Below are 164,191 nucleotides of genomic sequence, written 5' to 3'. Positions count from 1 at the left end.
AAAGCCATCCGAGAAGGATGGCTTTTTTGCAATTATACCTCCAACCACCAAACCCCCGCGCATTCCGGCAAAGTCACTAGCTTTTCCACAACGATTCTGTCCGCAAGCTCATTACCAAAGAAAAACCTTGCTTGCCGTTCTGCTTCTTCCAAGTCTGCAAATCGGTAGTCCAAGCGAATCCATTTGTGAGAGAAGCCGTATCTGTTTTCTAACAAGGAATAATACTGTGTAAGAAATTCGGGTGGATGAGGAGTTTCATATCCGGTCCCCATCGTCTCCATGATGACGATCATGCCACCAGGACGGAGCACACGTTTCATCTCGAGAATGATCTTTTCAAGATTGAGCTCGTTGTTGGGAACTTCAGAACTGGTGAGATAACAAACCGTCCACCCTGCTACGATGACATCTGCACTGTTATCGTCCGCGGGAATATTTCGATGATCGGCTACGCTGGTTTTCCAATTGGAAAGACCGGCTTGCGTCAGCTGTTGTGCATTCACTTCTAGCATAGCGGCGGAAGCGTCCAGAGCAAGAACGGACTTGGCATGAGGGGCAAGCACAGAGGTAAGTCTTCCTGAGCCAGCTCCCAGATCGATCACGTCCTGTCCTTTGATAGGAGTGATTTCTTCGATGACAGCAAGCAGACTTGGTTGTCTGGAAATCATCAAATCGTACTGTTCCGCTTGCGTTTTATAAATTTGTTCGTGATTTGGCATCGTTCATCCTCCAGTTACTTGATCGTACTGGGAATTATGGTAAAGCCTCACGCCACGTGAAGGTCAAGAGATAGAAAAAAGGATTCCGCCTCGCAGTCTTATGAGCGACAGGGGAATCCTTCTTTTTCATTTAGGAACGGACAGAAATTAAGTCTTTCGCCAGCGCTACCATCTGATCATGAAGGGTAGGATCCAGTTGATTGCTTCCGGTGTGGTATGCGAGATGATAAAAGATTCCTTGATCATAGAACTCCATCTCATGGGCGTTTGTGACGATCAGATTTACTGCGTGATTTTTATCATCATATTTGTAAAAGTTATACACATAAGAGCTGTTTGTCGTGATGATATGATGATAGAAAGTGATATCGTCGGTCAATGGCTCAACCCGCATGACGTTCCCAAACGAATCCAGTCCAGAAGCAGATGGTTTCACATGAGCCAAGGGGTTTTCATCTGTCTCTGTCATACGTAAGATGAAGAAGTTTTCCGTAATAGGGACTTCGTTATTCTGCGTGTATGTCAGCTGTAGCTGGTATCGTGTTTCTTTTTCGGGGCCTGAGGAGAATGAGACGAGATAGGCTATCTCTTTTTCGACAGGAAAAGGCAGCTTCGTTTTATCCATTAGCCTGATACGGCTTTGGAGAGACGAAGGCAATAACGGTGTCAATTCCTGAATACTCATCGGCTGGAAATGCGTCACGTTTTCAGGATCTTGGGTCAGTCTGTGAATTTCGCTCTGGGCAAAAACATCTCCGCCAGCTTTTACGAGACCAGTGGAAGAGGAGCAACCACCAAGCAATAGAAACAGGCTAACTGCAAGCGAACACACAACTTTTGGTCGAAAATTTCTCAAGGCTTTCCTCCTATTATGCCTCCGCCCCCTTCCTTTGATTGGCGAGACGAAGCATTTTATTCCCGACGTTGATTGCTGCTTGAATAATGTAGCCAGTCGTAAACGACAGCACGACTGTTCCGTAATAAATCGGGCCATCTAACAGGAAGCTTGCGCTAAGAAACATGCACGCCAGCAAAATTTCAGTCCGTCTGAATGTCCACTTTAATCTTTTCGACATAACCAGTACAAATGCCTCTTGGGGAGCTGTGCACACTTGCGTACACACATACAACCCGATACCGCTACCGATGCAAATGTTTCCGAGTGCCATCGTCAGAAGCGGTGGCAATGAACGGATACCAGCCATGAGCCCATCGATGGACCCGATCAAATCGACAAAGACGGAGATCAGCACCATGACCAAAATGGCGCCGACAGAAATATAACTGCGATCCATGAAAAGGACGATGATGACAAAGGTCAGGTTAATGGCAAACATCCAGAAGCCAATCGATATCCCGAAGTTTTGATGCAGGGCAATAAACAGAGAATCATACGGGCTAAGACCAAAGGATGTAATGGTCGTCATCATGTTGATCCCGAGCGCCAAAATCAATAAGCCTACGATAAACAAGAGATGTTCAAATTTTAAGCGAATCACAAAACACGACTCCTTTCATTCTACATAAGGAGAGCATAAGATGTGGAACGCTTTTCAGAGCAAGCGGAATGTGTTTTGATGTATGTAATAAGTACTGATCCGACGTCGAGGAGTAATCTGAGTGGCTAACATAAGAGAAATCGCGAAATTGGCAGGTGTATCCGTTTCAACTGTTTCCCGAGTACTTAACAACCATCCGTACGTGAACGAGAAAAAACGCGCGGAGATTCTCAAGATTATTGAAGAACAAAATTATGTTCAAAACAGTAATGCTGTCCACCTCTCAACTGGAAAAACGATGGTCATCGGTGTGACATTGCCTCTCGTCAACAACCAATACTACAGCTCCATTATCGAAGGCATTGCAGCAGAAGCAGCCCAGCATCATTACAAGCTGATGGTGTGTCAAACGAATAACAACCCCGAGCAAGAACGCAGCGTTTTGCACTTGCTCAAAAATAAAAAAATCGACGGGCTTATCATGTGCTCCAGGTCCAGCTCTTGCGAAACCCTCAATGAATACGCAGGATACGGACCTATCATCACGTGTGAAGCAAATGATACCACATCTGTTTCGAGTGTTCATATCGACCACTATCAAACGTTTCTGATCGGGATGGAGTATCTGATGAAGAAGGGGCATCGCCGAATCGGGTATTGCATCGGTAGAAAAAACAGCTTTAACAGTCAGCATCGCAAACGTGCCTATTACGAAAAGCTGCATTCGATTGACGTGACACCCTCCTCAGAGTGGTCATTTGAAGAATGTTTAACGATCCAGGATGGCAAGGATGTTGTGGGGAAATTGCTGCAAACAGAAGAGCGGCCGACAGCAATGATCGTATCGTGCAATCATATAGCGGCAGGGATCATCAAAGAAGCGAGTAGATTGGGGATTCGCGTACCGGAAGACTTAGCCGTAGTCGGTTGCGATGATCAACCAATCGGAGAATTACTAGAGATCACCACTGTATCCAGCTCCAGTACGTTGATGGGAAAATACGCTTTTGAGATGCTGCATGAGCGGATTTGGACACAGCAGCTGGATGGGAAAAAGGAAGCGAAGGAACTGTCGCCCGAATTGGTAGAACGACTAACCACGTAAGCTTGAAAGATAGCACAGTTGATCAAAAAAAAGCTCGGCATCTCCCGCATACTAAAGAAAAAATAGGTGAAGGAAGTCAAAGATGGACACGTACAAGCGGATTCAGGACGCGATTGATTATGTCGAAGAGCATCTTCAGGAAGAAATGAACATCACCGATATTGCTTCCAGGGCGCATTTCTCTGCGTTTCATTTTCAACGTCTGTTTCAGGCAATCTCAGGCTTCAGTGTACAGGAGTACATTCGCAAGCGCAGACTGTCGGAAGCTGCACTGGCACTAAAACAGACAAGTGACAATGTGCTCGAAATTGCCGTGACCTATCAATACCAGTCGCAGGAAGCATTGACTCGCGCTTTCGAGAAGCAGTTCGGCATTACACCTGGGAGATATCGAAAAGAAAATCATTCGCTGCCTTATCTAGCCAAGATGGACTTTTTGGCCTTTCGCCAAACGATCAAAGGGGAGATTATGATGAACAAACCAACCATCACGACATTGGATGACATTCGTATCATAGGGCGAAGGTTCCGGACGAGTTTACAGGATGAGCAGCATTTCAAAGACATACCGGGCTTCTATTATGAATTTGGACGTAATCAAGACTACTTGCGGATTCCGAATAAAGCGGCGGAGGATATGTCATACGGAATCGCCTGCGAATTTGAAGACGACGGGGGCTTTTCCTTTGTGATCGGGGAGGCTGTGCATCAGGTTCCTGATGAACTGTCCGAAGGCTTTATTTCGTTTGTCTTGCCTGGCGGAAAATACGCGGAATTCAAAGTGACAGGTGATGCCGACCTTGTGCAAAACACACGTCGCTACATTTATGGAACATGGTTACCTCAATCGAATTATGAAAGAGGCGAGGGACCGGATTTTGAAGTGACAGATGTGAGGGGTTCACGCTTTCCTGAGGCGATGCGAGTATCTATTTACATCCCGCTTCTATAGGTGTTTGTTCAGCCGAACGCAATAATTTTACAGTACTTTCACACGCCATCCATTCCAGCTTTATACCCGTTTGCTACAGTGTAAATGTAAGAGCGAATGTACAGGAGGCGGGTAGGGTGGAAGTGCAGATTGAGCGTGTCGTAAGAGATGATTTTGCTGAAATGATTACGTTGGCAGATATGACATTACCCGATCGAATGAACTTGCATGAGCTGAAAAAGTATATGGAGCTGTTTCCTGAGCTGATTTTCAAGGCGACCTACAACGGCCAGCTCATCGGTTTTAGCTGCGCCGGCATTGATATGTACCAGACGACTGGTTGGCTTCTGTTCAGCAATGTGAGCAAGGAGTTTCAAGGTCAAGGCATCGGCAAGCGGCTAATCGAAGCCAGACTGCAAGCCCTGCGCCAGTTTCCAACACTTCGCACCGTGCAGGTTACGGTGAGTGAAACGAACGCATCCTCTATTCGCGCGCTGTCTGCCTATGGCTTCGCTCTGGCTCATGCTGAGCAGGACTACTACGGGCCGGGCAAGCATCGGAATTTGATGGAGCTGCCTATTTTGCCTATGATTCAACCAGAAAAAATAGAGTCGTCCATCGTGACTACGTAGGTGGATTCATGAAAAAAGCGGAGGAGCTAAAAACTTGCCGCTTTTTTTATATGCTGTATCGATGCTGTAGGGGAAGGAAGAAGTGCATTTCCAGTCTGCGCTTCGGCCTACGCCCCGCATGGGGGATTGACTGTACGCTTCGGCATAAATGGCGGGAGCGCTTCAAACGTAGAAGTTTCGATGAAGGATTCCATAAGTGAAGCTGAAATTCCCCGCCATTTATGCCGAAGCTGGGTAGGGCTCCAGAGGCGCTTGGACTGGAAATGCACTTCTTCCTATGCGGCTTTCGACCTTGAAAGTGAGATTCAAGAAGTTGTAGTAAGTAAGCTACTTTGCACTGACCTTCAAAACGACTAGAAGAATGAATAATAACATTGCTATAAAGAAGCCCTGCCACATGTTTGGAAGGAGACCGCCCGAACGAAGAGAGGATATAGGCGACTGGAAAACATGTGGTAGGGCTTCGGGCTCCACAATCGTAGGAAGACAACAATAATTACCCCTTCGTAGCAATCAGCAAAGCCTCCAACACCTGCTGCCCAAACGCAGTAATCTGCGTCCCTTGCTTCTTGACTCCGATCGAGACACACCCAGCGCGGTCCAGCATGGTCAGCTTGTGCCTGATTTGGGCTTCAGTCATGGAGGGACCACCGTTCATTCTCGCGAGCAGGGCGCTGCGTCCAGTACGCTCCTGACGCTTGTAGCAATCGGACAGCACTTGCAGGATCGCTGTGTAATCTACCAAGGAGCCTTGTCTGGACAAATACCGGATTGTATCCTCCAACGTATCATCCTGGTGAGAGAGAAGTGGTGGAGTAGAGACATGCCCCACAAAAAAACGATCCGGCAAATGAGCCAGCTCCACCTGATTCCCCTCTGCGATGACGACTGCATAGTGAATGAAATTTTCCAGCTCACGAATATTGCCTGGCCAATCGTAACGGAGTAGTTGTTCCGTCACTTCTCGGGAGAAGGACAGACGCTGCTTTTTTTTCTGCAAGAAATAATCGATCAGTACCAAAATATCATCTGGACGATCACGCAGGGGCTGGATGTGCAACGGCAGGACATTCAGTCTGTAGTACAAATCCTCGCGAAACGTCCCTTTTTTGACCATTTCCATCAAGTTGCAATTGGTAGCCGCGATGACGCGGACATTGACTGGAATGACGCGATAGCCCCCTACGCGCATGACCTGCTTTTCTTGGAGAACGCGAAGCAGTGCCGCTTGGATGCTGAGTGGGGCATCCCCAATCTCGTCCAGAAAAATAGTCCCGTTGTGAGCAAGCTCGAATAGCCCCATCTTTCCGCCTTTTCGTGCCCCTGTAAAAGAACCTTCCTCGTACCCGAACAACTCGCTCTCTACCAAGCTCTCGGTCAGCCCTGCAAAGTTGACGGGGACGAACGGACCGTCACGACGCGTCGAGTGGTGATGGATAGCTTGGGCAAAAACTTCCTTCCCCGTTCCGTTTTCTCCTGTAATGAGAATCGTAAAGTCGCTTTCGGCTAGCTTGGTCGCCACGCGTTTGTTAGCCTGAATGGACGTGCTTTTACCGATGATATTGTCAAACGTATACTTGGTCATCAGTCCGAGATTGGCACTCTTCGTCCGTATTTCCTGTTCGATCTGCTGAACCTTCGTCACGTCCTGAAAGGTAATGACTGCCCCAAGAAACTGATCATCCAAGAACGTGGGAATCTTGGTAACCAAGAGGTACAAATCGCGGAACTCCAATACCTGCTTCGTTACTTCTGTGTGTGACTCGACTACCTCCAGTATATGAAATTCGGGAATGACCTCCGCTATATTTCGTCCAATGCAAGTTGCTTCAGTCATGTGCAAAATTTTCTCCGCTTCTTTGTTTAGCACAGTGATATTCCCTGTGGCATCTGTGCCAATAATGCCTTCATGAACGGCATTTAAAATGGAGCTCAGCTTTTCATTCAGCTTCCGCCCATTATGTACCGAATTGGTCAGCTTGCGCCCGATATGGACGAAATCACTGATGAAATCGGCTGTGTACAGGTTTGCCTTATCTGGAGACAGATCAAGCAGGCGCGAAATATCAAAGATCGTCGTCAAATCCAAAGGGCGGTGCCCCAATTCAATGACGTTTTCAAAATGAGCAGGAATCAGCTCCCTGAGTCCATGACAGACAGCGACATCTATTTGATCTTTTTCAGGAAGCGGAGTCTCGGTATCGGGTACGTATGGTATAAAAGTCAGATGAGAGAATCCGAGATGAAACAATAGCTCAATCGCGCCGTCTACCATTTCGATGGAGTTGGAAACAAATAGACAGCGGGTTCCTGGAGGTAAATCCATGAGTTGATCCAACTTGTTAATGTCAATCGTGCGCCTTGCTAGCAGCACGGGGATGTCTGACGGAAGAGCTGGCTGATCGTGCAAGAGACTGGTGTCCGAAACGAGAATGAGGTCAACTGCATCGTATACACTCGGGTGAAGTCGTTCTTGCATATGGTTTCGAATGATGTTCAAGCGGTTGCCGAAAAAAGACGTGAGCGTGTTTGCAAACACCAAGCTGATCGTCTCCAACCGGGTCATCAACAAGATGCATGGGTTCTGTTTTATCATGATGAGACTCCTTTATATTTGCCGAATAGCTTTTAGATTTGGGTGAAAATATTGGAGCGGATATACATAAAAAACAACCTATATTATAACCTAAAAAAACCGAGATTGTTCAGAAATGCTTAACTTTTATAACAATATGCTTTTGGCACGAATCTTGCTATACATCCGGTAGAGCAAAACGAGATACTAGAGAAGACATCAAGGAGGAGGATGTATCGGATGAATCCGTTCTTATACGTGGACGAGCATCGCGACGAAATAGTGCGAACATACGAAGATTTGCATCAATTGGCGGAGCCGAGCTGGCACGAGGAGAAAACGGCGAGATATTTGCGGGAACGCTTGGAGGCGGCTGGTATTGCTGTCACACGCTTCGAGGGGCACCACGGCTTCTATGCGGAGATTCCTGGTGAGAGTGCTGAAATCGTGGCTTTGCGCGCGGATATGGATGCACTTGTGCAGGAAGTAGACGGCGTAGTAAAACCGAATCATTCATGCGGACACGATGCTCACTCGACATTGGCTCTCTACAGCGCTCTGGCCATTCAAGCAAGCGGAGCGGTGCCGCCAAAAACGATGCGCTTTCTTTTCCAGCCTGCTGAAGAGAAGTTGGGCGGAGCCTTACAGATGATGAAGGATGGCGCCCTGGAAGGCGTGACAAAGCTGATCGGCGTTCATCTGCGCCCCGAAATGGAAGTGCCGTATGGGAGTGCTGCTCCGGCGATTTTGCATGGATCGTCTAGCTCCGTCAAAGGGACGATTACAGGTCTGCAAGCACACGGAGCACGTCCGGCGCTCGGAAAAAATGTCATCGAAGCCGCTTCATTTTTGGTACAAGCGTTGCAAAATATTCGCCTGCAAGACGGATGCTCTTTTTCTGTGAAGATGACCCAATTGCAAGCAGGGGGAGAAACGGTAAACGTCATCCCTGATCGAGCGACCTTTAGCCTCGATGTACGTGCCCAGTCCAATGAAGGCATGGCAGAATTGCGGAGAAAGACCGAGCATGCCATGAATCAGACAGGGGCTTTGATGGACATGGATGTGGAGTGGGAATGGTCGGGAGTCACACCGGCTGCGGTCGCCAATGCGAATATGATCGAAGTAGCCAAAAAGGCAATTGGGCAAGTGCTGGGTGAGGACAAAATTGCCGATATATGTGTGACACCAGGTGGAGAGGACTTCCATTTTTATGCGATTCACCACCCTGAGCTGGCTACCACGATGATTGGTTTGGGGTGTGGTCTCACACCTGTTCTGCATCATCCACAGATGACCTTTCAGACAGATGCCTTGATTTACGGGGCGAAAATCATGACAGCTGCGATTTATGAAGCAGCCCAACATTCTTAGAGAACCGCTACACAAGCAGGGGGTTACCATATGACAGAAAGCAAGCAACTAAAAAAGAAAAGCTTATTTCGGCTAGACGCCTATGTCCTTTTGTTTTGCATCTTACTTCTATGTGCTTTGGCTACCTATGTGGTCCCGACAGGAGAATTTGACCGTGTAAAAAACGGCAATGTGACGACGGTTGTCCCGGGCAGCTATCATGCGGTGGATCCGAATCCTACGGGCTTTATCGAGTTTTTTACCGCGATCCAGACAGGAATGGTCAAAGGCGCACCGATCATCTTCCTTGTTTTGTTCACAGGCGGTGCTCTAGCTGTTTTGGATAAGACAGGTGCACTCAACGCAGCGATTCTGACCATGGTCCGAAAATTGGGAAATAGAGAGTGGCTACTGGTTATTTTGATTACTTCCGTCTTTTCCATTTTGGGTACGTTGGGTGTCATCGTCAACTCCGTCATTGCTTTCGTTCCGCTCGGCATCATGATTGCGAGAGCGATGAAAATGGATGCGATCTTTGGTGTGGCTCTGATTTATCTGGGTGTGTATGCCGGATTCAATACGACAATTGCTTTTCCAGGAACGCTGGGCTTGTCCCAACAAATTGCGGAGCTGCCTCTGTTTTCAGGTATCGGCTACCGCACCATCATTTATGCTACGTTTGTGATCGTAACCATTCTGTACATCGGGCGTTACGCGCGGAAGGTTCGTCAAAACAAGAGTATCTTGGGGGACGAGCTCTTTCCTTCTGATAGTGGTTCAACTACGATGGAAGTAGACACGAAAAATGTTGATTTTACTACCCGTCACAAATTGATCTTGGCGTTTACAGGGATCGTTCTGATTGGTTTTATCGTCTGCACGATCTTGTTCAAATGGGATGTAAACGAGATGGCCGGAATCTTTATTTTTATTGCGATCGGCGTAGGCTTGCTTAACAAGATGAGTGGCAACGATATCGCTAAAACGTTCTTAAAAGGTTGTCAGGGACTGATTTATGGGGCTTTGATTGTCGGTATGGCACGTGCGATCACGGTCATTTTGGAAGATGGAAAGTTCCTCGATACCATCGTATATGGGCTCGCTACCATTCTGGAGCCGCTCTCTCCGATGGCAGGGGCGATTGGGATGTTCCTCGGAAGCGCTGGGCTGCACTTCTTGATTTCGTCCGGTTCAGGTGAAGCCGTTATGCTGATGCCGCTGTTGGCACCATTGGCTGACCTGATGGGCATTACGCGTCAGGTCGCAGTAGAGGCTCTGATGCTCGGAGAAGGTGTGGTCAACTGCATTAACCCAACCTCAGGTGTTCTAATGAGTATTTTGGCGATGAGTGGCATTTCCTACGGCAAGTGGCTGAAGTTCATGCTTCCGCTCACAGCAGTATGGACAGTTCTCTCCATCGTGTTTATCGTGATTGGGGTATTGATTAACTGGGGCCCGTATTAATACGACATGCGATGATAAGGAAGGCTTCGCCAACATCACTTGGCGGAGCTTTTTTTCATGAAAATCGTTGACGCGCATAAACTGTGCAACGATACATCATTTTCGCAGGCAGAAAGTAAGGAAGCTCACCGTGAGTACGGAAAATCAATCCGCTTTTGATTATCAGAAGTACTGGGAGGATAACTACGCTTCGGGTGGAAATTCTGGACTTGGCTCCTATGGCGTGCTGGCTCTTTTTAAAGCAGAAGTGATCAATGCATATATCAAGGAGCAGCAAGTGAAGTGTCATTGAATTTGGCTGTGGGGATGGTAATCAACTTCTCTTTATGAAATATGAAAATTACGTGGGGTTGGACATTTCACCGACTTCGGTGCAGATGTGTGCCAGAATGTTTGGCAAGGATTCGTCGAAAAGCTTTTTTTTATACCATCCAAAATCCTTTTACAATCAAGGATACTTAAAAAGTGATTTGGTCGTATGCCTGGATGTGCTGTATCACATTACTGATGAGGAAGACTTCGCGAAAACATTGGATGACATCTTCTCTTGTGCTAAAAAACATGTCATTCTCTACACGAAGGTAACAAATGGGACAGAACCCCAGGTTGTCGACATGATCAAAGATCGTGACATCTTGCGCTACTTGAAAAAGTACAACGATTTCTCCATTACGCGAAAGATTGAGCAGAAATATCCAGACCTGTCTTCTGCCAGCTTTCTGATTCTAGAAAAAAATCCCCCAACGGCTACATAGCTTTGGGGGATTTCCTTTTCTCTATTGACCAATGATGATGCGTTCTTTCGGATAATGGTAGCGTACGATTCGGTCATTGCGCTTCAAGAAGAGGAGCAAATTGATAATTCCGATACGTCCGATCATCATCGTAATAATCAGGATGAGCTTGCCGCCTATGCCCATCTGAGCCGTAATCCCAGTAGACAATCCGGTAGTACCGAAAGCAGAGCAGACCTCGAACAAGACGTACTGGAAAGGTAAGTCCTCCAGCCAGACGAGCAGCATGACCGCTGTGAACACAAGGATGATTGCGATGAAAAAGACAATAAAGGAGCGTTGAATGTCCTCATCAACCAGCTCTCTTCCGAACACCTTTACCTCCTTGTAGCCACGCATGTTGGCAAAAACCGAGGCAATCAGGACGAAGAACGTCGTGGTCCGTATCCCCCCGCCCACGCTGCTCGGCGAGGCGCCAATGAACATCATCCCGGAGAGCATGATGAGTGTTGTGGTCGACAAGAGGCTGATATCCATCGTAGCCAAGCCGCCGCTTCGTGAGGAGACGGAGTGAAACAATGAATAGAACAGCATTTCATGCCAGGACTTATCGACCAAAAAGTGATTTCGTTCAAAAACGAAAATGAGCAGGGCGCCAATGGCGATCAAGGAAAAGAACGTCAGTGTCGTGATCTTGGTGAAGAGCGAAAAGGTGAAACGCACTTTTGCGCGGCGATAGGAAAAGTACGTTCTCAGCTCTACGAGGACGGGAAAACCAATCGCTCCACAAATAATCAAGATCATCACGATAGTCTGAAACACGTAATCGTGGGTAAAGTCGAGCATGGAGTTTCCGTGCAGGTCAAACCCGGCATTCGTAAAAGCACTGACAGATGCAAAGTAACCGTGGTAAAAAGCGGTGTACCAATCGTCGTAATAGCCGGCGTAAATAAAATGACTACCTAACAGAATGGTCCCCACCAGCTCGATCATGAGCGCAATCACGAGAATATTGCGCATCAGGTCGACCAGACCGGACAGCGTGGAGCGGTTGTGGTCTGTCGCGATCCAGATGCGCTGTTCCAAGCCGATTTTTTGACCCATGAGGATCCAGATGAACGTGCCGAGTGTCATGATTCCGACCCCACCAACCTGGAAGAGCAACGTAAGAAACAAAATCCCCCACTGGTTGAAAACCTCATGAATCGTAATGACAGTCAGCCCGGTAACGCTGATGGCACTCGCCGCAGTAAACAAAGAGTCAATAAAAGAAAGAGAGGCTCCCGGTAAGTGAAAAAACGGCAATGACAGAAGAAACGCTGAGATCAGGATGAGCCCAACGTAGGCGAATACGATGATTTGAACAGATGTCAATCGACGTTTTTGATTGGATGATAACAAAATAAATAGCCTCCTGAATAAGCTTCATGAGGATAATCATACCAAAAAAAGTTCGCAAGCAAAAATACAAAAGATACGTTTGCCCATTGTTCATGAGCCGAATCAATGCTGACAGAATTTTGCCTGCGATATTTTCGCGGTTGACAATGTATCTGTAATAATGGTAAAGTTCAGAATGTATTTATTGGAAATTCAAAATATTAATGGAAAGGTGGGCTAGTCATGAAAAGAATTGTACGCATGGGTCATTCAAACAAGGGCATACATGACGTAACCCCACCATTGATACGAGCGTAGTATCGTTTTTTTGATCTCGTTAACATGGCGTAGGTTACATTTTTCGTAACTTGCGCCTTTTCTATTTTTGTTGAGGAAAAGGCATGTTGCTCATGGGCGATATGTCTTTTTTTGGCCTCTTTAAAAGGTCACCCAGCCAGGTAAAGAGAGGGGAGAAATACGGATGTTCTCGGTTTTGGCAAAGCTTGATTGGTTTTTCAAGGAGCATTGGAAACGGTATACGGTCGCTATTCTGCTATTGATTCTGGGCGGCTTATTGGAGATTATCCCTCCAAAAATCATCGGGGTGGCTATTGATGAGATTCACCTGGGGACGCTGACTGGCGAGCGGCTAGTATCCGTCTTGCTGTTTTTCGGTGTATTGTCTGTCGCGATTTATTGGGTCAATTTTATCTGGATTCGCCAGCTGTTTGGGGGAGCGTTTCTGGCGGAGCGGACGTTACGGTCGAAGCTCATGACACATTTTTTGCGGATGACGCCAACGTTTTATCAGCGCAATCGTACCGGTGATCTGATGGCACGAGCAACAAATGACCTAAAGGCTGTCTCGATGACGACAGGCTTCGGAATTTTGACGATGGTGGATTCGTTATCCTTTACAGGGGCAATTGTGCTGACGATGGGCTTTTTGATTAGTTGGAAGCTGACCTTAGCGGCGATCCTTCCATTGCCGTTCATGGCCTATATCATTAAGCAGTATGGGAAAAAAATTCACGAGCGCTTTTCTACCGCACAAACCTCGTTCGGTGAGCTGAACGACCGGGTGCTGGAATCCGTCTCTGGAGTTCGCGTGATTCGAGCTTACGTACAGGAGATGGCGGATCAGGAGCGCTTTCGCCAAAAAACACATGAAGTGTATCAAAAAAATATCGATGTAGCGAGAATCGATTCGCTGATTGAGCCGACCGTCAAAATATTGGTTGGGATCAGTTATATGATCGGATTAATCTACGGTGGCTACCTCGTGTTCCAAAGAGAACTGACCTTGGGAGAGCTGGTTTCGTTCAACGTCTATCTCGGGATGCTCATTTGGCCGATGTTTGCGATTGGCGAATTGATTAATGTGATGCAAAGAGGAAGTGCCTCGTTGGATCGGGTCAATGAAACCTTAGCGTACGAAGCCGATGTGACGGATCACGACAGACCGGTTCGTGTGGCAGTACCAGAAGTGATTCGGTTCGATTCCGTGACATTCCGCTATCCATCTGCGCAGGTTGACCAACTAGTGGATGTCTCCTTTACTCTGGGGCGGGGTCAGACGCTAGGAATCGTCGGGCGTACGGGAAGCGGGAAATCCACGTTGGTTCGACAACTGCTTCGCGAATTTCCGATAGGACGGGGGGCCATCAGTGTTTCGGGAGAGGCGCTAGAACAGATCAGCCTGGATAACATCAAGAGCTGGATCGGCTATGTACCACAGGAGCAGATTCTGTTCTCGAAGACAGTCCGTGAAAACATCCTGTTCGGGAACAACGAGGCAACAGAAGAACAGCTACAGGAAGTGTTGAAGCAGGCCGCATTTGCTCGGGATGTGCAGCTATTGCCTGATGGCTTGCAAACGCTCGTTGGTGAAAAAGGTGTAGCCCTTTCAGGTGGGCAAAAACAGCGGGTTTCGATTGCTCGGGCTCTTTTGGTCAATCCGGAAATTTTGATTCTCGACGATGCCATGTCGGCGGTGGATGGCAAAACCGAAGCGGAGATGATCACGAATATTCGCCGGGAGCGTGCAGGCAAAACAACACTGATCACCACACATCGCTTATCAGCGGTCCAGCATGCAGATTGGATTCTCGTCATAGATGAAGGACGAATCGTCGAGGAAGGTACACATGCACAGCTATTGGAGCTGGGCGGTTGGTATAAAGAACAATTTGAGAAACAGCAGATTGAAGCGACGCTGACAGAAAGCGGGTGAATGAATGACGACAGGGAAAAGGCTAGTCCATTATGCATCCATTTTTAAAAAGACGATCCTCTTGGCGGTATTGATGCTGTCCATCTCGGTTGGGGCAGAACTGACGGGACCGTTTTTGGCGAAAAAAATGATCGATACGCACATCATGGGCATTGAATTCCCTTGGTATGAGACGGCACAGCGTGAGAATTCCGTGTTATACAAAGGGAAGTATTACACCAGGCAGGATCACTTAGTAGCTGGTGAGAGCACAGGTGGGGAAGTTCGTGTTCTGCAGGTCGGGCGCGACTATTATTTCTTGAATCAGGCGATTTCATATGATGGTCAGCGCTCCGTTGAGGATGGGAAGCTCGTCATTGTCAAAGGTGCGGATCGAGCGGAGTACCAGGCCACTCTCTTAAGCAATCAGGAGATATTCGAATTTTTCCGGCCAGAGACAAACGGCTTGCTCATACTGGCTGCTCTCTATTTCGGATTATTGGTAGTTGCCTCACTTTTCCACTATGGGCAAAAATTTTTATGGCAAAAATCAGCGAATCAGGTCATCGAGAGACTGCGTATTGACGTGTTCGCGCATATCCAACGATTGCCCATTCACTATTTCGATCATCTCCCTGCTGGGAAGGTGGTTGCTCGTGTCACAAACGATACGGAGGCAATCCGTGAGCTGTTTACGAATGTGCTCGGAAACTTCATTACGAGCGGGATTTATTTAATCGGTATTTTCACAGCGCTGTTTTTGCTTGATATACGACTCGCGCTCGTTTGTCTGGTCATTTTGCCAATCATGGTCGTGTGGATTTACTTGTACCGCAAGTACGCCTCTTCATTCAACCATGTTATTCGGGCACGCATCAGTGACATCAACGGAATGATTAACGAGTCGATCCAAGGGATGCCGATCATTCAGGCGTTTCGCAGAGAAAAGGAAACGATGCGGGAATTCGGCGAGCTGAACGAAGAGCTGTTCACCTACCAAAATAAAATGCTGCGGCTCAATGCGACCGCTTCGTTTAACCTGGTTCAGTTCATCCGTAATATCGCGTTTGTTTTATTCATCTGGTATTTCGGCGGAGCCTCCCTCGGGATAGGTACTCTGCTCTCACTTGGTGTCCTCTACGCATTCGTCGATTATCTCAACCGTTTGTTCCAGCCGATGACACAGATCGTCAACCAATTGGCGAACCTGGAGCAATCTCTCGTCGCGGCGTCGCGTGTGTTTGAACTGCTGGATGAAGAAGGCGTTGATGTTGATCCAGCAAAGGTTCCGTGCTATCAGGGGAATGTTCGCTTCGACGATGTTTCCTTTGCCTACAAAGACGACCAATACGTACTGAAAAACATTTCGTTTGAAGCTTGGCCTGGAGAGACAGTGGCACTAGTTGGTCACACGGGTTCGGGAAAAAGCTCGATTATCAATCTGTTACTCCGTTTCTATGATGTAAACAGAGGAGCGATTATGATTGATGGGCGCAATGTGCAGTCGTTTTCCAAACAGCAGCTTCGTCAGCATATGGCTATTGTTTTGCAGGACCCGTTTTTGTTTACAGGAACGATTCGTTCCAATGTGAGTCTGGATGATCCGTCGATTTCTCCGGAAAAAGTGGAGAAGGCCTTGTGTGATGTAGGGGCAGACCAACTGTTCCGCAGTCTTCCGCAAGGATTCGATGAACCCGTTATCGAGAAGGGAAGTACGCTTTCTCTCGGACAGCGTCAGTTGATTTCGTTTGCGCGTGCTTTGGCGTTTGACCCGGCTATCCTCATTTTGGATGAAGCGACTGCCAGCATCGACACGGAAACAGAGGGCATTATTCAAAATGCACTTGAGGTGTTGAAAAAAGGGAGAACGACCTTCATCATTGCTCATCGCCTGTCTACGATCAAAAATGCAGATCAAATTCTCGTACTGGATCGAGGGAGAATTGTAGAGCGAGGAAAGCATGAAGACTTGATGGAGAAGCAAGGCAGGTACTATCAGATGTATCAATTGCAGCAAGGGAACAAAGAAGTGCGGGTGCAAGAGGCAGTAGGTAAGCAAGGGAGCGCCGCAGCTCTAACCTAGTTTTTTCTACTCTTTTTGCCTCTTGAACGGTAAGATAGAGCTTAGAAGTATGGACTTTTCAGGAGGGATCATCATGCCACATCTTATCGTTCGAGGCATTCAAGCTGAACAAATGGCCACGATTAGCGAACCACTTGCAGTGGAGCTTGCTGCACTCTGCCAATGCGGTACAGACAATTTCACAATCGAATGCTTACATACAACAGGCGTTTTTGGCGGGAAGATCGTGGAGTCGTTTCCTTTTATTGAAGTAGCATGGTTTGAGCGGGGGCAAGAAGTTCGTGACCAGTTTGCCCAAATTGTAACCAAGCATGTCCTAGCTCTTGGTATCCCAGAAGTGGAAATGGCATTTGTCGCTTATCAAAAAGAAAGCTATTATGCCAACGGGGAGCATTTTTAAGAGAAGCCGACAGGTGCTGTCGATTTCCCGGGAAAGAATTAAGACATTCGACAAGCGTACAGACAACTAAATGAATACAAGCATGGAATAAGGGTGTTCCTTCCTGTGGTACGAGGTTTTTCGTACGAGACGGGTGGAGCACCTTTTTCATTTTTTTCGCAGAACCAAAAATTTCTAAAATAGGTGTCACAAACAAAAGATACCAGTTGTTATTCATAGTGAGAGGAGGGCAAACCGTGGAAAAAACAGAGATAGAACGCCTGCTGATCGAAATAAAAGCGGGTTCTCTTGAGCAATACGAACTCATTATCGATCATTATCAACAACCGATCTTTACATACTGCTATCACATGCTCGGTCATCACCAAGATGCGGAAGACGCTGTCCAGGAAGTCCTGTTTCGTGCCTACGAGCATCTTGAACAGTATACGTACTCACTGTCATTTTCCGCATGGCTGTACCGGATCGCTTACAACCATTGTGCGAATGTGCTAAAGCGCAGGAAATTAAGCCGCGTGTTGCCCTTTTTGTACAATCGGGATCAGGATGGACGCAATTATGTCGAGGAGAGCATTGACAGCAATTATTTAGGGGAGCCAATCGAACGCATCTGGAAACGGCTGTCCGCCGAAGAACGCACACTTATTTTCCTGCGTGTGCTAGAGGAAAGAGAGTACGAGGAAATCGCTGAGCTGATGGACAAAAAGCCTGCGGCTCTGCGCAAGCAATTCGAACGCGTTTTGAAAAAGTGCAAACGTTATTTGCCAACGATGGGAGGGGTGGCCGCTAATGGACAAAAATCCGTTTAAGCACATGAGAGACATGCTGGTAGCGAAGCCAGTCCCGAAAGTCGATGTCAAACATAAAGTTATGGCAGCAATTCGTGCCAAGGAAAACAAGGAGGAGAAAGTCGTGAAAAAGAAAATAGGTTTGCTGGTCACTGTAGGTATGCTCGTCGGAGCGTCTTCCGTATGGGCGGGAGTGGAAATGATCCAATTGAAAAATGAGAAGGGCGAAGTGGTTTACGAGCTAACACAGCATACTGATCAAGAACAACAGCGATTGATTCAGCAAATGCCCCCAGAGGAACAGGCGAAAATGGAGGCGAGGAAGAAAATGTATGAGCATCGGGATGAGGTCAATAATGAGATTATTAATGGTTTGAAGCCTGGAACCTCAGTCGCTATATACTGGAAGCCAACGAAAGATGAGGAAGAAATCCAAAAGAACATAACCTGGTCAATATATAAACAACCGTATATCACAATGGTATCTATGCCGATGACTTATAAAACATGGAAGGAAATGGAGCCGGTTGTAGGGAAGATGTTCACGCTTCCAACCGAGCTTGCTGGAGGATTCCGTTTCGATGAAGGTGACGTACACTATGAGGAAAACTACGAGTACATGGTTGACCTCGAAGCACTGAAGGCAAAAGCCATCAAAGAAAACAAAGATTACGCCTTTACAGAAATTCCGTCAAGCAACAAGTACGATTTTACCAGTGTTGCCTATAAGTCTGAGAAAGGCAGCGTAAGGGTAGAGGTACGAATAGCTGACGGAGGCAAAGTGGGAACAAATGCAGAGGCAATCGAAAAAATCATGATTGGCAACAATGAAGCGGTTCTCACGACGAACACTTCTAAAAATGGCCATGATTTCCATTGGATCACCTGGGTAAAAAATGGGAGCAAACTGGAATACTCTGTGCGTGCTGGTGAGGAAGTTGTATCTAAAGACGAGCTGATCAATATAGCCAAGCAGATTAATGAGATCAAATAATCGAAGATAAAATACAGGAGTACCATAAAGCGCTAGGCTTTCTTATGGTACTCCTTTTTTGTCATGAATGGCTTACATCACTCAGCTTGTTTGCCTTTTTACCCATCATCTGCTTCAAGCCATCCCTATTAATCAGGATAATCCCGGCAATAATCGTGATTCCCCCTACGAACGACAGGAGATATAGCGGCTCATTGTACAGGATGACGCCCAAGCTCAGGGCAATCAACGGAGAGATGTAGAGCCACGTGGAGGGAAACACAGGGTTGGTTTTGGCCACGAGCCAATAGAAAATGGTATGCCCCATCATGGAACCAACGAAGACCAAGTACAGAAGTGAGAGGATCGCATTCGCCGTAAGCATCGATTCAATATGCACTTGCTCGGTGAACAGAGATAAGACAAGCAGCATGGCTCCTCCATACATCATCTGTGCTGCATTCAAAGCGATGGGAGAGGTATCTTGGAACCGTTTGATGACGCTACGGGAGTAAACTGCACCAGCAGAATAAAAGAGTTGCCCGAATATGACTGCCAAGCATCCTGTAAGCCAAAGAAGACTGAATGAGATGGTCACACCGGGTAAAATCAGCAAAAAGACACCGACAAAGGCAACCAAGCAACCCGCCCACGCAATACCGGGGAGCTTTTGCCGAGTAATACTTGTCTGAAGCAGCATCACCATGAGAGGGGCTGTTGCAGATAATATCGCTGCAATTCCTGAACTTACATGCTGCTCCGCCCAATACAAGGGGGCAAATGTCCCGAACGTCAAACCGATACCAGTAAGAAACATCTCTTTATGGAGCAGCAGCGAGAGACGCGCCTGTTTTTTCCAGAGCATGAATGAAAACAAAATGGCACCTGCCAGAAAGAATCGAAGTCCTCCTGAGAAAAACGGCGGCGCTCCCGCATCGATCCCGACTTTGATTGCCAGAAATGTCGTTCCAAATATCAAGCACATGACCACATAATTAAGCAGTACCATTATGATTCCTCCCTTTTCCTCATCATAAAGGGAAGGGAACAGAACAGATGAAATAGAATAGAACAGATGCAGAGATCCATCCATTATCATGGGGGAAAGGGGGGAGCTGCATGAAAAGAGAGGCTCTTTCAAACAGTCATTCTGATAAGCTGTTCGAGCAAGTGTATGACTATCTGCTGGACCGAATCATACGCGAAGAGTGGAGGGCACATGAAAAGCTCCCATCCGTTCGCACATTGGCGTCGGAATTGAATGTGCATCGTCTGACGGTTTTTAAAGCATTTCAATTATTAAAGCAGAATCACCACGTGTATGTGAAGGATAAGTCAGGGTATTATGTACAACCTAGTAGTCTGTTGCCAGTGGAGTCGATGAATGATCCAATCGTTTCTGCCTACGTGCACAAGAGTCACCTTTCTGAAATTCATCAGGTGCAGGCGACCTATCAATTTTCCAAAGCATTGATTGAACCGAATTTATTGCCAAATCATTACTTTTCCGAGTACGTGAAGAAAGTGTTTGATCTGTATCCAAAGGTGCTGGGTACCTACTCAACTACACAGGGAGATCAGGAGCTGAGGGAAGCACTGTGTAGCTATTATGTAAGCCGTAATCATTTTCATCTGTCACCCGATGAGCTGATGATTACATCAGGTTCGCAGGAAGCGATCGATTTGGTTGCCAGAGTCCTTGTAAAGCCGCGTGATGTCGTATTGATTGAGAGACCTACTTACAGCCCTGCCATTGATGTATTCAGAAGACAGGGCGCAAATATGATTCCCATCGAGATTTCGCCGCATGGGTATGATTTGGAGCAGGTTGAACTGTTGATGCAAAAAGAAAAACCGCGCCTGTTTTATCTCAATCCGACCTTTCACAATCCGACGGGCTATACGGTACCCGCTGAACAACGGAAGAGACTGGTGGAGCTGGCTGCGAAGTATCAGTGCCTGATCGTAGAGGATGATCCGTGCCGCGATATTTACTTTGGCGATGAGCCCCCACTGCCGTTTTTTTCTTACGACACGGCGGGCTATGTCATCTATTTGCGCAGCTTTAGTAAATACATTGCGCCGGGGTTAAGTATTGCGACTGTGGCATGCCGACCATCTATCATGAAGTATTTGATGCAAGCGAAGTCACTTTCCGACAGTGGAGCGCCCCTGCTGAATCAAAAGATTTTTTTGCATTATTTCTTCTCCGAACGGATGCAGCAGCATTTGGCGAAGCTGCGAATTGCACTGGCTATTCGCCGGGATATTATGGAGGAAGAGCTGTCTGTGACAGACTGGGAGTGGTCCAGCCCACCAGGAGGCTTTAATTTATGGGTGAAGCTGCCTGATTCCGTCCCGATGGAAAGTCTATTGGGGAAGTGCATAGAGCAATCCATTACGTTTGTGCCTGGTGCAATCTGTGACCCGCTGCGGGAGTTTAGCTCTTGGATACGCATCAGTTATTCCTATTTGAATGAACACCAGCTGCGCGACGGTTTGCAAAGGCTCATCAGTACGGTTCGTCAGTTGAACATGTAGGAAAAGGAAGGGCATCCGTATTTGAAAATATAAAAATTTTAAGAAGTGCGATGTACTGTGTTATACTGAGTCTACCATTTACTGTTCTGTAGCATTCCCTACTCGATTTACGTGAGTAGGGTTTTTTATTTGTGTCTCAGACAACAAAAAAACAGACACCCTTACAGGTGTCTGTTTTTTGTGTTTGGTTAAATTAAACTTTTTGAACGTTAGTAGCTTGTGGTCCGCGTTGGCCTTGTTCTACGTCAAAAGTAACTTTTTGACCTTCGTCAAGGGATTTGAAACCGTCGCCTTGGATAGCGGAGAAGTGAACGAATACGTCTTCTTTACCTTCGCGCTCGATAAAACCAAAACCTTTTTCTGCGTTAAACCATTTTACTGTACCTTGTTCCATTGTTATTGCCTCCTAGTGTGTAACACACATATATTACTATCCTTGCTCTCAGGATCATCTAGACGAAATTTTGCTATCTACGCTATCCGTTGCTTCGAACAAAAATAATTCTCTACTAGCATAACAGGATATTGAAAGGATAGCAAATTATTCGCGTATATTTGATGAAAGAAATTATAAATGAGCCACTATACGAACTCCAACCCGTCCTGATTTCACAAGCTTTTATTCAGATCAGTCAATTCCTTGGCCGTCAGATTGCGCCATTGCCCCAATTTCAAATTCCCCAGCCCAATGTTCATGATGCGTACTCGCTCAAGCTTTCTTACCTGATAACCAAAAGCCTGACACATCCGTCTGATTTGCCGATTGAGCCCTTGCGTCAGCACGATATTGAAGACGCGGTCGCTGACTTTGGTTACTTTGCAAGGCTTGGTAGTCGTTCCGAGAATGCGTACGCCGTTTGCCATTCCGTGCAAGAAGTTCGCCGTGATGGGCTTGTCTACGGTGACGATGTACTCTTTGTCATGATTGTTCTCAGCACGCAAAATTTTGTTTACGATATCCCCGTCATTGGTTAACAGGATGAGGCCTTGCGAATCTTTATCCAGACGCCCGATAGGAAAAATCCGCTCCGGGTGATTCACGAAATCGATGATGTTACCTTTGACGTGTAGTTCAGTGGTACACGTAATTCCTACAGGCTTGTTCAAGGCGATGTAGACATCTTTCTTTTTGACACCGAGCGGCTGTCCATCGATGCGCACGTCATCTCCTGACTCAACCGTACTTCCCAGTTCCGCGAGTTGGCCATTGATTGTCACGCGCTTGGACTCGATTAATTTATCGGCTTCTCTTCGTGAGCAAATGCCGGTTTCACTGATGAACTTATTAATTCGCATGAGACGTTCCTTTCGCTATTACTGCTGCTTTTCCAGTTTTTCAAGTAATTTATTCCGCCAAGGCAGGGCCAATTCCTCCACCTCGAGCATACGCTGTATCGTCCCTTGGGAGGGTGCCTTGTCATGGAAGTACAAGTGGTGGATGGAAGCCACACTGACTTGCTTTGGATGAGCAGAGATTAGGGTAATCTCTGAGTCTGGCTTGATCGTCCCTTCCTGCAAGACGCGGAAGAAATAGCCCGTATAGCCCATTTCCACCACGGCTTTGAGCAGTTGGTTATTGTTGTTGCGCTTATTGATCGTCGCGCAAGGAAATCTGCCTTGGGTCACTTGCAGGATCGTATCACCAAATTGATACACATCCCCGATACAGACCTGCTCTTCGGTCATGCCAGCGAGTGTGAGATTTTCTCCGAATGCCGCATTGGTCAGAGGTTGGCCGAATAACTTCTCCCAATGGGCATAATGTTCAAAAGGATACGCACAGACGACGCGGTCTGGGCCACCGTGGTACTCTGGATTCGCGATATCGTCGTCATCGATTTTCTCGGAACGGACAACGAGTTCGTTTGCTTCTTCCTTCCAAATGCCGGAGAGATATTCCTTGCCGTTGTACATATTATTTTTAGGCAAACCTTTACTAATAGTAACGATTTTTCTGGTCAACTTATGCTCACTCCCAGCCTGTACGATTGCTTCTCTTTTTATCCCCATACTATACCACATTCCCTAATATCCTCCACAGCGGATGGGCATCAGCGAACGCTTCTGGTATGATGATAGAAAGGAATACACAGGAGGCCTCAGTGACATGCAATCATTTGGTGTGGCACTACACACAGATAAATATCAGATCAACATGATGTACGCCCATTGGGTAAACGGAACACACAATCAGAAGGTCGTTTTCGAAGCATTTTTCCGCAAGTTGCCTTTTGGAAACGGATACGCTGTATCTGCCGGATTGGAACGAATTGTTTCCTATATAAAAAATTTGCGTTTTGAAGAAAGCGATCTCAAGTATTTGAGTGAGCAGGAGGAGAACTACGATCCGAAGTTTTTGGAAGAGCTGTGCCAGCTTCGTTTTAAGGGCTCGCTCTACTCTGTGAAAGAAGGAACCGTGGTTTTCCCGAACGAGCCACTCATTCGCGTAGAGGGGCGTGTCATGGAGGCACAGCTGGTTGAGACGGCCCTGTTGAACTATATGAACTACCAGACGCTGATTGCAACCAAAGCTTCGCGGATTAAAAACGTGGCAGGCAATGATGTTCTTATGGAATTCGGAACAAGAAGGGCGCAGGAGGCAGATGCTGCGCTGTGGGGGACGCGGGCAGCTTATTTGGCTGGCTTTGACGCGACCTCGAACATGCTGGCAGGGAAAATGTTTGGCATTCCGACAAAAGGGACGCACGCTCACTCATGGGTACAGAGCTTTGAGAGTGAGGAAGAAGCATTTGAGCGCTTCGCAGCAGCTCTACCAGGACAGGTAACCTTGCTGGTCGATACTTACGATACGCTCAAAAGCGGCGTGCCGAATGCAATTAAGGTCGGAAAACGCCTGGAGAAACAAGGCAAAAAGCTGACGGCAGTGCGCTTGGACAGTGGCGACTTGACATATTTGTCCTGCAAGACGCGTGAAATGCTGGATAAGGCAGGCATGACCGATGTGCAAATTGTCGCTTCCAACGATCTCGATGAGCACACGATTATGAACCTGAAAGTACAAGGAGCACGCGTAAATAGCTGGGGAGTTGGAACGCAGCTCATCACGGCAGCGGATCAGCCGACGCTCGGAGGCGTATACAAGCTGGTGGCACGCGAAGGCGCGGACGGAGAATATCAGCCGACCATCAAAATCTCCGGGAATCCGGAAAAAGTCACGACGCCGGGCATTAAAGATATGTACAGATTGATTGATCCGGAAACAGGCAAAGCGATTGCTGACTACATGTGCTTCCCACATGAAACAACAGTCGAAAAAGGAGCCCCTCTCCATTTGTTCCATCCGAGCCATACGTATTTGAGCAAGCATTTGGAGAACTACCAGGCAGAGTCGCTGCTCGTTCCGGTATTTGTGGATGGGGAACTGATTTATGAACTGCCGACCCTCCAAGAGATTCGCAACTACCATCGTGAGCAACTCAAGCTGTTCTGGCCTGAATACTTGCGCATGCTGAATCCGGAGCATTACCGTCTGCACATCAGCGAAGAGATGTGGGAAACGAAAACCAAGCTGATGAAGGCGTATTTGAAAAAATAAGAGAAAACGTCTGATGTGTCGCGAGGATGCATCAGGCGTTTTTTATTTGTTTACCAAAAATAACACAATAATGTGAAAACAAAGAAAATAAATTGTCTGAATTTACTCTCATCGTATATAATTACTCCATTCATCCTTTAGCTCTGCGCCAAGGTGATGTGAAAAACGCATGTAAAAAGTATTGGGGAGGAAGAGAGATGCTACATACTGTAGAGAAAGAAAACCTGAATCCATACGAGATTGTGCAGAAACAGATTGACGCTGCAGCGGCATTGTTGGGATTGCGGAGCGATGCTGTCGAAATTTTAAAGCGACCCAAACGAGTATTGGCCGTCAGCTTTCCTGTCAAGATGGATGATGGCAGCGTGCGTGTCTTTGAAGGCTACCGATCTCAGCATAATGATGCGGTAGGACCGACCAAGGGAGGGATTCGTTTTCATCCGGATGTGACGATGGATGAAGTCAAGGCGCTCTCCATGTGGATGTCATTCAAATGTGGCGTGGTTGGTCTTCCTTATGGCGGCGGAAAAGGCGGCGTCATATGTGATCCCCACGAATTCAGCAAAAATGAGCTGGAACGAGTCAGCCGCGGCTTTATGGAAGCCATCGCTGATATTGTCGGACCAGAGACAGACATACCTGCACCCGATGTGTATACGACCCCACAAATTATGGGGTGGATGATGGATACGTACAGTCGATTAAAAGGCACCTATTCCCCGGGAGTGATCACTGGAAAACCACTCTCTGTCGGCGGCTCCAAAGGAAGAAACGAAGCGACTGCTCGCGGATGTGTCTTTACCATACTTGAGGCATTAAAAGATTCTGGGCGGAAGCCGGAACAAACAACCGTCGCGATTCAAGGGTTCGGCAATGCGGGAAGAATAGCAGCGAGGCTGTTAACAGAGCTGGGCTTCAAAATCGTGGCCGTCAGTGACTCCCGCGGAGGTATTTATGATGCTGTTGGCTTGGACATCGAAAAGGTAGGACAGTTAAAAGACAACGCCACTATTTTGGAGTATGTAGGTGGTACGGTCATCTCCAATGAACAGCTGTTGGAGCTCGAAGTGGATATTCTGATCCCGGCCGCGTTGGAAAATGTCATCACAGCAGCCAATGCCCACAGCATTCAGGCCAAATGGATTGCAGAGGCAGCAAACGGACCGACTACACCCGATGCTGACGCCATTTTGCGGGAAAAAGGGATTACCGTGATCCCGGACATTCTCGCTAATGCAGGTGGTGTAACCGTTTCTTATTTTGAATGGGTGCAAAACCTGATGAATTACTACTGGTCCGAGGTTGAGGTAAACGAAAAGTTGCAAACGACCATGATTAACGCCTATCGCGCCGTAAAAGAACTCTCTGATCAATACAAGGTGGACTTGCGCACGGGAGCCTATATGATCTCGCTTTTGCGAATTACGGAGGCGATGGAAGCACGCGGCTGGATTTAAGGGAAGAAACCTCTTGCAACTTGCTTGCAAGGGGATTTTTTCGTTTTCCTTTCCGGGATTAGCAGGAAGGCGAGTATTTTTGTCGAATTTGTCGGATTATTGTTTTTCTACCTGTGTTCAAAGGATGGAAAGGGGGATTTTTATGCCAATCAAATTGCCCGACGATTTGCCTGCAACGGAAATACTCGCCCAGGAAAATATTTTTGTGATGAAGGATAGCCGTGCCTTCACGCAGGACATACGACCGCTCAGGATCGTCATTCTCAACCTCATGCCCGTGAAGGAAACAACGGAAACACAGTTGCTCCGCCTCCTGGGGAATACGCCGCTACAGGTGGAAATCGTGCTTTTGCACATGTCCAGTCATACGTCCAAAAATACGTCGGAAGAACATTTATCGACGTTTTATAAAACGTTTGAGGAGATCCGTGACCAGCGATTTGATGGCATGATCATCACTGGAGCGCCAGTCGAACAGCTCGAGTTCACAGACGTCACGTATTGGCAGGAGCTGACAGAAATCCTCGATTGGAAAATGGAGAACGTCACCTCGACCCTGCATATTTGTTGGGGAGCACAAGCGGGTCTTTACCACCACTTTGGCGTTCCGAAGCATCCTTTGCCAGGGAAAATGTTCGGAATCTTCCCTCATACGCTTAATAAGCAAAATGTGAAGCTGTTCCGCGGATTTGACAACTACTTCCACATTCCGCATTCCAGGCATACCGAAAATCGCAGGGAAGACATCGAGCAAGTGCCTGAACTGGAGATTTTGTCCGAGTCTGATGAAGCAGGGGTTTACATCGTGGCGACCAGGGATGGCAGACAAATTTTCGTGACAGGTCATTCCGAGTATGATCCGACCACCCTGCAAGACGAGTACCAGCGGGATGTGAACAAAGGCTTGGATATTGCTGTTCCGCGTAATTACTATCCAAAGGACGATCCAAGCCGCGAGCCCATCGTCACCTGGCGCGCACATGCGAATCTGATGTTTTCCAACTGGTTAAACTATTACGTTTACCAAGAGACACCGTATGATTTGAACAACGACAAGCGATAGCATCGTAGCAGCCATCCGAGGTGATTCGGATGGTTTTTGCCATTTAGTATTCAAGAAGTACAGTTGTTTAGCCGATATAGAAAATGGTGGAAAATTAGAGAGGAGAGGGATGTGAGCATGAGAAACTGGCAAAAAGGGATGCTCGCTACGGCAGTTACCGTTGGGCTGATCTTTTCCAGCGTCGGCCAAGTACCGGCATTGGCGAATTCTGCGACGACAAATACGCAGAAGAAGATTTCCAAGCTTGTGGTTGATACAAAGACAGTAAAATTGAAAAAAGCGGGGACACAGCAGTTGACTGTCCGCGTGCAATACACGGATAAAACAACGGAGGACGTCACACAACAAGCGGAGTGGACTTCTTCTGACAGTGACATTGCGAGCGTTGACAAGGGCTTGGTCACAGCAGTTAGTTCCGGTAAAACGAGAGTGAAAGCAAGCTTCGGGGGCAAAACTGTGAATATCCCTGTTGAGATCGATGTGATTTCCAAGTTCACTGCTGACCAGAAGAAACTGGCTCTCAGCGTAGGTGGCACGAAACAGGTAAACGCAACAGCAACTTTCTCTGATAAGTCTACTGGTGATGTAACGGCTCAGGCTGAGTGGGAGAGCGATGATAAGGCAATCGTAACGGTAACGAATGGATTGGTTACGGCAGTAGGCTCGGGCACAGCGAAGGTCAAAGTGAAGTACGGTGGAAAAAGCGTCTCCATCCCAGTAGAGGTGGATGTCGTCTCCAAGCTGGACAGTGATAAGAAAAAGCTGTATCTGCGTCCAAACACTACCCAGGCGGTTACGCTGTTGGCTACCTTGTCTACGAAAGAAAAAGTAGATGTAACAAGCAAAGCCAAGTGGACATCAGACGATGCAAAAGTTGCCACAGTTGAAAACGGAGTCGTGACAACTGTAGGCTCTGGCAAAACCAGAATCAAAGCAACTTACGGTGGAAAGACGATCGCGATCCCTGTAGAGTCTGCTGTCATCTCCAAGATGGAATTTGACATGAAAAAGGCTGATCTCAAAGTCGGCGAATCAAAAGACTTGAAGGTATCTGTTATCTATACCGACAAAACTAAGGTTGATGTCACAAACGATGCAGACTGGATCTCCACGAACAGCTCCGTTGTGACTGTAGTGGATGGCAAGCTCACGGCTGTGAAAGCAGGTCGTGCAACGATTGCCGCAACGTATAATGGAAAAGTCGTAAAAATACAGGTAACCGTGAAGTAACTCACGCTGGAGGAAAAGCCAGGGCGCGACTGCGTACCTGGCTTTTTCGCATACTCCGGCCTGTGGTAAGCTGTAGCTAACGCTTTTGATTGGACGAAGACGGAGGGCATCATGGATATTCGACAGCTGCAATACTTTGTGGAAGTAGTCAAACATAAAAACTTTACGAAGGCCGCCCAATCCCTCCACGTCTCTCAGCCTTCTATCAGCAAAATGATCAAAGCATTGGAAGAAGAGCTAGAGGTAGTTCTGCTGGATCGGACGGAGAGGAAAATGGATCTGACAGACGCAGGGGAAATGGTCTACAGCTATGCGACCAAAGTGTTGCAGCTGATGGAAGGAATGGCGTCGTCGATAGCAGAATTGCGAAATGTCGAGCGTGGTCGGGTCAAGCTGGGCATGATGCCAACGGTGGGTTCCTTTCTCTTGCCGAATGTGATTGCCTTATTTAAAAAGCAGTATCCAGGCATCGATATCGAGATGAAGGAATATAGCGCCAAGCTGCTTGAAATCCAAATGGAGCAAGGAAGCATCGATGTGGCCTTAACCGTTCTTCCCACGGATCAGGAGAAATTTGAGGCGGTTCCCTTGCTCGCAGAGGACCTCGTTGCAATTGTTCATCGGGAGCATTGGCTCGCGGGAGTCGATGAGGTGAGCTTGGAACAGCTCAAGGACGAGGCTTTCATTTTATTTACCGAAGAGTACGCGATGCATGATGTGGTGCGCCAAGCGTGCAAGCTGTCCGGCTTTGAACCGAATGTCGCTTACATGAGCTCTTTATGGGATTTTGTCGGAGAGATGGTGGCTACCCAACTGGGGATATCACTCATTCCACGCTCTATCGTGAGACGCCTGAATAACGGACAATTGCACACCGTCAACATTTCCTACCCGGTGATTGACTGGCAGTATGCCTTGATTTATCGAAAAGAAGGGTATTTATCGCATGCGACAAAGGCTTTCATATCGTTTGTAGAGAAAATGTACAGCCATAACCAAATGGAATAGAAATGATGATGTTTATGTATTGTACGAATGGAATCGAGACGGCTTAGAATGAAGGTAACTCGTTCAAACAGTGACTTTTTGAACAACCTTTGTAGAGCAACGGGGTGGTCTCGATGAAAAGATGGTTCTCCATCATCGCACAAGTTTTGCTTTTGTTCGGCTTCACCTGGCTGGGGAAATGGGTGACCTCGTTTTTTCACCTTCCTGTTCCCGGCAGTCTGATCGGACTCGCGCTTTTGTTCATTTGTCTGTATACCGGCTTGATTCGTCTACAGTGGGTTGAGGCAGGAGCGACTCTGTTATTCTCGCAGATGATCCTGTTTTTCGTACCATCGTTGGTCGGGATGATGCAGTATCCATGGTTATTAGGGATAAAAGGATTGTTGGTGCTTGTGGTCGTCGTGAGCGGTTGTGCGCTTGTGATGATTTCGACAGGTGTTGTTGCTGAGCGCATGTTCAATCGTGGAGAGGTGAAACAGCATGATCCTGTGGAAAACGTCTAGCGTGCTCCTGACACTCGTTTTCTTCTATGCAGCTAAACGGTTCAACAAGAAAAGACCGTCTCTGCTATTTTCTCCGGCCATTTTGGCGCCGATTGGCTTGATTTTGTTTTTGCTTTTCGCAGGCATTCCTTATCAGGTGTACAGGGAAGCGACCTCGCTCATTAGTGAAATGATGAGTGTAGTCACAGTGGCGTTTGCGATTCCACTGTACAGAAATTGGTCGGTGTTAATGGCGCATCGCCGGATGATTTTGACGAGCCTTGCTACGGGTTCCCTCATTGCCATCATTGCAGGTGTTTCCACGACGATGCTCGTTGGATTGGGAAAAGAAGCGGCGATTAGCGTCATTCCTCGCTCAATTACCCTGCCGATTGCGATGAGCGTAACCGAGGCGATTGGCGGTATGCCGACGATGACGGCAGTATTCGGCATGCTGACCAGCTTCGCAGGCGTTTTTTTGGCTCCCACAATCATCAAGAGAATGAGGCTCCGACATCCTGTTTCCATCGGTTTGATGTACGGAATGGGTGCACATGCGTTGGGGATGGTAAAAGCGTTTGAGCGTGGGGAAACAGAAGGAAGCAGTGCGACTTTGGCTGTGATCGCCGGAGCAATGATTACCGTAGTGTGGGCGTTTACCTTGCTGCCCGTGATTATGTCGTGGCTGGCTGTGTGAAGGAAGGTACGGATTGTGGAAGGATAAAAATGGAAGTGTAACATGACCGCCCAAATGCTGGCGAAAGGTGTATGATAGAGGACAAATAAAAGCTCCATAACTCTTTCAACATGGCAGGAGGCATCATGAGACCGCTGTATATCGTCCTATTACTCTGTACCAGCTTCCTTTGGGGAGGAAATTTTGTTGTTGGAAAATTTCTTATCGGGCACGCGTCTTCCTTGACGCTGACCAATTTGCGCTGGCTTATTGCTGTTGTTTGCTTGTTACCAGTTGTTTGGATACGCGAAAAGCGAATTTTGCCAACGCGAGAAGCACTTCTTCCTTTGATCGTGATGGGTGTTACTGGCGTAGCACTTTTTAATTTATTCATGTTCTGGGCACTTGAGCGGACAGATGCGACCAATGTCGGGCTATTGTCCACGCTCAATCCGGTTTCGATCGCGATTTTTTCCTTTTTGCTGATGGGCGATAAAATTCGACCATTGCAGATTGTCGCGATGCTTGTCTCGTTTACAGGCGTGCTTGTGGTGATGACCAAAGGAGACTTCGCACACTTGTCCCAGTTGCACTTCAACACGGGCGATTTGTGGATGCTCGCCGCTGTCGCCATGTGGGGGATTTACTCCGTATGCGCACGTTGGGCGATGAAAACGGTCTCGCCGATGATGTCCACACTGTACGCGGGGATTTTCGGTGTTGCGCTGATGCTGCCCTTTAATATCACCACATTTACAATCAGCAACACAGACTGGACGTTCTGGCTGTCGCTGTTCTACGTTGGTGTAATGGCAACTGTCGTTAGCATGGTGTTGTGGAATGTCGGTGTACAAAAGGTCGGCGCAACCTCAGCAGGTATGTTCCTCAATTTCAATCCTATTTTTACGGCTATTCTCGCATTTCTTTTGCTCGGGGAGCGTATGACCATCATCCAATTACTCGGCAGTGTAATCGTCATTGTCGGCTGCTATATGTTCTCGCGTTTAAAGCACGTCTCGACCCCGACACCACATACAGTCAAGCAAGCACAAGGCTAAAAAAGAAATCCCTCGTCTGGTTAAACAGGCGGGGATTTTTTGTAAATAGGCATTTATAATTTACCAGAGTGCAAATTAGGCACTCTGCAAATTGCCAAACCCCGCCACAAGCTCTATCAGAGTCGAGGCGGGGTTTAACGGTATAACGTGCTTTTTAACTTCTAGGGTTCCTCATTTGCAAACATCTCCAACGTAGCTATAAGAATGTCTTTCTTTTCAATATAGTAGTCTGCATATGGAGAAGCTATTAGATTCATACCTTCAATCATTGTACAAAAATCCAAAACAGGTATAGGGCGTCCGATTCCTAGGGCAGCACCTACTGTCGATAGTAATGCCAGTAAACGAACCGGGTTCCATTCCCATTCCAAGCGTTGAAGAAGTTGGATGGCACTAGAAGCTCTTTTCGTTTGCTCGGGCGTATATACTTCGGGGAATCGCCCATCCGTCTTGTAGGCATGAAAAAACTCGTTGTAGTAAGCTTCTGCTGCGAAATCGATATCTCGGTACATTTCTCCAAAATCCGTGTAAGGTTGACTTTCATTCTTCATTACTACCCATACCAACCTTTCTTATAGGATGAAGTCATTGTATCAGAAAAAATTGATAGCAATAGAGTAAAAACAAACCTCAACCCTCACAATTATGGGAGGTTTGTTTCAGTTTTTACGAAATGAGAATAGTCACTCCTGAGAGTAAGTACATCTGAAGATTTTTCGTGAAAGAACTCCGGCCATATCAAGGATTCCAGTCTATTACTCTATTTTCAATGAGCACAACGTGCAAGTTTTTTAGAAGGTAACGACCACCCCACAAGGCTCGTGAGAAGAAAAAGCACAGGGCTCGCAGACCTTGACAACGCCTACCCAGTCGGAACTACAAAAAGGAGACCACGCTTGTCGAACACTTCTCCCTTGAGAATCTTCCGCCCGTAGGGTGGCTTTGGCTCGACGGTCCCCTTTTTGTAGTGGAGACGTCCAGTGAATCCCCCTGCTGGCGTGTCAGAGTCGAAGAGAACTGTGCTTTTTCTTCTCCACCACTATGTTCCGTGCTTATCTGCTGGTTTTTAGTCGATCACGTGGACATAGGCTTTCGCATACATATAAGAAGGACAGTGTGTGAAGGGGAGGTTGTATATGATTGTCATAGCGGGGAGACCAGCTAATCCCGCCTCGTTGGCAGCGGAATGGGGATTAAATCCGGTACAGCGTGAAACGGTAGCGATTATGGCACGTAGTGATGAAACATTTGAATATCCAACTCCTGAGCTCCTGCAATTTGAACTGAAAGTGCGTGATCATCTGGTGAGGTCTGCCTTGGCACTGCACGAAAGCGGCCTGTCCTTTTCTACTTTTGAAGAATCTCGTGCCAATCCAGCTTACTGGATTCGAACTGATCAAGGCGGATTCCGCTTGCGACCTGGAGTGCTACCATCCAGCGGGATTATCAATATTTTTCGAGAGGGTCAAAAATACGCCACGGAGTGCGCTACGGCGATGGTCATTATCATTTATCATGCAGTCCTACAGTCCATTCGTTTACCGGATTTTGAGAGAATGTTTTCGGACATCTTGCTATATGACTGGCGGTACGATCAGGATTTGGACTTGCAAACCATAAGGACAAATACCTTTTTGCCTGGTGATGTGATTTATTTTGCCAATCCTGATTACGATCGTGAGACACCTCAGTGGCAAGGAGAAAATGCAGTAGTGCTCGGCAATGGATTGTATTACGGACATGGTGCGGGGATCAAACGAGCAAGTGAGATGGTAGCCTTTTTGAATGAACAGCGAAGAGAGGGAGCAATGAGGTCTGCCTATCCGGTCAATCAGGCGACTCGGCCTGGTTTCGCCTACCTGTTTCCCTACGACAATGGTCGTTCTACCATGCAAGTTTTCGGCCATCCCATACAAGCGAGCAGTCGAATTACAGCGCAAATCGGTTCTTTGTCTTGGGAGTGGTAAAACAAACAAAAGCCTCCTGCCAGAAATGTGGCGAGAGGCTTTTTCACTTATGCTGGACAAGAAAATCGCTTCCAAGAAAACATAGACAGGTCAAGGGAAGCAGCTCCCTCTACCAGCAGTTGACTGGTCGCTTCCCCGATCGCACTGGCGAATTTAAAACCGTGCCCGGAAAAGCCTGCTGCAAATACAAGCTGTGGATGTTCAGGATGACGGTCAATGACGAAATGCTCATCCGGTGTCATGGTGTAGATGCATACCTTGCCTTGTCGCAATGGTCCGGCTGCTCCAGGCATATACGTTTCCAAAAAAGAGCGAACATCGCCTTCGTCCGACAAATAGGTGCCAAAGGTTCGTTCCAGTTTATCAGGATCGATGGCGTGTCCTCCGTCATGGCGTCCGATTTTTACACCAGCGCCCTCAAAGCTGGGAAATCCGTAGAACATGGAGTCATGAAGGCAAAAGATGAAAGCGGGAAAGCCATCTGCACTGTACTGGCTCTCATCTGCACCAAACCAGGCGACCGTTTTGCGTGTAGGCTTAAGCGGGATGGACAAGCCCAATGAGTCCAGGAGAGAACCATTCCAAGCACCGGCTGATAGAAGGACTTTATCGCCGTGGTAGCTGGCAGATTCTGTATGTACGATGAACCCATCTCCTGCTGGCTCCAACTGCGTGACTGGCGTGTTCGTCAACAGCGTAGCTCCTGAGGCAAGGGCAAGCTCTCGATAGGCGCGAATTCCGTTTTCGGAATAAAGCACACCTGAGGTAGGCTCCAGGCAACCGTAGTAATCAGCAGGCAGATGGATTCCTGGCCAGCGTTGCATGACCTCATCGGCAGCGAGTACCTCTAAGGGCAGGGAGTACTGCTCGGCGCTCTCCCGAATTTCATTCAGGAAGGTACAATTCAGGGGTCCAGCGTTCAAAACACCAGTTTTGGCGAAGATCGGTATGCCGGATGCTTGTTCCAATTCTGACCACAGCTGTTGCGCCCGCAACGCAAGCGGGACGTACTGCTTTCCTTCTCCGTATGCATGGCGAATGATACGGGTATCCCCATGATGGCTGCCCATCGTGTGTGGGGGATCAAAGGCATCGATCAAGAGTGTGCGCACGCCCTGCTTCGCCAGATAGTAGCCAGCTGCCATTCCCATCGATCCTGCTCCCACAATAATGACGTCGTAGTTTTGCATCAACCGTCCTCCATTCCGTTTATTTTCATCTATCTTACAGGAGTTTTCTGAATTGTGGATTTTAATTTTTTGTGTAAAGATCCATTTTTTTGTGTGCAATCAGGTTTATTCCATCAGTTGGGAGGGAAAAGGAGATTACGCTATCATCATATGTCAAGAAAAGTGGTGTTTACGAAATGAAATGGACGATCGGAAAAAAATTGGGTAGTGCGTACGCGCTGATCCTAGTCATTATGCTGTTTATGGGGATCACGACCATTGTCAAGATGGACCAAATGAATCAGAAGATGGTGGAAATGAATACGAAGTGGCGCCCAGGTCTGGAAGATATTTTGAAGATCAACATGACGCTGGAAACCGTTTACGGAGTTACGCAAACCATGCTTACGACAGAGAACATGGATGCCAAGAATAAGTACGCAAAGCAAGTCGATGACCAATTTGCCTATATGGACGGCTTATTGGCAAGCTATGAAAAAACGATTTCCAGTGAAGAGGACCGTAACAATTTTGAAGGATTGAAGCAGGCGCTGCAAAAATACGAGGATTTCAGTCCGCAATACGTGGCAATCGCCAAAAAGGTCGACATCAGAAGACCGGCTACCGATGCAGACATGGCCGAGCTGGAGCGCATCAAGAAAAAAGGCAGTGAATTGTTTGTAGAACGCAAGAAATATTTGGATGCCATGATGACGAATAACAGTGAAGGAGCACAACGCGCTGGCACGGAAAGTGCGCAACTGTATGAATCAGTCAAGCGGGATCTGAATATTAGCTTGGTTATCTCTATCATTGCGTGTGTGGCGCTAGCTGTCGTACTGACGTCAAGCATCCGTCGACCGATCTTGCGTTTGATGGAAGAGATGAAGAAAGTGGCTGATGGTGATTTACGTGTGGAGCCATTGGTTGTCAAAAGTCGTGACGAGATTTTGGATCTGGCGAATTCGTTCAATGAGATGACTAGCAGTTTAACTACGGTCATTCGTCAGGTAGGTGGAACCTCCGACCAGGTAGCTGCATCGGCTGAGCAATTGACGGCAAGTGCAGATCAGACGAGCAGGGCCACTGAACAGATTGCTGTTACTGTTCAAGAAGTGGCAGCAGGCGTTGATCGCCAGGTAGCGAGTGTAGAAAATGGGTCGAAATCCATTGATAATATGTCACGAGGAATTCGTCAAATCGCAAATAACGCACAGCAAACATCCAATATGGTGAGCGAAGTCGCCAACATGGCAGGAGAAGGGAACCAGTCGATTCAGGCAGCCGTTCAACAAATGAATGCGATCCACGATTCCATGCGTGAGCTCTCATCCGTGGTAGACGGTCTGGGCAATCATTCTCAAGCAATTGGAGAGATCATCGAGGTGATTACAGGCATCGCGGATCAGACCAATCTGCTCGCCCTCAATGCTGCGATTGAAGCAGCGCGCGCAGGAGAGCATGGACGTGGGTTTGCGGTTGTTGCAGATGAAGTACGGAAGCTGGCAGAGCAATCGGCTCAGTCCGCCCATAAAATCGCGCAGTTGATCAGTACGATTCAGACAGATACAAAAGTCGCGGTCGAATCGATGGAAACAGGCACACGGGAAGTACAGGAAGGAATTCGCGTCGTTCATCGTGCGGGCGAAACCTTCGGTCAAATTCAGAACTCGATTGGCACAGTAGCCGACCAGATTCACGATGTGTCTGCATCTGCCCAGGAAGTGTCCGCCCATTCAGAACAGGTCGTACAAGCGATGGAGCTGGTCAGCGAAGTTTCCGACTTGACTGCCGATGGCACGCAAAACGTTTCCGCTGCTACACAGCAGCAGCTCGCTTCGATGGAGGAAATCGCTTCGTCGGCAACAGCTCTTTCCAATATGGCAGAAGAGCTGCAGCACATGATTCGCCGTTTCAAAGTATAGGTATATACCGTGTAAACGAACGCAAAAACGCCAACGTGATTGGCGTTTTTTTCTTTCCATTGTCATTTTTTTAGAAAAAGTTAATCTTTAGGAAATAGTTCATTAAGAACAGGTTTAGTAGGAGTTTATCTCTACGGACTACGATGAATTCAGAGGTTTAACAGGCAATCTAAGCTCAGTACGCAACCGGGCTTAGGACTATATCTAATGACATACCAAGGAGGAAGGTGCCGAATGTACAAAATCATCCTCACTGCAATTCCATTCGGAATGTTGCTGACTGGCTGCATGGATGAATCGTCCACAACAGCCCCGGCTGTAACGACCGCACAGCAGCACCAACAACAGCCAGCCACACCACAGCCACCACAGCAACAATCTCAACCAGGGAAAAAACCAACTCTATCTCAAGAAGAAGTGAAAGAACTGAACAAAAAACTGCTCTTTGCAGCAGCCGAGGGCAAAACCGATGAAGTCAAGGCTAGCTTGGCAGCAGGGGCTGAGATAAACGCACAGGATGATCGTGGAAGAACAGCGGCGATGGCGGCAACACACGGCAACCATGTGGAAACAGTGAAGGTCCTCATTAAAGCAGGAGCTGACATCAATATTCAGGACGACCGGCAAGGTAACCCGTTCTTGTATGCAGGAGCAGAAGGATACCTAGAAATATTGAAGCTGGTAATCGATGCAGGTCCAGATACGAAGATTTACAACCGCTTCGGAGGAACACCGTTGATACCAGCGGCAGAACATGGGTATGTGGAAGTAGCAAAGGAACTTCTTACCCGGACGGATGTAGACGTCAACCATGTGAACAATCCGGGCTGGACAGCAATGATGGAAGCAATCGTATTGAACGATGGCGGAAAAAAACAACAAGAGATGGTCCAATTGCTAATCGACCACGGCGCTGATGTAAACATCCCGGATAGCGAAGGGAAAACACCTCTATATCGTGCAAAAGAACGAGGTTATCACGAGATTGTACAAATCCTCCAAAAAGCAGGAGCACGCTAATATGCGGAGGTAAGATTACATGCACACTTCGAGCGCGATGGAATTATTCCTCGACTAGAATAAGTAGCAGCAAGATTGATTCTAGTCAAGGGAGGCTATGTTCATGACAAGCCATACAACCATTCAACCGAAGATTTTGTATTACGGAACTCCCGTTGTCCTGTTGACGACTGAAAATGAAGATGGTTCGACGAATATCAGTCCCATTTCATCGTCATGGGCATTAGGAAATTTTGTCATTCTGGGGCTCGGGTTCGGCTCGCATGGGTTGGAAAATTTGCTTCAGCGTCCGGAGTGTGTTATCAATTTGCCGGATGCCTCGATGTGGCAGCAAGTGGAAGCGTTGGCTCCGCTAACAGGCCGCAATCCCGTACCCGACTATAAAAGGGAGCTGGGCTTCCGCTTTGAAGCGAATAAGTTTCAGGCAGCCAATTTGACTCCTGTTGACTCTGCTATTGTTCGTCCAAAGCGAGTGGGAGAATGCCCGCTTCAACTCGAAGCAGTCGTTCGCACCATCCGTTTTCCGGAATATGCCGACATGTTTGCGATCGTAGAGACAGAAGTGCGTCACGTCCATGCAGACAAACAGATTGTACAGAGTGCTCATCACGTGAACCCCCAAGCGTGGAATCCGCTGATCTACAACTTCCGCCATTATTTTGGTCTCGGTGATCAGTTGGGAAAAACATATCGATCAGAAACGTAGAACGTCAAAAACGCCAAGTTTTTGGCGTTTTTGGATTTTGGAATGCAACATATGATATATTAGGTGTTGCCTAATAAAGTTAGCTAGTACCGAAAAATGGGGGGTGAGTAGATGCTTGTCTGGATGTTGCGAAAAGTAATGGCAGAAAGAGGAGTTTGGACGGGAGCTGCTCTAGCAAGGCTGTTGAAAGAGAAAGCAAATTACAGTCTGTCTCCAGCCTCCATCAGCGCTTTACTAACCAGTCAGCCCAAACAAATGAAAACCGAGACACTTGATGCACTCTGTACAGCTCTGGAGTGTACACCAAATGACTTGTGGGCATATACACCGCCTAATAGAGTGGAGGGAGCATAAAAATATGGCAGTGAAACAGATTTTGCCTTTTGGAGACCCGATTCTGCGCAAAGTAGCCAAGCCAGTGGAAGAGCTGAATGAGAAAACGTTCAAGCTATTGGATGAGATGGCAGAAACCTTATATGCCTCGGACGGCCGTGCTGGCCTTGCCGCACCTCAAATAGGCATTCTTCGCAGGGTAGTTGTCATGGATTGCGGAGATGGATTAATTGAGCTCATTAACCCAGAAATCATCGAAAGAAGTGGCGAACAAATCGGAATGGAAGCTTGCTTATCTTTTCCGGGTTACTATGGCAATGTAAAGAGAGCCGAGCATGTAAAGGTTAAGACATTAACCAGACAAGGCGAGGAGATGATCCTTGAGGGAGACGGATTCCTTGCTGTTTGTATGCAGCATGAAATCGATCATTTAGACGGAATTTTATTTGTGGATCATGTTCAGGAAAAATGGCTGTATCATGAAAAAACCAGACAAAAAGTCGATGTGCTGGATGTGATCCGCCTAACAAAAAGGCGTACCGTTCCCATTCGGGAAATATGATAGTAGAAGGCCGTTTGTTCCGGATATCTGAAGAGCGGCATTATTACGTGGAGGAACATACATGGAACAACTACTGATAGGTAGCTTTCTATCTGCCATGGCTACAGGTGTGGGCGCCTTGCCTATCCTTTTTTTTAAGTCGGTATCACATCGATGGCGGGATATATTGCTGGCGTTTACGGCTGGAATTATGGTGGCTGCCTCGACATTCAGTCTGATCCCACAGGCACTTCAGAGCGCGCCATTTATTATCGTTTGTTTGGGAGTGCTTACCGGAACATTGATGCTTACGGTGTTGGAAAGCATTATCCCGCATATCGATCTGGAGCATACGAGAATCAACATTTCGATGGATTCGCAATCGCTTCTGATCTTGGCAGCGATTACCTTGCACAATATACCAGAGGGCCTGTCCGTGGGCGTGAGCTATTCGAGTGAACAGTCTGGCTTGGGTGGACTGATATCTTTTGCAATCGGTCTGCAAAATGCCCCAGAAGGCTTCCTGGTTGCCCTCTTCCTGATCAATCAAAAGGTCAGTCGTTTCAAGGCCTTTCTGTTAGCAACGCTGACCGGAGCAGTCGAAATCGTCTCCGGGATCTGTGGCTATTATTTGACCTCCGTGGTTCACGGGTTGGTGCCATATGGGCTTTCCTTTGCCGCAGGCGCGATGTTGTTTATCGTTTACAAGGAACTCATCCCCGAAAGTCATGGCGATGGTCATGCTCGTTCCGCAACTTTTTCGTTCATCCTAGGACTTTTGGTCATGATTGGACTAGTTCAGTCATTCGGATGAGCGTTTTTTTCGAAAAGCCTCACAAGTGAGCGCAAAAATTCCGAAACCATATATAGATAGATTTCGATTATGGAAGTAGGGAGTGTCACGATGGAAAAGTCTACCTTGATAGGTATAGTTTTAGGTATTGTCGCAGTAGTGGTCGGGATGATCTTGAAGCATGCAAGTCCTATGTCATTACTGAATCCAGCAGCAATTATGATCATCATCGTAGGTACTATTGCTGCCCTTTTCAACGCGTTTCCCATGTCGGAAATGAAGCGTATTCCAGCCCTTTTCAAGATAATTTTTAAAGAACAAAAGCTCCCTGAAAAAAGAGAATTGATCGGTCAGTTTATGAACTGGGCTTCCATCGCTCGTCGCGAAGGATTGCTTGCACTGGAAAACACTTCTGATGAAATTCAAGATCCATTTCTGCGTAACGGTATGAAAATGATCATTGATGGTGGGGAACCGGATTTTGTTCGCGATGTTCTGAATGAAGAAATTCACGCCATTGAAGAGCGCCATCAGGCGGGGGCCCTTGTCTTTAGCCAAGCGGGAAGCTACGCTCCGACACTCGGGGTATTGGGTGCGGTTGTGGGTCTGATTGCTGCCTTGGGTAACTTGAGTGACATCGATGCATTGGGTATCTCGATTGCGGCTGCGTTCGTAGCAACCTTGCTCGGTATTTTCACGGGTTACGTATTATGGCACCCGTTCGCGACCAAGCTCAAACGCAAATCAAAGGCAGAAATCGAAATCAAAAAAATCATGGTCGAAGGATTGCTCTCCATTCAAGCGGGTGTATCCCCGACTGCGATTGAGCAAAAGCTACTGGTTTACATTCCATACCAAGAGCGTGCGGAAATGAAAGAAGAAATGAAGGAAGAGAAGAGGGAGGAAGGAGCTGCGGTAAATGGCTAAGCGACCAAAGAGACATGCTCATCATGAAGAGCATATGGACGAGTCTTGGCTAATTCCATACGCGGACTTGCTTACCCTTCTGCTTGCTTTGTTTATCGTGTTGTTCGCCTCTAGCGAGATGGATGCGAAGAAGTTCGACCAAATGGTTCGGTCCTTCAGCGTTGCAATTAACGGTGGTACGGGAGTCATGAACTACCCAAGCCCGGTACCCCTAGACCCGCAGCTTCAGCAGCAAACCTTGCACAAAGGCGCACAGGAAGCAGAAAAACAGAAGACAGAAGAAGAAAAGCGTCTGGAAGAAGCGGTCCGCAAAGAGACAGAGGACTTGAAAAAGCTACAGACAAAGCTGGACGGATACATTCAGCAAAATAAACTTCAGGACAAGCTCCAGACGAAGCTGACCGATGAAGGACTGCTGATCACCATTTTGGACAATGCGTTGTTTGACTCTGGTAAAGCTGATCTGAAACCGGAAGCGAGAAAGCTTGCGAGTGAAATGGCAGGAATGCTGGTTCCGCACCCGAAAAAAGTGACTGTAACCGGTCATACGGACAATGTGCCGATTCGCCGGGCAGAGTTCCCATCCAACTGGGATCTTAGTGCCAAACGTTCCGTTAACTTCTTGAAGGTGCTTCTGGAAAACAAGAATCTGGACCCGACGAAGTTCAGCGCGACAGGCTTGGGAGAATACCATCCGGTAGCGCCGAATACGACGGATGAAGGCAGAGCGAAAAACAGACGGGTAGAGGTAGCGATCCTGCGTGATCTGGCTTCTCCTCCGAAAAATACTTTGAATCCGTAATAACAAAAAAGGATAGCTTCCTCGGGAGGCTATCCTTTTTTCATTTATAGTTTATAGTAGCTGTAGTGGTAGGGAAGAAGCCCATTTCCAGTCTACGCTTCGGCCTACGCCCCTCTGCGGGATTGGACTGTCCGCTCCGAAATAAATGTCGGGAGCGCTTCAAAAGTAGAGTTTCGAGGATGTATTCGCAGAGGTTGAAGCTGAAAACCCCCGCCATTTATTTCGGAGCTTGGTAGGGCTCCAGAGGCGCTAGGACTGGAAATGTGCTTCTTCCCAAGTAGCTAGTGTTTACTTCTTGAAAGCAGCATTCATGAGGTCTATTTCATTTTTATTAAAAGAAGGTGGAATTCCGAACAGTTCGCAGAGGAAACAGGAGAAAACAGCGAAGATCTTTGGACACACCTACCGAGGCGCAGTGAAAAAAAGAGAAACTGCCTTTAGCGTCCACCTCTGAGAAGCCTCCTGGATCATCGACTTTGGACGCGGTTTCTCTTTTTTTCACGGAGCCGGGCACCCCCAGCTCCCGCGCAGGTGTTCCAAGAATCCGAGCGTTTTCTCCGGTTTCCTCCCCACCACAACAGCTAGTCAAAGGACGCCTCCCCCAATTCCAGCTTCAACTGCCCCATTCGCATTTCGCCCCACTCATACATCATTTCCACAATGGGCAGCAGGGTCATCCCCAACTCCGTCATGGAATACTCCACGCGCGGGGGAATCTCCGGGTATACTTCCCGGTGAACAATTCCGTCTTCGATTAGCTCTTTTAACTGATTCGTCAGCATTTTATGAGTGATTTTTGGGAACAGCCGTTGCAGCTCACTGAAGCGATGCGGGCCTTCTACCCCTAAATGCCACAGGATCACGACTTTCCATTTTCCGCTGAACATAGACAAGGTCAACTCCTTGGAACAGGTGAAATCGCCGTTTTTGATTTTTTCCAAGGTTTCTTTCCGCAAATCGGACATAGTTTTCTCCTCACAATTCTATCTTCGGTGCAACAGCTCTAGCAAAGCAAACACTCTTATATTGCGACACGTTCCCTCCATCATAAACCGTACAGGATGATTTTTCATTGAGTTTTCCGGTTCATCTTGACAGCGTTCATGAAAATGCAGATAATAAAAAAATAACTAAGTAAACAACTCGGAATACTAAAAATAAAAGAGGTGAGTTCTTTGGAACGGATTTTACAAATACCCAGCGACACGATTTCGTTGACGGCTACCCTGCATGAACCTACATGCACAACAGGCAAGACCAGAGTGAAATACCCGTTGGTTGTCATTTGCCATGGCTTTATCGGCAGTCGGATTGGAGTGAACCGCTTATTTGTAAAAGCTGCCAGAGAATTAGCTTCACACGGTTTTGGCGTACTGCGCTTCGATTACGGAGGCTGCGGGGAAAGCGATGGCGATTATGGGGCTGGTGGTTTGGATGTTTTGCTTGCACAAACACGAGATGTTCTCGACCATGTTTTCACACTGGAACAGGTAGATCAGGAGCGTGTGTGCCTGCTAGGGCATAGTTTGGGTGGTGCGGTCAGTGTGCTGACAGCGAGCCAGGATAAACGAATACACTCCCTCATTCTATGGGCACCAGTAGCACGTCCCTTCGATGATATCGTTCGGATCGTGGGGGAAAAGGAATACAAGGAAGCACTTTCATACGGCAAAACGGATCATTTGGGCTACGGATTGGAGAAGCGCTTTTTTCAGTCGCTCGGTACTGCTCTCCCGCTACGTCAAGCCAAGCAGTTTGAGGGAGATGTGTTAATCCTGCATGGCAATCGGGATGACGTCATTGCGGTGGATGCCATGTTTCATTATGAGCGAGAGCTGCATCTGCGGAGACGGGGGAGTTGCGAAACAGAAGTAGTTGTAGGGGGAGATCATACCTTTTCCTCGGCGGACAGCTACAAGCGATTGATTGCGAGTACGAGGAGCTGGTTGAATCGACTGGTTGAGAAGGAGACGGTTGCCGTATAAGAAAAAGGGATGGCCCTGGTGACGGGCTATCCCTTTTTTGCGATATTGGCTTTGATTTCGTTCAAGAGCCCGCGGCAACCCGCATTCACCAGGTCATACACATACGTGAATCGCCCCGTATAATAAGGGTCTTCCACATTTTGTTCCTGGGCAGAATCGGCAAAGTCGAGCAGACGGTACACCTTTTTCCCTGAAGGCGCCATTTGCTTGAGTGCGGACAAATTTTCCTCATCCATGCAGATGATATAGTCGTACTCCGAGAAGTCCTGTGTGACAATTTGGCGAGCACGCAGTGTGTCATGGGCAATCCCATTCTCGGTCAACACTTTTTGTGTACCTTTGTGCGGAGGTTCACCTGCGTGCCAGCCACCGATCCCCGCTGAGTCGATGGAGATTTCCCCTGTCAATCCCTCAGACTCTACGAGATGGCGAAATACGGCTTCTGCCATGGGCGAGCGGCAAATATTGCCCAGACAAACGAACAAAACGGTTGTCATATATACGTTCCTCTCTTCCTGTGTGTGATGCTTCTGTATGTTAGAATACCATAAGGAGGCAATCTGCAATGAAAACATATCTGTACCGCATACGTTTTGTCATGGCTGTCATTGTTGTCACCGTTTTACCGATTATCATCACCGGAATCGTATTGGTAAAATCGGCAGAGCAGGCTTTACTGGCGGAAAAGAAACAAAAGCTAATCGCCATCACGCAGCAGCTGGATTTTGCGCTGTCGAAAGATTTTGACACGATCGTCGTGGAAGCTGGATTAGAAAAGGCGGAAAAAGAGCATAAGCTTCAAGCATTAAACGAGAAAATGCAACCGCTTACAGATCGGATTGCTCTAGCCCACCCGGGAATTGGCGTCGGGTATTATTCCGCAGCTCTCGATTCCATCGTGACGTATGGACCCAGCAATGAAATGAGCTTGTACATAGGACAATCGATTAGCGAAACTCACCCGGGTCGCAGTGTCATGCAGACGCGGCAGACTGATGTAGTAATCGGCGAACAAGTACGTGGCAACATCATGAACGCCATGGTTCCACTCATTCGCAATGATCAAGTGATCGGCTATGCTTGGGCAAATGAGCTCATGTCTACGATCGATATACAACTCGCGGGAATGCGACAAAGCATTTATGCGATTTTGGGCATTGGCTGTATGATCGCAGCAGCGGCCAGCGGTTTGCTCGTCCATCGCTTTGAAGTGATTTTGTCAGAGATCAAGTCAGGGCTGAAGCGGCTTAGCCAGGACCTTTCCTTTCGCTTGAGGAAAATGGACGGAGAGCCTGGAGAAATTGCAGGTGCGATCAACAATTTGGCGAGTGATTTGCAGGCTAGCCGTAGCCGCACGGAGACAATCATGAATAGCATGGACAGTGGGGTCCTCGCGTTGGATCAGAGCGGGCACCTGATTGCATGGAATGAGACAGCGATACACATGATTGGCTTCACGTCCAGTCGAGCAAATGGGATGCATTACACGGAAGTTTTTACAGAGAGTGAGGCTCTTCTTCATATCCTGTTGGATACGCTGCAAAACGGTCAAGCGATCCGGGATGCAATGTGGCGCCATCAGCATCCGGACAGGGGCGTGCTCTGGCTAAAGGTCAGCTCTTCCATTTGGAAAAATACGACAGAGGAAGTGCTGGGGGCGATTGTCGTGCTGGAGGATCGCACACAATGGCAGAGGATGGAGTCAAGGCTGGCGCAAGCTGAGCGGCTGGCGGTCATAGGTGAGTGGGCAACTAGCATTGCCCATGAGGTGCGCAATCCGTTGACGGCTATCAAAGCCTTCGCCCAGATCATCGAGGAGGAATGGCCAAAAGACCATGGCTCTCGGGAATACACAGGGATTATTGTGGAGGAAGTCGAGCGTCTGAACCGTTTTACTGACGAGCTCTTGTTATTTTCTCGTCCCAATGAAGAGTCGAACGTACCTGTGCACGTGCAAGAGGTAATCCAGCACACGCTCAAGCTGATGGAACATGCCGAGGGCTTCAACGGAGTGAATGTGCAGCTTGTGTATAACGAGGATATTCCTGCCGTGATGTCTTCACCAGAATTGTTAAAGCAGGTGTTTTTAAATATATTGCACAACGCACTGCAAGCAAAGCCTATGGAAGGTCGTATCCAGATTGAAATCAAAAACATAAATAATGATGTGCATGTCCGGGTAACGAATGAAGGTCCGCCTATTGCGGAAGAAAATCTGCTGGCTATATTCGAACCATTTTTCACGACGAAGCAAACAGGTACGGGACTGGGACTGGCGATCTCCCAACGGATTGTGCAAGCGTATGGCGGACATATTTTTGCTCAAAATACCCCCGAAGGCGTTTGTTTTACTGTAATACTGCCGATTCGGGCAAAAGGAGGATTGTGATGACGAGCAAAGTGCTGATCGTAGACGACGAGGCCAATGTGAGAAGGGCATTGTCAACTACGCTACGCAAAATGGGATACGAGCTCTTGGAGGCTGGCAGTGGAGTAGAGGCTTTGGAACAGGTCGAACGCTTTTGCCCGCAAGTCATGCTTTTGGATCTGCGTATGCCTCAATTAGACGGCATGGATACGTTGCGCCGCCTGAACGAGAGAAAGGGAAGGCTCCCGAGAGTCGTGATGATGACTGCCTATGGTTCCGCCAGTGATGTCATGGAGGCAATGAAGCTGGGAGCCTTTGATTATGTGCAAAAGCCATTTGACTTGGGGCAGGTCAAACAAGTCGTTGCTCATGCACTCACACAGGGAGAACTGCTTGAGCAAGGCGAAGTCGGGAAAGTCCTACAGGAAGAGCAAGCGAATCCAAACAGAACCAGCTTGATTGGCCTGAGTCCGGCTATGCAAAACGTGTACAAGCTAGTGGGAAAAGTAGCGATGTCTAAAGCCACTGTTTTGATTGAAGGGGAGAGCGGAACAGGCAAAGAGCTCATTGCAAGAGCAATCCATTCCAATAGCCCGCGGGCGGACAAGCCACTCATTCCTGTCAATTGCGGCGCGATTCCTGAAAATTTGCTGGAGAGCGAGTTGTTTGGCTATGAACGGGGTGCATTTACAGGGGCCGTTCATCGCAAGCAAGGACTGTTGGAGCTTGCGAATGGAGGTACTCTGTTCCTTGACGAAGTAGGAGAACTGAGCCTTTCTTTGCAGGTAAAACTGCTGCGGTTTTTGCAGGATCGCGTATTTATTCGGGTAGGGGGCATCGAGGCTATATCGGTTGATGTTCGCGTGATTGCTGCCACTAATCGTGATTTGCAGGAAAGAATTCGCCAGGAACTTTTCCGCGAGGATCTCTACTACCGGCTCAATGTCGTTCCGATTCGCATGCCGCCGCTTCGTGAGCGAAAAGAGGACATTCCTCTGCTAATCCGTCACTTTCTCGCTAAATATGGAAAAGAGGCAGGGAAGCATGACCTTTGCTTGTCTGCTGCTGCCACGGAAGCGCTAATCGCCTATCACTGGCCAGGCAATGTGCGTCAGCTGGAGAATACGATCGAACGGGCTGTTGTTTTGACCAGAGGAGCAGTTATCGGTCACGAGCATGTCTTATCCCCCATTCAGGATAACAAGATGAGCGAACAGCCCCCTGGCCATGGCAAAATCAGCTATGAAGGACGAACCATGCGGGAAATCATTGCCCAAGTCGAGCAGGAAGCAATTGCCCATGCCTTGCGCCAAGAACGCGGCAACAAGCTACAGACAGCGAAAAGGCTAGGCATATCACGGCGGGCACTGCTCTACAAGCTGCAAATGTACGGATTGGATTCAGCAATAGGGGAAAGAGACTAATCACCTGAAGTGCGCAAACAAGTGTCATACTGTGCAAAAAGTAGTCAGCATAGCAGAGCAATTATTTTGAAAGCGTATTCATTTTCCTCGAAAAACAGATTGGCATCCCTCTTGCTATATCGGAAGGCATACGTACATGAATGCTTTTTTGAAAAGGGGATGAAAATGTGTTTCAAGCTTTAACGAATGCTTCGGTCCGCATGGTGCAACGCTATTTGCCAGACGCCTTTTTATTTGCAATCATTTTGACCTTCCTCGTGTTTGTTGCCGGGATCGTCGTCAATGGCAAAACACCGATGGAAATGGTCAACTACTGGGGAGGCGGCTTCTGGAGCCTGCTCAGCTTTACGATGCAAATGGTCTTGATCTTGATTACAGGTCATACGCTAGCCAGTACGAATATTTGTAAGCGTGGCTTGAATGCCTTGGGATCACTGGCAAAGACGCCAGGACAAGCGATTGTACTCGTCACAGTCGTTTCCTGTGTGGCCAACTGGATCAATTGGGGATTTGGGCTTGTCATCAGTGCGCTATTGGCACGCGTTCTTGCCAATCAAGTGGAAAAGGTAGATTATCGATTGCTCGTCGCCAGCGCATATGGAGGATTTGTCGTCTGGCATGGAGGGCTTGCTGGCTCTGTTCCTTTGACGATCGCTACGGAAAAGCATAGCCTGGAAAACATCATCGGTGTCATTCCGACCTCGGAAACGATGTTTTCACCAATGAATCTGACTATTGTAGCCACCATTATGATTGTCCTCCCGATTGTGAACAGATTCATGATGCCTGCCGAAAAAGATACAATTGTATTCAAGGGCGAAGGGATCGCGCAACAAGAAATGGCTGCTGCTGATTCAACAATCGACAATACTCCTGCCTCCAAAATGGAGAACAGCCGTTTGATCTCGGTTCTTGTTTCAGCACTCGGAATTATTTATTTGATTTACTATTTTGCTGATAAAGGCTTTAAGCTGAATTTGGATGTCGTCATCATGGGCTTCTTGTTTCTGGGTATACTCCTTCATGGGACACCGCGCAAGTTTTTGGATGCCATGCATGAAGCGGTGAAAACCACGACAGGGATCGTCGTGCAGTTTCCGTTTTATGCCGGAATCATTGGGATGATGACGGCTTCTGGACTGGCTGCGAGTATCTCTCAATGGTTTATCAGCATCTCGACACCTACTACCTTCCCGCTGTTTACGTTTTGGAGTGCAGGCCTATTGAACATATTCGTTCCTTCTGGTGGAGGGCAATGGGCAGTACAGGGACCAATCATGCTGCCTGTTGCCACTGAGCTGGGCGTTTCCCATGCAAAAGTCGCGATGGCCATTGCTTGGGGGGATGCGTGGACGAACCTGATTCAGCCATTCTGGGCATTACCTGTGCTAGCTCTTGCTGGATTAGGTGCGAGGGATATCATGGGCTACTGCTTGATGATGCTGATCGTGACAGGCGCCATTATCAGCTTGGGCTTCTTGCTTTTTTAGCGAAGCGCGCACGTTCATTGCCAATCGAGGCGTTTTTTGATATGATGATGGCAGTTACCCCAAGAAAAGAACTGCATATGAACGGAGTTTTCTAGGGTTCCGCGGTCAGTCATTTGGCCGGTCAGGACCGAGAGAAAACCCACGACCACGGTCGTGTACACGGAGGGATAAAAGCCCGGGAGGAATATCTGTGATGGTATTCACCCGAGGCTTTTTTTGCATTCGGAAAGATTGAGCCGTCTTGGGTGAGTATGTATTTTGGGGAACGATAAAAACGGATACGTCCGTTGCGATGAGCGTAAAAGAAAGAGGAGGGAGACAGAAATGGGGAAATATTGGTTGATGGTTGTCGTAGCAGCAGTATTTGAAGTCATGTGGGTAGCGGGCTTGAAGCACGCCGACAGCTTTTGGTCATGGGCGTTGACCATCCTAGCGATTATTATCAGCTTTGGTGTTTTGGTCTATTCAGGGAAAAAGCTGCCGACGAGTACGGTTTATGCGGTCTTCGTCGGTTTGGGTACGGCCGGTACCGTTATTAGCGAAATGGTCCTGTTTGGGGAACCGTTCAGCTGGGCGAAAGTAGGCTTGATCACACTTCTTTTGGGCGGAATCCTTGGGTTGAAGCTGGTCACACCGGATCATGAAGAGAAGCCGAAGAGGGAGGGTGAAGTGGCATGACATGGTTATCCTTAATTTTTGCAGGGTTGTTTGAGGTCGTTGGCGTGATGGGGATTACACAAGTTAACCAAAAGCCTTCGTTCCGCTCGTTTGCGGTGCTGATCGGTGGCTTTTCTCTCAGCTTCTTCCTCTTGTCCTTCGCCATGAAAGAAATCCCTATGGGGACAGCCTATGCGGTTTGGACAGGGATTGGTACGGTAGGAAGCGCTTTGGTCGGGATGTTGTTCTATGGAGAAGCAAAAGACAAGCTGCGAATCTTGTGCATCGCCATGGTGATTATAGCTGTAGCAGGATTGAAATTAGTAGCATAAGGAAGCCGTATCAAGGAAAGGCAGATATTCCACTTCGGATGTCTGCCTTTTCTTTTTGTATATGTTCCATTTCTCATAAGGAACACTCCTTACGAATAGGGAATAGTAAAGAAAATCGTCTCGTTCAAGGAGGGAATGGCAACACCATGGGCTCTTTCTGGGCAACGTTAAAAAAGGGAAATACGTCCTCGGCGACGGCAGCCTTGGGGAACACAGGGCTTGCTATCGCAAAAGGCTTTGCGGCTGTCTATAGTGGGAGCGGAGCCATGTTTGCTTCGGCAATGCATTCGGTAGCCGATGCGGTCAACCAGTTCTTCGTTTTCTTTGGCAGCGTGCTCGCAGAGAAAAAACCGACACCGAGGTTCCCTACAGGCTTTGGTCGTGTCATTAACATTTTCTGTATGGTCGCGGTGATCGTCGTAACCATCATGGCCTACGAAACCATTGTAAAAGGCCTCCATCTCATTTCCAAGCCAGCAGAATCCAGCCATTTTTGGTTGAATTTCATCATTTTGTCTCTGGCGGTCATTGTGGATGGGTATGTACTCGTAAAAGCGATGTTCGAAATCGTTCATGAAGCGCGGGTGGAAGCGAAAGGCTTTGCTGTCATCCCAGCAGCCTTTCGGAATGTAGGACGTGCGGCTCCGCCGACACGACTTGTCTTTTATGAAGACATCGTAGCGACGCTCGGTGCGCTATTGGCGCTGATTGCCGTTATCGTCACGACGTTTACTTCCTTTGCCTTGCTAGACGGGATTGCCACCATTCTGATCGGGATTCTCATGGTGGGTGTGGCATTCAAGGTAGGGTACGACAACATGGTCGGTTTAATTGGGATTGCAGCTCCCAAAGAAATCGAGGATCGGGTAGCCAAGGTCATTTTTGCTGATCCGGATGTAACGGACATCAATAAGTTGCGAATTGTACAGGAAGGGCGTTTTTACCATGTGGAAAGCTATGTAGAGCTGCGGCCGGGACTGAGCCTTGCTGTAGCGGACGATATTAAATACCGCATTCGCGACAGCTTGCTCACTGACCCGGATATTAGCGATGTGACGATGGGGATTTTGGAGGACAACGGCGTGGATGACTGGAAGCCACTCATGGGTCAGGGAACCACATAGACGAAAAAAAGCCCCGCACCGGCCATATAAGCAGGTGTGGGGCTTGATTTGTACTGAGGTGTGATGATTAGGAGACAGTCAACAGTTCTTGTTGCTCTGATTCATCTTTGTCCAAATGCGTAATCAGAACGCGTGTGACACGGTGATGATCCATCTGCTTGACGGTGAACAGGTGGTTTTCCCATTCTACTGTTGCACCAACAGCGATGTCTTCTTCGAGCTGGCTGTACAGCCAACCACCAATCGTGTCTACATCTTCGGATTCGAGCTCGAACGGAAGATGGTCATTCAGGTCAGCCAACACGAGCATACCGGATACGGAGAGGCCATTGTCCAGCTTCTCAATCTCTGGTCTTTCCTCGTCAAACTCGTCTTGGATATCCCCAACGATTTCTTCCAAAATATCCTCCATCGTCACGAGACCGGCTGTTCCGCCGTACTCATCGATGACAATAGCAAGCTGCGAACGGTTTTTTTGCATCAGACGCAATACCGTGCTGATTTCCATGGTTTCCGGTACGGTCAGGACAGGGCGGAGCAACGAATCCAGCTCTACGCTTCCCTCTTGTAAGGCAGAAAGGTAGAAGTCTGTCGCATGGACAAAACCAATGATGTTGTCCTTGTCCTCAGCTGCAACTGGAAAACGGGTGTGGCGCTGCGAGCGAATAATCTCCAGGTTTTCTTCAAAGGTATTCGTCGTATATAAGCAAACCATATCTATGCGCGGGATCATCGTTTCCCGAGCAACGGTTTCGGAGAAGTCAAAAACTTGTTCCACAAGGGCCAATTCGGTTTGGTCGATATGGCCACTTTGGTGACTTTGGTTGACCAGAAGGCGAATTTCTTCTTCTGTATGCGCCGCTTCATGTTCTGAGATCGCTTCGAGTCCCAGACGTCTCATGAGGGCGTTGGCGGTTCCGTTCAAGAACCAGATTGCAGGGTAAAGCAATTTATAGAAAAACATCAATGGCGCGGCAACCCACAACGAGGTCATTTCTGCTTTTTGAATGGCCAATGATTTCGGAGCCAACTCACCCAAGACAATGTGGAGGAACGTAATAATCGCAAAGGCTACACCAAAAGAAATCGCGGAGATCGCATATTCAGGCAATCCAGAAGATCCAAGCAAAGGCTCCACAATCATATGGGCAATGGCTGGTTCCCCAACCCAACCCAGTCCCAGCGAGGCGAGAGTGATCCCGACCTGGCAGGCAGATAGGTAAGCGTCAAGCTTATGCGTTACTTTTTGGGCGTAGACTGCACGTCTGTTACCTTCATTCACCATCTGTGTCAGGCGCGTTTGCCGCACCTTCACGAGTGAGAACTCTGCGGCTACGAAAAAGCCGTTGAGAAAAACAAGAAATATAACAAGCAGTAGGTTGAGCACTATCGGGACGGTGTCCAAGTAAAAAGTCATCCTCTCTGGAATTTTATGAAAGTACTATTTTCTATTTTACTCTGATTGGGTGGAACGTACAAAAGCGATATACCACCATAGAGGGCGTTTCTGCCCTTTTGGTCGGCAAGAGCGACCCTCAGATAACCGTAGCGCACGTTTTTGCGCTCGGAGAAGGCCGCAGATAGGCATCCATTTTTGTCAAGCAACGCAGAGTGCAAGCGGTTACCTGTGCAGTATTTGTTGGGCGTAGACGAAAAACGCTGACAGTACAGCAGCGAGACCGAGATAGGCAACTAACACTTTCCACTTCGTAGAAGCAGGTGCATCGTAGTACGTAGTGAGCTGGTGCATTTGCTCATCCAGTTCGGCTAACCTCTCTTGCGCCGCACGTTCTCCATCACGAAGAGTATCAGATGGGATCGGTCGGTTCGGGTCCGAATCGTAATACAGAGCAGGCTCTCGTTCCCACAGTCTGAACAATTCCCATTTTCTGTTCACATACACTTTATCGAGTCGCTTGAAGTCACGCTGAAGGCGTTGTTTGTCCTGCACAAATGGAACGTAAAATTTCTTCAAATCTTCCTGGTTGATCGCATTTACCTCGGCATTCATTTGCGTGCGAACATCCCATGTCGATTCCAGCGCGGGCCATTTGGCTATACTTTGCTGGAAGTCTGCAATCCTCTCGCGCTCGTATTGCAGGAGCTTTTGTTGATAGCTGCCACGTAGGCGGTTGTACCACGTAATCAAGCCGATGATGAAAATGATCACAGTAATCGGTCCTGGATTGGCGAACAGCATAACCCCCAGCCCGACTAACCCGATAAACCAAATCTTCGTCGACAATACCGAAACGATGCGTCCGCCATCCAGCGGGGAGACGGGCAGAAGGTTAAATAAATTGAGCAGGGCGCCCAAATAGATAACCAACCCCCAGAAAGGGTCTTGCGTATACCAATACAGCGGAAGGGCAGGCAAGAAAGCAATCATCCCCGCCAAGGGTCCGCCGTAGGCTAAGTACGCCTCCGTTTTTGCATCACGCGGCATGTCCTTCATGGCAATAAAGGCTCCCGCAAAAGGAATAAAAACAGCGGGTGAAGTCGCGATTCCTTTTCGTTTGGCGGCAATCACATGCCCCATTTCGTGGACGAAGATCAGATAGACGAGAGCTACGGCGAATTTCCATCCGTAAAAAGCGGCATACGCCCACAAGGTAATCCCCATGGATATAATGGTGGTTCCGAATTTCGAAAACTTCAGTAAGCTAAGTATCCATTTGAAATTGGCAAGTAAGAAAGCACCGATCGCCAAAAGGACTGAACGGCTTTTTTTCATTGTTTTTCCTCCCAGAAGATATAGGCAGATATTCTTTCTTACGAATCAAGCAGATAGAAGTTTCTGTCTAGTTGTCATCCAGACGAGGATTTGTGAAGTGAAAGCCGTACTCGCCATAGAGCGGATTGTAGCTCAGTTGTCCCCCGTCGAAATACCAGAAATCAGTTGGACGAATGACAAATCGCAACCCCTCTACTTCAAACACAGCATCATCGGTGAAGGCCTCATCTTTTTCAATCGCATAAAACATGCCACCGGTCCCGGGGCCGCTTGTTCGTACATATAATCGAAGCGTATCTCCAGGTACAAACCCGGCATAACGTTGATAGGCAAGGGAAAACGCCGGCTCTATCGCAAGTGTGATACTCATGGACTAGCTCCTTTCTGCTACTTGTCTTCCATTGTAACACAAGTCAGAGTAGTGTCCCGAGACTCAAGGTGCAAGCGCAATCCAAAAACACCCGTCCGGTCAGAAGTGCCTCTGCCGAACGGGCTTGCATGAAAAAGCTGGTATTAGTCCCTGCCTTTGCTCACGTCGAGGGTAGGATGCATAAAACGCGCTCTACCTGGTTCTTCTTGATCCTCAAGGAGCTCACGGTTTTCTATCGAGTTCCAGCCAATGTCATTGGTCGGATGTACCCACTCATCCCCTGACATGATGGAGGGGTCGGTTTCTGTGCTCCAGTTGTGTAAGGGAGATTCCTTGGACTCGTACAAGCTGTCACCGATGACGACTCCGAACTCATTGACGAATGGCTTTTGAATCGTACGGGACGAGTTCTTGAAGTCAGGAGCACTGATTTGATGCGGCAGCGTCCCATCGAGGGAAATATCCTTCGTCTTGTCGTTCCTTTGCTTCTCGTTATCCATCATCAGGACCTCCTTTTATCCCATAGCATGCATCAGTCACTGACCCCTTATTCGGTTTTGGAAGGGAGCTTGTGCTCAGCCAGCCTCCCAAGGGAGAGTGAGCTGCATTTTTTATTGAGGTCCGCTAATATCATTACGTACTTCGTTTAGATAGTTCTCTGTGTACACCATTTGGGAGCTGCTCAAGTTCTTGGGAGTCTTTCTCTTTTTTCTTTTGTTGATCTGGTCATAAATTACACCAAATACGATCAAGCCACCAACAATGGTTAATAAGAACGCCCACATTGGCATAAAAATCCCTCCCCCACGCGATGCTCGCTTTATATATTAGACTCATTTTTCTCCAATATGTGTCTCCTTATTTTTCCAATACCCTCGTCCAATTAGGGAGACTATTGGTTTTCTACAACTGAACGTTAAACTTTTTGATAAAGTCCTTTCATTAAAGGAATCTCGGTCATTTATGCCACGACATCGAAAATCTCAGAAAAGGTCAAATCTACTGGGCCAAGTAATTAACATTCAAGCATAAGTAGCGAAAGAAGCTTAAAAAACAAAGATATCGCGACCCACTAATGAAATGTATTTGATAATATGTGGAATTTATTGAAAAATAATAATATTATTATAACCTAAATCACTTGGGGGAGGGAGCGACAATTTGTATTAATGTGCGCTCTACGTTAGTAGGTCTTATTTACGGTTTGGTGACTATGTTTTTTTTGAGTTTTATCATTTCTTTTCTCGGAGATTTCGCAGCTGGCGGCATGTCGGCTGGGGGAGCATCGTTTGGGGGATGGTTATGGTTTTTTGCGACATCCCTATTTCCTGTCTCTGTTATTTCTGGTATTTCAGGTTACTTCCAGGCATTCAGGAACATTCGCCTATGGGTATATTGGGTTTTATGTGCTTTTCTAGGTTTTATAATCCCTCTTTTCATGGGGTCAGTTGGTGCTACGCTGTTGCTTATTTTAGAGTATGGCTTTGAGCGTGTAATGACCCCGTCAACAGAGATTACAGCGAATGATATCATGCATGACTATTTTAAATTAGCACCCCTATATGCCCTGATAGTACTACCAGTTACGACACCCTTTTTAGCTCTTTGGCTTAAAGGAATGCAAGCTTTTCTAACTTATGTTGAAAATAAGCGGAAAAGGAGACCCTGTGAGCTGTAAGGATCGAATCTCCTTCAACCCCAGATGTACAAGCTATGCTTGCCCATGCGTTTATAAATCCTTTTATTGGCCCAATTACATCAGCTCAAAGTGATACTTGTTCAAAATTAGTCAGCAAAGCATTTCAACCAAAGAAACGTTCCCTTCAATTGCATACTCATGAATGATTCTCTCTTCCGGTCCCTCTAGACTCATCAAACTTTTTAAAGAGTAAAAATCGCCGAGCATAATGGCTGCCCGGCGGTTTTTTTGTTAGCGGTTTTCTTTTAGCCTTTCTTGTGGTTCACTATTAATGGAGCCGTCAGAACGTACAGCCTCGGATTGGGCTTTGGGTCCTCGGATTTCAGCGGTTTTTCCAAAATCTTTTTCTTTGTTGCGAACCATGTGATGTCCTCCTCTTTGCGAAAGATGAAGATAGTATGACCCGGATGGGGCCAGAGAATGAGGACAGAATGAGGATAGGGAAAGGGTGGCAATTCAAATGGCAAAAAAACAACGAAAACCACAGCGTCAACCAGAGACAACCACTACGACAGACGCGAAAAGCGGATTGAACAGTTTGAAGGATATGCTGAATGCAGATGCGCTCGGAGCACTCAAGCAGCTTGAAAAAGACATGAAGACAGAGGGCGAGCGCAAAGAAAAGGAAGCAGCTGAACAAAAGCGCCGGGAGCAGGAAGAACGCGAGCGCAACAAGAGCTTTGCTGAGCTTTTAAACGATTACGAGAAAAAAGGCGGAGGCAAGTACAGCTAATGCGAGATGGACGGCAAACGGACCGACCGGATACTTCCAAAAACGGTTTGATGAAAAAGCGGCAACAAGATATCAAGGACGAGTCCATAAAAGAACGGGGCCGGATGGTCCTCGGTCGATTGGGCAAAAAGGACCCGAAGAAGTGATTTTTTTTCTCTCATTCCCATATAGCTAGGAGTGAGGGGAGGGAGGTCATGGGGACAATCCTGCTCCTGTTTAGCCTCTTGTGTGTGGCAGTAGGGACCTGGAAGTTAATCGGGATCTACAAGGCAGAAAAGGCTGACAGCAAGCCGCTCTGGTGGACGGTCGCGAGCGTGGGGATTGCGCTTTTTTTTCTTTTGAAGCTGGTAACGGATACGTTGCCAACATAAACAAGCACCTGTAGCCAGAGAGCTTACAGGTGCTTGTTTTTTCATAAAGGCTACTCCATTATTCGTAGCGCAGGGCTTCGATTGGATCGAGCTTGGCGGCCTTGTTGGCCGGATAGAGGCCGAAGAAAATACCGATGGCACTGGAGAAGCCAAATGCGATAAACACGCTGTTCCAGGACATAAGCGGCGGCAACTGTGCAAAATAGGCAATGATCGAAGCGATACCAAGGCCGAACAACACCCCGATCAATCCACCGATCAAGCAGACGATGACCGATTCAATCAAAAACTGAATCAAAATATCTCGTCGGCGTGCCCCTAATGCTTTGCGAATTCCGATTTCGCGAGTACGCTCTGTTACGGATACGAGCATGATGTTCATCACGCCGACGCCGCCAACCACGAGGGAGATACCTGCGATGATACTGAAGATCAGCGTCAAGGTGCCCGTCATTTGATTAAACTGATCCATCGATTCCTGCATGCTGCGAACTCTGTAATGGTCTTCCTTTTGATGCTTGCGGCTCAAGTACTGTTTGACCTGCTGCATGGCTGGGTCGACAGACGCTTTGTCGATCGCTTTTCCCATGATCATTTGGACAGAAGGCTCTTCCTGCAGGCTCATTTCGTAACGGATGGGAATAATCGCCCCATAGCTCGTTGCCATGTCAAACTTGAACTTCTCCTCCGTATACGTCCCGATTACGACGAGAGATTGATTCCCCCAGCGAACACGCTGACCAATCGGGCTCATTTGACCGAACAGCTTTTGAGCAAGAGCTTCCTCTAAAACGATGACGGCGCGCTGCTCTTTGTCATCGACTTCGTTGAAAAGTCGTCCTTTTGCCACCTTCAATGTTGATTGCATCGAAAAATAATCAGCAGTGGAGGCGGTGAGGTTGACGCGCTCTTCTTTTTTCGGCCCCTTCAAATCAATCGTACTGGAGTTGGAAGGGACGATGTATTGAATGGCAGGACTAATCCTGCCGAGCACCTCTGTATCTTCCACAGTCATATCTTCTGCGGCAATCTCTTCTTTTGTCTCCCAATTGATGAAGACGTTAAACGTGTTTTGCCCGAACTTTTCCATCTCTTCGTTGATGGCTTTTTGTCCACCTTCACCGAGTGCCGTGACGACAATGACGGAGGTAATCCCGATGATGATACCGAGCATGGTCAAGATCGAGCGCATTTTGTTCGCCCAAATACCTTCTACGGCGGTGTTAAAGCTTTCCATAAAATTCATGTGACAATCACCTCGTCAGACGGCTTGGAGAATATTCGCTCCGTAACCTTTTCATCGCGAATGATCACGCCATCCTTGAAAGTCACAATCCGCTCAGCATGCTGGGCGATATCCAATTCGTGGGTAACCAGAATGATCGTAACGCCCTGCGCATGCAGCTCCTGAAACATGGCCATGATTTCGACCCCGGAGCGGCTGTCCAGATTTCCCGTCGGTTCGTCTGCCAACAGGATGGCTGGTTTATTGACCAGTGCTCTGGCAATTGCTACACGTTGTTTTTGACCACCGGATAGCTGGGTTGGTTTATGGTCCATGCGCTCAGCCAGTCCCACTCGCTTGAGTGCTTCTGTAGCCCGTTTGCGCCGTTCTGAGCGACTGACATTGGCGTACATCATCGGCAGCTCTACATTGTGCAAGGAGGAAGAGCGGGCGAGTAGATTAAACGATTGGAACACAAAGCCGATCTTTTGGTTGCGAACAACGGCGAGCTCCGTATCCTTCAAGCTGCTGACCTCAATGCCGTCTAACATGTACGAGCCCGAATCTGGACGATCCAGACAGCCTAGCATGTTCATAAACGTCGACTTCCCTGATCCTGATGGCCCCATGATGGCAACGAATTCGCCTTGTTCCACCAGCAGGGAGACACCTTTTAAGATGGGCAGTACGGTATCACCCGTCTTGTATGCTTTCGTCAAGCCTTCTACATGAAGCATCGTCGGCTGACCTCCTTCTTTACGTGTTACATGCCCATTGGTGCGCCGCCGCCACTCATCGGCATGACAGGTGTTCCTTCAGTCAGGGATTCGACAGGGCCAAGAATCACTTGCTCATCACCGTTAAGTCCAGACTTGACGTGAGAGAACAACTCATTTTCCATACCGGTTTGGACTTTCTGTTTTTTCGCCACACCATTGTCAGATACCCAAACAAAGGTGCTGCCGTCAGCATCTTGCTGTACAGCTTCGATTGGCACTTGCAAGGCATTATCGATTTTTTCGACGGAGATGTTGATGTCCACATGGAAGCCAGGCTTCAAAGCAGATAGATCTCCAGATGGCTTGAGGGTAACTTTGACGCGTGTTTTTTCACCTTGCCCCGACTTGGTGGCAGTCGTAGTCGCGGTTGGAGAGATGCGCACTACTTCCGCATTCAGCTTTTTCTTTCCGAGTGTCACGCCTTCAATCGTGGCAGATTGACTGATTTTGAGCTTGTTGACATCGGATTCGTTGATATCTGCTTCAACCAACAAATTGTTCAGATTGGCAAGGGTCAAGATTTCTGTTCCCTTGTTGACGTATTGACCGTTATTAGCTGCAACGCCAATGACGGTTCCATCCATAGGTGCTACGACGACGCTTTGGACACGTTCTTTATTCAACTGTGCTTTTTCTACATTCAGCTTGTTAATTTGGGCTTGCTGAGCGGCAATGTCTTCCTTGCGTGGCCCCTTTTGCTTGAGAGCGAGCTGTTGCTTGGCGACATTTAGCGTAGATAGAGTACTTTCCATTTGTGATTTCAGCTTGTCCAGCTCTTGCTGGGTTGAAGCGCCAGAAGTGAATAATTGATTCATCCGCTCATATTCCCGCTTTGCCGCATCGTATTCACGCTGGGCTTGGGAGACACGCTCTCGGTCCTGTGCGACTTCTTCCGGCTCATTGCCGATTTGTGCCTTGGCGAGGTTGGCTTTGGCCAATTCCATTTGCGCTTCCAGCTCGAGAATTCGGCTATCGACATCGGACGTGTCGATTTTCGCGATCACTTGTCCCTTTTTCACCTTGTCGCCTTCCTTGACGACAAACTCACGTAAGGTTCCAGTGACGTTGGCGTACTGTTTGAGCTTGTCTTCTACGGTGACGAGCCCTGATGTTAAAACCTTGCTTTCCAAAGCTGATTTCGTTGGTGCGCCGATGTTGACAGGCATTCCCATAGCTTGTTGCGATCCCATCATGGAAAACGCAACGCCCCCGATGCCCAGGAGGACTACGACGGAACCGATGATCCACCATCGTTTTTTCATGTTCATTCTCCTTGCTTTGGTAAGAACCATATTATTTCATTGCTCGAAAGGGTTTTACGGTAGTGCTGGAAAAAGGTAACATAAAACGACGAATGTTCACATTTTGGACACATTTAAACGCATTTTGATACGTTTTATCGGGAAGTTCTTTGCCGCCAATTGCCGTGATATCATAGATAAAGATGAGATGACGTTCCTCGGAGGGGAGCTATGAACAAAACGATTCGTTTTGATTACGCCAACGCTCGAGCCTTTGTCAAACAGCATGAGTGGGAGCAGCTTTCTCCAACGATCGAAATTGCGCATCAAATGCTTCATTCAAGGACTGGACCCGGCAAGGATTATCTTGGTTGGGTCGATTGGCCGGAACAATACGACCGGGATGAGTATGAGCGAATTCGCCAAACGTCAGTTCGAATTCAATCAGATTCAGATGTGCTTCTGGTGATTGGCATCGGAGGATCGTATCTAGGGGCAAAAGCGGTGCTTGACATTTTGGGTCACAGCTTCTACAATTTGCTGCCGAAGTCCAAGCGACGTTTTCCAGAGATTTATTTTGTGGGCAACAATATTAGTCCGATTTATATCTCTCATCTGATGGATGTATTGGAAGGAAAAAATGTGTCCATCAACGTCATCTCAAAATCGGGCACGACGACTGAGCCCGCTATCGCGTTTCGACTTTTTCGGGAATGGCTGGAAAAGAAATACGGACGTGAAGAGGCCAAAAAACGAATTTACATTACGACGGATAAACAGCGGGGAGCCCTGAAAAAGCTGGCGGACGACGAGGGCTATGAGTGCTTTGTCATTCCGGATGATATCGGTGGGCGATATTCAGTCCTGACTGCGGTTGGATTGTTGCCGATCGCTGTAAGCGGGGCGAACATGGATGCACTCATGCAAGGGGCAAGGGATGCACGCGAATGCTACATGGTCATGGATTTGCGCGATAATCCATGCTATCAGTATGCGGCGTTTCGCAATGCACTCTATCGAAAAGGCAAGACAGTGGAGCTGTTGGTCAGCTATGAACCGCAGTTTCGCTACTTTGCGGAGTGGTGGAAGCAGCTCTTTGGGGAATCGGAGGGCAAGGACGGCAAAGGAATTTTTCCGGCTTCTGCTGAGTTTTCAACGGACTTGCACTCGTTGGGTCAATACATACAGGACGGCATGAGGCATTTGTTTGAGACCGTTGTGTCTGTTACGAAGCCCCTTGTTGATTTGACTGTCCAGGAGGATCCCGCTGACGTCGATGGATTGAATTTTTTGACTGGCAAACGAATGGGGTATGTCAATAAAAAGGCTTTCGAGGGAACGGTGCTGGCCCATGTGGACGGCGGCGTACCGAATCTGCTTGTGGAAATACCGGAGGCGACAGCTTACTATCTCGGTGGACTGATTTACTTTTTTGAAAAGGCATGCGGAATCAGCGGCTATTTGCTAGGTGTCAATCCGTTTGATCAGCCAGGGGTGGAGGCGTACAAGGCCAATATGTTTGCTTTGTTGGGCAAGCCGGGCTACGAGCGGCAGAAAGCGGAACTGGAGGCTAGATTGCGCGAGAATAAGACGTATTTGACCGTTGAGGAGACAGCCGCCTATTTGGAGCTTCCCGAGACGTTTATTATGGAAAAAATCAAGCAGGGACGCATCCGTGCTGTTCATGACGGCAATGAGTACATCATTAATAAAGAGCAATTCAATCATCATCTGGAGGAAATTCGCAAGCTTCAGGAGTTCGAGGATGCTGCACGCCATGAACCGATTCCGGAGAGCTACGATGTGAAGGATGAGGATTAACCAGCGGACGTGCTTGTCAGATGGCGGCAAACAGGACTATACTTACAAAGGAATATCATAATGAACAAGCAACTTGGGGAGTCCTTCATGCGGGGCTGAGAGGATGGAAGCAATCGACCGTCGACCCATTGCACCTGATCCGGATCATGCCGGCGCAGGGATACGGTTGCCGGCAGACAGCGCTTTTCGCTTGATTGTTACCTATGCGCGTGTAGCCCACCTTTTCCTGCTCGGGAACTGGTGGGCTTTTTGTTATGGAGAAGTGGGCATGTGGCTGTAGGGGAGAGAAGAATATTTCCAGACTAGGCTCAGGGCTCCGTCCTGCTGGGGGTTAAGACTGCCCGCTCCGAATGGATTCGCGGGGAAACGCAAAAGTGGTAGCCGCTACGTAGCGTGGGCACGGTTGCGTTTCTGTTGCCCGCGAATCCCTTCTCCGCTCGGTAGGACTCCACAAGTCGCTACGTCTGGAAATATTCTTCTCTGGCGTAACTGATTTCGTTCTTCAACATTTTTAAAGCTTTAAAATTTCGGATCACACGGAAAGCTCGTAGAGGAAACAGGAGAAATAAGCGAAGATCTTAGGGACACCGACCGAGACGGAATGCAAAAAGCGAAACACGCCTTTAAGCGTCCACCTCTGAAACACATCCTGAAGAGACCACTTTGGACGCGGTTTCGCTTTTTGCATGGAGTCGTGCAGTCAATCCCCCAGGGGGGTGGCCCTAGAAGCTGAGCGTTTTCTCCTGTTTCCTCCACACCACAACAGCTGCGTACAAGACGTTTTTAGTCAACATGGTGAGGAGAGAAAAAAGATGAGTGATTGTCTGGTAGTGGGTGGAGGAATTATCGGATTGAGCTTGGCATACGAGCTGTCACGGCGCGGGGTAAGCGTGACTTTGGTTGAGCAGGGCGAATGGGGAGGGCAGGCGTCTTCTGCTGCGGCCGGGATGCTTGCTCCTTTGAAAGAATTCACAGCACCTGGACCGATGCTCGATTTGGGCATGGAGTCGCTTGCGCTATACCCGGAATGGGCAGCAGAGCTGGAAGAATGGAGTGGTGGAGACGTCCAACTAAGCCTGGATGGGTTGCTAACCGTCGCGTTAAATGAGGAGGAAGTCCAACAGCTCGCCGACAAGTACCGTTGGCAAAAAGAAGCGGGACATGCTGTGCACTGGCTCTCGAATACAGCACAAGTGAAGGAGATAGAGCCGCTTCTGACCGATCAAGTGCAAGCGGCTATCTACTCGCCTTACGAAGGACACATCAACAATCGAATGCTTCTTCGCGCCTTGGCTACTGCTTGCCAATTGCAAGGAGTGAAGCTGTTATCAGGCTGTGTGGTAAGCGGCATTGCCGTGAAAGGCGGAAAAGTGATCGGGGTCGAGACCTCTTCCGGGTCACTACGTGCCACACAGACCGTGATTTCCTCGGGAGCGTGGGTTGGAATGATGCTGGAAATGCTCGGTGTTTCGGTGCCGATTCGCCCTGTACGCGGGCAGATTGCGGCCGTTTCTTCCGTGGGCATTGCATTGCGAACGGTGATTTTCGGAACGACAGGCTACATCACCCCGAAAAAGGATGGAAAAATTGTCCTTGGTGCGACTGAGGATGAGAGTGGCTTCCAGCGAGACGTTACAATGGCAGGTTTAGCGAGTATCTTACAAGGGACCATGCCGTATGTTCCTGCGCTTCACTCCGCTACCTTTCTGGAGGCGTGGGGGGGACTTCGACCTGCGACCCAAGATGGCAAGCCGCTTTTGGGCCCCGTTCCTGGCTGGGAAGGACTGTCGATCGCAGGCGGACATTTTCGCAATGGAATCTTGCTTTCTCCTGTCACTGCAAAAGCGATGGCGGACTTTGTGGAAAAAGGAGAGACGGAGCGCATCTTGCCATTTTTACCTGCCCGCTTTCTATAAATTAGGCTAGTCTCGCCTAGATTCCGGTAACCTCCCCATGGGCACTTGTATATGGTAATAAAGAAACACCAGAAGGGGAGGAGTTTCCATGCAGTCTGATTCTGAAAAAAACCTGTATCAGGCTGACATTCAGTTTGTCAGCCTGTTAAAGGATATGCGAGAAAATGTGCATAACATCTGCAAGGAGCACGTGGAGAAAAAAGTGCGCATCGAAGCACTTGACGGGCAAGTGTTTGAAGGCGTCATTGTCGATTATGATGATCAAAACGTATACGTAGAAGTTGTCGACCAGGATTCGGAGGAAGAAGAGGTTTTCGAAGAGTATGATTATGAGAACTATGATAACTATGAGGACTACAATCCTTATCAAGTAATGGAAGTGGCGCATCGGCAGCCGTATGGAGGATGGGGGCAGTATCCTGATTATTACTTTCAATATGTGAGCTATAATCCGTATGCAGGTTATCCTCCCTATGGCGATCTTAGTCCTTATGGAGGCAATCCATACTATCCACAGGTAAGTCCCTATGGCGATGAGTTTAATCCATACAGTCAGGTAAGCCCTTTCGGCAGTTCCAACAACTCACGGGTCAGCCCGTTTAGCAGCAGCAATCGTCCCGCCCCCCAAGTCAGCCCGTATAGCAGCAGTAACCGTCCCGCTCCCCAAGTCAGCCCGTATAGCAGCAGTAACCGTCCCGCTCCCCAAGTCAGTCCGTATAGCGAGCAGAAATCGCAAGTAAGTCCGTGGGAGCAAAATCTATCGCCATTTCCTCCATTCTCACCGTATCCGCCATTTTTTTGTCCGCCGCCACCACCACCTCCACCGCCATATGTTTTGCCAAAAGTCCAAGGAAGAAGACGTAGAAGATGCCGGAACGGACGTAGAATCATTCCATTGGCACTCTTTACACTCCTGACAATTGTCTTGATTTAATGGTGGGGAACTTACAAGCCTCTCAAGGCCATCAGGGCTTAGGAGGCTTGCTGCTTTTTGTAGATGTGAGAGTACAACCTCACCTTTTGTCACACACTACGAACAAAAGGTGGACGTTTCTCATAGAATAAACAAAGGCAGGGATTGACGATGCAACAAATAAACAGTAGCTTGCCAGGAACGCGGGCGACATTTGGCTATTTTCGTGAAGCGCTTCAGCCGCATTTTACATTATCCAACTGGGATTATGAGCAAGGGTACTTCGACCGGGCGCTGGATGATAAAAACATGGTCTATTTGCGCTTGCCTGTAAAAGTATTGCAAGGCGAGCTCGATAGCCCGGATGCATGGCTGGAACTGGGGCGGCCGTTTGTGATCAGGCATGTGTACCAGACTGGAGTAGAAGAAGATATCGGCTACACGGAAGCGCTCGCTTCGGGTTTGATGAATCAGTTTCAAGAGCCGGTAGACAAAGACGCACAAATTGATTCGAGATGGATTCGAAAAGCAGAGGCGGTTGTCAAAGAGCTGGAGAATCGCCTCGCGTGAGACAGGCCGCCGATAGGCCTGTTTTTTCTTATTCTTGGCAGGGAAAAAATAGGTGACTAAAGAATGGTAGCACATGGAAAAAGTGAGGTGGAAATATGGCCTGGTACCATACAGTGGCGAAATGGTATTGGAAAATCCGCAAGCCTCTCACCTTGGGTGTCCGTGTCATTGTAACGGATAAAGAAAAGGGAGTTCTGTTAATTCGGCATACGTATGTTCATGGCTGGTATTTGCCGGGGGGAGGGGTAGAGCGAGGAGAGTCGTTTGGGGATGCTGCTCGCAGGGAGTTGTGGGAGGAGTGCGGGATACGAGCAGACGGGCTTACTCTCTGCCATCTGTTTTACAGTGAGCGGGAAGGAAAACGAGACCACATTGCCTTGTATCATGTCGACCTCACACCTGGCCAAGAATTGCATAAGGATGACAAAGAAGTAGCGGAATTGCGCTTTTTCGCTTGGGATGAACTTCCTCAGGAAATATCACCGGCTACAGAGAGGCGTTTATCTCAGTATCGCATGCAGACTTTTCAGAGTGACCACTGGTGACAGGTGGGATTTTATGCAAGTCGATTTTTCCTATGGTATAGTGAAGACAAACACCAGAGCGTATATGACCGCTTGTAAGGATAAAAGTGAGGGCAGACCAGCATGAAGATTGCGACTGTACTGCGAAATGACGATTATACACGAGAAGTGGAACAAGCATTAAAAGAAAAGCTGCATGCAGCAAATAGCCCGTTTACCTTTGTGAAGGGACCAGGTGAGCAACCGGATATGGTGTTATCCATCGGGGGAGACGGGACACTTTTGGAGGCCGTCCATCAATACGGAATCGAGCCATCTTATGTGGGGATTCATACGGGACATCTCGGCTTCTATGCGGACTGGCGTCCCGAGGAGCTGGATGAATTTGTTGAGCGTCTGATGAACGATGAGCCTCTGATCGCGGAATACCCGACGGTCCAATGCAGGATTAGCACAAGAGATGGCAAGCAGTATGAAAAGTGGGCGTTGAATGAAATGGTTTTGCGCAACGCGAATTTGTCTACCTTAGTGACATGCGTCTATATAAATGGCGATGAGCTGGAGACGTTTCGCGGTGACGGCTTGATCGTTTCATCACCGTCAGGAAGTACAGCGTACAACAAGGCGGTGGATGGAGCGATTGTTCATCCGTCTATTGAGGCGATACAGTTGTCCGAGATCGCTTCGATCAATAATCAAGCGTATCGGACGATCAACAGCTCGCTCGTATTGCCGAAGCATCATGAAGTAGAGTTGATCGTCATGAATCCTGAGATTATGATCGGCTTGGACCGCGAGCAGGCAGTGTGGAAAGATGTGTGTTCCATTCGTTGCCGAGTGGGACCTGACAAAGTGAAATTCGCTCGCTATAAGCGACTAACGTTTTGGGGGCGGGTTCGCAATTCGTTTATATCCGGATAGAGAAAGCGTTGGGGAGGGGAACCAAATGAAAAAAGTAGGAACACTGCAGACCATTTTCCGTCATCCTGTCAAAGGGATGCGAGGGGAAGAGCTATCATCAAGTACGGTCGATGAATTTGGCTTGTATGGAGACCGTGCCTATTATTTTTTGGATAATGCTCGTCAAGGTAAGTATCTCAGTGCGGATGTTGTGCCCGCCCTTATCGGGTATCATGCCAGCATGAGCGAAGGGACAGGAAAAGAAGCGTACCCGCCGATTCGGATTGAAGCCCGAGACGGCAGTGTACATACGTGGAATGAAGCCTTATTTGCCCATGTCGCGGAGACGGCGAAGCGCTCCGTTACGCCTATGATTAGTAGTCCGCATGAAGGCGGTGTGAACTGGGAAGATCACATTCTGCTGGTCACGGATGCATCTCTTCGAGAGATTGCGCGGCAGATTGACGCAGAACAGGTAGATCCACGACGCTTTCGAGGGAATTTGGTCGTTGTCCTGGAGGATGATGAGCCGTTCGCCGAAGACAAATGGCTGGGCAAGCAGATCAAAATCAATGATGTGACCTTGCAAGTTAACAAGCACTGCGAGCGCTGTGTATATGTCAATATCGACCCGGAAACGTTGGCGATGACCCCTGCTGTATTGAAGGCATGCGTCAAGCGGCACAATAATCACTTCGGTGTTTATGCTTCGGTTGTCACGACAGGCAGTGTGTCACAAGGCGATGACGTTTTTTTAGTGGAGATGGAGAGTGACGGAGAATGATCGCTAGCCCTTTGGAAAAGGTTCGCAGCTATGTAAAACGCTATGATGCGAGTATCGAGCCAATTTTGTTTGAACAGCCGTTACCTACGTCGGAAGTGGCTGCACAGGCATTAGGTGTCGAGATCGGTCAAATCGCAAAGTCGATCTTGTTTCGGGTAGATGAGCAGTTCGCCTTGTTCGTGGCAGCAGGCGATGTGCGTGTCCATCCGAAGCAAGTGAAGGCAGCGTTTGGACAAGGAAAGCCAAAAATGGCTACGCCGGAAGAGGTAGAAAAAATGACAGGCTTCCGTGTCGGAGCGGTTTGTCCGTTTGCTTTGCAGGAAGAAGTGCCTGTCTATGTGGATCGCTCCTTGAAGCGTTTCCCGGTGGTTTATACGGCGGCTGGTATAGCAGAATCGCTTTTACCCGTCTCTTATGAAGCATTGTTGGAGATGACAGGGGCGAAGGAAATCGATGCTGCTTCGGCAGAAGGAAGCGCATCATGAAAAAGATTGCAGTCTCCATCGCAGTAGTAGCCATTGTCGTAGTCGCGGGTCTTACCATGCTTGGAATGTCCCACCAAACGACTGCAATTGAAAACAGCATCTCCCATTCTGCTTCCTCATTTAAACAGATGACAACAGAAACGTACCTGAGTCAGTACAACAAAATTAAAGAAGAGTTAGCTGTGAAAGGAATTCATACCCTTCCTTTTCAGCTTGAGTTGGACAAGCAAACAAATTACTACCGCTTTTATTATCCAAAACAAGAAAATGCGGCAAACGAAAAAGCGATATGGGTAAGTGTTATGCTGAGTGCCGATCAAAAAACAATAGACGGTATCATGTATGAAGGGGTTCCTGACGTTCATACAGTGAAGGCGATGATTCAAGCTACTGGACTTACCTGGACTCCAGAGCTGGATCAGTTCATTGCGGTTACCAACGTTGCAATAACGCCAAAAGAAATGGTTGTTTCCGATGTGAAAGTAACGATCGAAGGAACGTCAGCACACATAAAAGTAATGGTTGACCCTGTGAAATTAGAAGCTCCGAAAAAATTATAATAGTGAAAATGAAAAAGTGGTTGGCAGGAGGTTATGGCTGCGCAACCACTTTTCGTTGTTCTGTTGTAGGTTTAGTTGTAATGAGAGGACTCGCGTGTCTGAACGATGTGGAATAGCTTCACATAAAGAATGGCACTCAACAGAGAGCAGAACAAGATAAACCCAAAAACGCCAATCGGCATGATCCACTCCGAAAGAATGACGGTTACGGGAGCGAGGAAGCGACCAAGCGAGTACTGCAGGTTAGCGGCACCCATGTACTGTCCGCGTGCATGTTCAGGTGCGTATTTGCTGACGAAGCTCTGCTCGACCGGAGTTCGCATCACTTCCCCAACTGTAAAGACAACCACGCATCCGAACAACAGCCATGCATTCGTCGTGAAACCTACCAAAAACATGCCCATGCCAAACAGCAAGGAGGAGAAGAGGAAGATATTCCGGTCGCTCCAGTTCTCAAACCATTTGGTAACAGGCAGGGCGCACAGAACAAACAGAAGGCCGCTTATTCCCAGCATCCATCCGAAAATCTCCGTACTGCTAAGCGAGAGCGACCAGGCATTCCACGAAAGCAGTGTCTGCGCTGGGACGAATTCTTTTACATAGACCGCCAAAAATAAATCGAGCTGCACGATTGCGATCGTTATTAGCATGCCTGCGAGAATATAGATAGCAAAAGCATTGTCGCGTAGAATGACGGTGTAGCTCTGCCACTGCTCCTTCATAACGGAAGGGAAATGGATAGAGGCGACAGAGCTTTTTACGGACTTTGGCAGTGTCTCTCTCACATTGAACCAGATCGCAATCGAATACAGAAAAGTGACAAGCGCACAAGTCCACAGCAGCTCACTGCGGTATTGGAAGAAAAAGATGGCCCCCAGAGCGGGTCCCAATACAGCGCCGATGTTCATGGCTGTAACGAAGGTAGCGAAGACTCTGCGTCTGTCTTTTTCGGAGGTGAGATCAGCGACCATCGCAGAACTCGCCGGGCTGTATACCGCTTTGCCAATCCCGATTCCAATAAACGCAAGATAATCGATCCAAGAAGAGAGGGAGAAGGCAAACAGGACAAACATGCCTGCCTGCCAAAAGGCTCCTGACAGCATGACATATCGACGACCAAATCGATCAGCCAAATAGCCGCCAAAAAGATTGCCGATCATACTCATAATCGGTGGCACTGTCATGAGTAACCCGGCAACATTTTTGCCAAAGGTATCACTAAAGTGGAGGGTAAGAAAGGGAAAGTACATCCAAAATAATAGGTTGAAAAGGGTCTCGCCGATCAATCTAGTCTTCAGGTTCAGATCCCATGACAGCCATTGCACAGCAGGGTTACCTCCTGTTTTTGATTCCCTGGCCAGGTACACCTACTTTAGTGCAAATTTTCAAAAAGATATAGACTTATAATCATCCGTCGGTTACACTAATATCATAAGGGCTAAGGGATTAGACCCTGACTTAAGATGTGCCACTTTTAGGTATACGCTTCTTGCAAAACAAATAAGCCGACACTTCCTGTGTAAAGGGGTGTCGGCTTTTCGTATTTTGTTACTTGACCATCCATTGATAAAAATGAACATCGTGCCACTCTCCGAACTTGAATCCCACCTCTTGAAACCTCCCTGCCAATGTAAACCCGAACTTCTCGTGCAGCTTCACGCTGGCGTCATTGCCACCTACGATTCCGCTCACGATTGTGTGGTATTCGAGTTGTCTAGCGCGCTCCAGAATCGCACTCATCAAGGTAGTACCGACACCTTTCCCGCTTTGATCAGGGGCGATGTAAATAGACAGTTCCGTTGATTTTTGATAGGCGGGCTTCTCACGGAAAACGGACAGACTGCAATATCCGATCACATTCCCTTCGTATTCGGCGACGATGATCGGATGTCTGCCACCATGCTTGTGAAACCACACTTCACGCTGGGCCAAGGTCTGTGACTCCAAGTCAAATGTCGCAACCAGATTTTCCACTGCGTAGTTGTAAATAGCGAGCATAGCGGGCAGGTCACTCCGAACTGCGTCTCTGATCTGTAGCATAATATTCTCTCCTCATGTTGGTTGGTAGGACTTATTGAACGATTCGAACGAATTCTAGCGTACGGCTTCGTAAACCTGCCGCAGGCTTGTAAATCCCTGGGATTGTGCTTTTACCAAATACTTCGCCCAGAGCGTTCCAGCGGCAACTGCGTCACAGTAAGCGTGATGCCTGCGTGAGATCGGGATGTCGTGTGCTGCACAGAGGGCGTCCAGCGAGCCGTTGCCAATCGGATTATTCAACAATCGGATGAGCAGCATGGTATCCAGCATACGATGGGTAAACGGACGCCGGCTCGTTTTCCAAAGCCCAGATCGCAAAAATTCACGCTCATGGCGAGAATGATGGGCAACGAGCGGACGATCTCCAACGAATTGAAAAAAACGGGACAAAGCCTCAAATAGCGGAGGAGCATCGGCAACCATATCGTCGGTGATCCCGGTGAGAGAGCGGATGTGTGGAGGAATCGCCCGCCCGGGATTGACCAAGGTATAAAAAGAATCGCCGAGGAGAAGGTGTTCTCCTCTCATGGCGACTGCTCCCATCGATATAATCGCGTCCCTGTGATCGGGATAAAAACCGGTGGTTTCCAGATCGACGACGACAACCTCCAGATCTTGTAGAGGGATGTCGGCACAGGAATCGACTGGTTTATTCGCTTTGGAGATGGAGCGCAAATAGGCGATGTGTTGTTTATCATCTGCAATACCTGGCATGTCGCGGTTCATATGCCAAATGCGAGCGAATAAGTCCCATTTTGCCACGTAATCTCCTCCTATCCCCCAAAAATGGACGGGAGCTTTTCGGTCATTTTTTGCAGGCGGATCGCCAGCTTCATCGACTGTCGCACCATCACTTGGGTGTCAGGAGAAAGCTCCCCTAGTTTGATATAGCTATTGCTTGTGTATTGTCCATCTTCCCAATGGAGGGGAGCGATCAGTCGCAGACCTTGAACTTGACGGAAGTACGCTGCTACCTCGTCACAAAAGCTTTTGCTCCAAACGCCTTTTTCGCCGAGTAGATCCAGTCGCTCCAAGGTAGAGCTGGAAAGGATGCCATGTGCCAAGGCAAAATGCCGTACGCAATTCACCAGTGGCAAATAGATACCGTACTTCACATTGATGGCGCCGCGGAAGCGACCATGGACTTCAGGTAAAACTCTGCCGAAGATTCCGAGCGGCACCCGATAATGCAGCGTATTGCTCACCAGTCGATTCAGCAAGAAGTCGTTTCCTGCAAGCAATTGACGGAAACGGTCATGGACGGGAGTAAAAATAGCCGATTCGCCCCATAGGACACGCACATCACTTGCGAGCAGTAAATAACGGGTGTTTTCCCAGATGGGGTGAGAGACCCATCTGTCGATTTGATCCAGCCATTGTTCAGTGCTGCCTCGCCATTTTCGGGAGAGGCAAGTGACGTTCCCTTGGCAGGGAGGATAGCCAGCTACCTCCAAACCAGCAACGATCGTGGCCCCCAGTAACTGAAAGTAGCCATGTATTTTTTCTGTGTCCTGTTCGCCGAGATGATCTGGTAGTTGATAGACGAGACCGTTATCCTGATCGCTGATGAGTGCTTGCTCAGATCGGCCGCCACTGCCGAATTGCAGAAAGGCAAAGGGGACGGGAGGGGTGCCCAAGCCTCTTTTGGCAAGGTCGTTCACAGCGAGGAGCACCCCTTGTCGGATAAGACTATCATGAATTAGATTGACGACGATGGAAAAGGAGGCCAATTCCCCTGCGCGATTTAATGAACGTAACGGGGAAAGGTCCAACAATTCGCGTCGCAATAAGGCCAGCTCGTTAAAGGAGTCAACATTCCGTATTTTTTCCACTTGTTCAGGTGAGAGAGTGAGAGGCGCTGCTTTGGGTAGATCCAGTCGGTCGTGCGCGTTCAGGCTGGAGCAGTTCGGGATAGCCGTATCCCCCGTGTTCGCTAAGGTCAAGACCAATCACCTCTTCCTCTTCAGTGACTCGCAGGCCAATGGTTACTTTTAACACATACAAAATGATAAAGGCTACTACGAAAACGTAGAGCGCAGAGCCAGCCAAGCCTAACGCCTGTACCCCTAACTGATGCAGACCGCCGCCATAAAACAGCCCAGGAGCGCCTACGCCGACCTTTTCGACAAGCTCCGGGGTAGCGAATAAGCCCGTGGACAACGTTCCCCATATACCAGCCACCCCATGCACGGAAAAAGCAAAGACAGGATCATCAATCCCCATTCGGTCAAACCAAATGGATGTATAAAATGTGAGAATACCTGACACAGAACCGATCACGACAGCTGCCCACGGATCGACAAAGGCGCAGGATGCCGTAATCGCGACGAGAGCTGCGAGGACGCCGTTGAGCATGCTTGGAATATCTGCTTTCCCCATGACGATCCAGGAGATAGCAAGAGCGGCGACAGCGCCCGCTGCGGTAGCGAGATTGGTAGTGACAGCGATATAGCCGAAAAATCCAGATGTGCTACCGAGCGTGGAGCCAGCATTAAAGCCGAACCAGCCGATCCAAAGAAACAGGACACCTAGGACTGAGTAGACTTGGTTGTGACCAGGAATCAGGTTGGAGCTGCCATCGCGATTGTATTTTCCAATGCGAGGTTTCAAAAGGATAGTGGCGACAAGTGCGACGATGGCGCCTTGGAGATGGACAACCGTAGAACCAGCGAAGTCTTGCATCCCGAGCTGTGCCAACCAACCACCGCCCCATACCCAATGACCGACGACAGGGTAGATGAGGACAGTAAACAGTACGCTGAACAGAAAATAAATGGACAGCTTGGCGCGTTCTGCAAAACCACCCCAGGCGATCGCGAGTGAAACGGCTGCAAAAGCGAGCTGAAAGAGGAAGAGAATCGAGATAGGAACAGTTGCAGCGGAAAAAGCGGAGAAAGCGTCTTTTTGCATACCGTCAAAAAAGAATCCGGTAAGTCCGATGAAAGAGTTGCCGTCTCCAAACGTCAGACCAAAGCCAAACGCCCAAAAGGCAATTGAGCAGATTCCGAAGGTAAGGACCGTTTTGCCTGCGACGTGACCGGCGTTTTTCATGCGAGTAGAACCAGCTTCCAGCAGGGCGAATCCAACTTGCATGAGGATGACCAGAATGGCCGAGACCATGACCCATGTGGCGTCAATGGCAGACGAGAGACTTGCGACAGTAGGTTCCATCCATCCACCTCTTTTCTGTGTCATATAATCTGACACTAATTTTATTTATGTCAGATTATATGACATGAAAATTTCGGATGCAATTGTTTTTTTGCAAATAATGAGAAAACACCAATCCGTCCGTCTTAAGCGGAGGAGGATTGGTGTTGTTTGGTTAATGCTCGCTTTTCAATCAGGAAGCCAGTGAAGCTCATGACAGCGAGGAATAGTCCACTGACGAGGAAAAGCTGCTCAACGGGCCATTTGCCCAGCCAGATTGCACCGAGGCTGCTGGACAACGTCGAAAAGAAGGTGAGCACAAGCAAATTGATTGCGAATATCTTGCCTGTACTGTTGCTGGATGCCTTCATTTGAATCGCAGTCACCGTAGGAATTCCGATGAGCGGTCCCCCTATTCCTGAGACGGCAGCTCCGAGGAAAGCAGTCCAGGAAGCACTCCCTCCCATCATGAGTAAAAAGGACCCGCATGCCTGAAAAGACCACCCGATTAAAATGAGAAACAAATAGCGAGTAGAACTCGTCCGGGTCATGTACAGACTCCCCAGCAAATTTCCGATTCCATAAAAACCAAACAGGATGGCTAATATACTTCCGTTGCCTTGTTGCATGCGTTCGGCTAAAAAGGGGTAGCCCACCGTATACGTGACCTGCCAAATGAGAAAGCCCATGTTGCCAAAGAGTAGGACCAACAGCAATGTTCGATTTCGCTTCAATTCTTGTACCCCTGAGGTAATATCACGGATGTACTGGCGAGGTGTCATTTTGACAGGAAAATGATCGGTCTTAGAGAGGCGAAGTGCATGAAGAAAGAATACCGAGATGAGATAACTGCCTGCGTTGATAAAAAACAAGGTGGAAAGTGGCAAGAAAGAGGCGACAAGCCCGATTGTCATTGGCGCAATAATTCGAACTGTTCGCATGGTTGTATCCAAAATGGCGTTTGCCTGTCCTAGCTGGTCCACGGGAACTGCTGATTTGATCGCCACAGTCCGGGCAGGTTGGAACAGACTGGAGAACAATCCTAACCCAAATTGGGCTATAAGAAAATACGAAAACTGCTCGATTCCCATCACTGTAAGGAAGCCAACGACGATCACCACGGCAATCCGTGAGAGGATAGCCACAACCATAAGCAGGCGTGGACTGTATCGGTCCGCAAGTACGCCACTAATGAGGAAAAACAGCAGGCCGGCAACCATCTCCGGAATGGCGAGGAGACTGAGCACCGTCCCTGATTTCGTTGCTTGAAGCAAATACCAGAGCAAGGCAAAGCTGTAGCACTGATCTCCAATGTTGGCCATCAATTGTGCTAGCCATAGCTTGAGAAACGACCCATTTTTCCATAAAGATGAAGGCGAATCCATCTAACCCTCTCCGTTCTGCTGACTGCGATATAATGAATTTGACCATAGCGTAGCAAGGCGAAGAGGGAAAGTAAAGGACTCAAGCTTGAACGGTTACATGTGATTTACCTGTCTTCCAAACAAAGAGAAAATAGGCGATCAGAAAAGTGAAGGTGGCGAAGGTGCTGACCCCCACGAAACCAAAAATCGAATACAAACTGCCTGCAAAAGAAGAGGCAATGAAAGTTCCTATGTACATGCAAGCGTTAGCCAAGCTCGATATGGTACCGCGCGAGGTGTCGGACAATGATTGCAAGTAACCCATCAGGACAGGCACGAGTACACCGCCGAAGCAGTACATGAAGAAGAGGACAACCTGCAAAAGGCCGATTCCCGGTATGTAAGGCAAAACAAGATAGAGCAGGGCGCTGCCCAGAAACCCAACGGTCAAAAGCGTACTTCTCTTCCAGCGCTCGAGTAACCATCCGCTGAGTAAGCTGCCAACGGTGTTGCCAAGCCCGATAACGAGAGTGATCAAGCCAATTTCGGTAACGGATTGCTGATATTGATCAGAAAGCCATACGCCATAAAATGAAAAGACTGCATAGACACCCGTCATGAAAACGAAATAGCCGATAAAGCTGCGTGAAGCTTGTGGCAGTCGCAACAGATCCTTGTAACGTGCAAAAATAGCGGTGGTGGTTCCAAGTCCGGCTATAGAGGTAGGAGGCAATAGATCAGGAAGTTTTCGGATGATGAGTACAAAAGCTCCGAGAGATGCAATTCCTACAGCCAAAAAAGGAAACGACCAATGATAAGCTGACAGAAAACTGCCGATAGGCACACCGATCACTTGGGAAACCGAAAGACCTGCCATGACAACCCCCATAGCTTTTCCGATACGAGCAGGGGGAAACAAAACAGGAATGGCAGCCCACACCTGCGGACCGATAAAGGCAGAGCATATCCCGGCAAGAAAGCGAAAGAAAAGCATCGCGGTGAAACTAGGTGCAAAGGCGCATGCAAGTGTGGAAAGAGCAAATCCGAGCATACCGACTGCCATCACATGTTTCCTATTTCGATTATCAGATAGCGGGCCGGCGATTAAAGCGGCTAAAGCAAATCCGAGAGCATAGGTTCCGATCAGCCAAGCTGCCTGGTTAGTGGATACGTGATATAACTCTCGCAAGGTTGGTAGCAGTGGGCTAATGATAAATGTATTCGTACCGATCAAAAACATGGTGAAGAAAAAGATCATCAAAAATAGGCGCTCCATAATAAAACTCTCCTCTTTGTTTTGTAATTCTATAGTTAAATAACTTTTGAACTAATGAGCAAAAAAAGGATACCAATTATAAGGTATCTAAAAAGCCAGGCAAAATTTGATCAAATGTCTCTTTATAAATGCGCATGTACCGTGTTTGCCCCTCCTTTCTGACTTTGATCAGTCCTGCCTCTCGAAGTGTCTTGAAATGATAGGAGGCATTGGACTTGGAAGTATCACAGGTAAAGCCCACTTCTGTACAACTTAGCTCGTTGCTGGAATGATATAAGGCCTTTAAAATGGATAGCCTTGTCTCATCTGCCAACGCTTTAAAAATCTTGATTCGTTTTTCGGTGAGTTCAAGTTGTTCAATATTCATAAAACTATCTTACTAAGGAAATGCTATCCAGGCAACCATTTCATTCCTTTATTTTTGATTCTTCCTATTTTCATTGTTGTGTTGGTGCTGATAGGAAGCGCCTTGGTTGTCTTCGGTATGCGTATCATCTGCAACGGTACTGCTGGTTAGCCCTGCTACGGCTAATCCTTTTTGATTCAGGTTTTTGGCGCTTTTGAATTTGGACATATGACTACCCCCTATTTACTAATGGATGCTTACTTAAGATGTCTTGTTTTGCGGGGCAGTAGTCATCCTCATTTTCCTAGACGGCAGTTGAGGTATACTAAAGAAAAAGGGTGCGTCAGGAAGGATGGGAGCGGATGGCAGGGTGTGTCATGATCGTGGAGGGGAAGACAGACAAAGAACGTTTGCTTCGGGTGCTGGCTGAGCCTGTCACGATTCTTTGTACATACGGTTCCTACAGCTTGGAAAAAGGGGAGAAGCTGCTCGCCCAAACGGAAGCAGCAGATGCAGATGAGATATACCTATTTACTGATGAAGACGACAGCGGGAAAAAATTGCGAACGCATTTAAGTGAAGATTTTCCTGATGCGATCCATCTGCATACGCCGAAAATGTACAGAGAGGTTGCCGACACGCCTCTTTCGGTACTGGCAGAAATTTTGGAGCGAGCAGGTTTTTCGGTTATTGTGCCTCATCCTGATCTTGGAGAGCGGTAAGGGGATAAAACACCGTTTCATCGGCTATAACAGTAGTAAATGGAATGGTGGAGGTGCAAGGTAATTGCGTAGTTTGATGACATTTTTTAATCGAATGAACATTATGGTGTGGCTGGTGGGTATCTTTGTTGCTCATGCTGCGCTCTATCTGGTACTGGGGACGGCGACGTGGCTGGCTACCTCGCTTTTGGCAACTGCGTTCTACGGCGTTATTTTATTGGTAGGCAAATTAATTGCTAGCCGTTATCCAGACAAGGAAGAAAGCAGATGAAAGCCGGCGAGCAAGCAGCCGGCTTTTTTTACGTTACCAGCCCAAGAACTGCATGAGTAAAATGAACCCACCCAATACCCAGACGTAGATGGCGAAGCCCTTCATCGAGCCTGTACTGATGATCGTAAGCATCCAGCGAATGGCAACATATCCAGCAAGTCCGGCAAACATGGTGCCCACGAGCATCGGGATCAATAAAGCTGTTTCGAGCGGTGTTTCTACGAGCTTGGCTGTTTGCAGGACACAAGCACCCAGAATCGCTGGCAAGGATATTAAAAACGAAAAGCGCGCAGCGTCAGCACGGTCGATCCCGCGTAGGAGAGCGCCGGCAATCGTCAGCCCAGAGCGGGAAATAGCAGGCAGGATCGCAGCACCTTGCAGTGTCCCGATGATCAGGGCGTCTGTATAGTTAATTTCCTCGAATCGCCGATTTCCACGGCGCATGGACTCCACGGCCCAGAGGATTGCACCTGTCGCAAGAAATTCCCACCCGATCGTAATGCCTGATTGCGAGATTTCTTCAAAATAATCTTCAAAGGCAAGTCCGATCACTGCTGTAGGGATTGTACCTACGACCAATAGCTTTGTCAGCTTGCTCATCGGATTCATGATGATAAAACGAACCTGTGGCCAAAAGACGATAACGACAGCGATCAGCGTACCGAAATGAAGCATCGTGTCAAATAAAAGGCCGACCTCCTGCATACCAAACATTTTGCGAAACAAAACGAGATGACCCGTGCTGGATATCGGTAAAAATTCAGTCAAGCCTTGTACAATGCCGAGAAAAATATGTTCAAGTAACAACAGCATAGGCAAGAGTCACTCCAGTCTAGAAAAAGTAGGGCCAAGCCAGTCTTATTGTCATATGTATGTCCGTGAATGGAAGACTTGCCTATTTCGTTGGGCATCGTTATTTTGTTAGAAAAAAGTTGTGGTATTTTCTTGCGGGGGATGGGTATAGTTAGTGTGCACAAAGGTAGAGAGCGAGGAAAAAATACATATGTACAAAAGACAAATGCGTGAAAAGCGTGAGCCCCAAATCATTCAGAACGGCAATTTGGCGGCAGGGATGACGCTTACCCTGAAGGTAGCGCGTAAAACAGAAATCGGCTATTTTTTGAGCGATGGCAAGGACGAGGTGTTTCTCCATGCCAATGAAGCTCACGAGCATTTACATATCGATGATGAGGTCGAAGTGTTTTTGTACCATGATCATGAAAACCGATTGGCTGCGACCATGGACATGCCTCATGTCGGCATGGGTGAATACGGCTGGCTAGAGGTAGTGGACATTTCTCCGCGTATGGGTGTTTTCCTGGACAACGGCATTAACAAGGATCTCCTCTTATTCATCGATGACCTGCCCAAGCATAGCGATGAGTGGCCGCGTCCCAAGGATCAAATGCTGGTAGCGCTGAAGCAAGACAAGCTCGGCAGACTCTTGGCCAAGCCGGTCACTGAAAACGAAATCGTCAAGATCGCAGCAATGGCAGATGAGAGTATGAAAAACAAATCTGTCGAGGGTACGGTCTACAAAGTGATTCAAGCAGGTGCATTCCTGTTGACGGAGGACGAGCATATCCTTTTCATTCATCGTGATGAAATGGTGGGGCGTCTGCGCCTCGGACAAACGGTGCGCTGCCGCATTAGCTTTGTACGTGAGGATGGCCGTCTGAACGGTTCCATGAAAGAGCGCAAGGAAGTACAGTATGGCGAAGATGCGGACAAGCTGCTGCGCTATTTGATCAATCGTGACGGGGCGATGCCTTATACTGATTCGACAGAAGCGGATGTCATCCGAGAAAAATTCCAAATGAGCAAGTCCAGCTTCAAGCGAGCACTCGGCAAGCTGATGAAGGAACGCCGCGTGGAGCAAGTAGACGGCTGGACCAAAATTATTCGAAGCGAACAAGAAGAATAAATGAAGAAAACCCTCCTGGGTAAAAGAGCTTCCTGAAAACAGGAAACGAATGCTTGGGAGGGTTTTTGTTTTTTACAGTGTCGTTTGTACAGATTGCTTTTGCTTACGGGCTTTGTAATACGACAGGGAATATACGAGTGCGATCAAAATAATTCCGGCGATATCCGTTTCAATTCCGGGGATGACCGCGAGCACGCCACCCGCAATGGCCAGGATTCGCTCCAGTACGTTTAGCTTGGACATCCAGTACCCGATCAATCCTGCTCCCACACCGATCATCCCAATTATAGATGTTAGCATGACCCAGATCGATTCCAGCAAGGTGGTATTAATGAGCAGCAGAGCTGGCGAGATGACGAAAATATAAGGAGCCATAAAAGCGGCGATCGATAGCCGCGTTGATTCTACACCTGTCTGGATCGGCTTTGATTTGGCAATGCCTGATGCGGCAAAGGCAGCAAGCGCAACTGGCGGAGTGATGTCTGCGACGATTCCGAAGTAGAAGGTAAACATGTGAGCCGCGATAGCAGGAACGCCCAATTGAATGAGCGCTGGAGCCGCGATGGTCGAAGTGATAATGTAGTTCGCCGTTGTTGGCGTTCCCATTCCCAAAATGAGCGATGCAATCATGGTAAAGAACAACGTAAGCAAAAGCTGGCCGCCCGCCAGATCAATCAGACCATTTGCCAGCTTCAACCCAATCCCTGTCAACGTAATCGTACCAACAATGATTCCGGCACACGCAGTTGCAGCGACGACGCCAAGAGCCATTTTGGCACCCGAGGCAAGCGCTGCAACAATATCAGCAATAGACATGCGGGTTTCTTTTCGGAAGGCTCCTACGACAATCGTAGAGACAATACCGATAATCGCGGAGCGCTCGGCTGATATGTTCATCATCAAGGCTGTAATAATGATCACGATGGGAAGGAGCAGGTACATTTTTTTCAAAACTTCTTTTTTGTCAGGCAGTTCTTCCTTCGAGAGTCCGCGTAATCCGAGTCGCTTCGCTTCAAAATGCGTCATAATCCAGATCCCTACGAAAAATAAAATCGCAGGAAGAATCGCTGATTTGGCGATTTCCAAGTAAGGAACACCGATGAACTCTGCCATCAAAAAGGCAGCCGCTCCCATGACTGGCGGCATGATTTGTCCCCCGGTAGAGGATGAGGCTTCCACCGCAGCGGCAAATTCGGAGCGATAGCCGAGCCGCTTCATCATCGGGATGGTAAAAGCACCAGAGGTAACAACATTGGCAACAGAGCTGCCGCTAATCGTTCCTTGTAGGGCGCTGGAAAAAACGGCTACCTTCGCCGGACCGCCGATACGTCTACCAGCAATGACCAGCGACAAATCGTTAAAATATTCACCGACGCCTGTTTTTTCGAGAAACGCACCAAACAGCACAAACAAAAAGATAAAGGTAGAGGAAACGGCGAGCGGAGTACCGAGAATCCCCTCCAGCGTGTAGTAGCTGTGTCCGATAATCCGCTCGACATCACTGCCGCGATGCTCCAAAAAGCCTGGCATGTAAGGTCCGAAGTAGGTGTATAAAAGAAAAACGGTGGCGATGAGAGCAATTGGAATCCCGACGACTCGTCGTGCAGCCTCGAGGACAAGCAAGACAGCGATACCGCCGACAACCATATCCAGCGTCGTATAGTTGCCTGTTCGGGTCACAAGTCCCTCGTAGTCAATGACCCAATAGAGTGAGACGGAGACACCTAACAGAGCGAGAATCATGTTCACGATCCCGATTTTGTTATGCTTGCCTTTGGAGGTTCCCGCATACAGCAGATAGACTAGGGCAAGCCCGAAGGCTAAGTGGATCGGGCGGTGAATCTGGGGAGGCAGCGTGAAGAAAAGCGTGCTGGATAATTGGTACAGGGAGAAGAGGACAAGTAGACCAAAAGAGATCCACTTCATGGGACCCGCGAGCTGGCGTGTGGCTGATTCTTTGTCGTATTGCGCGATCAGCTTATCCATCTCTTGCTGGTTCATATTCGTTGTTGTACTCATCTAGTAACCTCCTAACTCGCTCAGAATAGATCGCTTTTCTGCCTGAATCGTGATGGCTTCTCCCGGCTTGTCGATCAGGCTCAACGGAATATCCTGTCCAGCGAAAAGCAACGTATGATTAGCACGTACTTGCCCGATAAACAGCCGGAGGGCAGGAAAAGACCGCTGCATATTGCGAATGAGGAACCGTCCATCAGCCAGAACCAGCTCTTCGCCAGGAGCCAATTCATTTTCCATGCCGATACCGTAGTCGTGAAAGCTCATCTCCGACAAAATAATTTGACCGTCTACAATCCGGTATTGCTCCTCGATTGTGGAGCCATGAATGGAATGAGTCCAGCGGATGCCAAAGGCTGCTTCATTCTGGATATTGGCACTCCAAACTACTTGATTTGACTGTGTATCCCGGATAACCAGAGCGGGAAATAGCGGAGTGGAGATGCCTACATAAAAGACAGTGATGAGAAGAAAGAAGGAGAAAAGGCGGAACAACGTCCGCCCTCTTCCTTTTGTTACTGCATGAATAAAAAACATTTGGCTTTACTTCACGCCTTTTTCGACGAAGTATTTTTGTGCCCCCGGGTGAACAGGGATGCTGACGCCGTTCTTCACGTTCTCCAGCTTGATTTCCTTGGCTTTGGCGTGGCCGAGCTTGTCGCTGTTCTCAAAGATCGCCTTTGTTACTTTGTACACGAGGTCTTCACTGAGATCGGAGCGAATCAAGAGCATCGATTTGACGGAGACGGTTGTCACTTCTTCTGGAACAGTTTGGTACGTATGGGCAGGGACTGTTGTTTTCACGTAGTAAGGGTATTTGGCGATGATTGCATCGATTTTGTCTGCGTCAATCGGAATGATTTTTACACCAGTTGTCGCTGCCAGCTCCGTGATTGCTGCGGTAGGCGTACCAGCCGTTTGGAAGGCGGCATCCAATTGCCCGTCCTGAATGGCTTTGGCGGAGTCAGCAAAGGAGAGACGCTGGAGCTTCGTATCTTCAAAGGTCATCCCGTATGCTTCCAAAATTTGCTGGGCGTTCACTTCCGTCCCGCTTCCCGGAGCGCCTACAGATACGCGCTTATCTTTCAAATCGGCAACACTTTTAATATTGCTGTCAGCAGAGACGACGATTTGGATAGTCTCATCGTAGAGTGCGCCCAATGCTTGGAAGGAATCAATTTTACCGTCTTGCTGGAACATGTTCGTTCCCTTTGACGCATACTCGGCAATGTCGTTTTGCGTGAAGGCGATGTCCGCCTTTTTATCGCGAATGAGGCGAATGTTTTCTGCTGAAGCACCTGTGGCTTGGGCTGTAGCAGTGATCCCGGCGTTTTTCGTAATATGGTCAGCCATGCCGCCGCCGAGTGGGAAATAGGTGCCTCCTGTACCGCCTGTTGCAATAATGAGTTGGGAGGGATCGGCGCTTCCTCCCGAGCTGGAGCTGCCTCCACCTGCCCCCCCTTGAGCAGAGTTCCCGCCACCTCCACATGCCGTCATGAGCGACATGGACAGAAGCAGTGTAAGCGAGAGAAGAAAATGACGCTTCTTCAAGATAATTCCCCCTTCGTCTAAAAATTCTGTTTATACGGCTTTCTTTGGCATTGTAAGGGGAGGTCTATAAAAAACTACAAAATTCTATAGAAAAATATAGTAAACTAAGAAATAAACGTTAACGGTTTTTGAATAATTACATATGAGAAAGTGCGGGCAACAATTTATGAGAGAGAAGATTTCAATTCTGCTGCTTATGCTCATTGCTGTCCCGATTGCCGGAGAGCTCAAATTTCACCCGTTTCAGGATGAGTTTCGGATTAGCTTTGGTACAACGGCTTTTTTCTTTTTTTTATTGTGGCTGCGTCCTTCTTTCTTGGCAGGGGTCGTAACCGGATCAATTGTCGTTCTATTTCGAATAGTCTTGGATTTCTTGTATGAGGATGTCTTTTCGCTTCTGGCTTCTTTTCAGATGCACTTCCCCGCATTTTGCTATTATGCTGCCTTTGCTTGTCTATTCTCGCTCTTTCGCGTTAATACGCTACATCATCGACCGCTTTGGGTGGGGCTGTTGGGGACAGTCGCAGAAATAGCAGCGAATTTGGTAGAGCTGTCCTTCCGTGCGGTGTCCTGGGAGGGAGTCTTTCAGTTGGAGGTTGTAGGGCCGATTGCTGTGATTGCATTGATACGCAGTTTTTTTGTCCTCAGTTTTTTCAATATGATTCAGCTGCGTCAGGCGAAATGGATGGAAAAGCAACAGCGTAATCGAAACGAGCAGATGTTTTTGCTCATTTCCAATTTGTACGAGGAATCTGTTCACCTAAAAAAGACGTTGCATCAGGTTGAGGAAATCACACGCAGCTGCTATGAGCTGTATCGCGAGATGAACGAGGTGGAACAAAAGAATGGGACGAGCAAGCGTTACGCGAAGCGGCTGCTATCCCTTGCCGGACAAGTGCATGAAGTGAAAAAGGACAATCAACGCATATATGCTGGTCTTTCCAAGCTGATTTCTGACGAGAATGATCGAGACTATATGCCACTGGGCGAATTGATAGGGATCATTGTTCAGGGACAACGAAAGTACGCGAGACTGTTGGAGAAGGACATCCAGTTTGAAACGAATGTGGAGGTGCCGTATCTCGCTTGCCACATTTACACGACACTCTCACTCATCAACAATCTGGTCGGCAACAGTGTCGAAGCGATCCGCGACCGAGGGATGGTATCGATCGTGGCTTCGATTGATGAGAGTCAGGGGTGGCTTCATTTTGTCGTAACCGATGATGGTCCAGGCATTGTGGTGAAGGATAAAGAGCTCTTGTTCATGCCTGGATTCACGACCAAATACGACGTATCCGGTAGACCTTCCACGGGGATCGGACTTTCATACGTAAAGGAAATGACAGACAGTCTCCAAGGAATAATTGATTTATCCGAGGACTCATGCGGACAAACGACACAATTTCGCATTCGCTTGCCAATCGCAACTCTGATTCAGAAAGGGTGACCTCATGCGCTACTTCATTGTGGACGACGATCCTGCGATTCGATTCATGCTCGGTCAAATGATTGAGGATGCTGATTTGGGAGAGGTATGTGGGGAAGCAGAGGATGGCTCACAAATTGACCACGATTTTTTGAATTGGAAGCAAGTAGACATTTTGTTGATCGATCTTTTAATGCCGAATCGAGATGGCATTGAAACAGTGCGCCATTTGAGGCGTTTTACCGGAAAAGTTGTCATGATCTCGCAAATCGAAACGAAGGAGATGATCGCTGAGGCGTATGCGACAGGGATCGAATACTACGTGACCAAACCGGTGAATCGCCTAGAGGTCATCAGTGTTCTGCAAAAGGTACGGGAACGCATATTGCTACAGCAATCCATCGAGGGTATCCAACGGTCCCTTTCCGTCTTGTCCGGCACGATTAACGTGACGGCAGCTCCATCAAAAGATGCATCGTATCCTGAAAAGGGCATCTTATCTTCTGCACGGTTTCTCTTGACCGAACTGGGGATGATTAGTGAAAAAGGCAGCAAAGATTTACTCGACATGATGGAGTGGCTGTATCGCTGGGAGAAGGAAAGGGATGGAGAAGTGAATCTTCCTCCTTTACGCGATATTTTTTGGGCGACTGCTGCCCGCAAGCTGGGGAAGGGAGTGACTGTCCTGATCCAAAAGGAAACGAAGGCCGCTGAGCAGCGGGTACGCAGAGCCATTTATCAGGCATTAACCCATCTGGCTTCCCTCGGGCTGACCGACTACAGTCATCCTAAATTCGAGAGCTACGCGACCACATTCTTCGATTTTACCGAGGTGCGAAAACGCATGCTGGAGCTGGAGAATCAAATGGAAACGACGATCTCTTCTACGCGTATCAATACCAAGAAGTTTATTTTTGTGCTCTACATGGAGTCAAAAAGGCGAATTGGTGTATTTCAGTGCTGATTTTTGGAGTGGGCATCCAAATGTGATAAGATATTTCTATTGGTCATGAGCGAGGGCTTCGATGTAAGCTGGTAAAAGCTTTGGAATGCCTCCGTTTTACATTTGTTTTGGGAGGGAAGAAAGTGAGCGAACTTCGTAATCCATGGCAGCTTCTTTACCGAGTCTATCGTCATGTGCAACCTGTTCTGGAGCGGGAGTTTGCGGCCTGGTATAAAAGAGCGCAGGCGATTCCCAATCCCGAGCTGAGAAAACAGGCACAAGACAGCATGGACTCCAAAAAGTTTCACTGCCAAGGGGGATGTGTCTATGCAGCACAGGTCATCCCGCATGTAGAGACAATTGTTCCGCTGATTGTCGCCTACCAAACAATCAGCGACTACTTGGATAATCTGTGTGACCGCAGCACGTCACTAGATCCGCAAGACTTCCGTCAGCTTCACATGTCGATGCAGGATGCATTGACACCAGGTGCGCCCTTACGAGACTATTATTTATACCGTGAGGATAAGGATGACGGCGGCTTTTTGGCTGGGCTGGTTCAGACCTGTCAACAGCATGTCGCACAATTGCCAGCCTATGAAAAAATCCAGGCAAAGATACTCGAGTTTTCTTGTTTGTATAGCGATTTGCAAGTATATAAGCACATTGCTCCCCATTTGCGCGAGGATCACCTGTTGACGTGGTGGGATCAGTACAAAGAACGCTATCACGAATTGCACTGGCAAGAATTTGCGGCTGTCACAGGCTCGACTATCGGGATATTCGCTCTTTTTTGCTTGGCGACTGATCCTGATGTAGGGGAAGAGCAAATACAAACAGTAAGTGAGGCTTACTTTCCGTGGCTGTGCGGGTTACATATTTTATTGGACTATTTAATTGACCTGGAAGAAGATAAAATGGGCGGAGATTTAAACTTCGTGAGCTATTACGATTCGGAACGGATAGCGACTGAACGCTTGAAGCTTTTCATAAAACAAGCAAAGGCAAGCGTTAAACGCTTGCCAAATCCTGCATTTCACCGTATGATCGTGGACGGGCTAGTCGCGTTTTATCTCGCGGATCGCAAGGTAAATCGGAGCCAGCCACACATTTATACTATCGCTAGACAACTGCTGAAGCAGGCAAAGGGCTTGCCCTCTGTCCTGTTTTATGTGAACAGTTTACTTGTACGGCGATAACGGAGAAGAGGTTAGCGCATATGCTTGCGCTTGTACGAAAAGCCAAATCCCATCAACGAGAAGGCAACAACGATACAGCCAAGGATACCGAGGGGGCTTTTTTCCCCAATGGCAATGCCAACTCCGATGAGACAGGCGGTTACCAAAAATGCCAAAGCCAGTGTTACCAATTGATAACGATTCATCGGTCTGTAACCTCCTATCTGTCAATGTTCCCATTATACCTTATTTTCCGCGAAAAGCATCCAGGTAAAGATTTCGGAAATCCCGGTAATATATTTGTGCGAAGTGGTGGAGAACGCAGATGGAAAGCATAATACAAATTAGAAAAGGGAATCGAGTGATAGAAGGTCATGTTACCTATGAAGAAGGGGACTTGATCGAAGCCGTATTTCCCAGCCCATTGGATGTCACAGTAGGGGATCAGCTCCCCTGTCTATTGACGGCTGACTATGAAACAATCAATACGTTTGAAGCCGTAGTCGTGGCTAAAGACAAAAATCGCTTATTTTTGTTCCACTCTCCAACAGCTGCTGAGTTTCGGGAGCAGCGCAGACGCTATCCCCGTTTCGACATGGAGGTTAAGGGTTGGATCCAGTATCCGACGCAGGAGCCAGACTCATTTTTTTCCGTCTATAGTCAAATGGTGTACTTGGTGAACTTGAGCCTGGGAGGCTTGGCATTCCGCTCAGACAAACAGATTCCCGCGGATCAGCATATTGTCTTTTCCTTTGAATTGTATGGTCGCAATCGCCCGGACGGGGTAGTAAAAACTGATTTGGTTATCATTCATGAGCGAATAGAGGGACCGAATTATTTTTACGGCTGTACGATCAAAGGAATCAATGCCCGTCATTTTCACAATTTGCGAAAGTACATTTTGCATCGACAAATCGAGGAACGAAGACAAGTGAAAATCGAGTAGGTCTTTTCGTTAATTGGTTCAATGGGGACCAATTTTTTTTTGCCTTTTTGGTGGTGAGTTGGAGGGGCTGTAGGGGAGGGAAGAAGCGGATTTCCAGTCTACTCTTCGGCCTACGCCCTGCCGGGAGGCGGGGGCGGTCCGCTACGGAATGAATGTCGGGAGCGCCTCAAAAGTAGAGGTTCGAGGATGACATATCAGAGGTTGAGGCTGAAAACCCCCGTCATTCATTCCGTAGCTGAGTAGGGCTCCAGAGGCGCTTGGACTGGAAATCCGCTTCTTCCTACGCGGCTTCAGTCAACATTTGAAAGGCATCAAAAGAAGAAAGATAAAGAAAAACGGAAAGACCTCTGTGATAAATCAAATCGGTCCGACTCATTGTCCCTATGTTACGACAGGCCGGTCATTTCTGGTGAACAGCAAAAAGAGGGGATGAAAACCCCCTCCTGCAAAGCGGTAATACGACATGGGCACCTAGATGCTACTTATCAGGGAAGGGGACGATAAAATTATCCGGCTCGTTCCGATCCAGCTGTAGCTGTCGAGACAGTCACGTCTTTTGTTCGTTTCCCCCAAATCCAGCGCTGTAAGAGGACAGCGCCTCCGCCAATCGAAGCGATTAACGTTCCGACCCATAAAAAAGCGGTGTTTGGACCCCAGATGGTCATAATGACGCCTCCGAGCAACGGAGCAATAATGAAAGTGGCGCTCGTCAATGAATCGATAATTCCTCTCACGCGGCCGAGTGCTTGCGGGGGGCTTTCTTTTTGTACCAGATAATTGGCTCCGACCGAAGTCAGACCCGTTCCGACTCCAGCCAATAAAGCAGGAATCAGCAGCCAATACATACCATCACCCGGCTGGAAAAATCCAATCCACGAAAAACTAATTCCGATGAGCAAAACGCCACCGCCCAGTACCCATCCATAGGAACGAATTTCTTTTAAGCGATGGAGCCAGGTGACCGTGGCAAGTGCACCTAATCCAATGACACTGACTGTAAACCCGAGCATTTCGGGGTTGTCGGGTAGCTTCTCGCGGAAGATCACGGGAAACTGTGTATCCGCCAATTGAATCGCCAACGAGGTAATGATTGCGAAGATCGTGCTGTACAACAGGACACGGTTTTGCAAAAAGATCCGCCAGCCCTCTTGCCATGCTTGACGGTAAGGGAGAGGCTGTTCTTCTACGGATGGACGAGACAACGTTTTCTCCACTTTACGTATCGTGAACAGAAATCCAGTAGAGAGAAGAAATGTCGAAGCATTAATCATCAGACAAATGGCGGGTGCAAAAACGGCCGCTACCAATCCTCCGGCAAGTGGACCGATCAATTTCCCCATCTGGTATACGGCTCCATTCAAGGCAGAGGCTTGTAACAATTGATTTTCAGGTACAATTTGACGCGTCAAGGTCTGTTGAGCTGGATCGTTGAAGACAGAAGCACCTGAACGCAGGGCAATGACTACCAGGAACCAGAACGGATTCGGCATGACAAGCAGGAGCAGAGTGAAAGTAGCCTGCAACATATTCATGGACATGATCATCCGAACCTTGTTCACACGGTCTGCAAGTACCCCGGCAAACTGGCCGAGCAAAATGCTTGGAGCTGCATAGGCAACAGGCAGGAGGGCCATCGTCATCGGATCAACCTTCCACACAAACCCCAACAGGATGGATACCGCTATAAAATCAAACCAATCGCCAAGCGTAGACAGTCCGTAAGAAACGAACAGCGTGCGAAACGTTCTATTTTCTTTTAACAAAAAAATCCCTCCATCGATCTGTTAACTCGATGATAAAAGGGATTTGTCAGAGGAATATCAGATAGTGGATGAGAGGATGGCACGAATTTTTTTCTGCAAGTAGTCGAACTGATACTCTTCGGATAATTCTGTCCAGATTTTCTGGTATTTGCGCTCCCATTCTCGGTCGTAGCCGAAGTCTTTCAAGAACAGCAAGATCATTTTTGCGCCATAAATGAGATGGGGGACGAACTTAGTGCTTCGTAAGACCTCCAGACCTTCATCGACCAAGCGGCGCGCCTTGGCAAGCTCCTGTCGATGGTACAGACAAAGACCGCGCGTAATAGTAAAGCTGCCGAGTTCACGCTGCATAGGGAGTTCTTGCAAGATCTCCTCAGAGCGTTGAATGACCTTCTCAGCCTCTTCAACCTCACCCATGAGCAGATACAAGAGGGCTTCTTCCGCTTGAAAAAAGAGTTGAAAGCCGGGTGAATTGACTCGCTCAACAACCTCCCTGGCAGGAAGCAGCTGTTTTTTTGCTCGTTCCCATTCTTTGGCTTGGGCGTAGACACAGATTGCGGTGATTTGCATCTCATCCTGATAATTTTTAGGCATACTTTTCGCGTTTTTCTGGGCCCATTGTAAAATTTCTAATGTTTTTTGCGAGTCAATTTCTGTCATATAGTATAAATGAAACAAATAAAACAGCTTGTCGGAGAGGGGAGTTTTATCCTCGACAAACCAGCCGAAGTCACCGCCAACAAACCGCAAATAGGTAGCATAAAAAGAGTCCATCTGGAAGCCAAGCACTTGCTGATTCGCATAGAGTGTCTGCAAAGCAGCCCCCATACCCATGCCGTGGTAGGTGGTTAGCATCCTCTGGATGTTTTCTGAGAAATCACTGGTTAATACGGATGGACTAGGCGATGGCTGCTCTTTTAGTGTAAGCCGATAGCCGACTCCTCTGACCGTATCAATCGTGAGCAGATGAGACCACTTTTGCAGTTTTTTCCGCAAGCGGTATATGTGATCGTCGACAGTACGGTCAGTAGGCTCTTCCAGCGGCCAGACGCGATCTAGCAAATCACTCCTTGAAAAGGCCCGGTTTTTCCATGTGTACAGATATTGAAACAAGGCGTATTCCTTTGGCAAAAGGACAATCGTTTCCCCAGCATAATGGATTTGATACGTATCATCCGACCATGTTATCAATCCCATTTGAAAGACTCCTCATTTATATTGAACTTCTTCATTTTATTGTAAAGGGTGCCACGAGATACGCCGAGCAGCTCGGCTGCTGCTTTTTTGTTGCCGTATGTGCGCTCCAACGCTGCCAGAATGCGTTCCTTTTCGTTCGCAGGTGAAGAAGGGTACGCAATCGACGGACGGATGATGGACGGCGGTGTCGTAGTCGGCGGTGCATACGTTCCCCCCATCGGCGTGTGCAGAGAGACGTGTGTGGGTTCTGTGTGACTGCGAATGACAGACGGCAGATGCTCGGGCAAAATGACGCCGTTTTCTTGCAGGATCGACAGACGTTCAATGACATTGCGAAGCTGTCGGATGTTCCCAGGCCACGTGTATTCGAACAACGCTTGCATGACTTCGGGAGAGATGCGTGGTACGGATTGGTCATGGGCCACGGAATACTCATGAATGAAAATTTGCACGAGCTCTGGCAAATCCTCACGTCGTTCGCGCAGTGGCGGGATTTCCAGAGAAAAGACGTTCAGCCGATAATACAGGTCCTCGCGAAAACGACCGTCTGCAACCATTTGCTCCAGTTGTCTGTTTGTCGCCGCTACGATGCGTGTATTGACGGTGATTGGTTCTGTTCCGCCTACACGGTAAAACTGTCGTTCCTGTAAGGCACGAAGTAGCTTGACCTGTAATTCTAGCGGCAGTTCTCCTATTTCATCGAGGAAAAGCGTCCCGCCATGCGCCAGCTCCAGCTTGCCAGGCTTGCCTTTTTTCTCGGCTCCGGTAAAAGCACCGCCCTGATAACCAAACAGCTCACTTTCGAACAGTGCAGCAGGAATGGCACCGCAGTTGATCGCAATAAAAGGCTTCTCATGTCGGCGACTTGCCTGATGAATGGCTTGGGCAAACAGCTCTTTCCCAACGCCGCTTTCTCCATAAATCAGCACAGTCGCATCCGTCTGCGCCACTTTTTTAGCGGAACCAATAGCGGATTGAATCGAGGCGGAATGACCTTTGATTGCGTAAAAAGGATCGTCTGCTGCCTGAAACCGACTCATCTCTTGCTGCAAATTATGGAGATGGGCCGTCGTATGTGCTAATTCTTCATTAAGACGAACCAGCTCGGTAATATCCTGTTCGATGGAAATCGCGCCGATAATCTCACCCTCACGGCGAATCGGTGCGGCATTAATAAGTACATGACTATCAGGACGAGGAATGTGGTACACACGTTGAACAGATGTCCCTTGGCGCAGCGCATCAAGCAGGCGTATCGATTCACTCGCGAAGTGCTCATCGAGCGAGGTTCCGACCACTTGAGCGCGATCGATTTCATAAATTGTTTCTGCTGCCCGATTCCAGTGTTGGACGACATTGCGGGAGTCTACGATGGTGACAGCCTCACTCATCGTATCCATCAAGGTACGGAGCAGGGCAGACTGATTTTGGGTCAACACGACAAAGGCAGTCATGAGCTGATATGGCTCGACCATTCCCGTCGGAGTGCCATGTTCATCTACGATAACGATTGCTGGCAGATCGGAAACAGCTGAGCCAGCGAGAATGTGGCTAATGGATTGTTCGAGCGTAGTTGTAGAAGCGACGACGACTACTCTGCCCTTTCGTTCTTTATCCACCCATTCACCCACAGTTTCTCCTGTGCGTATTTTGACAATATCAGGTGGAATCGGAATCGCAAAGGAAGAGAGCGTACTGTCCAACGAAAATAACGGTTTCAAATCGTCACCTCTTATCTAAACTAACAGGGAAAGGAATGGTTCCTGTTGTACATCTAATCAGAAGTGTACAAGAATAGACACGTAATGTACATATGTGTTAAATGTGTCGGATTGACATCACGATAGCGCTTACGTGAAATAGTTGGCACGATTCATGCTTGTAGAAGTGGACAGAGTACGTTGAGGAGGAGACAGTCAACGATGGAACAAGCGATGAAGGATTTCTTTCTATTTTTATCCAAAAACAAAACCTTAAATTCTGCCGCAAAAAAGTGGGGTCTGCGCTTTGGAGCGAGCCGCTTTGTATCTGGTCAAACAATCGCGGAGGCAATCAACGCCGTACGCAAGCTGAACCAGCAAGGTCTGGTATGCACGCTGGACCACTTGGGCGAATTCGTGTTCAGCGTAGAGGAAGCAAACGAATCTGCTGACTATTGCATCAAGACGCTGGAAGCGATCCACCAATCTGGTGTCGATTGCAATCTTTCGTTGAAAATGACTTCGCTTGGTCTGGATATCAGCCGCGAGCTTTGCATGGACAACATGAGACGCATTTTGGATTCGGCTAAGAAAAACGGAAACATTTTCGTTCGTATCGACATGGAGGACTACGCACACAATCAGGTGACCATGGAGATTTTGAACGAATTACTGCAAGAGTACGACAACGTCGGAACCGTTATACAGGCGTATCTCTACAAAGCATCGGACGATATCGACAGCTTGAAGGACAAAAAAGTGAACTTCCGTCTCGTAAAAGGAGCATACAAGGAGTCTCCAGAAGTCGCTTACCCGAACAAGCCAGATGTAGATGAGAACTACAAAAAAATCATCAAGCAGCATCTGTTGAATGGCGGGTACGCTGCTGTGGCAACTCATGATGACAACATCATTGATTTTGTGAAAAAGCTGGAAAAGGAACACAGCATCCCGCGCACACAGTTTGAATTCCAAATGTTGTATGGTATTCGTACGCAGTCTCAAATTGACTTGGCTCGCGAAGGCTATAAAATGCGTGTTTATGTACCGTACGGAAACGACTGGTACGGATATTTCATGCGCCGTTTGGCAGAAAGTCCAGCAAACGTAAAATTTGTTCTCAAAGGGATGTTTACGAAATAAGTTTTGCGAAGTATACTTGACACCTTCGGAGATTCTCCGGAGGTTTTTATTTTATCTGGAAAGGTGAGAGTCTTGTGAATTGTTGGATTATTTCGCTTACTCCTCCATATTCTTTTGACCGGTTGCTTCGGCGTCTAGAGACACATCCAGATACGCAGATACGTGTGAATCAAGAAAAAAATAGCCTACAGCGCGTCTTTCGTATAGGCTTACGCCCTGTTCTGGTCCATATACAATTTATGGGTAGCTTAGAAGAACCGGCACTGCGCTACGAGACACAGGCAATTTTGTCCACATCAGACCAGCAGCTGCTAGAAAAAATGATCCGCCGTACTTTTAGTGCCGATTTGGAGCTATCCGTTATTTACGAGCAGATGAGGGAGGAGAGTGAGCTCGCCATCCTGACTGAGCGGTTTCGCGGTCTTCGTCCTATGCTGGATACTGATTTGTTTCAATGTATGGTCAAAACGATCATCGGGCAGCAGATCAATCTGACCTTTGCAGCCAATTTGACCGAGCGGCTGGTTACACTTACAGGCGACCCAGTAGAAAACCAAAACGGCGAGGGCATTATCGCTTTTCCGACACCTGACTCGGTAGCGAGATTGACTGTGGAGGATTTGCGCTCTCTGCAATTTAGTCAACGAAAAGCAGAGTATATTATCGATTTCGCCCGAGCCATTGTGAATGAAACGGTAGATTTGGAAAGACTATGGACAATGGGTGACGAGGAAATCATTACGTACCTCACTTCGCTACGAGGAATTGGGCGGTGGACAGTAGAGTGCCTACTCATGTTTGGAATGGGGCGTCCAGACTTGTTGCCCGCTGCTGACATCGGTTTGCGAAATGGAATTGTGCACCTTTATGGAATGAAAACGAAGCCAAATGAAAATGACATTCGCAAGCTAGGGGAAAAGTGGGCTCCATGGCGCAGTATCTATTGTCTGTACGTATGGGAAGCTGTGGGGGCGATCAAGAGAAAAGAGATGTTTGACCTGTAAGAACTTTCATTTTTGACAAAAGTTCAATAATTTTAAAAAATTAAAGGTTGAATAGTGAGTTAATTTTAAGTTATACTAATGAAAATTTTATTTTATTAAACAATATTGAGAGGATTCATATGAAAGAACTTACTACGAAAGAAACAATTACAATTGGTTTAATGCTGTTTGCCCTATTCTTTGGAGCAGGGAACATGATTTTTCCGCCAGCGCTAGGACAAGCTGCAGGAGATAATGTTTGGATCGCGATGGCCGGCTTTTTAATTACGGGTGTAGGTCTGCCTTTACTAGGAATCATCGCGGTAGGCTTGGCTGGAGGTAACTTGCAAACGATGGCGTCAAGAGTCCATCCGATGTTTGCAGTCGTGTTCACGTTTATTGTTTATCTGTCGATTGGTCCATTCATGGCGATTCCGCGGACAGGTACAGTAACCTTTGAAATGGGCGTGTTGCCGTTTTTGCCAGAATCGATGAAAGGCAGCTGGGTACCGCTTTTTGTGACCACGATCGTCTATTTTGCCATCACCTTCTGGTTGAGTCTGAACCCGAGCAAGCTGGTGGATCGAATCGGTAAAATCTTGACACCTGCTCTTTTGATCATCATTGGCCTGATGTATGTCAAATCACTCATTTCTCCAATGGGTGAGGTGGCACAACCAATAGGGGCCTATCAGGATACAGCATTCTTCAAAGGCTTTATCGAGGGCTATCTGACGCTGGATGCATTAGCTGCTATGGTATTTGGTCTGGTAGTAACAACAGCTGTCCAGGAAAGAGGCATCATTGATCGCAAAAAAGTGATGTGGTCTACGATCAAAGCAGGAATTCTAGCAGCTACCGGACTGGGACTCGTCTATCTTGCCCTCAGCTATTTGGGAGCGACGAGTGTATCGTTTGCGAAATCGGAAAATGGTGGACAAATTTTGACCGGGGTCGTGCATCAACTGTTCGGTCCATTAGGCTCGCTACTGCTGGGAGCAGCTGTTACGCTTGCTTGCCTCACGACTTCTGTCGGGCTTGTCACTGCGTGCAGTCAATTTTTCTCCAGTCGGATTCCTAGCATCTCTTACAAGAAGATGGCGGTAATTCTGTCTGTGTTCAGTGCTGCGGTAGCAAACGTAGGCTTGACACAGTTGATTACCTTCTCCGTTCCTGTCTTGATGGCGATTTATCCGCTGGCCATTGTTTTGATGCTGCTGACGTTTTTTGATCGATTGTTCAACGGACATCGCTCCGTCTATGTCGGTGCAATCACAGCAACGGCTGTCATCAGTCTTTTGGATGGAGCTTCCCAGCTTGGATTGTCAATTGACTCGCTGACGCCAATCTTGGAACAATTGCCGCTGTACAAAGTTGGAATTGGATGGCTGGTCCCAGCTATTGCAGGCGCATTGATAGGGTTGTTGTGGGCTAGTCTCACGCGAAGTGTTCCAATTGTAAGAGAAACGAAATAAAGAATGAAGAGCGGGTGGGCTTTAGGTCCACTCGCTTTTTTATTGTTCCAAACCATTTTGTCCTGCTATTACCAGCTGGATAGGACTTCTACCCGTCCACAACATGGGTGATCTATGTTACCATGGAAAAACGTAAATTGTCTGAACGGCATGTTTCATTTTATGTCGTTTTGAAAGAAGGGAGGTTATTGGCTATGTCCACGATGAAAGTCTTGGTTGCCGATGACGATCCAAACGTACGCGAAATTATTCGCCTTTATTTTGAAAAACAACAAATCGAGCTCATCGCAGCAACAGATGGACGAGAAGCTCTTGAGATGATGGAAAAGGAACAGCCGGATGTGGTCATTCTCGATGTCATGATGCCGCAGTTGGATGGCTTTGAAGCATGCCGGGAAATCCGCAAGAAGTGGGATACGCCGATCATTATGCTGACGGCAAAGGATGAGGAGTTTGACCGTGTTCTCGGCTTGGAGCTCGGAGCGGATGATTACGTGACGAAGCCGTTTAGTCCACGTGAAATCGTTGCGCGTATCCGCGCGATTATGCGCAGATTGCAGCCGAAGCCAAAAGTAGAAGACGAGGCAGCGCTTCGAACCTTTGTTTTTGAGCAATTGACGATAGATCTGGATAAACGGGAAGTGATCGTTGCTGGGGAAAAAGTGAGCTTTCGCCCGAAGGAGTTTGATCTGCTTGTTCAACTTGTCAAATCGCCGGGAAGTGTATGGTCGCGGGAGCAATTGCTGGAACAGGTGTGGGGATTTGATTATTTTGGCGATGTTCGAACGATCGATGTTCATATTAAAAAGATCAGACAGCGTTTAGATAAGCTCCCGTATGATTGCATTCAAACGGTTTGGGGGATTGGCTACAAGTTTGGGGTGGATGACTGATGCTAGGCATGTCGAAAAGTATCTACCGCAGACTGCTGGTCAGCTTTTTGGCTACCGTTTTGGTAGGGCTAGGGATTACAGGGATTGTTCTTTCCTTTTTTACGAAGGAGTATATTTACAACGCCAAAGAAGAAGAGCTTTTGCGGATGGCGAAAAAAGTGAATACCGCTATCCATAACAGCAATGAAGTAAACAAACAGCTCTTGGACAAGCTGGCAATGCTGGACGAGTCATTTGATACCCGCATCTGGTTATTTGATACAAAAGGAAAAATTGTAGCGACTTCAATGAAGGATGAGATGTTTACGGGCAAGTCCGTGGCAGTTTCCATCGCGGACAACGTGCTGAAGGGAAAAAGCGCGGTAACCGAGCTGCAAATCGAAGGTCTGGATGACCCGATGTTGTCGGTCTCCGTCCCATGGGGCGAGGGCGAAAACGTCTACGGGGGAATTATTTTGCACGCGCCGATTGAAGGAATTGAGAAAACCTTTGGTCAAATGCGCGAGTCGATTCTGTGGGCGACCTTGTTCGGGGTACTGCTTTCTACGATCATGGTTTCGTATTTGTCATGGTCAATCTCCCGCCCATTGCGAACAATTGAGAGAACAGCGGCTGAAATTGGTCGAGGGAATTATGCAGAGCGCGTCCAGGTCGATACGTCGGACGAGATCAGCGACTTGGCACAAACGATCAATACGATGGCACAGAAGCTGGAGAAGGTAGAGCAGGAGCGTCATCATTTGGAGCAAGTCCGCAATGATTTTTTGGCGAATGTCTCTCATGAATTGCGCACGCCTCTCACGGCGATCCAAGGTTTCCTCGAGGCGTTGCAGGATGGCTTGGTAGAGGAAGAAGAGGCACGACAGAAGTATTACGCTGTGATGTACACCGAAACGATGCAAGTGAATCGCTTGGTGGATGATCTGATGGATTTGATGAAGCTGGAGAACAATGAAGTGAATTTGGTCAAGTTCCCTGTCGATGTGGCAGATGTCATGAATCGGGTTGCTTTTTCCTTCCATCAAGAAGCAGAGGAAAAAGGGCTTCGCATGGATGTAGAGGTAGAGGAGGAGCTTCCACGAATTTATGCCGATAAAGACAGGATCGCGCAAATTCTAAAAAATCTGGTGAAGAATGCACTCAAGTTTACGTCTGCTGGTGAAATCCGCATGCGTGCTTCGCTGGATGGAGAATACGTACAGATTCAAGTGATCGATACTGGGATGGGAATTGCAGCTGATGACCTAGACCGCATCTGGGAACGTTTTTTTAAAGTAGATCGGGGACGTTCCAAGAACAATAAAGGAACAGGACTTGGGCTCGCCATTGTAAAAGAGCTGGTAGAGCTGCATGATGGCAAATGCACAGTGGAGAGCTCGCCTGGGAAGGGAAGTACTTTTACGATATGGGTTCCTAGGATTAAGTCGGAGAACTAAAGCACGATCGGCTCAAAATGAATCCGCTCAAAATGATCATGTTCATACTTTTTTCATATTTTGATCATCGTTTTTTCCTACTTTCCTTACAGAATGGTTATCTTTGCCCGTTACGATATAGGTGTGACAGCGAGAAGGTCACGAAGCCAAGGAATGAAAGGGGAATGAACATGAACAAAAAGTGGTTCTCCATTGCCACTGTCGCATTACTCCTGTCTGGCAGCTTGGTTGCCTGCTCTAACACCACAGGAACACCTGAACCGGCGACACAACCAGAGGGCACGACAAGCGAAACTGTTCCGGGCTCCTCCACTTCTGATAGCGGACAATCGACCAATAGCTCGGTTTCGCAAGATCAGTCTACTCCAGATGCTTCAGCGAAAAGCTCTGATGCATCGACGGACACAGGTTCGTCTACGGAAGCACCTGCGACAGATGCCAAATCTGATGCAGGTACGAGCACTGGATCGTCTGGTGCTGTCGGAACCGACAACAGCAGTTCCGCTGGACAGTCTACAACGACTGACGCCAGCAAGAAGTAATCATTCACGAACAGGAAACACGTTCGTCTGAACTCCTCTACTTCCCTCCCGTTTTATATACTTTGATGACGACTATAGGTCGTCTTTTTTTTGTCTAAGAAAAGCAGTTCCAGTCTACCCTTCGGCCTACGTCGGAAAATACTTTGGTGGTATGTGTTATCATTATCCAAAATCATACATAGTGGGAGGGAGAAGCATGATCACGTATCCATCGTTGAAAAAGGGCGCTACTATAGGGGTAACTGCACCATCATCAGGTGTACCAGAGTATTTGCATGAACGAATCAGGCTGGCAGGCAGTCGTATGGAGAGCAGGGGGTATTCCATCGTTTGCAAAGATACAGTCTGGACACAGGAAAAAGCCAAGTCAGCTCCTGCCATAAACCGCGCAGCCGAATTCAACTCCCTGATGCAAGAGGAAGACGTCGATATCATCATCCCTCCTTGGGGTGGCGAGTTGCTGATTGAGATTTTAGACAAGCTTGATTTTGATGCCATGCAACCAAAATGGGTGTTAGGCTATTCGGATGTGAGTGTGCTGTTGCTCGCGATTACATTAAAAACGGGGATGGCTACGGCTCATGGGACGAATCTGATAGATTTGCGTGGAGCAGATATGGATGAGACGACGGCTATGTGGGAAACAGTTCTGTCAACGCAAAAGGGCGAGTCAGTCTTGCAGTACTCATCTCCGATGTATCAAAAGGAATGGCAGCATGCGAATCCTTCGCCGCATATCTTTCACCTGACGGAACCGACTGTATGGAAAACTACAGAGACTACTCCCCACGTAAATATGCAGGGACGGCTACTTGGCGGCTGTATCGATATCATTCGGCATGTAATTGGCACACCGTATGGGGACGTACAAACGTTTCAAAAAGAACAGATCGGGAATGAAGCGATCATCTGGTATTTGGAAAAACTGTGAGCTTTCTACGACTGATCTGCGCAGATCATTGGTACAAATGAAGCTGGCCGGATGGTTCGACCATTGTGCGGGGATCATGTTTGGGCGCAGTCCAGCGAATCAGACGGTCGACGGCTACACCGTGGAAGACGTCTATCAGGAACTGGCTGAAGAGCTGCAAGTCCCTGTCCTCTACGACATAGATTGTGGGCATATGCCGCCACAAATCACGTTTATAAATGGGGCATTTGCTGAAGTGGAGCTGTCTTTCGAAAAAGGAAGTGTACGGCAATATTTTCGTCCATAGCTTAAAAAAACGAGGGCTTCCCAACGATTGGGAAGTCCTCGTAGCATGTATGCAAACACAATTTTAGCCTTGCTTCTCGTTGTAATGGGGGAGAGGATGTTCCTCCAGCGATTCACGTTTATTTTTGGTACGCAGAGTGGACAAAGCGACACCGAGGAAAATAAAGGAGCCACCAGCGAAAAAGCCAATACCCAAATGTTCATGCAGCAACAGCCAGCCCAAAAATGCACCGACAATGGGCTGAACAAAAAAGAATCCGGCCCCACTCCCTGCGGGCATCAGCTCGAAGCCTTTGTTCCACAAATAAAAAGCACCTGCGGTAGAAATCATCCCGATATAGAGGACGCCTGCCCAGATGTCCCAACCAAATTGCCAGGAGACCGGTGTGACAGACAGCTCCCAAAACATGAGCGGACTGGTAAAGATGATACCAAACAATGCTACGTAGGTGGTGACGAGCAGGGATGAATAGCGCTGCGTTGCCTTTTTACTGAGAACGGTATACAATCCCCAGCTAATCGCAGCTAGGAACAAAATCAGGTTTCCTGCGAGGGAAGACTGAGCGTCAGCTTGATCAGGAACACCAATGACGATGATGACACCAATCGTCGCTAACAAAATACCCGCTGCCTGCTTCAGATGGACACGCTCCTTTAATAGCCAAACCGCAAAAATGGCAATAAAGGCAGGCGATGCGGAGGTAATCAAAGCACCCATATGGGCAGTAGACAGCTTGGTACCGAGAAATTGTGCGGCGATGGAGATCGTGACCCCAACAAAGGAGATGGCCATCAGCAGAGGATAATCTTTTTTCGCGACACGCTCCTTGCGAGCAACGATAAATGCCGCCAGCACGACTAAAGCAATGCAAAAGCGCAAAATCAATAGCGTGAACGGTGGAATTACTTCCAACACGACCTTGCTGACGACATAAACACCGCCCCAGATCGCTGCGGCGAGAGTCAGGCAGACAGCCCCTAAAAACATTTGCTTCCATTGTGATTGTGACATAACAAGTCCCTCCCGGAATTATGAATCAATCGTTCGAGCGTTATTCCGTAGCCGGGAGGCAGTAAGAGAACCACTTCCTCACCGACTAGGAGAGGAGGGTGGGCACATCATTTTCAAAAAGGCGACGGTTCATATCTTTCACCTCCTTAATTTGTACGGGGTAGCCACTTGGCTACCAGCAGCACCGGTTGTGTCAGACAACCGACAGGTGCCTCCACCTGACGATACTGCTCATAGCCAAGCTTCCCCCAGAAAAGAAGAGCAGGTTCATTATGCGCAATGACACCGTGATGAACATGCTGACTGCCATGTTGGATGCAGTAGGCTTCCATGAGTGTCACTGCCTCTTTTCCAAAGCCCTGCTGCTGATAATCGGCATGCAAAAGCAAAAGACTAATCCAGCTTTTTGGATCGTGTTCACTGGAGAGGACGATATGGATCACTCCAATGATCGTACCTTCACGAGTAATAGCGAGCCAATGCCCGGAAGGTATGCTTATGGTAGCGTCATACTCGGCTTCCAGTTCAGCAAGACTTACTGCGCTCGTTCCGTTTCGAAGCTGATTGTACTTTGGATTGCTGTTGTAGGTGGCGAGTAAGTCGGGTAGATCCTCGCGTAGCAATTCGCGAATGATGAGCCGCTCACCTGTCAAAATGAGACTCATTGGGGTCCTCCGTACTTGCGGATAAGTCCAATCTGCCCACCGTGGTAGCCCATATGATAAATCAGTCGACCAAGTGCCTGACGGGGAGTCAATGTGGCAATCGGTGCTTCACAGGGGATGTCCCACGCGTCTTTTGGCAGGGCAGCCAAAGAATCCAGCAAGTAATGGTAAGCAGCATCTTTGAAAGCAAGCAAGGCAGACAAGTCGGTAAAGTTTCCTTCATCCTTCACAGGTCCAATGGTAGTGAGAGTGATGTCGGACGGGATGGCTCTTCCGAAAAACATCATACAGAATCGATATTCGACTTCCGCGATGTGATGAATCAAAAATCCGATGGAATTAGAGCCCGGAGCCAGCTTCCAGCCAAGCTCGGCTTCAACCAATTGGACGAGTGCATCCTGATACCGGGAGCGAGCTGTTTGCAAGGTCGGCAATAGTTCTTGTTCGAACATCCAATCTTCCTTTCTAGTGTTTATTTATATTATAGGAAAAAGATCCGGAAAGAACAGCACGACCATTCGGAATATTTTGAATGAATGTTCACTCAGCAACCTGAATTCGTTATACTAAAGAAAAACAAGGAGTGATAAGGATGGCTCATCGCTATCATCTAACTGTGCGTTCAACTGATATTGACGTAATCGGACATGTGAACAATGCCAAGTATTTGGAGTACATGGAGTGGGCGCGTTTTGAATGGATATGGGAGCAAGGATTTACACTGGATGAATTGAGGCGACGGGCCATCATGCCGGTAGTGGCCAATATTAACATTAACTACCGCAAAGAATTGAAAATGCGTGAAGAGGTAACGGCGATTACTACGGTGGTCAAGGTGGGTGAAAAAAGCTTCGTCATCCGCCAGGAGCTGTACAACGCTGCAGATGTATTAGTGGCGGACGCCGATGTGACAATGGTCATGATCGATGCGAATACACGCCAATCTGTTTCTTTGCCAGTTGAGTTGAAAGAGGCATTGCTTGTGGATTTGGAGACGGTCAACCAAAGAACGGAGTGAAAACAATAGTGGACGGTTAAGATGCTACGAGCTTGCTATTTTTGAGCTGACCTAGGTCCTGTCTTATTACAGCGATATCAGTTTTTATCTGCCGTACCTCCATTATTAGCACATCTAATTTGACAATCATCTTATCCTTACGATCCAAAATTTCACGAGTAACCAAGAAAAGTTCATTAATCCCTTCCAACAAAATATCGAGTTTCTGTTCAGACATGTCCCAACCTCCTTTTCATCCATTACAATGATCATATCAAAAGACAGAATCTCATGCAGATAGAATTTCACAAAAGAAAGGAAGGGATAGCCATGTCTAAATTTACAACAATCCTATTTGATCTCGACGACACTCTCTTTGATTTTTCAGCTTGCTGGGAGAAAGGGATGCAGCAGACGATTGCGACCCATGCACTTACAGCAGAACTCGACCAAGAGAAATTCCTTGAGGCTCTGCGGCGCCACGGAGATGATTTGTGGGTCGATGTTATTGCCAAGCGCTACGATTTTACGCAATACAGGAGGTTGCGTTTTCAGCGAGCCATGGCTGATTGTAACCGACAGATTGAAGTGGAGCAGGTCGACGATTTTCAACGTGCCTATCAGGCGGCATGTATGGATGCAGTCCAGCCAGATGCCACTGTTCAGTCTACCATTGCGAGGCTGGCAGAAGAGCATACACTAGGGATTGTTACGAATGGTCCTGTCGATATGGCATTTATCAAGCTGGAGCGTCTGGGATTGGCTGCTTATTTTCCACGGGAGCGGGTGTTTCTCTCCGAAATCATCGGACATCATAAGCCGGATCTACGTATATATGAACATGTTCGTGAAAAGCTCGGAGTTGAGAGCAAGCAGGTGCTGTTTGTCGGAGATACGTGGGAGGCAGATGTAGCAGGCGCGATGGACGCAGGCTTCTCAGCTGTCTGGATCAATCCACGAGGGAAAAAGCCTACTTCTCGGCATCAGCCACTCGCTGTCATTGAACGACTGGATCAGCTTTTGGCAATCTTGTAGAAAAAAGCAGCCCATTGCCCCATAGCCGCATAACTTGCAGGTTGTTTTTGGTGGCAATCAAGCTGCTTTTTTTCTACGTATTTTCTTGCTCCTTTTGCTCCTAGCGTTTTGCGTACTGCTTTCTCATGAAAAGGATGAGAGAAACAATAATCAGCCCAACTAAAATCCCGATAACTCCTGGTGTAAGGCTATCTCCCCAAAAGATTCTATACAGCAAAACCCCTGTCAGGATAATGGCAAAATCCAGATACCTACTGGTCATACGAATCCTCCCCCATTTACAAGAGCCTGATTATCGTTCGTATCTACTAACCTGATCTTTCATTTTTTCATGCTGACTCTTCCTGTACTTTGTGATGAAAAAGATGAGATTGAGGACAATCAGGCCAATCGTAATTGACATACTTCCGGTGGTCATGCTTTTTCCTATCGAGATGTTGAAAAGCAGCATCCCGGATAGGAGCAGGACAAAAACGAGATTAAGCATCATGAGACTCTTCCCCCATAAAAATTCGTTCGAGCGAAGGGACTTCAACGTTCACGCCATAAATATCCACACGTGCCTGAACAAGAGCACGAACGAGGGTTGCCACTTTTTGATCGTCATCGACCTGGATCGAGAGACGACCCTCTTCCCAAATCGTATTGCGCCCGAGGGACTCGATAAAGGTGCGCAGGTTTACAGAATCCTCTGTAATAAAAGCCGAGTGACGTACGTTCACAGATCGCCATGCCTGATGGGCAGCTTGCAGCTCATCGAGAGTGCCGAGTGAACTGATCTTTCCGCTTTTCATGATGGCGATGCGGGTACAGATTTTCTCAACTTCATTCAAATTGTGCGAGGTCATGAAGATCGTTTTTCCTTGTTGATGGAGCTTGCGCAGCAAATTTTGAATATGCAGGGCTGATTCGACGTCTACGCCAGAAGTAGGTTCATCAAGGAAGATGAGTTCCGGGTCACCCACTAAGGCTTGGGCAATACCCAGCTTCTTTTTCATCCCGAAGGAAAACGTTTTGGCTTTGCGGGATGCATGCTCCTCAAGCTCAACGGCTGTCAGGATGCGCATACAGTCTTCCTTTGTGAGTGTGACGCCTTTTACCCGAGCGAAATAGTGCAGGTGCTCCGCAGGAGATAAATGGTCGTAGAAGGTGGAGTAATCCGGCAGTACGCCAATTCGTTTTTTCCATCCTTCTGTATGGGCCTCTTCTCCGAACATACGAATGGTACCCGCTGTCGGAATCAGAATACCTGTCAGCATATTGATAAAGGTCGATTTTCCTGCGCCGTTTCGACCGAGGAATCCGAAGATCTCCCCGCTGTGCACAGTAAGACTGACGTCATTCACGACCGTGCGATTGCCAAAGCGCTTGTTCAACTCTATGGTCTCGATCATTGCCATTAACAATCCCTCCGTCGGAATAAGTACATAGAAGCGATCAGGAAAGCTGCTGCATAGAGCCAAATGAAGCCGGTCCAAGCGCCGCCTTTTTCCATAAATGAAAAGGGTGTCAAATATTTAATCCATGGTGCTGCCGGGTGACTAGAGAAGGTGCTCCATAGTCCGAGACCTGGCAAAATCAGTGCAATCACGATTCCTAAAAACATCGTGTAGCTGGGGCGAGGTATCACGAGCGAGAGCAGCAGTGCCAGCGAGATGCAGTAGATAAGCATAGATACGCATAGATAAAAGGTCTTCGCATCAAACGTTTGCACGGTGGCGAAAACTACGCCAAATGTAATAATCATGCAGGTTAACCAGAAGGACGCCACTCCGAGAAATTTCCCCAAAATGATCTGATTGCGTGAAGTCCGGGTGACGAGAAAGCGAATGGTCCTGCCTGCTAGCTCACGATTTATGACATCATGAGAAAGGCTGAATACAAACAAGGGCCCGAACAGCATGATAAGTGCAAAAATACCAAGCGCATGTCCCTGGGCCAGCTCCTTTTCTGAGAGAAGAGTTGCTGCCTGATTGACGAGGTCAGAAACCAAGTACGAGATGCCGACGATAAAGGCAACGGTAATTAACGATTTGATACTTTTAAACAACCGAAAAAATTCGTGTTGGCAAATAGCCCACATAGGTGAATCCGCTCCTTTCTCCTTCATCATAATAGCCAGACCTTTCCCCTACTAAAACACTACCTTACCATTTCCTTATCTTTTTTGTTGGCGTCGTTTATCATGGTAGAATGTATGACAGCAAGGGAGGGAACGGATATGGAGAAAGAAGCAAGAATCTTGCTGGTAGATGATGAAGAAGCGATTTTGCAGATGCTTCAAACGGTGCTGAAAAAGGAAGGCTTTGTCCAGATCGATACATGCACGACAGCAGCTGAGGCGATTCGTCTCGTGGAAGAGAAGACATACGACTTGTTGATTCTGGATGTCATGCTGCCTGATAAAAGTGGATTTGAGCTGTGCGGAGCAGTTCGCCAGCGAACGAAGGCACCGATTTTTTTTCTGACAGCAAAAGGTACCGATTTTGATAAATTAAGCGGATTTGCCTATGGAGCGGATGATTACATAACGAAGCCATTTCATCCATTAGAGGTCGTTGCCCGGATGAAGGCTCATCTGCGCAGAACCTTGGGGGGCTCTGCTCCATCGCAGGAAGAAAAGCGCTATGATTATGGACGTTTTCAAGTAAATGTGGACGCAGCCGAGCTGTTCGTGAACGGAGAGCGAGTGGACTGCCCGGCGCAAGTATTTTCATTGCTCGTCTTTTTCTGCCAGAATCCGAACCGGGTATTTACGAAAGAACAAATTTACGATCATGTATGGAAAGACGAGTACGGGATGTTTGACGAAAATACAGTCATGGTGCACATTCACAAGCTGCGTCAGCGCATAGAAGAAAACCCGGGACAGCCAAAGCTCCTGGTCACGGTGAGAGGGCTGGGCTACAAGCTGGTTAGTCCGGCAAGACAGTCATGAATTTGCGGAACAAGCTGATTTTTCAATATGTCCGCCAACTGTTCGGTTTTCTCCTCGTATTGCTGCTATTTCTGATTTTCGCGATGCTGGGGTTAGGGTGGCGCATTATGAACGAGCAGTTGTCCAGCGATTTGTCCCGGCTGGATGCATCCGATTTGACATTGAAGATAGAGTATGAGGGGAAACGAATCCGCGTCGATCCGGAAATCGAGAAGAGCGTGGCGAGACATCAAGGCTGGTTGCAGATTATCGACAAGCATGGAAAAATTCTGTACAACTACCGGACACCTGCTGACGTTCCCAGTCAATTTGGGCCAGGAGAGTGGATTAGTTATGTAGAAGACCGTGATGCTTCTCGCTATCACGTCACGCACTGGGTTATAAACCAATCTGACGAAAACATGATCATCCTCTATGGAACACCCGCTCCCGAAAAAGAAATGATGCACCGCCTGATCGCAAAAAAAACGGGAACGAGCAAGGAGACATGGGACGAGTTGAACAAAAGCTTTTCCCAAGAAAAGGCATGGTACTTGGTATACGATCGTACGGGGAAACTCATCCATCAATGGAATCACCCGAACGCTTCTGCCCAGTTAGACATGACGGAGGCTCTTCAGAACGGCGAGACCACCAAAAATGTTCCTGTCCGCATCACCAGTCGATATGACACGAAGAGCGACTTGACCTACGTAGTGGGCACACCGAATCCAACCTATCAGTCTGGTGTCCAAGAAACGTCTGAGGATGCCATGGTCAAGGAAACGTTCCTTCAGATCGGTATTCTTTTGATCCTGGTCGTTTTATTTGCAGGGAGCTGGTATGCGTGGCGGGTAGGCAAGCCGCTCTTGCATATGGTGAATTGGCTAGAAAGACTGGCCCAAGGCCGCTATGAGGAGCCGATCGGAAAAAAGGGGAAACCAATCGGAAGGAATTGGCGAGGGAAGGAAAAGAAGTCATTTCGTGTTTTCAAGGATGTATTTGACGCTCTCCGGCATCTGAGTGAAACCTTGCGCTCCAACGAAAAGCTTCAGCAAGAGATCGAGCAGACACGAGAGGAATGGATTACAGGGCTATCCCATGATCTCAAGACACCGCTGAGCTCGATTTACGGTTATGCTACCTTTTTAGAGTCGGAACAGTATGAGTGGGACAGAAAAGAAGTCAGCGAATTTGCGAAAACGATTCGGGAAAAGTCAGACTACATGAACGGGCTGATTGAAGATTTGAATTTGACCTATCGACTCAAAAACCAAGCTTTGCCGATGGTCAAACAACCTGTCGCGATCGTAGAAACCATTCGCAGGATTGTGGTGGATATGGTGAACGATCCGAGTTCGTCTTTGCATGATATCGAATTTTCGGCGAATGTCCCATCGATAACGGCCGAGGTCGATCCAATCTGGTTTCGCCGCATCATCGTCAACATTTTGACAAACGCGATCAAGTATACCCCGGCAGGTACACACGTGCTTGTAGAGGTACAATCGATTGCAGCCGATCAGTTTGTGGTCAAAATTGCGGATAATGGTCCAGGCATGGACGAGACGACACTGGCCAATCTGTTCGAAAGATATTACAGAGGTGGGCATACAGGAGAGAATACCAGTGGAACGGGGCTGGGTATGGCGATAGCCAAGCAGCTCGTTTTTGCGCACGGGGGAGAGATTACGGTGGACAGCAAGCTGGGTAGCGGAACGGTTGTCGTGATGACCTTTCCTGCGGTTATCAGCTAGTTAGCTTTCATGAAAAAAAGCCAAGGGATTTGCGTTGTCCCTTGGCTTTTTCTACTATGGTCTCGAAATGAACGTCTGTATGACTTTGCCATCCGCTTGACGCTCTTCATAGTGATTGGCTGTGTAATCGCAGATGCTCGAACGCCAAAAGCCGATGGCAGGCACGTTGTTTTCCAATTGAAAGACTTCCCAGGCACCCGGGAACATTTTAAAGATTTGATGGGAGACTGCTTTTCCAATCCCCAGCCTACGGTAGCGTTTCATGATAAAAAATTCAGCAATGGAGTGGACCGATGGTAATTTTGCATCAGGGCTTGTGAGCATGCGGACGAGGACAAAACCAGCGAGCTTACCATTAACCTTGATGAAAAAGGGATGGCGCTCTGGTTCGACCCAATACTTCTCAAAGTAGTCATAGCCAAACAAGCCGTCGTCATCTACTTCGAAAGGCTCAAACTCAGTGAAGTCGTACGTATACAGCTCCAACAGTTGCTTGAGAGCGTGCTTCTGTTCAAAAGGAACTCGTTCTATCGAGAATGCTTGATACACTGAGAAAACCTCCTTTTTTCTTGAGATATAGGAGTATCGTACTTTACTTTCAATTCGGTCATTATTGAAATGGTCCAGAATGGTGACGGAGAAAAACAAGATTTGTTTATTAGTTTCAACGGAAATCAAACATCGATTTTTGTAAAAGATGAAGAATTAATGTTTATCGATGAAAGCACAAATGCAGTTATACAACGAGTGATACTTTTGGAAATGTTGTATATGAGGGAGCATTACGTAATCTTACCCATGCTGAGATGTTAACTTTTGTAGATAGAAAAAAGAAAGTCTTCGAAAATATTACGATAAATTATTAACATACAAAAAATACCCTATAGAGAGACGTTCCCCAACGCCCAATCTATAGGGTACACTTTTTTTCCTTTAATGAATTGCGTTCTTCTTAAACTGCCCACCGCGCACATCGTGAATATTGCCGACAGCCAGGAAGGCATTCGGGTCCACTTCTTCCACGATCAGCTTCAGCTTGGCTTCTTCCAAACGCGTAATGATGCAGAAAATCACTTTCTTGTCGTCTCCGGTATAGCCGCCCTCACCATTCAGATAGGTAACGCCACGGCCCAGACGAGCAACAATCGCATCTCCTAAATCCTTGTGATTGTCGCTAATAATCCATACGGCTTTCGACTCCTGGAAGCCTTCGATGGTCAGATCGATCATTTTGAATGCAATGTAATAGGCGATCAGCGAGTACATCGCGCGATCCCAACCGAATACAAATCCGGCACTGCTCAAAATGAATAAGTTCATGAACATTACGATCTCACCAACGGAGAATGGAGATTTCTTGTTAAGCAGTACAGCGACGATCTCTGTACCGTCCAGAGAGCCTCCATAACGGAGAACGAGTCCTACCCCAATCCCGAGAAGTATGCCGCCAAAAACAGCCGCAAGCAGGGGATCATCCGTTAGCCCTTTGACTTCGTGAAGGAATGTCGTTCCAACTGACATGATCGTAACCCCGAAGAGGGTTGAGAGTGCAAACGTTTTTCCGATTTGCTTGTACCCTATGATCAAGAAGGGCAAGTTAAGCACAAACAGGAAAACGCCAAGAGGGATTCCAGACAGATGCGAGGTAATAATCGAGATACCTACGATTCCACCGTCGATAATATTGTTCGGTACGAGAAAAATCTCTAGCGCTACCGAAAACAGGGAAGCACCAATCAGGATACCGAAGATCCTCTTGAGCAATTTTCCAATGGGTAATTTCTGATGAGCCGATTTAGCAAGTGGTTGTTCCATCGTTCCTCTCCCCATTGTGAAATTTTTTACTTACTCAGCTATTATAGCATTCATTCTTATGCGATTACTGCATAATTACACTTTTTAGTAAAAAATAATCCATTCAGACTTGTTCAGACTCATTCATACGCGTGAAATCTCTTTCGGGCGTGAATGTTGAGATAGCGAGTGTCCGGTATTGACTGGTTATATAGAAATTGCTATTTTCAAACTGTTGGGAAAATAGTTAGGGGGATGTTCCATGGGTTTCTTGAAAGCGGAGATCGAAGTATCATCATCTATAGAGCTGGTTTGGTGGGCATGGACACGAAAGGAACGGCTAGTTCAGTGGTTTGCGCCTGATGCAACGATTGAGCCGTACCTGGGCGGAGCCTATGAATTGTACTTCAACCCAGCCAATCGCGACCAGATGGGGACGAAAGGTTGCATCATTACCCATTTTGAACCGAAGGAGCGCTTGGGCTTTACATGGAAGGGACCGGATGAATTCGCAGATACCATGAATCACGAGGCTGCTTTGACATATGTGCTTGTCACCTTGTCTGAAACAGAGGGGAAAACACAAGTATTGGTCGAGCATTTCGGTTGGAAAGAGGGAGAGGAGTGGGAAAAGGCTCGGGGCTGGCACGAAATGGCTTGGTCTCATGTGTTGGGGAGCCTGAAGTCTGCACTTGAATCAGGCAAAGGAGATCTGTGCTGCTCTCCACAGGCTGCTCATCAAGGGTAGATGTTGAGGATTCATCCGTCATGGGAGTTAACAGCATCCAAACTATTGTTTATTTTGGCGAGATTGGAGACTGAAATGAAAAGCTTCGAGGAATTGTACAGCGAAAAGGATTCAGCGATGGAAGAAATAAAAAAATGGCTGTCATCATCAGAGCGGAAAATCACTCTTCTTCCAGCTGAACTGGAGAAAGGGGAAAAACAGCTTGTTGATTTGCAAGTGACGACGAGGTCAACGCTAGGTGCTGTTGCTTTTGAAACAGGCGGGATTCTGATTCACCAAGGCTGGCTAAGGATTCTAGGGTCTGGCCATCCTCATTTGCCGCGTTCCATCACTTCTTGGAACCAGCAATGTGCCTTGAACGGGATGCTGCTGGTAGCAGACGATGTCATAGGGGGATTCTTTGCGATCAATGGTGGAATGTTTCCGGATTCGGTAGGCGGTATATGGTATTTCGCTCCGGACAGTCTTGCGTGGGAGGATCTTGAAATTGGCTATACCGACTTTTTGCACTGGGCAATGACCGGGGACATCCATACGTTTTATAAGACCTTTTTCTGGACGGATTGGGAGAAGGACGTTTCCGAGCTAAAAGGCGATGAAATGTTCGCAATCTATCCTTTTTTGTGGTCAAAAGAAGCTCGTGAATTAACGATGGATGGGTGCTCCAAAAAGCCAGTACCTGTATTGGAAATTTGGGAGATGAGCAAGAACGGTGAGTAAAGGAAAGAGCGGCCCACGAAGGACCGCTCTTTTGCTTTTATTGTTTGGTTGCTGCAACTTCAGCTTGAGCATTGTGAGTATCCAGATACTCATCCGGACCGATAATTCCAGCAGCACGATCTTGTTTTTCCAGTTCAAGGGCTTTCGGTACGGAGAGCCAGTAAGCAAAAGCAATCCCGATAATACCTGCGCCCAATTTACCGAGCATGACCGGCAAGATAATGTTTGGTTGGAAGTTTGCCGAGAAGGACAAGTGGTCACCTAGCAAGAAAGCGGAACAAACCCCGAAGGAAATGTTGATAACCTTGTCTTTAGGCGGCATGGAACGAATGAGACGGAACATCGCCAGGATGTTTGCGCTCGTTGCGAGCAAGCCTGCACTACCAGAAGGGCTCATGCCAAGCTTATTACCCAATACTTCGAGTGGCTTCGCAGCATATTTACGCAGCATGTAAACCATTGGGAACGCACCTGCAAGCATGATACCGATGTAACCAGCGGTCTCCAACGCACGGTATTGGTCGGTTGGATCGGCGATGATCGGATCGAAGCCCCAAGCTCCGAAAATCTTTGTGAAGATGCCAGTAAAGTGTTGCACGATCGAGAAAACGAGTACGAGCTTGATAGCTGCATCCATTGTCTTTCCGAAAATCATGAAGCCTTTAATCATCAAGTCTGGCAGGAAGCGCAGACCAGCAGCAATCGCTAATACGAAGAACAAAATTGGTGAAAGGTTCAACAGTACCTGTCCGAAGCCAATGGCAAAAGCATAAGTCGATTCAGCGTTCGTCGAGATTTCATTGCGAACCTCTGCATTTGTCAAAACGAGAATGGCACTGGAGATAAAAGCACCGATCGGAACTGTCAAAATACCGGACATTACGCCAAGCGCCATGTATTTATGATCGCGCTTGTCCAACATAGCAAGTCCCATAGGGATGGAGAACACGATCGTAGCACCGGCCATTAGACCGACGATCATCGCCATAATCCAACCTTCTGTGGAGGTCTTCAGGAGGTTTGCCAACTGATAGCCACCCATGTCAGATGCGAGAATCGCAGTTGCCGCAATCGCAGGATCTGCTCCAATTTTGTTAAAGATGGGTGATACCGCTTTTTCTACGAACCAAGAGATGTACGGGAGGGACGCCATAATACCGGCGGCAGGAACGAAGATGTAACCTGTTGAGTGAATCCCTTCCATGAACTCCTTACCGAGACCCTCATCGCTGTTGCGGATCGCGGCAATGGCACCAATTACTGCACATAACATGATGATGTAAATAATGACGCTTCCAATGTGCTCCATGGATATCCCACCTTTTTGCGGATGTAAACAATAAAAGCACTTAGGATCTCATTAAATAAATGAGTGATACCCTAAGCGCCTTTGCTTACTTTTATGAACTTGTTTACAGGTAATGGTAATAACAGTCAACTGGAACCGCTTTCATAGCTCGCTAAAAATAAACGGAAAATACATGTCGCGTTTATTCCCTTGTGTACATTCTGAATATTTTATGCTAGAAAGCGCCGTTGCTTTACTCTGCATTATAAAGAGATTATATGGGGAGGCATGGCTAATGTCAACTGCCCTTTAGGAACAAAGAACGAATTATGTGAGGAAAAAGGTATGGAAAAAAAAGCCACCCTTGTTATTCGCAAGGGCAGCTTTATGTGTAATTTACAGTTTTGTTACGTTCTCAGCTTGTGGACCACGGTTGCCTTCAACTACGTTGAATTCTACGCGTTGGCCTTCTTCGAGGGTTTTGAAACCGTCGCCTTGGATTGCGCTGAAGTGAACGAATACATCGTTTCCGCCTTCAACTGCGATGAAGCCATAACCTTTTTCTGCGTTGAACCATTTAACTGTACCTGTTTGCATGGGTGTTACCTCCAACAAAATAAAATGAATATGTAACTTTTATTTATATAAAATAAAATTCACACATTGTAAAAGGTTCAAACATAAGTGTAAACCCTTTACAATATGTGAACGCTTTAAATAAGAATCTTTTGTTTAAGCTAATACTATCACAGACGACAGAGGAAAGCAATCGCTCAATACACGAAAGGACGGCCCAAATTGGAAATTCTGAGCCATCCATTACAAACATTCAACAAAATGTTACTTAGGAAAAGAACTTCACTCTCTCATCCAACGATTGGAATTGTTTTTCACCTGGTTGAGCGGTTGGTTTGCCAAAAGGCATCTGTGCTCTCAGCTTCCATTCGCTAGGGATCTTCCACGTTTGTTGGACTTCTTCATCGATGAGTGGATTGTAATGCTGCAAGGAAGCACCGAAGCCCTCGATTTCCAACGCAGTCCACACAACATACTGAAGCATTCCGGAAGATTGCTCGGACCAAATCGGGAAATTATCTTTGTACGCTTCGAATTTCTGCATGAGGTTTTGGACGACGCTTTGGTCTTCAAAGAAAAGAACAGTGCCGTATCCGCTACCGAAGGCGTTCATTTTTTCTTCCGTGGCTCCGAAATTTTCAGCAGGAACGATTTTTCGCAGCGTTTCTTTGGTAATGTTCCATAGCTTATCGTGCTCCGCACCCAAGAGGACGACAACGCGAGCGCTTTGGGAGTTGAATGACGATGGTGTGTATTTTACTGCTTCCAGCACGATTTCTTTAATGCGTTCATCAGATACAACGTTTTCCTTGCTGATCCCATAGTACGTTCTTCTGTCTTTTACGGCTGCAATAAAATCCTTACCCACTTTACATTCCTCCAGCAACTTGTTTTTACACTAACATGATGCATTGAAAGGGAGAAGCTTATTCAATGTTTTGTTTCTTACATTTCGTAATTAAATATAAAATTGCGTGTTACTGTTGTCAACTTTTGGGTTTGTTGATAGCGATAAGTAAACTTTTTTTCGGTTAAAATGGGATGATAAATGCTCAATTAATAAGGAGGATATGATGATTACCAAAATGGCAACGGTAGCTGTTTACGTAGAAGATCAGCAACGCGCAAAAGTGTTCTGGACAGAGAAGGTTGGATTTGAGGTCAAGCAAGAGCACCCGATGGGACCAAACAGCAGTTGGCTGGAGGTAGGACCAGCAGGTGCCCAGACTGCTTTGGTGCTCTATCCGAAAAGTATGATGAGCAACTGGCAGGAACAAAAGGCCTCGATCGTTTTTGAATGTACAGAAGTTGGAAAGACGTACGAAACGATGCGGGCGAACGGCGTTGTTTTTCAAGGAGAACTGAACAAGATGCAATGGGGGACCTATGCGACTTTTCAGGATGAAGACGGCAACAGCTTTTTGCTAAAAGGATAAGAGTAGTGACGACCTCTGGCCAAATACGGCTGGAGGTTTTTAATAAGACGAATCAAACAATCGCGCGAACAAGGTAATACATATGCGTAGTGGGCAGACCGTTAGAAGTCGCATAATGGTCAAAAATCGGCAGAACACTGTCCATGTGTTGTTCGATGGCGGACGTGAGAATAGTGGGACTTTGCCCGAAGCAACGCATGCGAATGACATCAAGTGGGGTCTGAAAATACTCGGTGGCAGTTACCGTCTGAATATCCACTCGCTGGAAAGTAGTTTGTCTGAGTTTCTCCTGCAGATTTTGCAGGATCGGAGTGTCTGCTGGACGTGAACCAAATAAATGAGGAAACCATTCGAATAATTCGGCGGACAACTGATCGCCCGGATGTAATCCGATGAACGAGCCTCCTCTTTTGACGACACGTGCTATATCTGGATAGGCGGAGGTAGGTCCCTTGCGATTGTAGGCGCAATCGAACGTATCGTCATGGAAGGGAAGGGTATATTTTGTATTGGTAACAACGAAGGAGACGTTTTCGGGTGTTTGCATACGGGCCTTTTCCACAAAGCTTTCTGTCACATCCAAGCCGACGATTTCTTTGGCAGAACGGCTCCAGTGCAGTGTGAATGCACCGTGCCCGCAACCGATGTCGAGAACGGATTGATTCGGAACCATACGGCTAATTTCTTCCATAAAAAGCGACTCGCCATTCGGTTCCGTAATGGTAGAGCGCCATGGGTATACGTATTCACCAGTCATTTTGCCCAACTGCGTGTACCAGGCCAAAGAGTGGGGGGAGAGCCAGTCAGGATGGGTGTTCGGATTCGGTGGATGAAGCATGATCGGTCACCTCTCGTCTAACGAAAATGCATAACAGGATTCATTGTAAGTATTTTCCTGTCTTTTGACAAACTCTTTAAACGGCTTTACACGAACGAAAAGTAGCGATAACGTGGAAGGTGGAAAGCGATTGAAGGGAGACGGGGCAAATGATTTTGTCACAACAATATAGAAGCATTCTGGTCGTGACCTCCGTTGACGCAGAACGGGATGCAGTGATGCGCGGCATTCAAGGAGATGAGCGATTCACTGTCATCGCTGGGGGAGTAGGGCCCGCAGCAGCCGCAGCGAGTACAGCCAGAGAGCTTGCTTGCGCGGATTACGATCTGGTCATTTGTGCAGGAATATGCGGTGGATTCGTAGGGCAAGCAGAGATTGGGTCACTGGTTGTCGCGACAGAGATTATTTGTGCAGATTTGGGGGCAGAAACCCCTGAGGGCTTTTGCAGTGTGGACGAGCTCGGATTTGGATCAGCGAAAGTAAGTGTTGATCAGGAGTTGGTAGAACAGCTGACCAATTCGATGAAAGAGGCAGGCTTGGTTGCCAAAAAAGGCATCATCCTTACACTATCCACCGTGACGGGAACAGCGGAAACAGCGGCGGCTTTGGCGCAGCGGATGCCAGACGCGCTAGCTGAAGCGATGGAGGGGTATGGTGTTGCTACTGCTGCCCAGGCTGCCAGACGACCGGTTCTGGAAATTCGCACGGTATCGAATGCAATTGGACCGCGGGATAAATCTGCTTGGCGGATAAAAGATGCGTTGGATTCTCTAGAAAAGGGAAGCTCTGTACTACGGGAGGTACTATCATGAAAATTGCATTTTCACCATGTCCGAATGACACTTTTGTTTTTCATGCCTGGGCACATGATTTGATTCCGGGAGCGCCAAAGCTCGATATTATGTACGCAGATATCGATATTACGAATACACTTGCTGCACAAGGAGAAGGTCCAGAAGTAATGAAAATCTCCTATGCGGCATTGCCGTGGGTGATGGACAATTACTCGTTGCTCCCTTGCGGCGGTGCACTGGGCAGAGGATGCGGGCCACTCGTTTTGACCCAAGGAAATTCTGGCGAGAGTGCGAACGATCCAGCACGCCTGTCCAACAAACGTGTAGCGGTTCCAAGTGAGCGCTCCACAGCTTATTTACTGTTCCGGCTCTGGGCTGCACAAAATGTCCCAGGTGGTGTAGGGGAGATCGTCGTCATGCCGTTTCATGAGATTATGCCTGCTGTACGTGACGGCAAGATCGATGCAGGACTCGTGATCCACGAGGCGCGTTTTACGTATCAAAACTACGGGCTGTCGCTTATGACTGACTTGGGCAACTGGTGGGAATCTGATACCAGTTTGCCAATTCCACTGGGTGCCATCATCGCGAAAAAATCAATGGATATCGAGGCTCTGACCAATTGGACGCGCTCCTCTGTGGAATACGCATGGGCGAATCCGACCGCATCACAAGAATATGTCATGTCCCATGCCCAAGAGCTATCTCTGGAGGTAGCGCAAGCGCATATTAATTTGTACGTAAATGAGTTTACGAGAAATTTGGGGAATGATGGTTATGCAGCTGTCGAGGCGTTGCTCGGTCGTGCAGCCGAGGAAGGGCTTGTACCAGCATTTGATTTGTCGACATTACGGCGCTAGCTAATTCAATAATGCGAGGGGGCAGCTTACAGGGTTGCCCCCTTTTCTGTTCGAGTGAAGCTTATCCAGCGTAGATCAATCCACATGCCAGGCGTTTTCCGCTATTTCCTGCCGGTTGTGAATGGAAATCATCCGGACTTTGATGGATGATCACGCTTCTACCGACCACATCGGCTGCACTGATTTTGTTTGTGAAAAAAGTCATTCGTGCATAGCCGTCATTGGAAAACAGCACGGGGAAGTCGCCAACGTGGTTGCCATGTGGTTGTTGTGTAGGGTTCCAATGACTGCCTGCTGTTGTAAAGGGATCTTCCGGATTTCCTACCGTGCAGACGCCATGCTCATGCAAATGAAAACCAAATGGCCCGATTTGCGGATGATTGCCAGTGGCTGGCTGGAAAACGGGGAGGCCACTGACTTCCACGAACACGTCGGTGCCGTAGGGGACATCGGTAAACACAATGTAGCCGTGTAGATTCGGTGCCAGTGGACCACCCTGAATTTCGGCAAAAGATTGTCCTGTTCTCCGTCCATGTTGTGAGGACACGGCTTGCAAGTCATATTCATACGGGTATTCATAAGGCTGATATCCGTGCATGCTATACACCACCTTACTTCATGAACCAGTTTGACATATCTTATGTAAGTGGTGGGCGTATGGTTACTGGGCTGGGTAGGAAAACCAAGCGATTTCATAACGATGCGAGAGATGCAGTCCTGCCTTTTCAGCCGTTTTTTGCGAGGCGATATTCGAATCCATACAGTCCCACCACACTGTGGCTGCTTCCTGATGAAGCCGATTTTTCAATTGATAAGCCAGTGTACTAGACAAGCCTTTTTGACGATAAGGTTCTAGTGTTTCTACGCCGATAGCATGAGTCGATTGATAGACCGCTGTGGACATACAAATGCTCGCCACTTCGTGATCAGTCGTAAGGGCAGCATATCCGTAGCCCTTTTCCAAAAAGTATTCGATGGAGTACCAATACTCATGGAGGTAGTCAGTCACAAAATCGAGGTTCGGAGGTATTACGGTATCGCGCCCGCGTAAAAAGCTTTCCCCCAGTTCAATAGAATAGTAGGGGGCAGGAATAACAAGAGATGACTCCTCTCCCTGATCAAGAGAAGACCGATAGACGAATTGAGTACTCGTCTCCCAGCGGCTGCTGTCCATAATAGGTGTGAGAAGTGAATCCCATTCTTTTGATTCCCGTGAGAATTCAAAGTAACTAAGGCCCTTTTGCAGTAAAATAGGGCCAATTTGTGTTTGGAAAAAAGCAGTGAAAGTAGCGGGGTGAATGCTTTTGCTTGGTACTCCGAGGAAAGCGAAGCCGCTTAGACCGATTGACCATACGAGTGCACAGGTAGGCTTGTCGGGATGATCTACCCAAAGCAACCCGGGATGATTGCCTGCGACCACTCCTGCAAACATCACGTCACTTTTATGATGGAGAAGTTGCTTCGCCAACTGTTGGTTTCCTTTTACGAGGTACACATGAATCCACTTCCTTTTAAAAAGTTCTACATGAGCATAAGTAAGTATTTACCAAGCGAACAGGAAGTTCCTTTATCCGCAGGAACATTGACGCTGATAATTATTTTCATCTACAATCAGGTGGAATTCCCCGGTATGGGCAAAAGGGTGGGCAAAACGTGAAAAGAGTGCTGCTGATTGAAGATGAAATTAATATGGCCCGATTTATTGAACTGGAGCTGCGCTACGAATCGTTTGCGATTACAGTCGCGCATGATGGACATAAAGGACTCGAGCTCGCATTACTGGAAGAATGGGATGTCATATTATTAGACGTCATGCTTCCGGGGCTTGATGGTATCGCGGTTTGTCAAAAAATACGCAGCGTGAAAAAAACACCGATTATTATGCTGACGGCCAGAGACAGTATTACGGACCGCGTCTCAGGTTTGGACAGTGGAGCGGATGATTATATTCCGAAACCATTCGCGATTGAGGAGCTGCTGGCACGCATACGCGTTGTGTTTCGCCGTCAGGAAGAACAGGAGAATGTCCCTGGAGCCATGCTCGCGCACCGAGGGCTGGTGGTCCAAATAGAGGGACGTATCGTAACCAAAAATAATCAACCTGTTGAATTGACCAAGAGAGAGTACGATTTGCTCGTGACGTTCATGAAAAACATCAATCGAGTCCTGCCTCGCGACGTGCTGCTCGATACTGTATGGGGATTCGAGGCGGCTGTCGAGACCAATGTTGTGGATGTGTACGTTCGATATTTGCGCAATAAAATCGATTCCCCCAATGAGGACAGCTATATCTCGACTGTACGCGGGATTGGCTATGTGATGCGAAAATGAGAGGACCATCGAGATTTTTAAAGCTCCCGATCAAATGGAAGCTGACACTCTGGTCGTCGCTTCTGCTTTTTCTTGTATTCATTGGCTATAATAGCTTTCAATATTTTTTTGTAGAGAAGTGGATGTTTAATCAGGAACAGCAGGTTGTGCAACAGACCATGCGAGAATTCCTCAACTACGCGCTGGAAAAAGAGCAATCTTTTGAGGGAGAGGACCTCACAGAGCTGCGCAGCTTCTTGGAGAAAATCAATCAACGAAACCAGATGATTCGCATTCTGGACGAAGAGGGTAATCCGATTGTCGTTGTCTCGGAAAACTTTCAAGATATCACACTGCCACCGCTTCCGTCTGTTCAGTCGATTCGCACTCAGACCCAAGAAGTGCGTGGTGACCTGTTGATCATGAGCAGTCCGCTTACGATTTTTCAATTTAACGGGACAGTAATGATTCTGAAGAATGTGAAAGAGTTCGAGCAGTTGAGTGGTGCGCTTTTTCAGGTCATGGCAATTGGGTGCTTGACCGCTGTGATCATAAGCGGTCTGGGTGGCAGATTGCTCGCGAGGCAGTTGCTTAAGCCCCTGCAATCGATGAATGAAACGATGAGCAACGTCCGGCAAAAAGGATTCCATGAACGTGTGCAGTTTCATGATAATCAGGATGAGATTGCGACCTTGATGAAAATGTTCAATAAAATGATGGATCAGGTGGAGCGGTCCTTTTTGCAGCAGAGACAATTTGTCGAAGATGCCTCACATGAGCTGCGAACGCCAATTGCGATTATCGAAGGACATCTGGGAATGCTCCGGCGCTGGGGCAAAAATGATCCGGCTGTTTTGGAGGAATCCTTGGAGACATCGATTCAAGAGCTCGCCAGACTAAAAGGACTGGTGCAGGAGCTGCTCGTTTTGACGAGAGCGGAGCATGTGGAGGTTGAAGAGGATGTCGCGCTCCATGAGCCGGATCAAGCTATCTGTCACATCGTCAAGAAATTTGCCATGATTCAGCCGACATTTACGATTGAACAAGAGCTCACTCCTTTGGCGGGAGAAACCTTAGCCATATCGGAAGAACATCTGGAGCAAGTGCTTCTGATCCTATTGGATAATGCGGTCAAGTATTCCGGGGAGAGCAGGAGAATCTGCGTGAGGGCCAAGGTACAAGAAACGGTAGCCTGTATGGAAATCATCGATGAAGGAATTGGCATACCCGAGCAGGATTTGCCGTATGTGTTGGACCGATTGTATCGGGTAGACAAAGCAAGAAATAGCGGGGAGAGCGGGTATGGACTCGGGCTTGCCATCGCCAAACGATTGCTGGCACGTTACAAGGGAAGTATAACGATTCAGAGTGTGGAGCAGAAAGGCACGACTGTGTCTATTTTTGTGCCGCTTCATTCAGTGAATTTCAACCGGTCCGCCTCTCAAATAAAAAATTGAGGATGTTTTTTTATTTTCACAGCATTTTCTCATTTTTGTTCGTTACAATAAGCCTTGTCAATTGGCAATGATATTCATTATCAATAATCAGTGCGATAGAGAGGGAGAATCAAAATGAGAAAAAAATCGATGCTGGCGGTCATGCTGAGTACGATGCTGACGCTGCCAATACTTGCTGCATGCGGAAACGGAGCGAATACTGCCCAGCCGCAAACAGAAGCGCCAAAGGCACAGGAGCCGGCTGCTACAGAGCAAGTCGTGAACGTATTTACTGCGCGCCATTACGATATTGATAGCAAACTGTTCGCTGAATTTACCAAGCAAACAGGTATCAAGGTAAACGAAGTGAAGGGGACAGCAGAAGAGCTGGTTGAGCGCTTGAAGCGTGAAGGAGAGAGCTCCGAGGCGGATTTGTTTATCACGGTTGACGGTGGTGTTCTGAACTACGCGAAGCAAAATGGCGTTCTGCAACCGATTCAATCTGCTGAAGTAGAGAAAAACGTACCGAAAGAGCTGCGTGATCCTGACAATCAATGGATCGGTATGGCTACCCGTGCACGTGTAATCGTCTATGCGAAGGATCGCGTGAAGCCAGAGCAGCTGTCTACATATGAAGATTTGGCTACAGATAAGTGGAAGGGCAAAGTATTGGTACGCTCTTCTTCCAATCTGTACAACCAGTCACTTGTTGCTTCTTTTATTGAGCTGAATGGCGAGCAAGCTGCATTGGATTGGGCAAAGGGTCTGGTAAACAATTTCGCGCGCAAGCCTGAAGGTGGAGATCGTGATCAGGCAAAAGCTGTCGTTGCCAAAGTCGGTGACGTTGCGATCATGAACACCTACTATGTTGGACAAATGCTGAACTCGAAAGATTCGGAGGAAGTAAAAGTCGCGCAAAACATTGGCGTATTCTTCCCGAACCAAGACACGACAGGCACACACTTGAACATCAGCGGTATTGGGTTGACCAAGCACGCGAAAAACAAGGACAATGCCGTGAAATTGATGGAGTTCGTCACAGGGAAAGAGGCTCAAACAATGCTGACAAACGGAAGCTACGAGTTCCCTGTTAATGCAGAGGCTGACAAGCCTGCTCTTTTGAAAGAGTGGGGAGAATTCAAAACGCAAAAGCTCGACTTTGCTAAGCTTGGCGAGTATAACAAAAAAGCGGTAGAACTGCTGAATCAAGCAGGTTGGAAATAAGCATGACGGGAGCACTTTTGCGTAGAAGCCTGAGACGAAAACTGAACGGGTGGGTAACGCTGAGCGTGATAGGGGCCTTTTTGGCCCTTCTCCCGTCTCTTTATATTTTTTTCGGACTCTTTCAAAAACAAAATGAAAACTGGCAGCATATCCAAGAGTATATGTTGCTGGATTACGCGCTGCAATCGCTATGGCTCGTGCTCGGTACCGGAGCCTGTACGATCATCGTAGGTGTGACCTTGGCTTGGCTGGTCGCTGCTTACGATTTTCCATTGCGTCGCTTCTTTTCATTTGCTTTTGTACTGCCGCTGGCGATTCCTCCGTATATCGCTGCATACACGTACGGCTCCATGCTCAGCTATACGGGGAGCATTCAGACGACTTTGCGTGATACATTCGGGCTGACGCTCGATCAACGCTACTTTGACATCATGTCGATGAAGGGCGCTATTTTTATTTTTACGCTGTTTTTGTTCCCGTACGTCTATTTGATTACGAAAACCTTTCTTGAAAAACAGAGTGCGGTGTTCATTGAAAATGCCAGATTGCTCGGAAAAAACCAGACACATATCTTTTTTTGCATCGTCCTGCCTATGTCGCAGGCGGCCATTGTGGGTGGAGCTAGTCTGGTGGCATTTGAAGTGCTCAATGATTTTGGAGTGACGAAGCATTTTGGGATTCAGTCTTTTACAGCGGCGATTTTCAAGACGTGGTTTGGCATGTATGACGTAGAATCGGCCATTCGTTTGTCCGCCTGGCTCATGACCTTGATTATCGGGATCTTTATCGTTGAGCGACTCGTGCGTAAGCGGAAAAAATACAGCTCGCCTACGAACAGGAGCACGCCGCTCACACGCAGAAAATTGCGCGGAATCCCGATGTACGCTGCCGTAATCTTCGGATTGGTTATTGTTTCGTTTTCATTTGTGATCCCTGTGGGGCAATTGATTGTCTGGGCGACGTGGACGTATGGGGAAGTGTTAAACGAGACATTCTGGAAGCTCTTGAGTAATACGCTGTTCATCTCCTGTATCTCAATTACCATCTTGATGCTGCTCGCCGTAACTGTAGCGAATGTCATTCGATTCTCCCGAGGCTCGATATTCGCTGTGGCACTGACGCGCTTGATTTCCATGGGCTATTCGATTCCGGGTGCAGTCTTGTCAATCGGGGTGATGGCGGTGGTGATGTCCGTGGATAAAGAACTGAGTTCCTTCTATAGCTGGATGGGCTTAGGCACCAACAAGCTGGTGCTCAGCATGTCCTTGTTCATGCTGACGTTTGCCTACATCATCCGCTTCCTTGCAGTCGGATTCAATGCAGTCGAAGCGGGGTTTGAGAAGACGGGAAACCGTTATTCAGAAGCGGCACGTATGCTCGGGATGAGCATGACACGAACCTTTTTCAAGGTGGATTTGCCATTAATCAAAGGGGCTGTGTTCACTGGTTTTATCTTGGTGTTCATGGAAATTGTGAAGGAATTGCCGCTTACCTTGCTCCTTCGTCCCTATAACTTCGAGACGCTGGCAACAAAGGCGTATCAATATGCAAGCGATGAACAAATTCATCAGGCCGCGATTCCTTCGCTTTGTATCATTGCAGTGGGGATCGTCTCCGTTATTTTCTATCACTGGTTAGGAGAGAGACAGGCAAAATGACTTTTTTTGAAGTGAAAAACCTGACGTTTGGTTATGCAAGCGGGAGCGGCAGCGTCATTCGGGATTTTTCCTTGCAGATGAACCAGGGGGAAGTTGTCGGGCTGCTCGGGAATAGTGGTTGCGGAAAAAGTACATTGCTTCGCTTGATAGCCGGACTGGAGTCCCCGAAGAGCGGACGCATCCAGATCGATGGAAAAGTGCTGGTCGATCAGGGGCAGTTTGTGGAGCCAGAGCAACGCGGGATCGGCATGATTTTTCAAGACTATGCGCTGTTTCCGCATTTGACTGTCGAGCAAAACATCTTGTTCGGTCTGCATCGATTGTCCAAAGCAGAGCGTATAGTTCGACTGAAAGAGATGCTGGCACTCGTACAGCTAGAAGGCTACGGGAAGCGATATCCACATGAGCTGAGCGGGGGACAGCAGCAGCGTGTCGCCTTTGCGCGTGCACTGGCGCCTAGACCGGCTATCTTGTTGATGGATGAGCCGTTCAGTAATCTGGATGCCGAGCTGAAAACGAAAATACGCGATGACTTGAAGCAAATGCTGCGAGCTGCCAAGATGACTTCGATTCTTGTCACTCATGACAAAGCAGATGCGGAAACGATTTGTGATCGCATCATTCGCATGACTCGCTAAGGGAAATGTGCAGCTTTCCACCTCCAAAGTGCATAGTCGTACCGTACGTTGTTGTATAATGTGCATACGAAGAATTTTGCAGTGTTCGGTCTGCTGTCTTTTGGTCAGTACCGTTCATATAGAGGAGGATGGAACATGAAAATTGAAATTTGGTCTGATTTTGCCTGCCCGTTTTGCTACATCGGAAAGCGCCGTCTGGAAGGAGCGTTGTCTCAATTTCCGCATAAGGATCAAGTAGAGGTCGTATATCGCAGCTTCCAACTCGACCCGCAGATGGAACGCGATACCGATATGGACATGCATGAAGTACTGGCAGCCAAGTATAGCATTCCGCTCGAACAGGCGAAGGGGATGAATGACCAAGTTACCCAAATGGCAAAAGGTGTCGGTCTCGACTATCATTTTGACACGATGATTCCGACCAATACATTCGATGCGCACCGCTTGACGCACTTTGCCCATGTTCATGGAAAAATGAAGGAAATGAAGGAGCGAATGCTGAAGGCGTACTTTACCGAGTCGCTCCATCTCGGAGACCACGAGGTGCTGGCACAGCTTGCTTCTGAGGTAGGCTTGGACAAGGAAGCTACGCTCGCCATGCTGGCAGGAGACGAATACAGAGAGCAAGTACAAGAGGACAAACAAAGAGGAAACGATTTGGGTGTCACGGGTGTACCGTTCTTTGTCATTAATAACAAATATGCAGTCTCTGGCGCGCAGCCAGGTGAAGTCTTTTTGGGCGCATTGAACCAGGTATGGGAAGAAGAAAACGCAGCTCCTGCTCTGAAATTCGTACAGAACGACGAGAAAAAAGACGAGCAATCCGGCGACAATTGCGCAGATGGCTCCTGCAAAATATAAGCGACACGAAAACCTAAGAGAAAAGCCGATCCTCCTGAAATGAAGGGGAATCGGCTTTTCTCATGAAAAGTTACTTGGAGAAGTACTGAAATCACTGAATAACGAGATTATTTCCTATTACTGTGAACGGTTTACCGATAGAAGAAGCAAATTGGGATGAAGCAGCGCTAACGCTCCCAATTTGCTTGCCAGAGCTGAAGTCATGACTTCCTTGGAGTGTAATATTCTCGAGACCATAAAAGAAAAGTGTCAACGTGAGCATTGCCGTATTCTGCGCTTCAGTTCCTTGATGCACGGTGCGCTTCGTACTCGCGTAATTGGCTATATGGTTATTTCCCTCAAACACTTTACCACCTTCATATTGCCACCCACCAGCTGAGTCATCCACATTCGTCAGACTGAGTCGATTTAATGTCAGGTTCATGTTAGTTACCTCCCGTAGTAGCCTTGTGCCTGATTTCTACTGGTCATCATATGCCCTGACTGCCCAATGTTGTCGGCATAATACGCCTATTTCCACAAGGTTCATGATTTGGTATTATGTAGAACTTTGTAATACGTCTTCTAGGTCTCACCACCAGCTCGTTACAGTCTATTTTCGGTGATTATTTAAGCATATCGATGACATCTAGTTTCGTTTTTTGTTCAAATACAGGCCGCATACAGCCGATTCCTTTTAGGGGAGTCGTTTTTTTATGGGAAAATTTTCTTCCCCCCTGAAACAAAAAGGGAACTCATTCGAATAATGGACAGAGCGAAAAATAGCTGGGGCCCTAGCATCACTATCCCAAAAGAGTGAGGAATGAACGAACCATGAATAAATGGACGAAAACCGTATTTGCAATCATGACAGCGAGTCTGGCTGTAACGGCACCGATCAGTTCTGTGGCGGCAATAGAATCGAGTGTAACGGTTCAGGGAGTGAGCAAAGGTGATGGCGCAATCGATGAGAAGCTGATCAAGAAAATCGAAAAGTCTGTTGAGAGACTCGTTCAAGTTGTGCCTTATCTAAAGAACTATCCAATCACCGAATTGGAGATGAACGCAGAAACATCCCGGATTGAAGTGAAAAAGTATCAAACGAAGGAAAAGAAAGCTCCCTTTGTGAGCATGCATGTCGATCAAAATTCAGGTGAAGTTAAATTTTTTAGTCACATCACGGGCAAAGGAGGTTTCTCTTCTACTTACCCTCTAGAAGATGCGAAGAAAAGGGCAACGGAGTTCATGAAGCAATGGTATGGCGAGGGTATGGCGGACTATCAGTTGGACGAGGAAGCCTCCAATAGCAATTCTTCCATTTTGTTTCGCAAAAGGGTAAATGGGATTCCGTTCCGCAATGACACACTGAATTTCGCCATCAATAGCGAAGGGCAAATTCAGCATCTGGCAAGAGGCGACGGGTATGCTAAGCCAGTGGAAATGGAACAGGACATCAGCAAAATTCAATTCGCTGATCCCAATAAGGTACATTCAAAAGAAAAGGTTGAAGCGATGTTTGCATCTGCTATGAAGCCTTACTACGGACAAAGTGCAGATGGGCAAAGCTACAGGTTCTTGTACGCTCCTTCACAAGAGGGAATCAATGCGAGCCACGGAGCTGAGCTGTCCGCCAAACAAAACGAAAAAATCATCCAATTCCAACCAAAAGCAAAGCAAACGATCATCAAGTCAAAAGAGGAGGCAGCAGCTTTCTTGGCAGCTCAGACAGGATACAATCCCACAAAAGGGCGCGGAACTTTTCAGGAGGAAAGCAATCCGAAAACCGGAATCACCAACTATTTGTGGATGACGGAGGATGAAGTCATCGCCAATATCTTCTTCGAAACCAAGACAGGAAAGGTAACGAATTATCAAGTATTGGATACAAAGCGGAAAAGTGAGGCAGACAAAAAGCTGAGCGAAGAGCAGGCGCTAAAAGCAGCCGTGGAAGCCATGTCCGAGTTCCTTCCTCTCACCGATAAAGAAATGGTGGTCACTACTAATCGATATGAGCCCGATCAAAATTTGTTCAAATTTGATTTCACCATGCTTCATCAGGGGTATCCGGTAGATGGTATGCTTCGACAGGCGCACGTAGATGCAGCTACCGGAAAAGTGACTTTACTAGATTGGAGAGTCTCTCAAACGATCAAGCTGCCGGATATCAAGAACGCCATGACACAAGCAGAAGCAGCTAAGAAGTTTCTTAAGAAATATCCAATGAAGCTGTATTACTCCTTGGATGAGGAAAATAAAAACACCGCCGAGCTCGTTTATATTTCTCCACTCGTTTCTAACGAAGAAATCGATGCGCTAACCGGGGAGTTTTACACCTATGGTGAAGAGGGAGAATCTGAGTAAGAAAGGGGGAAGCCTGTTGTCTGGGGAGTTAACGGAACAAATCGGGGTTATTTACGAGGCTCACTATGATGACATCTACTACTTCTTGCTCTACTTTACTGGCAGACAAGAAGATGCAGAAGACATGGTGCAGGAAGTATTTTCACGACTATTAAAAATACTGCCGAGGTATGATGGTCGAGTCGCAATGAAGACATGGCTTTTTTCCATCGCCAAGCATGTTGCGATTGATCATTACCGCAAGCAAAAGTGGCAGCGTTTGTTCTCAGACAACTGGTTGGCTCTCATGAAGTCTACGGAGGGCCTTCCAGAAGAAGAGCTTGCGACAAAAGAAGAGATGTATAGTATTCAACGGGCTTTGCAAAAGCTAAAGCCCGATCAGCGTATCATTGTGATTTTACGATACATAAAGGAGTACAGCGTCAAGGAAACAGCCGAGATTTTGGGGTTTCCGGAGACAAAAGTGAGAGTGGACTGTCACAGGGGACTAAAGGCGTTGCAGAAAATACTCGGCAACGCTTGCGAGGAGAGGATTGCCAATGAGTTTGCCAGATGAAAACCACGTGATCGAATTACTGAAGCAAGTCAGGCAGGAGAGCATCCCACCTCGTCAAGTGTGGAAGCAGATGGGCAAGGAAAGGCTCATTCGTGAGGCGTATCGCATGCAGCAAGCAGCGAAGATCAAGCGAGTTGTCGCCGGAGCAGGTTCCCTTGCCGCAGCCGTATTCATGGGTGTTTGGCTGAGCTATGATTCACCGCTGAAACCATCTGTTGATAGGCAAACAGCGATCTCACCTCCAGCCACCATATCAGCTACGCCGCCGCTTGCTACGCCTTCTCTGCCAGTTGAAAGCATGGCCAAGCCACAGCAGGAGCAGGGAGCTACCCCAAGAGTAGACAACAAAATCGTTCAGAACCAAACGGTTACACGTGATGCTCCACAGCCGCAGTCCGTAGCCAAGGAATCTGCAACGAACTCAACAGATAGGAGCCAACCCACAACAACCCGTGAGAAATCACCATTGGAAGATCAGGCAGAGGCTTATTTGCAAAAGAAGCTGGGAGCACAGAGCAAACAGTTTGAAGTAGATTATATTCACTCGAATTTGGCAACAGGAGAAGTAGCTTTTCGCAAAATCATCAATGGCATTCCTCTTCAGGAGAATAGCGCGACGGTCCGTATCTCCCCAAAAACGGGGGAAATGACCTTGCTTCTTTACCCTGATCTCGAAGATAGTGGGGGAGCATCCCAGCCTGCCAATCGGGACGGGATGATCGACAAGAAGAAGGCTGCCCAACAGCTGGGGAGTACGCTTCGCCTCGTTTATGCAGGAAAGAAACAACCAGGGCTTCAATATGCAGTAGCATCAGATGTATATGTGAACGCGAAAACAGGCACGCTGATCAGCCAAGCGAGAGCAGAGAAAAAGTCCGTTGCTGTTTCGGGACAAGGAAAACCACTCATGCTGAAAACTTCTAATGAGGTGGCAGAGCTGCTTGAGCGCAAGTTGAGCATAAAGGTGGAACAAAAAGCATTCATCGGTGTAAATCCGCGTGGTATTTCATACTCTTGGAACGATGGGCAGGGCAACGGCGTTTCCGTTGAGACGACAGATGACGGAGCATTCCTCGGTTTTTCACGGATGGCTGCAAATGAAAGTAAGAACCAACGTGAAACGACCTACGAACAGGCACAAACACTGGCGATAGCTCACCTGGAGAAGTTTCTCCCCACCGATGTTCGTGAGCTGTCATTGGAAGCGTCGCAAGAGTCACCTAGCACCATTCAGTTTACCTTTGCTCCGAAGGTCAACGGGATTCCCGTCATGGAGCATCCTTATAAAGTGTCGGTCGAGCTGGCTAGCGGGCTTGTTACCGAGCTTACGGGCAACTTTTCGGATTTATCATGGATACAGATTGATCAGACAGCAAAAACGCTCTCCAAGGAAGCGGCACTGGATCAATTTGTGCAACATGCTCCACTGGAACTCGTGTACTTGCCAGCAGAAAAAGGGGCGGAGCCAGTGCTTGCTTACCAAATCCGTCGGGATTCAGAACAGCCATGGGCAATAGAAGCCACGACAGGTAAGGTCATCAACTAAAAAGCCCGCAACGAACCTCCATGAAAAGATGCTTCATGGAGGATTTGCTTTTTAACTGGTTCGAGAACGGTCGATGCGAAGCCTCTAGCGGGAGAGCAGGGGATAACTCGCGTGCACATGCTGTTTGAAGCTCTCATAGTCTGAGGCATGTATATGAGAGTCGTGGTCACTTATGCACACATGCTTCATGCCAAGGCGCTGCGCGAACCGATTGCCTGCTTCTGTGATCGTATCCATGATGATCGATTGAATGTGGTAGCCACTCTGTTCGACATGAGCCAGTACATCGAGATAATGATGCAGCATCATGGGCAAGGCAGGGCTTTTCCGATAAGCTTGATCGACAACGACACAGGACAGAAAATAATAGACTTGCTCGGGAGAAGTGGTTAAATCTTCGATATCCGCGGTCGTCATCAGGCTGTCGTTAAACGTCCCTTGCGCAATTTGTAGATAAATATGCGGCTTGACGGGAAGCAGGTTCATAAAAGCGATGATGCGCCCATTCCCTTCGATCGCAACGACCGAATCGGGACGAAACAAATACCAATTGTAGCTCTCTTGGTACGGTGTAATAAATTCAGCATCATAGTATTGAAGCTCGAGTTGTTCCATTTGTCTAAAATGCTCAAGGTGCAAATGCTCCATGATCTTCATAAGCAAATCTCCTTCTTTAAGCAAAGCGGCTTTGCGTTAGAGCTTCGGCTCGCAAATATAGCGAATAAATCTTTGGGTTTCCTTTGCCCGCTTAATTCTGTTCGAAAAAAAAGATGGATCATTTGGTTGGTAGCGTATTCGCAACGATTCTTGCAGTAAGAGATGCCATTCGCTGGGAAGCTCTTGCAGAGCGTGCTCTACGGCTTTTCTCTTCGGAATAATGTCTTCATGGTTGAGCGCGTAATCGATTCGGCATAAGGTGAAAACGGCGAATTCCACCCACTCATCGAGCATGAATTTCATCATGCTTTTTCCTTTCGGTGACCAATAATCATGAATGTTGTATTTCATCGTTTCCCCGACATCAGACCACTGGGTAGGGATGTGTAATGCTTCAACACTTTTCCCCATAACCGTAATGCCCCGTTGCTTGAGGATCCACCACGTCACATGATTGATATCATAGTGGCCGGATGATTGAAATGTCCCACTGTCAACATAAGGATAAGGCTCCAAGGATGGATTGGTTTTTCCGATGTCATCTAGCGGGATATACATGCCGTCCATTCTTTTAGCGAATGGGTTGGTGTTATGAAGAGCCTTATGAATATTCTTGAGTATTTCTATTTCTGCATTCGTTAACCCTCTATGCAAAAGTGTCACAAAATCAATATCACTGTTATCTTCCTCGAAGCCAGACAGAGCAATAGAACCATACAAATACACACCATAGATGACATTCGGCAGTTCTGTCATAAGCCGTTGCGTATAGTCGTGTAATAAAGGTCTAACGCTTTCCGGGATTCTCGAGTCCATAAGCAAGCTCCTTTTTGGTAATCAAGATTCGCGTGATGTTCATCCAGCAACTATCACGTTTGCATGGTCGATCATGGCTGAACACGTTGGGGTCTTCCATAATTTTCATACCCCGAGTAAATGAGATAAAGTTTACTTGGTTTTTGATTTTCTCGCAAGATAAATCCTGTACTTGATGGAAAAATGGTTTGATAGCTGATAAGGGAGACGGTATGATTATTTGGATGGTAACAACTATTAAAGAAGGCATTTATTGTGATTGAGCAAATGCTGACAAAGGGCAAAATTTTGAGGGGGAACTCGCGTAAATAGCCCGCAAACCCGTGATCTTCCCTGATTTTGAAAGGGGTATAATGGTGAGTCAATTATCAACTGATATAATTATTCGGAATTTTCAAAAGGAAGACTTCCCGTTACTTGGCGAGCTATATCAAGCTGTTACTGCAAAAGAAAACGCGACGTTTTGGTGGGTCGGTGAAGAAGCAAATTGGTGTAATGTCTTTTGTGCATTTGAAAATGGGAAAATGATTGCGAAAGGGCAAGTCAGTATTATAAATACGATCCCTCCCGGAGCGAGACGATGACGCCGATTTGCTAGAAAAGGTGTATCAGCATCTTCTTCAAAGAGCTCTGCAATTAAAAGAAACGTTGCCAGGAACGTACCAAACAATGTTATGTGTCGGCAACGATTCTTCCGAAACTGCGAACAACCAATTTTTCACTCAAATGGGCTACAAGCATTTGAATAGCTTGTATCAGATGAAGCGAGATTTACTGGAGCCTATTCCCGTGTTAACGCTGGACGAAGACTTTGACTTTTCGTATTGGAAAATGGAGAGCCCAGAGGAAGAAAAGGATTACTTGAATGTGGAAGCCACGATTTGGCCGGATGCTCCATTAGGACTTGAACGATTGTCCGAATACAAAAGGAAAGCGCTCTGGACATCGATGGTGATTCGTCATAACGATACGATAGCTGCTGGCTCGATGGCATGGAGAGAAGAAGACGAAGGAGTAATCGAGGATGTTTTCGTACAAGAACCTTGGAGGAAGCGTGGATTTGCGAAGTTTTTACTGACACAAGCATTGGAGTATCTAAAAGCGCATGAGCTGAAATCCGCGTATCTCATGGTTGAAACGACGAATCTATCAGCCTTGTCTCTATACAAATCGGTTGGATTCGAGGTAGATAAAGAAGAGATCAGGTATTATACAGAATTGAAATAAGAAAGATAAAAAGAGGAAGAGCTAGAGGGGCTTTCCTCTTTTTTATGTAAGTTGATTCGGAATTCTCTTGCAAGAAATACATAGATAAGGTAAAACATGGATGTATCTCATGCCGATACAATAGAGAGGACCAAGCGTCTGAACGATAAGAAGGTGAGGAACAGCGATGAACTTTTTCAAAAAGCTATTCGGCGGTACGAACAACGGAGAAAAGTCAAAGGACGGCACTACCATTTACACATATGACCAGCAGGCCACGTATGAACCTCCAGCTCCCATGGAATATGTAGAAGAAATTGTTGCCCACTTTGAAACGGTATTTGCGGGAAGAGAAAGCAGTGTTTTTCACGAAATTATTTCCGATACGATCCATATTGATGTGAATGTCATGAGTCCTACAGAAGAAGAACCATTTTGGGTTCTGTATACGACTGGGATGAGTGATTTACCGATGACGATTCCGGATGAAATACAGGAGCAGATGGAAGAGAAGTTTGATCGAGCAGAACTAATGATATTCTTGCCAGCTTCCTGGGAGCTGACACAAGAGTCGCTAGAGGATGAAAATAACTACTGGCCAATCAGACTGATGAAGATGCTGGCGCGGTTTCCCCATCAGTACAATACATGGTTGGGATATGGACATACGATACCGAATTATCAGGAATATGAACCATATGCGGATGGCACGGGTCTAAATGGAGTCGTTCTGTTTCAGCTATCAGAGGAAATCAGTGTGATTCCCACCAAGGACGGTAACAAGGTTCATGCCTATTTCTTACTTCCTTTGTATAAAGAAGAGATGGAATATAAATTGGAACATGGCATGGATGGGCTATTGGATAAATTGTTTGAGCTAGAAGATGACGCGCTGATTTTGAATCCGAATAGAAGAAATACGTGTAAATAGAAAGGTAAGAGAAATACCAACCCCCCTTTAAGTGTAAAGGGGGTTTTCCAATTCCTACAACGAAAGTAAAAATGTGTTTTGGTTTCTGTGGTAATGGGTAAGGAAATAGGATAATGGCTTTTTGTGGAATTCATAATAGATTTAGGAGGATCATTTCTATGCATTTGTTATTACTAGCTGTTGTAGGCACTTCTTTTTATTTTGGCTATAAAACTGTCCAAGAATATTTTCATCGTGCTGATACATTTTTAGGAAAATTTTGTGTCGTTTTGTTTTCGCCTGTAATTGCCCTCGTAGCAGGTGCTATAGTAGCTTTATCTGCTGTTTTAGGTATTATTATCTATTCAGCTTTTCCTATAAGCGTCGTTGCGGGTGGATTTTTTATATATATGGGGGAAAATTTTTATGCAGGATTGTGCGGTGTAGCTTTTATTGTTTCAGCATTACTTATCACTGTTATTCATAAATATTGTTAACAAGTGGACTGGCCAATCAGGCATTTGCATGGCTTCGGGATTGGCAAAACGGGTTCATATATAATATATAGAACCCGTTTCTCCTTTGCTGTGACCACCCCGAGTCAGTCCCTTTCTATACTGATCCTACAAATATTACCAACATCCAAATCATTAAGCTGTATGGATAAACGTGGTTTCCCAGGACTGTCACTTCTCAATATATAGCCGCCCCAATCCTTGCCGCCGTAAGCCTTATACCCAGAGATATCTATGCCAAAAATGTCTTGAATAAGTGGCTTGGTTACGGGAATGACTTCATTTAGTGCTTTAATTTTATAGTTATCTGTTTCATAGCTCACTTCGTACACTTGACCTTTATTTGCTCCGATCATTACCTCATATTTCTTTTGTTTATTCATGAGCAACCATTTCTCTTCCCTTTCGTCTGAACGTTTTTCGGCTTTGGTAAAGGAAAGATTTTTTTCATTGGATAAACGCATCAAGGCTGTTTGCCCGATGGAGATGATCTTTTGATCGACGTCTTCCAGGTTGTAATAAAATCTGAAATCAGACACTTTATTTGTGGGGAGATCGACTATGACGTACTGTTTGTCTTCTGTCCAAAAGGAAAAATATGCTTTCTTCTCACTTTTGAAAAAACTGGTTTTTTGGAAGGTAACCTGTTGTTTCGTATCCTTAAATGCTTCTTGTGCAGTCTGTACATATGTATGATAGGGCTTCGGTAATTCGTTGATCGCAAACTTTGCGAAGACGGTAAGAACCTCTGTGGTACCAGGTTTAAAAGTTACGAGGGCTTCTCTGGCTTCTTTATTCTTTGCCTGTACTGTATAGGATTCATCGTCTTTCTCGATCTCCGCAAATGGGAAGGTCTTCTGAATGCCACTCGCTTCTTGTACGGCTTTTTGAGCAGCCGCAAAATACATTTGTTCTTCAGGAGTCACGGCTGCACTGCTCGTTGATTCTGCTGGTGCAGAAAATGGTTTCATCCAGAAAAAACCGAGCAATAGGCCGCAGGTAATTAGCCCTTTTGCCATCCATCCATAGTACATTCTTCGTTTGTTCACTTTTTGAAGTCTACCTCCTTCTTCTCGCACACCCTCTAATATGGCTTGGCTTCGTTCTCGGGAAAGGATTTGCTCCGGGAATTGATTCAATTCTTCCAAAATGATCTGCTCATCACATGATGGCATCGTTCATCACCTCCGCAATTGAAACATACCTTTTGTTTTGAATCGCTTTTATTGCTCTGTGCAAAGTAAGATTGACCTTGGCTTCCGTCCATCCCAAAACCTCCGCAGCCTCCTTGCTCGATAATCCCTTGATCCCTCTGAGTATCAACACGTCCCGATAAGAAGACTTTAACTGATTGATCATTTCATAGAGCAGACGCTTGTTTTCGCTTAACATCAGTGACTCTTCCGGTGTTTTGTCGTGCGACACGAGATGCTGCAAGAAGATATCCGGCAACCAGCTGATTAGCTTTGCCTTGCGTCTCTCATCAATGGCTACGTTACGTGCTATGGCAAACAGCCACGTTTTGGGATTCTCAACCTCTGTTCCCTGCATAGCTTTGAGGGCACGAATAAAGGTCTCTTGAACCAGATCGTCGATATCTGTTCGTCCTGCATAATAGACGAGAAACCGATATACATCCTGACTGTATGTAAGAAACCATTGCTCAATTCGTGCACCAGAATGATCATCCACTGTGTTCCACCTCCTTATCACTGTATAGACGGAGTAGCTGCTGACAATCTTTCACTTTCATGAAAAAAAACGAGACACCCCGGAAGATCAGTCAGGTGTCTTTGTTCTACCTCATATCCGTCAATCCGTAAAGCATAGCATGGGGATGGAATAGAGTTGTAAATAAAAAAGCGGAACGCAGATTAGTCGCGTCCCACTCCAATAGCGGTTCTAGCCCATAAAAGTGATTTGAATTCGCGTATTAAACCGATCGGTAACAACCCAGCCTGCTCAAATCTGTTGATTATACCTGATCCACATTTTCGTTCTATAAGAAGAGCTCGCGGATAGGGATTGTTTTAGATGCATGTTCGGAGATTTCGAAAGCATTGGTTATGCAGCCTGAATAGGAAGTGTGAAAGCCATCACAACGAAGAAAAGACCGTCTTCTTGAAGAGAAAATGATCACTGTAATTAACTCTAGACCTGTTTGTTTCATTTTTCTACAGAAGAAGTATTTATTTTGCTTCCCTGTCTATCCTTAGAACCAATAAGGTAAATTACTATTCCTAAACTTAAATAAACTAGTGAATCAGTTATAACTTTTAGAAAAGGAGTATTCCATTTAATAGGAAAAAAAGGAACTACTATTATAGTCATTATTGATAAAAAAAGAGTTGCTACCCGTAAATATGATAATGTGTTTCTTAATGCTTTTTTATCTGACTTTTCAACAAAATGACTAATAAAGTCGAACAGTACAAAAAAAAAACCAGCTAGCGAAAGGCTGAAAATATTTTTGAACTCTATGGTTATTAACCCTACTATTTTTAAAAATCCTAAAATGATAAAACCTATACCAAAGAATTTTATGATTAACGAAAAAATATTCATCATGATGCTCCTTCCTTCTTAAAATACTTGAGTTAAACAGGCTTCTCACTCATTTTCTTACGATGATTAAAGAATTGTATGATCCCAAAAAATTTGTCTATAAAACACCACCTTATCATTAACGTTCTTTTGTTATTTTACAAATATACCAATAAATTACATGTATATTCAAACCAAAAGAGGGCACTAGTCCCTCTTGCGAATAACTAACTATGATATGTCCTTTGTGATCAAAATCAGGTACATTTTCCACATGTGCTGATTAATAAAGGAAGACCTATACGTTAAAAAATTCTTTCGCAGTCTTGGTAGTAGCGCTCGCCACTTCCTCAGGGCTTAATCCCATGCATTGTGCGACCGCGTGCAAAATATGTCTCAAATACATGGGTTCATTCCGACCATCCACAGGCTTTTCTTGCAAATCACGAGGGGTTAAAAATGGCGCGTCCGTTTCAATCATCAATCGATTTAGGGGAATCTTTTTGACAAGCTCTCGAAGATGCTTCCCGCGTCGTTCATCACAAATCCATCCCGTAATCCCGATATGGAAGTCCATCTCTAAATAGGTTTCCAATTCCTTGGAGGTTCCAGTAAAGCAGTGTACAACCGCACGATTGATAGTTTGACGATGCTCTTTGAGAATCGAGACAAAATCAAGATGAGCATCACGTTCATGCAAAAACAACGGCAGTTGAAGTTCTGTGGCCAGGGAGATTTGTTCGATGAACCACTTTCTTTGAACATCACGGGGGGAGAAGTCACGGTTATAATCCAGCCCGCACTCTCCAATCGCTACCACATGGGGAAGCGATGCCAGTTCTCTTAATTTCTTGATCGTCGATTCATCACAGCTTTTTGCATCGTGAGGATGAATACCTGCCGTAGTATACAGCTTTCCTTTGGAGCGACTCGCATATCGTGAGGCATCCATACTGTTTCTCAAGCTTGTCCCCGTCAAAATTAATGGGGATATTCCTTGTTTCTCTGCTCTGGCAACGACTTCATCGCGGTCTTGTTGAAAGGAGCGGTGCATCAGGTTTACGCCTATATCGATGATCTGTGTATCCAAGAGAATCAATCCTTCCTAGTAACAGGTATGAGTGTGTACTGATTTTATCTAAAATTCCCATTTTTGGTTGTTTTTCATTATAGCTGATGGGGTTGTTAAGTTCTATAGACGAAAAATCCTCCCTGCTGTGGCAGAGAGGACTCGTTGCTTTCTATTCTCATGAAGGAATAGCATCCAATGCTCTCCTTACTTTTCTTGCGAAAGCCAGAGGTCGATCGACTGCTTCTATATTTACATAAATCAAGCGGGGACGATCGAATAACCATTCATTACGGATGGACGAGACTCTTATGCCTTGCTTTCGGATGGCTGCAATGAACGGATTGACTTCTTTCTGCAAGAACGCAGCTCTCCCTAAACAGAGCGCTTTGCCTGTTTTTGGATTCAAGGATTCGAACGAAAAAGAAGACGTCACACGAAATCTTTTCCCCAAAATGGTTGCTTTTATTTGATTACGATTGATGGTCGCGACGCATTTTCCGCCGGCAAAGCCGGATTGCCCCCTGATAATTCTGGAGAACTGCTCACAAAGTGAGACTTTTTTGGGCATTCCTTGTTTCCTCCCTGTTTTTGTTTATCGTATGAAGACAGGTACAGGACGGAAACGGATGATGGCCTATTCTGCTGAGGTTGAAACGAGTAAGGACAGAGCGTCAGAAGAGGTCAATAGCTTCAGTCAACTCCTTTTAATGATTCAATCATATTGATGTTAGTTACTTTTCTTTGAAGTAGCAAGTTGGACAGAATCGTAAGCAAGTAGGCAAGAATAACAGAAACCAACAGGATAGGAAGCGTTAATTGATCCGGGATTTGTTGATGGGTACTAGACAATGCTTTGACAATCACAGAATAAACGTAACTGCTTATCGGTAAAGCTACAAGGATCGCAAATGTAGTGAGTATCAGGTTTTCAAAAAAGATAAGTCGGTTTATTTTATGTTTTTGATAGCCTAATACCTTAAGCGTTGCAAGCTCGCGATTCCTTTCATAAATGTTGATGGAAGAGATCGAGTATATCGCGCCAAAAGAGAGGATGGCGGCGCAAACAATAAACATGATAAATACGAAATTGTTTTGTTTCAAAATATATTCCGCGGTTTTCTTTAGATCATCTCTATCTGCAAGGGTTTCTACATGAGGGTCTTGTTCAAAGAAGTTACGAACACTTATAAGATCTGCAGAGCTATTTGCTTCAACGAAAAGCGAGGTTGGGCTGTAGTCTATTCCAAAGCTCTTTAAATAGTCTGGTGTGATATAAAACGAAGGATTCGAATACTGCGTAGATATATGTAAAACCTTCATATCTACAGATTTGTTTTGAAGCTCTGGTGCTTTGAACGTGATAGGGATCGTATCTCCTGCTGAAATATGATATTTGTCGGCATAGGATTTCGGTACCAGCACACCATTATTTTCTAGCGTGATCCGATTATTATTTTCGTCAAAGAAATGAATGAGAGTGTTTTCTTTTTCAGTAACAACGAGAGTGGCATTCTCTTTTTCATCACCTTTTATAATTTCAACAGGAAAGGTGGATAAAGAATAACCATTTTTTATCCCGGAGGGGAGCTTTACCGTATCAACAGATGTTCCAAGCGTATAATCCACTCGTAAATCATACGTATAAATCTCTTCCATTTGACTCGCTACTTTTTGCAGGGCAGATTGAGTACCAAAAGCAGTGATCAATAAGACGGTGCTTACAACAACACCAATGGAGCTCGCTATCGCTTTTTGTTTATTGAGGAAAATGTTTCGTAAGATGAGTTTGTAGCTATAGGAAATATGACTCCAAATACCTGGAATTCTTTCTATCCATAGCGTTTTCATCTTTTTTGGCGGTTTGGGACGCATAGCCTGAGCCGCACATTCTTTTAATATGCTTCTACCACTTAAGTAACAAGCCAGGATTCCAAAAGCACTGGAGAAAATAATGGGAGGAATGAAAGTGTAAAATGAAAGGGAGTATGTAATGCCAGGCAGAGAGTAGGCTCTCGCACTCGATGCCGTTACGAATGGAACAAATACGAGTGCAGCAATCGCACAACCAATGATTGAGCCGATGATGCTAGCCAGTACAGGGTATCCCATGTAATGAAGCATGATGCTTCTGTTTTTGACACCTAAAGCCTTCATAATCCCTACTTGGTTTCTTTGAGAATCAATCATTCTCGACATGGTAAGAAACAGGATAATGGCGACAATCAAAAAGAGAACGAAAGGGATAACCATACTCATCAATTTATTGTTATGGATCGTTTCATTAATTTTCGAATAGCTGAAAGTCCGTTCTTTCCTGACTTGATTTACATAAGGAAGGTGCTTGGATTGTGCTTCAATGGATTGACCTAATTTATCTATATCGTAACCTTCTGTAGCATCGATCATGATCTCATTATAAGAAAGGCCACCTAAGATTTTAGAGAGGGTATCTTCGGCTATATAAGCGACTCCGTAGGTTTTATGGTCTTGTATTTCGTTCTTTTTGGTATGTTCGACATTCTCACCCAGACCGCTAATGGTCCATGTAAAATTTCTTTCATTCGCACGAATGCTGATTTCATCACCGACTTGAAAAAGATGTTCTTTCGCATAACGCGAATCTACTACGATCTCATTCTTTTTGGACGGGATTCTGCCCTCAATCAGAGCAATCGTGTTAATTTCGTTTTTGACAGGGATGGAATGAATCTTCAATGTAGCTTTTTCGCCTTCAAAGGCTTGCGTGGCATCAAAGGTATAACGTGCTTCTATTTTTTTAATGCCTTCTATTTCACTTAAAACAGCGACATCATTTTGGGAGATTTGATTGTAAAATACATACAGGTCGCTTATGTTATGTTCCTGAAAATAACCTTCTGTATAAGTACTAAGATTATTGCTATAAGTTACGAGCCCTCCATAGAAAAAGGCTCCTACTGCAATAACCAAAACAAAGGCGATAAATTGCCCGATCGATTGTTTGATATCCCTTCCTAATTTTAAAAATAGTTTCATGATCACCACTCAATCCCTTCCACGCTTTGCTTTTCCTGATTAATGGTAACGCTTTCAATCATCCCGCTTTTTACCTTAATAACCTTGTCAGCCATTGGAGCAATCGCCGAATTATGTGTGACCAATACGACGCATTTTTTCGTTTCCTTGTTCAAATCCTGGAGAAGCTTTAAGACGGACTTACCTGTCACATAATCCAATGCTCCGGTTGGTTCATCACAAAGTAAAAGCAAAGGATTTTTGGCTACAGCTCTCGCGATTGCAACTCTTTGTTGTTCGCCACCAGAGAGCTGAGAAGGGAAGTTCTTCATGCGATTTTGTAATCCAACTTTATGTAAAATCTCTTTCGCATCCAGATGGTTTTTGCATACCTCTGTGGCAAATTCAACATTTTCGAGAGCGTTTAAATTCGGAATTAAGTTATAGAATTGAAAGACAAAGCCAACTTTCTCACCTCGGAATTGCGTTAATTTTTTTTCGTTGAATGTGGTGATTTCTTGGTCGCCAACAAATACTTGACCTGAGGTAGCCGTATCCATTCCACCTAGCAAATTCAAAATCGTACTTTTACCAGCACCACTTGCGCCCAAAATAACGACGAATTCTCCCTCCGCTATGGAAAAATCAACACCATTAAGCGCCTTGATTGGCACTTCTCCGATTTTGTATTCCTTCGTTACTTTTTTGAATTCGATTAACGTCTTCACGGAGTACATCTCCTCGTATCTTATTTTTGGAGCTTACCAACCATCATATACCAATGTAAGGGAGTTACATCCCGCAGTCGATGTATTTTGACCTCAGTCTCCAGAAGGAGTTTGTTCACGCTGTTAACACCTCACATGTTTCCGTTTGAAGCCAAGCTGACCTTTACTTACTGCCTTTTGAATTTGATCGAAAGCGTTTAGGAACTTGCTTTTTGCTTTGTCTTGTTGGACTTCTACCGGACCTACCTCCTTCGCGATTTCGACCGCCTTATCGTGGAGTGGCAAATAGGAGGTTCCCACGGTGTAAATAAATTGATTCATAGCGTATTTCGTGCGTTCGGGAGCATCGTGAATCGTTTTTTTCACAGTTTCAAGCATATTAGTAAGCTTGGTTTCGGAAAATTCATGATCGGGGCGATTCCCCAAAAGCCAGCAGTAACAGCTCCAGCCCGCAGACATTCTGAGCTCTTCGCCGCTTGTGATCCATTGATCGGCAACTTCTTGGGCAATATCTGCTTCCGATAAGGTTACGGCAACCACATAATCGGACAGCATATAAAAATAAGCGGAATCCATCCACCGATCAAAATCCGCCTTGGTCATTGCTTTTGGGTCTGCGATCACACCAGCAAAGTACATAGCGTCGTAGTTCCCGGTAGCATAAAGCTGCTCAGCCAAGAGTTGATTGATCTTGATTTTTCTCGCCATGGGCTTCATAGCGCCTGTAGCTACGCCAAAAAGTGGTTCGTGAGCGCCATTGGATAGATAAATTTTCTTGGTTCGTTCCTTGCCGAGAGCTTCAAGCTCTTGCATGACCATCGCTACATCCATCGTATATCCCTTCTTTCGTTGTTTTCTCTCAAAGTATCATGAAAATGATTGACGATATTATTAGTGATTATTATAATAACTACCATGAAACGTAGAGGTTATTATCATAACCACGAGAGACTAAGCGCAAGCATAAAAGGTGGTGGCTTTCTTTGGATGAAATCTATAAAGAGCTTCAGAAATTGGGATTCTCACAATATGAGTGCAAAGCATATATCGGACTTTTAAAGCAGTCTCCTATAACTGGATATGAAATTAGTAAAAGATCGGGTGTACCGCGTTCCATGATTTATGAGGTATTGGGGAAATTGTTAGATAAAGGAGCAGTTTATACGGTACCGTCTGAACCTCTGACCTACTCTCCTTTGCCAGCAAAAGAATTAATCACGCGATTACGTAATTCCTTCGAGCAATCATTTGATTATCTTGAAAAAAATTTATCTGCATTAGAAAGTGAACAGCAAGTAGACGTAGTTCGACGCATTAGTACCGATGAGTTGGTTATCACAGAAATGGTCGATATGATAAACAAAGCCCGAGAAGAACTATGGTTATCGATTTGGCAACCACAGATTTCTTTTATTAAACAGGACGTAGATAAGCGGGTAAAAGAAGGTGTTCCTGTATTTTCTATGTTGTTTGGAGCACCCGATACGGAGTTGGGGGCAACTACTCATCATGATTACATGTCTCCGAAAGTAGCAGAGGAACGTATGAGTGGTCGTTTAACGATTGTCTCCCGGGACAATGAAGAAGTATTAATAGCAAATTTCGCTCCAAATACCGCTGCATGGGCTATAAAAACACAAGACCCAGCACTTGTATTAGTAGCAGTGGAGTACATCAGGCACGACATTATGTTTGCGCAATTAGTTAAGGAAGTTGGCCCCGAGAAAGCCGAAGCTGTCTGGATTAACCATCCTGACCTGTTCCACGTGGTTACCGGAAGACGGTTCAAGTAATTTGAACCGTATTTTCTTTCACTTTTTCATAGTAGTTATCACAATAACTCCCTGAATGTAAATAAGACGAAGGAGGGATAAAATGGGTCTGGAAAATGATCAAATCGAAACGGTGGCAGATTCAAGAGATAAGGATACTTTTCGCCAAGGTGTAAAGGATTGTATCCCTACGTTGCTGGGTTATTTAAGTATTGGATTTGCTGCTGGTGTTATCGAAAAAACAGCGGGTCTAAGTATAGCGGAAATAGCCCTGATGAGTTTAATTCTTTATGCTGGCTCCGCCCAATTTATCGCTGCCGGAATGATGGTAGCAAGCAGTTCGATTACTACCATTATTATTACCATTTTCTTTGTTAATCTTCGGCATCTTTTACTTAGTGCAGCCCTGGCACCATATTTTCGACATCTTTCTCCGCTTAGAAACATGCTGGTAGGGTCTCTACTTACCGATGAGTCATTTGGGGTTGCGATCAACGAAGCTGCAAAAAAGAATTACATTAGTGAAAAATGGATGCACGGTCTAAATATAACGGCTTATTTAAACTGGTGCGCAGCCAATATAGCCGGAGCATTCTTGGGACAATGGATTTCACATCCTGAAAGATTAGGTTTGGATTTTGCTTTGACAGCGATGTTTATTGGACTTCTGGTACTTTCGATGTTAAGTCGCAAAAAAATTGCACGTGATGTGGTTGTTGCGATAATCGCAGTTGTTATTGCTGTGGGAGCCAGTTCAGTGTTGTCTAGCAGTATGGGAGTTATTGTTGCTACAATTTTTGCTTCAACGATAGGGATGGTGATGGAAAAATGGAAGTAAGATGGGATGTTTTTTTAATCATTGTAGGAACAGCTATTGTTACATTCATCCCTAGAGTCCTTCCTCTTATGGTACTGAGTCGTTTTCAATTGCCAGAGTGGGCAACTAGATGGTTAAGCTATGTCCCTATATCTGTTATGGCTGCTCTAGTAGCGCAAGAGATATTTAAAAATGGTGAAAATATTTCTTTTTCTATGAATAACGTTGAACTTTTAGCAGCTATACCCACTTTTCTCATTGCGATAAAAACACGTAGCTTATTAGTAACTGTTCTCGCAGGCATTATTATCGTGATGGTATTACGTTTTTTGTTTCCGGCTTGATCGCTTCAAGTTGTTCATGTGATTCCGTTTTCTTTCCTGACCATAACTGTCAGTGAAGTTGTGTTACCATTTATTTGTATAAAACATTACAAGGAGGGAATCACTTTGAAGGAAGTGTTGATTTTTATTACGGATGGTTTTGCTGATTGGGAGGCAAGTTACGTCAGTTCAGAGCTGAACAAGCCAGGAACAGGATATCGTGTAAAGACAATCGCTATTGATCAGGAACCTAAAGTTTCGATGGGTGGGTTAACGGTCCTTCCAGATTATAGCGTAAACGAATTCAATCCGAATGTGGATATCGCCATGTTAATCATCCCTGGCGGAACAGGATGGAGAGAAGAAAAGAATCAGCACGCAAAAGTAGTAGTTGATTATTGTGTGAAAAAGGATGTGCCTGTCGCTGCCATCTGTGATGCTACGACTTTTTTGGGGAATCACGGATTTTTGGACAATCATAAACATACAGGCAATACGTTACCTTATTTGAAGGAAGGGGCTCCGAACTACAGAGGAGATCAACATTATGTAGAGGGTCAGTCAATCTGGGACGAGAATCTCATCACTGCGAATGGAAGCGGTGCATTGGAGTTTTCAAGACATATCTTGGAGAGGTTGGGCGTATTAGAAGGCGATGAATTGAATCAGTGGTACGAATTATTTAAAAAGGGCTACTTTCCCTCCTAACCGTTTAATTTGATAGGAAAGCACGAGAGCATTCACGCTTGGGTGCTTTCCTTTTTTATTCAGATACTCATGGTCTTCGGTTCATAATGTACTAAGCCGTAATTCATAGAAATACTGCACAATTGGATGCTTTAACTTCATCTTCTCGGACATATTTAAAATCCTCTTTTTTCCAACCCTTCTGTCCACCAAGGCTAGAATATTCAATAGGATATCATTGCTCTCTATGCTTTCCTCTATCGAAGTAGATAAAAATTGATTAGCCACAACGATAAAATTTGATTTACTTAATGATGACTGTGCTGACAAAAGCTCCTTAGCATATTCTGATATTTTTCTATTTCTTGCAATTACTTTTAGGCGATCCTCCGGAACGGTTCCCTTGGTATCTTTTCTGACTGCTTCCATTTCTTCATCGTTGATAGGAATTTGGATTTCTGAATCATTCTTAATTTCCTGCTCCGTCTGATACCATCTGATTGAGCTAGTCATATCACTCATAGTAAGTACGTTCTTTTTATCTACGGAAATATAACAAATTCCGGATTTATCAGGTAAATAACGGTAACCGGTTGCACGGTATTCGACCCTTCCATCTAACGCAGGACAGAGAAAGCTCTCCAGTTGTTTCTTCAATTTGCTCCAGGACATGTATCCTCCTATGTTCTCAAGGCCTTCTGCCAGTATTTACGGCAGTTACTCTTTTATTAACAATTATGCGTAACTTCTAGCTCATTATTGGCATAGATTGTTCCGTAAGTAGCACAAAGTAGCATACCACCACAAACCTCGCTGCTCACTTGAAAGTTTATGTTGTCTTCATATGTGTCTATGCTATCAGCTCTGATTGTATCGACAAGCTTTTTGAAATGAAGAACCGGTAAATACTTCGCTATCATATCATAGCTTGATAAATGATCTTTATTTGTATAAGGATTATATGCTTGGATGTCTTTATAAATCGGACTTGGACTATATGGATCATGGTTCACTTGTTCATTGTCATCTTCGAATTTTTTTATTTCTTCTTTTACAATATAATCTGGGTATTCTATATCACATAAGTGCGTTATCATCCACAAACATCTAAATCTACGGTTAAACTCCAGTAAGCTTCACCATCTCTATCTATTTTTATCATAATGTCCTCCCATACTCATAAAGCTTACATCGTCGTGCTATTGGTCTAAATACCTGATCAAGGTGGTTTCATCCATAATATGATTATAGCCTGATAAAAAGCAGGGGAGGCCCTTTGCTACAATAAATCTCAATTATTTATGTACACAAAAAGAGCCACACTTTCCACATGCGTCGTGTAGGGATAACAGATATATGATATGGTGGGATAATGGAGTTATATGAATTGTTGGAAAGTTATTCAGTTAATTGAAGGTAGCCATTCAAGGGGGGAGAACGATGTACATATATGTAGAGTTTGAAAATAACATGGTTGATGAATTAGTAGAATTTTTAACATCAGAAACATGGAGTTTTCATGGACAGGAGAATCCTACTGAGGAGTCTATAAGAGAAAATGTAGCCAACGGACATTATAACGAAAACGGGAACCAAACATTTTGGATCACGGATAATCATACAAAAATTGGCTTAATAAGAGTTTTTGATTTAGAAGATCCCATATGTTTATTCGATTTGCGATTGAAAGAAAAGTTTAGAGGCAAAGGAATAGCAAAGGATGTCCTTCATTGGTTAAGTACTTATGTATTCAATAAGTACACCCATATTATTAGAATCGAAGGTCATACCAGATATGATAATTTTGCGATGAGAAAAACGTTCTTTAATAGCGGATTTGTAAAAGAATCTTATAACCGTAGATCCTGGAGACAAGGCGGACAATTATTTGATTCTGTTGGGTATGCAATGATAAGAGAAGACTGGGAGAACAATACCAAAACAATAATAGAGGATACCTTTCCATACTAACTTAAAGGAAGCATAGGTGAAGAAACTATTTTTTTGATTACCCTAATGCATTGTGAATCGGATTGGAACAACGCAAAAGTGAGCGCTGAGGGCTTACCCTTGCGCCACTTTCGAGTTAAGGGCATTTCATTATTCTGAACGTGTGTTAAAACGACCTCATGAGTTCCTTTTCCTTTACGCTGTGCTGACTGCAAGCATGTATTTCATGTTTATAATAGTTGCTGCATACATAGCCTTTGCGATATTACACTTCCTGTCCAAATAAAGGAAAGGGTGTAACGAATGAAGACGATATGATAAGTCGTGTATTAGGGCGGCGTTCCCGTGGAAATTTTAGGGTATGAATGATACAATATGAGCCAGTAATTTTGCAACGGGAACGAAAAAACACGGTTCGGTTGGTAGTCCGAACGCATGGTCATAATTTTGTCCATGTCAGTAACCTTCCCCCCTCGGGATGTCCAGCGTTACCCGTAATACTTTTGAGGGGGAATATTTATGAAGCTGACTGTCTACTTTGATGGTCAATTTTGGGTAGGTGTTGTAGAGGAAAATGATTACGGTAAGTTAAAAGCGGGCAGATATTTCTTTGGTTCTGAACCAAAGGATCATGAAATTCTGGAGTTCATCCAGAAAAATATTCATGAAGTCACGAACAAATTATCACAAGAGGTGGATATTCATACCGCTTGTGACCGAAGGGTTAATCCAAAGCGTTTAGCCAGACAAGTGGCTCGCGAACTAAGCATGAAAGGAATCTCTTCTTATGCTCAAGAGGCTTTGAGATTGGAGCATGAGAAGAGAAAAAAAGAGAAAAAAGTATACACTCGTCAGCAAAGAGACGAAATGAAGGAACGAAAAAGAGAATTAAGACTTCAAAAAGCTAAAGCTAAGCATCGTGGTAAATAATTTGGATAGCTTTTTATTAAAGTACGTGGGCTATCATCATCTTTTTTAGTGGTGATAGCCCCACTTCTTTTTGTTATGTCTGTAGACTGTCTCAAAGGAGGGGGTTCACCTCCTTTGACTTAACTTCTGATGAAATGAAAAGATTATTTTAAGGAGGAAGAAAGTGGTGAATAATCAATGTAATTTAAAATGGGCTGATTTAAGCGATCCAGTTAAAACGATAATAGAACACATTGATATTAATTGTTGTGATGAAGATTTTCAAGTTGGAACTAAGCTAAATATACCGTATTTTAAGGGGAGATTCACTCAAGAAATGGCAGATGCAATTCTCGAATATCAATATTCAACTGAAAATTTAAACGAAAATTGTTATTCTGCCGAACTGCAAGATGGTGTATTGATGATAAAGTTCGTTAAGAGTTCAGAGAGATAGCTCGTTATGTCCAATTTTATAACCAGGAGCGCCCTCATCAATCTCTAAATGAAGCAAAACCCGATCAATTTTACGCCCATACTATCGGAAAAATCGCATCCTAAACACTAGGAATACGAAAAGGAGGACATAACTTATTCCTCAAAAAATAATTATTTCTAAAACCTCCGAAAAGCGACAAAAAGAAACCTACTATTTCAAATGAGAAAGGCTAAGCTCCCATTGCATCAAGGGAATTTAGCCTTTTCTTTAACACCTATTTCAACGTCAATAGCGTCACTGACTCCACATGTGCCGTTTCTGGATGCTTTTTACTAGTGATAATTATGAACGTCTAATCTGTATTTAGGTGCTGTTTTGAGCCTTTTGAAGTTATTTAATATTACTTTTAGGCAGCTCATGCTACTCGACTGTGCGGTCAAAAATGTGGTCAAATATATTCGTTACACATGAGAAAAGAGATACCTTACTGCTAGTAAAAAACCAATACACATTGCGAGTACCCACATGAATGAAAACAAAAATTTTTTCAAAAGGATACACCTACTGACTATGTTTTATCTTTTCAATTTTTCCTTCCGCCAACGGGTAATCATGTCGTGTACTTGAGCCCCGTTTATTAACTTGATATTGAGTGGTTCAGCTATTTGTATAGCTGCCTTTGTAAAATGGCTAGTAGTTACGATCCAGGCATCATAACACCCGTAAACCTGTTTGCCGGCCTTTAAGCGAAGGACTATGTCGTTTCCTACGTTTTTTTTCCAACGTTTACACTGAACAGCTATCTTATAACCTTTCTTGTCTTGGAGAATTAAATCTACCTCGTGGTCCCCTGATCCACCGACTCTTTCAACCTGATATCCTTTGTCGCGGTAATAACTTTCCATTAAGCGTTCAAAATCAGCACCAGAAAGCGTATCAATATCGGAGGTTAGAAGTGCATCATCCGAAACGGATTCATTAAGTTTTCCAGTTTTCCCGTTGTTTTGTTTTTTCTTTGGTGGCTTCGATTTTTTTGTCTTGTCCCCTAGAAAATTTCCGATGATAGTCGATATAAGGACACTTCCAAACAGGGTGCCGAAAAAGTAATACATCCCCAGATTAAAGTAAAAACCTATACTAACCGAACCAATTATCAGAATTGCATTAATCAAGGATACAAGATTGTTTACGTCTTTCTTTGACCATTTTTCCATGTTTTCTACAGACCTTTCGGTTGATGCAATAGCTGTTTAAGGTGTCACCTTGCTCTTGCTACGCGATCTTTTAGGATGAATTTGCATTTTGGATAGTTGGAACAGCCTGTGAACTTGCCATGTTTTCCACTTCGTTCAACCAACTTTCCATTGCAAGAAGGACACACGTTATTGCGTATTTTTTGATTTCGATTATGGTTTTCATTTTGCAGTGTCTTTACATGTTCTTTTCTCGTTGCTTTGTCCTGTAGATTGTTATTAGAAAGCTTTTTGATAATGCTGATTACGTCTGATTGTGTAAGAACAGGTTGTTTGTGCTTTCTAATAGTCTTGTTAAGATTACTTAGATAAATTACCTCAGAGGAAACGGTAACTTTAAGTGTAGCCCTTCCGGTAAATGCCACGATGGGAATATAACGGGCGTTTTCAAATTCGGGTAGAAGGGCTTTAAGAGCATTTACATGACCTTTATTTTGCCAAAGAGGATTATATAGCTTCTCTTTTCGCTTATAGATTGTTTGTGTCCAATACTGGCTATTTTCAGTGCCTGTAATCCAGCCCGTATAGTTTTTTGTTTCAATGACAAAAATTCCATATTTCGATACAACAACGTGGTCAATTTGTGTAGTTTTTCCGTTGGAGTCAGGTACGAGTAAATCGTTTAGAGTATGATACTCTTCTCGATTTAGTTTATTTAGAATCATTTGGGCGGCTTTTTCACCAATAAAACCTTTTACAGTTGGTAGCTTTAATATAATGGCCAAAATAATGAGACATGCAAAGAGAATGTATATCACTTTTAGTTCCTCCTGAATAGGGGTAGGGCTGGATGATGATCCAAATTTAAATAATCAAGAAGTAATATCATCTTAGGATTTTGCTCCAGTTCTAATAAGACTGAATTCCAAATTTCAGTAACTTTTTCGGGAAAACATCATCTAAGTTTTGAATGTCAGTATCCATTAGCTCAATTAAATTAAATCCATACTTCCGGTATATTTCCAATTTCGATTTTTTTCTCTCAGTATACTTAGGATCATTTTCAAGGCCCCAGTACTCAATGTAGACCTTTCCTACAGGGAGATAAAAATCACAGTATACATCTTCTTCAATAGGGAGTTTTCTCTCGTAGGCATGGACAATTTCCGACATGTAGAGCCAATTATCAATAAGCATCTCAGCTTTTGATCTGACAAAATGTCCATCAGCAGCTCTATGCTTAGCCTGAAATTTATCCCGAAAACTTGTAACAATTTCATTAATCGATTCTTCCTTCTCCTCAATGAATTCTCCATTGATTTGCTTAAACGTCTCGATTAGGCTTTTATTGCTTAGAATACTTTCAGGCCAGGTTACATAAGGAATGCCGGTTTTTTCATACTCTAATTGTTTTCCACCGATACTTTCACCTAATTTAGTCAATATCCACCCTTTTCTATCCCTCTCTAACCAGCCTAGTTCGGAAAGAATTGGATTAATACGCAACTTGGATACCTTAAGATTTTGACTCAATACAGTTGCGTTTACATATTTGGTTTCAGTCGTCTTACCGCCTTTCATAGACTCAAGCTCTGGAATCAGAGTGTCAGGCCAAACGACCCAAGTTCCTCTCAACGAATCTGATCTAAATTGCCCGCCTTTGTCTTTACCCGTATTTGTCAGTGTCCAAGCATTATTAACTCTTTCCATCCATCCAATATCGGTTAGATATGTAAAAAGTTCACTTGTTGAAACATTCATAAGCTTAGAGAGTGCTGTTGTAGAGATGTATTTCTGATTTCCCATCTTTACCTCCTGATTATGAGTCTATTTTAGTGTTTTTAAAATGTTGTTTGATAAAAAATGGTTTAAATTACCTTATTTCATCAAAAAACTACCAAAACCTCCATAAACGGACAAAAAAAGAAACCCGACTAGGTCAGATTTCCTCAAAATACTATCTAGTTAATATCTCTAAGTAATCTAGGAGCTAAGGAATCGATAATTCTTTTATGAGATAATTCCATAGAGACATTATGTATGTTACTAATATAGCTGTTTATTAATGATTTAAAATACTCTAAGTTCCCTTCTGATATTTCGCGCCAGAGTACCATCAAGGGGTATTTACTCCCCCAAGCTTGCTCAAACAGATCGAGTTCTTCGCGTGCAGCTTGCTCCGTTGGAGCCTTGTAAATAGGCTTTAACTCAGCCGTAACTTTCTTTAAATCCTTATAGGAAACATATTTAATGGAGTTACGGATTTGATGAATGACACACTTCTGAATCTCTGTCTTTGGATAACATGCTGAAATGACCTCTGTAAAGCCTCGGAGGTTATCAACGCTCATAATGAGAACATCCTGAACTCCACGGTTTTTCAGTTCATTGAGTACATGTAACCAGAATTTTGCTGATTCATTTTCGCCAATCCAGATTCCAAGGACATCTTTATGACCGTCAAGGTCAATTCCAATGACCATATAGGCAGCTATGTTGACGATAGCCCCGTCCTGTTTTACTTTAAAGTGGATCGCGTCTAAGAAAACAACGGCATATATCGATTGCAAAGGGCGATTTTGCCACTCTTTAATCAGGGGAACAATTTTGTTCGTGACATTTGAAATGAGTGTTGGTGAGACTTCGATGCCGTAGAGCTGCTGCAGGTGGTCTTGGATATCACGTGTGGACACGCCTTTCGCATACATCGCGAGGATTTGATCTTCGATCCCTGTTACATAGGATTGGTGCTTCTTTACGATGGCAGGATCAAATTCTCCCTCACGATCACGAGGGACTTGAATGTCAACTTCACCATACTCGGAACGGACTGTTTTTTTACTGTATCCATTACGGCTATTCGTTGTCCGCTTGCTTTTCATGTCATGCTTTGCATATCCAAGAGAGGACTCCATTTCTGCTTCGAGCATTTCTTGGATCGTTTCAGCAAACAAATCCTTCAAAGCCGACTGTACGTCGTCCACAGACTTCATATCCTTCTCTTTGATCCACTGTTTGATTTGCTCTTTTGACATCATAAAAAATCTCCCAACCTTTCTAAGACTAATTGTAGTTTAGAGGTTGAGAGTTTACACAGAATATTTTACAGACTCAGTAAGCTCCTTAACAAAGGCTCTGTTAAACGTTGTTGTAGATTTTAACCGAAACAAAACCCACAAAATAATTGTGGGTTTTAAGCTATCGAACCCCGTTAGCGTAGCATAACCCCTTTTGCAAGTTTAATTAATATTTCCTCAGTCATCACCCACGTAAAAAACACTCTCTCCCTTATTTTTATGTGCAATGATGGGGAAGTTTGTTTTAACCTCTCCTATACGTTTATTTATCTGATTATAAGGCTTGAGTTATTGATGCCAGTCGCTATCGATATAGCACTTATCAGTTGTTATAGCATACCATCATTCCTTCTTATATTATTTTCTATAAATATCACCATATGCCGTTTTGCCTTCCATTTCTATTATTTTTGTCATACTACCATACTCTACTGATTCTCCTTTTCTTACATAATATTCTTGTGACTGATACTCATACCTATTAGACAACTCCCCAAATAAAATCCATTGTAGATTATCAACACACATGTTTAATATATTATAAGCATATTGAATTTCTATTTCTGGATTTACCTTCGGAATATACTTTATATCTGTTCCATAAATTTCATTTTGAAACAAAAGAAATAATCCTAATGCTTCGCTTCTTTCTCCACTTTTATTAATATCTTCAATGTTTTGCATATGAGCGTCAATTTTCTTAACAAGCCTTTTATGTATTGTATATATTCTATTCGCAATAATTTCTGAAGAAACCTTTTCATTTAGCGCATAAGGATATATTCTTTTTATCTCTTTTATCTCTGGATTAAAAAATTTCAATATTTTTCTTTTTTTAGCTTTACTAAAATTAAATACACTTTCATATTCTTCGACACATAACTTCAGTTCTTCATAATCATATCCTTTTAATGTTTTAATAGATTCCATCATTTTGTCAATGTACATGTCATACTTAACAAGTATGTCTTTGAGTTTTTGTTCAACTTCAATTACATCTTCACTAAATCTTCTTTTTCTAATTTCTGGATGATTCTCTAGCACTTCCTTAAGTTTATTTCTATGCTGAAATGATTCTATTTCTCTAATTTTCTTATTGTACTCCCTGATTTTAGGTTTCATTTTCCTAGGTACAGTTTGTACGAATTTATCTATTGCCTCATTAGATTTTCTTTTTCTTTTGTTATCTAAGTATTCAAGATAATAAAGTCGTTCTAGTTTATAATATTCTCCTTCATATTCAAGAAAGGGAATTTCTCTATATATTTTCTGTAACTTATTGTTTTCACGAACAATTTTGAGTATTTTCTCCCTTTTTTCTGAATTGTACTCATTTATATAAAATATCATTGCAACAATAGCACTTCCTAATACACCTGAAGAAATTGCCAAGATAAAAGACCTTACTTTTTCAACGTCTATATTGGAATGTATGCCCAGCTTATATTCAATGGCATTTCCAACATATAGCATTGTTTCAGTGGAAATAAAACTAAAAATTGTAAAAACGATAAACATAGTAAATATTACACCTAAAGCTTTTTCTACATGTTTTAGTCTTAAGTGCATATCACAAATCCTCCTATTTAATATGGTAAGGCTCTACGCTCTTGATTTTTAAATTAACGTGCCCTTTAGTTTAATAATGAAAAACAACAATTAATGATAACAGAGCCTTAACAAAAAAAGTCCATTAAGCATCTGTATGTGGTCAAAATGTGGTCAATGCCTTATTTCAAGTAAGAACAATCTACATGAAATGCTAATAAAGGTGGTTAAACCCCAGAAGTATCAAGAGGTTTAGCCACCTTTCTGTTTTCTATTTTTTCACCAACAAACTGACCGACTCCACATGCGCCGTATGCGGGAACATATCCACCGGCTGTACACTCACAAGCTCATACCGCTGCATCAGCTTCCCAACATCCTTCGCCAGCGTAGAAGGATTACAAGACACATACACAATCTTCTTCGGCTGCACATCCAACAAGGAACGAATCAGCGCATCATCCAGCCCAGTTCGCGGCGGGTCGACTACGACGACATCTGGTCGAGTCCCTTGCTTGGCCCATTTCGGCATCAAGACCTCGGCACGTCCCACGTGAAAGCTGGCATTCCCCGCTTGGTTACGCTCTGCATTGCGATTGGCATCCTCGACAGCTTCAGGAATCAGCTCGATCCCGCGAACCTCGCGGGCATAAGGAGCGAGCCATAAGCCAATCGTCCCTGTCCCGCAATACAAATCGAGCACGAGTTCTTTACCAGTTAGTCCAGCCGCCGTTTTCACCTGATTGTACAGCTTTTGTGTCTGCTCGGGATTCAATTGGAAGAAGGCACGAGCCGACAAGTCGAAGGACAGCTCACCCAGCTTTTCAGCGATGGAAGCCTTGCCCCATAAGGATACGGTCTTGTCGCCGAAAACGAGTGACGTTTTTTGGTTGTTTACGTTTTGTGCGATTCCTACCAGCTCAGGCAGTCTCGTGCGGAGCTCCAAAAGCAGCTCTTTCACCCGTGGAATTTCTGGGGTAGCCGTTACGAGTGTTAATTGCGTTTCACCCGTTGCAAAAGCAACACGAGCTACGATGGTGCGGATGACGCCCGTCCGTTTTTTCTCGTCGTAGATCGGAATCCCGAGCTCCTCGATAATTTGCTTCGCTGCTTGGACGATTTTCGTTGTCGCTTCATGCTGCACCTGACAGCCTTCCAAGTTGACGAGCTTGTGGCTACCTGTTTGATACAGTCCAGCGATGAGCTTGCCTTTTTCCTTGCCCACCTGAAACTGTGCTTTATTTCGATACGACCACGGGTTATCCATACCCATCGTAGGGGCAACTGGTGGCTGATTCAGTCGGGCGTACTTGCGCAGTGACTCGATGACGATTTCCTGCTTGCTCGCGAGCTGTGCGGCATAATCCATGTGCTGCAAGCTGCATCCGCCACATTCGGCATAGACCGGACAGGGGGGCTGCGTGCGAGATGTTGATTTTTCAACGACTCGTAAAAGTCGCGCGGTCGCGTATTTTTCTCTTGCCTCGGTCACCTCTGCATGGACGACCTCGCCAGGGAGGGCACCCTCTACGAAAACGATTTTTCTTTTAAAATAGCCGATCCCTTCGCCATTAATGCCCAAGCTCTTGATCGTGAGCGTCATTTGCTGGCCGACACGGATGCTGGCGTCTTGTTCTTTTTTATGCGTTGTCATCTGTTCCGTTCTCCTCAAGCAATTCGGTATTTCCCTATTATAGAGCATTACGAGAGAGGTTGCATGTATGTGAGAAGGTACCTCGAAAAACCTCTCAGATAATGGAAACTTCCTGTCCAGCTATGTTTTTGTTATAATAGTGCGGAGAATAATGAGGGAGTTGTGACGCTAGATGCAAGATCTATTTGAAAAAATGAAAGAATATCTCAACATGGATACTGAGATTTCTTTTGACGAGTTTGATGGCTACTACAAAAAGGTAACTGCGTTTCTAAACGATAGCTGGGAAACGCTAAACGAGGAAGATACCATGCACATGCTGTTCATCCTCGACAACCTCAAGTCAAACGGTGAAGATCGCTCCAAACGCAAAGTGAAGGAAGCGAAAAAATACGCAAAAATGGCACAGCGCACTGAGATTTGGGCGAACGCACTGATTGGCCGTCTGCGTGAAGCAGGTTTGACTGACGAAGAAATCGGCAAGCGTTACGAAGCGATTTACGAAGCAGTATAGGATGTAGTGAAGAGAAAAACGGGTACCGTTTTGAGTGAATTAGCTCGAAAAGGGAACCCGTTTTTTTGTCGTGAGTGGAGCAGGTTTTCCGCAAGCTAGTTGTAGCTATCATCCTCATCTTCTAGGTGATAGCGTTTTGCATATAATCGTTTCTTCGATTTCAGCTTTTTTTCCTCACGTTGTTCATCATCCGAACTGAAGTCATCTTCACGGACAGGAGACATATGATCGATTATCGCTTGATCGCTAGCAGTCAGATCATCGTAGTCGATTTCCTCATCGAAATAATCTTGATAACGAGCTACCTGTTTACGCCCCGCATCAGCGCTTTGTATGAATTCAAAATCTCGTAAGAAGTCATCAAAAGTGGCTTGTCCCGCTATGATTTGCGTTAAGAGTGAACGATAGATTTTGCTTGCCCCATGTTTTCGCCATTCTTCCGCCAGGTTAACGGTTGTGCTCAACATAGCGGCAGCTCGCTTCTGAAGGTCGGAATCTAATAGGCTGATATCCTCAGTGAGCAGGGCTTCCGCCAGAGTAGCATCATATTTTGATGTATTTCTCCCGTCTCGCAAGCCCCTGATAAAATCCTTGTAGGTAGTCCCAAGTTTCGCGCCTCCAAAATCCTCTTGCTTGGATGTTAGATAGGGGGCACTACGATTATGCATAGCACCTACTGGCCCAAATCCACTGTCTATGGACAGGTTGGTCGTTTGGGCAGGAGTCCAATTTTGATAAAAAGGACGGATTCTGGATGTAGTAACCGGTTCAGCATAAGGCTTAACGATCAGTTCATCACCTATTTTTGAAACTTCCTCGTATTTTTGTCCGGTTTCAGAAAGCAAGTAAAGCTGTTTGCCGGATGCGGAAAATTCTCCTGTTAATGTTTTTAGGTTGACCTTGTTCGCTATACCCGGTATCTTCGCCCATTTTCCCTGTATCGGTTTGCTGGCTGGCGGTGAAACAGTTGCAACGGAAACACCTACATCTTGCATGTGCAGCGTAGGTTTCACACGTCCCTGCATTTGTTGGACAATGTGCCAGCCTTCTTGGGGAAGATGGTGTTCCTGACCGGGAGCCAAATGAATATCAGTGCCTTGCGCATATGCCAACGCCCCGATCTGCTTCGGTTTATCCGACTGGTAGTGTACGTTTACAGCAGACAAATCCATGCCAGAAAGTCTTTCCAAGCCAGATTTCAGCGCATCGGGCATGCCTGTTTCATTTTTCTTAGGCTGAATTCCTTTTTTCTGAAGCAATTGCAGGACTGCTTGATTGCCCATGCTTTGTTGGAGCTGCATGACTTGTGCAGGTGCGAGTGCGTCGCTGGAAGCTAGAGAGAGAAGGTGTGCTTGCTTTTGTACAGGAAGGGTTTTTTGCTTGGAAGTTGTCTCGGGAGAAGTGTGATTATGCACGTGGCTGTAGCTTCTCAAAAAAGTCACCTCCGATCGAATGCTTGTGATCTATTCATTCTGAATTTTGTGATTGTATTCCTGCCAAAAAACAAGAAGATTGACAACTAGTGGGTTTCGGCGTAGAATGTTTAACTAATTCGAATAGTTCGTATCTATGAGCGTTGAAAAGGAAGAGTAGAAACAGAAAGCAGCGTGCAGAGAGCCGTTCCCCGTGCTGAAAGAATGGCCGCCAGCCTGTTTTGAAAATCACCTTGGAGCATTGTCCTGGAAAATCAGCTTGTGTAGCCAGTGAGTATAGGACAACGAATTCGTCCTCGTTATCGGACGGGAGTTTCATAGTGAACTGCCAAAGTCTGTTTTTCGTGAGGAAGACAGAGAAGCTGAGTGGTACCGCGATGCCCTCGCCTCAGCCAGCCGTGCGTAATTTGTGCGTAGCTGGTTGGGGCGGGGGCTTTTTGATTTGGTCTGGTCCTTATTACAAAAGAGAAGGAATTTGGGAGGAACATATATATGCATACGGTCAGAGTGGAAGACATCGTAGTAGCCAATCATGCATTAAAAGACGTGGTGGAGAAAACGCCCTTGCAAAAAAACAAAGTGTTGTCTGAGCGCTACGGCTGCAACGTGTATTTGAAAAGAGAAGACTTGCAGGTCGTTCGTTCCTTCAAAATCCGCGGTGCTTATCATTTTATGCGGAATCTTTCCACAATGGAGCGGGAGCGTGGTGTCGTCTGTGCGAGTGCGGGCAATCATGCGCAGGGTGTAGCTTACTCGTGTAACCATTTGCAAATCAAGGGCACGATCTTTATGCCAGCGACCACCCCGCGTCAAAAAATATCGCAGGTCAAGCTGTTTGGCGACTCCTATGTAGAGGTTGTATTGATCGGGGACACCTTCGATGATTCATTTGCAGAGGCGATGAAGTATTGCATTCAGGAAGATCGGACCTTTGTTCATCCGTTTGACGATCCATTGGTGGTAGCTGGACAAGGAACAGTCGGCCTGGAGATTATGAATGACATGGAGGAACCAGCTGATTTCGTCTTTATGAGTATCGGCGGAGGTGGATTGGCAGCGGGTGTGGGAACGTACGTAAAAGGTATCAGCCCGAACACCCAGATCATTGGTGTGGAGCCAGCAGGAGCAGCCTCGATGCAAGCCGCTCTGGAGCAAAACGATGTTGTCACCTTAGATGAAATTGACAAGTTTGTCGATGGTGCAGCCGTCAAGCAAGTAGGGCAGCTAACAATGAGTATTTGTCAGGAGCTGCTGGATGATATCGTGCTGGTCCCAGAAGGCAAGGTATGCACAACCATTTTGGAGTTGTATAACAGCAATGCCATCGTTGTAGAACCTGCAGGTGCCCTGTCGATTGCCGCTCTCGATTACTACCGGGATCAAATCGCCGGGAAAAACGTAGTGTGTGTCATCAGCGGGGGAAACAACGACATTGACCGCATGCAAGAAATCAAAGAGCGCTCCCTGCTGCATGAGGGCTTGAAGCACTATTTTGTTATCAACTTCCCACAGCGTGCCGGAGCCTTGCGAGAGTTTATGGAAAAAGTATTGGGGCCGCACGATGATATCACCCGGTTTGAGTATACGAAAAAGAACAACAAAGAAAATGGCCCGGCACTGGTTGGTATTGAAATGAAATGCAAGGATGACTATCAGCCATTAGTCAGTCGGATGAAGCAGCATGGTATCCGCTATGTAGAGATTACGAATGATCCGTATTTGTTCAATCTGCTGATTTAGGCTTTTGTGATACAACAGATGCGGAATTTGCAAAAATGTATGAATACAGCGAAAAAAGGAGCAATAAAGAGAGAATGAGCGAGAGAGAAAGATAAATCGGCGTAATGTATTATAACAAACTTTTATAAAACAGATACTGTTGTAATACAATACAGATAATAACACACGGGGGGTTTAATCATGACGCCAATTACTTCTTTCTTTCGCAATCTCGAAGCAAAATGCTGTGCTGCTTGCGGTCAGACGATCCACGAACAAGCTGAATCGTATGCAACAGAATGCGCACCTTGCCAAGAGCAAGCATCCTTTGACGCTTACAAATACTATCATCAAAAACGCTAAGTTGAGCATAAATACTGGATAAAGCAGGTATACCACAGGGCATGAGCCATGGCAGGTATACCTGTTTTTTGATTCAAAGAAAAAGCCGCTGTTCCATAACAACGGCTTTTTCGCATGTCAGCGCGGTTTATCGGCGTGCTTTGCAGCTTCCTGCTTGACGTAATCAATCAGCCCCAATTGAAAGCCTTCCTGTGTAAGGAGACGTTTGGCTTCATACGTACTCGCATAGTAGGCTTGGACATGCGGATCGTTGTCGAGAACGTAACGACATGCCTGATCACGAGAAAGCTCCTGGTACCAGTCTGCCCGTTTGATTTGGGCGACGAGATCCTCATATGCAGGTTCTGGCTTTTTCCATGGATTCAAACGATGAATAATTTCACCAAGGATTGCTACAACGATTAGAATTCCGATTAAAAACATGGCTGTCACCTCAAAGGTTGGATCACTCTCATGGTACCATTCTCCTGAAGACGCCGCCATGGGGAAGTCGGTCTGCTTGCAAAACAAGGAGAAAGCAGGCATGCTATATACTGTAAAAGAAAGGGCCGGAATGCCTGGGAAAAGGAGGGCGCGAGATGTTTCATCCACTTGTTTTTGACAATATCAGGGTTGTGTTGGAAGGTGCGGTATACGACCGGGACTTCGAAGGGGCAATCACGATTACGAACCGTTCGGATGTCATGGATATGGCTACGTTCCATCGACAGTTTCAGATCGAGTTCAAACTGGCTGATCAACATGAGCATACCACAGCTGTCCGTGCTGAGATGCAGCTTCGTACTCAGTTAGCTGATATTGCAGCTGAGCAGCTAGAACAGCCATTAACAGATCATATCGGATGTACGATTTGTATCCATTTTTTCTTGCAGATGGAAAATTACAGAGATGTGCCCGCAGAAGCGAGAGAAATCACATCGATTCTCAATGACATCTGGGGGCAGCGACCGTATATTACACAGAAAGTATCGGCTAAGCTAGAAGAGCATCGAATCGATTGGCCGCCGAAGCAAATAATCAATCAGGTGACGCTGGACTTTCATCGAAAAATTGATGAGGGCAACATCGATGACTTGAACGAATTAATCGATCATACCGTTCAGTCACTTCAAAAGCTACAGTTATACATGAATCAACAAGCAAAAAGGTAAGCGGACAGAACGGGGATTTACAAAAGGGCAGATGCGTATTATTATTTTGTTAACCTTATATTATTTTTAGTTAACAAAACGGAGGCTAGTACGCATGAGAAACGAACGCTTGAGATGGCTATTGCTCTCTGCTATCTTTGCTGCAATGACTGCGGTATTGTCGCAGGTGACGATTCCCTTGCCGTTGATTCCGATTACCGCGCAGACGTTAGCGGTAGGGCTGACGGCGACTATTTTGGGAAAACGATACGGGACACTTGCTTTGGTTATTTACGTTTTGCTCGGTGCAGTCGGATTGCCTGTATTCAGCGAGGCAAAAGGCGGATTGCAAATATTGGTTGGAAAATCCGGCGGGTACATATTTGGGTTTATTGCAACCGCTTATGTGACTGGGCTCTACTTGGAGAAAACAAGATTCACCTTGAAAAACGCCATCATCGCCAATATCATTGGCATGTTTGTCACACTCGCTTTTGGTGCTGTACAGCTCAAATACGTCATGGACATTCCTTGGGATAAAGCTGTCGCTTTTGGTGTAACGCCTTTCCTCATTGTAGGGGTTGTCAAAGCAGTTCTGGCTTCTCTGATTGGCATCAAGGTACGCGAGCGACTGATTGCTTCTCGTCTGTTGCGCACAGATCAGCCTGTTCCACGATAAACAAAATGATTTCGTCCAGCCATCCGAAGTTCGGGTGGTTTTTTTTCGCATAATCTCCTTAACGTGCCAGATACTATCGGTAGGATTTTGTATGTAAAAAGGAGGAGACGCATGAATATCACGACCACTGGCCCAAAAGGTCTTCCAATCTCAGGGAACTTGATGGCATTTCGCCGATCGCCGCTTCAGTTCATCCGCGACGCGGCAGAAGAGCATGGAGAAGTCGTCCATTTTCGCTTCGGTCCTTCCCGCCATATTTATCTGTTAACGAATCCGGATCACATCAAAGAGGTTTTGGTCAGCAAGCAGGCGCATTTTCGAAAAGGGAAAGGACTACAGGTTGCGCGAGCTGTTGTAGGAGATGGAATTCTCACCAGTGAAGGAAAAAAGCATTTGCGACAACGGCGGCTTATGCAGCCAGCTTTTCATCGAGATCGCATTGCCACCTACGGAGACGTGATGGTCCGGCAAGCAGTTGATCTCATGTCGGATTGGAAAACCGGGGAGCTGCGCGATATTCACTCGGACATGATGAAAGTAACGCTTGCGATCATTACGGAGACGATGTTTGGTAAAACCGTCAAGGAAGGCGCCGATCAGATTGGACATGCCATTGATGTCGGTTTGAAATATGTGGCAAACAAAGGCTCCTCTTTTATCGACATTCCGTTGTCCGTACCTACTAAAAGCAATCGGGAGTTTCTGGAGTCGAGTGAGCTGCTGGACAAAACGATCTACTCCTTGATCGAAGCGCGGCGTAATAGCGAAGGAGAAGAGCACAAGGACTTGTTGGGGATGCTTTTGGCTGCGCGTGATGAGGATGATGGGGAGGGAATGACAGACGAGCAGGTGCGCGACGAGGTCATGACCATTTTTGTAGCTGGCCATGAAACGACTGCGAATACCATGTCGTGGATTTTCTATTTGCTGGCTACTCATCCTGAGGTGGAGAAAAAGCTGCATGACGAGCTGTCGACCGTGTTGTGTGAAAAGCTGCCGACAGTCGAAGACCTTCCGCAGCTGAAGTATACGAATCTCATTGTACAGGAAACGCTAAGGCTCTATCCTGCGGCTTGGACGATTAACCGGGAAGTGGTAGATGAGGTTGAGATCGGCGGTCACACGTACAAGCCTGGGGAAACACTGATGATGAGCCAATATGTCATGCACCGTGACCCACGCTATTATGAGCAGGCTGAAGAATTCATTCCAGAGCGTTTTGACAGCGACCTCTTAAAAAGAAATCCAGCCTATGCTTATTTCCCGTTTGGCGGCGGGCCTCGTGTTTGTATTGGGAATAACTTTGCTTTGATGGAGGCAGCTTTGCTACTGGCGACGATTGCACAGCGATATCGACTACGACTGGCTGAACCGAACCAGGTAGTGGAGCCCGAACCATTGGTCACCTTGCGTCCCAAGAACGGACTGTCTATGCGTTTAGAGAAGAGATAGAAAAAAATGGAAGTCGAGGACAAAAAAAGAGGCATCTTATCAATACGGTTTCGCCGATTGTGTCAGATACCGAACTGGGGGTTATTTATCACTGAAAGCAACATGCTTACAAAAATGATTTTACAAGTAAAATATAAAGAAATAATTAACTGAGAATAAATCTATATAAAGTAAGGGTAGCTTGTGAAAGCTACCCATGGAAGAAGGGGATGGTGAAGGAGAAACTGCTTCCCATTCCCAATTCACTGTTTACCATCAGATCTCCGCCGTGAAGTCGGACGATGCTTTTGCAAATTGTTAAGCCTAAACCTGTACCGCCACTGTTGCGATTTCGTGATTTTTCCGCCCGATAAAACTTGGTGAAAATCTTCGTCAAGTCTTCAGCAGCGATTCCTTCTCCTTTGTCGATTACAGTAAAAAGGACATGTCCTTCTCGCTGATCACAAGTAAGGTAAATGGAGCCATCCGGTTTG

Annotated in this window: 172 protein-coding genes, 5 pseudogenes, 2 riboswitches and 1 other annotated feature (1 of these 180 only partly in view); of the genes and pseudogenes, 100 read left to right on the top strand and 77 right to left on the bottom strand. The window is 46.5% G+C overall.

All coding sequences use genetic code 11. From position 1 onward, the window contains the following. Nucleotides 1-32: 32 nt before the first annotated feature. From HPY31_RS23315 to HPY31_RS23305, 3 genes are all read right to left on the bottom strand, one after another. The gene (locus tag HPY31_RS23315) at nt 33-719 is read right to left on the bottom strand and encodes a class I SAM-dependent methyltransferase (RefSeq protein WP_172142650.1); all 687 of its coding nucleotides are present in this window, start codon (nt 717-719) and stop codon (nt 33-35) included. A 130-nt stretch (nt 720-849) separates the two neighbouring features. Further along, nucleotides 850-1,575 (bottom strand): hypothetical protein, encoded by a 726-nt coding sequence (locus HPY31_RS23310; protein WP_172142649.1) that lies wholly within the window; start codon nt 1,573-1,575, stop codon nt 850-852. A 13-nt stretch (nt 1,576-1,588) separates the two neighbouring features. Next, nucleotides 1,589-2,218 carry a YczE/YyaS/YitT family protein gene (locus tag HPY31_RS23305; RefSeq protein WP_172142648.1) on the bottom strand — a complete coding sequence of 210 codons (630 nt, stop codon included), beginning with the start codon at nt 2,216-2,218 and terminating at the stop codon, nt 1,589-1,591. A 121-nt stretch (nt 2,219-2,339) separates the two neighbouring features. Between HPY31_RS23305 and HPY31_RS23300 the strand changes: the two genes are divergently transcribed. The 3 genes from HPY31_RS23300 (at nt 2,340) to HPY31_RS23290 (ending at nt 4,886) form a co-directional block, all read left to right on the top strand. Then, nucleotides 2,340-3,323, top strand: a complete 984-nt coding sequence (locus HPY31_RS23300; protein ID WP_172142647.1) for a LacI family DNA-binding transcriptional regulator — start codon at nt 2,340-2,342, stop codon at nt 3,321-3,323. 82 nt (nt 3,324-3,405) lie between these two features. Beyond that, a complete protein-coding gene (locus tag HPY31_RS23295; protein ID WP_172142646.1) occupies nt 3,406-4,275 on the top strand; it encodes an AraC family transcriptional regulator in 870 nt (289 codons plus the stop codon). A 116-nt stretch (nt 4,276-4,391) separates the two neighbouring features. Beyond that, nucleotides 4,392-4,886 (top strand): GNAT family N-acetyltransferase, encoded by a 495-nt coding sequence (locus HPY31_RS23290; protein WP_172142645.1) that lies wholly within the window; start codon nt 4,392-4,394, stop codon nt 4,884-4,886. Nucleotides 4,887-5,382: 496 nt separating this feature from the next. Here the strand turns inward: HPY31_RS23290 and HPY31_RS23285 are convergent, their stop codons facing one another. Further along, entirely contained in the window at nt 5,383-7,482 is a 2,100-nt protein-coding gene (locus HPY31_RS23285; RefSeq protein ID WP_172142644.1) for a sigma-54 interaction domain-containing protein, read from the bottom strand. A gap of 219 nt (nt 7,483-7,701) precedes the next feature. Between HPY31_RS23285 and HPY31_RS23280 the strand changes: the two genes are divergently transcribed. The 4 genes from HPY31_RS23280 (at nt 7,702) to HPY31_RS23270 (ending at nt 11,033) form a co-directional block, all read left to right on the top strand. Next, nucleotides 7,702-8,835 carry a M20 peptidase aminoacylase family protein gene (locus HPY31_RS23280; protein WP_172142643.1) on the top strand — a complete coding sequence of 378 codons (1,134 nt, stop codon included), beginning with the start codon at nt 7,702-7,704 and terminating at the stop codon, nt 8,833-8,835. Between the two features lie 30 nt (nt 8,836-8,865). Beyond that, the gene (locus HPY31_RS23275; RefSeq protein ID WP_172142642.1) at nt 8,866-10,278 is read left to right on the top strand and encodes a YfcC family protein; all 1,413 of its coding nucleotides are present in this window, start codon (nt 8,866-8,868) and stop codon (nt 10,276-10,278) included. A 130-nt stretch (nt 10,279-10,408) separates the two neighbouring features. Then, nucleotides 10,409-10,570: a hypothetical protein gene (locus tag HPY31_RS28930; RefSeq protein ID WP_253901916.1), complete on the top strand. Its 162-nt coding sequence runs from the start codon at nt 10,409-10,411 to the stop codon at nt 10,568-10,570. Beyond that, nucleotides 10,566-11,033 carry a class I SAM-dependent methyltransferase gene (locus HPY31_RS23270; protein ID WP_371811768.1) on the top strand — a complete coding sequence of 156 codons (468 nt, stop codon included), beginning with the start codon at nt 10,566-10,568 and terminating at the stop codon, nt 11,031-11,033. Before HPY31_RS28930 ends, HPY31_RS23270 begins: the two co-directional genes overlap by 5 nt. A gap of 21 nt (nt 11,034-11,054) precedes the next feature. Here HPY31_RS23270 and HPY31_RS23265 read toward each other — a convergent pair whose 3' ends face one another. Continuing rightward, a complete protein-coding gene (locus tag HPY31_RS23265) occupies nt 11,055-12,413 on the bottom strand; it encodes a TrkH family potassium uptake protein (RefSeq protein ID WP_172142641.1) in 1,359 nt (452 codons plus the stop codon). Between the two features lie 460 nt (nt 12,414-12,873). Here HPY31_RS23265 and HPY31_RS23260 point away from each other — a divergent pair, with 460 nt between their 5' ends. The 5 genes from HPY31_RS23260 to HPY31_RS23240 all read left to right on the top strand — a co-directional run bounded on the left by HPY31_RS23260 (nt 12,874) and on the right by HPY31_RS23240 (nt 18,869). Further along, the gene (locus HPY31_RS23260) at nt 12,874-14,625 is read left to right on the top strand and encodes an ABC transporter ATP-binding protein (RefSeq protein WP_172142640.1); all 1,752 of its coding nucleotides are present in this window, start codon (nt 12,874-12,876) and stop codon (nt 14,623-14,625) included. Nucleotides 14,626-14,629: 4 nt separating this feature from the next. After that, complete coding sequence (locus tag HPY31_RS23255) at nt 14,630-16,687, top strand: ABC transporter ATP-binding protein (RefSeq protein WP_172142639.1); 2,058 nt, start codon at nt 14,630-14,632, stop codon at nt 16,685-16,687. Between the two features lie 73 nt (nt 16,688-16,760). Beyond that, nucleotides 16,761-17,087, top strand: a complete 327-nt coding sequence (locus HPY31_RS23250) for a DUF1904 family protein (protein ID WP_016740630.1) — start codon at nt 16,761-16,763, stop codon at nt 17,085-17,087. Between the two features lie 236 nt (nt 17,088-17,323). Then, on the top strand, nt 17,324-17,896 hold the full coding sequence (locus HPY31_RS23245) for an RNA polymerase sigma factor (protein ID WP_172142638.1): 573 nt from the start codon (nt 17,324-17,326) through the stop codon (nt 17,894-17,896). After that, complete coding sequence (locus HPY31_RS23240) at nt 17,877-18,869, top strand: hypothetical protein (protein WP_172142637.1); 993 nt, start codon at nt 17,877-17,879, stop codon at nt 18,867-18,869. Before HPY31_RS23245 ends, HPY31_RS23240 begins: the two co-directional genes overlap by 20 nt. 61 nt (nt 18,870-18,930) lie before the next feature. On the opposite strand, the gene HPY31_RS23235 is transcribed toward HPY31_RS23240, so the two are convergent. Further along, nucleotides 18,931-19,857 carry a DMT family transporter gene (locus HPY31_RS23235; RefSeq protein WP_172142636.1) on the bottom strand — a complete coding sequence of 309 codons (927 nt, stop codon included), beginning with the start codon at nt 19,855-19,857 and terminating at the stop codon, nt 18,931-18,933. Nucleotides 19,858-19,967: 110 nt separating this feature from the next. Here HPY31_RS23235 and HPY31_RS23230 point away from each other — a divergent pair, with 110 nt between their 5' ends. Next, nucleotides 19,968-21,389, top strand: a complete 1,422-nt coding sequence (locus HPY31_RS23230) for an aminotransferase-like domain-containing protein (protein ID WP_172142635.1) — start codon at nt 19,968-19,970, stop codon at nt 21,387-21,389. 193 nt (nt 21,390-21,582) lie between these two features. Here the strand turns inward: HPY31_RS23230 and HPY31_RS23225 are convergent, their stop codons facing one another. From HPY31_RS23225 to HPY31_RS23215, 3 genes are all read right to left on the bottom strand, one after another. Continuing rightward, nucleotides 21,583-21,783, bottom strand: a complete 201-nt coding sequence (locus HPY31_RS23225) for a cold-shock protein (protein ID WP_007721941.1) — start codon at nt 21,781-21,783, stop codon at nt 21,583-21,585. Between the two features lie 215 nt (nt 21,784-21,998). Further along, entirely contained in the window at nt 21,999-22,685 is a 687-nt protein-coding gene (gene rluF / locus HPY31_RS23220) for a 23S rRNA pseudouridine(2604) synthase RluF (RefSeq protein ID WP_172142634.1), read from the bottom strand. Nucleotides 22,686-22,703: 18 nt separating this feature from the next. Continuing rightward, nucleotides 22,704-23,411: an MOSC domain-containing protein gene (locus tag HPY31_RS23215; protein ID WP_253901914.1), complete on the bottom strand. Its 708-nt coding sequence runs from the start codon at nt 23,409-23,411 to the stop codon at nt 22,704-22,706. Between the two features lie 85 nt (nt 23,412-23,496). Between HPY31_RS23215 and HPY31_RS23210 the strand changes: the two genes are divergently transcribed. From HPY31_RS23210 to HPY31_RS23175, 8 genes are all read left to right on the top strand, one after another. After that, entirely contained in the window at nt 23,497-24,945 is a 1,449-nt protein-coding gene (locus tag HPY31_RS23210) for a nicotinate phosphoribosyltransferase (RefSeq protein ID WP_172142633.1), read from the top strand. A 197-nt stretch (nt 24,946-25,142) separates the two neighbouring features. Beyond that, complete coding sequence (locus HPY31_RS23205) at nt 25,143-26,402, top strand: Glu/Leu/Phe/Val family dehydrogenase (protein ID WP_172142632.1); 1,260 nt, start codon at nt 25,143-25,145, stop codon at nt 26,400-26,402. A gap of 142 nt (nt 26,403-26,544) precedes the next feature. After that, on the top strand, nt 26,545-27,465 hold the full coding sequence (metA, locus tag HPY31_RS23200; protein ID WP_172142631.1) for a homoserine O-acetyltransferase MetA: 921 nt from the start codon (nt 26,545-26,547) through the stop codon (nt 27,463-27,465). Nucleotides 27,466-27,582: 117 nt separating this feature from the next. Next, nucleotides 27,583-28,695: an Ig-like domain-containing protein gene (locus HPY31_RS23195; protein ID WP_172142630.1), complete on the top strand. Its 1,113-nt coding sequence runs from the start codon at nt 27,583-27,585 to the stop codon at nt 28,693-28,695. A gap of 111 nt (nt 28,696-28,806) precedes the next feature. Next, entirely contained in the window at nt 28,807-29,703 is an 897-nt protein-coding gene (locus HPY31_RS23190) for a LysR family transcriptional regulator (RefSeq protein WP_172142629.1), read from the top strand. A gap of 113 nt (nt 29,704-29,816) precedes the next feature. Beyond that, nucleotides 29,817-30,206, top strand: a complete 390-nt coding sequence (locus HPY31_RS23185; RefSeq protein WP_172142628.1) for a CidA/LrgA family protein — start codon at nt 29,817-29,819, stop codon at nt 30,204-30,206. Next, entirely contained in the window at nt 30,184-30,882 is a 699-nt protein-coding gene (locus tag HPY31_RS23180; protein ID WP_172142627.1) for an LrgB family protein, read from the top strand. Before HPY31_RS23185 ends, HPY31_RS23180 begins: the two co-directional genes overlap by 23 nt. A gap of 125 nt (nt 30,883-31,007) precedes the next feature. Further along, nucleotides 31,008-31,919, top strand: coding sequence for a DMT family transporter (locus HPY31_RS23175; RefSeq protein WP_172142626.1), 912 nt, complete (start codon nt 31,008-31,010; stop codon nt 31,917-31,919). A 161-nt stretch (nt 31,920-32,080) separates the two neighbouring features. On the opposite strand, the gene HPY31_RS23170 is transcribed toward HPY31_RS23175, so the two are convergent. Further along, nucleotides 32,081-32,470, bottom strand: coding sequence for a hypothetical protein (locus tag HPY31_RS23170; protein ID WP_172142625.1), 390 nt, complete (start codon nt 32,468-32,470; stop codon nt 32,081-32,083). Between the two features lie 585 nt (nt 32,471-33,055). On the opposite strand from HPY31_RS23170, the gene HPY31_RS23165 reads away from it, so the two are divergent. Beyond that, entirely contained in the window at nt 33,056-33,886 is an 831-nt protein-coding gene (locus tag HPY31_RS23165) for a protein-glutamine gamma-glutamyltransferase (protein WP_172142624.1), read from the top strand. 47 nt (nt 33,887-33,933) lie between these two features. Here HPY31_RS23165 and solA read toward each other — a convergent pair whose 3' ends face one another. Further along, nucleotides 33,934-35,076: an N-methyl-L-tryptophan oxidase gene (solA, locus tag HPY31_RS23160; RefSeq protein WP_172142623.1), complete on the bottom strand. Its 1,143-nt coding sequence runs from the start codon at nt 35,074-35,076 to the stop codon at nt 33,934-33,936. 176 nt (nt 35,077-35,252) lie between these two features. Between solA and HPY31_RS23155 the strand changes: the two genes are divergently transcribed. The 8 genes from HPY31_RS23155 (at nt 35,253) to motB (ending at nt 42,102) form a co-directional block, all read left to right on the top strand. After that, on the top strand, nt 35,253-36,980 hold the full coding sequence (locus HPY31_RS23155; protein ID WP_172142622.1) for a methyl-accepting chemotaxis protein: 1,728 nt from the start codon (nt 35,253-35,255) through the stop codon (nt 36,978-36,980). Between the two features lie 234 nt (nt 36,981-37,214). Next, nucleotides 37,215-38,000 carry an ankyrin repeat domain-containing protein gene (locus HPY31_RS23150; protein WP_172142621.1) on the top strand — a complete coding sequence of 262 codons (786 nt, stop codon included), beginning with the start codon at nt 37,215-37,217 and terminating at the stop codon, nt 37,998-38,000. Nucleotides 38,001-38,103: 103 nt separating this feature from the next. Further along, nucleotides 38,104-38,706: a flavin reductase family protein gene (locus HPY31_RS23145; protein ID WP_172142620.1), complete on the top strand. Its 603-nt coding sequence runs from the start codon at nt 38,104-38,106 to the stop codon at nt 38,704-38,706. 111 nt (nt 38,707-38,817) lie between these two features. Next, on the top strand, nt 38,818-39,060 hold the full coding sequence (locus HPY31_RS23140) for a helix-turn-helix domain-containing protein (protein WP_172142619.1): 243 nt from the start codon (nt 38,818-38,820) through the stop codon (nt 39,058-39,060). 4 nt (nt 39,061-39,064) lie between these two features. Then, a complete protein-coding gene (gene def / locus HPY31_RS23135; protein ID WP_172142618.1) occupies nt 39,065-39,601 on the top strand; it encodes a peptide deformylase in 537 nt (178 codons plus the stop codon). A gap of 61 nt (nt 39,602-39,662) precedes the next feature. Then, nucleotides 39,663-40,394 carry a ZIP family metal transporter gene (locus HPY31_RS23130; protein ID WP_016738872.1) on the top strand — a complete coding sequence of 244 codons (732 nt, stop codon included), beginning with the start codon at nt 39,663-39,665 and terminating at the stop codon, nt 40,392-40,394. Between the two features lie 90 nt (nt 40,395-40,484). Further along, nucleotides 40,485-41,300, top strand: a complete 816-nt coding sequence (gene motA / locus HPY31_RS23125; protein ID WP_172142617.1) for a flagellar motor stator protein MotA — start codon at nt 40,485-40,487, stop codon at nt 41,298-41,300. Continuing rightward, nucleotides 41,293-42,102, top strand: coding sequence for a flagellar motor protein MotB (gene motB, locus HPY31_RS23120; RefSeq protein ID WP_012684608.1), 810 nt, complete (start codon nt 41,293-41,295; stop codon nt 42,100-42,102). Before motA ends, motB begins: the two co-directional genes overlap by 8 nt. 581 nt (nt 42,103-42,683) lie before the next feature. On the opposite strand, the gene HPY31_RS23115 is transcribed toward motB, so the two are convergent. Then, nucleotides 42,684-43,067, bottom strand: a complete 384-nt coding sequence (locus HPY31_RS23115) for a winged helix-turn-helix transcriptional regulator (protein ID WP_016738875.1) — start codon at nt 43,065-43,067, stop codon at nt 42,684-42,686. Nucleotides 43,068-43,268: 201 nt separating this feature from the next. On the opposite strand from HPY31_RS23115, the gene HPY31_RS23110 reads away from it, so the two are divergent. Continuing rightward, nucleotides 43,269-44,087: an alpha/beta hydrolase family protein gene (locus tag HPY31_RS23110; protein WP_172142616.1), complete on the top strand. Its 819-nt coding sequence runs from the start codon at nt 43,269-43,271 to the stop codon at nt 44,085-44,087. A gap of 26 nt (nt 44,088-44,113) precedes the next feature. On the opposite strand, the gene HPY31_RS23105 is transcribed toward HPY31_RS23110, so the two are convergent. Then, nucleotides 44,114-44,584: a low molecular weight protein-tyrosine-phosphatase gene (locus tag HPY31_RS23105; RefSeq protein WP_172142615.1), complete on the bottom strand. Its 471-nt coding sequence runs from the start codon at nt 44,582-44,584 to the stop codon at nt 44,114-44,116. Nucleotides 44,585-44,652: 68 nt separating this feature from the next. On the opposite strand from HPY31_RS23105, the gene atoS reads away from it, so the two are divergent. From atoS to HPY31_RS23075, 6 genes are all read left to right on the top strand, one after another. Beyond that, nucleotides 44,653-46,476, top strand: a complete 1,824-nt coding sequence (gene atoS, locus HPY31_RS23100; RefSeq protein ID WP_172142614.1) for a two-component system sensor histidine kinase AtoS — start codon at nt 44,653-44,655, stop codon at nt 46,474-46,476. Beyond that, nucleotides 46,476-47,879 (top strand): sigma-54-dependent transcriptional regulator, encoded by a 1,404-nt coding sequence (locus tag HPY31_RS23095; RefSeq protein WP_172142613.1) that lies wholly within the window; start codon nt 46,476-46,478, stop codon nt 47,877-47,879. Before atoS ends, HPY31_RS23095 begins: the two co-directional genes overlap by 1 nt. Nucleotides 47,880-48,046: 167 nt before the next feature. Then, complete coding sequence (locus HPY31_RS23090) at nt 48,047-49,369, top strand: short-chain fatty acid transporter (RefSeq protein ID WP_172142612.1); 1,323 nt, start codon at nt 48,047-48,049, stop codon at nt 49,367-49,369. Nucleotides 49,370-49,449: 80 nt separating this feature from the next. Next, nucleotides 49,450-49,553, top strand: a riboswitch (guanidine-I (ykkC/yxkD leader). A gap of 140 nt (nt 49,554-49,693) precedes the next feature. After that, the gene (locus HPY31_RS23085) at nt 49,694-50,047 is read left to right on the top strand and encodes a DMT family transporter (protein WP_172142611.1); all 354 of its coding nucleotides are present in this window, start codon (nt 49,694-49,696) and stop codon (nt 50,045-50,047) included. Next, entirely contained in the window at nt 50,044-50,358 is a 315-nt protein-coding gene (locus HPY31_RS23080; protein ID WP_016738882.1) for a DMT family transporter, read from the top strand. Before HPY31_RS23085 ends, HPY31_RS23080 begins: the two co-directional genes overlap by 4 nt. A 146-nt stretch (nt 50,359-50,504) precedes the next feature. Next, on the top strand, nt 50,505-51,482 hold the full coding sequence (locus HPY31_RS23075; RefSeq protein WP_172142610.1) for a cation diffusion facilitator family transporter: 978 nt from the start codon (nt 50,505-50,507) through the stop codon (nt 51,480-51,482). 67 nt (nt 51,483-51,549) lie between these two features. Here HPY31_RS23075 and HPY31_RS23070 read toward each other — a convergent pair whose 3' ends face one another. From HPY31_RS23070 to HPY31_RS23050, 5 genes are all read right to left on the bottom strand, one after another. Then, the gene (locus HPY31_RS23070; protein ID WP_172142609.1) at nt 51,550-52,887 is read right to left on the bottom strand and encodes a hemolysin family protein; all 1,338 of its coding nucleotides are present in this window, start codon (nt 52,885-52,887) and stop codon (nt 51,550-51,552) included. Between the two features lie 216 nt (nt 52,888-53,103). After that, a complete protein-coding gene (locus HPY31_RS23065) occupies nt 53,104-54,216 on the bottom strand; it encodes a site-2 protease family protein (protein ID WP_172142608.1) in 1,113 nt (370 codons plus the stop codon). Between the two features lie 67 nt (nt 54,217-54,283). Further along, nucleotides 54,284-54,586, bottom strand: coding sequence for an iron-sulfur cluster biosynthesis family protein (locus tag HPY31_RS23060; RefSeq protein ID WP_172142607.1), 303 nt, complete (start codon nt 54,584-54,586; stop codon nt 54,284-54,286). A 143-nt stretch (nt 54,587-54,729) separates the two neighbouring features. Beyond that, nucleotides 54,730-55,086 (bottom strand): DUF3905 domain-containing protein, encoded by a 357-nt coding sequence (locus HPY31_RS23055; RefSeq protein WP_172142659.1) that lies wholly within the window; start codon nt 55,084-55,086, stop codon nt 54,730-54,732. 111 nt (nt 55,087-55,197) lie between these two features. Then, complete coding sequence (locus HPY31_RS23050; protein ID WP_106654141.1) at nt 55,198-55,377, bottom strand: hypothetical protein; 180 nt, start codon at nt 55,375-55,377, stop codon at nt 55,198-55,200. A 380-nt stretch (nt 55,378-55,757) separates the two neighbouring features. On the opposite strand from HPY31_RS23050, the gene HPY31_RS23045 reads away from it, so the two are divergent. Continuing rightward, a complete protein-coding gene (locus HPY31_RS23045; RefSeq protein WP_172142606.1) occupies nt 55,758-56,264 on the top strand; it encodes a hypothetical protein in 507 nt (168 codons plus the stop codon). A gap of 252 nt (nt 56,265-56,516) precedes the next feature. Here HPY31_RS23045 and sspK read toward each other — a convergent pair whose 3' ends face one another. Next, complete coding sequence (gene sspK / locus HPY31_RS23040) at nt 56,517-56,648, bottom strand: small acid-soluble spore protein K (protein WP_007724732.1); 132 nt, start codon at nt 56,646-56,648, stop codon at nt 56,517-56,519. Nucleotides 56,649-56,745: 97 nt separating this feature from the next. Between sspK and HPY31_RS23035 the strand changes: the two genes are divergently transcribed. The 3 genes from HPY31_RS23035 to HPY31_RS23025 are packed head-to-tail and all read left to right on the top strand — an operon-like array spanning nt 56,746 to nt 57,389. Further along, the gene (locus tag HPY31_RS23035) at nt 56,746-57,018 is read left to right on the top strand and encodes a DUF3886 domain-containing protein (protein ID WP_016738888.1); all 273 of its coding nucleotides are present in this window, start codon (nt 56,746-56,748) and stop codon (nt 57,016-57,018) included. Next, on the top strand, nt 57,018-57,164 hold the full coding sequence (locus tag HPY31_RS23030; RefSeq protein ID WP_007724729.1) for a hypothetical protein: 147 nt from the start codon (nt 57,018-57,020) through the stop codon (nt 57,162-57,164). Before HPY31_RS23035 ends, HPY31_RS23030 begins: the two co-directional genes overlap by 1 nt. A 48-nt stretch (nt 57,165-57,212) precedes the next feature. Further along, entirely contained in the window at nt 57,213-57,389 is a 177-nt protein-coding gene (locus tag HPY31_RS23025) for a hypothetical protein (protein WP_007724726.1), read from the top strand. A gap of 58 nt (nt 57,390-57,447) precedes the next feature. Here HPY31_RS23025 and HPY31_RS23020 read toward each other — a convergent pair whose 3' ends face one another. From HPY31_RS23020 to HPY31_RS23010, 3 genes are read right to left on the bottom strand one after another with little or no spacing between them, the layout of a single operon-like run. Further along, nucleotides 57,448-58,635: an ABC transporter permease gene (locus HPY31_RS23020; protein ID WP_172142605.1), complete on the bottom strand. Its 1,188-nt coding sequence runs from the start codon at nt 58,633-58,635 to the stop codon at nt 57,448-57,450. Further along, nucleotides 58,632-59,351 carry an ABC transporter ATP-binding protein gene (locus HPY31_RS23015; protein WP_007724719.1) on the bottom strand — a complete coding sequence of 240 codons (720 nt, stop codon included), beginning with the start codon at nt 59,349-59,351 and terminating at the stop codon, nt 58,632-58,634. The genes HPY31_RS23020 and HPY31_RS23015 overlap by 4 nt, the downstream gene beginning before the upstream one ends. 26 nt (nt 59,352-59,377) lie before the next feature. After that, nucleotides 59,378-60,655 (bottom strand): efflux RND transporter periplasmic adaptor subunit, encoded by a 1,278-nt coding sequence (locus tag HPY31_RS23010; protein WP_172142604.1) that lies wholly within the window; start codon nt 60,653-60,655, stop codon nt 59,378-59,380. Between the two features lie 210 nt (nt 60,656-60,865). Between HPY31_RS23010 and HPY31_RS23005 the strand changes: the two are divergent. The 10 genes and pseudogenes from HPY31_RS23005 to HPY31_RS22965 all read left to right on the top strand — a co-directional run. Next, nucleotides 60,866-62,215: pseudogene (locus HPY31_RS23005) on the top strand (glucose-6-phosphate isomerase); the annotation flags it as partial. Beyond that, nucleotides 62,210-62,455, top strand: coding sequence for an excisionase family DNA-binding protein (locus HPY31_RS29245; protein ID WP_309139218.1), 246 nt, complete (start codon nt 62,210-62,212; stop codon nt 62,453-62,455). The pseudogene HPY31_RS23005 and the gene HPY31_RS29245, both read left to right, overlap by 6 nt. Before the next feature lie 64 nt (nt 62,456-62,519). After that, nucleotides 62,520-62,636: riboswitch (TPP riboswitch) on the top strand. 631 nt (nt 62,637-63,267) lie between these two features. Next, nucleotides 63,268-64,371: a glycine oxidase ThiO gene (gene thiO / locus HPY31_RS23000; RefSeq protein WP_172142602.1), complete on the top strand. Its 1,104-nt coding sequence runs from the start codon at nt 63,268-63,270 to the stop codon at nt 64,369-64,371. 88 nt (nt 64,372-64,459) lie between these two features. Further along, nucleotides 64,460-65,305, top strand: coding sequence for an LSm family protein (locus tag HPY31_RS22995; RefSeq protein WP_172142601.1), 846 nt, complete (start codon nt 64,460-64,462; stop codon nt 65,303-65,305). A gap of 150 nt (nt 65,306-65,455) precedes the next feature. Further along, nucleotides 65,456-65,854, top strand: coding sequence for a YugN-like family protein (locus tag HPY31_RS22990; protein ID WP_012684629.1), 399 nt, complete (start codon nt 65,456-65,458; stop codon nt 65,852-65,854). A gap of 95 nt (nt 65,855-65,949) precedes the next feature. Beyond that, nucleotides 65,950-66,399, top strand: a complete 450-nt coding sequence (locus tag HPY31_RS22985; protein ID WP_172142600.1) for an NUDIX domain-containing protein — start codon at nt 65,950-65,952, stop codon at nt 66,397-66,399. A gap of 102 nt (nt 66,400-66,501) precedes the next feature. Beyond that, on the top strand, nt 66,502-67,299 hold the full coding sequence (locus tag HPY31_RS22980; protein ID WP_016738898.1) for an NAD kinase: 798 nt from the start codon (nt 66,502-66,504) through the stop codon (nt 67,297-67,299). A 25-nt stretch (nt 67,300-67,324) separates the two neighbouring features. Further along, nucleotides 67,325-68,062 carry an MOSC domain-containing protein gene (locus HPY31_RS22975; RefSeq protein ID WP_172142599.1) on the top strand — a complete coding sequence of 246 codons (738 nt, stop codon included), beginning with the start codon at nt 67,325-67,327 and terminating at the stop codon, nt 68,060-68,062. Further along, nucleotides 68,059-68,547, top strand: a complete 489-nt coding sequence (locus HPY31_RS22970; protein WP_172142598.1) for a YbaK/EbsC family protein — start codon at nt 68,059-68,061, stop codon at nt 68,545-68,547. Before HPY31_RS22975 ends, HPY31_RS22970 begins: the two co-directional genes overlap by 4 nt. Continuing rightward, a complete protein-coding gene (locus HPY31_RS22965) occupies nt 68,544-69,107 on the top strand; it encodes a hypothetical protein (RefSeq protein WP_172142597.1) in 564 nt (187 codons plus the stop codon). The genes HPY31_RS22970 and HPY31_RS22965 overlap by 4 nt, the downstream gene beginning before the upstream one ends. Nucleotides 69,108-69,178: 71 nt before the next feature. Here the strand turns inward: HPY31_RS22965 and HPY31_RS22960 are convergent, their stop codons facing one another. The 9 genes from HPY31_RS22960 to HPY31_RS22920 form a co-directional block, all read right to left on the bottom strand. After that, nucleotides 69,179-70,432, bottom strand: a complete 1,254-nt coding sequence (locus HPY31_RS22960; protein ID WP_172142596.1) for an MDR family MFS transporter — start codon at nt 70,430-70,432, stop codon at nt 69,179-69,181. A gap of 223 nt (nt 70,433-70,655) precedes the next feature. After that, nucleotides 70,656-71,147 carry a GNAT family N-acetyltransferase gene (locus tag HPY31_RS22955; protein ID WP_172142595.1) on the bottom strand — a complete coding sequence of 164 codons (492 nt, stop codon included), beginning with the start codon at nt 71,145-71,147 and terminating at the stop codon, nt 70,656-70,658. A gap of 54 nt (nt 71,148-71,201) precedes the next feature. After that, entirely contained in the window at nt 71,202-71,909 is a 708-nt protein-coding gene (locus tag HPY31_RS22950; protein ID WP_172142594.1) for a 3'-5' exonuclease, read from the bottom strand. An 11-nt stretch (nt 71,910-71,920) separates the two neighbouring features. Beyond that, nucleotides 71,921-72,934, bottom strand: a complete 1,014-nt coding sequence (locus tag HPY31_RS22945; RefSeq protein WP_172142658.1) for a DUF294 nucleotidyltransferase-like domain-containing protein — start codon at nt 72,932-72,934, stop codon at nt 71,921-71,923. Nucleotides 72,935-72,983: 49 nt separating this feature from the next. Further along, nucleotides 72,984-74,318, bottom strand: a complete 1,335-nt coding sequence (locus HPY31_RS22940; protein ID WP_172142593.1) for an ammonium transporter — start codon at nt 74,316-74,318, stop codon at nt 72,984-72,986. Between the two features lie 125 nt (nt 74,319-74,443). Next, the gene (locus tag HPY31_RS22935) at nt 74,444-75,682 is read right to left on the bottom strand and encodes an MFS transporter (RefSeq protein WP_172142592.1); all 1,239 of its coding nucleotides are present in this window, start codon (nt 75,680-75,682) and stop codon (nt 74,444-74,446) included. A gap of 79 nt (nt 75,683-75,761) precedes the next feature. Further along, nucleotides 75,762-76,937, bottom strand: a complete 1,176-nt coding sequence (locus tag HPY31_RS22930) for an MFS transporter (RefSeq protein WP_172142591.1) — start codon at nt 76,935-76,937, stop codon at nt 75,762-75,764. A 76-nt stretch (nt 76,938-77,013) separates the two neighbouring features. Next, nucleotides 77,014-77,304: an ArsR/SmtB family transcription factor gene (locus HPY31_RS22925; RefSeq protein ID WP_016738907.1), complete on the bottom strand. Its 291-nt coding sequence runs from the start codon at nt 77,302-77,304 to the stop codon at nt 77,014-77,016. A gap of 48 nt (nt 77,305-77,352) precedes the next feature. Then, entirely contained in the window at nt 77,353-77,511 is a 159-nt protein-coding gene (locus HPY31_RS22920; RefSeq protein ID WP_016738908.1) for a hypothetical protein, read from the bottom strand. 134 nt (nt 77,512-77,645) lie between these two features. Here HPY31_RS22920 and HPY31_RS22915 point away from each other — a divergent pair, with 134 nt between their 5' ends. Both HPY31_RS22915 and HPY31_RS22910 read left to right on the top strand, forming a co-directional pair. Beyond that, on the top strand, nt 77,646-78,005 hold the full coding sequence (locus HPY31_RS22915) for a toprim domain-containing protein (RefSeq protein ID WP_172142590.1): 360 nt from the start codon (nt 77,646-77,648) through the stop codon (nt 78,003-78,005). Between the two features lie 94 nt (nt 78,006-78,099). Next, the gene (locus tag HPY31_RS22910; protein WP_235617619.1) at nt 78,100-78,276 is read left to right on the top strand and encodes a hypothetical protein; all 177 of its coding nucleotides are present in this window, start codon (nt 78,100-78,102) and stop codon (nt 78,274-78,276) included. A 33-nt stretch (nt 78,277-78,309) separates the two neighbouring features. Here the strand turns inward: HPY31_RS22910 and HPY31_RS22905 are convergent, their stop codons facing one another. Further along, nucleotides 78,310-79,089, bottom strand: coding sequence for an undecaprenyl-diphosphate phosphatase (locus HPY31_RS22905; RefSeq protein WP_172142589.1), 780 nt, complete (start codon nt 79,087-79,089; stop codon nt 78,310-78,312). A gap of 190 nt (nt 79,090-79,279) precedes the next feature. Here HPY31_RS22905 and HPY31_RS22900 point away from each other — a divergent pair, with 190 nt between their 5' ends. Next, complete coding sequence (locus HPY31_RS22900; protein WP_172142588.1) at nt 79,280-80,200, top strand: CvfB family protein; 921 nt, start codon at nt 79,280-79,282, stop codon at nt 80,198-80,200. A 72-nt stretch (nt 80,201-80,272) separates the two neighbouring features. On the opposite strand, the gene HPY31_RS22895 is transcribed toward HPY31_RS22900, so the two are convergent. Genes HPY31_RS22895 through HPY31_RS22885 form a run of 3 tightly spaced genes read right to left on the bottom strand, consistent with a single transcriptional unit; the run spans nt 80,273 to nt 83,767 of the window. Next, nucleotides 80,273-82,219, bottom strand: coding sequence for a TRAP transporter permease (locus tag HPY31_RS22895; RefSeq protein ID WP_172142587.1), 1,947 nt, complete (start codon nt 82,217-82,219; stop codon nt 80,273-80,275). Then, nucleotides 82,220-82,753 (bottom strand): DUF1850 domain-containing protein, encoded by a 534-nt coding sequence (locus HPY31_RS22890; protein WP_172142586.1) that lies wholly within the window; start codon nt 82,751-82,753, stop codon nt 82,220-82,222. It abuts the gene before it with no gap. A gap of 6 nt (nt 82,754-82,759) precedes the next feature. Next, nucleotides 82,760-83,767 carry a TAXI family TRAP transporter solute-binding subunit gene (locus HPY31_RS22885; protein WP_172142585.1) on the bottom strand — a complete coding sequence of 336 codons (1,008 nt, stop codon included), beginning with the start codon at nt 83,765-83,767 and terminating at the stop codon, nt 82,760-82,762. Between the two features lie 166 nt (nt 83,768-83,933). On the opposite strand from HPY31_RS22885, the gene HPY31_RS22880 reads away from it, so the two are divergent. The 3 genes from HPY31_RS22880 to HPY31_RS22870 all read left to right on the top strand — a co-directional run bounded on the left by HPY31_RS22880 (nt 83,934) and on the right by HPY31_RS22870 (nt 87,338). Beyond that, a complete protein-coding gene (locus HPY31_RS22880; protein ID WP_172142584.1) occupies nt 83,934-85,217 on the top strand; it encodes a sensor histidine kinase in 1,284 nt (427 codons plus the stop codon). Nucleotides 85,218-85,221: 4 nt separating this feature from the next. After that, nucleotides 85,222-86,160, top strand: a complete 939-nt coding sequence (locus HPY31_RS22875; RefSeq protein WP_172142583.1) for a response regulator — start codon at nt 85,222-85,224, stop codon at nt 86,158-86,160. A 122-nt stretch (nt 86,161-86,282) separates the two neighbouring features. After that, on the top strand, nt 86,283-87,338 hold the full coding sequence (locus tag HPY31_RS22870; protein WP_172142582.1) for a tetraprenyl-beta-curcumene synthase family protein: 1,056 nt from the start codon (nt 86,283-86,285) through the stop codon (nt 87,336-87,338). A gap of 11 nt (nt 87,339-87,349) precedes the next feature. Here HPY31_RS22870 and HPY31_RS22865 read toward each other — a convergent pair whose 3' ends face one another. After that, nucleotides 87,350-87,523 carry a YlaF family protein gene (locus HPY31_RS22865; RefSeq protein ID WP_007722723.1) on the bottom strand — a complete coding sequence of 58 codons (174 nt, stop codon included), beginning with the start codon at nt 87,521-87,523 and terminating at the stop codon, nt 87,350-87,352. A gap of 119 nt (nt 87,524-87,642) precedes the next feature. Between HPY31_RS22865 and HPY31_RS22860 the strand changes: the two genes are divergently transcribed. Further along, entirely contained in the window at nt 87,643-88,263 is a 621-nt protein-coding gene (locus HPY31_RS22860) for a PilZ domain-containing protein (protein WP_012684654.1), read from the top strand. A 506-nt stretch (nt 88,264-88,769) separates the two neighbouring features. Here the strand turns inward: HPY31_RS22860 and HPY31_RS22855 are convergent. The 3 genes from HPY31_RS22855 to HPY31_RS22845 are packed head-to-tail and all read right to left on the bottom strand — an operon-like array spanning nt 88,770 to nt 92,944. Further along, nucleotides 88,770-90,026 carry an MFS transporter gene (locus HPY31_RS22855; RefSeq protein WP_172142581.1) on the bottom strand — a complete coding sequence of 419 codons (1,257 nt, stop codon included), beginning with the start codon at nt 90,024-90,026 and terminating at the stop codon, nt 88,770-88,772. Nucleotides 90,027-90,083: 57 nt separating this feature from the next. Then, the gene (locus HPY31_RS22850; protein WP_172142580.1) at nt 90,084-91,223 is read right to left on the bottom strand and encodes a winged helix-turn-helix domain-containing protein; all 1,140 of its coding nucleotides are present in this window, start codon (nt 91,221-91,223) and stop codon (nt 90,084-90,086) included. Continuing rightward, nucleotides 91,214-92,944: a sigma-54 interaction domain-containing protein gene (locus HPY31_RS22845; RefSeq protein ID WP_172142579.1), complete on the bottom strand. Its 1,731-nt coding sequence runs from the start codon at nt 92,942-92,944 to the stop codon at nt 91,214-91,216. Before HPY31_RS22845 ends, HPY31_RS22850 begins: the two co-directional genes overlap by 10 nt. Before the next feature lie 201 nt (nt 92,945-93,145). On the opposite strand from HPY31_RS22845, the gene HPY31_RS22840 reads away from it, so the two are divergent. The 7 genes and pseudogenes from HPY31_RS22840 to HPY31_RS22810 all read left to right on the top strand — a co-directional run bounded on the left by HPY31_RS22840 (nt 93,146) and on the right by HPY31_RS22810 (nt 100,612). Continuing rightward, complete coding sequence (locus tag HPY31_RS22840; protein WP_016738921.1) at nt 93,146-94,066, top strand: proline dehydrogenase family protein; 921 nt, start codon at nt 93,146-93,148, stop codon at nt 94,064-94,066. A 74-nt stretch (nt 94,067-94,140) separates the two neighbouring features. Next, nucleotides 94,141-95,070 carry a DNA-3-methyladenine glycosylase family protein gene (locus tag HPY31_RS22835; RefSeq protein WP_172142578.1) on the top strand — a complete coding sequence of 310 codons (930 nt, stop codon included), beginning with the start codon at nt 94,141-94,143 and terminating at the stop codon, nt 95,068-95,070. A 119-nt stretch (nt 95,071-95,189) separates the two neighbouring features. After that, entirely contained in the window at nt 95,190-96,524 is a 1,335-nt protein-coding gene (brnQ, locus tag HPY31_RS22830) for a branched-chain amino acid transport system II carrier protein (protein ID WP_172142577.1), read from the top strand. Nucleotides 96,525-96,718: 194 nt separating this feature from the next. Beyond that, nucleotides 96,719-97,417, top strand: coding sequence for a response regulator transcription factor (locus HPY31_RS22825; RefSeq protein ID WP_016738924.1), 699 nt, complete (start codon nt 96,719-96,721; stop codon nt 97,415-97,417). Next, nucleotides 97,417-98,853 carry a sensor histidine kinase gene (locus tag HPY31_RS22820; protein ID WP_172142576.1) on the top strand — a complete coding sequence of 479 codons (1,437 nt, stop codon included), beginning with the start codon at nt 97,417-97,419 and terminating at the stop codon, nt 98,851-98,853. Before HPY31_RS22825 ends, HPY31_RS22820 begins: the two co-directional genes overlap by 1 nt. A 164-nt stretch (nt 98,854-99,017) precedes the next feature. Continuing rightward, a complete protein-coding gene (locus tag HPY31_RS22815) occupies nt 99,018-99,395 on the top strand; it encodes a hypothetical protein (RefSeq protein WP_253901912.1) in 378 nt (125 codons plus the stop codon). Nucleotides 99,396-99,591: 196 nt separating this feature from the next. After that, a pseudogene (locus HPY31_RS22810) lies at nt 99,592-100,612 on the top strand (S66 family peptidase). Nucleotides 100,613-100,675: 63 nt separating this feature from the next. On the opposite strand, the gene HPY31_RS22805 reads toward HPY31_RS22810, so the two are convergent. From HPY31_RS22805 to HPY31_RS22795, 3 genes are all read right to left on the bottom strand, one after another. Continuing rightward, nucleotides 100,676-101,623 (bottom strand): DMT family transporter, encoded by a 948-nt coding sequence (locus HPY31_RS22805; protein ID WP_172142575.1) that lies wholly within the window; start codon nt 101,621-101,623, stop codon nt 100,676-100,678. A 146-nt stretch (nt 101,624-101,769) separates the two neighbouring features. Beyond that, the gene (locus HPY31_RS22800) at nt 101,770-102,288 is read right to left on the bottom strand and encodes a GNAT family N-acetyltransferase (RefSeq protein ID WP_172142574.1); all 519 of its coding nucleotides are present in this window, start codon (nt 102,286-102,288) and stop codon (nt 101,770-101,772) included. Further along, a complete protein-coding gene (locus HPY31_RS22795; protein WP_016738930.1) occupies nt 102,285-102,740 on the bottom strand; it encodes a DinB family protein in 456 nt (151 codons plus the stop codon). The genes HPY31_RS22800 and HPY31_RS22795 overlap by 4 nt, the downstream gene beginning before the upstream one ends. 140 nt (nt 102,741-102,880) lie before the next feature. Between HPY31_RS22795 and HPY31_RS22790 the strand changes: the two genes are divergently transcribed. After that, complete coding sequence (locus HPY31_RS22790; protein WP_172142573.1) at nt 102,881-103,306, top strand: acyl-CoA thioesterase; 426 nt, start codon at nt 102,881-102,883, stop codon at nt 103,304-103,306. A 16-nt stretch (nt 103,307-103,322) separates the two neighbouring features. On the opposite strand, the gene HPY31_RS22785 is transcribed toward HPY31_RS22790, so the two are convergent. Then, nucleotides 103,323-103,523 (bottom strand): hypothetical protein, encoded by a 201-nt coding sequence (locus HPY31_RS22785; protein ID WP_172142572.1) that lies wholly within the window; start codon nt 103,521-103,523, stop codon nt 103,323-103,325. 92 nt (nt 103,524-103,615) lie between these two features. Here HPY31_RS22785 and HPY31_RS22780 point away from each other — a divergent pair, with 92 nt between their 5' ends. Beyond that, nucleotides 103,616-104,320: an HAD family hydrolase gene (locus HPY31_RS22780; RefSeq protein WP_172142571.1), complete on the top strand. Its 705-nt coding sequence runs from the start codon at nt 103,616-103,618 to the stop codon at nt 104,318-104,320. Nucleotides 104,321-104,420: 100 nt separating this feature from the next. Here HPY31_RS22780 and HPY31_RS22775 read toward each other — a convergent pair whose 3' ends face one another. Genes HPY31_RS22775 through HPY31_RS22760 form a run of 4 tightly spaced genes read right to left on the bottom strand, consistent with a single transcriptional unit; the run spans nt 104,421 to nt 106,433 of the window. Next, on the bottom strand, nt 104,421-104,582 hold the full coding sequence (locus tag HPY31_RS22775) for a hypothetical protein (protein ID WP_016738933.1): 162 nt from the start codon (nt 104,580-104,582) through the stop codon (nt 104,421-104,423). A 30-nt stretch (nt 104,583-104,612) separates the two neighbouring features. Further along, complete coding sequence (locus HPY31_RS22770) at nt 104,613-104,810, bottom strand: hypothetical protein (RefSeq protein WP_016738934.1); 198 nt, start codon at nt 104,808-104,810, stop codon at nt 104,613-104,615. Beyond that, on the bottom strand, nt 104,800-105,720 hold the full coding sequence (locus HPY31_RS22765) for an ABC transporter ATP-binding protein (protein WP_172142570.1): 921 nt from the start codon (nt 105,718-105,720) through the stop codon (nt 104,800-104,802). Before HPY31_RS22765 ends, HPY31_RS22770 begins: the two co-directional genes overlap by 11 nt. Next, entirely contained in the window at nt 105,720-106,433 is a 714-nt protein-coding gene (locus HPY31_RS22760) for an ABC transporter permease (protein WP_253901911.1), read from the bottom strand. The genes HPY31_RS22765 and HPY31_RS22760 overlap by 1 nt, the downstream gene beginning before the upstream one ends. A gap of 108 nt (nt 106,434-106,541) precedes the next feature. On the opposite strand from HPY31_RS22760, the gene HPY31_RS22755 reads away from it, so the two are divergent. Both HPY31_RS22755 and HPY31_RS22750 read left to right on the top strand, forming a co-directional pair. Next, nucleotides 106,542-107,258: a response regulator transcription factor gene (locus HPY31_RS22755; protein WP_172142569.1), complete on the top strand. Its 717-nt coding sequence runs from the start codon at nt 106,542-106,544 to the stop codon at nt 107,256-107,258. Continuing rightward, nucleotides 107,255-108,994, top strand: coding sequence for a sensor histidine kinase (locus HPY31_RS22750; RefSeq protein WP_172142568.1), 1,740 nt, complete (start codon nt 107,255-107,257; stop codon nt 108,992-108,994). The genes HPY31_RS22755 and HPY31_RS22750 overlap by 4 nt, the downstream gene beginning before the upstream one ends. A gap of 54 nt (nt 108,995-109,048) precedes the next feature. Here the strand turns inward: HPY31_RS22750 and HPY31_RS22745 are convergent, their stop codons facing one another. Both HPY31_RS22745 and HPY31_RS22740 read right to left on the bottom strand, forming a co-directional pair. Beyond that, nucleotides 109,049-109,543, bottom strand: a complete 495-nt coding sequence (locus HPY31_RS22745; protein ID WP_172142567.1) for a GNAT family N-acetyltransferase — start codon at nt 109,541-109,543, stop codon at nt 109,049-109,051. Nucleotides 109,544-109,927: 384 nt separating this feature from the next. Next, nucleotides 109,928-110,809 carry a YitT family protein gene (locus HPY31_RS22740; RefSeq protein ID WP_016738941.1) on the bottom strand — a complete coding sequence of 294 codons (882 nt, stop codon included), beginning with the start codon at nt 110,807-110,809 and terminating at the stop codon, nt 109,928-109,930. Nucleotides 110,810-111,050: 241 nt separating this feature from the next. On the opposite strand from HPY31_RS22740, the gene HPY31_RS22735 reads away from it, so the two are divergent. Both HPY31_RS22735 and HPY31_RS22730 read left to right on the top strand, forming a co-directional pair. After that, the gene (locus HPY31_RS22735; protein WP_172142566.1) at nt 111,051-111,536 is read left to right on the top strand and encodes an SRPBCC family protein; all 486 of its coding nucleotides are present in this window, start codon (nt 111,051-111,053) and stop codon (nt 111,534-111,536) included. 75 nt (nt 111,537-111,611) lie between these two features. After that, nucleotides 111,612-112,256, top strand: coding sequence for a DUF2625 domain-containing protein (locus HPY31_RS22730; RefSeq protein ID WP_172142565.1), 645 nt, complete (start codon nt 111,612-111,614; stop codon nt 112,254-112,256). Nucleotides 112,257-112,293: 37 nt separating this feature from the next. Here HPY31_RS22730 and eutH read toward each other — a convergent pair whose 3' ends face one another. From eutH to HPY31_RS22715, 3 genes are all read right to left on the bottom strand, one after another. After that, nucleotides 112,294-113,565 carry an ethanolamine utilization protein EutH gene (gene eutH, locus HPY31_RS22725; protein WP_012684681.1) on the bottom strand — a complete coding sequence of 424 codons (1,272 nt, stop codon included), beginning with the start codon at nt 113,563-113,565 and terminating at the stop codon, nt 112,294-112,296. A gap of 375 nt (nt 113,566-113,940) precedes the next feature. Continuing rightward, on the bottom strand, nt 113,941-114,141 hold the full coding sequence (locus tag HPY31_RS22720) for a cold-shock protein (RefSeq protein WP_007725380.1): 201 nt from the start codon (nt 114,139-114,141) through the stop codon (nt 113,941-113,943). A gap of 247 nt (nt 114,142-114,388) precedes the next feature. Further along, nucleotides 114,389-114,988 carry a nitroreductase family protein gene (locus tag HPY31_RS22715; RefSeq protein WP_172142564.1) on the bottom strand — a complete coding sequence of 200 codons (600 nt, stop codon included), beginning with the start codon at nt 114,986-114,988 and terminating at the stop codon, nt 114,389-114,391. 205 nt (nt 114,989-115,193) lie between these two features. On the opposite strand from HPY31_RS22715, the gene HPY31_RS22710 reads away from it, so the two are divergent. Further along, the gene (locus HPY31_RS22710) at nt 115,194-115,556 is read left to right on the top strand and encodes a VOC family protein (protein ID WP_172142654.1); all 363 of its coding nucleotides are present in this window, start codon (nt 115,194-115,196) and stop codon (nt 115,554-115,556) included. 52 nt (nt 115,557-115,608) lie between these two features. Here HPY31_RS22710 and HPY31_RS22705 read toward each other — a convergent pair whose 3' ends face one another. Continuing rightward, nucleotides 115,609-116,394, bottom strand: coding sequence for a class I SAM-dependent methyltransferase (locus tag HPY31_RS22705; RefSeq protein WP_172142563.1), 786 nt, complete (start codon nt 116,392-116,394; stop codon nt 115,609-115,611). 149 nt (nt 116,395-116,543) lie between these two features. Here HPY31_RS22705 and HPY31_RS22700 point away from each other — a divergent pair, with 149 nt between their 5' ends. After that, nucleotides 116,544-117,206, top strand: coding sequence for a futalosine hydrolase (locus HPY31_RS22700; protein WP_172142562.1), 663 nt, complete (start codon nt 116,544-116,546; stop codon nt 117,204-117,206). Next, a complete protein-coding gene (locus tag HPY31_RS22695; RefSeq protein WP_016738948.1) occupies nt 117,203-118,048 on the top strand; it encodes a 1,4-dihydroxy-6-naphtoate synthase in 846 nt (281 codons plus the stop codon). The genes HPY31_RS22700 and HPY31_RS22695 overlap by 4 nt, the downstream gene beginning before the upstream one ends. A 61-nt stretch (nt 118,049-118,109) precedes the next feature. On the opposite strand, the gene HPY31_RS22690 is transcribed toward HPY31_RS22695, so the two are convergent. Together HPY31_RS22690 and HPY31_RS22685 are read right to left on the bottom strand one after the other, a co-directional pair. Next, nucleotides 118,110-118,646: a superoxide dismutase family protein gene (locus HPY31_RS22690; protein ID WP_172142561.1), complete on the bottom strand. Its 537-nt coding sequence runs from the start codon at nt 118,644-118,646 to the stop codon at nt 118,110-118,112. A 63-nt stretch (nt 118,647-118,709) separates the two neighbouring features. Then, nucleotides 118,710-119,543: a GNAT family N-acetyltransferase gene (locus tag HPY31_RS22685; RefSeq protein WP_172142560.1), complete on the bottom strand. Its 834-nt coding sequence runs from the start codon at nt 119,541-119,543 to the stop codon at nt 118,710-118,712. Nucleotides 119,544-119,701: 158 nt separating this feature from the next. Between HPY31_RS22685 and HPY31_RS22680 the strand changes: the two genes are divergently transcribed. The 6 genes from HPY31_RS22680 (at nt 119,702) to HPY31_RS22655 (ending at nt 126,175) form a co-directional block, all read left to right on the top strand. Continuing rightward, a complete protein-coding gene (locus tag HPY31_RS22680) occupies nt 119,702-120,379 on the top strand; it encodes a response regulator transcription factor (protein ID WP_016738951.1) in 678 nt (225 codons plus the stop codon). Next, nucleotides 120,376-121,815, top strand: coding sequence for a sensor histidine kinase (locus HPY31_RS22675; RefSeq protein ID WP_172142559.1), 1,440 nt, complete (start codon nt 120,376-120,378; stop codon nt 121,813-121,815). Before HPY31_RS22680 ends, HPY31_RS22675 begins: the two co-directional genes overlap by 4 nt. A 114-nt stretch (nt 121,816-121,929) precedes the next feature. Then, nucleotides 121,930-123,018, top strand: coding sequence for a Fe(3+) ABC transporter substrate-binding protein (locus HPY31_RS22670; protein WP_172142558.1), 1,089 nt, complete (start codon nt 121,930-121,932; stop codon nt 123,016-123,018). A gap of 2 nt (nt 123,019-123,020) precedes the next feature. Further along, nucleotides 123,021-124,676, top strand: a complete 1,656-nt coding sequence (locus tag HPY31_RS22665) for an ABC transporter permease (protein ID WP_172142557.1) — start codon at nt 123,021-123,023, stop codon at nt 124,674-124,676. Then, a complete protein-coding gene (locus HPY31_RS22660) occupies nt 124,673-125,314 on the top strand; it encodes an ABC transporter ATP-binding protein (protein ID WP_172142556.1) in 642 nt (213 codons plus the stop codon). Before HPY31_RS22665 ends, HPY31_RS22660 begins: the two co-directional genes overlap by 4 nt. A gap of 135 nt (nt 125,315-125,449) precedes the next feature. Next, a complete protein-coding gene (locus HPY31_RS22655; protein ID WP_172142555.1) occupies nt 125,450-126,175 on the top strand; it encodes a DsbA family oxidoreductase in 726 nt (241 codons plus the stop codon). A gap of 91 nt (nt 126,176-126,266) precedes the next feature. On the opposite strand, the gene HPY31_RS22650 is transcribed toward HPY31_RS22655, so the two are convergent. Further along, the gene (locus HPY31_RS22650) at nt 126,267-126,599 is read right to left on the bottom strand and encodes a hypothetical protein (protein ID WP_172142554.1); all 333 of its coding nucleotides are present in this window, start codon (nt 126,597-126,599) and stop codon (nt 126,267-126,269) included. A gap of 389 nt (nt 126,600-126,988) precedes the next feature. On the opposite strand from HPY31_RS22650, the gene HPY31_RS22645 reads away from it, so the two are divergent. Genes HPY31_RS22645 through HPY31_RS22635 form a run of 3 tightly spaced genes read left to right on the top strand, consistent with a single transcriptional unit; the run spans nt 126,989 to nt 130,617 of the window. Beyond that, nucleotides 126,989-128,515 (top strand): YcdB/YcdC domain-containing protein, encoded by a 1,527-nt coding sequence (locus tag HPY31_RS22645; protein WP_172142553.1) that lies wholly within the window; start codon nt 126,989-126,991, stop codon nt 128,513-128,515. After that, the gene (locus HPY31_RS22640; protein ID WP_172142552.1) at nt 128,490-129,071 is read left to right on the top strand and encodes an RNA polymerase sigma factor; all 582 of its coding nucleotides are present in this window, start codon (nt 128,490-128,492) and stop codon (nt 129,069-129,071) included. Before HPY31_RS22645 ends, HPY31_RS22640 begins: the two co-directional genes overlap by 26 nt. Next, nucleotides 129,055-130,617, top strand: a complete 1,563-nt coding sequence (locus HPY31_RS22635) for a YcdB/YcdC domain-containing protein (RefSeq protein ID WP_172142551.1) — start codon at nt 129,055-129,057, stop codon at nt 130,615-130,617. Before HPY31_RS22640 ends, HPY31_RS22635 begins: the two co-directional genes overlap by 17 nt. 84 nt (nt 130,618-130,701) lie before the next feature. Here the strand turns inward: HPY31_RS22635 and HPY31_RS22630 are convergent, their stop codons facing one another. Together HPY31_RS22630 and HPY31_RS22625 are read right to left on the bottom strand one after the other, a co-directional pair. After that, nucleotides 130,702-131,274 (bottom strand): hypothetical protein, encoded by a 573-nt coding sequence (locus HPY31_RS22630; RefSeq protein ID WP_172142550.1) that lies wholly within the window; start codon nt 131,272-131,274, stop codon nt 130,702-130,704. Nucleotides 131,275-131,310: 36 nt separating this feature from the next. Continuing rightward, the gene (locus HPY31_RS22625) at nt 131,311-132,090 is read right to left on the bottom strand and encodes an aminoglycoside adenylyltransferase domain-containing protein (RefSeq protein ID WP_172142549.1); all 780 of its coding nucleotides are present in this window, start codon (nt 132,088-132,090) and stop codon (nt 131,311-131,313) included. 353 nt (nt 132,091-132,443) lie between these two features. Between HPY31_RS22625 and HPY31_RS22620 the strand changes: the two are divergent. The 3 genes and pseudogenes from HPY31_RS22620 to HPY31_RS22610 all read left to right on the top strand — a co-directional run bounded on the left by HPY31_RS22620 (nt 132,444) and on the right by HPY31_RS22610 (nt 134,703). Then, nucleotides 132,444-133,317: pseudogene (locus HPY31_RS22620) on the top strand (GNAT family N-acetyltransferase). Between the two features lie 166 nt (nt 133,318-133,483). Continuing rightward, on the top strand, nt 133,484-134,227 hold the full coding sequence (locus HPY31_RS22615) for a suppressor of fused domain protein (protein WP_172142548.1): 744 nt from the start codon (nt 133,484-133,486) through the stop codon (nt 134,225-134,227). A 158-nt stretch (nt 134,228-134,385) separates the two neighbouring features. Next, entirely contained in the window at nt 134,386-134,703 is a 318-nt protein-coding gene (locus HPY31_RS22610) for a hypothetical protein (RefSeq protein WP_172142547.1), read from the top strand. 104 nt (nt 134,704-134,807) lie between these two features. On the opposite strand, the gene HPY31_RS22605 is transcribed toward HPY31_RS22610, so the two are convergent. From HPY31_RS22605 to HPY31_RS22570, 8 genes are all read right to left on the bottom strand, one after another. After that, complete coding sequence (locus HPY31_RS22605) at nt 134,808-135,896, bottom strand: hypothetical protein (protein ID WP_172142546.1); 1,089 nt, start codon at nt 135,894-135,896, stop codon at nt 134,808-134,810. Next, the gene (locus tag HPY31_RS22600; RefSeq protein ID WP_172142545.1) at nt 135,883-136,413 is read right to left on the bottom strand and encodes an RNA polymerase sigma factor; all 531 of its coding nucleotides are present in this window, start codon (nt 136,411-136,413) and stop codon (nt 135,883-135,885) included. Before HPY31_RS22600 ends, HPY31_RS22605 begins: the two co-directional genes overlap by 14 nt. A 474-nt stretch (nt 136,414-136,887) precedes the next feature. Beyond that, entirely contained in the window at nt 136,888-137,289 is a 402-nt protein-coding gene (locus tag HPY31_RS22595) for a hypothetical protein (RefSeq protein WP_172142544.1), read from the bottom strand. Nucleotides 137,290-137,563: 274 nt separating this feature from the next. Next, on the bottom strand, nt 137,564-138,364 hold the full coding sequence (locus tag HPY31_RS22590; RefSeq protein WP_371811763.1) for a TatD family hydrolase: 801 nt from the start codon (nt 138,362-138,364) through the stop codon (nt 137,564-137,566). A gap of 148 nt (nt 138,365-138,512) precedes the next feature. Then, nucleotides 138,513-138,905, bottom strand: coding sequence for a DUF1259 domain-containing protein (locus HPY31_RS22585; protein WP_016738973.1), 393 nt, complete (start codon nt 138,903-138,905; stop codon nt 138,513-138,515). Between the two features lie 122 nt (nt 138,906-139,027). Further along, entirely contained in the window at nt 139,028-141,352 is a 2,325-nt protein-coding gene (locus tag HPY31_RS22580) for an ABC transporter permease (RefSeq protein WP_172142542.1), read from the bottom strand. Between the two features lie 2 nt (nt 141,353-141,354). Further along, complete coding sequence (locus HPY31_RS22575) at nt 141,355-142,059, bottom strand: ABC transporter ATP-binding protein (protein ID WP_016738976.1); 705 nt, start codon at nt 142,057-142,059, stop codon at nt 141,355-141,357. A 123-nt stretch (nt 142,060-142,182) separates the two neighbouring features. Beyond that, a complete protein-coding gene (locus HPY31_RS22570; RefSeq protein ID WP_172142540.1) occupies nt 142,183-142,890 on the bottom strand; it encodes a DNA alkylation repair protein in 708 nt (235 codons plus the stop codon). A 152-nt stretch (nt 142,891-143,042) separates the two neighbouring features. On the opposite strand from HPY31_RS22570, the gene HPY31_RS22565 reads away from it, so the two are divergent. From HPY31_RS22565 to HPY31_RS22550, 4 genes are all read left to right on the top strand, one after another. Next, entirely contained in the window at nt 143,043-143,852 is an 810-nt protein-coding gene (locus HPY31_RS22565; protein WP_172142539.1) for a TrmB family transcriptional regulator, read from the top strand. A gap of 82 nt (nt 143,853-143,934) precedes the next feature. Beyond that, nucleotides 143,935-144,669: an AzlC family ABC transporter permease gene (locus HPY31_RS22560; RefSeq protein ID WP_172142538.1), complete on the top strand. Its 735-nt coding sequence runs from the start codon at nt 143,935-143,937 to the stop codon at nt 144,667-144,669. Continuing rightward, the gene (locus HPY31_RS22555) at nt 144,660-144,992 is read left to right on the top strand and encodes an AzlD domain-containing protein (RefSeq protein WP_172142537.1); all 333 of its coding nucleotides are present in this window, start codon (nt 144,660-144,662) and stop codon (nt 144,990-144,992) included. Before HPY31_RS22560 ends, HPY31_RS22555 begins: the two co-directional genes overlap by 10 nt. 105 nt (nt 144,993-145,097) lie before the next feature. Next, complete coding sequence (locus tag HPY31_RS22550) at nt 145,098-145,679, top strand: type 1 glutamine amidotransferase family protein (RefSeq protein WP_172142536.1); 582 nt, start codon at nt 145,098-145,100, stop codon at nt 145,677-145,679. Between the two features lie 81 nt (nt 145,680-145,760). On the opposite strand, the gene HPY31_RS22545 is transcribed toward HPY31_RS22550, so the two are convergent. Both HPY31_RS22545 and HPY31_RS22540 read right to left on the bottom strand, forming a co-directional pair. Beyond that, the gene (locus tag HPY31_RS22545; RefSeq protein WP_172142535.1) at nt 145,761-146,330 is read right to left on the bottom strand and encodes an SF0329 family protein; all 570 of its coding nucleotides are present in this window, start codon (nt 146,328-146,330) and stop codon (nt 145,761-145,763) included. A 56-nt stretch (nt 146,331-146,386) separates the two neighbouring features. After that, a pseudogene (locus tag HPY31_RS22540) lies at nt 146,387-146,761 on the bottom strand (hypothetical protein); the annotation flags it as partial. Nucleotides 146,762-147,098: 337 nt separating this feature from the next. On the opposite strand from HPY31_RS22540, the gene HPY31_RS22535 reads away from it, so the two are divergent. The 4 genes from HPY31_RS22535 (at nt 147,099) to HPY31_RS29320 (ending at nt 149,078) form a co-directional block, all read left to right on the top strand. After that, a complete protein-coding gene (locus HPY31_RS22535; protein ID WP_172142534.1) occupies nt 147,099-147,629 on the top strand; it encodes a GNAT family N-acetyltransferase in 531 nt (176 codons plus the stop codon). Nucleotides 147,630-148,127: 498 nt separating this feature from the next. After that, on the top strand, nt 148,128-148,538 hold the full coding sequence (locus tag HPY31_RS22530; protein WP_172142533.1) for a YjdF family protein: 411 nt from the start codon (nt 148,128-148,130) through the stop codon (nt 148,536-148,538). Between the two features lie 166 nt (nt 148,539-148,704). Continuing rightward, a complete protein-coding gene (locus HPY31_RS22525; RefSeq protein WP_020477524.1) occupies nt 148,705-148,974 on the top strand; it encodes a hypothetical protein in 270 nt (89 codons plus the stop codon). Continuing rightward, complete coding sequence (locus tag HPY31_RS29320) at nt 148,971-149,078, top strand: hypothetical protein (RefSeq protein ID WP_483297069.1); 108 nt, start codon at nt 148,971-148,973, stop codon at nt 149,076-149,078. Before HPY31_RS22525 ends, HPY31_RS29320 begins: the two co-directional genes overlap by 4 nt. 453 nt (nt 149,079-149,531) lie before the next feature. Here HPY31_RS29320 and HPY31_RS22520 read toward each other — a convergent pair whose 3' ends face one another. The 6 genes and pseudogenes from HPY31_RS22520 to rlmD all read right to left on the bottom strand — a co-directional run bounded on the left by HPY31_RS22520 (nt 149,532) and on the right by rlmD (nt 156,428). Further along, nucleotides 149,532-150,170 carry a restriction endonuclease gene (locus tag HPY31_RS22520; RefSeq protein ID WP_172142532.1) on the bottom strand — a complete coding sequence of 213 codons (639 nt, stop codon included), beginning with the start codon at nt 150,168-150,170 and terminating at the stop codon, nt 149,532-149,534. 44 nt (nt 150,171-150,214) lie between these two features. Continuing rightward, entirely contained in the window at nt 150,215-150,967 is a 753-nt protein-coding gene (locus HPY31_RS22515; protein ID WP_172142531.1) for an NERD domain-containing protein, read from the bottom strand. Between the two features lie 91 nt (nt 150,968-151,058). Then, entirely contained in the window at nt 151,059-151,955 is an 897-nt protein-coding gene (locus HPY31_RS22510; protein ID WP_172142530.1) for a glycerol kinase, read from the bottom strand. A 221-nt stretch (nt 151,956-152,176) separates the two neighbouring features. After that, nucleotides 152,177-153,187: pseudogene (locus HPY31_RS22505) on the bottom strand (IS256 family transposase); the annotation flags it as partial. A gap of 396 nt (nt 153,188-153,583) precedes the next feature. Then, entirely contained in the window at nt 153,584-154,795 is a 1,212-nt protein-coding gene (locus HPY31_RS22500) for a hypothetical protein (protein ID WP_172142529.1), read from the bottom strand. Nucleotides 154,796-155,045: 250 nt separating this feature from the next. Then, a complete protein-coding gene (rlmD, locus tag HPY31_RS22495) occupies nt 155,046-156,428 on the bottom strand; it encodes a 23S rRNA (uracil(1939)-C(5))-methyltransferase RlmD (RefSeq protein ID WP_172142528.1) in 1,383 nt (460 codons plus the stop codon). 172 nt (nt 156,429-156,600) lie between these two features. On the opposite strand from rlmD, the gene HPY31_RS22490 reads away from it, so the two are divergent. Next, nucleotides 156,601-156,942 carry a hypothetical protein gene (locus HPY31_RS22490; RefSeq protein ID WP_007721585.1) on the top strand — a complete coding sequence of 114 codons (342 nt, stop codon included), beginning with the start codon at nt 156,601-156,603 and terminating at the stop codon, nt 156,940-156,942. Between the two features lie 95 nt (nt 156,943-157,037). On the opposite strand, the gene HPY31_RS22485 is transcribed toward HPY31_RS22490, so the two are convergent. Further along, nucleotides 157,038-158,384, bottom strand: a complete 1,347-nt coding sequence (locus tag HPY31_RS22485; RefSeq protein ID WP_216675765.1) for an eCIS core domain-containing protein — start codon at nt 158,382-158,384, stop codon at nt 157,038-157,040. 125 nt (nt 158,385-158,509) lie between these two features. After that, nucleotides 158,510-158,769, top strand: a binding site (T-box leader). Nucleotides 158,770-158,867: 98 nt separating this feature from the next. Here HPY31_RS22485 and ilvA point away from each other — a divergent pair. Next, the gene (gene ilvA / locus HPY31_RS22480) at nt 158,868-160,115 is read left to right on the top strand and encodes a threonine ammonia-lyase IlvA (protein ID WP_172142527.1); all 1,248 of its coding nucleotides are present in this window, start codon (nt 158,868-158,870) and stop codon (nt 160,113-160,115) included. A 180-nt stretch (nt 160,116-160,295) separates the two neighbouring features. Further along, complete coding sequence (gene yhfH / locus HPY31_RS22475) at nt 160,296-160,457, top strand: protein YhfH (protein ID WP_016742815.1); 162 nt, start codon at nt 160,296-160,298, stop codon at nt 160,455-160,457. 117 nt (nt 160,458-160,574) lie between these two features. Here yhfH and HPY31_RS22470 read toward each other — a convergent pair whose 3' ends face one another. Next, complete coding sequence (locus tag HPY31_RS22470; RefSeq protein WP_235442493.1) at nt 160,575-160,880, bottom strand: hypothetical protein; 306 nt, start codon at nt 160,878-160,880, stop codon at nt 160,575-160,577. A 155-nt stretch (nt 160,881-161,035) separates the two neighbouring features. On the opposite strand from HPY31_RS22470, the gene HPY31_RS22465 reads away from it, so the two are divergent. From HPY31_RS22465 to HPY31_RS22455, 3 genes are all read left to right on the top strand, one after another. Beyond that, on the top strand, nt 161,036-161,608 hold the full coding sequence (locus HPY31_RS22465; protein ID WP_172142526.1) for a hypothetical protein: 573 nt from the start codon (nt 161,036-161,038) through the stop codon (nt 161,606-161,608). A gap of 94 nt (nt 161,609-161,702) precedes the next feature. Then, nucleotides 161,703-162,266 carry a biotin transporter BioY gene (locus HPY31_RS22460; protein ID WP_172142525.1) on the top strand — a complete coding sequence of 188 codons (564 nt, stop codon included), beginning with the start codon at nt 161,703-161,705 and terminating at the stop codon, nt 162,264-162,266. A 111-nt stretch (nt 162,267-162,377) separates the two neighbouring features. Beyond that, nucleotides 162,378-163,718: a cytochrome P450 gene (locus HPY31_RS22455; protein WP_172142524.1), complete on the top strand. Its 1,341-nt coding sequence runs from the start codon at nt 162,378-162,380 to the stop codon at nt 163,716-163,718. 190 nt (nt 163,719-163,908) lie between these two features. Here the strand turns inward: HPY31_RS22455 and HPY31_RS22450 are convergent, their stop codons facing one another. After that, on the bottom strand, nt 163,909-164,191 hold the end of the coding sequence (locus HPY31_RS22450; protein ID WP_172142523.1) for a sensor histidine kinase. 1,103 nt of this gene lie beyond the right edge of the window; 283 of the gene's 1,386 nt are visible here — the last part of the coding sequence; the start codon falls outside the window, past its right edge; its stop codon occupies nt 163,909-163,911.

Source organism: Brevibacillus sp. HB1.3, from assembly GCF_013186635.1.
GTDB classification, from domain to species: domain Bacteria; phylum Bacillota; class Bacilli; order Brevibacillales; family Brevibacillaceae; genus Brevibacillus; species Brevibacillus brevis_D.
Note: the sequence above shows the minus strand (reverse complement) of the source record. Positions and strands in the feature narration are given on the sequence as shown.

Excerpts from the sequence above, each read along its gene's own strand:
- HPY31_RS23315 (WP_172142650.1), bottom strand. The coding sequence starts at position 719 with ATGCCAAATCACGAACAAATTTATAAAACGCAAGCGGAACAGTACGAT.
- HPY31_RS23295 (WP_172142646.1), top strand. The coding sequence starts at position 3,406 with ATGGACACGTACAAGCGGATTCAGGACGCGATTGATTATGTCGAAGAG.
- HPY31_RS23285 (WP_172142644.1), bottom strand. The coding sequence starts at position 7,482 with ATGATAAAACAGAACCCATGCATCTTGTTGATGACCCGGTTGGAGACG.
- HPY31_RS23280 (WP_172142643.1), top strand. The coding sequence starts at position 7,702 with ATGAATCCGTTCTTATACGTGGACGAGCATCGCGACGAAATAGTGCGA.
- HPY31_RS23275 (WP_172142642.1), top strand. The coding sequence starts at position 8,866 with ATGACAGAAAGCAAGCAACTAAAAAAGAAAAGCTTATTTCGGCTAGAC.
- HPY31_RS23260 (WP_172142640.1), top strand. The coding sequence starts at position 12,874 with ATGTTCTCGGTTTTGGCAAAGCTTGATTGGTTTTTCAAGGAGCATTGG.
- HPY31_RS23255 (WP_172142639.1), top strand. The coding sequence starts at position 14,630 with ATGACGACAGGGAAAAGGCTAGTCCATTATGCATCCATTTTTAAAAAG.
- HPY31_RS23250 (WP_016740630.1), top strand. The coding sequence starts at position 16,761 with ATGCCACATCTTATCGTTCGAGGCATTCAAGCTGAACAAATGGCCACG.
- HPY31_RS23240 (WP_172142637.1), top strand. The coding sequence starts at position 17,877 with ATGGACAAAAATCCGTTTAAGCACATGAGAGACATGCTGGTAGCGAAG.
- HPY31_RS23235 (WP_172142636.1), bottom strand. The coding sequence starts at position 19,857 with ATGGTACTGCTTAATTATGTGGTCATGTGCTTGATATTTGGAACGACA.
- HPY31_RS23230 (WP_172142635.1), top strand. The coding sequence starts at position 19,968 with ATGAAAAGAGAGGCTCTTTCAAACAGTCATTCTGATAAGCTGTTCGAG.
- HPY31_RS23225 (WP_007721941.1), bottom strand. The coding sequence starts at position 21,783 with ATGGAACAAGGTACAGTAAAATGGTTTAACGCAGAAAAAGGTTTTGGT.
- rluF (WP_172142634.1), bottom strand. The coding sequence starts at position 22,685 with ATGCGAATTAATAAGTTCATCAGTGAAACCGGCATTTGCTCACGAAGA.
- HPY31_RS23215 (WP_253901914.1), bottom strand. The coding sequence starts at position 23,411 with ATGTGGTATAGTATGGGGATAAAAAGAGAAGCAATCGTACAGGCTGGG.
- HPY31_RS23210 (WP_172142633.1), top strand. The coding sequence starts at position 23,497 with ATGCAATCATTTGGTGTGGCACTACACACAGATAAATATCAGATCAAC.
- HPY31_RS23205 (WP_172142632.1), top strand. The coding sequence starts at position 25,143 with ATGCTACATACTGTAGAGAAAGAAAACCTGAATCCATACGAGATTGTG.
- metA (WP_172142631.1), top strand. The coding sequence starts at position 26,545 with ATGCCAATCAAATTGCCCGACGATTTGCCTGCAACGGAAATACTCGCC.
- HPY31_RS23195 (WP_172142630.1), top strand. The coding sequence starts at position 27,583 with ATGAGAAACTGGCAAAAAGGGATGCTCGCTACGGCAGTTACCGTTGGG.
- HPY31_RS23190 (WP_172142629.1), top strand. The coding sequence starts at position 28,807 with ATGGATATTCGACAGCTGCAATACTTTGTGGAAGTAGTCAAACATAAA.
- HPY31_RS23185 (WP_172142628.1), top strand. The coding sequence starts at position 29,817 with ATGAAAAGATGGTTCTCCATCATCGCACAAGTTTTGCTTTTGTTCGGC.
- HPY31_RS23180 (WP_172142627.1), top strand. The coding sequence starts at position 30,184 with ATGATCCTGTGGAAAACGTCTAGCGTGCTCCTGACACTCGTTTTCTTC.
- HPY31_RS23175 (WP_172142626.1), top strand. The coding sequence starts at position 31,008 with ATGAGACCGCTGTATATCGTCCTATTACTCTGTACCAGCTTCCTTTGG.
- HPY31_RS23170 (WP_172142625.1), bottom strand. The coding sequence starts at position 32,470 with ATGAAGAATGAAAGTCAACCTTACACGGATTTTGGAGAAATGTACCGA.
- HPY31_RS23165 (WP_172142624.1), top strand. The coding sequence starts at position 33,056 with ATGATTGTCATAGCGGGGAGACCAGCTAATCCCGCCTCGTTGGCAGCG.
- solA (WP_172142623.1), bottom strand. The coding sequence starts at position 35,076 with ATGCAAAACTACGACGTCATTATTGTGGGAGCAGGATCGATGGGAATG.
- HPY31_RS23155 (WP_172142622.1), top strand. The coding sequence starts at position 35,253 with ATGAAATGGACGATCGGAAAAAAATTGGGTAGTGCGTACGCGCTGATC.
- HPY31_RS23150 (WP_172142621.1), top strand. The coding sequence starts at position 37,215 with ATGTACAAAATCATCCTCACTGCAATTCCATTCGGAATGTTGCTGACT.
- HPY31_RS23145 (WP_172142620.1), top strand. The coding sequence starts at position 38,104 with ATGACAAGCCATACAACCATTCAACCGAAGATTTTGTATTACGGAACT.
- HPY31_RS23140 (WP_172142619.1), top strand. The coding sequence starts at position 38,818 with ATGCTTGTCTGGATGTTGCGAAAAGTAATGGCAGAAAGAGGAGTTTGG.
- def (WP_172142618.1), top strand. The coding sequence starts at position 39,065 with ATGGCAGTGAAACAGATTTTGCCTTTTGGAGACCCGATTCTGCGCAAA.
- HPY31_RS23130 (WP_016738872.1), top strand. The coding sequence starts at position 39,663 with ATGGAACAACTACTGATAGGTAGCTTTCTATCTGCCATGGCTACAGGT.
- motA (WP_172142617.1), top strand. The coding sequence starts at position 40,485 with ATGGAAAAGTCTACCTTGATAGGTATAGTTTTAGGTATTGTCGCAGTA.
- motB (WP_012684608.1), top strand. The coding sequence starts at position 41,293 with ATGGCTAAGCGACCAAAGAGACATGCTCATCATGAAGAGCATATGGAC.
- HPY31_RS23115 (WP_016738875.1), bottom strand. The coding sequence starts at position 43,067 with ATGTCCGATTTGCGGAAAGAAACCTTGGAAAAAATCAAAAACGGCGAT.
- HPY31_RS23105 (WP_172142615.1), bottom strand. The coding sequence starts at position 44,584 with ATGACAACCGTTTTGTTCGTTTGTCTGGGCAATATTTGCCGCTCGCCC.
- atoS (WP_172142614.1), top strand. The coding sequence starts at position 44,653 with ATGAAAACATATCTGTACCGCATACGTTTTGTCATGGCTGTCATTGTT.
- HPY31_RS23095 (WP_172142613.1), top strand. The coding sequence starts at position 46,476 with ATGACGAGCAAAGTGCTGATCGTAGACGACGAGGCCAATGTGAGAAGG.
- HPY31_RS23085 (WP_172142611.1), top strand. The coding sequence starts at position 49,694 with ATGGGGAAATATTGGTTGATGGTTGTCGTAGCAGCAGTATTTGAAGTC.
- HPY31_RS23080 (WP_016738882.1), top strand. The coding sequence starts at position 50,044 with ATGACATGGTTATCCTTAATTTTTGCAGGGTTGTTTGAGGTCGTTGGC.
- HPY31_RS23075 (WP_172142610.1), top strand. The coding sequence starts at position 50,505 with ATGGGCTCTTTCTGGGCAACGTTAAAAAAGGGAAATACGTCCTCGGCG.
- HPY31_RS23065 (WP_172142608.1), bottom strand. The coding sequence starts at position 54,216 with ATGAAAAAAAGCCGTTCAGTCCTTTTGGCGATCGGTGCTTTCTTACTT.
- HPY31_RS23060 (WP_172142607.1), bottom strand. The coding sequence starts at position 54,586 with ATGAGTATCACACTTGCGATAGAGCCGGCGTTTTCCCTTGCCTATCAA.
- HPY31_RS23055 (WP_172142659.1), bottom strand. The coding sequence starts at position 55,086 with ATGGATAACGAGAAGCAAAGGAACGACAAGACGAAGGATATTTCCCTC.
- HPY31_RS23050 (WP_106654141.1), bottom strand. The coding sequence starts at position 55,377 with ATGCCAATGTGGGCGTTCTTATTAACCATTGTTGGTGGCTTGATCGTA.
- sspK (WP_007724732.1), bottom strand. The coding sequence starts at position 56,648 with ATGGTTCGCAACAAAGAAAAAGATTTTGGAAAAACCGCTGAAATCCGA.
- HPY31_RS23035 (WP_016738888.1), top strand. The coding sequence starts at position 56,746 with ATGGCAAAAAAACAACGAAAACCACAGCGTCAACCAGAGACAACCACT.
- HPY31_RS23030 (WP_007724729.1), top strand. The coding sequence starts at position 57,018 with ATGCGAGATGGACGGCAAACGGACCGACCGGATACTTCCAAAAACGGT.
- HPY31_RS23025 (WP_007724726.1), top strand. The coding sequence starts at position 57,213 with ATGGGGACAATCCTGCTCCTGTTTAGCCTCTTGTGTGTGGCAGTAGGG.
- HPY31_RS23020 (WP_172142605.1), bottom strand. The coding sequence starts at position 58,635 with ATGAATTTTATGGAAAGCTTTAACACCGCCGTAGAAGGTATTTGGGCG.
- HPY31_RS23015 (WP_007724719.1), bottom strand. The coding sequence starts at position 59,351 with ATGCTTCATGTAGAAGGCTTGACGAAAGCATACAAGACGGGTGATACC.
- HPY31_RS23010 (WP_172142604.1), bottom strand. The coding sequence starts at position 60,655 with ATGAAAAAACGATGGTGGATCATCGGTTCCGTCGTAGTCCTCCTGGGC.
- thiO (WP_172142602.1), top strand. The coding sequence starts at position 63,268 with ATGAGTGATTGTCTGGTAGTGGGTGGAGGAATTATCGGATTGAGCTTG.
- HPY31_RS22995 (WP_172142601.1), top strand. The coding sequence starts at position 64,460 with ATGCAGTCTGATTCTGAAAAAAACCTGTATCAGGCTGACATTCAGTTT.
- HPY31_RS22990 (WP_012684629.1), top strand. The coding sequence starts at position 65,456 with ATGCAACAAATAAACAGTAGCTTGCCAGGAACGCGGGCGACATTTGGC.
- HPY31_RS22985 (WP_172142600.1), top strand. The coding sequence starts at position 65,950 with ATGGCCTGGTACCATACAGTGGCGAAATGGTATTGGAAAATCCGCAAG.
- HPY31_RS22980 (WP_016738898.1), top strand. The coding sequence starts at position 66,502 with ATGAAGATTGCGACTGTACTGCGAAATGACGATTATACACGAGAAGTG.
- HPY31_RS22975 (WP_172142599.1), top strand. The coding sequence starts at position 67,325 with ATGAAAAAAGTAGGAACACTGCAGACCATTTTCCGTCATCCTGTCAAA.
- HPY31_RS22970 (WP_172142598.1), top strand. The coding sequence starts at position 68,059 with ATGATCGCTAGCCCTTTGGAAAAGGTTCGCAGCTATGTAAAACGCTAT.
- HPY31_RS22965 (WP_172142597.1), top strand. The coding sequence starts at position 68,544 with ATGAAAAAGATTGCAGTCTCCATCGCAGTAGTAGCCATTGTCGTAGTC.
- HPY31_RS22955 (WP_172142595.1), bottom strand. The coding sequence starts at position 71,147 with ATGCTACAGATCAGAGACGCAGTTCGGAGTGACCTGCCCGCTATGCTC.
- HPY31_RS22940 (WP_172142593.1), bottom strand. The coding sequence starts at position 74,318 with ATGGAACCTACTGTCGCAAGTCTCTCGTCTGCCATTGACGCCACATGG.
- HPY31_RS22935 (WP_172142592.1), bottom strand. The coding sequence starts at position 75,682 with ATGGATTCGCCTTCATCTTTATGGAAAAATGGGTCGTTTCTCAAGCTA.
- HPY31_RS22930 (WP_172142591.1), bottom strand. The coding sequence starts at position 76,937 with ATGGAGCGCCTATTTTTGATGATCTTTTTCTTCACCATGTTTTTGATC.
- HPY31_RS22925 (WP_016738907.1), bottom strand. The coding sequence starts at position 77,304 with ATGAATATTGAACAACTTGAACTCACCGAAAAACGAATCAAGATTTTT.
- HPY31_RS22920 (WP_016738908.1), bottom strand. The coding sequence starts at position 77,511 with ATGTCCAAATTCAAAAGCGCCAAAAACCTGAATCAAAAAGGATTAGCC.
- HPY31_RS22915 (WP_172142590.1), top strand. The coding sequence starts at position 77,646 with ATGGCAGGGTGTGTCATGATCGTGGAGGGGAAGACAGACAAAGAACGT.
- HPY31_RS22910 (WP_235617619.1), top strand. The coding sequence starts at position 78,100 with ATGAACATTATGGTGTGGCTGGTGGGTATCTTTGTTGCTCATGCTGCG.
- HPY31_RS22905 (WP_172142589.1), bottom strand. The coding sequence starts at position 79,089 with ATGCTGTTGTTACTTGAACATATTTTTCTCGGCATTGTACAAGGCTTG.
- HPY31_RS22900 (WP_172142588.1), top strand. The coding sequence starts at position 79,280 with ATGTACAAAAGACAAATGCGTGAAAAGCGTGAGCCCCAAATCATTCAG.
- HPY31_RS22895 (WP_172142587.1), bottom strand. The coding sequence starts at position 82,219 with ATGAGTACAACAACGAATATGAACCAGCAAGAGATGGATAAGCTGATC.
- HPY31_RS22890 (WP_172142586.1), bottom strand. The coding sequence starts at position 82,753 with ATGTTTTTTATTCATGCAGTAACAAAAGGAAGAGGGCGGACGTTGTTC.
- HPY31_RS22880 (WP_172142584.1), top strand. The coding sequence starts at position 83,934 with ATGAGAGAGAAGATTTCAATTCTGCTGCTTATGCTCATTGCTGTCCCG.
- HPY31_RS22875 (WP_172142583.1), top strand. The coding sequence starts at position 85,222 with ATGCGCTACTTCATTGTGGACGACGATCCTGCGATTCGATTCATGCTC.
- HPY31_RS22865 (WP_007722723.1), bottom strand. The coding sequence starts at position 87,523 with ATGAATCGTTATCAATTGGTAACACTGGCTTTGGCATTTTTGGTAACC.
- HPY31_RS22860 (WP_012684654.1), top strand. The coding sequence starts at position 87,643 with ATGGAAAGCATAATACAAATTAGAAAAGGGAATCGAGTGATAGAAGGT.
- HPY31_RS22850 (WP_172142580.1), bottom strand. The coding sequence starts at position 91,223 with ATGGGATTGATAACATGGTCGGATGATACGTATCAAATCCATTATGCT.
- HPY31_RS22840 (WP_016738921.1), top strand. The coding sequence starts at position 93,146 with ATGGAACAAGCGATGAAGGATTTCTTTCTATTTTTATCCAAAAACAAA.
- brnQ (WP_172142577.1), top strand. The coding sequence starts at position 95,190 with ATGAAAGAACTTACTACGAAAGAAACAATTACAATTGGTTTAATGCTG.
- HPY31_RS22825 (WP_016738924.1), top strand. The coding sequence starts at position 96,719 with ATGTCCACGATGAAAGTCTTGGTTGCCGATGACGATCCAAACGTACGC.
- HPY31_RS22820 (WP_172142576.1), top strand. The coding sequence starts at position 97,417 with ATGCTAGGCATGTCGAAAAGTATCTACCGCAGACTGCTGGTCAGCTTT.
- HPY31_RS22815 (WP_253901912.1), top strand. The coding sequence starts at position 99,018 with ATGAACATGAACAAAAAGTGGTTCTCCATTGCCACTGTCGCATTACTC.
- HPY31_RS22805 (WP_172142575.1), bottom strand. The coding sequence starts at position 101,623 with ATGTCACAATCACAATGGAAGCAAATGTTTTTAGGGGCTGTCTGCCTG.
- HPY31_RS22800 (WP_172142574.1), bottom strand. The coding sequence starts at position 102,288 with ATGAGTCTCATTTTGACAGGTGAGCGGCTCATCATTCGCGAATTGCTA.
- HPY31_RS22795 (WP_016738930.1), bottom strand. The coding sequence starts at position 102,740 with ATGTTCGAACAAGAACTATTGCCGACCTTGCAAACAGCTCGCTCCCGG.
- HPY31_RS22790 (WP_172142573.1), top strand. The coding sequence starts at position 102,881 with ATGGCTCATCGCTATCATCTAACTGTGCGTTCAACTGATATTGACGTA.
- HPY31_RS22785 (WP_172142572.1), bottom strand. The coding sequence starts at position 103,523 with ATGTCTGAACAGAAACTCGATATTTTGTTGGAAGGGATTAATGAACTT.
- HPY31_RS22780 (WP_172142571.1), top strand. The coding sequence starts at position 103,616 with ATGTCTAAATTTACAACAATCCTATTTGATCTCGACGACACTCTCTTT.
- HPY31_RS22775 (WP_016738933.1), bottom strand. The coding sequence starts at position 104,582 with ATGACCAGTAGGTATCTGGATTTTGCCATTATCCTGACAGGGGTTTTG.
- HPY31_RS22770 (WP_016738934.1), bottom strand. The coding sequence starts at position 104,810 with ATGATGCTTAATCTCGTTTTTGTCCTGCTCCTATCCGGGATGCTGCTT.
- HPY31_RS22765 (WP_172142570.1), bottom strand. The coding sequence starts at position 105,720 with ATGGCAATGATCGAGACCATAGAGTTGAACAAGCGCTTTGGCAATCGC.
- HPY31_RS22760 (WP_253901911.1), bottom strand. The coding sequence starts at position 106,433 with ATGATGAAGGAGAAAGGAGCGGATTCACCTATGTGGGCTATTTGCCAA.
- HPY31_RS22755 (WP_172142569.1), top strand. The coding sequence starts at position 106,542 with ATGGAGAAAGAAGCAAGAATCTTGCTGGTAGATGATGAAGAAGCGATT.
- HPY31_RS22750 (WP_172142568.1), top strand. The coding sequence starts at position 107,255 with ATGAATTTGCGGAACAAGCTGATTTTTCAATATGTCCGCCAACTGTTC.
- HPY31_RS22740 (WP_016738941.1), bottom strand. The coding sequence starts at position 110,809 with ATGGAACAACCACTTGCTAAATCGGCTCATCAGAAATTACCCATTGGA.
- HPY31_RS22735 (WP_172142566.1), top strand. The coding sequence starts at position 111,051 with ATGGGTTTCTTGAAAGCGGAGATCGAAGTATCATCATCTATAGAGCTG.
- HPY31_RS22730 (WP_172142565.1), top strand. The coding sequence starts at position 111,612 with ATGAAAAGCTTCGAGGAATTGTACAGCGAAAAGGATTCAGCGATGGAA.
- eutH (WP_012684681.1), bottom strand. The coding sequence starts at position 113,565 with ATGGAGCACATTGGAAGCGTCATTATTTACATCATCATGTTATGTGCA.
- HPY31_RS22720 (WP_007725380.1), bottom strand. The coding sequence starts at position 114,141 with ATGCAAACAGGTACAGTTAAATGGTTCAACGCAGAAAAAGGTTATGGC.
- HPY31_RS22710 (WP_172142654.1), top strand. The coding sequence starts at position 115,194 with ATGATTACCAAAATGGCAACGGTAGCTGTTTACGTAGAAGATCAGCAA.
- HPY31_RS22705 (WP_172142563.1), bottom strand. The coding sequence starts at position 116,394 with ATGCTTCATCCACCGAATCCGAACACCCATCCTGACTGGCTCTCCCCC.
- HPY31_RS22700 (WP_172142562.1), top strand. The coding sequence starts at position 116,544 with ATGATTTTGTCACAACAATATAGAAGCATTCTGGTCGTGACCTCCGTT.
- HPY31_RS22695 (WP_016738948.1), top strand. The coding sequence starts at position 117,203 with ATGAAAATTGCATTTTCACCATGTCCGAATGACACTTTTGTTTTTCAT.
- HPY31_RS22690 (WP_172142561.1), bottom strand. The coding sequence starts at position 118,646 with ATGCACGGATATCAGCCTTATGAATACCCGTATGAATATGACTTGCAA.
- HPY31_RS22675 (WP_172142559.1), top strand. The coding sequence starts at position 120,376 with ATGAGAGGACCATCGAGATTTTTAAAGCTCCCGATCAAATGGAAGCTG.
- HPY31_RS22670 (WP_172142558.1), top strand. The coding sequence starts at position 121,930 with ATGAGAAAAAAATCGATGCTGGCGGTCATGCTGAGTACGATGCTGACG.
- HPY31_RS22665 (WP_172142557.1), top strand. The coding sequence starts at position 123,021 with ATGACGGGAGCACTTTTGCGTAGAAGCCTGAGACGAAAACTGAACGGG.
- HPY31_RS22660 (WP_172142556.1), top strand. The coding sequence starts at position 124,673 with ATGACTTTTTTTGAAGTGAAAAACCTGACGTTTGGTTATGCAAGCGGG.
- HPY31_RS22655 (WP_172142555.1), top strand. The coding sequence starts at position 125,450 with ATGAAAATTGAAATTTGGTCTGATTTTGCCTGCCCGTTTTGCTACATC.
- HPY31_RS22650 (WP_172142554.1), bottom strand. The coding sequence starts at position 126,599 with ATGAACCTGACATTAAATCGACTCAGTCTGACGAATGTGGATGACTCA.
- HPY31_RS22645 (WP_172142553.1), top strand. The coding sequence starts at position 126,989 with ATGAATAAATGGACGAAAACCGTATTTGCAATCATGACAGCGAGTCTG.
- HPY31_RS22640 (WP_172142552.1), top strand. The coding sequence starts at position 128,490 with ATGGTGAAGAGGGAGAATCTGAGTAAGAAAGGGGGAAGCCTGTTGTCT.
- HPY31_RS22635 (WP_172142551.1), top strand. The coding sequence starts at position 129,055 with ATGAGTTTGCCAGATGAAAACCACGTGATCGAATTACTGAAGCAAGTC.
- HPY31_RS22630 (WP_172142550.1), bottom strand. The coding sequence starts at position 131,274 with ATGAAGATCATGGAGCATTTGCACCTTGAGCATTTTAGACAAATGGAA.
- HPY31_RS22625 (WP_172142549.1), bottom strand. The coding sequence starts at position 132,090 with ATGGACTCGAGAATCCCGGAAAGCGTTAGACCTTTATTACACGACTAT.
- HPY31_RS22615 (WP_172142548.1), top strand. The coding sequence starts at position 133,484 with ATGAACTTTTTCAAAAAGCTATTCGGCGGTACGAACAACGGAGAAAAG.
- HPY31_RS22610 (WP_172142547.1), top strand. The coding sequence starts at position 134,386 with ATGCATTTGTTATTACTAGCTGTTGTAGGCACTTCTTTTTATTTTGGC.
- HPY31_RS22605 (WP_172142546.1), bottom strand. The coding sequence starts at position 135,896 with ATGCCATCATGTGATGAGCAGATCATTTTGGAAGAATTGAATCAATTC.
- HPY31_RS22595 (WP_172142544.1), bottom strand. The coding sequence starts at position 137,289 with ATGATGAATATTTTTTCGTTAATCATAAAATTCTTTGGTATAGGTTTT.
- HPY31_RS22585 (WP_016738973.1), bottom strand. The coding sequence starts at position 138,905 with ATGCCCAAAAAAGTCTCACTTTGTGAGCAGTTCTCCAGAATTATCAGG.
- HPY31_RS22580 (WP_172142542.1), bottom strand. The coding sequence starts at position 141,352 with ATGAAACTATTTTTAAAATTAGGAAGGGATATCAAACAATCGATCGGG.
- HPY31_RS22570 (WP_172142540.1), bottom strand. The coding sequence starts at position 142,890 with ATGGATGTAGCGATGGTCATGCAAGAGCTTGAAGCTCTCGGCAAGGAA.
- HPY31_RS22560 (WP_172142538.1), top strand. The coding sequence starts at position 143,935 with ATGGGTCTGGAAAATGATCAAATCGAAACGGTGGCAGATTCAAGAGAT.
- HPY31_RS22555 (WP_172142537.1), top strand. The coding sequence starts at position 144,660 with ATGGAAGTAAGATGGGATGTTTTTTTAATCATTGTAGGAACAGCTATT.
- HPY31_RS22545 (WP_172142535.1), bottom strand. The coding sequence starts at position 146,330 with ATGTCCTGGAGCAAATTGAAGAAACAACTGGAGAGCTTTCTCTGTCCT.
- HPY31_RS22535 (WP_172142534.1), top strand. The coding sequence starts at position 147,099 with ATGTACATATATGTAGAGTTTGAAAATAACATGGTTGATGAATTAGTA.
- HPY31_RS22530 (WP_172142533.1), top strand. The coding sequence starts at position 148,128 with ATGAAGCTGACTGTCTACTTTGATGGTCAATTTTGGGTAGGTGTTGTA.
- HPY31_RS22520 (WP_172142532.1), bottom strand. The coding sequence starts at position 150,170 with ATGGAAAAATGGTCAAAGAAAGACGTAAACAATCTTGTATCCTTGATT.
- HPY31_RS22510 (WP_172142530.1), bottom strand. The coding sequence starts at position 151,955 with ATGGGAAATCAGAAATACATCTCTACAACAGCACTCTCTAAGCTTATG.
- HPY31_RS22500 (WP_172142529.1), bottom strand. The coding sequence starts at position 154,795 with ATGCACTTAAGACTAAAACATGTAGAAAAAGCTTTAGGTGTAATATTT.
- rlmD (WP_172142528.1), bottom strand. The coding sequence starts at position 156,428 with ATGACAACGCATAAAAAAGAACAAGACGCCAGCATCCGTGTCGGCCAG.
- HPY31_RS22490 (WP_007721585.1), top strand. The coding sequence starts at position 156,601 with ATGCAAGATCTATTTGAAAAAATGAAAGAATATCTCAACATGGATACT.
- ilvA (WP_172142527.1), top strand. The coding sequence starts at position 158,868 with ATGCATACGGTCAGAGTGGAAGACATCGTAGTAGCCAATCATGCATTA.
- yhfH (WP_016742815.1), top strand. The coding sequence starts at position 160,296 with ATGACGCCAATTACTTCTTTCTTTCGCAATCTCGAAGCAAAATGCTGT.
- HPY31_RS22470 (WP_235442493.1), bottom strand. The coding sequence starts at position 160,880 with ATGTTTTTAATCGGAATTCTAATCGTTGTAGCAATCCTTGGTGAAATT.
- HPY31_RS22465 (WP_172142526.1), top strand. The coding sequence starts at position 161,036 with ATGTTTCATCCACTTGTTTTTGACAATATCAGGGTTGTGTTGGAAGGT.
- HPY31_RS22460 (WP_172142525.1), top strand. The coding sequence starts at position 161,703 with ATGAGAAACGAACGCTTGAGATGGCTATTGCTCTCTGCTATCTTTGCT.
- HPY31_RS22455 (WP_172142524.1), top strand. The coding sequence starts at position 162,378 with ATGAATATCACGACCACTGGCCCAAAAGGTCTTCCAATCTCAGGGAAC.